General features: G+C 58.8%; 198 protein-coding genes and 8 pseudogenes (2 of these 206 running past the window's edge). 108 read left to right on the top strand and 98 right to left on the bottom strand.

Annotated features, from left to right (window positions below):
* On the bottom strand, positions 1 to 334 hold the start of the coding sequence (locus tag ABUK12_RS07190; protein WP_410015637.1) for an ABC transporter permease subunit. Its footprint begins 536 nt before the window's first position; the window shows 334 of its 870 coding nt (coding positions 1-334); it begins with the start codon at positions 332 to 334; its stop codon lies beyond the left edge, outside the window.
* A gap of 78 nt (positions 335 to 412) precedes the next feature.
* Positions 413 to 1,657: an urea ABC transporter substrate-binding protein gene (locus ABUK12_RS07185; protein ID WP_410015636.1), complete on the bottom strand. Its 1,245-nt coding sequence runs from the start codon at positions 1,655 to 1,657 to the stop codon at positions 413 to 415.
* A 533-nt stretch (positions 1,658 to 2,190) separates the two neighbouring features.
* On the opposite strand from ABUK12_RS07185, the gene pqqU reads away from it, so the two are divergent.
* The 5 genes from pqqU to amyA all read left to right on the top strand — a co-directional run bounded on the left by pqqU (position 2,191) and on the right by amyA (position 11,868).
* Complete coding sequence (gene pqqU, locus ABUK12_RS07180; RefSeq protein ID WP_410015635.1) at positions 2,191 to 4,377, top strand: TonB-dependent receptor PqqU; 2,187 nt, start codon at positions 2,191 to 2,193, stop codon at positions 4,375 to 4,377.
* 80 nt (positions 4,378 to 4,457) lie between these two features.
* A complete protein-coding gene (locus ABUK12_RS07175) occupies positions 4,458 to 6,848 on the top strand; it encodes a glucose/quinate/shikimate family membrane-bound PQQ-dependent dehydrogenase (protein ID WP_410015634.1) in 2,391 nt (796 codons plus the stop codon).
* A 314-nt stretch (positions 6,849 to 7,162) separates the two neighbouring features.
* Entirely contained in the window at positions 7,163 to 8,755 is a 1,593-nt protein-coding gene (locus ABUK12_RS07170; protein WP_410015633.1) for a methyl-accepting chemotaxis protein, read from the top strand.
* 288 nt (positions 8,756 to 9,043) lie between these two features.
* Positions 9,044 to 10,306 (top strand): MFS transporter, encoded by a 1,263-nt coding sequence (locus ABUK12_RS07165; protein WP_410015632.1) that lies wholly within the window; start codon positions 9,044 to 9,046, stop codon positions 10,304 to 10,306.
* Between the two features lie 80 nt (positions 10,307 to 10,386).
* Entirely contained in the window at positions 10,387 to 11,868 is a 1,482-nt protein-coding gene (gene amyA, locus ABUK12_RS07160) for an alpha-amylase (RefSeq protein ID WP_410015631.1), read from the top strand.
* Between the two features lie 86 nt (positions 11,869 to 11,954).
* On the opposite strand, the gene ABUK12_RS07155 is transcribed toward amyA, so the two are convergent.
* The 10 genes from ABUK12_RS07155 to ABUK12_RS07110 form a co-directional block, all read right to left on the bottom strand.
* On the bottom strand, positions 11,955 to 13,310 hold the full coding sequence (locus tag ABUK12_RS07155; protein WP_410015630.1) for an MmgE/PrpD family protein: 1,356 nt from the start codon (positions 13,308 to 13,310) through the stop codon (positions 11,955 to 11,957).
* Positions 13,307 to 14,257 (bottom strand): serine hydrolase domain-containing protein, encoded by a 951-nt coding sequence (locus tag ABUK12_RS07150; RefSeq protein WP_410015629.1) that lies wholly within the window; start codon positions 14,255 to 14,257, stop codon positions 13,307 to 13,309. Before ABUK12_RS07150 ends, ABUK12_RS07155 begins: the two co-directional genes overlap by 4 nt.
* 19 nt (positions 14,258 to 14,276) lie before the next feature.
* Complete coding sequence (locus tag ABUK12_RS07145) at positions 14,277 to 15,014, bottom strand: ABC transporter ATP-binding protein (protein WP_410016573.1); 738 nt, start codon at positions 15,012 to 15,014, stop codon at positions 14,277 to 14,279.
* An 80-nt stretch (positions 15,015 to 15,094) separates the two neighbouring features.
* Positions 15,095 to 15,961, bottom strand: a complete 867-nt coding sequence (locus ABUK12_RS07140; RefSeq protein ID WP_410015628.1) for an ABC transporter ATP-binding protein — start codon at positions 15,959 to 15,961, stop codon at positions 15,095 to 15,097.
* Complete coding sequence (locus ABUK12_RS07135; RefSeq protein WP_410015627.1) at positions 15,954 to 16,889, bottom strand: ABC transporter permease; 936 nt, start codon at positions 16,887 to 16,889, stop codon at positions 15,954 to 15,956. The genes ABUK12_RS07140 and ABUK12_RS07135 overlap by 8 nt, the downstream gene beginning before the upstream one ends.
* Positions 16,886 to 17,971, bottom strand: a complete 1,086-nt coding sequence (locus ABUK12_RS07130; protein WP_410015626.1) for an ABC transporter permease — start codon at positions 17,969 to 17,971, stop codon at positions 16,886 to 16,888. The genes ABUK12_RS07135 and ABUK12_RS07130 overlap by 4 nt, the downstream gene beginning before the upstream one ends.
* A 38-nt stretch (positions 17,972 to 18,009) precedes the next feature.
* A complete protein-coding gene (locus ABUK12_RS07125) occupies positions 18,010 to 19,620 on the bottom strand; it encodes an ABC transporter substrate-binding protein (RefSeq protein ID WP_410015625.1) in 1,611 nt (536 codons plus the stop codon).
* 80 nt (positions 19,621 to 19,700) lie between these two features.
* Positions 19,701 to 21,143, bottom strand: a complete 1,443-nt coding sequence (locus ABUK12_RS07120; protein ID WP_410015624.1) for an amidohydrolase — start codon at positions 21,141 to 21,143, stop codon at positions 19,701 to 19,703.
* 290 nt (positions 21,144 to 21,433) lie between these two features.
* Positions 21,434 to 22,369, bottom strand: a complete 936-nt coding sequence (locus tag ABUK12_RS07115) for a LysR family transcriptional regulator (protein WP_410015623.1) — start codon at positions 22,367 to 22,369, stop codon at positions 21,434 to 21,436.
* Positions 22,370 to 22,615: 246 nt separating this feature from the next.
* On the bottom strand, positions 22,616 to 23,509 hold the full coding sequence (locus tag ABUK12_RS07110) for a LysR substrate-binding domain-containing protein (RefSeq protein WP_410015622.1): 894 nt from the start codon (positions 23,507 to 23,509) through the stop codon (positions 22,616 to 22,618).
* Between the two features lie 366 nt (positions 23,510 to 23,875).
* On the opposite strand from ABUK12_RS07110, the gene ABUK12_RS07105 reads away from it, so the two are divergent.
* On the top strand, positions 23,876 to 24,865 hold the full coding sequence (locus ABUK12_RS07105) for an aldo/keto reductase (protein ID WP_410015621.1): 990 nt from the start codon (positions 23,876 to 23,878) through the stop codon (positions 24,863 to 24,865).
* A 65-nt stretch (positions 24,866 to 24,930) separates the two neighbouring features.
* Here the strand turns inward: ABUK12_RS07105 and ABUK12_RS07100 are convergent, their stop codons facing one another.
* The 8 genes from ABUK12_RS07100 to ABUK12_RS07065 all read right to left on the bottom strand — a co-directional run bounded on the left by ABUK12_RS07100 (position 24,931) and on the right by ABUK12_RS07065 (position 34,153).
* On the bottom strand, positions 24,931 to 26,532 hold the full coding sequence (locus ABUK12_RS07100; protein ID WP_410015620.1) for a gamma-glutamyltransferase family protein: 1,602 nt from the start codon (positions 26,530 to 26,532) through the stop codon (positions 24,931 to 24,933).
* A gap of 18 nt (positions 26,533 to 26,550) precedes the next feature.
* Positions 26,551 to 27,426, bottom strand: coding sequence for an ABC transporter permease (locus ABUK12_RS07095; RefSeq protein WP_410015619.1), 876 nt, complete (start codon positions 27,424 to 27,426; stop codon positions 26,551 to 26,553).
* Position 27,427: 1 nt separating this feature from the next.
* Positions 27,428 to 28,372, bottom strand: a complete 945-nt coding sequence (locus ABUK12_RS07090) for an ABC transporter permease (RefSeq protein ID WP_410016572.1) — start codon at positions 28,370 to 28,372, stop codon at positions 27,428 to 27,430.
* A gap of 24 nt (positions 28,373 to 28,396) precedes the next feature.
* A complete protein-coding gene (locus ABUK12_RS07085) occupies positions 28,397 to 29,914 on the bottom strand; it encodes an ABC transporter substrate-binding protein (RefSeq protein ID WP_410015618.1) in 1,518 nt (505 codons plus the stop codon).
* A 22-nt stretch (positions 29,915 to 29,936) separates the two neighbouring features.
* Positions 29,937 to 31,001, bottom strand: a complete 1,065-nt coding sequence (locus ABUK12_RS07080) for an ABC transporter ATP-binding protein (protein WP_410015617.1) — start codon at positions 30,999 to 31,001, stop codon at positions 29,937 to 29,939.
* Positions 30,998 to 32,011: an ABC transporter ATP-binding protein gene (locus ABUK12_RS07075; protein ID WP_410016571.1), complete on the bottom strand. Its 1,014-nt coding sequence runs from the start codon at positions 32,009 to 32,011 to the stop codon at positions 30,998 to 31,000. Before ABUK12_RS07075 ends, ABUK12_RS07080 begins: the two co-directional genes overlap by 4 nt.
* Complete coding sequence (locus ABUK12_RS07070) at positions 32,008 to 32,712, bottom strand: FadR/GntR family transcriptional regulator (protein WP_410015616.1); 705 nt, start codon at positions 32,710 to 32,712, stop codon at positions 32,008 to 32,010. Before ABUK12_RS07070 ends, ABUK12_RS07075 begins: the two co-directional genes overlap by 4 nt.
* Positions 32,713 to 33,064: 352 nt before the next feature.
* Positions 33,065 to 34,153, bottom strand: a complete 1,089-nt coding sequence (locus tag ABUK12_RS07065; RefSeq protein WP_410015615.1) for an NADH:flavin oxidoreductase/NADH oxidase — start codon at positions 34,151 to 34,153, stop codon at positions 33,065 to 33,067.
* A 109-nt stretch (positions 34,154 to 34,262) separates the two neighbouring features.
* Here ABUK12_RS07065 and ABUK12_RS07060 point away from each other — a divergent pair, with 109 nt between their 5' ends.
* The 8 genes from ABUK12_RS07060 (at position 34,263) to ABUK12_RS07025 (ending at position 39,875) form a co-directional block, all read left to right on the top strand.
* Positions 34,263 to 34,562 carry an ArsR/SmtB family transcription factor gene (locus ABUK12_RS07060; protein WP_410015614.1) on the top strand — a complete coding sequence of 100 codons (300 nt, stop codon included), beginning with the start codon at positions 34,263 to 34,265 and terminating at the stop codon, positions 34,560 to 34,562.
* Between the two features lie 188 nt (positions 34,563 to 34,750).
* The gene (locus ABUK12_RS07055; protein ID WP_410015613.1) at positions 34,751 to 35,500 is read left to right on the top strand and encodes a FadR/GntR family transcriptional regulator; all 750 of its coding nucleotides are present in this window, start codon (positions 34,751 to 34,753) and stop codon (positions 35,498 to 35,500) included.
* Between the two features lie 25 nt (positions 35,501 to 35,525).
* A complete protein-coding gene (locus ABUK12_RS07050) occupies positions 35,526 to 35,972 on the top strand; it encodes an RpiB/LacA/LacB family sugar-phosphate isomerase (protein ID WP_410015612.1) in 447 nt (148 codons plus the stop codon).
* Between the two features lie 19 nt (positions 35,973 to 35,991).
* Positions 35,992 to 36,906 (top strand): NAD(P)-dependent oxidoreductase, encoded by a 915-nt coding sequence (locus ABUK12_RS07045; protein ID WP_410015611.1) that lies wholly within the window; start codon positions 35,992 to 35,994, stop codon positions 36,904 to 36,906.
* Positions 36,907 to 36,916: 10 nt separating this feature from the next.
* Positions 36,917 to 37,594 carry an amino acid ABC transporter permease gene (locus ABUK12_RS07040; RefSeq protein WP_410015610.1) on the top strand — a complete coding sequence of 226 codons (678 nt, stop codon included), beginning with the start codon at positions 36,917 to 36,919 and terminating at the stop codon, positions 37,592 to 37,594.
* Positions 37,595 to 37,604: 10 nt separating this feature from the next.
* The gene (locus tag ABUK12_RS07035; RefSeq protein ID WP_410015609.1) at positions 37,605 to 38,291 is read left to right on the top strand and encodes an amino acid ABC transporter permease; all 687 of its coding nucleotides are present in this window, start codon (positions 37,605 to 37,607) and stop codon (positions 38,289 to 38,291) included.
* An 18-nt stretch (positions 38,292 to 38,309) separates the two neighbouring features.
* Positions 38,310 to 39,035: an amino acid ABC transporter ATP-binding protein gene (locus ABUK12_RS07030; protein WP_410015608.1), complete on the top strand. Its 726-nt coding sequence runs from the start codon at positions 38,310 to 38,312 to the stop codon at positions 39,033 to 39,035.
* Positions 39,036 to 39,074: 39 nt separating this feature from the next.
* Positions 39,075 to 39,875, top strand: a complete 801-nt coding sequence (locus tag ABUK12_RS07025) for a transporter substrate-binding domain-containing protein (protein WP_410015607.1) — start codon at positions 39,075 to 39,077, stop codon at positions 39,873 to 39,875.
* Here the strand turns inward: ABUK12_RS07025 and lldD are convergent.
* From lldD to ABUK12_RS07005, 4 genes are all read right to left on the bottom strand, one after another.
* The gene (gene lldD, locus ABUK12_RS07020; protein WP_410015606.1) at positions 39,865 to 41,010 is read right to left on the bottom strand and encodes an FMN-dependent L-lactate dehydrogenase LldD; all 1,146 of its coding nucleotides are present in this window, start codon (positions 41,008 to 41,010) and stop codon (positions 39,865 to 39,867) included. The two genes, ABUK12_RS07025 and lldD, sit on opposite strands and share 11 nt — an antisense overlap.
* Entirely contained in the window at positions 41,007 to 41,804 is a 798-nt protein-coding gene (lldR, locus tag ABUK12_RS07015) for a transcriptional regulator LldR (protein ID WP_410015605.1), read from the bottom strand. Before lldR ends, lldD begins: the two co-directional genes overlap by 4 nt.
* Positions 41,801 to 43,450 carry an L-lactate permease gene (gene lldP / locus ABUK12_RS07010; RefSeq protein ID WP_410015604.1) on the bottom strand — a complete coding sequence of 550 codons (1,650 nt, stop codon included), beginning with the start codon at positions 43,448 to 43,450 and terminating at the stop codon, positions 41,801 to 41,803. The genes lldR and lldP overlap by 4 nt, the downstream gene beginning before the upstream one ends.
* A gap of 494 nt (positions 43,451 to 43,944) precedes the next feature.
* Positions 43,945 to 45,672, bottom strand: a complete 1,728-nt coding sequence (locus tag ABUK12_RS07005) for a non-ribosomal peptide synthetase (RefSeq protein ID WP_410015603.1) — start codon at positions 45,670 to 45,672, stop codon at positions 43,945 to 43,947.
* A 162-nt stretch (positions 45,673 to 45,834) separates the two neighbouring features.
* On the opposite strand from ABUK12_RS07005, the gene ABUK12_RS07000 reads away from it, so the two are divergent.
* A complete protein-coding gene (locus ABUK12_RS07000; RefSeq protein ID WP_410015602.1) occupies positions 45,835 to 45,981 on the top strand; it encodes a hypothetical protein in 147 nt (48 codons plus the stop codon).
* Between the two features lie 274 nt (positions 45,982 to 46,255).
* Here the strand turns inward: ABUK12_RS07000 and ABUK12_RS06995 are convergent, their stop codons facing one another.
* The 8 genes from ABUK12_RS06995 to ABUK12_RS06960 form a co-directional block, all read right to left on the bottom strand.
* On the bottom strand, positions 46,256 to 47,209 hold the full coding sequence (locus ABUK12_RS06995) for an ABC transporter substrate-binding protein (protein ID WP_410015601.1): 954 nt from the start codon (positions 47,207 to 47,209) through the stop codon (positions 46,256 to 46,258).
* Positions 47,210 to 47,389: 180 nt separating this feature from the next.
* A complete protein-coding gene (locus tag ABUK12_RS06990; protein ID WP_410015600.1) occupies positions 47,390 to 48,442 on the bottom strand; it encodes an ABC transporter permease in 1,053 nt (350 codons plus the stop codon).
* On the bottom strand, positions 48,439 to 49,209 hold the full coding sequence (locus ABUK12_RS06985; protein WP_410015599.1) for an ATP-binding cassette domain-containing protein: 771 nt from the start codon (positions 49,207 to 49,209) through the stop codon (positions 48,439 to 48,441). Before ABUK12_RS06985 ends, ABUK12_RS06990 begins: the two co-directional genes overlap by 4 nt.
* Positions 49,190 to 49,513 carry a hypothetical protein gene (locus ABUK12_RS06980; RefSeq protein WP_410015598.1) on the bottom strand — a complete coding sequence of 108 codons (324 nt, stop codon included), beginning with the start codon at positions 49,511 to 49,513 and terminating at the stop codon, positions 49,190 to 49,192. Before ABUK12_RS06980 ends, ABUK12_RS06985 begins: the two co-directional genes overlap by 20 nt.
* 10 nt (positions 49,514 to 49,523) lie before the next feature.
* Positions 49,524 to 50,261, bottom strand: a complete 738-nt coding sequence (locus tag ABUK12_RS06975; protein WP_410015597.1) for a hypothetical protein — start codon at positions 50,259 to 50,261, stop codon at positions 49,524 to 49,526.
* Complete coding sequence (locus ABUK12_RS06970) at positions 50,258 to 51,109, bottom strand: BtpA/SgcQ family protein (RefSeq protein ID WP_410015596.1); 852 nt, start codon at positions 51,107 to 51,109, stop codon at positions 50,258 to 50,260. The genes ABUK12_RS06975 and ABUK12_RS06970 overlap by 4 nt, the downstream gene beginning before the upstream one ends.
* A 1-nt stretch (position 51,110) precedes the next feature.
* Positions 51,111 to 52,043 (bottom strand): carbohydrate kinase family protein, encoded by a 933-nt coding sequence (locus ABUK12_RS06965; RefSeq protein WP_410015595.1) that lies wholly within the window; start codon positions 52,041 to 52,043, stop codon positions 51,111 to 51,113.
* Complete coding sequence (locus tag ABUK12_RS06960) at positions 52,040 to 52,795, bottom strand: GntR family transcriptional regulator (RefSeq protein WP_410015594.1); 756 nt, start codon at positions 52,793 to 52,795, stop codon at positions 52,040 to 52,042. Before ABUK12_RS06960 ends, ABUK12_RS06965 begins: the two co-directional genes overlap by 4 nt.
* Positions 52,796 to 53,185: 390 nt before the next feature.
* Here ABUK12_RS06960 and ABUK12_RS06955 point away from each other — a divergent pair, with 390 nt between their 5' ends.
* Entirely contained in the window at positions 53,186 to 54,349 is a 1,164-nt protein-coding gene (locus ABUK12_RS06955; protein WP_410015593.1) for a mandelate racemase/muconate lactonizing enzyme family protein, read from the top strand.
* A gap of 60 nt (positions 54,350 to 54,409) precedes the next feature.
* On the opposite strand, the gene ABUK12_RS06950 is transcribed toward ABUK12_RS06955, so the two are convergent.
* Positions 54,410 to 55,342: a LysR family transcriptional regulator gene (locus ABUK12_RS06950; protein WP_410015592.1), complete on the bottom strand. Its 933-nt coding sequence runs from the start codon at positions 55,340 to 55,342 to the stop codon at positions 54,410 to 54,412.
* A 138-nt stretch (positions 55,343 to 55,480) separates the two neighbouring features.
* Between ABUK12_RS06950 and ABUK12_RS06945 the strand changes: the two genes are divergently transcribed.
* The 7 genes from ABUK12_RS06945 (at position 55,481) to ABUK12_RS06915 (ending at position 60,735) form a co-directional block, all read left to right on the top strand.
* Positions 55,481 to 56,332 (top strand): MurR/RpiR family transcriptional regulator, encoded by an 852-nt coding sequence (locus ABUK12_RS06945; protein WP_410015591.1) that lies wholly within the window; start codon positions 55,481 to 55,483, stop codon positions 56,330 to 56,332.
* Between the two features lie 260 nt (positions 56,333 to 56,592).
* Positions 56,593 to 57,432: a transporter substrate-binding domain-containing protein gene (locus ABUK12_RS06940; RefSeq protein ID WP_410015590.1), complete on the top strand. Its 840-nt coding sequence runs from the start codon at positions 56,593 to 56,595 to the stop codon at positions 57,430 to 57,432.
* A gap of 3 nt (positions 57,433 to 57,435) precedes the next feature.
* On the top strand, positions 57,436 to 58,050 hold the full coding sequence (locus ABUK12_RS06935; RefSeq protein ID WP_410015589.1) for a DUF1989 domain-containing protein: 615 nt from the start codon (positions 57,436 to 57,438) through the stop codon (positions 58,048 to 58,050).
* 1 nt (position 58,051) lies between these two features.
* Positions 58,052 to 58,705, top strand: coding sequence for an urea carboxylase-associated family protein (locus ABUK12_RS06930; protein WP_410015588.1), 654 nt, complete (start codon positions 58,052 to 58,054; stop codon positions 58,703 to 58,705).
* 7 nt (positions 58,706 to 58,712) lie between these two features.
* A complete protein-coding gene (locus tag ABUK12_RS06925; protein WP_410015587.1) occupies positions 58,713 to 59,363 on the top strand; it encodes an amino acid ABC transporter permease in 651 nt (216 codons plus the stop codon).
* Positions 59,363 to 60,028, top strand: coding sequence for an amino acid ABC transporter permease (locus ABUK12_RS06920; RefSeq protein ID WP_410015586.1), 666 nt, complete (start codon positions 59,363 to 59,365; stop codon positions 60,026 to 60,028). Before ABUK12_RS06925 ends, ABUK12_RS06920 begins: the two co-directional genes overlap by 1 nt.
* Positions 60,029 to 60,042: 14 nt before the next feature.
* On the top strand, positions 60,043 to 60,735 hold the full coding sequence (locus ABUK12_RS06915; protein ID WP_410015585.1) for a DUF1989 domain-containing protein: 693 nt from the start codon (positions 60,043 to 60,045) through the stop codon (positions 60,733 to 60,735).
* 60 nt (positions 60,736 to 60,795) lie between these two features.
* Here ABUK12_RS06915 and ABUK12_RS06910 read toward each other — a convergent pair whose 3' ends face one another.
* Positions 60,796 to 61,758: a LysR family transcriptional regulator gene (locus ABUK12_RS06910; RefSeq protein WP_410015584.1), complete on the bottom strand. Its 963-nt coding sequence runs from the start codon at positions 61,756 to 61,758 to the stop codon at positions 60,796 to 60,798.
* Positions 61,759 to 62,128: 370 nt separating this feature from the next.
* On the opposite strand from ABUK12_RS06910, the gene ABUK12_RS06905 reads away from it, so the two are divergent.
* The 7 genes from ABUK12_RS06905 to ABUK12_RS06875 all read left to right on the top strand — a co-directional run bounded on the left by ABUK12_RS06905 (position 62,129) and on the right by ABUK12_RS06875 (position 68,531).
* Complete coding sequence (locus ABUK12_RS06905; RefSeq protein ID WP_410015583.1) at positions 62,129 to 63,094, top strand: agmatinase; 966 nt, start codon at positions 62,129 to 62,131, stop codon at positions 63,092 to 63,094.
* 33 nt (positions 63,095 to 63,127) lie between these two features.
* A complete protein-coding gene (locus ABUK12_RS06900) occupies positions 63,128 to 63,982 on the top strand; it encodes a transporter substrate-binding domain-containing protein (protein ID WP_410015582.1) in 855 nt (284 codons plus the stop codon).
* A gap of 31 nt (positions 63,983 to 64,013) precedes the next feature.
* Positions 64,014 to 64,673, top strand: a complete 660-nt coding sequence (locus ABUK12_RS06895; protein ID WP_410015581.1) for an amino acid ABC transporter permease — start codon at positions 64,014 to 64,016, stop codon at positions 64,671 to 64,673.
* A gap of 3 nt (positions 64,674 to 64,676) precedes the next feature.
* Positions 64,677 to 65,399, top strand: coding sequence for an amino acid ABC transporter permease (locus ABUK12_RS06890; protein ID WP_410015580.1), 723 nt, complete (start codon positions 64,677 to 64,679; stop codon positions 65,397 to 65,399).
* The gene (locus ABUK12_RS06885; protein WP_410015579.1) at positions 65,396 to 66,196 is read left to right on the top strand and encodes an amino acid ABC transporter ATP-binding protein; all 801 of its coding nucleotides are present in this window, start codon (positions 65,396 to 65,398) and stop codon (positions 66,194 to 66,196) included. Before ABUK12_RS06890 ends, ABUK12_RS06885 begins: the two co-directional genes overlap by 4 nt.
* Before the next feature lie 4 nt (positions 66,197 to 66,200).
* Positions 66,201 to 67,175: an arginase family protein gene (locus ABUK12_RS06880; protein WP_410015578.1), complete on the top strand. Its 975-nt coding sequence runs from the start codon at positions 66,201 to 66,203 to the stop codon at positions 67,173 to 67,175.
* A gap of 114 nt (positions 67,176 to 67,289) precedes the next feature.
* Entirely contained in the window at positions 67,290 to 68,531 is a 1,242-nt protein-coding gene (locus ABUK12_RS06875; RefSeq protein WP_410015577.1) for a pyridoxal phosphate-dependent aminotransferase, read from the top strand.
* A 179-nt stretch (positions 68,532 to 68,710) separates the two neighbouring features.
* Here the strand turns inward: ABUK12_RS06875 and cadR are convergent, their stop codons facing one another.
* Positions 68,711 to 69,142 (bottom strand): Cd(II)/Pb(II)-responsive transcriptional regulator, encoded by a 432-nt coding sequence (gene cadR, locus ABUK12_RS06870; protein WP_410015576.1) that lies wholly within the window; start codon positions 69,140 to 69,142, stop codon positions 68,711 to 68,713.
* An 85-nt stretch (positions 69,143 to 69,227) separates the two neighbouring features.
* Here cadR and ABUK12_RS06865 point away from each other — a divergent pair, with 85 nt between their 5' ends.
* On the top strand, positions 69,228 to 71,483 hold the full coding sequence (locus tag ABUK12_RS06865) for a heavy metal translocating P-type ATPase (protein ID WP_410015575.1): 2,256 nt from the start codon (positions 69,228 to 69,230) through the stop codon (positions 71,481 to 71,483).
* A 38-nt stretch (positions 71,484 to 71,521) separates the two neighbouring features.
* On the opposite strand, the gene ABUK12_RS06860 is transcribed toward ABUK12_RS06865, so the two are convergent.
* The gene (locus tag ABUK12_RS06860; RefSeq protein WP_410015574.1) at positions 71,522 to 72,754 is read right to left on the bottom strand and encodes an ROK family protein; all 1,233 of its coding nucleotides are present in this window, start codon (positions 72,752 to 72,754) and stop codon (positions 71,522 to 71,524) included.
* A gap of 112 nt (positions 72,755 to 72,866) precedes the next feature.
* Between ABUK12_RS06860 and ABUK12_RS06855 the strand changes: the two genes are divergently transcribed.
* From ABUK12_RS06855 to ABUK12_RS06840, 4 genes are all read left to right on the top strand, one after another.
* Positions 72,867 to 76,184: a DUF5107 domain-containing protein gene (locus tag ABUK12_RS06855; protein WP_410015573.1), complete on the top strand. Its 3,318-nt coding sequence runs from the start codon at positions 72,867 to 72,869 to the stop codon at positions 76,182 to 76,184.
* A gap of 10 nt (positions 76,185 to 76,194) precedes the next feature.
* Complete coding sequence (locus ABUK12_RS06850; protein ID WP_410015572.1) at positions 76,195 to 77,625, top strand: sugar porter family MFS transporter; 1,431 nt, start codon at positions 76,195 to 76,197, stop codon at positions 77,623 to 77,625.
* The gene (locus ABUK12_RS06845; protein ID WP_410015571.1) at positions 77,603 to 78,484 is read left to right on the top strand and encodes an aldose 1-epimerase; all 882 of its coding nucleotides are present in this window, start codon (positions 77,603 to 77,605) and stop codon (positions 78,482 to 78,484) included. The genes ABUK12_RS06850 and ABUK12_RS06845 overlap by 23 nt, the downstream gene beginning before the upstream one ends.
* 147 nt (positions 78,485 to 78,631) lie before the next feature.
* Positions 78,632 to 80,014: an MFS transporter gene (locus ABUK12_RS06840; protein WP_410016570.1), complete on the top strand. Its 1,383-nt coding sequence runs from the start codon at positions 78,632 to 78,634 to the stop codon at positions 80,012 to 80,014.
* 146 nt (positions 80,015 to 80,160) lie between these two features.
* Here the strand turns inward: ABUK12_RS06840 and araC are convergent, their stop codons facing one another.
* The 3 genes from araC to ABUK12_RS06825 form a co-directional block, all read right to left on the bottom strand.
* On the bottom strand, positions 80,161 to 81,030 hold the full coding sequence (gene araC, locus ABUK12_RS06835; RefSeq protein ID WP_410016569.1) for an arabinose operon transcriptional regulator AraC: 870 nt from the start codon (positions 81,028 to 81,030) through the stop codon (positions 80,161 to 80,163).
* 83 nt (positions 81,031 to 81,113) lie between these two features.
* Positions 81,114 to 82,487, bottom strand: a complete 1,374-nt coding sequence (locus ABUK12_RS06830; RefSeq protein ID WP_410015570.1) for an MFS transporter — start codon at positions 82,485 to 82,487, stop codon at positions 81,114 to 81,116.
* Positions 82,487 to 84,523 (bottom strand): beta-galactosidase, encoded by a 2,037-nt coding sequence (locus tag ABUK12_RS06825; protein WP_410015569.1) that lies wholly within the window; start codon positions 84,521 to 84,523, stop codon positions 82,487 to 82,489. The genes ABUK12_RS06830 and ABUK12_RS06825 overlap by 1 nt, the downstream gene beginning before the upstream one ends.
* A gap of 467 nt (positions 84,524 to 84,990) precedes the next feature.
* Between ABUK12_RS06825 and ABUK12_RS06820 the strand changes: the two genes are divergently transcribed.
* Positions 84,991 to 89,751, top strand: coding sequence for an ATP-dependent helicase (locus tag ABUK12_RS06820; RefSeq protein ID WP_410015568.1), 4,761 nt, complete (start codon positions 84,991 to 84,993; stop codon positions 89,749 to 89,751).
* A gap of 123 nt (positions 89,752 to 89,874) precedes the next feature.
* Here the strand turns inward: ABUK12_RS06820 and ABUK12_RS06815 are convergent, their stop codons facing one another.
* The 3 genes from ABUK12_RS06815 to ABUK12_RS06805 form a co-directional block, all read right to left on the bottom strand.
* Positions 89,875 to 90,525, bottom strand: a complete 651-nt coding sequence (locus tag ABUK12_RS06815) for an HAD-IA family hydrolase (RefSeq protein ID WP_410015567.1) — start codon at positions 90,523 to 90,525, stop codon at positions 89,875 to 89,877.
* Between the two features lie 464 nt (positions 90,526 to 90,989).
* Positions 90,990 to 91,727 (bottom strand): SDR family oxidoreductase, encoded by a 738-nt coding sequence (locus tag ABUK12_RS06810; RefSeq protein ID WP_410015566.1) that lies wholly within the window; start codon positions 91,725 to 91,727, stop codon positions 90,990 to 90,992.
* Between the two features lie 16 nt (positions 91,728 to 91,743).
* Entirely contained in the window at positions 91,744 to 91,989 is a 246-nt protein-coding gene (locus ABUK12_RS06805) for an Atu4866 domain-containing protein (RefSeq protein WP_410015565.1), read from the bottom strand.
* Positions 91,990 to 92,179: 190 nt separating this feature from the next.
* Between ABUK12_RS06805 and ABUK12_RS06800 the strand changes: the two genes are divergently transcribed.
* The 11 genes from ABUK12_RS06800 (at position 92,180) to ABUK12_RS06750 (ending at position 103,402) form a co-directional block, all read left to right on the top strand.
* Positions 92,180 to 93,124, top strand: coding sequence for an AraC family transcriptional regulator N-terminal domain-containing protein (locus ABUK12_RS06800; protein ID WP_410015564.1), 945 nt, complete (start codon positions 92,180 to 92,182; stop codon positions 93,122 to 93,124).
* Between the two features lie 166 nt (positions 93,125 to 93,290).
* Positions 93,291 to 94,139, top strand: a complete 849-nt coding sequence (locus ABUK12_RS06795; protein WP_410015563.1) for a VOC family protein — start codon at positions 93,291 to 93,293, stop codon at positions 94,137 to 94,139.
* A 27-nt stretch (positions 94,140 to 94,166) separates the two neighbouring features.
* Positions 94,167 to 95,180, top strand: a complete 1,014-nt coding sequence (locus tag ABUK12_RS06790; protein ID WP_410015562.1) for a zinc-binding dehydrogenase — start codon at positions 94,167 to 94,169, stop codon at positions 95,178 to 95,180.
* Positions 95,177 to 95,614 (top strand): PaaI family thioesterase, encoded by a 438-nt coding sequence (locus ABUK12_RS06785; RefSeq protein ID WP_410015561.1) that lies wholly within the window; start codon positions 95,177 to 95,179, stop codon positions 95,612 to 95,614. The genes ABUK12_RS06790 and ABUK12_RS06785 overlap by 4 nt, the downstream gene beginning before the upstream one ends.
* Positions 95,611 to 97,254: an ABC transporter substrate-binding protein gene (locus ABUK12_RS06780; RefSeq protein ID WP_410015560.1), complete on the top strand. Its 1,644-nt coding sequence runs from the start codon at positions 95,611 to 95,613 to the stop codon at positions 97,252 to 97,254. Before ABUK12_RS06785 ends, ABUK12_RS06780 begins: the two co-directional genes overlap by 4 nt.
* Before the next feature lie 4 nt (positions 97,255 to 97,258).
* On the top strand, positions 97,259 to 98,224 hold the full coding sequence (locus tag ABUK12_RS06775) for an ABC transporter permease (protein WP_410015559.1): 966 nt from the start codon (positions 97,259 to 97,261) through the stop codon (positions 98,222 to 98,224).
* 3 nt (positions 98,225 to 98,227) lie between these two features.
* Entirely contained in the window at positions 98,228 to 99,103 is an 876-nt protein-coding gene (locus ABUK12_RS06770) for an ABC transporter permease (protein WP_410015558.1), read from the top strand.
* On the top strand, positions 99,100 to 100,113 hold the full coding sequence (locus tag ABUK12_RS06765; protein ID WP_410015557.1) for an ABC transporter ATP-binding protein: 1,014 nt from the start codon (positions 99,100 to 99,102) through the stop codon (positions 100,111 to 100,113). Before ABUK12_RS06770 ends, ABUK12_RS06765 begins: the two co-directional genes overlap by 4 nt.
* On the top strand, positions 100,113 to 101,093 hold the full coding sequence (locus ABUK12_RS06760) for an ABC transporter ATP-binding protein (RefSeq protein WP_410015556.1): 981 nt from the start codon (positions 100,113 to 100,115) through the stop codon (positions 101,091 to 101,093). Before ABUK12_RS06765 ends, ABUK12_RS06760 begins: the two co-directional genes overlap by 1 nt.
* Positions 101,094 to 101,103: 10 nt before the next feature.
* The gene (locus tag ABUK12_RS06755; protein WP_410015555.1) at positions 101,104 to 102,660 is read left to right on the top strand and encodes a class I adenylate-forming enzyme family protein; all 1,557 of its coding nucleotides are present in this window, start codon (positions 101,104 to 101,106) and stop codon (positions 102,658 to 102,660) included.
* Positions 102,653 to 103,402 carry an SDR family oxidoreductase gene (locus tag ABUK12_RS06750; protein WP_410015554.1) on the top strand — a complete coding sequence of 250 codons (750 nt, stop codon included), beginning with the start codon at positions 102,653 to 102,655 and terminating at the stop codon, positions 103,400 to 103,402. The genes ABUK12_RS06755 and ABUK12_RS06750 overlap by 8 nt, the downstream gene beginning before the upstream one ends.
* A gap of 52 nt (positions 103,403 to 103,454) precedes the next feature.
* On the opposite strand, the gene ABUK12_RS06745 is transcribed toward ABUK12_RS06750, so the two are convergent.
* Positions 103,455 to 104,606, bottom strand: a complete 1,152-nt coding sequence (locus tag ABUK12_RS06745) for an amidohydrolase (protein WP_410015553.1) — start codon at positions 104,604 to 104,606, stop codon at positions 103,455 to 103,457.
* Positions 104,607 to 104,981: 375 nt separating this feature from the next.
* Between ABUK12_RS06745 and ABUK12_RS06740 the strand changes: the two genes are divergently transcribed.
* From ABUK12_RS06740 to ABUK12_RS06680, 13 genes are all read left to right on the top strand, one after another.
* Positions 104,982 to 105,878 (top strand): LysR family transcriptional regulator, encoded by an 897-nt coding sequence (locus ABUK12_RS06740; protein ID WP_410015552.1) that lies wholly within the window; start codon positions 104,982 to 104,984, stop codon positions 105,876 to 105,878.
* A 449-nt stretch (positions 105,879 to 106,327) separates the two neighbouring features.
* Positions 106,328 to 107,323: an enoyl-CoA hydratase/isomerase family protein gene (locus tag ABUK12_RS06735; RefSeq protein WP_410015551.1), complete on the top strand. Its 996-nt coding sequence runs from the start codon at positions 106,328 to 106,330 to the stop codon at positions 107,321 to 107,323.
* A gap of 198 nt (positions 107,324 to 107,521) precedes the next feature.
* Positions 107,522 to 108,424 carry a 3-keto-5-aminohexanoate cleavage protein gene (locus ABUK12_RS06730; RefSeq protein WP_410015550.1) on the top strand — a complete coding sequence of 301 codons (903 nt, stop codon included), beginning with the start codon at positions 107,522 to 107,524 and terminating at the stop codon, positions 108,422 to 108,424.
* Complete coding sequence (locus ABUK12_RS06725; RefSeq protein WP_410015549.1) at positions 108,421 to 109,590, top strand: thiolase family protein; 1,170 nt, start codon at positions 108,421 to 108,423, stop codon at positions 109,588 to 109,590. The genes ABUK12_RS06730 and ABUK12_RS06725 overlap by 4 nt, the downstream gene beginning before the upstream one ends.
* A 2-nt stretch (positions 109,591 to 109,592) precedes the next feature.
* Positions 109,593 to 110,258: a 3-oxoacid CoA-transferase subunit A gene (locus tag ABUK12_RS06720; RefSeq protein WP_410015548.1), complete on the top strand. Its 666-nt coding sequence runs from the start codon at positions 109,593 to 109,595 to the stop codon at positions 110,256 to 110,258.
* Positions 110,255 to 110,899 (top strand): 3-oxoacid CoA-transferase subunit B, encoded by a 645-nt coding sequence (locus ABUK12_RS06715; RefSeq protein WP_410015547.1) that lies wholly within the window; start codon positions 110,255 to 110,257, stop codon positions 110,897 to 110,899. Before ABUK12_RS06720 ends, ABUK12_RS06715 begins: the two co-directional genes overlap by 4 nt.
* A 170-nt stretch (positions 110,900 to 111,069) precedes the next feature.
* Positions 111,070 to 112,428: an MFS transporter gene (locus tag ABUK12_RS06710; RefSeq protein WP_410015546.1), complete on the top strand. Its 1,359-nt coding sequence runs from the start codon at positions 111,070 to 111,072 to the stop codon at positions 112,426 to 112,428.
* A 201-nt stretch (positions 112,429 to 112,629) separates the two neighbouring features.
* Complete coding sequence (locus ABUK12_RS06705; RefSeq protein ID WP_410015545.1) at positions 112,630 to 113,808, top strand: acetyl-CoA C-acetyltransferase; 1,179 nt, start codon at positions 112,630 to 112,632, stop codon at positions 113,806 to 113,808.
* A 342-nt stretch (positions 113,809 to 114,150) separates the two neighbouring features.
* Complete coding sequence (locus ABUK12_RS06700; RefSeq protein WP_410015544.1) at positions 114,151 to 116,061, top strand: FAD-dependent oxidoreductase; 1,911 nt, start codon at positions 114,151 to 114,153, stop codon at positions 116,059 to 116,061.
* 152 nt (positions 116,062 to 116,213) lie between these two features.
* Positions 116,214 to 116,900, top strand: coding sequence for a 4Fe-4S dicluster domain-containing protein (locus tag ABUK12_RS06695; RefSeq protein WP_410015543.1), 687 nt, complete (start codon positions 116,214 to 116,216; stop codon positions 116,898 to 116,900).
* On the top strand, positions 116,897 to 117,835 hold the full coding sequence (gene nrfD, locus ABUK12_RS06690) for a cytochrome c nitrite reductase subunit NrfD (RefSeq protein WP_410015542.1): 939 nt from the start codon (positions 116,897 to 116,899) through the stop codon (positions 117,833 to 117,835). The genes ABUK12_RS06695 and nrfD overlap by 4 nt, the downstream gene beginning before the upstream one ends.
* Positions 117,836 to 119,221, top strand: a complete 1,386-nt coding sequence (locus tag ABUK12_RS06685) for an MFS transporter (protein WP_410015541.1) — start codon at positions 117,836 to 117,838, stop codon at positions 119,219 to 119,221. It abuts the gene before it with no gap.
* A gap of 250 nt (positions 119,222 to 119,471) precedes the next feature.
* Positions 119,472 to 120,818, top strand: coding sequence for a carbohydrate porin (locus ABUK12_RS06680; protein ID WP_410015540.1), 1,347 nt, complete (start codon positions 119,472 to 119,474; stop codon positions 120,816 to 120,818).
* A 61-nt stretch (positions 120,819 to 120,879) separates the two neighbouring features.
* Here the strand turns inward: ABUK12_RS06680 and ABUK12_RS06675 are convergent, their stop codons facing one another.
* Positions 120,880 to 122,373, bottom strand: coding sequence for a sigma-54 interaction domain-containing protein (locus ABUK12_RS06675; RefSeq protein WP_410015539.1), 1,494 nt, complete (start codon positions 122,371 to 122,373; stop codon positions 120,880 to 120,882).
* Positions 122,374 to 122,683: 310 nt separating this feature from the next.
* On the bottom strand, positions 122,684 to 123,850 hold the full coding sequence (locus tag ABUK12_RS06670; protein ID WP_410015538.1) for a metallophosphoesterase: 1,167 nt from the start codon (positions 123,848 to 123,850) through the stop codon (positions 122,684 to 122,686).
* Positions 123,851 to 124,201: 351 nt separating this feature from the next.
* On the opposite strand from ABUK12_RS06670, the gene ABUK12_RS06665 reads away from it, so the two are divergent.
* The 10 genes from ABUK12_RS06665 to ABUK12_RS06620 all read left to right on the top strand — a co-directional run bounded on the left by ABUK12_RS06665 (position 124,202) and on the right by ABUK12_RS06620 (position 134,309).
* Positions 124,202 to 126,808, top strand: a complete 2,607-nt coding sequence (locus ABUK12_RS06665; protein ID WP_410015537.1) for a sigma 54-interacting transcriptional regulator — start codon at positions 124,202 to 124,204, stop codon at positions 126,806 to 126,808.
* 191 nt (positions 126,809 to 126,999) lie between these two features.
* A complete protein-coding gene (locus ABUK12_RS06660; protein WP_410015536.1) occupies positions 127,000 to 127,479 on the top strand; it encodes a PTS sugar transporter subunit IIA in 480 nt (159 codons plus the stop codon).
* Entirely contained in the window at positions 127,476 to 128,651 is a 1,176-nt protein-coding gene (locus ABUK12_RS06655) for a glycoside hydrolase family 88 protein (RefSeq protein WP_410015535.1), read from the top strand. Before ABUK12_RS06660 ends, ABUK12_RS06655 begins: the two co-directional genes overlap by 4 nt.
* A 24-nt stretch (positions 128,652 to 128,675) precedes the next feature.
* Entirely contained in the window at positions 128,676 to 129,167 is a 492-nt protein-coding gene (locus ABUK12_RS06650) for a PTS system mannose/fructose/N-acetylgalactosamine-transporter subunit IIB (protein ID WP_410015534.1), read from the top strand.
* 14 nt (positions 129,168 to 129,181) lie between these two features.
* Positions 129,182 to 129,985, top strand: coding sequence for a PTS mannose/fructose/sorbose/N-acetylgalactosamine transporter subunit IIC (locus ABUK12_RS06645; protein WP_410015533.1), 804 nt, complete (start codon positions 129,182 to 129,184; stop codon positions 129,983 to 129,985).
* Positions 129,978 to 130,817: a PTS system mannose/fructose/sorbose family transporter subunit IID gene (locus ABUK12_RS06640; protein WP_410015532.1), complete on the top strand. Its 840-nt coding sequence runs from the start codon at positions 129,978 to 129,980 to the stop codon at positions 130,815 to 130,817. Before ABUK12_RS06645 ends, ABUK12_RS06640 begins: the two co-directional genes overlap by 8 nt.
* 49 nt (positions 130,818 to 130,866) lie before the next feature.
* Positions 130,867 to 131,826 carry a hydroxyacid dehydrogenase gene (locus tag ABUK12_RS06635; protein ID WP_410015531.1) on the top strand — a complete coding sequence of 320 codons (960 nt, stop codon included), beginning with the start codon at positions 130,867 to 130,869 and terminating at the stop codon, positions 131,824 to 131,826.
* A complete protein-coding gene (locus tag ABUK12_RS06630) occupies positions 131,805 to 132,671 on the top strand; it encodes a Cof-type HAD-IIB family hydrolase (RefSeq protein WP_410015530.1) in 867 nt (288 codons plus the stop codon). Before ABUK12_RS06635 ends, ABUK12_RS06630 begins: the two co-directional genes overlap by 22 nt.
* Positions 132,672 to 133,000: 329 nt before the next feature.
* A complete protein-coding gene (locus tag ABUK12_RS06625) occupies positions 133,001 to 133,699 on the top strand; it encodes an oligogalacturonate-specific porin KdgM family protein (protein WP_410015529.1) in 699 nt (232 codons plus the stop codon).
* A gap of 34 nt (positions 133,700 to 133,733) precedes the next feature.
* On the top strand, positions 133,734 to 134,309 hold the full coding sequence (locus ABUK12_RS06620; protein WP_410015528.1) for a DJ-1/PfpI family protein: 576 nt from the start codon (positions 133,734 to 133,736) through the stop codon (positions 134,307 to 134,309).
* Between the two features lie 31 nt (positions 134,310 to 134,340).
* On the opposite strand, the gene ABUK12_RS06615 is transcribed toward ABUK12_RS06620, so the two are convergent.
* The 7 genes from ABUK12_RS06615 to ABUK12_RS06585 form a co-directional block, all read right to left on the bottom strand.
* Entirely contained in the window at positions 134,341 to 135,861 is a 1,521-nt protein-coding gene (locus ABUK12_RS06615) for a glycoside hydrolase 43 family protein (RefSeq protein ID WP_410015527.1), read from the bottom strand.
* A gap of 148 nt (positions 135,862 to 136,009) precedes the next feature.
* Positions 136,010 to 136,852, bottom strand: coding sequence for a VOC family protein (locus ABUK12_RS06610; protein ID WP_410015526.1), 843 nt, complete (start codon positions 136,850 to 136,852; stop codon positions 136,010 to 136,012).
* A gap of 65 nt (positions 136,853 to 136,917) precedes the next feature.
* Positions 136,918 to 137,637 carry an ABC transporter ATP-binding protein gene (locus tag ABUK12_RS06605; RefSeq protein WP_410015525.1) on the bottom strand — a complete coding sequence of 240 codons (720 nt, stop codon included), beginning with the start codon at positions 137,635 to 137,637 and terminating at the stop codon, positions 136,918 to 136,920.
* Positions 137,634 to 138,413 (bottom strand): ABC transporter ATP-binding protein, encoded by a 780-nt coding sequence (locus ABUK12_RS06600; RefSeq protein WP_410015524.1) that lies wholly within the window; start codon positions 138,411 to 138,413, stop codon positions 137,634 to 137,636. Before ABUK12_RS06600 ends, ABUK12_RS06605 begins: the two co-directional genes overlap by 4 nt.
* A complete protein-coding gene (locus ABUK12_RS06595) occupies positions 138,410 to 139,297 on the bottom strand; it encodes a branched-chain amino acid ABC transporter permease (RefSeq protein ID WP_410015523.1) in 888 nt (295 codons plus the stop codon). Before ABUK12_RS06595 ends, ABUK12_RS06600 begins: the two co-directional genes overlap by 4 nt.
* On the bottom strand, positions 139,290 to 140,183 hold the full coding sequence (locus ABUK12_RS06590) for a branched-chain amino acid ABC transporter permease (protein WP_410015522.1): 894 nt from the start codon (positions 140,181 to 140,183) through the stop codon (positions 139,290 to 139,292). The genes ABUK12_RS06595 and ABUK12_RS06590 overlap by 8 nt, the downstream gene beginning before the upstream one ends.
* A gap of 50 nt (positions 140,184 to 140,233) precedes the next feature.
* Positions 140,234 to 141,352: an ABC transporter substrate-binding protein gene (locus tag ABUK12_RS06585; protein ID WP_410015521.1), complete on the bottom strand. Its 1,119-nt coding sequence runs from the start codon at positions 141,350 to 141,352 to the stop codon at positions 140,234 to 140,236.
* Positions 141,353 to 141,869: 517 nt separating this feature from the next.
* Between ABUK12_RS06585 and ABUK12_RS06580 the strand changes: the two genes are divergently transcribed.
* The 3 genes from ABUK12_RS06580 to ABUK12_RS06570 are packed head-to-tail and all read left to right on the top strand — an operon-like array spanning position 141,870 to position 144,635.
* Positions 141,870 to 142,583 carry a GntR family transcriptional regulator gene (locus tag ABUK12_RS06580; protein WP_410015520.1) on the top strand — a complete coding sequence of 238 codons (714 nt, stop codon included), beginning with the start codon at positions 141,870 to 141,872 and terminating at the stop codon, positions 142,581 to 142,583.
* Positions 142,584 to 142,642: 59 nt separating this feature from the next.
* Entirely contained in the window at positions 142,643 to 143,800 is a 1,158-nt protein-coding gene (locus ABUK12_RS06575; protein WP_410015519.1) for a M20 aminoacylase family protein, read from the top strand.
* Positions 143,801 to 143,834: 34 nt separating this feature from the next.
* Positions 143,835 to 144,635, top strand: coding sequence for a pyrroline-5-carboxylate reductase family protein (locus tag ABUK12_RS06570; protein WP_410015518.1), 801 nt, complete (start codon positions 143,835 to 143,837; stop codon positions 144,633 to 144,635).
* Between the two features lie 56 nt (positions 144,636 to 144,691).
* Here the strand turns inward: ABUK12_RS06570 and fhuE are convergent, their stop codons facing one another.
* Complete coding sequence (fhuE, locus tag ABUK12_RS06565) at positions 144,692 to 146,908, bottom strand: ferric-rhodotorulic acid/ferric-coprogen receptor FhuE (protein ID WP_410015517.1); 2,217 nt, start codon at positions 146,906 to 146,908, stop codon at positions 144,692 to 144,694.
* Between the two features lie 325 nt (positions 146,909 to 147,233).
* Here fhuE and ABUK12_RS06560 point away from each other — a divergent pair, with 325 nt between their 5' ends.
* Positions 147,234 to 148,328 carry a hypothetical protein gene (locus tag ABUK12_RS06560; protein ID WP_410015516.1) on the top strand — a complete coding sequence of 365 codons (1,095 nt, stop codon included), beginning with the start codon at positions 147,234 to 147,236 and terminating at the stop codon, positions 148,326 to 148,328.
* An 87-nt stretch (positions 148,329 to 148,415) separates the two neighbouring features.
* On the opposite strand, the gene ABUK12_RS06555 is transcribed toward ABUK12_RS06560, so the two are convergent.
* The 13 genes from ABUK12_RS06555 to ABUK12_RS06495 all read right to left on the bottom strand — a co-directional run bounded on the left by ABUK12_RS06555 (position 148,416) and on the right by ABUK12_RS06495 (position 162,860).
* On the bottom strand, positions 148,416 to 149,999 hold the full coding sequence (locus ABUK12_RS06555; RefSeq protein WP_410015515.1) for a rhodanese-like domain-containing protein: 1,584 nt from the start codon (positions 149,997 to 149,999) through the stop codon (positions 148,416 to 148,418).
* 46 nt (positions 150,000 to 150,045) lie between these two features.
* Positions 150,046 to 151,248 carry an acyl-CoA dehydrogenase family protein gene (locus ABUK12_RS06550; RefSeq protein ID WP_410015514.1) on the bottom strand — a complete coding sequence of 401 codons (1,203 nt, stop codon included), beginning with the start codon at positions 151,246 to 151,248 and terminating at the stop codon, positions 150,046 to 150,048.
* Between the two features lies 1 nt (position 151,249).
* Positions 151,250 to 152,899, bottom strand: a complete 1,650-nt coding sequence (locus ABUK12_RS06545; RefSeq protein WP_410015513.1) for an ABC transporter substrate-binding protein — start codon at positions 152,897 to 152,899, stop codon at positions 151,250 to 151,252.
* 19 nt (positions 152,900 to 152,918) lie between these two features.
* Positions 152,919 to 154,187, bottom strand: coding sequence for an acyl-CoA dehydrogenase family protein (locus ABUK12_RS06540; RefSeq protein ID WP_410015512.1), 1,269 nt, complete (start codon positions 154,185 to 154,187; stop codon positions 152,919 to 152,921).
* Entirely contained in the window at positions 154,184 to 155,191 is a 1,008-nt protein-coding gene (locus ABUK12_RS06535) for an oligopeptide/dipeptide ABC transporter ATP-binding protein (protein ID WP_410015511.1), read from the bottom strand. The genes ABUK12_RS06540 and ABUK12_RS06535 overlap by 4 nt, the downstream gene beginning before the upstream one ends.
* The gene (locus ABUK12_RS06530) at positions 155,188 to 156,000 is read right to left on the bottom strand and encodes an ATP-binding cassette domain-containing protein (protein WP_410015510.1); all 813 of its coding nucleotides are present in this window, start codon (positions 155,998 to 156,000) and stop codon (positions 155,188 to 155,190) included. The genes ABUK12_RS06535 and ABUK12_RS06530 overlap by 4 nt, the downstream gene beginning before the upstream one ends.
* Positions 156,000 to 156,848 (bottom strand): ABC transporter permease, encoded by an 849-nt coding sequence (locus tag ABUK12_RS06525; RefSeq protein WP_410015509.1) that lies wholly within the window; start codon positions 156,846 to 156,848, stop codon positions 156,000 to 156,002. The genes ABUK12_RS06530 and ABUK12_RS06525 overlap by 1 nt, the downstream gene beginning before the upstream one ends.
* Entirely contained in the window at positions 156,845 to 157,831 is a 987-nt protein-coding gene (locus ABUK12_RS06520) for an ABC transporter permease (protein WP_410015508.1), read from the bottom strand. The genes ABUK12_RS06525 and ABUK12_RS06520 overlap by 4 nt, the downstream gene beginning before the upstream one ends.
* A 15-nt stretch (positions 157,832 to 157,846) precedes the next feature.
* Positions 157,847 to 159,022 (bottom strand): LLM class flavin-dependent oxidoreductase, encoded by a 1,176-nt coding sequence (locus tag ABUK12_RS06515; protein ID WP_410015507.1) that lies wholly within the window; start codon positions 159,020 to 159,022, stop codon positions 157,847 to 157,849.
* A gap of 243 nt (positions 159,023 to 159,265) precedes the next feature.
* On the bottom strand, positions 159,266 to 160,150 hold the full coding sequence (locus tag ABUK12_RS06510; RefSeq protein WP_410015506.1) for a LysR substrate-binding domain-containing protein: 885 nt from the start codon (positions 160,148 to 160,150) through the stop codon (positions 159,266 to 159,268).
* Between the two features lie 87 nt (positions 160,151 to 160,237).
* Positions 160,238 to 160,666: an SDR family NAD(P)-dependent oxidoreductase gene (locus tag ABUK12_RS06505; protein ID WP_410015505.1), complete on the bottom strand. Its 429-nt coding sequence runs from the start codon at positions 160,664 to 160,666 to the stop codon at positions 160,238 to 160,240.
* A 147-nt stretch (positions 160,667 to 160,813) separates the two neighbouring features.
* On the bottom strand, positions 160,814 to 161,299 hold the full coding sequence (locus tag ABUK12_RS06500; protein ID WP_410015504.1) for an NAD(P)-binding domain-containing protein: 486 nt from the start codon (positions 161,297 to 161,299) through the stop codon (positions 160,814 to 160,816).
* A 103-nt stretch (positions 161,300 to 161,402) separates the two neighbouring features.
* On the bottom strand, positions 161,403 to 162,860 hold the full coding sequence (locus ABUK12_RS06495) for an efflux transporter outer membrane subunit (RefSeq protein WP_410015503.1): 1,458 nt from the start codon (positions 162,858 to 162,860) through the stop codon (positions 161,403 to 161,405).
* An 89-nt stretch (positions 162,861 to 162,949) separates the two neighbouring features.
* Between ABUK12_RS06495 and ABUK12_RS06490 the strand changes: the two genes are divergently transcribed.
* The 3 genes from ABUK12_RS06490 (at position 162,950) to ABUK12_RS06480 (ending at position 167,835) form a co-directional block, all read left to right on the top strand.
* Complete coding sequence (locus tag ABUK12_RS06490) at positions 162,950 to 163,564, top strand: TetR/AcrR family transcriptional regulator (protein ID WP_410015502.1); 615 nt, start codon at positions 162,950 to 162,952, stop codon at positions 163,562 to 163,564.
* A 75-nt stretch (positions 163,565 to 163,639) separates the two neighbouring features.
* Complete coding sequence (locus ABUK12_RS06485; RefSeq protein WP_410015501.1) at positions 163,640 to 164,749, top strand: efflux RND transporter periplasmic adaptor subunit; 1,110 nt, start codon at positions 163,640 to 163,642, stop codon at positions 164,747 to 164,749.
* Positions 164,746 to 167,835: an efflux RND transporter permease subunit gene (locus tag ABUK12_RS06480; protein ID WP_410015500.1), complete on the top strand. Its 3,090-nt coding sequence runs from the start codon at positions 164,746 to 164,748 to the stop codon at positions 167,833 to 167,835. The genes ABUK12_RS06485 and ABUK12_RS06480 overlap by 4 nt, the downstream gene beginning before the upstream one ends.
* 245 nt (positions 167,836 to 168,080) lie before the next feature.
* Here ABUK12_RS06480 and ABUK12_RS06475 read toward each other — a convergent pair whose 3' ends face one another.
* Genes ABUK12_RS06475 through ABUK12_RS06465 form a run of 3 tightly spaced genes read right to left on the bottom strand, consistent with a single transcriptional unit; the run spans position 168,081 to position 171,772 of the window.
* Positions 168,081 to 169,286 carry an aminotransferase class I/II-fold pyridoxal phosphate-dependent enzyme gene (locus ABUK12_RS06475; protein WP_410015499.1) on the bottom strand — a complete coding sequence of 402 codons (1,206 nt, stop codon included), beginning with the start codon at positions 169,284 to 169,286 and terminating at the stop codon, positions 168,081 to 168,083.
* 50 nt (positions 169,287 to 169,336) lie between these two features.
* Positions 169,337 to 170,644: an LLM class flavin-dependent oxidoreductase gene (locus ABUK12_RS06470; RefSeq protein ID WP_410015498.1), complete on the bottom strand. Its 1,308-nt coding sequence runs from the start codon at positions 170,642 to 170,644 to the stop codon at positions 169,337 to 169,339.
* Between the two features lie 51 nt (positions 170,645 to 170,695).
* Entirely contained in the window at positions 170,696 to 171,772 is a 1,077-nt protein-coding gene (locus ABUK12_RS06465; protein WP_410015497.1) for an iron-containing alcohol dehydrogenase family protein, read from the bottom strand.
* Positions 171,773 to 171,939: 167 nt separating this feature from the next.
* Between ABUK12_RS06465 and ABUK12_RS06460 the strand changes: the two genes are divergently transcribed.
* The 8 genes from ABUK12_RS06460 to ABUK12_RS06425 all read left to right on the top strand — a co-directional run bounded on the left by ABUK12_RS06460 (position 171,940) and on the right by ABUK12_RS06425 (position 179,734).
* Complete coding sequence (locus tag ABUK12_RS06460; protein WP_410015496.1) at positions 171,940 to 172,734, top strand: amino acid ABC transporter substrate-binding protein; 795 nt, start codon at positions 171,940 to 171,942, stop codon at positions 172,732 to 172,734.
* 162 nt (positions 172,735 to 172,896) lie between these two features.
* Entirely contained in the window at positions 172,897 to 174,279 is a 1,383-nt protein-coding gene (gene purB / locus ABUK12_RS06455; protein WP_410015495.1) for an adenylosuccinate lyase, read from the top strand.
* Positions 174,276 to 174,818, top strand: a complete 543-nt coding sequence (locus ABUK12_RS06450) for a GNAT family N-acetyltransferase (protein ID WP_410015494.1) — start codon at positions 174,276 to 174,278, stop codon at positions 174,816 to 174,818. Before purB ends, ABUK12_RS06450 begins: the two co-directional genes overlap by 4 nt.
* Complete coding sequence (locus ABUK12_RS06445; RefSeq protein ID WP_410015493.1) at positions 174,815 to 175,615, top strand: amino acid ABC transporter substrate-binding protein; 801 nt, start codon at positions 174,815 to 174,817, stop codon at positions 175,613 to 175,615. Before ABUK12_RS06450 ends, ABUK12_RS06445 begins: the two co-directional genes overlap by 4 nt.
* A 63-nt stretch (positions 175,616 to 175,678) precedes the next feature.
* Positions 175,679 to 176,350 (top strand): amino acid ABC transporter permease, encoded by a 672-nt coding sequence (locus ABUK12_RS06440; protein ID WP_162364154.1) that lies wholly within the window; start codon positions 175,679 to 175,681, stop codon positions 176,348 to 176,350.
* 9 nt (positions 176,351 to 176,359) lie between these two features.
* A complete protein-coding gene (locus ABUK12_RS06435; protein WP_410015492.1) occupies positions 176,360 to 177,121 on the top strand; it encodes an amino acid ABC transporter ATP-binding protein in 762 nt (253 codons plus the stop codon).
* Positions 177,122 to 177,234: 113 nt separating this feature from the next.
* Positions 177,235 to 178,386 carry an amidohydrolase gene (locus ABUK12_RS06430; protein ID WP_410015491.1) on the top strand — a complete coding sequence of 384 codons (1,152 nt, stop codon included), beginning with the start codon at positions 177,235 to 177,237 and terminating at the stop codon, positions 178,384 to 178,386.
* Between the two features lies 1 nt (position 178,387).
* Positions 178,388 to 179,734, top strand: a complete 1,347-nt coding sequence (locus ABUK12_RS06425; protein ID WP_410015490.1) for an MmgE/PrpD family protein — start codon at positions 178,388 to 178,390, stop codon at positions 179,732 to 179,734.
* Between the two features lie 115 nt (positions 179,735 to 179,849).
* On the opposite strand, the gene ABUK12_RS06420 is transcribed toward ABUK12_RS06425, so the two are convergent.
* From ABUK12_RS06420 to ABUK12_RS06405, 4 genes are read right to left on the bottom strand one after another with little or no spacing between them, the layout of a single operon-like run.
* Entirely contained in the window at positions 179,850 to 182,174 is a 2,325-nt protein-coding gene (locus ABUK12_RS06420; RefSeq protein ID WP_410015489.1) for a molybdopterin-dependent oxidoreductase, read from the bottom strand.
* A 31-nt stretch (positions 182,175 to 182,205) separates the two neighbouring features.
* On the bottom strand, positions 182,206 to 182,967 hold the full coding sequence (locus tag ABUK12_RS06415; protein ID WP_410015488.1) for an amino acid ABC transporter ATP-binding protein: 762 nt from the start codon (positions 182,965 to 182,967) through the stop codon (positions 182,206 to 182,208).
* A complete protein-coding gene (locus ABUK12_RS06410) occupies positions 182,960 to 183,886 on the bottom strand; it encodes an amino acid ABC transporter permease (protein ID WP_410015487.1) in 927 nt (308 codons plus the stop codon). The genes ABUK12_RS06415 and ABUK12_RS06410 overlap by 8 nt, the downstream gene beginning before the upstream one ends.
* Complete coding sequence (locus tag ABUK12_RS06405) at positions 183,883 to 184,779, bottom strand: ABC transporter substrate-binding protein (RefSeq protein WP_410015486.1); 897 nt, start codon at positions 184,777 to 184,779, stop codon at positions 183,883 to 183,885. The genes ABUK12_RS06410 and ABUK12_RS06405 overlap by 4 nt, the downstream gene beginning before the upstream one ends.
* A gap of 318 nt (positions 184,780 to 185,097) precedes the next feature.
* Between ABUK12_RS06405 and ABUK12_RS06400 the strand changes: the two are divergent.
* The 3 pseudogenes from ABUK12_RS06400 to ABUK12_RS06390 all read left to right on the top strand — a co-directional run.
* A pseudogene (locus ABUK12_RS06400) lies at positions 185,098 to 185,251 on the top strand (ribokinase); the annotation flags it as partial.
* 22 nt (positions 185,252 to 185,273) lie between these two features.
* Positions 185,274 to 185,468: pseudogene (locus ABUK12_RS06395) on the top strand (dihydrodipicolinate synthase family protein); the annotation flags it as partial.
* A pseudogene (locus ABUK12_RS06390) lies at positions 185,462 to 185,832 on the top strand (proton-translocating transhydrogenase family protein); the annotation flags it as partial. The pseudogenes ABUK12_RS06395 and ABUK12_RS06390, both read left to right, overlap by 7 nt.
* 28 nt (positions 185,833 to 185,860) lie before the next feature.
* On the opposite strand, the gene ABUK12_RS06385 reads toward ABUK12_RS06390, so the two are convergent.
* Positions 185,861 to 186,286, bottom strand: a complete 426-nt coding sequence (locus ABUK12_RS06385) for a MarR family winged helix-turn-helix transcriptional regulator (RefSeq protein ID WP_410015485.1) — start codon at positions 186,284 to 186,286, stop codon at positions 185,861 to 185,863.
* Positions 186,287 to 186,630: 344 nt separating this feature from the next.
* On the opposite strand from ABUK12_RS06385, the gene ABUK12_RS06380 reads away from it, so the two are divergent.
* Both ABUK12_RS06380 and ABUK12_RS06375 read left to right on the top strand, forming a co-directional pair.
* A complete protein-coding gene (locus ABUK12_RS06380; protein ID WP_410015484.1) occupies positions 186,631 to 188,058 on the top strand; it encodes a non-oxidative hydroxyarylic acid decarboxylases subunit C in 1,428 nt (475 codons plus the stop codon).
* Positions 188,059 to 188,083: 25 nt separating this feature from the next.
* Positions 188,084 to 188,323 (top strand): non-oxidative hydroxyarylic acid decarboxylases subunit D, encoded by a 240-nt coding sequence (locus tag ABUK12_RS06375; protein ID WP_410015483.1) that lies wholly within the window; start codon positions 188,084 to 188,086, stop codon positions 188,321 to 188,323.
* Positions 188,324 to 188,360: 37 nt separating this feature from the next.
* Here ABUK12_RS06375 and ABUK12_RS06370 read toward each other — a convergent pair.
* A pseudogene (locus ABUK12_RS06370) lies at positions 188,361 to 188,568 on the bottom strand (AAA family ATPase); the annotation flags it as partial.
* Between ABUK12_RS06370 and ABUK12_RS06365 the strand changes: the two are divergent.
* Positions 188,482 to 188,757, top strand: coding sequence for a hypothetical protein (locus tag ABUK12_RS06365; RefSeq protein WP_410016826.1), 276 nt, complete (start codon positions 188,482 to 188,484; stop codon positions 188,755 to 188,757). The pseudogene ABUK12_RS06370 and the gene ABUK12_RS06365 sit on opposite strands and share 87 nt — an antisense overlap.
* A 259-nt stretch (positions 188,758 to 189,016) precedes the next feature.
* Here the strand turns inward: ABUK12_RS06365 and idnD are convergent, their stop codons facing one another.
* The 3 genes from idnD to ABUK12_RS06350 form a co-directional block, all read right to left on the bottom strand.
* On the bottom strand, positions 189,017 to 190,063 hold the full coding sequence (gene idnD, locus ABUK12_RS06360; protein ID WP_410015482.1) for an L-idonate 5-dehydrogenase: 1,047 nt from the start codon (positions 190,061 to 190,063) through the stop codon (positions 189,017 to 189,019).
* Complete coding sequence (locus ABUK12_RS06355) at positions 190,063 to 191,427, bottom strand: MFS transporter (RefSeq protein WP_410015481.1); 1,365 nt, start codon at positions 191,425 to 191,427, stop codon at positions 190,063 to 190,065. Before ABUK12_RS06355 ends, idnD begins: the two co-directional genes overlap by 1 nt.
* A 111-nt stretch (positions 191,428 to 191,538) precedes the next feature.
* On the bottom strand, positions 191,539 to 192,306 hold the full coding sequence (locus ABUK12_RS06350; protein WP_410015480.1) for an SDR family oxidoreductase: 768 nt from the start codon (positions 192,304 to 192,306) through the stop codon (positions 191,539 to 191,541).
* A gap of 412 nt (positions 192,307 to 192,718) precedes the next feature.
* Between ABUK12_RS06350 and ABUK12_RS06345 the strand changes: the two genes are divergently transcribed.
* Positions 192,719 to 193,972, top strand: coding sequence for an enolase C-terminal domain-like protein (locus tag ABUK12_RS06345; protein ID WP_410015479.1), 1,254 nt, complete (start codon positions 192,719 to 192,721; stop codon positions 193,970 to 193,972).
* Positions 193,973 to 194,020: 48 nt separating this feature from the next.
* Here the strand turns inward: ABUK12_RS06345 and ABUK12_RS06340 are convergent, their stop codons facing one another.
* Positions 194,021 to 194,734, bottom strand: coding sequence for a FadR/GntR family transcriptional regulator (locus ABUK12_RS06340; RefSeq protein WP_410015478.1), 714 nt, complete (start codon positions 194,732 to 194,734; stop codon positions 194,021 to 194,023).
* 302 nt (positions 194,735 to 195,036) lie between these two features.
* Between ABUK12_RS06340 and ABUK12_RS06335 the strand changes: the two genes are divergently transcribed.
* Positions 195,037 to 196,332, top strand: a complete 1,296-nt coding sequence (locus ABUK12_RS06335; protein ID WP_410015477.1) for an MFS transporter — start codon at positions 195,037 to 195,039, stop codon at positions 196,330 to 196,332.
* Between the two features lie 179 nt (positions 196,333 to 196,511).
* On the opposite strand, the pseudogene ABUK12_RS06330 reads toward ABUK12_RS06335, so the two are convergent.
* Positions 196,512 to 197,399, bottom strand: a pseudogene (locus tag ABUK12_RS06330) (12-oxophytodienoate reductase); the annotation flags it as partial.
* Between the two features lie 233 nt (positions 197,400 to 197,632).
* Positions 197,633 to 198,241, bottom strand: a complete 609-nt coding sequence (locus ABUK12_RS06325; protein WP_410015476.1) for a TetR/AcrR family transcriptional regulator — start codon at positions 198,239 to 198,241, stop codon at positions 197,633 to 197,635.
* Between the two features lie 78 nt (positions 198,242 to 198,319).
* Between ABUK12_RS06325 and ABUK12_RS06320 the strand changes: the two genes are divergently transcribed.
* Positions 198,320 to 199,204: an NmrA family NAD(P)-binding protein gene (locus tag ABUK12_RS06320; protein ID WP_410015475.1), complete on the top strand. Its 885-nt coding sequence runs from the start codon at positions 198,320 to 198,322 to the stop codon at positions 199,202 to 199,204.
* 153 nt (positions 199,205 to 199,357) lie between these two features.
* Here the strand turns inward: ABUK12_RS06320 and ABUK12_RS06315 are convergent, their stop codons facing one another.
* Both ABUK12_RS06315 and ABUK12_RS06310 read right to left on the bottom strand, forming a co-directional pair.
* On the bottom strand, positions 199,358 to 200,236 hold the full coding sequence (locus ABUK12_RS06315) for a helix-turn-helix transcriptional regulator (RefSeq protein WP_410015474.1): 879 nt from the start codon (positions 200,234 to 200,236) through the stop codon (positions 199,358 to 199,360).
* Positions 200,237 to 200,264: 28 nt separating this feature from the next.
* Positions 200,265 to 200,897, bottom strand: a complete 633-nt coding sequence (locus tag ABUK12_RS06310) for a YbhB/YbcL family Raf kinase inhibitor-like protein (protein WP_410015473.1) — start codon at positions 200,895 to 200,897, stop codon at positions 200,265 to 200,267.
* 290 nt (positions 200,898 to 201,187) lie between these two features.
* On the opposite strand from ABUK12_RS06310, the gene ABUK12_RS06305 reads away from it, so the two are divergent.
* Positions 201,188 to 203,209, top strand: coding sequence for a TonB-dependent receptor domain-containing protein (locus ABUK12_RS06305; protein ID WP_410015472.1), 2,022 nt, complete (start codon positions 201,188 to 201,190; stop codon positions 203,207 to 203,209).
* Positions 203,210 to 203,242: 33 nt separating this feature from the next.
* Here the strand turns inward: ABUK12_RS06305 and ABUK12_RS06300 are convergent, their stop codons facing one another.
* The 7 genes from ABUK12_RS06300 to ABUK12_RS06270 form a co-directional block, all read right to left on the bottom strand.
* On the bottom strand, positions 203,243 to 204,088 hold the full coding sequence (locus ABUK12_RS06300) for an AraC family transcriptional regulator (protein WP_410015471.1): 846 nt from the start codon (positions 204,086 to 204,088) through the stop codon (positions 203,243 to 203,245).
* A 643-nt stretch (positions 204,089 to 204,731) separates the two neighbouring features.
* Complete coding sequence (locus tag ABUK12_RS06295) at positions 204,732 to 205,037, bottom strand: transcriptional repressor (RefSeq protein WP_410015470.1); 306 nt, start codon at positions 205,035 to 205,037, stop codon at positions 204,732 to 204,734.
* 48 nt (positions 205,038 to 205,085) lie between these two features.
* Entirely contained in the window at positions 205,086 to 205,511 is a 426-nt protein-coding gene (locus tag ABUK12_RS06290) for a hypothetical protein (protein WP_410015469.1), read from the bottom strand.
* A gap of 552 nt (positions 205,512 to 206,063) precedes the next feature.
* Positions 206,064 to 206,822: an ABC transporter ATP-binding protein gene (locus ABUK12_RS06285; protein ID WP_410015468.1), complete on the bottom strand. Its 759-nt coding sequence runs from the start codon at positions 206,820 to 206,822 to the stop codon at positions 206,064 to 206,066.
* Positions 206,819 to 207,781 carry an iron chelate uptake ABC transporter family permease subunit gene (locus ABUK12_RS06280; RefSeq protein ID WP_410015467.1) on the bottom strand — a complete coding sequence of 321 codons (963 nt, stop codon included), beginning with the start codon at positions 207,779 to 207,781 and terminating at the stop codon, positions 206,819 to 206,821. The genes ABUK12_RS06285 and ABUK12_RS06280 overlap by 4 nt, the downstream gene beginning before the upstream one ends.
* Complete coding sequence (locus ABUK12_RS06275) at positions 207,774 to 208,760, bottom strand: ABC transporter permease (RefSeq protein ID WP_410015466.1); 987 nt, start codon at positions 208,758 to 208,760, stop codon at positions 207,774 to 207,776. The genes ABUK12_RS06280 and ABUK12_RS06275 overlap by 8 nt, the downstream gene beginning before the upstream one ends.
* Complete coding sequence (locus ABUK12_RS06270; RefSeq protein WP_410015465.1) at positions 208,757 to 209,743, bottom strand: siderophore ABC transporter substrate-binding protein; 987 nt, start codon at positions 209,741 to 209,743, stop codon at positions 208,757 to 208,759. Before ABUK12_RS06270 ends, ABUK12_RS06275 begins: the two co-directional genes overlap by 4 nt.
* Before the next feature lie 257 nt (positions 209,744 to 210,000).
* Here ABUK12_RS06270 and tnpC point away from each other — a divergent pair.
* Positions 210,001 to 210,723, top strand: a pseudogene (tnpC, locus tag ABUK12_RS06265) (IS66 family transposase); the annotation flags it as partial.
* Positions 210,724 to 210,869: 146 nt separating this feature from the next.
* On the opposite strand, the gene ABUK12_RS06260 reads toward tnpC, so the two are convergent.
* Complete coding sequence (locus ABUK12_RS06260; protein ID WP_410015464.1) at positions 210,870 to 211,772, bottom strand: LysR family transcriptional regulator; 903 nt, start codon at positions 211,770 to 211,772, stop codon at positions 210,870 to 210,872.
* A gap of 136 nt (positions 211,773 to 211,908) precedes the next feature.
* Here ABUK12_RS06260 and ABUK12_RS06255 point away from each other — a divergent pair, with 136 nt between their 5' ends.
* Positions 211,909 to 212,655 (top strand): SDR family oxidoreductase, encoded by a 747-nt coding sequence (locus tag ABUK12_RS06255; protein ID WP_410015463.1) that lies wholly within the window; start codon positions 211,909 to 211,911, stop codon positions 212,653 to 212,655.
* Here ABUK12_RS06255 and ABUK12_RS06250 read toward each other — a convergent pair.
* Complete coding sequence (locus ABUK12_RS06250) at positions 212,647 to 212,826, bottom strand: transposase (protein ID WP_410015462.1); 180 nt, start codon at positions 212,824 to 212,826, stop codon at positions 212,647 to 212,649. The two genes, ABUK12_RS06255 and ABUK12_RS06250, sit on opposite strands and share 9 nt — an antisense overlap.
* Positions 212,827 to 213,036: 210 nt before the next feature.
* Positions 213,037 to 213,645, bottom strand: a complete 609-nt coding sequence (locus ABUK12_RS06245; RefSeq protein WP_410015461.1) for a TetR/AcrR family transcriptional regulator — start codon at positions 213,643 to 213,645, stop codon at positions 213,037 to 213,039.
* Positions 213,646 to 213,738: 93 nt separating this feature from the next.
* Between ABUK12_RS06245 and ABUK12_RS06240 the strand changes: the two genes are divergently transcribed.
* The 11 genes and pseudogenes from ABUK12_RS06240 to ABUK12_RS06190 all read left to right on the top strand — a co-directional run bounded on the left by ABUK12_RS06240 (position 213,739) and on the right by ABUK12_RS06190 (position 226,128).
* Positions 213,739 to 214,620 carry an SDR family oxidoreductase gene (locus ABUK12_RS06240; RefSeq protein WP_410015460.1) on the top strand — a complete coding sequence of 294 codons (882 nt, stop codon included), beginning with the start codon at positions 213,739 to 213,741 and terminating at the stop codon, positions 214,618 to 214,620.
* A gap of 133 nt (positions 214,621 to 214,753) precedes the next feature.
* Positions 214,754 to 215,502 (top strand): annotated as a pseudogene (locus ABUK12_RS06235) (2-hydroxyacid dehydrogenase); the annotation flags it as partial.
* Between the two features lie 873 nt (positions 215,503 to 216,375).
* On the top strand, positions 216,376 to 217,383 hold the full coding sequence (gene dgcN, locus ABUK12_RS06230; RefSeq protein ID WP_410015459.1) for an N-acetyltransferase DgcN: 1,008 nt from the start codon (positions 216,376 to 216,378) through the stop codon (positions 217,381 to 217,383).
* A gap of 47 nt (positions 217,384 to 217,430) precedes the next feature.
* Positions 217,431 to 217,673, top strand: a pseudogene (locus ABUK12_RS06225) (dipeptide epimerase); the annotation flags it as partial.
* 20 nt (positions 217,674 to 217,693) lie between these two features.
* Positions 217,694 to 219,562, top strand: coding sequence for a dipeptide ABC transporter ATP-binding protein (locus tag ABUK12_RS06220; RefSeq protein ID WP_410015458.1), 1,869 nt, complete (start codon positions 217,694 to 217,696; stop codon positions 219,560 to 219,562).
* A gap of 77 nt (positions 219,563 to 219,639) precedes the next feature.
* A complete protein-coding gene (locus ABUK12_RS06215; RefSeq protein WP_410015457.1) occupies positions 219,640 to 221,181 on the top strand; it encodes a glutathione ABC transporter substrate-binding protein in 1,542 nt (513 codons plus the stop codon).
* A gap of 15 nt (positions 221,182 to 221,196) precedes the next feature.
* Positions 221,197 to 222,117, top strand: coding sequence for an ABC transporter permease (locus tag ABUK12_RS06210; protein WP_410015456.1), 921 nt, complete (start codon positions 221,197 to 221,199; stop codon positions 222,115 to 222,117).
* Between the two features lie 8 nt (positions 222,118 to 222,125).
* Positions 222,126 to 223,022, top strand: a complete 897-nt coding sequence (locus ABUK12_RS06205) for an ABC transporter permease subunit (RefSeq protein WP_331120476.1) — start codon at positions 222,126 to 222,128, stop codon at positions 223,020 to 223,022.
* 9 nt (positions 223,023 to 223,031) lie between these two features.
* Positions 223,032 to 224,090, top strand: coding sequence for a P1 family peptidase (locus tag ABUK12_RS06200; RefSeq protein WP_410015455.1), 1,059 nt, complete (start codon positions 223,032 to 223,034; stop codon positions 224,088 to 224,090).
* A gap of 10 nt (positions 224,091 to 224,100) precedes the next feature.
* Positions 224,101 to 224,922 (top strand): M55 family metallopeptidase, encoded by an 822-nt coding sequence (locus ABUK12_RS06195; protein WP_410015454.1) that lies wholly within the window; start codon positions 224,101 to 224,103, stop codon positions 224,920 to 224,922.
* A 249-nt stretch (positions 224,923 to 225,171) separates the two neighbouring features.
* Complete coding sequence (locus ABUK12_RS06190) at positions 225,172 to 226,128, top strand: LysR family transcriptional regulator (protein WP_410015453.1); 957 nt, start codon at positions 225,172 to 225,174, stop codon at positions 226,126 to 226,128.
* 46 nt (positions 226,129 to 226,174) lie between these two features.
* Here the strand turns inward: ABUK12_RS06190 and ABUK12_RS06185 are convergent, their stop codons facing one another.
* The 5 genes in view from ABUK12_RS06185 to ABUK12_RS06165 are tightly spaced (each overlapping or abutting the next) and all read right to left on the bottom strand, a layout consistent with a single transcriptional unit that may run on beyond the window.
* Positions 226,175 to 227,701 (bottom strand): serine hydrolase domain-containing protein, encoded by a 1,527-nt coding sequence (locus ABUK12_RS06185; RefSeq protein WP_410015452.1) that lies wholly within the window; start codon positions 227,699 to 227,701, stop codon positions 226,175 to 226,177.
* A complete protein-coding gene (locus ABUK12_RS06180) occupies positions 227,698 to 228,438 on the bottom strand; it encodes an ABC transporter ATP-binding protein (RefSeq protein WP_410015451.1) in 741 nt (246 codons plus the stop codon). Before ABUK12_RS06180 ends, ABUK12_RS06185 begins: the two co-directional genes overlap by 4 nt.
* Positions 228,438 to 229,265: an ABC transporter ATP-binding protein gene (locus ABUK12_RS06175; RefSeq protein WP_410015450.1), complete on the bottom strand. Its 828-nt coding sequence runs from the start codon at positions 229,263 to 229,265 to the stop codon at positions 228,438 to 228,440. Before ABUK12_RS06175 ends, ABUK12_RS06180 begins: the two co-directional genes overlap by 1 nt.
* Positions 229,266 to 230,168, bottom strand: coding sequence for an ABC transporter permease (locus ABUK12_RS06170; protein ID WP_410015449.1), 903 nt, complete (start codon positions 230,166 to 230,168; stop codon positions 229,266 to 229,268).
* Positions 230,165 to 230,686, bottom strand: the 3' portion of a protein-coding gene (locus ABUK12_RS06165) for an ABC transporter permease (RefSeq protein ID WP_410015448.1). The gene runs 489 nt beyond the window's last position; the window shows 522 of its 1,011 coding nt (coding positions 490-1,011); its start codon lies off the right edge, out of view; its stop codon occupies positions 230,165 to 230,167. Before ABUK12_RS06165 ends, ABUK12_RS06170 begins: the two co-directional genes overlap by 4 nt.

Below are 230,686 nucleotides of genomic sequence, written 5' to 3'. Positions count from 1 at the left end.
GCATGGCCTGCTGCACGATCAGGCTGATGGCCCAGGTCGCCACCACCGAATCATGCAGCCGGCCGTAAAGATGGCGCACCACCAGGCGCTCTATTACGCCGCCGGCAAACGCGGCCGCCAGCGTGCCGAGCAGCATCGATACCGGCAGGGGCAGACCGGCCTTGGTCATCAAGATGGTGACATAGGCCCCGCACATGATGAACTCGCCATGCGCGAGGTTAATCACCCCCATCATGCCGAAAATCACCGCCAGCCCCAGCGCCGCCAGCACCAGATAAGCAAAGTTATCGCCGAACTGATAAATCATTGAATAGATAAACGAGAGCGTGAACATCCGCTGGCCATCCTCATCAATAGGAATAACGTCGGGGAAGGCCGCGTCCCGCGGCGATTTCCCCGTTACAGTCCCGCGTTACGCCTTGGGCGGATTGGACGGGGTGTACTGGCTGGCGTCGGGTTTCACCGGCAGGTTGCAGCCCGCGTCCCCCAGCCAGTAAGGCTTGATATCGTTCCATACCTTCGGGATTTCGATGGAGTGATCGGCCTTCACATGCGCCAGGTAGATGGTATGGCTCAGATGGTGGCTCTTTGGATCGATGCAGACTTTGCCGGAAGGACCGTCGGTACAAATATCGCCGCTTTCCAGCGCCTTGCGCACCGCCGTCATATCGGTGCCGCCGGCTTTTTCCACCGCGGCCTTGTAGAGGTAAACGGCATCGTAGGCGTTGGCGGCCTCCTGATTGATATAAGGCTCGTTCGGGTATTTGGCGTGGAAGCGTTTTTTGAAATCGTTACTGGCGGGGCTGTCGACTTCCTCGATATAGTTGGCGGTGACATACATATCCTTCAGCGCCGGCGCTTTAAACCTCTTGTGTTCGTAAGCCTGGCCGACGTTCACCGAGCTGCCCATCGGCAGGTTGAGTTTGGCCGCCGCCGCCTGCTCGTAATAGGAGGATTGGTTGGCGCCGACCAGCAGCGTCATCACAAAGTCCGGCTTGGCTTTCTGGATGTTCTGGATGGTCTGGCCGAACTGCGATACGCTCAGCGGAATAAACTCTTCGCCCACCATGGTGCCGCCGTTTTCCTTAACGATCTTGCGCACCCATTCGGCGGAGATCTGCCCGAAATTATAGTCCGCCGCGATGGTGTACACTTTTTTGCCGTACTTCTCCATCATCCAGGGGATCAGGGTCGAGAACTGCTGTTCAGGCACCGCGCCGGTGACGAAGACGTTGCTGTCGCATACGCCGCCCTCGTACTGGTTGTTGTACCAGTAGAGCTGCTTTTCGCGGTCCATGATCGGCCTGATGGCTTCACGCGAGGCGCTGGAGAACGCGCCGAAAATCACATCCACCTTGTCATTTTTAATCAGGCGGCGCGCCATTTGCTGAAAGCGCGTATTGTCCGATTGGGTGTCATATTTCACCAGTTCAACCGGGCGTCCCATGATACCGCCCTTGGCGTTGATTTCTTCCACCGCCAGCTCCGTAGCGTGGATCTTAGGAATAACGGGCAGGGCGAAGTTGCCCGACGCGTCTTCCAGCAAGCCGATTTTAATCGCTTTTTCCGCGGCGCCCGCCACACCCGGGCAGGTTATGGCCAATGCGGCCGCCAAGGCGAGTGAAAGCGTAGCGTAGTGACATTTCATTCTGGACATAGTTACCCCGGGCGTTGAAGGTCTGAAAAAAAAGCAAAAAAAAACCCAGCAACGTCACATGACATTGCAGGGCTCTATTGCCATAACCACAAGCCGACATCGTTGGCGTTCTTGCGGATAAGTCAGGCTCACTATAAGAAGGAAAATATGGCGTTGTCAACGCCGTTTTTTCAATAAAAAACAAGGGGTAAAATTATTTCTCACTGCACCGCGACAGGGATGGCGCTGCACGAAAACCGCGCATTTTTCTCCCTATGTCCCGGCGCGCCTAACCTACTGGCGCCACAGGTAAAACCCGCCGCCGCCGCCAGGACGGCGCGCCGCGATCGCCGCGGGCGCGGGCGGGGATGTTAATACCTTGCACCGTTATGGCGATTTTTGCTCCCGGACGCCGGCCCGCCGCCGGCTTAAGCCGGCCACAGGCGGCAAGCATTAACATTTCCTCAACATCTTTACATGGCTTGACAGTAAGGCAAAATGGTAAAGTCGCTCTATACTTTTGACCTATAAACTTTTCTTACCGAATCACGCCATTGAACACGAAAACATCCGCGCTGCTCCTGACACCATTGTTTCTGTTACCGCCGGCGGCGGTATGTTTTGCGCAAGCCGCCGGCACCGGGACACCGGCTGGCGCCCCGAACGGCGGCGCGACCGCCGATTCGCCGTCCTCGACGCTGATGGTGGTGAAACCGCACAGCGGCCTGTCCGAGCTGTATACCCCGGCGGCGGTCAGCGTCGTCGACGGCCAGGATTTGCGCAACGGCAGCCCGCAGGTGAACCTGTCGGAAGGACTGGGCAGCGTGCCCGGCCTGCAAATCCAGAACCGGCAAAACTATGCGCAGGATCTGCAGCTGTCGGTGCGCGGCTTCGGCAGCCGTTCGATGTACGGCGTGCGCGGGGTGCGGATTTATGTGGACGGCATTCCGGCCACCATGCCGGACGGGCAGGGACAGACCTCGAATATCGATCTTAACTCGGTGGATAAGGTGGAGGTGCTGCGCGGCCCGTATTCGGCGCTGTATGGCAACGCATCCGGCGGCGTGGTGAATATCGATACCCAGACCGGCGCCCAGCCGGCGACGCTTGAGGCCGGCACCTACTACGGCAGCTACGGCACCTGGCGCAACAGCGTCAAGGCCACCGGCGCCACCGGCGACGGCACCCAGGCCGGGGACGTGAACTACGCGGTATCCGCCTCGCGCTTTACCACCCACGGCTTTCGCGATCACAGCGCCACGCAGAAAAACCTGGGCAACGCCAAGGTGGGCGTGCGCCTGGATGACGTCAGCACGCTGACGCTGATGTTTAACAGCGTGTCCGTGGACGCCGGCGATCCGGGCGGCCTGACGGCGGACGAATGGCATGACAACCCGCGCCAGTCGCCGCGCGCGGACCAGTACAACACCCGCAAGACCCTGGACCAGACCCAGGCGGGGCTGCGCTATCAGCGCGAGATGGGCGCCAATGACGAATTGACCCTGCTGGCGTACCATGGCGAGCGCCATACCACCCAGTACCAGTCCATTCCCCTGTCGGCGCAGCTCAACCCCAACCATGCCGGCGGCGTTATCGTGCTGGAGCGTAAATACCAGGGCATAGATACGCGCTGGCGCCACCAGGATAACCTGGGGCCGGTACCGGTCACGCTTACCGGCGGGCTGGATTATGAAACCATGACCGAGCGGCGCCAGGGGTTCGAAAACTATCTTGCCCGGGACGACGGCATCACCTACGGGGAAAAGGGCGCCCTGCGGCGCAACGAGAAAAACCGTATGTGGAATCTCGATCCCTACCTGCAAACCACCTGGAACCTGACCCCGCGCTGGACGCTGGATGCCGGGCTGCGCTACAGCACGGTCAGCTTTGATTCCCGCGATTACTACATCACCGGCGCCAACGGCGACGACAGCGGCAGCGCCCGCTATCATCGCCTGCTGCCGATGGGCTCGCTGAATTATGCCGTCAACCCCGCCTGGAACCTGTATTTCTCTGCCGGGCGCGGTTTTGAAACGCCCACCATTAATGAACTCTCCTACCGCCCCGACGGCCAGCCGGGCCTGAACACCGCGCTAAAGCCCGCCACCAGCGATACGTTTGAACTGGGCAGTAAGACGCGTATCGGCTACGGCTTGCTGACCGCCGCCGTGTTCCAGACCAATACCGACCACGAACTGGTGGTCGCCGAGAGCACCGGCGGGCGCACCAGCTACGCCAATGCCGGCAAAACCCGCCGCCGCGGCCTGGAGCTGGCGCTGGATCAGCAGTTTGCGCTGGACTGGCGGCTGAAAATGGCATGGACGCTGCTGGACGCCACCTACCGCAACGCCACCTGCGCGTCCGACGGCTGCACGCCGGATGAACGGGTGCCGGCGGGCAATCGCCTGCCGGGCATCGCCCGCAATATGAGTTATGCCGCGCTGGAATGGCGGCCCGAGGCGGGGTGGCATGCGGGGGCCGAGGTGCGTTATATGAGCGCTATCCAGGCCGATGACCAGAACAGCGCCCAGGCGCCGTCCTATACGGTCGCCAGCCTGAATACCGGCTACCGGGTGAACTGGCGTAAATGGTCGCTGGATGTGTTTGGCCGGGTGGATAACCTGTTCGATCGCCGCTACGTCGGCTCGGTGATCGTCAATGAAGGCAACGGGCGCTATTTCGAGCCGGCCGAGGGCCGCAACTGGGGCGGCGGCGCGACCCTAAGCTACGTTTTTGAATAATCATGGCATAACAAGAGCTATTTGACCTATCTAGCTTAATCTTTACATCATCGACATGACATTTTGGTAAGGTGCATCCTATGCAAAAACAGACAGTGTTATCACGGACACTCGTCATACTGACGGCATTATTCGCCGCGCTGAGCGGCCTCTACCTGCTGATCGGCGGCGTTTGGCTGGCCACGCTTCACGGCTCGCCGTATTACATCATCGCCGGCCTGGCGATGCTGCTTACCGCCTGGCTGCTGTACCGGCGCCGCCCCGCGGCGCTGTTGCTGTACGCCATTTTCCTGCTCGGCACCACGGTTTGGGCGCTCTGGGAGGTCGGCACCGATTTCTGGGCGCTGACGCCGCGCCTGGACGTGACGTTCTTTTTCGGCCTGTGGATCGCGCTGCCCTTTATCTACCGCCGCCTGGCGGCCAGGGACGCGCTGGCGCGCGGCTCCCTGCTGGCCTCGCTGCTGATTACCGTGCTGGTGCTGGTCTACGCGGTCTTTAACGACCCGCAGGAAATCAACGGTACCCTGAGCGCCGACCAGACGGCGTCCTCCGCCCAAAGCGCCAACGGTATCGCCAACGGCGACTGGCCCGCCTATGGCCGCACCCAGGAAGGGACGCGCTATTCGCCGCTCAACCAGATCAATGATAAAAACGTCGGCCAGCTGAAGGAGGCCTGGACGTTTCGCACCGGGGATATGAAAACCGCCGCCGATCCGGCGGAGCTGACCGATGAAGTGACGCCGATTAAAATCGGCGATCTGCTTTACCTGTGTACGCCGCACCAGAAGCTGTTTGCCCTGGACGCCGCCACCGGCAAAGAGAGATGGCGCTTCGACCCGCAACTGAAAACCGATCCGTCGTTCCAGCATGTCACCTGCCGCGGCGTGTCCTACCATGAAACGCCGGATGCGGCGCAGGCCAACGCCGCGGGCCAGCAGCCGGCGCTTTGCGCCCGCCGCATCTTGCTGCCGGTCAACGACGGCCATCTGTATGCGCTGGATGCCCAGAGCGGCAAACTCTGTCCGGATTTCGCCGACAACGGCAAGCTGAACCTGCAAAACAATATGCCGTTTCCCAAAGCCGGCGGCTACGAGCCTACCTCGCCGCCGATCGTCACCGGTAATGTGATCGTGATTGCCGGCGCGGTGACCGATAACTATTCCACCCGCGAGCCGTCAGGGGTGATCCGCGGTTTTGACGTTAACAGCGGCAAGCTGCTGTGGGCGTTCGATCCCGGCAGCAAGGACCCCAACATCATTCCGGAAGGCGCGCAGCTCTATACCCCGAACTCGCCCAATTCCTGGGCCCCGGCCGCCTATGACGCCAAGCTGGATTTAGTCTATCTGCCGATTGGCGTCGCCACGCCCGATATCTGGGGCGGCAACCGTACGCCGGAAATGGAGCGGTTTGCCAGCGGCCTGCTGGCGCTGAACGCCACCACCGGCAAACTGGCCTGGTTCTACCAGACCGTGCATCACGATCTGTGGGATATGGACGTGCCGGCGCAGCCGACCCTGGCGGATATCACCGATGAAGGCGGCAATAAGATACCGGTAATTTATGTGCCGGCGAAAACCGGCAATATTTTTGTGCTGGATCGCCGTACCGGCAAAACGGTGGTGCCGGCGCCGGAAACCCCGGTGCCGCAGGGCCCGGCCAAAGGCGATCGCCTGTCGCCCACCCAGCCGTTCTCGGAATTGACCTACCGTCCCAAGCAAAACCTGAGCGGCAAGGATATGTGGGGCGCCACTATCTACGATCAGCTGATCTGCCGCGTGATGTTTCACCAGCTGCGCTATGAGGGGCCGTTTACGCCGCCTTCCGAGCAAGGCACCCTGGTGTTCCCCGGCAACCTCGGCATGTTTGAATGGGGCGGTATTTCGGTTGATACCGACCGTCAGATTGCCGTCGCCAACCCGATGGCGCTGCCCTTCGTCTCGAAGCTTATCCCGCGCGGTCCGGGCAATCCGATGGAGCCGGATGAGGCCAAGGGGGGGACGGGTTCCGAGGTCGGCATCCAGCCGCAATACGGCGTTCCTTACGGCGTGACGCTGAACCCCTTCCTCTCGCCGCTGGGTTTCCCCTGCAAACAGCCGGCGTGGGGATATATCTCCGCCCTGGACCTGAAGACCAATGAGGTTGTCTGGAAAAAACGCATCGGCACCGTACGCGACAGCTCGCCGCTGCCGCTGCCGTTCAAAATGGGCATGCCGATGCTGGGCGGCCCTATTTCCACCGCCGGCAATGTCGCCTTTATCGCCGCCACGGCGGATAACTACCTGCGCGCGTTTAACGTGGCCAATGGCCAGGCGCTATGGGAAGCGCGCCTGCCGGCGGGCGGCCAGGCCACGCCGATGACCTATGAGGTCAACGGCAGGCAGTACGTGGTGATAGCCGCCGGCGGCCACGGTTCATTCGGCACCAAGCTTGGCGATTATCTTATCGCCTATGCCTTGCCGGACGCGAAATAATATCCTTCGGGGCCGGCTATTATATTAATAGCCGGCCCCCGCGCCGCAATGGCCCGTCATCGCTAAATAATGGTGGACCCCTGAGTATATTCTTAATAAACCCCGCCGCCGCTTTCATTATTTCCCGCCAGCGCAAGGCTATTATTTATTGCCGCAATGTTATTGATTTGTAATAATAAATATTAAAACCATTATTTAATGCCGCGTTAAGGATAAATAAGCCCATCGGCTGAAATAATAATAAAGTTTTTGCACCTCGGGCCGATTGAGCTGAAGCCCCCGCGTCTATTTATCCGCCTATTAATGAGGTGCAGATGAGAATTAACAATCCCGTTACTCTCAGTGAGTATAAGATTGACAGTGAAACAACATTACAATCCGCAACCGATCTCCAGGGTACTATTTTTTATGCCAATGCGGCGTTTGTCAGCGCGTCTGGATACCATTATCAGGATTTAGTTAATCAGCCTCATAATATTGTCCGCCACCCCGATATGCCGCCTGCGGCGTTTGCCGATATGTGGCATACGCTGCGGGCGGGGCATTCCTGGTCGGCGCTGGTCAAAAACCGCCGTAAGAACGGCGACTTTTATTGGGTACGCGCCAATGCGACGCCGACGGGCCATAACGGCCAGACCACGGGGTATCTCTCGGTGCGCATCGCCCCGACCGCCGAGGAGGTCAGACAGGCGTCGGCCTTATATCAGGATATGAATTCCGGCAGGGCCGGTCGCCGCCGCCTGGCGCTGTACCGGGGACTGCTGGTGCGCACCGGTTGGCTCGCGCCGCTGTCGCTGCTGCAAAAAATGCCCTTGCGCTGGCGTTTGCGCCTTGCGCTGTTGATGGCCGCCGCGCTGCCCGCGGTGGGCGCCGGCGTGTTCGCGCTCGGACCGGCGGCGCTTGGCGCCGTCACCCTGGGCGGATTGGCGGTGACCTCCGGCTGGCTGCACCGGCAGGTGGGAAAACCCATTGCCGTCATCCTGGCGCAGGCGCAAAGACTGTCGTCCTGCCAGAGAGGGGAATATGTCTATTTCAACCGGGTCGATGAAATCGGCTACCTGCTGCGCAGCGTTAACCAGATGGGCCTGAACCTGCGCTCCCTGACGGACGATGTCAGCGGCCAGATCAAGGATATCAGCAACGCCAGCGGTGAAATCGCCGCGGGGAACCGGCAGCTGAAAGTGCGTACGGAGCAGGCGGGCGATAACCTGCAGCAGATTATCAGCGCCACCGAGCAGCTGATGGCGAGCGTCGGCAACAGCGCCGACAGCGTTAATGAAACCCGGTCGCTGGCGGCAATGAGCAGCAGCGCCGCCGAAGAGGGCCGGGAAAGGATGACCGAGGTCATCAGTACCATGGGCGCCATCAGCGATTCCAGCCGCCGCATCGTGGATATTATCGCCGTTATCGAAGGGATTGCGTTCCAGACCAATATCCTGGCGCTTAACGCCGCGGTGGAAGCGGCCCGCGCCGGCGAGCAGGGCCGCGGGTTTGCGGTGGTGGCCGGCGAGGTCCGCCTGCTGGCGCAGCGATCGTCCATGGCGGCCAGGGAAATCAAGGATCTGATTGAAACCAGCGTGGAGCGGATAACGGACGGGAGCAAACTGGTGCAAAACGCCGGCGACACCATGGATAATATCGTCCAGCAGGCGGGCCAGGTGGCGAGCCTTATCGGCGAGATCAGCACCTCCTCGCAAGAACAGACCATGGCCCTGACCCTGATAAGCCAGTCCATCGGCCAATTGGACCAGACCACGCAGCAAAACGCGGCCATGGTGGAGCAATATGCCCAATCCGCTGAAGAATTGTCCCATAGCACGGTACGCCTGGCGGCGGCGGTAAACGTCTATCGTCCCCATCAGGAACCGCGCGCGGCGTCGCCTTCCCTTGCGCGCGGCGGGTCCTGACGCCGCCGTTTTCCGCGCCGGCGCGGCGGCGGCCGGGCCACCGGCGCTGTTGCTAACCGCTTGATTAATTCGCCGCCGCCAGCGATATTGTTAGCGGTGGCGGCGGGTCTTCCCGCCGCCGCCACGTTTGGCGTTGCCGCTTTCGGTAGCGTCGCTATTGCGCCGGGCAAATTTATAACGCTGTTTTAGCAAACAATCGCTTATTAAACTCCCCGCATTAACCGGCCCGGCCGGGGGCATGTCCTTCGGCCGGATCAGTCTGTTCATTACCGGATAACAGGATTGGCCATGCATTCTTCCGCTTCCGCCAGCTCGGACTCGCTGCTGCGGCATCCGTCTTTTGTCGCATTCTGGCTGGCCCGCACCGGCTCCGCCTTCGGTTTCCAGATGCTGTCCATCGTGGTGAGCTGGCAAATCTATACCATGACCGGACGCGCGTTTGACCTCGGCCTGATTGGCCTGGCGCAGTTCCTGCCGTCGGTGCTGCTGGCGCTGCCCGCCGGCCATGCTGCCGACCAGTTCGATCGCCGGCGCATCGTATTATTCGGCCAGATAACCGAATGGCTGGCCATTGCCGCGCTGGCGGCGCTGACCCTGATGCATTATGCCAATGAGCTGGCTATCCTGGGCCTGGTGTTTTTTATCGCCGTGGCCAAAACCATGGAGGCGCCGGCGTTGCAGTCGATGCTGCCGGCGCTGGTGCCGCCGTCGATGCTGGCGCGCGCCATGGCCGCCAATGCCGCCTCCGGCGAAGCCGCGATGATGGTGGGTCCGGCGCTGGGCGGTTTCCTTTATGTCGCCGGGGCCGGCACGGTGTATATCGCCATCGGCGCGCTGTACCTGGTGTCGATCTGGATGGTCGCCCGCCTGCGCTACGAGCAGGCGCCGCCCAAACGCGTACCGGCCAGTTTCGCCACCCTTTTCGCCGGGGTGCGCTTTATCCGCGCCCGCCCCGATGTGCTGGGGGTGATCTCGCTGGACCTGTTCGCCGTGCTGCTGGGCGGCGCCACCGCGCTGCTGCCGATTTTCGCCAAGGATATCCTGCATACCGGCCCCTGGGGCCTGGGGCTGCTGCGCGGCGCGCCGGCGCTGGGCGCGCTGCTGGTCGGTTTCTGGCTGAGCCGCCGGGCGCTTGAGCGGAACGTGGGCATGATCATGTTCCTGTCGGTGGCTGGGTTCGGTATCGCGACCCTGGTGTTTGCGCTGTCCACCGCGCTCTGGCTGTCGCTGCTGGCCTTGTTCGCCCTCGGCGGCTTCGATATGGTGAGCATGGTGATTCGCGGCGCGCTGGTCCAGCTGGATACCCCCGACGCCATGCGCGGCCGGGTCAGCGCGGTCAATTCGATATTTATCAATACCTCCAACCAACTGGGCGAATTCGAGTCCGGCCTGTTGGCGGCATGGCTGGGCGCGGTGCCGGCCGCGGCCCTGGGCGGTATCGGCACCCTGGTGGTGGTGGGACTGTGGATGGCCTGGTTCCCCAATCTGCGCCGGCGCCAGCGGCTGCATAACGAGGAAAGGATGCAGGAAGGGGCCGCCGATACCCTGTAGCGGGCGGGCGGAAAAATAAGTGCGGTGGTCGCCCGGGTTTCTTCCATACTGTCTTTATCCTGTTAATGATGGAGTCCCGGATGCACAACCCGACGCTGATGCAGTTTTTTCATTGGTATTATCCCGCCGGCGGTACCCTGTGGCATGAAGCCGCCGAACGGGCGGGCTGGCTGGCGGACATCGGCATCAGCCTGGTATGGCTGCCCCCGGCCTATAAAGCGGATACCGGCGCGCAGTCCGTCGGTTACGATACCTATGATTTGTTTGATCTGGGCGAATTCGATCAAAAGGGCGGGCGGGCCACCAAATATGGCGACAAAGCGGCGCTGCTGGCGGCCATCGCGGCGCTGAAATCCCATCATATCGGCGTACTGCTTGACGTGGTGCTGAACCATAAAATGGGCGCCGACGAGCAGGAACGCATTCAGGTCAATCGCGTTGAAATCGAGGACCGGGAAGAAATAGAAGACCAGGCGATAGATGCCACCGCCTGGACCCGTTTCACCTTTCCCGCCCGGCAGGGCCAATATTCTCAGTTCGTTTGGGATCATAAGTGCTTTAGCGGCATCGACCTGATAGAGGATCCCGCGGAAAAAGGCATTTTCAAAATCGTCAATGACTATACCCGCGACGGCTGGAACGAAGAGGTGGACGACGAACTGGGTAATTACGATTATCTGATGGGCGCCAATATCGAATTCCGCAATCCGGCCGTCACGGCCGAACTGGCCCACTGGGGCCGGTGGGTGATGAATGAAACCCATTGCGACGGTTTTCGCCTGGATGCGGTCAAACATATCCCCGCCTGGTTTTACCGCGACTGGATCGACCAAATCCAGGCCGATGCCGCGCAGCCAATGCTGGTTATCGCCGAGTACTGGTCGCATAAAACGGCGATCTTGCTGCAGTATCTGGAGCAGGTGGCGGGGAAAACCATGCTGTTCGACGCGCCGCTGCAAATGAACTTCCATCATGCCTCGACGCAGGGCGCGGAATTTGATTTGCGGCAGGTGTTCAGCGATACCCTGGTGGCCGCCGACCCGGCCCATGCCGTCACCCTGGTGGACAATCACGATACCCAGCCGCTGCAAGCGCTGGAGGCGCCGGTGGCGCCCTGGTTCAAACCGCTGGCCTATGCGCTGATACTGCTGCGCGAGCAGGGCGTGCCGACGGTGTTTTATCCCGATCTGTTCGGCGCGTCCTATGAGGATAAAGACCAGGAGGGCAATGTCCGCGCCATCGAGCTGCCGGCGATCCCGGGGCTGGAGGCGTTAATCCGCGCGCGGCAGTTGTACGCGCACGGCCGGCAGACCGACTATTTCGACGATGCGCACTGCGTGGCCTTTCACCGCCACGGCACCGGCGAGCGGCCGGGCTGCGTGGTGATCATGTCCAACAGCGGCGAGGGCGAAAAACGCCTGCGGCTTGGCGCTGATTTTGCCCATGGGCGCCTGCGGGATTACCTCGGGCAGCATGAGGCGACGGTGACGCTGGATGAGACCGGCGCCGGTATCTTCAGATGCCGCGCCGCCGGCGTCAGCGTTTGGGTTGATGCGGGCTAAGCGGCTATCGGGTCCGCGGAACGCCGCGGGGTTAAAACGCGCAGCAGATAACGCGCGGCGTTCATCGGGCACATGACGCCGCAGCGTTATCCCATCATCAGCGCCTCCAGCGCGCCGAGATCCCTGGCGTTCCCCAGGTTTTTCAGCCCGTCGAACAGGGCGGCCGCGTGATCCAGGTCCGTGCAGCAGTCGATAAATTTTTGCCTGCGCTCGCCTTCGCTAAAAGGTTCCGCGTTGCTGCCTTTCGCCAGGCGGCGCTCGGCTTCCAGGCGGCGTCCGTCGCGCAGGGTGAGGGTAACGCGGTGCGGCAGCTTGTCGCCGGCCGGGACAGCGGCCTCTTGCTGCGCGCTGTAGGCGCGCATGCTGACGCGGGCCAGGCGCGCCGGATCGCTTTGCCGCGCTACCCGTGCGGGGGTAAAATCCTGTACGCTCAGCGCGCCGTGGCGCAGCCAGGTATCGACGCAATAGTGCATTGAGAAACGCGCCTGCATCTCATTTTCCGGTACGGTATAGGCCAGGTTGCGCCGGTTGGCGATGCCGACCAGCGTTTCTACCGAGACCACGTCGGCGTCGGTAAAATCATGGGCCTCCCGCAGGTCGGACAGCGTATCGACAATCATATGCGTCGAGCCGCAGCAGGGATGGCGCTTGGGCATTACCCCCACGCCGTCAATACTGTGCAGCCGGGTGCCGAGGATGGCCGGGATGTCCCAGCCGGCGGGCGCGGCGCCGCCGAACATTTCACCAAATCCCTGCGGCGCCTCGAGGATATCGATTCTGCCGCGCATGCCCTGTTGCGCCAATACGGCCGCGTCCACCGCGTTGCGGGCCGCCCAGCCCGCATGCAGCGGTTTGATGGGCGTGCCGAACTGGCCTTTGATGCCCGACGCAAAACTGACGGCGTTGCTTAAGGCGCGGGCAATGCCGTCCTGGTCCAGGCCCATCAGCCAGGCGACGCCCGCCGCCGTGCCGATGCAGCCGACCGTCGACGTGCCGTGCCAGCCGGCGGTGTAGTGCGCAGGCCCCACTCCCGCGCCGATAAACGCCTGCGCCTGCAGGCCGATCAGATAGGCGTCGATCAGTTGCCCGCCGCCGGCGTCGAGTTCATCCGCCACCGCCAGCAGCGCCGGCACCAGTACCGCCGAGGCGTGACTCATGCCCGGCCCGAAGTTGTCGTCATAGTCGATGGCGTGTGCCGACGTGCCGTTGATAAACGCGGCAATCGCCGCCGGGGCGCGGCCGCCGCCGATCACGCGCGCCCGGCCGCCGTGGCGCAGGTACATCTCGCCCGCCGCCCGCACGGCGAGCGCGGAAAAATCGCGCCGCCCGGCATAAAGACAGGCCAGCGTGTCGACAATCGCCAGGCGCGCCCGCTCCCGCGCCGTGTCGCTGAACCCGGTCTGGGCGCGGCTCCAGGCGGCAATGGCTTCAATCACGTTCATGTTTGTTCTCCCGAAAGTGCGGCCAGGAACGCCAGCACCGCATTGATTAACTGGCCGAATTGGAAACGGTTGACCTCGCGCCCCGCGATGTCGGTATTCACACGGTGGACCACCACGGCGTCCAGGGCGGGCAGTATCAGGCAGTAATGTCCCCCCGCGCCGTAGGCGAAATAGCTGCCGCTTGGGAGTAGGCATCCGGGCAATGCCACGCCGTCACGGGCCAGCCACCACATATAGCCGTAGGCACCGCGATCGCCGGCGTGGGAATAGGGCAGCAGGCTCTGGCGCACCCATTGCGCCGGGATAATCTGTTTGCCCCGCCAGTGGCCCTGTTGCAGAAACAATTGGCCGAAACGGGCCAGATCGCGGGTCGACAGGCGAAACGGATAGGCCGCGTGTCGCGAATGCGCTCCCGGTTCCATCCAGCCGTCCTGCGGCCTGAAGTCGGCCATACCGATCGGTTGGGCTATCTGCTCGAAAAACGCCCGGTGGATATCCATGCCGGCCAGCTGTCGGTAAGCGCTGCCCAGGGCGTTGAAATCCCAATTGTTATAACTCCACCGGCAGCCCGGCGGCTGGCTGTGGCGCGGGGGTTTGATCCGCGTCATCCACTGTGTTTCATAGTTGGCCGGGTGGTAGATACCCGATCGCGCCGTCAGCAGGTCATAAAGCGTGGCGCTGCGCTCAACGTCGCTCAGGGCATTGATATCGTCGATATCGAGGGCGGCCAGCGTCAGCGATACGTCGAAGCCGCCGCGCGCTACCTGGATGCCGATAAGCGCGCTGAGAAAGCTTTTGCGCATGGAATGGCAAAGAAAGCGCCGCCGCATGTCGCCATATTCCAGCAGGCTAACGCCGCCGCGCAGGATCAGCAGCGCGTCGCTGTCCAGGCTGTCGCAGCGCAGCAGCAGGGCGTCCCTGGCCTGATTTGCGTGAGTCGTCGTCATAATAACCGGCTCCTGGGCGCTAAAGGCTGCTGGCGGCGAGAAACTGCCGGGTGTAGGGCTCGGTCGCCTTGGCGCCCCGGATATCGTCGGCGGTCATCTCCTCGATCAGTTTGCCCTGGTGCATGATGGCCACCCGATCGCATAAATGGGCCACCACCGCCAGATTATGCGTGACCATCAAATAGGTCAGGTTGCGCTCGCGGCGCAGGGTTTTCAGCAGGTTGAGGATTTCCGCCTGCACCGACACATCCAGCGCCGATGTCGGCTCGTCCAGCAATAACACCTGCGGCTCGATAATCAGCGCCCGGGCCAGCGCTACGCGCTGCCGCTGGCCGCCTGAGAGCTGGTGCGGATAGCGATAGCGAAAGGCGTCGCCGAGGCCCAGGGCATGGAGCACGTCGGAGATACGCGCCTCGCGCCGATCCATGCCGTGAATCACCAGCGGCTCCAGCAGGGTGTGATACACCATCTTGCGTGGGTGCAAAGACGCGTAGGGATCCTGGAATACCATCTGGATCCGGCGGTAAAACGCCTTGTCGCGCACCGGATGCTGCTCGCGGTTCTGGTAGAGGATGGCGCCGGTATAATGGGCGTTCTGGCCGGTCAGTGCGCGCAACAGGGTGGATTTGCCGCAGCCGGATTCACCGATCAGGCCGTAGCTTTCGCCGCGCGCGATGCTGAAGGAAACGCCGTCCACCACCTGCTTGCGCAGGCGCCCCTTGCCGAAGGCGATGCCTAAATCGACGGTTTCGATCATCCGCCCGGCGGCAGGCGGCGGGGTATAGTCCTGCGCCTGGGCCGGCGCCGGGCGGGAAGGGTCGTTTATCGCGCAGGTCATCAGCATTGTTCTCCATAGCGATACACCGGGCCGGTCAGCCATGCCGGATCGCGCGCCGGGATCGCCAGCATATCCACCGGATGGCGCAGATCGGGCTGGCTGGCAAGCAGCGCCCGGGTATAGGGGTGCCGGGCGTTATGCAATTGATCGGCGGCGATTTCCTCCAGAATGCGCCCGCCGTACATGACCAGCGCCCGGTCACAGAACTTTTCCACCAGGCCCAGGTCGTGGGTAATAAACAACAGGCCGGTTTTACGCCGCTCCAGCAGGGCGTCAAGCACCCCCAGCACCTGCTGGCGCACGGTGACGTCCAGCGCCGATGTCGGCTCGTCGGCGATGATCAGATCCGGTTCGGGTATCAGCATCATGGCAATCATGATGCGCTGGCCCATGCCGCCGGAAATCTCATGCGGATAAAGCCTGAAAACCCGCTGCGGATCGCGGATGTTCACCGCGTCCAGCATCAGCAGCGTCTTGGCCCGCGCCTCGTGTTCGCCGACGTTAAAGTGGGTACGGTAGGCCTCGTTGATCTGCTGCCCGACGCGCATCAGCGGATTAAGTGAAAATTTAGGATCCTGCATTATCATCGAAATGCGTTTACCGCGGATTTTGCGCATCCCACGCTCGCCGGTAAGCAGGAGGTCGGTATCGCCCAGCCGCATTTTTTCGGCGCTGACGCGGGCGCCCCGCGGCGTGAGTTTCAGCAGTGCGCGCCCGGTCAGCGATTTACCGGAGCCGGATTCACCGACCAGGGCCACTTTTTCGCGGCCGATGGCGAACGAAATATCGCGTACGGCGTGGTGTTCCCGATGAGGGTCTTTAAACACCACGTTGAGGTGGCGCACTTCCAGCAGGGTATCAGTCATGGCGCAGATCCAGAACGTCGCGCAGGCCGTCGCCGAAGAGGTTAAAGGCCAGGCTGGTGAGAAGAATCGACAGGCCGGGAATGGCGGCAATCGTCCAGTTGGTCATCATGAACTGTCGCCCCGAAGACAGCATCGCCCCCCACTCGGGACTGGGCGCCTGCGCGCCTAGCCCCAGAAAACCAAGGCTGGCGGCAGTGAGGATAATCCCCGCCATGTTCAGCGTCAGGCGTACCACTACCGACGGCAGGCACATGGGGATGATATGGCGCAGGATAATGCGCATCTGCGATGCGCCCTGCAGGCGCACGGCGGCGACGTAATCCATTTTGCGGATCGACAGCGCTTCCGCGCGCGCCAGCCGGGCGATGGGCGGCCAGGCGGAGAGCGAAATGGCGATGATGGCGTTTTCGATGCCGGGTCCGAGCGCGGCGACAAACCCCAGCGCCAGGATAAGGCTCGGGAAGGCCAGGAAGATATCCACGATGCGCATCAAGAGGGTATCGGCCCAGCCGCCGAGGGTGCCGGCGATGGTGCCGACCAGCAGGCCTATCGGTCCGACGATCAGCGCCGACAGGAAGGTGATGTACAGCGTAATGCGCGCGCCGTAGATCAGGCGGCTGTAGATATCGCGCCCGAGTTCGTCAGTGCCGAGCCAGTAGCCGGCGCCGGGCGCGGCAAGGCGCAGCTGCAGGTTTTGCGCGTAGATATTATGGGTCGCCAGCCAGGGGGCGAACAGCGCGGCGACGGTAATGATCATCATCACCGCCAGGCCGAACAGCGCCGGGGTATTGCGGCAAAAACGGCGCCATTGATTGAGGCTCTGCTGCATACGCGCCTGCCAGGGCGTCGCGGGGACGGGGGCGTCCAGCCAGGCGCGCAGCGCGCGGCGCGACTGCCGGGTCAGCCGGGGTTTAGCCGAATCGGTCATGATTGCTCCTGACGGGTGCGCGGGTCGAAAATGCGGTAAAGCAGATCGCAAAGCAGGTTAATCCCCACGAAGATACTGCCGATCAACAGTGAACAGCCGACCACCGCGTTCATATCGCCGGCCAGCATGGCGTTGGTCAGATACCGGCCGAAACCGGGCCAGGCGAAGACGGTTTCGGTCAGCACCGCGCCTTCGAGCAAAAAGGCGTAGGAGAGCGCCACCACCGTCACCACCTGCACCGCCACGTTGCGAAACGCATGGACCCATACGCTGCGCGCCCATGACAGCCCCTTGACGCGGGCGGTGATGACATATTCCTGCGACAGTTGTTCAATCATAAAGCTGCGGGTCATGCGGCTGATGTAGGACAGGCCGCTGAGGCCGAGGATCGACGCCGGCAGGATCAGATGACTGAATACGTTGCCCAGCGCCGCCCAGTTGCCGGCAAGCAGGGTGTCCACCAGATAGAACCCGGTCACGCTCTTCACGTCGAATTCATAGATAAAGTCGATGCGCCCCGGCCCGCCGATCCAGCCGAGCGTGGCGTAGAACAGCACCAGTCCCATCAGCCCCAGCCAGAAATTCGGCGCGGAATGGCCGAGCAGGCCGATAAAACGGATGCAGTGATCAAACCAGGTATTGCGGTACATGGCGCTGAACACGCCGGCCGGAATACCCAGGCAGGTGCCGATGATCGCCCCCAGGCTCGCTAGCTCCAGGGTGGCGGGAAATACCCGGCCGATATCCTCGATGACCGGGCGTCCGGTGGTCAGGGCGTTGCCGAAATCCAGCCTGGCGACGTGTTGCAGATACAGTAAAAATTGCTGCCACAGCGGTTTATCCAGCCCCAGCAGGCGATACATTTTTTGGTAGGCTTCCTGACTGGCGTTATCGCCCAGCACCGCCACCACCGGATCAATGGGCAGCAGACGGCCGATAAAGAAAGTCAGCGCCGCCAGTCCCAACAGCGTGCAAAGCACGGAAACCAGCAGCTTGCCCAGCCGCGCGCCGTGCCCGCCCAGCCTGAGCCAGAGCGGGTCGGCCGGGTGTTCGGCCGTGGCGGCCGGATCGATTAGCGACATCGGTGACTCCTTGCGTGAAAACGACCCTATCGTCGTAGTTATTTAGCCGCCATGGCGTAATACACGCGAAAACCGTTCCAGGTCCAGTCCTTCACCTGTTTGGTCAGCCCGGCGGTGTTGTACATCTGGAACATGATCGCCATCGGGCCCTGCTGCATCTGCTCTTCCTGCAACTGGTGATAGCGCGCGATACGTTTTTGATCGTCCGGCTCCAGCAGGGCGTCGGTGACCTGCTGGTTCATCGCCGGGTCAAAATAGGCCGCGCGCCAGCTGGGATATTGCGTATTTTTGGCCTCCTTGCCGTTGTCCGGATTGAAAACCAGGCGCGAGGCGTTGCCATAGGCGTCCGGTACCGAGGTCTGCCACGCCATCATGGCGCTCTGGAACTCACGTCCGCGCACGCGGCTGAACAATTGGGCGTTGGCCATGCTTTCAATCGTGAGTTTCACGCCGATTTTCGAGGCGTTTTCCTGGGTGCTTTGCGCGATGGGGGCGGAGTGCGGCAGGGTGCCGATAATCAGTTTGGCGGTAAAGCCGTTGGGATAACCGGCTGCGGTTAACAGCTGCCTGGCTTTATCGAGATCGAGCCTGAACGGCTGTCCGGCGTCTTTATCCAGCGCGCCGTAGGCGCCGAGCTGGGCGAAGCTGGCGCGGGGCACGCCGAGGTACGGCATCACGGTGGACGCCAGCCCCTGGTAATCAATCAGGTAACGCATCGCCAGGCGCACCTGGGGATTTTTGAAAATGGGATCCTCATTGTTAAAGGTCCAGAAAAACAGCTGCGGCTTGAGCACCTTATCGATGTTCACCTGGCCGCCCTGGTCCAAATCACGCAGATCGTCCGGCGCAAGATCGCGCGCGATATCCACGTCGCCCTGGGTCAGCAGCAAACGCTGGGTGCCGGTTTCCGCCACATGACGGATCAGGATGCGCTGCAGTTTGGGGGCGGCGCCCCAATAGGGCTTATTCGCCTGCAGCATGACGCCTTCACCGGCGTTCCAGCGCATCAACTGGTAGGGACCGACGCAGGCGGTATGGGTGGTCAGGTATTTATTGCCCATATCGCCGTTAACGGCGTTTTGCTCGACCAGCGCGCGATCAAGGGTGGTGGAGACGTTATTGGCCGCAATCGCCTGCAGCACCAGGTTGGCCGGATACGACCGGTCGAAGGTCATCACCAGCGTATTGTCGTCCGGTGCCGTGATACGCTGGGTAACGTTGTCTTTGTTAAAGCCGAATTCGGTCAGGGTGGCTGAATTGCCGAAGCCCAGCAGCACCACCCGCTGCAGCGACCAGGCGACATCCCGCGCCGTCGCTTTATTGCCTGACGGAAACGCCAGCCCGCTGTTGAGATGGAAGGTGATTTGCCTGTGGTCCGCCGCAATGTCCCAGCTTTTCGCCAGGCGGGGTATCACGTTGGCTTCATCTTTGGGGTCGAAATCGACCAGCGTATCGCAGGTGTTCTTAATGATTTCATTGGTGACCACCTCCCCGATCTGCGCCGGGTCAAAGGTACTGATGGCATCGATATTCCATGCCATCACCAGTGAATCCGGCGGCGTTTGCGCGTGCGCCGCCGGGGGCGGCAGGGCGTATCCCAGCGTCAGCGCGATCAGGGTGTTCAGGGTACGTCTGCGGGTAGTGCGCATAAATTCCGCTCCTGTGAAGAGAAATGGCGAATTGCCGAAAATGCGCCGCGGCATGACGGCGACGGGACAGACAAAAACCGTCATTCGGCCGGGCGCGGTTGCAGCGGCGGTTGCACGTCGGCGGGAATAGGGCAGACATAAGGCGTTTGCGCGGTGAGTTCGTAGTGCGCGGTTTTCGCCTGCGCCAGCAGGATCTTATCGGTCAGGGTATCGATGGCGGTGGCGGCCATCACCTTGGCGGCGTAGGCCAGCCCCTTATGCGCGGCGGGCATCATGCCCTGCGCGGTCAGTTGCCAAGAATGGCCCGGCGTGCCGATGGCATAGGTGGGGACGTGGGCCTGTACGGTCGGCAGCACCCAACTGATGTCGCCAACGTCGGTGGAGCCGAGCATCAGTTCGCCGGCCGCGTCCAGGGGCACGATGAATTCGCACAGCGCGGCGGCCTGGGGCGGTGTTTTCATGCCGATGCGGCGATAGGCGCTCTGTATATCCTCCGGGGACAGGGTGGCCTGGATGTCGGCGGCAAAGGCTTTGTCGGCATCGTCGAAGGCGGGCGGACCCAGCAGGTCGAAATTGTGCTGCATGGCTTCTTCCAGCGGTTCGTTGCCCAGCAGGTTGGCGACGGCGCTCATGATGCTGATATCCACCGTGGTCTCGGTCATCATCGCCGCGCCCGCCGCCACTTTTTTCACCCGTTCATTAAGGGCGAACATGGCATGGACGTCACGGGAGCGGATAGCGTAACGTACCGCCGCGCGCGCCTGCACCACGTTCGGCGCGATGCCGCCGGCGTCGAGCATGGCGTAGTGAATGCGCGAATCAGAGGGCACATGTTCACGCAGGTAGTTGACGCCGACGTTCATCAGTTCGACGGCGTCCAGCGCGCTGCGGCCCAGATGCGGCGACGCGGCGGCATGGGAGGCGCGGCCGTGGAAAACAAAGTCCATACGGGTATTGGCCAGGGATTCGGCGCGCGCCACTTCGCTGAAGGCTGACGGATGCCAGGTAATGGCGATATCCACGTCGTCAAACGCGCCGGCGCGGGCCATAAAGGATTTTGCCGCGCCGCCTTCCTCCGCCGGGCAGCCATAGTAACGTACACGGCCCGGCGCGCCGGTTTGCGCCAGCCAGTCCTTAATCGCCGTAGCGGCGAGCATGGCGGCGGAGCCGAGCAGGTTGTGACCGCAGCCATGGCCGTGGCCGTTGCCGGGAATCGGTTCCGGACGCGCGATGCCGGCGACCTGGCTCAGTCCCGGCAGCGCGTCGTATTCACCCAGTATGGCGATGATCGGACCGTCCTGGCCGGCTTCCCCCATGACGGCGGTGGGAATGCCGGCGACATTTTCCGTGACGCGAAAACCCTGGGTCTTGAGCATGTCGGTATGTTCGGCCACCGAACGGTATTCGGTATAGGCGATTTCAGGCATGCCCCAGATACGATCGCTCAGGGCGGTGAACAGGTTTTTCTTTACATCGACCAGGTTCCAGACCAATGCTTTCTGCTGCGCTGTTGCGTTATTCACCTGAATATCCTCGTGCCGGTGGATGGGGTTGTTGTTGATGTGTCGGGCCGGAAAAATAATGGGAACCCGTTCAGGATGTGGATATCGGCGGCAAAGATCCAATGAGACTTTCAACTGGCCTATTCCAAAATTGCATAGCGTGCCGCGGCATGGTTTTGTGGCGTCAGGGGAAATTATTTATTTGATATATAGTGTTTTTATCACGGAAATAATTGCCCGCCCCGGCCGTTGAAAGGCAGGGAAACAGTGGATCGCCAGGCTGATTAAACCGCCCGGCGCGTGGGCGCGGCTCAGGCTGCCGCGTGGGTCCGGTGCAGCAGGGCGGCCCGGTTCCACAGGCGCTCGGCCTGGATGTTGCGGAATTTTTCCAGCCGGTAAAGGCGAATGCCGGCCTGGATATCCCAACTGCGGTCGCCCGCGCGGATCAGGGTACCGGCGGCGAGTTCTTCATCGATCAAACTTGACGGCAACCAGGCGGTGCCGCAGCCGGAAATCGTCATGGCCTTCAGGCCGCTGGAGATTGAATTTTCATAAATGGTCTTCAGCGGCAGCGGGCGCGTGGCGAACAGCGCGCTCAGCGCATGGGCGAAAAATGAGCGTTTGCCATAGCTAAGATAGGGGATAGGCGCCGGGACGCCGTCGGCGGCCCGGCTCTCATCAATGGGATAAAGCGGCTTGCCGCCGCTGTCCGGCGCGCAGACGGCGATGGCCCGTTCCTCGCCCAGTTCGAGATAAGGAAAACGTTGCAACTGTTTCATCAACGGCACGGAGTCGTGCGCGTAGGTCAGCAAAAAATCGGTTTCACCGTCGAGCAGGAGGGAGATATTGCCGCTGAAGGAAGGTTGCTGATCGCATAAACGGATATAGCCGTATTGGTGGGAGGGTTCGACGGCGTTAATCCAGGACGGAAAAAACGTCAGCGACAACGTATTCAGCGTGGCGAAATGCACGATGGCGTGCTTATGCATATGACGCTCGCGGATATCGTTGCGTAGCCGGGTCATGGAAAACACCATTTCCGCCGCGGTTTGCAGAAAATCCTGCCCCTCGGCCGTCAGGCGGATCGGGTAGGCCTTGCGATCAAACAGCGGCACGCCGAGCCACTCTTCGAGCTGCTTGATCCGGCGGCTTAGCGCGGACTGGGTAATGTTTCTCTCATTAGCCGCCCGCGTAAAGCTATAGCACTGAGAAACGCTGAGAAAATCTTCCAACCATTTCAGTTCCATCGGATAACCCCTGGCTAGTTATGATCACCCTATCTATGGGAGAAAGCGCATTGCGCCCGGGTCGTTGCTTGAGAAGCCATATGGCGACTTAACCTGCAGCAAGATCCACGCCAACGGCAAAAAAGAATGAGTGTCTTTGTTTTTCAGGGGATTACGCGAACAGGCCGGCGTAATGCTTGTCATGGCCCGGCTTGGCGGCGGACGGGTTGTCGCGCGCTGCACCGTCAAGGGGCAGCGCGCGCGCGGTTATTGCTGAAAGCGTATCGCGTCGATAAACAGGGCAAAGGAGGTGGTATGCTGTTTACGGCTGGGATAATACAGGTAATATCCCGGGAACGCGGGGCACCAGTCTTCCAGCACCCGGATCAGCTGTCCGCTCGCCAGCGGTTCCCGCACCGTATCATCCGGTACGAATGCCAGACCGAATCCCGCGATGGCGGCATCAATCCGCTGGCGCAGGCAGTTAAAGGTTAACTGGCCGTCGACCCGGACCTTTAGCTCATGGCCCGCTTTTTCAAATTCCCAGGCATATTTGCCCCCGAGTGTGGGCAGGCGCATATTAATGCAGCGGTGATGCTGTAATTCCTGCGGCGTCGCCGGTATGCCATACCGGTCCAAATACGCGCCCGCGCCGACCACCGCCATTCGCATCATCGGCCCGATACGCACGGCGACCATATCCTTGGCGACCTGTTCACCCAAGCGTATGCCGGCGTCATAACGCCCGCTGACGATATCCGTCAGGCTGTTATCCACGGTAATTTCCACATTGATATCCGGATACCCCGCCAGGAAGCGTTTCAGGACCGGCCACAGGACATAATCCATCGCATGTTCCCCGGCGCTTATCCTGATATTGCCCGCCGGCTGGTCACGCATTTCACCCAGGGCATCCAGCTCGCTCTCGATGTCGGCGAAGCGCGGACCCAGCGAATGGAGCAAGCGTTCGCCCGCTTCGGTCGGCGCCACGCTGCGCGTGGTGCGCGTTAACAGCCTGAGCCCCAGGCGCTCTTCCAGGCTGCGCATGGCGTGGCTTAGCGCCGACTGGGAAACCCCCAGTTTCGCCGCCGCTTTTGTGAAGCTGCGTTCCTTTGCCACCACCAGGAAAGAAATGAGGTCATTGAAGTTTTCTCGTAACATTACGCCGCCTGCGTTGTGCGCATCATTTGCATTGCCCTTATTCTATACATATATGCCTGGCTGCGTTCAGACCTCAGTCCGGGAGATTGCAACAACATTTATGAATCCATTTCATAAGCTCATTTCCTTCGCGCCGCTAACCCCGCCACCGTCCTTCTGCTAACGTTAACGGGCGATTGAAGATCACCCGGCGCAAAGCCGCCCCGCCTTAAGGTATTGAAAATAACCTATACCAGGGCTTTTCATGAACAGCACGCCATCCCCACGGTCTCGTTCGCCAGCGTCGTGGCGTTTGCCATCCGCCAGACGGGGATCTTAACGAAATCCTGTTCCGTCCGACCAGCCAGGAACTTTAAGGAGTAAAAAATGCAAAAGAGAAAACTCGGCAACAGCAATCTGGAAGTCTCGGCGCTGGGCCTGGGCTGCATGGGCCTGAGCCATGGCTATGGCCCGGCGAAAGACCGGCCTGAGGCCATCGCGCTTATCCGCGCCGCGGTTGAGCGCGGCGTGACCTTTTTCGATACCGCGGAAGTGTACGGTCCCTTTACCAATGAAGACGTGGTGGGGGAAGCGCTGGCGCCGTTTCGCCATCGGGTGGTGATTGCCACCAAATTCGGTTTCGACCTGCCGAGTCCGGACGGCAAACAGCACCTCAACAGCCGGCCGGAGCATATCCGGCAGGTGGTCGAGGCGTCGCTAAAGCGCCTGCGGACCGAGGTGATTGACCTGCTTTACCAACATCGCGTCGATCCGGACGTCCCCATCGAGGATGTCGCCGGCACGGTGAAACAGTTGATCCAGGAAGGCAAGGTGAAGCATTTCGGCCTGTCCGAGGCGGGCGCGCAGACCATCCGCCGGGCGCACGCGGTCCAGCCGGTTACCGCCCTGCAAAGCGAGTACTCCTTATGGTGGCGGGAGCCGGAGCAGGAGATTTTACCGACGCTTGAGGAGCTCGGCATCGGTTTTGTGCCCTTCAGCCCGCTCGGCAAGGGGTTTCTCACCGGCGCCATAAGCAAGGATACCGCCTTCGACGGCAACGACTTCCGTAATATCGTGCCACGCTTTACACCCGAGGCGCGTGCTGCCAACCAGGCGCTGGTGGACGTGCTCGGCGAGCTGGCGGCGGGCAAGCAGGCCACGCGCGCGCAGATAGCCATCGCCTGGCTGCTGGCGCGCAAACCCTGGATTGTGCCCATCCCGGGCACCACAAAACTGCACCGCCTGGAGGAAAACCTGGGCGCCGTGGAGGTGATCCTCACCCCCGAAGATCTGCGCGCCATCGAAAGCGCCGTGGCGAATATCAGCGTACAGGGCGAGCGTTATCCGGCCGACATGCAAAAGAACGTCGGCCGCTGAATGCGCGGCCGGCGCCGCAACGGCTGCGCAATGTCGACATCCCCGCCGGAGGGGCGGGCTGTGGGTTAATATACCAGCGCCTGCCCGTCCTTGCGGCTTTCAGTGGCGGCGATATACACGCCCTGCGCGTCGCGCATAATGGCCTGGGCGCCGCCGAAGCTGTGGATCTGCATCGGGTCCTCGACGCTTATCTGGTGTCCCATGGCGCGCAGGGCGGCGAGAACATTGCGGTCAAGCGCCGGTTCCACCATCACCTCGCGTCCTTGCACCACCCGCCAGCGCGGCGCGTCAATGGCCGCCTGCGGGTTTTGCCGGTGCTGCATGATGCGCAGCGCCATCTGGACATGGCCCTGCGCCTGCATGGATCCCCCCATGACGCCGAACGACATCAGCGGCTGTCCGGCGCCGTCCAGGGCAAACGCCGGGATAATGGTGTGGAAGGTGCGCTTGTTGCCGGCGAGGCAGTTGGGATGTCCCGGCTCCAGCACAAAACTGGCGCCGCGGTTTTGCAGGCTGATGCCGGTGTCCGGCACCACCACGCCGGACCCGAACCCCATATAATTAGACTGGATAAAGGATACCATCATGCCGCCGGCATCGGCGGCGGACAGATAGACCGTGCCGTTTTGCCGCGGCGCGCCGAAGACAAAATCCCCCGCCCGCTCGGGATCGATTAACGCGGCGCGCTGTTGCAGGTATGCATCGCTTAATAAATGCCTGGCCTCGAATTCCATATGATCGCTATCGGCCACATAACGTTCCAGGTCGGCCAGCGCCAGCTTCATCGCCTCGATGGACAGATGCAGCGCCGCCGCCGAGTCGGGATGATAACGGCCGATCCCGCAGTGCTCCAGGATGCCCAGGGCTATCAGGGTGGCGATGCCCTGGCCGTTGGGCGGGAGTTCATGCACCGATCCGCCGGCAAAAGGACGGGACAGCGGTTCGACCCATTCCGGCCGGTGATTGTTCAGGTCCTCAAGCGTTAGGCCGGCGTTATGCTGCCGGGCGAAAGCGGCAATTTTCGCCGCCAATTCGCCGCGATAAAACGCCTCGCCCTCGGTTTGCGCGATCAGTTCCAATGTCCTGGCCTGGGCCGGGTTGCGGAACAGCTCGCCGATGGCCGGCGCGCGTCCGCCGGGCGCAAAGCACGCCATAAATCCCGGCTGATCGCCAAGGCGCTCGACGCCGCGCTGCCATAATGCGCCGATCAGGGGCGATACCGGAAAACCGTCGCGGGCATATTCGACGGCCGGCTGCGCCAGCGTCGTCAGCGGCAGGGAGCCGAAGCGGCGGGCGAGTTCCACCCAGCCGGACACCGCACCGGGTAGGGTGACCGCGTCCCAGCCCAGTTCCGGCACGGCCGGCAGATGGGCGTAATCTTCATATTTCCAGGCGGCGGGAGAGCGGCCGGAGGCGTTTAAGCCATGCAGCCGTTTGCCGTCCCAGACGAGGGCGAACGCATCGCTGCCGATACCGCAGCCGGTGGGTTCCACCACCGTCAGGGCCATGGCGGCGGCGACGGCGGCGTCCACGGCGTTGCCGCCTTGCAGCAGCATGCGCAACCCCGCCTGGGCCGCCAGCGGCTGGGAGGCGCAGACCGCGTTGCGGCCCATCATCGGCGGCCGCAGGGAGGGGTAGGCTACCTGGAAATCCAGTGGTGATGTCATCGTGTAATCCTGTGTTAGTTAATTGTCGCGCGGATCCAGCGCATCGCGCAGCCCGTCACCCAGCAGGTTGAAACCCTGGACGGTAATAAAAATCGCCAGTCCGGGAAAAATCGACATCCATGGCGCTTGTTCAAGGTAATTTTTCGCGGTATTGAGCATGGCGCCCCAGGAGGGAGAGGGCGGCTGTTGCCCCAGTCCCAAAAACGACAGGCTGGCTTCGGTAATGATGGCCGAGGCGATGGCCAGCGTCGCCTGCACCATAATCGGCGACAACACGTTGGGCAGCACATAACGCAGTACGATCCAGCGGTCGGGCAAGCCGATGGCCCGGGCGCCCTCGATATACTCCTCGTTGCGGATGCTCATCACTTGTCCGCGCGTCAGGCGGGCGAAAATCGGCATCACCGACAGGCCGATGGCGATCATCGCATTGATAAGGCTCGGGCCGAGAAACGCCCCCAGCGCGATGGCCAGGATCAAAAACGGACAGGACAGCAACGCCTCGATAACACGGGAGATAACGCCATCCCATATTCCCTGCCAATAGCCGGCGACCAGCCCCAGCGGCACGCCGATAAATATGGCGATAATCACGGAAATACAGCCGGCCATCAGCGAGGTGCGGGCGCCCCAGATAAGGCGGGACAGAATATCGCGGCCCAGTTCGTCGGTGCCGAGCCAGTAGAGCGCCGACGGCGGTTTGCGTACCGTCAGAAAGTTGGCCTTGATGGGATCGAAGGGCGCCAGCCACGGCGCCAGCAGGGCGATGATGACAAAGATCAGCACGATGGCCGCCCCGATCACGGCGCTTTTATTGGCGATGAATTTTTTAATCGCCCGGCTGCCCGCCCTGGGCGTAGCCGGCGCGGCCGCGCCGGTGAGCACCTGCGACATATTATTCTCCTCTCATGCGCGGATTGATCAGCACGTACAGCACGTCGGCCACCAGGTTAAGCAGCAGGAAAGCCATCGCCACCACCAGCACCACCCCCTGCACCACCGCGTAATCGCGGTTGAACACCGAATCGACAATCATCTTGCCGAATCCCGGTATGGTGAAGACCTGCTCGGTAAGCACCGCGCCGCCAAGCAGCTCGCCAAACAGCAGCGTAGTGAGGGTGACGATGGGCACCAGCGCATTGCGCAGCGCGTGTTTGAGTATCACCCGCCCGGGCAGCAGGCCCTTGGCCTTGGCGGTGCGGATATAGTCCGCTTTCAGCACGGCGATCATCGCCGCCCGGGTATGGCGCATCAGCGTCGCCGCCAGCCCGGTGCCGAGCACCAACGCCGGCAGCAGCAGGGTGCGCAGGTTTTGCGCCAGGTCTTCGGTCAGCGGCACGAACCCCGAGGCCGGCAGCCACTGCAGCTTGACGGAAAACAGCAGGATCAGCAGCACCCCCAGCCAGAAGTTGGGGATGGAGATGCCGGACAAGGCGATAAAGTTGGCGCTGTAATCCACCCAGGTTCCCCGGCGCACCGCCGCGATAATACCGGAGGTGATGCCGAGCGCCATGGCGATGATCATCGACAGCAGCGTCAGTTCGACGGTCACGGGCAGCTTGCTGGCGATAAGCGTGGTCACCGGTTCCTGGGTGCGCAGCGAAATGCCCAGGTTGCCCTGCAGCGCGTCGCGCAGCCAGTAAAAATACTGCGCCGGTATGGGGTCGTCCAGGCGGTATTTAGCGCGCAGCATGGCGATTACCGCCGGGTCGCGCTCTTCGCCGGCCATGGCCACCACCGGGTCGCCCGGCAGCAGTTTTTGCAGCGAAAACACCATAATGCTGACTAAAAACAGGGTGGGTATCGCCAGCAATACGCGCTTGCCAATCAGTTCTAACATCATCGCTCCCGGATTCTCGACGCGCTACGGCGCCAGTTGCATACCCGCCAGGCGGATCAACCCGTCGGGATAGGGTTTGAATCCCGTTATTTTTTTCGTCATGCCGAAAATGCGCGGCTCGAAATACAGATAGGCCAGCGGCATATCCTGCTGCAACTGCGCCACCACCTGGCTATAAAGGACTTTGCGTTTGGCCTGGTCGGAGGTGGCGCGGGCTTGTTGCAGCCAATCGTCCACCTGCGGGTTGCTGTAGCGCCCGTCGTTCAGGTTGCCTTTGCTGTGGATAAACGAATAGATGCTGCCGTCCGGATCCGGACGGCCGGACCAGCCCGACATGCTGACCTGGAAATCTCCCCGCTGCTGGCGATCCAGCAGCGTGGCGAATTCAGAGGTTTGCAAATGGACATTAAACCCGGCTTCGCCGGCCATGGCCTGGATGACCTGGCCCACCTGCTGGGCATCCGGTCTGTTGGCCACCAGGAGGGTGGTTTCCACCGGCGTGGCGACCCCGGCGGCGGCCAGCAGGGATTTGGCTTTCTCCACATCCCGCGCCGGCACCGGCAAATCCACATGGTAAGGGCTGACGGTGGAGAACGGCTGGTTAGCCGGGGTGTATTGCCCCTCGAAGGCCACCTGGTTAATGGCGTCGCGATCCAGAGACAGGGAGAACGCTTCGCGTACCCGCGCATCCTTGGCAAACGGATCGCTGGGATTGGCCTTGCCGTTGGCGATATTAAAGGTCAGCCCCATATACCCAAGCCCAGTCACCTTGGCCAGGGCGAGCGTGGGATTGGCCTCGACGGTTTTCACATCGCTGGCGGCAATGCCTTCGGTCAGATCCAGATCGCCGGCGCGCAGGTTGGCCAGGCGCACCGAGGAGTCGGGAATGGGCATAAAAATCACTTTATCGAAGTGGTAGGCCTGTTTATTCCAGTAATTACCATAGCGCGTCAGCACAATGCGGTCCTGCTGCACCCGGCTGTCAAACTGGTAGGGACCGGAGCATACCGGGTGCGCGGCGAAGTTCTCCTTTGCGGCGGCCTGGGGCGCCAGCATGGTGCCCGCCCGGTCGGTGAGCTGGGAGAGCAGCGCGGCGTCGGCGTTCTTCAGGTGAAACGTCACGCTATAGGGGCCGGTGGCCTCGACGGACGCCACCGAGGACAGTTCGCTTTTGCGCAGCGATCCCGGCAGGGTCAGCGCACGATCGATATTAAATTTCACCGCCTGCGCGTTAAAGGCTTCGCCATCCTGAAACGTCACGCCCTGGCGCAGGTTCATGGTCAGGGTTTTGCCGTCATCGCTGTACTGCCAGTCGGTGGCGAGGCCGGGCACCACCTGCAGCTTTTCATCCACATCCACCAGCCGGTCGCACATGGCGGCGAAGACAAATCGGCCATAATAGGTCCGGGCCAGGTGGGGATCGAGCATGTCGGGGTCGCTGCCCAGACCGATACGCAAAATGCTTTCGGCATACGGCTGGCCGCTGACGCCAAGCAACACCAAACCACTCAGCGCGGTATAAAGCTTGTGACGGGAGTTCATGAGCATAGATTCCTTGTGGCAGTTAGGGTTTACGGGCCGCGGCGTCGACAAACAGCGCGCGCCGCCGCAGGAAAGCCGCCGACGGCGGCGCCATGACGATAACGCTGCGATCGCTGTTCAGTTCCCGCCAGCGGTGACACGCCACCTGGCGCCGATCGCCGGCGGGTTCCAGCGGCGGTTCATGCTGCCGGCAGACGTCCCTGACATGGGGACAACGGGTATGGAAACGGCATCCCGACGGCGGCTGCGACGGGTTGGGCAAATCCCCCGTCAGCAGCGGTCCGGATTGCCGGCCGCCTGGGGTTAACTGGGGCGCTGAAGCAATCAGCGCCCGGGTATAGGGGTGCAGCGGCTGATCGAAAATATCATCGGCGGCGGCGATTTCGACGATTTGCCCCAGGTACATCACCGCGACGCGATCGCTCATATGGCGGATCACCGCCAGTCCGTGCGCCACCACGATCAGGGTCAGGCCGAACTGTTCTTTCAGGCTCTCAAGCAGGTTGACCACCTGCGCCTGTACCGACACGTCCAGCGCGGAAACCGGCTCATCCCCCAGCAGCAGCGTGGGTTTGGACGCTAGGGCGCGGGCGATGCCGATGCGCTGGCGCTGCCCGCCGGAAAATTCATGGGGAAAGCGCCGGGCGTACAGGGCCGGCAGCCCGACGGTGCGCAGCAGTTCGGCCACCCGTTCGCGCCGCTGCGCCCGGGAAATCCGCTCATGCAGCCAGATGGGCTCGCCGACAATCTCCTCCACCGTCATGCGCGGATTGAGGGAGGCGAACGGATCCTGGAAAATGATTTGCAGCTCGCGCCGCAGCTGGTTCAACTGCCCGGCGGGCAGCATGCCGATATCATTGCCCTGGTAGAAAACCCGCCCTTCGGTGGCCGTCAGCAGGCGCAGCAGCAGCCGGCCGAGGGTGGATTTGCCGGAGCCGGATTCGCCGACGATGGCCAGGGTTTCGCCCGGCCAGACCTTCAGTGATACCCGATCCACCGCGTGCACCTGGCGCTGGCGGGTAAACAGGCCTTTGGGGCCCTGAAAGATTTTCGTCAATGCCACGCTTTCAAGGATCGGCTGGCTCATGCTCTGGCTCCCGGCGCGAAATGGTGTTCAAGCGGCGCGTAAAAACACGCGGCCTCATGGCCTGCGGCGACCGGACGCAGATCGGGCCGGGAACGGTGGCAGCGTTCGTCGGCGAACGGACAGCGGGTAGCGAAGCGGCAGCCGGCGGGCATGGCGTCCGCGGTGGGCACCGACCCCGGAATGGTGGCCAACTTGCCGATGCGGGCCGACAGGCTGGGCATCGAGGCCATCAGTCCGATGGTGTAGGGATGCTGCGGGTCGCTGAAAATGTCGTCCACGCTGCCGGTTTCGACAATCTGGCCGGCGTACATGACCGCCACCTGCTGCGCCACTTCCGCCACCACGCCGAGATCGTGGGTAATCAGTAAAATGGCGGTGCCGGTGTCCTGCTTGATTTGGTTAAGCAGGCTGAGGATACCGGCCTGGATAGTGACATCCAGGGCGGTGGTGGGTTCGTCGGCAATCAACAATTGCGGCCGGTTGATCAGCGCCATGGCGATCATCACCCGCTGGCGCATGCCGCCTGAAAGCTGGTGCGGATACGACTTCAGGCGCAGCTCCGGCGCCGGAATCTGCACCAAAGCCAGCATCTCCCCGGCGCGCGCCATGGCCTGGCGATAGCTGCCGCCCTGATGCCGCATCACCGCCTCCGCCAATTGGTCGCCCAGGGTAAACGCCGGATTAAGGGACGTCATCGGCTCCTGGAAAATCATGGCCAGCTGATTGCCGCGCAGGTTGGCGTATTGCCGCGGCGACAGAGCGCGCAGGTCGTGTTGGTTAAAATACAGTTCCCCCTGGTCGATACGGGCGCTGTCGGGCAATAAGCCCATTAACGCCAGCGAGGTGACGCTTTTGCCGCAGCCGGATTCGCCCACCAGCGCCAGGGTCTCCCCCGGCTGGATATGTAGCGAGATATCGTCGAGCACGCTGGCCGGCGAGCCGTGGAAGCGCACCCGCAGATGGGCGATATTCAGCACCGGCGGCGCGGGGGATGTGGGGATCGTCATCAGGCTTGAGGCTCCTTGTCGATGGACAGGACAGTGATCAGCGCCTGTTGCAGCGCCAGCAGATGTTCGGTCATGACGGCGGCGGCCTCCTCGGGCCGGCGGGCCTGGAGATAGCGGATCAGGCGCTGGTGCTGCCGGTTATAGTTGTCCAGCCGCGCCGGGTTGCGCGCCTTCTCGCGCTGATGGCGCCAGCTGTCGTCGCGGCGTATGGCGTCCAGCGCGTCAAACAGGCCGAGCAGCAGCCGGTTGCCGGCCGCTTCGGCCAGCGTCCGGTGGAAGGCGCTGTCCCACAGTTCGTGCTGATCGCTGTCATCGGTTGCCAGCACCTGCATCCGCTCCTGGAGGCGCGCCATCAGCGCCAGCTGTTCCGGCGTGGCGCGCAGGGCGGCCAGGCGCGCCAGCCCCGGCTCCAGCTGCAGACGGGCTTCCATCACCTCCAGCAGCGTCGATTGGCGCGGCAAGCCTTGCAGCACCAGCGGTTGCGATGGGGCATCGGGACCCAGGAAGGTGCCCTTGCCCTGTTTGCGCCACACCCTGCCTTCCATCTCCAGTACGTCCAGCGCGCGGCGGATCTCCCGGCGCCCGACCTGATAGCGTTGCGCCAGCTCCCGCTCGGTGGGCAGCGGCAGCTCAGGCGCGGGGTGTTGCAGGATCAGCGCGCGCAGCTGTTCCAGCGCGGAGAAGGACGACGGCTGTTTTGTCATGACTCACACCCTGATTTGCCATAATCGTGTCGATAACGCCCTGATGGCGCGCTGTTCCGCCGGAACGCACGCCATCACTCATTACCTTTCATCACCATCAAGCACAAATCGAACCAATTTTTTATTGGTTCGCTCTTTTTTTAATCGAACGTTGCAGATGACTGGAATTTCAGGGGATTTGTTGCGGGCGTGCGAAGTGCCCGGCCGTCAATGCCGGGGATATCATTAAGGCAACCGCCATGGAGGGAGAGGATGCACCACGGGTGGGCACACCACGCACCGCGCTGCATCAGGAATTGCCGCTCTCAGGCTAACCGCCGCCCTGATGCCGGGACGACGGTTAGCGCCGGCGTCAGTATCTTTCCAGCCAGTGGGCGTAGGGGGCGGGCAGCGTCCAGGAGGGACGTTCAATCTTCAGTTCACGGGCGGCGTAATAACTCCAGTGGGGATTGGCCAGATGGGCCTTGCCCACCATGACCAGATCCAATTGCTGGTCCTGAACGGCTTTTTCGGCCAGGTCCGGCGTACCGAATCCCCAGGCGGAGGCGACCGGGATATCCGCGTCCCCGCGCACCCGCTTGGCGATCGGGCCCATAAAAGCCGGTCCCCAGGGAATAGTGGCGTCGGGGGTGGAGAACCCGATGCTGACGCTGAGCATATCCAGGCCGGCCTGTTTGAAGCGCGTGATCAGGTCAATGGATTCAGTCAGGGTCTGCTCGTCGCGCCCGTCGAACTCCAGCACGCCGAACCGGGCGGTCAGCGGCAAATGTTCCGGCCAGACTTCGCGTACCGCCGCCAGGGTTTCCAGCAGGAAACGGCCGCGGTTAACGGCGCTGCCGCCGTACTGGTCGTCGCGCTGGTTGGAATGGGCCGAGAAGAAGCTCTGGGCCAGGTAGCCGTGGGCGAAATGCAGCTCCAGCCATTCGAATCCGGCGTCGCGCGCCCGGCGGGCGGCGGCCACGAAATCATCACGCACCCGGGCGATATCGTCAAGCGTCATGGCCTTGGGCACTTTCGGCAAATTGGCGCCAAAAGCGATGGCGGACGGCGCAATGGTCTGCCAGCCGCGCGGGTCGCTCTCGGCGATATGGTCATCGCCCTCCCAGGGCCGGTTAGCGCTGGCCTTGCGGCCGGCATGGCCGATCTGGATGCCGGGCACCGCGCCCGCCGCTTTGATGGCCCGCACCACCGGCACAAAGGCCTGGGCCAGGGTATCGTTCCAGATGCCGGCGCAGCCTGGGGTGATACGCCCCTCGGGGGAGACCGCGGTGGCCTCGACGATCACCAGCCCGGCGCCGCCGCGGGCGAGGGCGGCCAGATGGACCTGGTGCCAGTCGTTGATCAGGCCTTCATCGGCGGAATACATGCACATGGGCGGCACCGCGATGCGGTTGCGCAGCGTAACATCCTTGAGTTTAAAGGGTTGAAAGAGTGCTGACATGGTTCGGGTTCCTGTATTTGTTGGCGCGATGATTTACTGTAGCCTTATTCTGTAATTCGATAATATTCGAATTATGGCTTTTTGACAAGCCGTTTGCTATAGTCGCCCCATGCGCCCCTTTAAACATCCGTCGATAAATGAATTCGCTCTCGAACGCGTGCTTTACGCCTTGAGCGACCCGTTGCGCCTGGACATCGTGCGCCGCCTGGCTCAGTTGGGCGAGGCCAGCTGCGGCGAACTGGACGGCGGCCGCCCCAAATCCAGCGTTTCCCATCATTTCCGCGTGCTGCGCGATGCCGGGCTGGTCTATACCCATAATGTCGGCACCACGCACATCAATACGCTGCGCAGCGATGATATGCAGGACCGCTTCCCCGGCCTGCTGACGACGATCCTGGCGCAGCATTAACCGCCCCCGCTTCGCCAATATCGCCTAATACGCCGCACCACGGCCTGAATTTCCCCTTTTCCGTTTTCGCGGCAAATCTGTGATCGCCATCTTATTGACCAAAAAGCAACTGTGAATAACATCACATTAATCTTTCATTAACATATCTACCATTGGTATTACCACTGGTTAAGGCTGATGAATGACAGATGACGATTAAACGCGGGAACGGGAAACAGGACACCGGCAACGGCTACGATCGGGTCGTCGGATTTCTGCGCGAGCAACTGCTGTCGGGGGAGCTCAAGGCGGGGGACTGCCTGCTGCCGGAGCGTGAGCTTTCCGCCCGGCTCGGCGTAAGCCGGCCGGTGCTGCGCGAGGCCTTGCGCGCCCTGGCGATGATTGGCGCGGTGGAGATCCGCCATGGTATCGGCACGGTGGTGAAAAAACCCAGCGTGTCGATTCTGGGTGAATTTTTCACCTTTGTACTGGCCCATCAGGCGGATGTGATTGACGACGTGATGCAGGCGCGTATTGCCATTGAACGGCAGGCGGTGCGCCTGGCATGCCGCCGGGCCACGCAAGGGGATTACGATCGGCTGGCCGAATGCCTGCGCGCCATCATCGACACTATCCATACCCCGGAAGTCGGCGGCCTGGCGGATTTCCACTTTCATGAAGCTATCGTGCTGGCGTCCGGCTCGGCGACGCTTATCAGTATTTACCAGTCCATCAGCGCGCTGATGATGCGTTCGCACCTGGACCGGCGTGAACAGATTATCCAGGTGGACGGCATCGAGGAGTTCCTGATCGATCACCACCGGCTTATTTTTGCCGCCATCGTCGGGCGCGACGAAGCGCGCGCCGACGAACTGCTGGCCCGCCATTTCGAGATCGGCGCGGACTTTCGCCGCCGTGCCACCATCCGCATGGCAGGCGCGGCGCCTTTTACCGACTAAACCACGACCGCAGAAGGAAACCCGAATGAATATCGTTATTGGCAGCGATCACGCCGGCTTCCGGCTGAAGCTGGAACTGGCCGACTGGCTGCGTGCCGCCGGCCATGAGGTGGACGACATCGGCAGCCACACGCCCGACCCGGTCGACTTTCCCGATATCGCCCATGCCTTGTGCGCTAAGGTGCGCCAGGACGCCGGGCGCCGAGGCCTCCTGGTGTGCGGCACCGGCGTGGGCGCGGTGATCGCCGCCAACAAAATCAACGGCATCCGCGCCGCCGTGTGCCACGACATCCATTCAGCGCACCAGGGGGTGGAGCACGATGATGTCAATGTGATGTGCATGGGCGCGCAAATCGTCGGATCGTGGCTGGCGCGCGATTTGGTCGACGCGTTTTTGCAGGCCCGGTTTGTCCGTGATGAGGACTTTGTCCGCCGGGTCGACAAACTTAACCGTCTTGAACAGCAGGACTGATCCTGGGGGAGGCAATCACATGAATGAGTTAACACCAAAAGGCAACGTCGGTTTCCTCGGCTTGGGCGTCATGGGACGCGAGATGGCGCGTAACCTCGCCCAGGCCGGCTTTAGCGTGCGCGCCTATGATGTGCTGCCGGCGGCCGTTGCGGCGCTGGCGGCGTATGGGATACAGCCGGCGCGGGATATGGCGCACGCCACCGCCGACGCCGATATCGTGATCTCCATGCTGCCCGACACGCCGCAGGTGGAAGACGTGGTGCGCGGCGACGGGGGACTGTTGGCGTGCCCTCCGCGCGGCGGCCTCTACGTGGATATGAGTACTATCGCGCCGGAGGCGACGCGCGCCATGAGCCGGGCGCTGGCGGCGCAGGGCGTGATCATGCTGGACGCGCCGGTATCCGGCGGGCCGGCGGGGGCGAAAAACGCCGCCCTGAGCATTATGGTCGGTGGCGACGCCGCGGGATTCGCCCGCGCCGAACCCTTCCTGCGGGCAATGGGCACCACCATTAACCATGTCGGGCAATCCGGCGCCGGTCAAACGGTGAAACTGTGCAACCAGCTGATTTGCGCCATCAATATCCAGGCCATTTGCGAGGCGCTGGCGCTGGGGCGCGCCTATGGCATCGATCTTGGCCAGATGCGCGAGGTGCTGCTGGGGGGATCGGCGGCGTCCTGGATGCTCGACAAACTGGGCACGGCCATGATCGGGGGCGATACCTCCGCCGGCTTTCGCATCGATTTGATGATGAAGGATTTGCGTCTGGTGCTGGACGCGGCGCGAGAGCGTCCGGTGCCGCTGCCGGCCACCGCGCTGGTGGCGACGCAATACCAGGACGCGCAGGCCCACGGCGAGGGATCTAACGGCAACCAGGCGCTGTTCAGGGTTTACGACCGGATCACCGGGCGGGAAACGGCGGCGGCGACAAAATAGGTAGCGGGTTATGAAGCTTGATTTCACGGCGATATTCACGCAATGGCAGATGCTGAGGGACGGCGCGCTGCTCACCGCCGAGCTGGCGGTCATCACCACCGTTTTCGGTTTTCTGATAGGCACCTTATGCGCGGTGGCGCGCCGTTCCGAGTGTGCCTGGTGTTCCCGTATCGCGGGGGTGTACATCGAAGCCATTCGCAATACGCCGTTTCTGGTGCAGATCTTCCTGGTGTATTTCGGGTTGTCCAGCCTGGGTTTTTCGTTTACGGCGTTCACCGTCTCGGTGATCGCGCTGACGATAAACGTCGGCGCCTATACGGCGGAGATCATGCGCGCCGGCTTTGAGTCCATCCATCCGGGGCAATGGGAAGCGGCGGAAACGCTGGGGTTATCGACCTGGCAGCAATATTGGCATGTGGCGCTGCGTCCGGCGATAGAACGCGTTTATCCGTCGCTGACCAGCCAGTTTATTCTGTTGATGCTGGCCTCGTCGGTGACGTCGCAGATTTCGACGGAGGAACTGACCGCCACGGCCAATTTTATCCAGTCGGAGACCTACCGGCCGTTTGAAACCTTTTTTGTCGTCGCCGGTATTTACCTGGCCCTGTCGTTCCTGATGCGATTTGCGTTCTGGCTGGTGGGGCTGGCGGCTTTTCCCCGCCGCCGCCGCCTTGGCACCCCGCTTTGAGGAGCGAGACATGAATTCTTCCCTTAATCCCGCGCATATCCAGTTCCTGCTGGAGGGCGCCTTCTGGACCCTGATCCTGTCGCTGATGGCCTTCGGCGGCGGCGGCCTGGTCGGTTTCCTGGTGGCCCTGGGGCGTATCGCGCCGCTGCGCGGCGTGCGTTTTCTGGTGAGCGCCTATGTCCAGCTTATCCAGGGCACGCCGCTGCTTATCATTATGTTTATGATTTATTTCGGCCTGCCGTCGCTGGGGTTCAGTATTTCCCCGTTGTTTGCCGCCGGGGTGTCGCTGACCCTGTACGCCAGCGCTTACCTGGGGGAAATCTGGCGCGGCTGCCTGCAGGCGGTGCCGCGCGCGCAGTGGGAAGCGGCGGAATGCCTGGCGCTGTCCCGCGCCCAGCGCCTGTTCAAGGTGATACTGCCGCAGGCCGTGCGGCTGGCGACGCCGCCCACCGTGGGATTTTCGGTGCAGATCATCAAAAATACGTCCCTGGCGTCGGTGGTGGGTTTTGTCGAGCTGGCGCGGGCCGGTCAGCTTATCAATAACTCGATCTTCGAGCCGTTTATTACCTATCTGATTGTCTCTTTGCTCTATTTTTGCCTGTGTTTTCCGGTGTCGGTATTAAGCCGCAGGCTTGAACGCCGCGCCATGGTTAAAAAAACGGCGCGGCAAAACGCGGCGCTGACCAGAATGGCCTAAGCGTTAAAGGAAATCATTATGTCGATTATCGTGCTTGATAAGGTGCAAAAAAGCTTTGGCGCGGTGCCGGTGCTTAACGATGTGTCTTTTTCCGTGGATCGGGGGCAGGTGGTGGCGTTGATTGGCGCCAGCGGGTCGGGGAAAAGCACCGCGCTGCGCTGTATCGATCGGCTGGAGAAGATTAACGGCGGCAGCATCGAGGTGTGCGGCCATCGCGTCGAGGATCCCCATCTTGACCTGCGTAAGCTGCGTCAGGATGTCGGCATTGTGTTCCAGAGTTATAACCTGTTTCCCCATCTCACCATTGAGCAAAATATCACGCTGGGGCCGATGTCGGTTAAAAAACAATCGAAAGCCGACGCGCGGCGCCTGGCGCATTCGGTGCTGGAGCAGGTGGGTCTGGCTGATAAGGCGGATAGCTATCCGGAGCAGCTTTCCGGCGGACAGCAGCAGCGCGCGGCCATCGCCCGGTCGCTGGCCATGAAGCCGAAGGTGATGCTGTTCGACGAGGTGACCTCCGCGCTCGATCCCAAGCTGACCGGCGAAGTGCTGCGTGTTATCGAACGGTTGGCGGGCAGCGGGATGACCATGATCATGGTGACGCACGAAATGAATTTTGCCCGGCGCATCGCCGACAAAGTGGTGTTTATGCACCAGGGCGCCGTGCATGAAAGCGGCGGCGCCGCCATTTTAAAACAGCCCGCCACCCCGGCGCTGCAGGATTTTATCGCCAACGAGCTGTAGCCGGCGGCGTTGGCCCGTCAGGTAACCCTGGAGAAAACTATGCGATATATGAAACGATTGGCTTTGTTGGGCACCCTGTTTTTGTGGCTGGCGTTTAATCCCGCCGCGGCGGCGACCAACGCCTGGCAGGAGATCAAGGAGCGGGGCACGCTGCGGGTGGCGACCGATTTGTCCATTCCCCCTTCCGGGATGCTGGACGCCAGCCTGAAGCCGATAGGGTCGGATGTGGAAACCGCGCAGTTGCTGGCGCAGGATTGGGGGTTGAAACTGCAGTTTATCGAGACCACCGGTCCGACGCGGATCCCCAATCTGCAAACGGGTAAGGCGGATATCGTCATATCAACCCTGTCGGTAACGCCGCAGCGGGCGCAGGTAATCGATTTTACACGCGCTTATGCCGGATTGCGGTCGGTTATCGGCGCGCCCGCGGCGACGAAAATCGGCGGCTGGGACGACCTGAAAGGTAAAGCGATTACCGTGACGCGCGGTACCACCCAGGATACGCAGCTGAGTACGGAAGCGGCAAAACGGGGTTTTACCGTGCAGCGTTATGACGACGACGCGACGCTTGTGACTGCCGCGGTGAGCGGGCAGGCTTTTGCGGTGGCGACGTCGGCCACCTTGGTTAACCAGATAAAAAAACAGAACCCGAAGCTGGCGTTTGAGCCGAAAATGACTCTGCAGGTGTTCGATTTGGCGATCGGGGTGCCGAAAGGGCAGCCGGAGCTGAAAGCCAAACTGGACGAGTGGATTGCCGCCAATCTGAAAAACGGCAAACTGAACGCTATTTATCAAAAATACCATGGCGAGCCGATCCCGCCGGAAATCATTAACCGATAGAATGCCGGACCAGCGACTCGCGCGTGATCTCGGCGATGGCGCGGGCGCCGGTGAGGGTCATGGCCACGCGCATTTCCTTGTCGATAAGCGTGAGCAGGTTGGCCACCCCCCGTTCCCCTGCCGTCGCCAGGGCATAGATATACGCGCGCCCCAGCAGCACGGTGTCGGCGCCCAGCGCAATCATGCGCACCACGTCGAGGCCGTTGCGAATACCGCTGTCGGCGAGGATAGCGATATCGCCTTTGACCGCGTCGGCGATGGCGGGCAACGCGCGGGTGGAGGAGAGCACGCCGTCGAGCTGGCGTCCGCCGTGGTTGGACACCACGATGCCGTCCGCGCCGAAGCGTACCGCGTCCCGGGCATCCTCCGGGTCAAGTATGCCTTTGATGATCATGGGGCCCTGCCAGAATTCCCGGATCCATTCCAGGTCGCTCCAGGAGATGGACGGATCGAAGTTTTTCGCCAGCCAGCCGATATAGTCTTCCAGGCCGGTGGGTTTGCCCACATACGCGGAGATATTGCCGAGCACGTGGGGACGTCCGCGCACCCCGACATCCCAGGCCCAGGCGGGATGGGTTATCGCCTGCAGATAGCGGCGCAGCGCCGCGTTCGGCCCGCTCATGCCCGAGTGGGCATCGCGGTAGCGGGCGCCGGGAACCGGCATGTCCACCGTGAACACCAGCGTCGAGCAACCCGCGGCCTTGGCGCGCTCCAGCGCGTTGCGCATAAAGCCGCGGTCCTTGAGCACATAGAGCTGGAACCACATCGGCTGTGTTATGGCGGAGGAGACCTCCTCGATGGTGCCGACCGAGACGGTGGACAGCGTAAAGGGGATGCCCTTGCTTGCGGCGGCCCTGGCGGCCTGGACCTCGCCGCGCCGGGCATACATGCCGCAAAGTCCGACCGGGGCGAGGGCGACCGGCATGGCGAGCCGCTGGCCGAACAGCGTCGTCTCCAGGCTCAGCTGCGACATATTCCTGAGCACCCGTTGCCTGAGCGCCACCTGCGCCAGGTCCTCGACATTGCGCCTTAAGGTGTATTCGGCGTAGGCGCCGCCGTCCAGGTAGTGAAACAAAAAGGGCGGCAGCTTACGTTGGGCCGCCGCGCGATAATCGGTTGCAGCTGAAATGATCATGTATCCTGTTCTCGCATCATGTCGGTGTCGGTATCCTGATAAGCCAGGCGGGTAACGCGCGCCTGCCGGGCTTCGTCTTCGTGCAGGGCTTTCAGCGTGGTATGGACGCACTCCAGATGTGTTATCGCCGCGCTGCGCGCGCGTTCGGGGTCGCCGGCCAGTATGGCCTGCAGCAATTCATGGTGTTGTTCGGTTAATTTGGCGAAAATCACCGGCACCGTATACATGCGCCGCCGGCTTTGCATTACCGAGGATTGCAGCAGCTCGAACAAACCGCGCATGGTTTGCAAAAGCACCAGGTTGTGCGAGGCCTCGGCAATGGCCAGGTGAAAACGCACGTCGGCCTGCGCGGCCAGATCGGGATCGTCGCTCTCGCTGACCCGCAGCGTGGCGTCAAAACACACCCGCAGCCGCTCCCTGTCGGTGTCGGTGGCGCGCCGCGCAGCGTGCCATGCGGTGCTGGCCTCGATAGCCAGCCGCGCTTCCAGTACGTCATAACGATAATCAGGATCCTCGGCCATCAGCATTTTCAGCGGCAGGACGATGCGCTGCCCGGACCATTGATGAAAATCATCCTGAACGTAGGTGCCGCCGCCGCGACGGCTGACCACCCACCCCTGGCTGCTGAGTTGCTGGATGGCCTCGCGTACCGATGAGCGCGATACGCCAAGCTGGGATGCCAGCTGGCGCTCGGCCGGCAGGCGCATGCCCGCGGCCAGCCCGCGCTCCGCTATCAACTGCTTGAGACGCAGGGCGATATGGTCGGCCACGCGGATATCATCAGGTAAGGTCATGGGATCATCCAAGGCAAAATATACGCCTGCAGGGTAGTGATAGCCCCGACGATACTGCAAAAAATCAGGCTGTGCTTCACCGTAAAGCGAAATAAATCCGGCTCATGGCCCACCAGCCCCGCCGCCGCGCAGGCGATGGCGATGGACTGCGGCGAAATCATTTTGCCGGTGACGCCGCCGGTGGTATTGGCCGCCACCAGCAGCACGTCGGATACGCCGATCTGCTGCGCGGTGGTGGCCTGTAGCGCGGCGAACAAGGCGTTCGAGGCGGTGTCGGACCCGGTAAGGAATACGCCCAGCCAGCCGAGGAACGGCGAGAAAAAGGTAAACGCCCGGCCGGTATGCGCCAGGGCCAGGGCCAGCGTCGCGGACAGGCCGGAATAATTGGAAATAAAGGCAAAGGCCAGCACCATGCCGATGGAGTAGATAGGCAGCGCCAGATCCCGCAGGGTCTCTTTAAATGTCGCCAGCGCCGCGCGCGGCTTCATGCGCAGATAGGCGATCGAGATAAAGGCCGCCACCATAATGGCGGTGCCGGTGGCCGAGAGCCAGTCGAACTTATACACCGCCGGGTACGGCAGGAACGTCGCCACCACCGGCGGCGTTTTTGCCACCAGCTTATCCAGGAAGGGCACGGAAATGCTTACCACCCAGCTTTGCAGCGGGCCGCCGGCGGCAAACAGCGCTTTAAACGGCGGCACGCTCCAGAGGGTTACCGTGGCGGTCAGGAAAATAAACGGCATCCAGGCGCGGACGATTTGCCCGGCCGTATAGGTCACGGCCGGCGCCGGCTGGGCCGGCTGGCCGCCGTCGCTGAACCGGAAGATGTGCGCCGGATGCCAGACGCGCAGGAACAGGGTCAGGCATACCAGCGATACCAGCGAGGCGATAATATCCGGCAGCTCGGGCCCGATGAAATTCGAGCTCAGATACTGGGCCAGGGCGAAGGAGATCCCCGCCACCAGGACCGCGGGCCAGGTTTCCCGGATCCCGCGCCAGCCGTCCATGATCGCCATGATCCAAAACAGCACGATAATGGTCAGGAACGGCAACTGTCTGCCGACCATTTGCCCGATAGTAAAGGGGTCGATATTGGCCACTTGCCCGGCGACGATAATCGGCACGCCCATGGCGCCGAAGGCCACCGGCGCGGTATTGGCGATCAGGCATAAGCCGGCGGCGTACAGCGGCTTAAAACCCAGCCCCACCAGCAGCGCGGCGGTAATGGCCACCGGCGCGCCAAATCCGGCGGCCCCCTCCAGGAACGCGCCGAAACAAAAACCGACAATCATCATTTGCAGGCGCTGATCGGGGGTAACCGACAAAATAGAGGAGCGGATGATATCGAACTGGCCGGTCTTGACGGAAATCTTATAGACAAAAACGGCGGCGATGATAATCCATGCAATCGGCCATAAGCCGTAGAAAAAGCCGTAAACCACCGAGGCCAGCGCCCGATCGAGCGGCATGCGGAACAACAGCAGCGCCACCAGCAGGGCCAGGATGGTGGTAATAGTGCCCGCCAGGTAGCCTTTCAGGCGTAATTTAATCAGCGCGAAAAAGAAAAACGCGATGGGAATCACGGCGACCAGGCTCGATAGCCAGATATTGCCGAGCGGGTCGTAATTTTGTGGCCAGATTGGCATGTCATGCTCTCCTGTGACTCGATGTCCGTCGGTGGGTATGCGCCGGGCCGCCCGGGCGCGTCCTGCCCGGCGAATAGGGTTGGCGCAGACAGCAAACTTGGCCTTGGTCATGAAAAAAATGTGAATGAAATGGTCGCCAACGGGCTGGCTGTTACACAAAATTGGTCCTACCAAAACATTTAAGCAATTCTCTTGATACATAAAATTAATGAATCGATAACAAATAGCAACGCTTCATGGGCTTTTTTATTGATTTGCCTGCAATAGTCACAATTTTTTTGTTATTGGTCGGACCAAAAGGCGTGGCGTAGTATTTCGCAGCGGTACATTTGGGCGAGGATAGGCGGGAGACCGTCTTGACGCGGGCCGGTTGCCGCGCGGCGTGCGGGAGAGGCTGCGCGCATGATGCCGGCCGACCTGTTGCGAAGCTGCGCGTAATATCGCCCTATATCCGCGCTTTTCCACGTAGAATATAAGGCGGTGCGCGCTAGAAATTAATGATAAGGCGCCAGTAGTAAATTAATCGTTGGGCGCGCGCACAGGTCGTGCAAATTAATATCGGGATATAATTGTTTCAGCTCAAGATGGAAGGAGACCAATTGGATGGAGGACAGGCCGCGATGGAAAAAATTATCATTCAGCGACATACCGTCAATATTTATATAATGACCCAATATATCTATTAATGGATGATTTAAGGCGTCTTTTCCCGGCGCGTTTTTTTGCCCCATCACAATGTGCTCCATTTCTTTGATCTTGGTTTTGGTCATGGTGATCAAGGCTTTTTTATCCAGCTTGCCGCTGATGGAATAAGGCAAATCGTCTATAGGATAAAAATAGCGCGGAATCATATAATGACCCAGCTCATTTTCAAGTTCCAGGCGGATGGCTCCCGTATCAATCCCTTGCCCTGGTTTGTCCATTTTCAGCCAGCCGACGATCACCGATTCATCATCCCCATCGCCTTCCAGGACAACGACAGCCGCCGCCGCGACGCCGGCACATTTCTCCAGGGCGTCCACCACTTCGGCGCAGTCGATACGGTACCCGCTGACCTTATAAAAATCGCCATCCCGGTACAGGTAATTCAGCACGCCTTCCGCATCGATTAAACCGATATCGCCGGTATCATAAAAACGCCCCTCTGTCTGCTCGCCGGGAAGAGCAATGAATTTTTCGGCGGTCAGGGCAGGGTTGTTAAGGTATTCCAACGCCACCCCGGCTCCGCCGATGAAAATATTACCCGGTTCCCCCGCCTTCATCTCGCGCCGCGCGTCATCCAGAATTTTTATCTGCGTATGGTCGATTGGACGACCGATGCGGTTATCGCCGGCGCGGGTGATGACATGCGCCGTTGACCAGACGGTGGTTTCCGTCGGCCCGTAGAGGTTGCATAACCAGCGCGCGCGCGCCGACAGCCGGGCGGATAACTGCCGTCCCAAGGGTTCTCCTCCCACCAGGAGCCGGTTGAATCGCCAATCATCCTGCAGATAGGGTAAAAGACATTTGAGCATGGACGGCGTCGACTGGAAAATATCGGGCTGACAGCGCATTAACTGCCACGCAATCTCCTGGACTGAATGCGTTTGCGCATCGTCGAGCAGAAACAATGTCCCGCCGTTGGCCAGCGGCACGGCATACTCCAGGTAGAACATATCAAACGACACCGAGGTTGCCGACAGCCAGCGGGTCTCGCCGCCGGCCTCGAGCAACCGGCTGAAACTGTTGATCAGGTTACTGCACCCCCTATGCGCCACGCTGACCCCTTTCGGCTCGCCCGTGGAGCCGGAGGTATAAATACGATAAGCCGCCGGCGCCGGATTTTCCGCGGGAACGGGTTTTATCTGCGCAACGGCGCTAAAGGTCGCCACATCAGCCCCGTCCGCGCCGCCGATATGACCCGCGCGGCTGTCGTAGGTCAACAGGCAGGACGAGGCCGCCAAAATTTTCATCACGCGGCCTGGCGCGGTGCAAATATCCAGCGGGATGTAGGGTACCCCGAGGTAATGGCAGGCCAGCAAGGATGCCATCAGTTCCACACCTCGCGGCAGGCACAGGAGAATGCCGTCCGTTTTGGCGTCCATTTTATGCGCCAGCTGTTGCGCATAATGGCCGGCCATGTGCTGCAACCGGGCGTAGCTGATGGATTGGTCATTCACCACCAGGGCAATAGCCTGCGGAGTGCGCTTCGCCGCGGCCTCGAAGGCATGAATAAAATGCATGTTTCCAGCGCAAGGGGAATTACTCACCATTCTCGAATCTCCATTTCATAATAACGCAGTTAATATCAACGTGATTAACGTTGTCACACCGATAACGCCGGTTACAACGCTAATCAGCGCTATAATCAGCAATTATAATGTGCAGATTAATAATTATGCTTAATGAAAAATATCGCTGCCTCCTTAAATGCCCGCCTGCCGGATAAGGGCTATGACACCCTGGCTGCGGCAGGCGTTAATCAGTTATTCACTGAAAACTTAAATGTAAAATGCTATTTTCACAACCCGGCAGTGGCGGATCGGCCATAATAAATACAAGCTGCTAAAAAAACGTATTCCTGAAAATTTAACGCTAAAAAAATAAGTTAAATGGCGGAATAAACCAGCATATGGCAATATTTGTGCTTTTTAAAAAAACATATTAATTAATTAGTATTGGTTTTTATCCACTGCCGGGCTGGTAGTGGGCAAGGCAGGCTGATGGGCAACCGGCGGGCTTCCCGCCACGGGGCGCCGGATGCGCGGATCGATGATTATTCGTCGCGGCCAGGGCGCCGTTAAGCGGCGCCACCAGCGCCGGCGCTTATTGGCAGTCGGCTTTATATTCGTATTTATCGGCTTTTTGACGATCGTTTTCAGTAATGGTCACCAGATCGGTCAGCGTCTGTTTCGGCACCGGCTTGCCGGCCAGCAGCGCCAGCGCGGTGGTAATGACCGCTTCGCCTTCCTGTTTGGGGTTCTGCGCAATCAACACGTTGATGGTGCCGTTTTTCAGCGCGCTCACTTCGGCGGTGGCGGCGTCATAGGCCACCACCTTGACTTTTTTCGCCGCGCCCGCCTGGCGCAGGCCGGTTACGGCCCCGATGGCGCCCTGATCGTTGGTGGAAAATACGCCCGCCAGCCGAGGATGGGCGGAGAGGGTGGAGGTGATGATTTCCGCCGCCTTCTGCGGGTCGTCGCTTTGATACTGCGGGCCGAGGTAGGTGATACCGGGATAGGTTTTGATCTGTTCGGCAAAACCTTTTTCACGCGCGTCCTGGGCGCTTGAGCCCGGCGGCTGGGTAATAACCAGCACTTCGCCTTTGCCGCCGAGCAGCGTATTCATCGCCTCGGCGGCCATTTTACCGCCGCGCTCGTTGTCGGAGATGATTTCCGTCGCCAGGAAACCATTGTCATTGAGCGTCTGGTCGACGGTCAGCACTTTTGCCCCGCGCGCCGCCAGCTGTTTCATCGGCGCCACCAGGGCCTGCGCATCGGTCGGCACAATCGCGGCCACCGCCGGCGCGGTCGCCGTAACGGCGTTCACCACCGGGATCTGGCTGTCGGCGGCAAACTGATCGGGGGCGGAAACCTGCAGGGTAACGCCCATCTGCCGTGCTTTTTCCTGCGCGCCGCACTGTAATGCCTGATAAAAAGGACTCCCCTTCACCCCCAGGACCAGCGCGACGGTATGATCTTGTCCGGCGGCCAGGGCGGGAGGCGCCAGCGCCAGGGTTAAGGTCGATAAAACAGCGAATGCCATGGTGTTACGCATCATGATTTCCCCTTAGGAAGTGATTGAAACCTGAGTTGACTGATAATAAAACCGTGCCTGCGGGCGGAATGGCGAACCGCGTGGTGGCCATGCGCGCACGGCGCATGGCCATGGCGTGCGAAACCCCGGCCCTTCCTATTCGCGACGCAGGTCAGGCAAACGTGCCTGTAGCGTGACCTGCGGTTAACGTCGATCCCGGGCCCGGCGTTTGAGCTGATCAATCCAGACCGCCAGGATCAGTACCATGCCCATCGCCACGGTTTGCCAAAACGGCGGGATGCCGAGGATGACAAAACCGTTTAGCAGGATAATGGGGATAAACACCCCGATAATGGTTCCGGCGACGCTGCCGATGCCGCCGAACAGGCTGGTTCCGCCCAGCACCACGGCGGAGATGGTCGCCAGGTTATCCATGGCGTGGCCGCCGATGGTGGTGGTGGAAAAACGCGCGTTTGACATGATGGCGGCCACGCCCGCCAGCGCGCCGGAAATCATGTAAATGGCGACCAGGCGCGCTTTAACATTGATGCCCGCGCGCCGCAGCGCTTCCAGGTTGGAGCCGACGGCAAAGACATGCAGGCCGAAGCGGGTGAGGTGCAGTACAAAAGCGGCGACGGCCAGCACCGCCACCGCGATCAACACCAGCACCGGAATACCGGCGACGGCGCCGCCGCCGACCACATCCACCAGCTTTTCCGGCATGGCGCGCACATCGATGCCGCCGGAAAATACCTGCGCCAGCCCAAGCGCCATGCCGAAGGTGCCGAGGGTGACAATCAGCGCCGGGATTCTGGCCACGGCCACCAGGAAACCGTTGAGCGCGCCCCACAGCAGCCCGGCCGCCACCGCCACCAGGCTGCCGGCGGCAATCACGCCCCAGCCGGCGTCGGTGGTGCCGAAGGTATTGCCCGCCTGGCCTGAGAGAGACAGCATCGCCTGGGCGGAAACCACCGAGGAAAACACCAGAACCGCGCCCACGGATAAATCAATGCCGGCGGCGATGATGACGTAGGTTTGCCCCACCGACAGCACCAGCAAAATGGCGGCGTTAATGGCGATTTGCGCCAGGTTGTAGGCCGAGCCGAACTGTTCGGGGCGCAGCAGGCCGAACAGCGCGATAAGCGCTATCAGCAGAATAAATATCCAGCCGCCGCCGATCATCCGCGCCAGCGTATCACGCGCTCCGGCGGGGTGTTCAGCGCCAGGCGCCGGTTTATTTACTAAGGTTTTGTTCATGGCGCCGCCTCCGCGCTGCCGTAGGTGCCGCTGGTCATGGCCGACACCAGATCTTCCACCCGCAGGCCCTTGGTCGGCATCTGCGCCACGCTTTTGCCCAGGCGCAGCACCTCGACCCGGTCGGCGATTTCCAGGACCTGCGGCATATTGTGGCTGATCAAAACCACCGCCAGGCCGGCGTCGCGCACCTGGCGCACCAGTTGCAGTACCCGCTCGGTCTGGACGACGCCGAGCGCGGCGGTCGGTTCGTCCATAAAAATCACCCGTCCGGCCCACATGGCGGCGCGGGCAATGGCCACCGACTGGCGCTGGCCGCCGGACAGCGAGGAAACCGGCACCGACAGCGAGCGCAGATTGACGCCCAGGCGGGCGAACTGTTCCACCGCTTTGCGGCGCATGACGGCGCGGTTGAGCATGCCCAGCCTGCCCAGCGGGCCGCCGCGCAGTTCCTCGCGGCCTAAAAACAGGTTTTCCACCGGCGTCAGCTCCGGGGCCAGGGCCAGATCCTGATAGACCGTGGAGATGCCGCTGTCCTGGGCCGCCCCCGGCGAGGCGAACACCACCTCGCGGCCGTCGATTTTAATCACGCCCTCATCGGGCCGATCGGCGCCGGAGAGAATTTTCGTCAGCGTTGATTTCCCCGCGCCGTTATCGCCGATCAGGGCGCAGATTTCACCGGGATAGACGCGGAAATCCACGTGCTCCAGCGCCCTGACGCCGCCGAAGTGTCGGCTGATGGCCACGGCTTCAAGTACCGGGATGGTCATTTTCGTGTTTCTCCACCGCAAGACCAATGTTATTGGCAAACGCGAACCACTGGTTGTAGGCCGCGCCCGTCAGGCCGGACCAATACTGGAAGGCGGCTTCCGCGTCGGGAAAATTCCACACTTCGACGGTCTCGAAATCATGCTGGCCGCGAATATGGTAGCGGCCCATAAACCGCGCGCCGTCGGTCGCCGCCCGATCGGCAAGCGCTTGCCACCGGTCCCGCTTTTCCTGTTGTTCGGCATCGGTCAGTAAATACCAGCGCGGGCGCGGGCGGGCATAATGGATCCAAATACTCTCTGACATAGGGGGCTCCTTAAGCGCCGGCGGGCAACAGCAGGTCGGCCAGCGGGCGAACCTTGCCGGTGACGTGGCGTGAGGTGGTGAATTTAAAATCCGCGGCGTCCTGATGGCCGGTAATGGCCCGGGAGACAGTGTCCAGGCTGTCGGTTTCCCAGATGCCGAGGTGATGCCAGCTATGCGCCCAGTCCAGGCGATGACGGCCGGCGATATTGATATTCAGCGCCAGATCGCCTTTAAACGCGACGTCGCATTCAGCGTCATATTCCGTGCGTTCGGCGGGCGTCGCCTCGCACCAGGCGTCGTTCCATTCCCACAGCGCCATAAACCCCCAGGGGCGCCGGATATCCGCACCGCCGCCGTTCACGGTGGCGAATTCACGCGGACCTAACAGCCACTGGGTGGCGAACAGCCGCGACCAGCCCGCCTGTTCAAGACGTACGGTTCCCGCCAGCGCGGCGTCAAGGGACGGCGCCTCAAAGGCGCCGGCCATATCCCATTCGTGCAGGGCGCCGCTGTCGAGCGCCGTCGCCGGGAGGGTCTGGTCGGCCGGCGTAAACATGGCGCGGAAAGACAACAGCCAGCCTTCGCCGCGCAGCTGATCCAGCAGCGTCATCAGCGCCTGATAATGTTGCCGCTGATACACCGCGTCGCCCGCGTCCGTCTGGCGTTTGGCCAAAAATGCCACCACGCAGCGCGCCGAGGTCGACGGCTGGGAAGAGAATACGTCGGTTTCACCGGTCAGCAGCGTCATTTGCCCTCCCGCACCAGCATCACCGCCTGCATTAACTGCGCCACGCGGCGGGCATCCACCGGTTTCCACCAGGCGCCGTCGTGTTTTAGCCATTGGCCGATAATGGCGCCGTCGGCCGCGCTGAACAGCGCGGGCACCTGGGCCGGCGACAGGCCGGAACCGACGATAACCGGTAAATTGGTGCCGTTGCGCACGTCGTTCACCTCGGTCGGTTCGGTGGGCGATCCGGTGCGGGTGCCGGTGGCGATCAGCACATCGGCGTCGAACCATTCCGCGTCGGTGGCCTGCTCGGCGATGCTGCGGTCGGCGGTAATGGCATGGGCGCCAAACTTGACGTGCACGTCGGCGAAAATGGCGACATCGCGGGCGTCGATCATCGACCGGTAGCGCATCGCTTCCGGCGCGGGACCGTTGATAAAGCCTTCATTGGCCACATAGGCGTTAACCCATTGATTGACCCGTACCCAGCGCGCGCCGACCGCCTTGGCGATGGCCAGCGCGGGAATGGCGCCGTTGGCCACGCAGGTGATGCCGATGGGCGTCGCCACCGCGGCGCGCACTTCCATGCAGGCGGCGGTCAGCGCGGCCACCGTCTCCGGGCCGATATTTTCCGGCCGGCAAAAGGGCAGATCGCTGGCATTTTCAATAATAATGCCGTCGATGCCGCCCTGCGCCAGGGTTTTGGCGTCGGCGACGGCGGCGGCGAAAATGTCTTTCATTGCCTGCCCGTTATAACGCGGCGCGCCGGGGAGGGCCTGCAAATGTATGACGCCTATTACCGGTTTTTTTACCGGGAACAGCGCGGCAAGCATGTCGGGTTTTTGGGGAAGTACCTGTGGTCCGGCCATCTTATCTCTCGTCTGTCGGGGCGCGGGCATCGCCATCGGGCATGCCGGCGCGTTGATAATGCATAAGCTGTGCGTGGCTGGGGTAGGAGGGCTGCGCGCCCATGCCCCCGCAGCTGTAGGTGGCGGCAAAGACCGCCCGCGTAAGCGACTGGTGTAGGGATTCGCCCGCCAGGCGCCCGGCGATAAACCATCCGGCCAGGCAATCGCCCGCGCCGGTGGTGTCCACGATGACCGGGTCGAAGGGTACGCGGGCGCTCACGTCATGAACCGCGGAGACGTAGCGCGCGCCCTGCGGGCCAAGGGTGCACACCACGGCCGTTACGCCCAGCGCCAGCAGCCGCGCCACGGCGTTATCGCCCAGCTGGCGCAGCGCGCGCTGGTTGCAAAACACCACCTCGGCGCCGGACAGCAGGGGATAGAGGGGTTCCAGACCGCCGGCGAAGGTGGCGGGCTCCAGGTCAATCGACCACTTGCAGCCGGCCCGGCGGCACTGTTCAATCAGGGGCCACGCCCCCTCGCCGTACACGGCGGTATGCACCCAGTCGATACCGCGTAAATCGAGGGCCTGCACCCATGCCAGGCTGGGATACAGCGAGACGCCCGGCTCCAGCAGCAGCCGTTTTTCGCCGTGCGGCTCAAGGAGGATGACGGCGCGGCAGGTCCGTCCGGGCATTTTGCGGCTGATAATCCGCAGGCCGGATTGTTGCAGGCCCCGCAGCAGGGGATCCGCCACCAGGTCGTCGCCGGTTTCAACGGCGAGCGTGACGTCCGCGCCCGCCAGGCGGCAGGCCAGGGCGGCGTTGCTCACCACCCCGCCGGCGGACTCGCTGTTGATGCGCGCCAGGACTTTTTCGTCGGGCTGCGGGATATGATCCATGCCGAAGGTGGTATCCAGGCTGATATCGCCGACAAACAATCCTTTGCCGGCCATCATGATTTACGCACCAAATCGATGGTAAAGCTGTAGCGATCGGCGCGGTAATGCACCGTCACATATTCCACCGGGCGCTGGTCCGCGTCGTAGCTCAGGCGCCGGGCGACCAGGCAGGCGGATCCCCTGGCCACTTGGAGGGCGCGGGACAGTTCGCCGTTGAGCAGGGCGGCGCTGATGGTTTCCTGGCCGCCGACGATGCGGCAGCCGCACCGTTGTTCCAGCCAGACATACAGCGACTGGCGGTCAAGGTCGCCGGCCCCGGGCGTCGGGTGATGGACAAAAAGGGCGGGCGACAGCCAGCTGTGGGAATACGCCATCGGCATGTCATCGGCTTTTAACAGCCGGGTGGACATAAAGGCTTTTTCGTTGGGCTGCAGGCGCAGGGCGGCGGCAATATCGGCGGGAGGAACCGCCATGCGGGCGCCGAGGGTCTGGTAGCCGGCGCTGAAACCGCGCCGCTGCATATCTTCCGCGAAACTCGACATCTGGCTCAGCGGCTGGACCACCTGCGGCGGCAGCACGATGGAGCCTTTACCTGCGCGGCGGCTGATTAAGCCCTCCTGCTCAAGTTTATCCAGCGCGGTGCGCGCGGTGGTGCGGCTGACCCCGAACACCTGGTTAAGCAGGGTTTCCGAAGGCAGGGCCTCGCCGGGCTTAAATCCGCCGAATTCGATTTCACGGCGTAATCTGTCTGCGATTTGCCACCATAATGGCTGCGGGCCGGAAACAAGCCCATGCTGATCCCAATGCATGTTTATTCTTTCTGGTTGCCGATAGGTTGTCATGATAATTGAATGACATGACAATCCCTGTCAACCGGCTAATTCACATAAAAATCATTAAAATCAATAGGGTTGGTGCAACTGAAGGGTAGGTGCATTTGCTTTTTTATCGTCAGGAAACAGTGAATTAATACCAGACATTTGACCGTCGCCGGCGCGGATTTTACGGCGGCAATGCCGTCATAGGAAATTAGTATGATTGTGATCTCCGTGTTAAATCGGGCAATGCGCGCGGTCAACACGCGCCCATCCGCTATGCTTTGCGCGCATAGCGACAATAGCAACCGGCATTAGCCGCCGGCGCACCCCGGGGCTACAATCGCCGCGACATCCGAACCAGTATCCCCGGGGTAGATAATAATGAAAATTCTCGACGTGGTTGAAATCACCAAACCCATTGCCTCGCCTATCCGTAATGCCTATATCGATTTCAGCAAGATGACCACCAGCCTGGTGGCGGTGGTCACCGATGTGATTAAGGACGGCCGGCGCGTGGTGGGCTACGGCTTTAACTCCAATGGGCGCTATGGCCAGGGCGGCCTTATCCGTGAACGTTTCCGCGACCGTATCCTGCGGGCGGATGCCGACGCCGTGCTTAACCCTAACCGCGATAATCTCGATCCCCACCGGATTTGGGACCTGATGATGGCCAATGAAAAGCCGGGCGGCCACGGCGAGCGTTCCGTGGCCGTGGGCACGCTGGATATGGCGCTCTGGGACGCCACGGCGAAAATCGCCGGCCAGCCGCTGTTCCGGCTGCTGGCGGACACCCACGGCGTAGACGCCAATCCCCGCGTATTTGTCTACGCCGCCGGCGGTTATTATTATCCCGGCAAGGATCTTGTCGCGCTGCGCCGGGAGATGCGCGGCTATCTGGACCGCGGTTATACGGTGGTGAAGATGAAAATCGGCGGCGCGCCAATCGACGAGGATCGCCGCCGTATCGCCGCCGTACTGGATGAGATCGGCGACGACGCCCGTTTGGCGGTGGACGCCAACGGGCGCTTTGATCTGGAAACCGGCATCGCTTACGCCAAAATGCTGCGCGAGTATCCGCTGTTCTGGTTCGAGGAGGCCGGCGATCCGCTGGACTATGCCCTGCAGGCCGCCCTGGCCGGCTTTTACCCGGGCGCCATGGCGACGGGTGAAAATCTGTTTTCCCACCAGGATGCGCGTAACCTGCTGCGCTACGGCGCCATGCGCCCGGACCGGGATTATCTCCAGTTCGACTGCGCCTTGTCGTATGGCCTGGTGGAGTATCTGCGCACCCTGGCGGTGCTAAAGGAGTTCGGTTGGTCGGCGTCGCGCTGTATCCCGCACGGCGGTCATCAGATGTCGCTGAATATCGCGGCGGGGCTGGGGCTTGGCGGAAACGAAAGCTATCCGGATTTGTTCCAGCCCTACGGCGGTTTTCCGGATGCGGTGACCGTCGACAACGGCTATATCACGATGCCCGAGCTGCCGGGCATCGGGTTCGAGGGGAAATCCGAGCTGATAAGCGTGATGCGCGCGCTGGCCGAATAATCGCCCGCGCGCCTGGTAACGCATGATACCGCGCCGGCATGGCTGTCCGCGCATCCCGCGTCAGCGCGGGCCCTGGCCGGCGATGGCCTGCCATAACCGCTCCGCCGCCCGGGTCATCGACGATGCCGGGCGGAACACCCTAATCTGCACCGGTACCTCGAGGCGCCGGTCCCGTACCGCCGCCGCGACCAACGCGCCGCTGAGCAGATCCGCCTGCGCCAGCGTCCTGGGCAGCCAGGCCACGCCGTCTCCGGCCCGGGCCATGGCGAGCAGGGTGGCGGCGAGATCGGAGGTAAAAACCCTGTCCATTTTTGCCAGCTGCGCGGTCATGTGCCGTTGGGTGGCGATTATCCGGCCCAGCCCTGAATCAGTGCTGTAGGACAGGTACGGTATCGGCCGGGCCATGTCGTCCAGGGACCATTTCGGCCGTTTGCCGGTGGCGTCGGGCGCGCAAAGCGGCAGCAAGATATCCTCGCCGACCTGGACGCTGGTAAAGTGCGCGTTCTCCAGCCCGCGGCCGGCATCCGGATGGGAATGGCACAGCAAGAATTGCGCATCGCCGCGCAGGAACAGGCGTTCGCAGGCCAGCAAGGTGTCCGACACCAGCTTTACCTGGCCATCCAGAGGGGTGATGCCGCTTTCACGCAGCCAGCGGGGGAAAAACAAAGAGGACAGCGAATGGGTTGCGCAAAAAGTGATCATCTGCGCGCCTTTGCCCGCCGCTTCCAGCGTTTTCGCCCGCAGATCCTGAATCGCGCGCAGAAGGGCCACCGCCTGCGGGTGGAACACCTCACCGGCGGCCGTTAGCCTGACGCCGCCCCGGCTGCGTTCAAACAACGGCGTGCCGGCCCACTCCTCCAGCGCCTGGATGCGTCGGCTGAACGCCGGCTGCGTCACATGCCTCAGCTCCGCGGCCCGTGAAAAATTCAGGCTCTCGGCCAGGGCCGCGCAGTCTTCAAGCCACGCCAGCTCAATGTGGGGATGATTCATCATACCTCGGCTCCATGGCGTCCGACGCCTCTTGTCAGCATGCGCTGCCGCCATTATCGCACAGCCGGCGCGCACTTTCCTGATGACAAGTCGGCGCACTCTGTGCAGGATGAGATTTATTTATCCAGGGCAACAAATCTGATGAGTGTGAAAACCGCCTCCCTTGAGAACCGCATCCGTCAATGCTGGGAGCAGCTTTCCAGCCATGAGCAGCGGCTGGCTGACGTGATTCTGGCCGCGCCGGGCCAGCTGGCGATGAATACCGCCACCGAGCTGGCGCGCAGCGCCGGCGTCTCAAAAGCCACCACCACGCGTTTTTTCCGCCATCTGGGCTATGACAATTACGACGCGGCCCGGCGGCAGGCGCGCGATATGCAAAACAGCGGCTCGCCCCTTTACCTGCAGCAATTTCAATCCGGCTCGCCGCTGGATGCGGTGATCCAAAACCATCTGGAGCGCGAGGTGGCCAACCTGGTCAATACCTACCGCTCGCTGGACGCGCAGCAACTGGGCGACATCACGCAAGCGGTCGCAGGCGCCCGCCGGGTGGTGGTGATGGGCTGGCGATTCAGCCAGACCATTGCCGCCATGCTCTATCGCGATCTGATCCATGTTCACCACGACGTGAGGCTGCTGCCGCGCGCCGGCGATTCGCTGGCGGAGCACCTTGCCGTGCTGGGGCCGCTGGACGTGGCGATTTGCGTCGGCCTGCGCCGCCGGATGCCCGCCCTGGAGGCGGCGATGAACGCCATGGCGGAGCTGCGGGTGCCGATGCTGTACCTCTCCGACGTCCTTTCCGGCAAACCCTCGAAACAGGCGACCTGGATTATTCGCTGCCATACCGAGGGCAGTCTGATCTTTGACAGCACCGCGTCGCTCTCGGGGGTATGCAACCTGCTGTGTTCGCTGGTGGCGCGCGAGCGGGGCAAAGCCCGCAACGATCAGCTGGCGCTGATCGAATCCGTGCACCAGTGGCTTGATGAGCTGGAATAACCGATCGTCATGGTGCATTAGCGCAAGATTTTGCCCGGGGATGGTGCGCCGGCGGCGCGGCAACCGCCGGTCCGGCGCGGCTGTAAACGACCCTTAAGAAACAAAAGAAATAAAATATAATGATAAAGAAACAATAGTTTCACTCTGATTTTATACAGAAAAAAGGGTTTCTCTCCCGGCGCGGATAACGATGGCGGTAAAAAGTGGCATGAAAGCTGCCTAATTGTTAGACACCGCCACCACACCAGGATATGACCCTTATGAATAAAATCGCCTTTTTCGCCGCCGCGCTGCTGGCCTTAGGAGCTTACTGCGCCACGGCCCAGGCGGATACGCTGGCCGATATCAAATCCAGCGGCAAAATGACCGTCGGTATCGATCCCACCTTTCCCCCCTACGAATACACCAACGACCAAGGCGAGGTGGTCGGCTACAGCGCCGCCATTATGCAGTCGGTAGCCAAAGAACTGGGGGTGAAACTGGAGTTTCAGAAAACCGCCTTCAGCGGCATTATTCCCGGGCTGATCTCCGGCGCCTTCAACACCGAAGGTTCCTCCCTTAACGTCACCGTCGAGCGGGCGAAGAAGGTGCTGTTTACCGTGCCCTTCAGTAAAACCGTCAACGGTATCCTGGTACGCCAAGCCGACGCGGGCCATTTCAGCGCTAAGCCATTGAAAGTGGAAGACCTAGCGGGGCTGCGCGGCGCGGCAAAAAGCGCCAGCGTGCCGGAACAACTGCTGAAAACCTTTAATGACCAACTGGCAGGCAAAGGCCTTAAACCTATCATCATCATCAGCGTCGATACGCTGGACCAGACCGTCAGCACCCTGATGACCAAACGCGCCGACTTTGTGATTGACGATATCGCCGTGCTGGCGCCTGTCGCGAAAAAATATCCCGGCAAGGTGGCGCAGGTGGGCGAGATAGGCCCATCGCAGTGGATGGCGTGGGCCACCCGCAAAGAGGACGCCACGCTGAACAAGGTTATCAGCGACCGTATCCTGGCGATGCAGAAAACCGGCGAACTGGCACGGCTGCAAACCCAATACCTGGGCACCACCTTTACGGTGCCGGCCGATAATTTCATTCCGCAGGAGTAAGGCATGTGTCAGCAACAGGTTCATGTCCCCGCCGGGCACGGCCGGGCATTCACCGTCCGTAAAGGGCAATATCTCACCATTATCGACAGCGAGGGGCAGCAGGCGGCGGATTTTGTGGCGGTAAACGCGGCGAATCCCGCCGAGAAGCTGTCGCCGGTGCATACGCGCCAACACCTGCGCTCGCTGTTCTTTAAGCCGGGCGACGCGCTTTGGTCAAGCGATAACCGCGCCATGTTGCGTATTATCGACGACAGCATCGGCATTCACGACGCCAACGTGCCGGCCTGCGACCGTACTCGGTTCAGCGTGGACTTCGGCGTCGAGGGGCATCGCAACTGCGTCGATAACCTGCTGGAAGGCATGCGCGGCTTTGGCGTTACCTACTACAGCCTGCCGGAACCGTTCAACCTGTTCCAGAATGGCCCGGTCACCGCCGACGGCCGAATGGAGGTGACCGATCCGCATAGCCGGGCGGGGGACCGCATTACCTTCCTGGCATTGTGCGATCTGGTCTGCGCCGTGTCGTCCTGTCCGCAAGACATTATTCCCGGCAACGGGCTACAGGTGACCCCCATCGATATCCTTATCTCCGATCAACCCAACGCCGGCGAGGCCTGATATGTTACTGATGAAAGAGGATGTTGCCGCCCCAAAAACCACGCGTTCGCTGGCGGAGCCGGTCATGGTGATGCCGGGCGCGGCGGGTGCTATCCGCGTGGTGCGCGGACAGTTGCTGCGCATCACCGCGCTGGGCGACGGCGCGGTCGCCTCGCTATTTGGTTTCAGCGTCGACGATCCGGGGATCTGGCTGTCGGTGCATCACACGCGCGTCTTTAGCAACAGCTATCTGCTCGGCTCGGGCATGCGTTTGGTCAATAACCGCCGCCGGCCGGTTATGGTGCTCGGCAAGGATAGCGTGCGCCGCCACGATCTGCTGCTGCCGGGCTCCACCACGGCGTGGCTGGCCGGACGCGGTTACGCCGGGCAGCAGGGCTGTATGGACGCGGTGGCCGCCGAACTGGCGCGCCTGAAGATGCCAGTGCCGAAACTGCCCGACCCCGTCAATTTATTTATGCATGTGGACCTGGAACGCAATGGCGCTATCGCGCCGCGGCCTAATGAGACACGGGCCGGCGACAGCATCACCTGCCGGGTGGTGATGGATACGCTGTTTATCGTCAGCGCCTGCTGCACAGGGATCGAGGGTAATGACCGTCCGGCGCCGCTGCGGCTATCGGCGGCGGAAGCGTTGACCGATTTTCCGGCTCAGTGAGGTAGCCATGGGGCTGGATGCTGAGGTCAGCGCCGGATTGCCGGAGCTGGCGCGGGGCCTGTGGGTCACCCTGCAACTGACGATGCTGGCGGCGCTGCTGAGCCTGGCGCTGGGCCAGTTGGGCTGCTACCTGCAGTTGCGGCGGGGCGGGGTACCGCGTTTTGCCGGCCGGCTGTATGTCAGCCTGATGCGCGGCACGCCCGCCATCGTCCAGCTGTTCGTGGTGTTTTTTACCTTGCCCAGGCTCGGGCTGGGCGGGCAACCGCTGCTGGCGGCGACGATCGCCATCGGCATGAACAGCGGCGCCTATGTGGCGGAAATCCTGCGGGTCAACCGGCGCCTGGTCACGCCAGGACAGCTGGAGGCGGCGCGCACGCTCGGGCTTGGACGCTGGCTCACCTGGTGGTATGTGGTCAATCCGCAGGTGATGCGCGCCAGCCTGCCCATGCTGGTCAACGAATTTACCCTTTTGCTGAAAACCACGCCGCTGGCGTCGGTGGTGGCGCTGACCGAGCTGACCTACGCCGGGCAGATCGTCATCGCCCGCAGCTACGAGCCGGCCCAAGTGCTGCTGCTGGTGGCGCTCGGCTATCTGCTGATTGCCCTGCCGCTGCTGCGCGCGGCGCGTTATCTCGAAGGCAAAGGGAGACCGGTATAATGGACTGGCATGCCATTGCCTCGTCGGCTCCCGCGCTGTGGGCGGGGATGCAAATCACGCTGTTGCTGAGTCTTATCGCCGCATGGTGCGCGGGGCTTGCCGGCGCGCTGCTGGCGTGGTGTCTGCTGCGCGCGCCACCTTTCTGGCAGCCGCTGCTGCGCGCCTATCGCGCGCTGACCCTCGGCCTGCCGCTGCTGGTGGTGATTTATCTGCTGTATTTTGTGCTGCCTGAATATGGCATCACGTTCTCGTCGCCCACCGTGGGCGTGCTGGCGCTGACGCTCTATTACGCTCCCTATGTCGCGCAGGTGATCCTGGCCGCGATGGCGGCCCTGCCGCGCGGGCAGTGGGAAGCCACGCGGGTGCTGGGTTTAAGCCGGACCCGCGCCCTGGTGGACGTGGTGCTGCCGCAAACCCTGCCGCAGATGCTGTCGCCGCTGACGGGCCTGCTAATTGGCCTGATCAAGGACTCGGCGCTGCTGTCGATTGTCTCGGTGCGGGAATTTATGTACGCCGCCAAGCAGGCCATCTCGGCCACCTACGCCCCGCTGGAAATCTATCTGGCGGTGGCGCTGTGTTATTGGCTGCTTAACAATGTTATCGACATTCTGGCCCGGCGGGTGGAGCGGCGCATGACGCGCTATAGCCGCCGTACGGCGAATTAACCTGGAGAAGACCAATGGAAGCACAATTTACCTGCCGCGATGAGCGGCTGATCCCCGCCCGCCACGGCAAGGCGATCCGCCTGGCCGCGGGTGAAGCGGTGCAGTTGATTAACCTGCACGGCACCCAGGTGGCGGACTGCTGGGCTTATAACGCCCGCGACGTGGGCGAGTACATGTGCATGGAGGCGACGCGGGTCTGGAACCAGCGCCTGAATCCGGTGGTGGGCGACAGTTTTATCACCAATCAGCGCCATCCGATCCTGACCCTGGTGGCGGATACCTCCCCGGGCGTGCACGACACCTTTATGGCGGCCTGCGACGCCCGCCGCTATGAGCTGCTGGGCTGCACGGAGCCGCATCGCAACTGCCACGATAACCTGCATCAAGGACTGGCGGAACTGGGCGTTGCCCTGCCGCACGGCAATCTCGCCTCGTTTAATGTGTTTATGAACATCCGCGTGCAGCCGGACGGCATCACGCTCAGCACGCTGCCGACGGTGACGCGTCCGGGGGATTACATTATCCTGCGCGCCGAAATGGACTGCTACGTGGCGTTTTCCGCCTGTCCACAGGACATCGTCAGCATCCAGGGGCAGGGCGATAACACGCCGCGCGACATGCTGTTGCGTATTCTCACCGGCGATTTTCCCGGCGGGGAGGTGAAAGGGCCATGGATACCGGAGACGGCGGCGCCGAGCACCCGGTAATACGCGTGGCGTGGCTTGGCCCCGGCCGCGTCGCTGGCGGCACGGCACGCTAGGCGGGCGTTAGCTGGCCGCCTTCAACGGGAACCCGCCGCGGGTATCCTGGTGCATTAAATTGAGCAATAAACGCATAAAACGCTGGCCGCTGGGGGGCAGGGGATGCCCCCGCAGCGACAGCAGCGAAAACGTCACTTCATAGGCGAACGTTTGCGCATCCGCGACTTCAACAAAACAATAGAACTGGGACAGCGTCTGCACGTAATGGGTCGGCAACAGTCCCACATAACCGCCGGCGGCAATCAGGGTGGCGACCGCCTCCAGTCCCGAGGCAACGGCCTTGCGTTTCATATTAAGCCGCTGGCTTAACCGGGAACTGTAGGGATCGCGATCGCGGGTGACCAGGACATAATTCTGGTCAATCAAATCCGCCATCCCGGGCGACGGCTGGCCGAAGGGGATGGCCACGTAGAGGCGGAACGCCTCCTTGAACAACGGCACGCTTTGCAACTGCCGGTTGGTCTCCGGCATGCCGCTGATGCCAATATGCAATTGCCGATCAAGCATGTGCGTGAGCAGCGAATCATGCTGATGGATGGACAGATGCACGGTGACGTCCGGCGCGATGGAGCGGAATGCCGCCAGCGCCTCGGACACCTTGGAGCCGGAATTGGACAGGCAGTTATCGGCGATGCCGATAGTCAAATCGCCCGCCAGGATATTACGCGCGTCGTTCAGATCGTCACGTATTTTTTTCAGCGTATCGTCCGCCAGGCTGGATGCCCTTAAGACACTTTCACCGAATAGCGTCAGTTGAAAACCGGCCGGCCCGCGAAAGCAGAGTTTTTCACCCAGCCTGGCCTCCAGGTTCTGGAGATGGCGACTGATGGTGGACCGCTCGATGTTCAGCGCCTCCTCGGCCGCGGTCAGTCCCCCAGCCTCGGCGACCATGCGGAAGATGCGCAGCAGTTTAAGATCGGCCTCCGTCAGAGGCGGCACGGGTTTAAGATTTTTGGCGGATTGATTCATGTTTCGCTGCCTAACGTCGGGGCTACATCGGAAGGCGCGCTTAACGTGCGCCCTGAGAGCGGTCAGAGTGGGTCTAACAACGGACCCTGCAACAAAAACGTGCGCAAAAAACGACGCGCAAAATACAACATGCAAAAGACAACATGCAAGATAAATGCCATGCCGGGAGACGGCGGTGATGCGTCACCGCCGGCCACGGCTGCTCTTTATCTGAGCAGGCATGCCCCATCCTGGGGCTCGGGAGCGGGCCGATGCATGTTGCCGGCGAAAAGGGTGTACGCCATACACGCATAGGTTCACCGGCGGTTACCAAGCGCGGCCGGCAACCGATCTATACTCCCAAGCGTTACCCATCCTTCAGGAGCAGCACATGTCGCAACCCCTTACCGTTCCGCCCTCCCACGGCCCCCAGGGCTTCCTGCGATCGCCGGTGTCCACCGATCTCGACCATCTGGACGCGCATATCGCCATTATCGGCCTGCCCTACGGCAATGCCTACGCCCCTCATGCCATCAGCAACGATCAGATCCATGCCCCCGACGCAGTGCGCGCCGTAAGCGACACCGTCAGCAAGGGCAAGGATCAGTATGATTTCGACGTCGGCGGCCCGATCCTGGATAACCGGCCGATCAAGCTGGTGGACGTGGGCAATGTGCTGGCGGATCCCGCCGATCTCAGCAGCCATACCCCGCGCGCCGAGCAGGCGATCCGTAAAATCCTCGCGGCCGGCGCCATGCCCATTACTCTGGGCGGCGACCACGGCATCCCCATTCCCATCCTGGCGGCGTTCGAGGGCCGGGGGCCGATTACCCTGATTCAGATCGATGCGCATATCGACTGGCGCAATGAGGTGAACGGCGTACGCAACGGTCTTTCCAGCCCCATCCGCCGCGCGTCAGAAATGGCCCATATCGGCGAAATCTTCCAGATCGGCATTCGCGCCCAGGGCAGCGCCCGCACCGAGGAAGTGGACGCGGCGCTGGCCTATGGCGCGCATATCATTCCCGCCTTCGAGGTCCACGACGCGGGCATCGACGCCGTTATCGACCGCATCCCCGACGGCGGTCAATTCTATATCACCATCGATGCGGACGGCCTGGATCCTACGGTGATGCCCGCGGTGGAAACCCCGGCGCCGGGCGGCCTCACCTTTCATCAGGTGCGCCGCCTGATCCATGCCCTGGTACGCAAGGGCAGAGTGGTGGGCATGGATATCGTCGAAATTACCCCCGCCAAAGATGTGAATCATATCAGCTGTATTACCGCCGCGCGCCTGATGGTGAATGTGATCGGCGCGGCGGTGCGGGCGGATTATTTTGTCACGGCGCAGTCTTGACGCCACCTTACCGGTCCTCAATGGGAGTTAATCATGCGTAAAACCCGTCACCTGTTTATTGTCCGGCTGGTACTGCTGTGCGCCGGCCTTGGGCTGCTTGCCGGCCAGGCCTCGGCTGAAACCGCGCTGGAAAAAATCAAACGCACCGGCACCGTTACCGTCGGCACCGAGGCGGCGTTTCCCCCCTTCGAGTTTGTGCAGGATGGCAAAATCGTCGGCTATGGGTCGGATATCCTGGTGGAAGTGGCCAAGACGCTGGGGGTGAAGGTAAAACAGCTGGATCTGCCCTGGCAGGGCATTTTGCCGGGGCTGCTGGCCGGTAAGTTTGATTTCGTCGCCACCACGGTGGGAATTAACGAAGAGCGCGCCAAGCGTTATGCCTACACCCTGCCCATTGCCAACGGCGCGCCGTATCTGCTCAAGCGCAAGGGTGACGCATTGGCCAAGCTGGCCGATCTTAACGGCAAGGTGGTGGCAACCCAGCTGGCGTCGTCCACCGAACCCGTGGCGCGCGCCCTGGACGCCAAACTGAAGGCCGACGGCGGCGCGGGGTATAAGCAGCTCAAGCTGTTTACCGATTTCCAGGGAGCGTATATGGCGCTGGCCAACGGCGAGGTGGACGCGGTGGTGCAATCGTTGCCGAGCCTGGCGGTATTGGTAAAACAGCGGCCGGATACCTTTGCGCTGATGACGGCGATTCCCAACCAGGGCGGCTATGACTACCTGGCCTGGGTCACCCGTCCGGAAGATAAGGATTTGCGCGATGCTATCTCCGGCGTTATCCGCAGCATGCGTGATGACGGGCGCCTGGCGACACTTCAGCAAAAATGGTTCGGTTTTACCATGGACATCCCGGATAGCGGCTATCTTCCCCCCGGCGCGCAATAATTTTCATTAAACCGAACGCGGAGACCCGGCGATGAAATTCAGTTGGCAAACATTATTTTCCAGTTTCCCGCCTTTACTGGAGGCGGCATGGGTCAACCTTAGCCTGGCCGTGATTATTTTTTTGCTGGTGCTGGCTTTCTCAACCGGGTTTACCCTGTTGCGGGCGAAAAAAATCGTCTGGCTGGGGAGGGCGTCCGCGGTGCTGATAAGCTTTGTGCGCGGCACGCCGCTGCTGATCCAGATTTTTATTTGTTATTACGTATTGCCGGCTCTGGGGTTGGACCTCAGCCCCGAGGCGGCGGGCATAATCGCCATTACCCTCAACAGTACCGTATTCCTGGCCGAAGCCATGCGCGGCGGCCTTGCCACCCTCGATCCGGGGCATATCGAAGCCGCCGCGGCGCTCGGCCTGCCCCCACGCGCCATATGGCAATGCGTGGTCTTACCGCAGCTGTTCCGGCGGATGATTCCGGTCATTGTCAACGAAGCCACGATTATCGTCAAAGGCACCGCCTTGCTATCGGTCATTACCGTGGTGGACGTGCTGCGCACCGCGCAGCAAATTGCCGGCGGTAATTACCGGCCGTTTGAAACGCTGCTTGGCGCGGCGCTGATTTTTCTGGCGATCAATCTGGCGTTCAGCGCCATCGGCAGCTACCTGGAGGCCAGGGCAGCGGACGCCCGGGTATGACGTATGCATATTGATTTCACCGTGCTTTACCCCTACTGGCCGCTATTATTGCAGGGCGCCGGCCTGACACTGAAAATCACGCTGATAGCCTTTGCCATCGGCTACCTGCTGGGCATGGCGGTGGCGCTACTCGGCCTGGTGCCGCTGCGGGTGGTGGCCGCGCCGATCGGTCTCTATATCGCCTGCCTGCGCAGCGCGCCGTTTATTATTTTTCTGTTCGTGGTGTATTACGGGTTGCCCTATACCGGCCTGCGTCTGCCGGCCGAGGTGGTGGGTACCCTGGCGCTGGCGCTCTATGCCAGCGCCTACTACGGCGAGATCCTGCGCGCCGGCATCCAGGCGCTGCCGCGCGGCCAGTTTGAGTCCGCCCGGGCGATAGGCATGTCGCCTGCGCAGGCCATGCGCCATATTATCGCGCCGCAGGTCCTGCGCGCGGTGGTGCCGCCCACCACCAATATGACGCTGACCATGATGAAGGAGTCGGCGGTGCTCAGTTCCATCACCGTGCCGGAACTCACCTATCAAGGCCTGGTGGTGCAGGGCGCCACCTTCGCGCCGTTCGAGGTGTTTATCGCCATTACCGCCCTGTACTGGCTTATCGCCGCGCTTGTCGCCGAGATTGCCCGCCGCGTGGAGCTGGGCGGCGGCCAACCCAGCCGCCATGCTATACAGCGCAGTGCTATTGCCCGGCGTTACCTCTCCCTTGACTGGCGGAACATGCCATGAATAATCCGCCCGCTCTGCGCGTCACCGCTGTCAGCAAACGCTTTCGCCAGGTCTGCGCCGTTAATCAGGTGTATCTGGATATTGCCCCGGGTGAAATTGTGGCGCTGATTGGCCCCAGCGGCTGTGGCAAAAGCACGCTGCTGCGCTGCGTGACCTGGCTGGAAACGCCGGATGAAGGTTTTATCGAGATCAACGGCGCCCCTTTCGGCCGGCGGCGGGAAGGGGAAATCATCCGCCACCAGTCCCGGCGCCAGATCGATATGTTGCGCCCCCGGCTGGGGATGGTATTCCAGCAGTTCAATTTGTGGCCGCACCTCACCGTACGCGAAAACATCGTCACGCCGCAACGGGTGGTATTGGGCCGCGGCGGTGAACAAGCCCACGCGCGCGCGGAACGGCAAATGGCGCAGTTTGCGCTGTCCCAGGTAGCCGACCGCTATCCCTGGCAGCTCTCCGGCGGGCAGAAGCAGCGCGCCGCGATTGCCCGGGCGCTGGTGATGGACCCGGCGGTGATGCTGTTCGACGAGCCCACCTCGGCGCTTGACCCGGAGCTGGTGGGCGAGGTGCAGACGCTGCTGCGCTCGCTGGCGCAGGGCGGCATGGCCATGCTGATTGTCACCCACGATATCCGTTTTGCGGTGAACGTTGCCGGACGCCTCGCGTTTATGTGCGAGGGCGGCATTGTCGAGGAAGGGCCGGTGTCACAGCTGGTCGGTTCCCCGCGCGATCCCCGCCTGCGGCAGTTTCTGACCCTGACCTATGCGTCGGGGCGCGATAATCCCTCTACCCAGGAGTAACATCATGTCCCGAGTCAACCGGCCGTTTGTCGGCATTCCTTCGTTTTTACGCGCCAGGATTGCGCCTGATATCACCCAACTGGACGCGGCCATCGCCATATTGGGCATTCCCTTCGACGAGGGCTCGCCCTTTATGCCCGGCACCCGTATGGCGCCGCGCTCCCTACGCGAGCACTCGCTGCGTTTTTGCAGCGAGCATCGCGGTTATTATTCCCCGGAGGAAAAGCGGGAATTCCTCGGCGAGGAGGTCCGCGGCGGGCTGATCGTGGACGCCGGCGATGTGGATATCCATCCCACCAATGTTGAAAAAACCTTTGAGCTTATCACCGACGCGGTTAAGCACATCCTGGACGGCGGCGCGCTGCCGGTGATCCTGGGCGGTGACCATTCGATTACCTACCCGGTGTTCCGTGCGTTTGACGGCGATATCCACGTACTGCATTTTGATGCCCATACGGATTACGGCACGCTGGAGCAGGATATGCAATACACCAACGGCCACGCTTTCCGCCATGTGGTGGAGCGCGCCAAGGCCAGCAGCCTGACGCAGATTGGCATCCGCAGCCTGCGCCACAGCGCGGAAATCGTTGAGCAGGTGATTGAGGGGGGAAACCGGGTGATTCCGATGGGCGAGTTCCGGCGCATCGGGCCGCAGGGTATCGGCGCGCTGCTGCCGGAAAACGCCAGGGTGTATGTCAGCATCGACGTGGATGTGCTGGATATGTCGCTGGTGCCGGGCTGCGTCTCGGCGGAGCCGGACGGCATGACCTACGCCGAATTGCGCGACAGCCTGAAGACGATAGCCGAACGCTATCAGGTGGTGGGTTTTGATTTTGTCGAGGTCAACCCGCTGCTGGATGTCGGCTCCGGCGTGACGTCTTACCTGGGCGCGCACGTGGTAATCGAGTTCCTTGGCAATATCTGCGACCAGCCGCGCTGGCGCGAGTCACGGCGCGCGCGGGAAGGCGCGGCGGAATAATATATTGCCGGCGGGATATCAGCGCGCCGGCCTCCCTTTTTCAGCCGAACGTTGTTAATCTGGGGCAATCCCGTGACGACGGTCACGGCCGTTCATCTTTTACAAGGCGAAGACATGTCACTGTCAGACGATGGCGCGCTGCCGCCCGGCCCCGATGATGCGCCGCTGATGCGGTCCGGCGTGCGCGATCTGCGTTTTTCCGCCATCCGCGAGGTGGCCAACGCCGCTATTGGCCGCGAGGATATCCTGCCGTTCTGGTTTGGCGAACCGGATCGCAGCACGCCGGAGTTTATCTGCGCCGCCGCGCAGGCGTCGCTGGCGGCGGGGGAGACGTTTTATACCCCCAACCTGGGCGAGCCGGCGCTGCGCGAGGCGCTGGCGCGTTATCTGTCGTCCTGGCACCGGCCGGTGGACGAAAACCGCATTGCCGTGACCAATTCCGGCGTGTCGGCGCTGATGCTGACGGCGCAGGCGCTTTACCATCCCGGCGACCGGGTGGTGGTGGTGACGCCGGTGTGGCCGAACCTGGTGGAAATTCCGAAAATTCTCGGCGCGCGGGTGGCGGAAGTGCCGCTGCGGCTGCTGCGTGAACCGCAAAACGTCTCCCGCTGGCACTTGGATATGGAGACGTTGCTTGCCGCCCTGACGCCGGGCACGCGGGCGCTGGTGATTAACTCGCCGAATAATCCCAGCGGCTGGGTAATGTCGGCGGCGCAGCAGGCGATGGTGCTGGCGCATTGCCGCCGGCATGGTATCTGGATTGTCTCCGACGAGGTCTACGGCCGCATAGTGTTTGACATGCCCGCAAACCGCTGTGCGCCGTCGTTTCTTGATATTGCCGATGCGCGGGATCGACTGATCGTGATTAACAGCTTTTCCAAAAGTTGGATGATGACCGGCTGGCGGTTGGGATGGATGGTGGTGCCCGATACGCTGATAGAGGATATGGGTAAATTAATCGAATATAACAGCAGCTGCGCGCCGGCATTCGTGCAAAAGGCGGGCTTGGCGGCGGTCAGCCAGGGGGAGGCGGCGCTGCGCGACACCCTGTCCCGATTCCAGGCCTCGCGGGATTTTCTCTACCGCGAACTGAGCGCCTTTGCGCAGATAGAAACGCCCTTGCCCCAGGGCGCCATGTATCTTTTTTTCCGTGTGGCGGGGCTGCGGGACAGCCTGGCGCTGTGCAAGGCGCTGGTGGCCGACGCCGGGCTGGGGTTGGCGCCGGGCAGTGCGTTCGGCCCGGCGGGCGAGGGCTGTATCCGCTGGTGTTTCGCCAGTTCGCAGGACAGGCTCGCACAGGGGGTGGCAAGGCTGCGCGCGTTCCTGGCCACGGGCTTGGCAAAGCAACCACGCTGAGTGGCGCGGCATCCTGCCTCCCGGCGGAGCCAGGGTTTGACCCTCATGTCGCCAACCGCGAGGGGTAAAGCGGCCGATGCCGGCCCCGGCAATGTCCTCGTCCTGCCGACGGCGTCAGGCGTCTAAGATAATTAGCGCTGGGCGGCGGGTTACCCCGTTCATCCGCCGAGATCGGACATTCAGCCCAAATGCGTATGCCGCTCCGGCGCCGGCCCGGTGTCCATTGCCGCAATGCCTTGCACAATGCCGCAGCCATCCACCCGCTGTTCCCGCTGGCAGCGCCGGCGCAGGTCGGTAAGCTGCCCCTTAAGCTGGGTAAGCTCTGCGATGCGCGCCTCCACGTGGGCGATATGCTCCTCAAGCAGATGGTTGACCGCGCCGCATCCGGCATCGGGCTTTTCAACCAGATCCAGCAACTGGCGAATTTCCCCGTGGGTCATATCCAGCACGCGGCAGTGGCGGATAAACCGCAGGCGCTCCACGTGCTGCGGCGTATAGCTGCGGTAATTGGCCGCGGTGCGCAGGGGGGCGGGCAGCAAACCCTGTTTTTCATAAAAACGCACGGTTTCCACCGTGCAATGCGCCGTTAACGCGACTTCACCGATTTTCATCACGGGCTCCTTTATTATATGGCTTGACTCTATAGTAGCTTCAGGGTGTGCAATACGCCATAACGGATGCTAACAGGAGCACAACATGGCTTTTCAGCGCATGACCCCCATCACCACTCCCCGCGACTGCTGTCGCGCCCGTGTTTCAGGGCCATTAGGCCAGGATAACCCGCCTCAGCCCTGCTGCCGGACGGATGCGGCGCACTCCGCCACCGCCAGTGCGGCCAGTCCGGGCGCGGCCGGCTTTCCCGCCGGCAGCCTGATCAGCCGCCTGTATATCGCCCAGATGGATTGCCCGACGGAAGAGGGCATGATCCGCAAGGCGCTGGGCGGTATGCCCGGCGTGCAGGGCATGGAGTTCAACCTGATGCGGCAGGTGCTGACCGTCGCTCATAGCGAAGGCGCCCTGCCCGCCGTCGAGGCGGCGATCCGCGCGCTGGGCATGGACAGCAGCCCGGTGGTGGACGCTCGGCCGCCGGAGACGCCGGCGGCTAAACCCTGGTGGCCGCTGGCGCTGGCGGGCGCGGCGGCGCTGGGCGCGGAAGCGTGCCACTGGGCGGGATGGCCCCAATGGGCGGGGGCGGTATTGGCGCTGGCGGCCATTGCCGTCTGCGGCCTGGAAACTTACCGGAAAGGCTGGATTGCGCTGCGCCACGGCAATCTGAATATCAATACGCTGATGAGCATCGCCGTCACGGGGGCGATGTTGATTGGCCAATGGCCGGAAGCGGCCATGGTGATGGTGCTGTTTACCCTGGCCGAGCTTATCGAGGCCAAATCCCTGGACCGGGCGCGCAACGCCATCCGCGGACTGGTGCAGCTCAGCCCTGAACTGGCGACGGTGCGGCTGCCGGACGGCGGCTGGGCCGACGTGGCCGCCGGGGATATTGCGCCGGGCCGGATCGTGCGGGTAAAACCCGGCGAGCGCATCGCTCTCGACGGCGTGATCACGGACGGCGCCTCAAGCGTGGATCAGGCGCCCATCACCGGTGAGAGCCTGCCGGTGGAAAAAACCGCCGGCGATACGGTGTTCGCCGGCACGATTAACGGATCGGGCGCGTTTGAGTTCCGGGTGACGGCCGCCGCCACCCAATCCACCCTGGCGCGCATTATCCATGCGGTCGAGGAAGCGCAGGGCGCGCGCGCGCCCACTGCGCGCTTTATCGACCGGTTCGCGCGGATCTATACGCCGGCGGTGTTTGTCCTCGCCCTGGCCATCGCCCTGGGGGCGCCGCTGTTGTTCGGCGGCGGGTGGTACGAATGGGCCTACCGGGCGCTGGTGATGCTGGTTATCGCCTGCCCGTGCGCCCTGGTGATCTCGACGCCGGTGACCATCGTCAGCGGCCTGGGCGCGGCCGCCCGCCACGGTATTCTGATCAAGGGCGGCGTCTATCTTGAGGAAGGCCACAAGCTCGCCTGGCTGGCGCTGGACAAGACGGGCACCATTACCCATGGCAAACCGGCGCTGACCGATACCGTGCCGCTGGCGCAAGGGGAGGGGCGGGACCCGGTGCTTGTCGCCGTCGCCATCGCCTCCCGCTCCGATCACCCGGTCTCCCGCGCCGTGGCGACGGCGGACCGGGGCAATGACGCGCCGCCGCCGGACGTCGCCGATTTCGGCGCGCTGCCGGGACGCGGCGTGCGCGGCACGGTGGACGGCGTACAGTACCAGCTTGGCAACCATCGGTTGATTCATGAACTGGGGGTGTGTACGCCCGAGCTGGAGGCGCGGCTTGGCGCGCTTGAGGCGCAGGGCAAGACCGTTATCATGCTCAGCGACGGCGAACGGGTACTGGTGTTGTTCGCGGTGGCGGATACCGTAAAGGAAAGCAGCCGCGCCGCCATCAAGGCGCTGCAGGCTCTGGGCATCAAAACCGTGATGCTGACCGGCGATAACGCCCATACCGCCCGCGCCATCGCCAGCCAGGTCGGCATCGACGAGGCTCTGGGCGATCAACTGCCGGAGGACAAGCTGCGCGCGGTGGAGGAGTACGCGCGCCAGGGCAAGGTCGGCATGGTGGGCGACGGCATCAACGATGCCCCCGCCCTGGCCAGGGCCGATATCGGTTTTGCCATGGGGGCGGCGGGCACGGATACCGCCATTGAAACCGCCGATGTGGCGCTGATGGATGACGACCTGAATAAAATAGTGCGCTTCGTGCGCCTGTCGCGCACCACGAGCCGGGTGCTGGTGCAGAATATTACGCTGGCCCTGGGCATCAAGGCCGCCTTCCTGATCCTGGCCATGCTGGGCATGGCCACCATGTGGATGGCGGTGTTCGCCGATATGGGGGCCAGCCTGCTGGTGGTGGCGAACGGACTGCGCCTGACGCGCCAGTAGCGCCGGCGGCCGTTTTCCGCCGTTCGGGCGCAGCGCGGTCACTCCTGCCGCGCCTGGACCTCCGGCGCGGCGCGATCGAACAGTCCGTTTTTCAGGATGTCCTCGGCATAGAGAAAACCGATGCCCATCACCTGCTGTTGCCGGCTCAATCCGCCCACCAGAATCTGTGTCGCGTTGTCTATGGCGGTCTCGGCGTGATCGAAGGGATTATAGCGGGTTTGCTCATGGATGATCGCCAGCCAGTCGGCGCCGAATTGACAACTGCGGCCGTAGAGATAAATACGGTTGATATTCAGGATATTGAGGAAATTATACAGGCTCAGCCCGATCGCCCGCGCCGCGTTCTGCACCAGCAAGCGCACCGACGGGTTGCCGGCGTGGAATTCACTCAGCAGCCAGGCGGTGGTGATCTGCTGGTTTTCCAGGTCGTTGTCCGGGGTCATTTTTAACTGCATCCTGACCTTTTTCTTCAGGGAAGAGAGCGAGGCGATGGTCTCCAGGCAACCGTAGCGCCCGCACGAGCAGGCCGCCCCGTCGGGATCGATAATGGTATGGCCGATCTGGCCGCTGCCGAACAGCGTACCGCGATAGATGTCACGATCGATAACGAAGGATGAGCCGATGCCGTAATCGACGTTGATAACGCAAAAATCACCGGCGTTAGCCCGGTTCTGCCATTTCTCCGCCAGCGCCAGCATCACGCAATCATTGTCCATCAACAACCGGGTAGCCAGTTTCTCTTCCAGCAGATAACGCAGTTCAACGGGCTCGTGCCACAACGCCTGGGGCATTCTTTCCGACACGCCGGTGCGCGGATTGACCTGGCCGTGGATGGACAGCGCAATGCGCAGCGGCGTCTGTGGATCATGCTGGCGATATCCATGGTACTGCCGCTCGATTTCCTGCGCCAATTGCCCGGGCGTGGCAATCCGCGCCGGCTGCTGCCGCAGGGGCTGCAGCGGCCGGACCAGACCATCCACCAGGACGCTTTCAATCAAAAAAGGCGAGATATTCAGGCACAGGATATTGCCCCGGGTGGCGATCTGGAAGCTGCCGCTGTTGTTGCCGCGCTTGTGCAAATTGCGTGCTGAACGGCACAAATAACCCTCCGCAAGCAATTCATCCAGAATATTGCTCACCGCCTGGATGCTCAATTGACTTAATCGTGCCAGCGTAGACTTGCTGGCGATTTTTTCGCGGTATAAGTGGCTGATTATTACTGCTTTATTATGACCGCGCATCATATGGCTGTTCATGCCGCAGAGGTTCATTCACTCAACTCACTTAACTGTATTGCGTGACCGCTTGACGAATATTGACCACAAACTGTCCTTTATACTGCCTCCTCTGATTTGTTTAATCAAAACTTTAATTGAGGCGGCTATGACAGGTACAGTGAAGATGTGGCGGGAAAGCGTGTCGATTCCCACTTACCTGACCGGTGGGCAGGATACGCATCCGATGTTTCTGGAACATCGGGTGTACCAGGGATCGTCCGGCGCGGTCTATCCCTACGGCGTAACGGATACCCTGACCGGGGAAAAAGCGCCGCGGGAATATCAGGCGCTGTGGCTGGAAAACGATTATCTGCGGGTCATGCTGTTGCCGGAACTGGGGGGGCGTATCCAGCGCGCCTACGACAAGATCAAACAGCGCGATTTTGTTTATCACAACGAGGTGATTAAGCCCGCCCTGGTGGGCCTGCTCGGGCCGTGGATATCCGGCGGCATCGAATTCAACTGGCCGCAGCATCACCGGCCGACCACCTATATGCCGGTGGATTACCGGCTGCAACAGCACGAGGACGGCGCATGCACGGTCTGGCTGGGCGAGCTGGAGCCTATGCGCGGCCTGCAGGTCATGACCGGGTTTACCCTGTATCCGGATCGGGCGTTAATCGAAATTTCGGCCAGGATCTTCAACGGCAACGATACGCCCCGTCATTTTTTATGGTGGGCGAATCCGGCGGTAAAAGGCGGCGACGATCACCAAAGCATCTTTCCGCCCGATGTCACCGCGGTATTTGATCACGGCAAACGCGATGTATCCACGTTTCCCATCGCCACCGGCACCTACTATAAAGTCGATTATTCCGCCGGGGTGGATATTTCCCGTTATAAGAATATCCCGGTGCCCACCTCGTATATGGCCTATAAGTCGGACTACGATTTTGTCGGCGCTTACAGCCATGATGAGCAGGGCGGCTTACTGCATATTGCCGATCATCATGTGTCGCCCGGGAAAAAACAGTGGACCTGGGGCAACGGCGAGTTCGGCCGCGCCTGGGACGCTAACTTGACCGACGCCAATGGCCCCTATATTGAATTGATGACCGGGGTATTTACCGATAACCAGCCGGATTTCAGCTGGCTGGATGCCGGGGAAGAAAAGCGCTTTGTGCAGAATTTCCTCCCTTACAATACCCTGGGCACGCTGCAAAACGCCAATACCACCGCCGCCCTGAAACTCGAAAGAACCGCGGCGGGATTGATATGGGGGCTCTACGCGGTGGCGATACTGCATGGGTATCGTTTGGTTATCCGCGACCAGCGCCTGCCTGCGCCGCTACTGGATATCACGGTGGACCTGACCCCCACCCAGGCGTTACAGGAAGAATTAGCGGGCGATTTTTCCGGCCGGTTGTCCATCGAACTCAGGGATACGCAGAATAACGTGGTCCTCAGCTACCTTGAGCACCAGCCCACGGACGCGCCTTTGCCGGCCCCGGCCCAGCCTCCGCGCCCGCCCGCCGATATCGACAGCGCCGACGAAGCCTGGTTTATCGGCCAGCACCTGGAACAATATAACCATGCCGGACAGGGCGCGGACGAGTATTACCGGCGAGGGCTGGCCCTGGACGCCGGCGACTACCGTTGCAACCTGGCGCTGGCGATAAAAGAGTATAACCGTGCCGGCTATGAGCAGGCGATCGCCTATGCCGATGCCGCTTTAGCCCGTAGCCATCGCCTGAATAAAAATCCGCAGGACGGCGGCGCCAGCCTGATACGCGCCTGTGCCTGGGAACGCCTGCGGCAATGGGATCGCGCCTATGAAGATTTTTATCGCGCGACCTGGAGCGGCAACGGCAAGGAAGGGGGCTTTTTCGGTTTGGCGCGCATCGCCGCCCGCCGCCGGCAGTGGCGGGACGCGTTAGCCTTTGCCGACCAGAGCCTGCTGAACAACGGCGCCAATTATCCGCTGCTGGCGCTGAGGGCCGTCCTGCTGCAACGCACCGGCCGGCCGGCTGAAAGCCTGGCGTATATTGAACGGCAACTGCAGGTCTATCCCCTGCATTATGTGCTGTTTGCCCTGCGTTATCTGTTTGATAACCAGGAAGCATCGCTTGCCGAGCTGCGCCGGGTCACCGGCGATCGGGGCGTTAACGCCCTGGGCATCGCCACTACCCTGCTATCGTTCGGCCTGCGTGACGAGGCCCTCGCCATCCTGACGCTGCTCGACAGCCGGGAAACCCTGCCGCTGTATTTACGCGCCGTCCTGGCAAAAGGGACGCTTTCGCCAGGGCAATACCTGGCGTTACTGCAGCAGGCGCGGGATAACTTCGGCCGCTTGGTGCGGTTCCCCAACCAACTGGCGGAAGTGGCGATGCTGGAACAACTGCCTGAGTGCTATTTCGCCCAGTATCTGCTGGGGTGCTTCCATTACAGCAAACGCAACTACCCGCGGGCGGTGGACTGCTGGCGGCGCAGTCTTGCGCTGCAGCCCGCTTTTGCCGGCGTCTGGCGCGACCTGGGGGTTTTCTATTTCAATAAGCAACAGGATCGCCGGCTGGCCGCCCGCCATCTGGAACAGGCGTTCACCCTGGCCCCCACCGACGCGCGCCTGCTGTTTGAAGGGGATTGCCTGCGCAGGTTATGCGGGGTCAAACCGGCGGAACGCCTGGCCAAACTGACGGCGCATATGCCTGTGGTCCTCCGGCGCGACGACCTGATTGCCGAGCTGCTGAGTTTATATAATCAGCTCGGGCAACCGGAAAAAGCGCTGTCGGTGCTGTTGTCCCATGTCTTCCACCCCTGGGAAGGCGGCGAGGGCAAAGTGACCGCCCAATACCTGATCGCGCAGCTTCGCCAGGCCCATGGCGCGCTTGCGGCGGGTAAGCCGCATACCGCGTCGTTAAGCCTGCAGGCGGCGCTGCGCTATCCGCCGAACCTGGGGGAAGGGCGGCTGGTGGGGCAAACCGACAACGATATTTACTTCTGGCTGGGCATTTGCGCGCAGCGCCTGGGGGACGACGTACAGGCGCGGGCGCATTTTCAACGGGCGGCACGGGGCAACGGCGAGGTCAATGAAAGCCGTTATTACAACGATCAGCCGGTGGATTATGTGTTCTACCAGGGCGCGGCGCTGGCGCGCCTGGGCCGCGTCCGGGAGGCGCACGACCTCTTTACCGCCCTGCGGCACTGGTCCGACGCCGCCCTCGACCGGCCGGTGGCGACGGACTTCTTTGCGGTATCCCTGCCCGATTTAGTGGTGCTGGACAATGACCCGGCACAAAACCACCGTCAGCACTGCCTGTTTGTCGGCGCCCTGGCAGCCCTCGGGCTCGGCGATACCCTGCGCTGGCAACAGCAGCTCGACGCCTTGCTCGCCTGTAATCCCAACCATGATAAGGCGCAGTTATTCGCGGTGTTGGCCCCTACGCTGACCGGCGAATTGCAGGACTGCTCACAACAAAACCAATAGGGGTGGTCTCATGAAAAGCACAAGTCCGTTGAATTTACCCTACGTCTGGGCTATCTGCCTGGTGGCCGCCTGCGGCGGTCTGCTGTTCGGTTATGATTGGGTGGTGATAGGCGGCGCCAAGCCGTTCTATGAAGCCTATTTTGGTATTACCAATCCGGCCCAGTCCGGCTGGGCGATGAGTTCCGCCCTGGCGGGCTGCGTGGCGGGCGCCATCGCCTCCGGCACCTTGTCCGAGCGCTTTGGCCGCAAGCTGCCCCTGCTGCTGGCGGCAGTGATGTTTACCCTGTCGGCCTGGGGCGCGGCGATGGCGCATAATTTCTCTTTATTCGTGGCGTTTCGCATTATCGGCGGGCTCGGCATCGGCCTGGCGTCGGCATTATCGCCGATGTATATCGCCGAAGTCAGCCCGGCGGAAAAACGCGGTATTTTTGTCGCGGTGAATCAGTTGACCATCGTTATCGGGGTGCTGGCCGCCCAATTGGTGAATCTGATGATCGCCGAGCCGGTGGCGGCGCATGCCGGCATGGCCGACATCGCCCAGTCCTGGAACGGCCAGATGGGCTGGCGCTGGATGTTCGGCTCCGGCGCGGTGCCGGCGGTGGCGTTTTTGCTGCTGCTGTTTATGGTGCCGGAGTCGCCGCGCTGGCTGGTGAAAGTGGGCCGTTTCGACCAGGCGGAAAAAGTGCTGGCCAAAATCGGCAACGCCCAATACGCCCGCACCATGCTGGCGGAGATCCGCCAGTCCATGGCCGGGGACGATACCCGCCGGGTACGGTTGCCGCAGTTGTTCTCCCGCCGGGTAAGGCCGGTGATGATCATCGGCATCGTGTTGGCGGTATTCCAGCAATGGTGCGGCATTAATGTGATCTTCAATTATGCGCAGGAAATTTTCGCCTCCGCCGGATTCGATATCAACGATACGCTCAAATCCATTGTCGCCACCGGCCTTATCAACCTGATTTTCACCCTTATCGCCCTGCCGCTGGTGGATAAGCTGGGCCGCCGCAAGCTGATGCTGTTGGGGTCGCTGGGGCTGACCATTATCTACGGTTTAATCGCCGCCGCCTACGCCATGGGCATCCTGGGCCTGCCGGTACTGTTGCTGGTATTGGTGGCCATCGCCATTTACGCGTTGACCCTGGCGCCGGTCACCTGGGTGCTGCTGTCGGAAATCTTCCCCAACCGGGTACGGGGCATGGCGATGGCGGTCGGCACCTTTTCCCTGTGGGTGGCCTGTTTCCTGTTGACCTACACCTTCCCGCTGTTAAACGCCGCGCTGGGCGCGTCGGGCAGTTTCCTGCTCTACGGCGTTATCTGCCTGGCGGGTTTTACCTTTATCTGGCGCAAGGTGCCGGAAACCAAAGGCGTCACGCTGGAGGCGCTGGAACAACGCTTCGGCGACCAGGCGGAGCTGGATTATGAACAGCATCACGCTAAGTAACGAGGCGCTCGTCTTGCGGTGCCGGGCGCAGGGCGGCGCGGTATTAAGCCTGGCCACCCGCAGCGGGATCGCGATCCTGCGCCCGGCACGGGATCCCCTGGCGCCGCCGGGGGAGTGCGCCTTATTCCCGATGCTGCCGCTGGCGAACCGGGTGGAGGGCAATGCGTTCAACTGGCGGGGGCGGACGATCACCTTTCCCCGCTCGCCCTGGGACGAACGGTTTTTTTTACATGGCGACGGCTGGCTGTCGGCCTGGACGGTGGCGGACTCTGCGCCCGACGCGGTGGCGTTTTCCCTCTCCCGCACGCTGACGGACATCTGCCGTTACCGTGCGCAGCTGAGCTATCAACTGCGGGACCATGCCCTGCTGGCCACCCTGAGCATCACCAATACCGATGCCCAGCCGTTTCCTTTCGGGCTGGGGTTTCATCCGTTTTTTTGCAAAACCCCGGCCATGACGCTGTGGTTTCAGGCGCGGGGCTACTGGCCGGAGCGCGCCCATCACCTGCCGGCGGACTGGCGGGAAGAGGTGCCCAGCGGCTGGGATTTCGCCACGCCCCGCTTGCCGGGGGCGGGCTGGATGAATAATGCCTTTTCCGGCTGGACCGGCAGGGCGGTATTGCATGATGCCGGCAGCGGCGCCACCGTTACCCTGGACAGCGCGACGGATATCCTGATGGTCTATCAGCCGCAAAACAGCGATTTTATCTGCCTGGAACCTCAAACCCATCCGGTGAACGCCCATAACCAGCCCGGCATGCCGGGACTGGCGGTGCTGGCGCCGGGCGGGACCCTGCGGCTTGCCATGCGCATCGGCTGGGCCGGGACGACGGCGCGGCGGCGGTCCTCCCCGGGCTAACCGGCGTCACGAAGGCAATCCGGGCAGCGGCGATACACTATCTTGCTAAAGGGAGTTGTTTCCCGCAGTAAAAAGCCATTAACATGCAAGCTTATGTTTGTTATGGCAGGGTTAACAATGAGTGACGCGTACGTTTCAAATGCCGAGATGGCGGCCCCATTAACCATTTATGAAGAAGATTTATCGGTTCGCATCGACGCCTTGCCGGCAACCGCCGGCCTGTGGCGGTTTATCATACTGCTGGCCCTGGGCGGTTTTTTTGAGCTGTATGATTTGTTCCAGACCGGCTATATCAGCGGCGGACTGGTGGCGGAAGGCATTTTCCATACCGGCGCGCAGGGGGTGTTCGGCGTCTCCGATCAGGCGGCGTTCGCCTCGGCCACCTTCCTCGGCTTGTTTATCGGCGCCAGCCTGCTCAGTCCGTATGCCGACAGGTATGGCCGCCGGCTGACCTTTATGTTCGCCCTGGCCTGGTACGGCCTGTTTTCGTTATGCCTGGCTTTTCAGCATCAGGCGGAGTGGATTATTTTCCTGCGTTTTATGGTGGGCGTGGGGTTGGGCATCGAACTGGTGACCATCGACACCTACCTGGCGGAATGGACCCCGGCGGGTCTGCGCACCAAGGCGTTCGCCTTCTCGTTTTTCATCCAGTTCCTGTCGGTGCCCGCGGTGGCGCTGATGTCCTGGTGGCTGGTGCCGCAGACTATTTTCGGCTTGACCGGCTGGCGTTATGTGGTCATCGCCGGGGCCGTGGCGTCGCTGGTCATCTGGCTGGTGCGCAAGAAATTGCCGGAATCGCCGCGCTGGCTGGTGCAGCAGCGGCGCTACCGCGAGGCGCGCGAGGTGATGCTGGAGATGGAAAGACGCTGCGGCATTACCGCCGCCGTTGATTTTCCCCGGCGCGACCAGGCGCCGGCGACGGCGAAAGCCGGCACCTTCCGGGACATCTGGTCCGCGCCCTATCGCGGCCGGACCCTGATGCTGTCGGTGATGAATTTTTTCCAGGCCATCGGCTTTTTCGGTTTCGGCAATTGGCTGCCGGCGCTGCTGGCGGGCCGGGGCGCCACCATTACCCACAGTCTGCTGTACGCCTTTTTTATCACCCTGGCGTATCCGCTGGGTTCCCTGTTATGCAGCCTTTACGCTGATAAAATGGAAAATAAATGGCAAATCGTTTTATCCTGCCTGGTGACCGTTATTTTCGGCGCGCTGTTCGCGGTGCAGAATAATCCGCTGCTGCTTATCCTGTGCGGTTTTTTTGTCACCTGGTCCAACGCCTGGCTGACCTACAGCTACCATTCCTATCAGTCGGAGGTGTTTCCCACCTTTATCCGCGCCCGCGCCGTGGGGTTTTGTTATTCCTTCAGCCGGCTGTCGACGGTGTTCAGCAGCATCATTATCGGCCTGTTGCTGCAGCATACGGGCGTGCAGGGCGTCATCGCGTTTATCGTGGTCAGCATGCTGATTGTGATGGGCGTGATTGCGGTGTTCGGCCCGAAAACGCGTGGTCTTGATCTGGAAGATATCTGATCTGATGCCGCCTCGTCACGGGCTATACGATCAATCCGCGGGTGTCGCTGCGGATCTTCGCCCAGCGGACGCTTTTTCAGAAATGATATGTGCCTTGGGCGCCGGCGTGGCCGCGTCCCAGATAGCCGATAATCTGGTGGGCGATGTCATATACTGGGCATCTTCTCGAACTTTTTGCGATAATCGCGTGGACTGACGGCCAGATGATGGCGAAATATGCGGGAAAAATAGAGCGGGTCGTCATAACCCACCGCCAGCGAAATCTGCGCAATGGACAGATGGGACTTCTGCAATAAATCGCAGGCGCGGGAAACGCGCTGCTTTTCCCGCCAGGCAAAGATGGTTTGTCCCATTTCGCGCTTGAACAGATGCGCCAGGCGCGACGGCGATAAAAATGTCATGCGCGCCAGATGATCGATGCGGATTTCTTCGTCAATATGTTCATTGACGTACTGGCAGAGCGACTTCACCCGGGGGTCGAGATTATGACGATTGCTTATGGGCTGCCGCTCGAAGCACATCAGGATAATGCGTTCCAGGGCATTCATCGCCAACGCGTCCGCCAGCGATTCGTTGGCCGCGTTGTGGTGGATGACCTCCTTAAACAGCAAGGTCATGTCCTCGACATTGTCATCCAGCCGCAATCTGCCGATGCCGTCCCCGGTTGCATCCCAATGCAGCCAGTCGATCCAGTAGGGGCGGGGGATAAAGTAAATCCACAGATGGTCCCAGGCGTTGCTGCCCTCGGCCCGGCCGTAGTGATGAGGAATGCCGGGGGGGAACAACAGCATATCATCCTGGCGACAGATAAAAGGCTCGGAAGGGGTATGGATCAATCCTTCGCCCTTCTGCGTCAGATGAAGCATATATCCTTTCATGCCGTTGGGCCGGTTTATGAAAAAGTCCAGCTTGCTGCCGGGTGAAATTGGCGTAAACCCCGATACCATATAGGCATTGAAGGTAAAACTTTTCATCAGCGGCGAAAAATTTACCATATCGGCATCATTCATCTTCACCATGGGTAATCCCCGATATCCTGTCTGTCCATTGCATTATGATAATAGCTACAATATCTGTTTATCTGTTTTTGCGCCCGGTATCAATCAGGGCGATAGCGCCCTGCCGATAAATCCACCGCCAGATGGTCATAGATAGCATCCAATTTATAAAAATACAAAATCAGTAAATTAATTGCCGCCAGGATAAGCGGGAAGAAAATAAACATAAACTCGATGGTATACACCACGCTTTGCGGTTGGACGGCGGCGCCCCCGCTGACGAAACCGACGGCGCCGAGTACCCAGCCGACGCTGGCGGTGCCAAGCCCCATGCCGAGGGTCTGGCCTAGGGTGCCGGCGCTGAACAGGATCCCTTCCAGGCGCAGTTTGGTGGTCCATTCACCATAATCAATCGTATCCGCCAGAAAGGCGAACATGGTGGCGCCGATACCGCAAAAGCCCACGCTGCGCACCGCGGTGGAGATGATAATAAACAGCGAATCCTGCTTATTTAATAACGGGATCAGATAGGCGACGCAGCATATCACCAGTCCCAGCATGGCCAGTTTGCGCTTGCCCAGGTGCTTCATCAGCATGGGGATTACCAGCAAGGTAAGCAATCCTGGGATGTATTGCGCCATGCTGATATAGGATATAAGCGTAACATCCTGCAGAATATATTTGGAATAATAAACGCTCACGGTCGTCAGCGCCGTCAGGCTGGTAAAGGTAACCAGCAGGTAACAGAAAATCATGATCCAGTAACGGTTGGCGCGCATCGAGCGCACTACCTGTCCCGCGGTAATATGGCGGGTATTGTCCTGGCGCACCGGCCGTATCCTTTCCCGGGTGCCCATACCGGTTATCAGCAAAAACAGCGCGGTAAAAAAACCGTAAATGCCGAATACGATGATCCATGACGTGGCCGAATTGCCAAAGAAAGCCACTAACGGCAGGGTACAGACGCCGACGGTCAGTGAACCGCAGGTGGAAAGCCCTTTGCGGAATACGCTGAGGATGCCGCGTTCATAAGCGTCGCGGGTGATCAGCGCCAGCATGGATCCATAGGCGATGTTATTGGCGGTAAAAAAGATGTTGGCCAATAGGTAGGTAACGCAAACGTAAGCCACCTTGGCGCCGTAGCTAATATCCGGCACGGTCGACATCAGGAACGCCGACAGGCCGAAGGGCACCGCGGTCCATAACAACCAGGGGCGGGCTTTGCCGTAGCGGGTGTTGGTTTTATCAATACGAATACCGATAAATATACATATTACGCCGTCAAGAGCACGGGCGAAAAACATCAGCGAACCCACCACTACCGCGGAAACGCCGACAACATCAGTATAAAAATACGCCAGAAAGGTCACCATCATGGTATACGTCAGATTGGTGCCATAATCGCCGATTCCGAAAGCCAGCCGTTCGGAAAACCTGATTTTCCCAAGGTCCTCGTTTTGAATTCTTTCGCGCATTACTCCTCCTCCACCAAAATAATGGCAACGTCCCAGTCATTGAGATTTATAATGTCGCCTTTTTTTACCGCATTATTATTCAACAACGTTGTTCCCCGGCGGCACGGCACGGAAAATTGCTGCGGTTGATGTGAATAGTTCAGATAGAACAGCACCGTTTCACCCCGGCGCGTCTCGGCGCGTTTGCGGATCACCGGGAAGCGATGTCCGGACAGTTCCGCCGCCAGCGGAAGATCGCCCAGCACATAAGCGTACAGTTGTTCCAACGCGGCCGGCGAAAGCGGACAGCCGATATACACGGCGGAACCTTTGCCGTATCGGTTGCGGGTAATTGCCGCATATTTACCCCAGTACTGATGCTGGTAGCGTGCGATCACTTCAACGCTTGGGGTGTCGGCTTCCAACAGCTCCATCCAGTCCTCTATCCTGGCGTCTGCGGCGTTTAATTGCAGCACATCGGAGCTGAGAGACACGCTTTCCGGCGCGGCAAACAGCTGATAGGTCACGCCGCAGGCCTCAGAAATAATGCCGGGTTGGGGTAGGGTCCTGACCTTCAGATGCTCGTTGGCAAAGCCGGATTTAAAGGAGTAAATCATGTGGCCGCCCGCGGCGACATATTGGTTCAGGCGGGTCAGCACCGCGTCCGATGCCGCGTAGAGTAGCGGGGCCACCAGTAAATCGTAGCGGTCGATGCGCGCATCGTCGGCGCTGAGAATATCCACTTCGATATTAAGACGGTATAAAGCGTCATAATATGCGCGGAACACATCATTATACTGATGCTCCGTGGGTCGGCCAAACTGATGACCCCGGTAAGGATGCCAGTCAATAGCCGTCAGGCTATCATTACTGACCAGCAACGCCACGCGATTGGTTTTTTTCAGGCCCACAAGCGCCGGCGACAATTGCGCCAGCTCTCGCCCGATACGTTGCGCTTCATGATAAACCGGGTTGGGCCGCAGATCGTGGCTAAGCAACCCTTTCCAATAGGTTTCATAGGAATTGTGAATGGAGTGCCAGTGCCAGTAGCCCACCAGCCTGGCCCCGGAGGCGATATGGCTAAAGGCTTGCAACCGCAACTGGCCCGGATAAGGCGTCCATTCCTTGAAGGCCTGCGCCTGCGTTTCCAGCACCAGGTAATTATCGTCCTTTGTGGTACGGGCAATATCGCCGGCAAAGGCGATTTCCGCCCCGGTCAGGCGATCCTGGCTGGGATGATAAACATCAATGCCGGTAATAGTCAGCGTAGCGGCCGCCGCAAAATGGTCCACTTCACTTCGGATGCCAAAAGAATATGTGCGCCAGTCAAAATCGAAATTATGGGTAATAAACTGCGCGTCTGATTTATATTCTCCGACAATACCTGCCTGCCAGTGAAGAAAATCCGTAACCAGCCCGCGCTGGAACTTTTGAAATTCCGCTCCCAGGCTGGCATTGATGGTGCCCTCCACGGAAGGAAAATCCTCCCAGGCATCGACGCGGTTGCTCCAGTAATCAAGACCGAACGCTTTGTTTAACCGATCAAGATCGTTATTAAAAATTGATTTTAGATATTTAACGAAATCTTGCTGCACATGGCTGCCGGATGTTTCGTAATATTTTGTTTCATTATCAATTTGAAAGCCAATCACGGCGGGATGATGTGCTGTCGCCGCCATCAGCTTGCGAATAATTCTTTCCGCATATCGCAAATAAATAGGGCTGGTAATATCCATTTTTTGTCGAGGCCCGTATTTATTGATGCCATGAGGCGTCGTGGCCATTACGGAAGGATGTTTTTTTACCAGCCATGCCGGGATGGCGTAAGTGGGTGTTCCTATTATAACGGCAATGCCGTTTTTATGCATTTTATCCATTACTGTCAGTACAGATGAAAAATCAAATATGCCATCCTGTTTTTCGTAAGTACTCCAGGTGCTTTCCGCTATACGTACATAATTTATTCCAGCGTCTTTCATCATCTTGATATCATCATCAAGTCTTTCTTCTGGCATATATTCACGATAATAAGCGACGCCATATAAAAATTTATCCATTAATATCCCTTAGGGGCGGTGATTGCTAGGGCTAACATATCCCAATTGCTGCTGATAAAAATTAAATTAGCTGCCGCAGACATAGAGAAAACTGCTGCCGGGAATTTGTTATGATCCGCGTCACAAAACGCCAATGCCGGCCACGCGGCCGCCGCGCGCGCCTGGTCATGCCCAGTCCGTGCCGGGTCGGCTGGCTTTTCACTCTTGACTACAAAAATAGCGGGGGGTTTGGCTTAAGATTTTTGTAGAAGGTTATCAACGATATCACTGTAAAAAGACATGGCGCCGGCGGCAAGGTGCTAAGCTTTTATTTGTTGCCTGCCAAGTCCCGCCTCTACTTGCCCGCCCCGGGGGCGGGAAGGCGGTGGTGGTTGGCTTTACGGAGCTTAAAAGGAACGTCTTGCCATGTCTTTAACTCTTTATCCCCGCCATGGTTTCATTACTGCGCCGTCAGGCGCTGGCACGCGATGCTGACGTCAGGAGAGACAGCGCCCGATCCCCTAAGCCGGTTCCAGCCCGCCACCCGGGACTGGTTCGCGGCCACCTTCGACGCGGCCACGCCCGCGCAGCAGGCGGCCTGGACGGCGATTGGCGCCGGCGACAGCACGCTGGTCATCGCGCCCACCGGTTCGGGCAAGACGCTGGCGGCCTTTCTGCACGCCATCGATGGATTGTTCCGGGAGCGCGAACGCGACCCCGCGCGCGCGCGCCAGACCGCCACCCGGGTGGTTTACATTTCGCCCATTAAGGCGCTGGGCGCCGATGTGCGGCGCAACCTGAGCGTGCCTTTGGATGGCGTCAGCGCCAGGCGCCGGCGGCGCGGCGATCCCGAGGTGACGCTGACGGTGGGTATGCGCACCGGCGACACGCCCGCCGCTGAACGCGCCGGCCTGCAAAGACGGCCGCCGGATATCCTGATCACCACGCCCGAGTCGCTGTATCTGATGCTTACCTCCAGGGCGCGCGAGACCTTGCGCGGCGTGACCACGGTGATTATCGACGAGATCCACGCGGTGGCCGGCGGCAAACGCGGTTCGCATCTGGCGCTGAGCCTGGAGCGCCTGGATGCTTTGCTGCCCGCGCCGGCGCAGCGTATCGGCCTGTCGGCGACGGTGCGCCCGGTGGAACGCGTGGCCCGTTTCCTGGGCGGCGCGCTGCCGGTGACGGTGGTTAACCCGCAGTCCAGGCGGCCCCTTGCGATGCGCATCGTGGTGCCGGTGGAGGATATGACCGCGATACCGGCGCGCGACGACGCCGCGCCGGAGATGCGGGCTACCGGGCGCGCGGGGTCGATCTGGCCGCATGTGGAAGCCAGCATCCTCGAGCAAATCCTCGCCTGCCGTTCCACCATTGTCTTTACCAATTCCCGCGGCCTGGCCGAGAAACTGACGGCCAGGCTCAATGAACGCTATGCCGAGCGCGCCGCCGTCTCGCCATTGCAGCAGGAGACGGCCGCGCATTACCTCTCAAATTCGGGCGGCACCGGCAAGCGCGCCGCCGGCGAACCGCCGACCGTCGCCCGGTCCCATCATGGCTCGGTGTCGAAAGAGCAGCGGGCGGAAATTGAAATGGCGCTTAAATCCGGCGAGCTGCGCTGCGTGGTCGCCACCTCCAGCCTGGAACTCGGTATCGACATGGGACTGGTGGATCAGGTTATCCAGGTCGGCGTGCCGCCAACGGTCGCCAGCGCGCTGCAGCGGGTGGGGCGCGCCGGCCATCAGGTGGGCGGCATTTCTTCCGGGGTGGTTTATCCGCGTACCCGCCGTGATGTGATCGATGCCGCCGTGACGGTGGAGCGCATGCTGGCCGGACGGCTGGAATCCGTGGCCCCGCCGCGTAACCCGCTCGATGTGCTGGCGCAGCAGACCGTGGCCGCGGTGGCCATGGAACCGCTGAATATCGAGGAGTGGTTCCTGCGGGTGCGGCGCGCGGATCCGTTTCGCGCCCTGCCGCGCAGCGCCTTCGACGCTACTCTGGATATGCTGGCCGGCCGCTATCCGTCGGAGGCGTTCGGCGAGTTTCGCCCGCGGCTGGTCTGGGATCGGGCGAGCGGTTTGCTTACCGCCCGCCCGGGGGCGCAGCAATTGGCGGTGATCAGCGGCGGCACCATTCCCGATCGCGGCATGTTCAGCGTCGTCTTGCCGCAAGGCGAGGAAAAAAGCGGCGCGCGTCGGGTCGGCGAGCTTGACGAGGAGATGGTCTACGAGTCGCGGGTCAACGATGTGATAACCCTGGGCGCCACCTCCTGGCGCATCCAGCAGATTACCCACGATCAGGTGGTGGTGGTCCCGGCGCCGGGCCGCTCCGCCCGCCTGCCGTTTTGGCACGGCGACAATGCCGGCCGGCCGGCCGAACTGGGGGAGGCCATCGGCGTCTTCCTGCGCGAGGCGGAGGCGGCGACGGCGGGCATCCGCGGCCCGTTGGCGCAGGACCACCCGCTGGCGGCGCGGCTTAAGGCCGCGGGTCTGGATGATAACGCCATCACTAATCTGGTCGAACTGGTGGCGGAGCAACGCGACGCCACCGAGGTGCTGCCCACCGATCAAACGCTGGTGATTGAGCGCTGCCGCGACGAGAGCGGCGACTGGCGGGTCATGCTGCACTCGCCTTATGGCCAGCGCGTGCACGGCCCCTGGGCGCTGGCCATCGCCGCGCGCGTCCATCAGCGCTTAAAAGTCGACCCCGCCGTCGTCGCCAGCGACGACGGTATTATTGTCCGCATACCGGACAGCGTCGGCCGACTTCCCGGCGCGGAACTGTTCGTGTTCGATCCCCATACGCTGCCGCAAATCGTCACCGATGCGGTGGGGCAGTCGGCGCTGTTTATCGCCCGCTTTCGCGAATGCGCGGCGCGCGCCTTGCTGCTGCCGCGTCGGCGCCCCGGCAAACGCTCGCCGTTGTGGCAGCAGCGCTTGCGCGCCGGTCAGCTGCTGGAAATTGCCCGGGAGCATGACGATTTTCCGCTGATCATCGAGACCGCCAGGGAATGTTTGCAGGACGTATATGATCTGGGGGCATTGCAGGCGCTGATGCAGCGCATCAATGACGGCGCGGTGCGCATGCGGGAGGTTACCACCGAGATCCCCTCGCCGTTTGCGGCTAATCTGCTGTTCGGGTATGTGATTGAGTTTATGTACCAGGGCGATGCGCCGCTGGCGGAACGACGGGCGTCCGTACTGTCGCTGGACAGCGGCCTGCTCGGCGAACTGCTGGGTCAGGTGGAGCTTGGCGAGCTGCTCGACCCCCGGGTGGTGGAACGGGTCGGGGAGGAATTGCAGCGCACCGCCGCCGCTCGGCGCGCAAAGGGCGCTGAAGGGGTGGCCGACCTGTTGCGCGAGCTCGGTCCCCTGTCGCGCGCGGAAATCGCCGCGCGCCTGGCCGATGGGGGCGGTGCCGGCGATTATCTGGCGCAGCTGGCGGCGGCGGCGCGGATTATTCCCGTGCGCATCGCGGGCGAGGCGCGCTGGGCCGGCATAGAAGATGCCGCCCGCCTGCGCGATGCGTTGGGGGTAACTTTACCGCCGGGCATTCCGGCCGCGTTTTTGCAGGCGGCCGGCGATCCCCTGCGCGAGCTGCTCAGCCGCTATGCGCGCACGCACGCGCCTTTTACCCCGGCGCAGGCGGCGGCGCACTTTGGGCTAGGCGTGGCCATTGTGAATGAGCAACTGGAGCGCCTGCGCGATCAGGGCAGGGTGTTACCCTGCAACGTCGCGGGCGGGCCCGGACCGGACACCGACTCCGGCGCGCCCGCCGACGGCGGCCAGCAGCGTCGGTGGGTGTGGGATGAGGTATTCCGCCGTTTGCGGGCGCGCTCTTTGCAGGCGGCGCGCGAGGCGACCCGGCCGGTGCCGCGCGAGGCCGTGGTGCGGCTGGTGCTGGAGCGCCAGGGCGTACTGACCGACGCCGCCGCGCCGGCGTCGGATCCCGACCCGTCCGCCGCGCTCGGCGCATTTGAAGGCGTCGAGGGCGTCGCCCGGGTCATCGAGCAACTGGCGGGGGTCGCGTTGCCGGCTTCGCTGTGGGAACGCCAGATTTTGCCCGCCAGGGTCCATGACTATCATCCGTCGATGCTGGATGAGCTGATTGCCGCCGGCGAGGTGGTTTGGGCCGGCCATGGCGCGCTTGGCGACGACGATGGACTGGTCTCCCTGCATCTGCGCGAAAACGCCGGCGCAACGCTGCCGCGGGTGAATGATGAGGCCGGCGCGTCAACCGCCTCCGCGCTGCAACAGTCCATTCTCGCCGTGCTGGCCGATGGCGGCGCCTATTTTGTCCGTCAACTGGCGCCGCTCGTCCAGGCGCGCCTGGCGGCTGGGCCCGGCCAGGAGGCCGGGGCGGAAATAGCGCCCGCTGAAATGGCGGAAACCGTTTGGGATCTCGTCTGGCAAGGCCGTCTCACCAGCGACACCTGGTCGCCGCTGCGCGCGCTGACGGGGATACGCCCGCCCACCCGTTCACGCCCGGCCCGCGCCCCACGGCACCGGCGCCAGGTGGCGGGCTGGGTACCGGTGTGGGCGCCGGCCAAACCGGTATCGGCGCGGAACGCCCGGTTCGGCGATGCGGTCCTGGCCGGCCGCTGGTCATTGCTGGCCGGCGAGGCGGCCAGCCCGACCCTCAGGATGCTGACCCAGGTCGAGAATCTGTTCGACCGCTATGGCGTGGTAAGCCGCGGGGTGGCGATGGCCGAGCAGGTGCCGGGAGGCTTTCCCGCGCTGATGCCGGTGCTGCGGCGGATGGAAGAGGCGGGCCGCGTGCTGCGTGGGCGTTTTATCACCGGCCTGGGCGCCGCGCAGTTTGCCGATAAGGACTGTATTGAACGCCTGCGTGAATTGGCGCAAACCGATGCGGCGTCCGGCGAACCGGTGGCGGTGGCGCTGTCGGCCAGCGATCCGGCCAATCCCTTCGGCTGGCTGTTGCCCTGGCCGTCCAACCCGGCAGACCTGCGTCCGGCCCGGCGCGTCGGCGCCATGGTGGTGATCTGCAACGGCAGGCTGGCATACTATCTGGCGCAAAGCGGCCGCCAGCTGTTAACCTTTATCGATAACGACGACATCGGATGGCGGGCCGGCGGTTTGCGCGCGCTGGCCGCCGCGCTGCAGCGCGAGAAACGCCGCGTGTTTACGCTTGAGGATGTCGACGGCCGGCCGGCGCATGGCAGCCCGGTCGCGGACGCTTTGTCCGCGGCCGGATTCTCGCGCGTGCCCAAGGGATATGCCTGGTATGGGTGAACCGGGCACCCGGGGAGGGCCACGGCGCGGTATAGCGCCTGTGGCACCCCAGCCCAGGTTCCGCAGGAAGGGTTGGCAAGGCTTACCGCACCCGACCTGGCCTTGCCATGCCGCCGCCCTGATTTACCGCCGCGCCAGTATCAGCCCGCCGGTATCCGCCGCTGCCCGGTATTCGCCATAATCCGCCAGGGCAAGGTGGCGAACCCGCATCGGATGGCGGTGCGTCGCCGTGATGACCACCACCCTGGCCCCCGCCGCTTCAGCCGCGGCAATCCCGGCCGGCGCGTCTTCGAACACCAGGCACCGGCCGGCGTCGACCCCCAGCCGATCGGCGGCCATCAGGTAGCAGTCAGGCGCGGGTTTGCCGCGGACCACGTCTTCGGCGCTTATCAGCAGCGCAGGCACCCTCAGTCCGGCGGCCCGCAGGCGGCGCAAGGCCAGTTCCCGCGGGGCGGATGTAACGATAGCCCAGCGGTCCGGTGGCAGCGCGGCCAGGAAATCCGGGGCATGGGCAATCGGGACGATGCCGTCGGTATCCTCGATCTCCGCCTGGGTGATTGCCCGGGCCTCGGCCTCGGGGTCGACGCCCGGCAGGTTCAGGCGGCGAATGGTTTCGACACTGCGCACCCCGTGGATGGTGGGCAGAAACGTCGCCACGTCCAGCCCGTGCCGCGCGGCCCAGCGCGACCAGACGCGTTCGGCCGAGGCAATGGAGTTGAGCAGGGTGCCGTCCATATCGAACAGGAAAGCGGCAAAGCGCTGGTCTGTGTACATAGTCTCTCCGGGATAGGTTTGCGGCGCCCCGCCTATGGCGCCGTTGCGGGCGGGACAATCCGGGCGTATGCCAGTATCAACGACAGTCTCGGCAAGATCAACGGCCGCAATAGCCGACATGCCAGCGCCGCAATATCAGTCGGCCGTCTTTTACCTCATTCCCCCCCGGCCCGTTAAATGGCGCGCGCAGGCGGTCAATCGGTGAAGTCGGTCGCTTGCGCCGTTCCCTGCCAGGCATGGATGTCTGCACGCACATCCTGCATCTTCTGCAATGCCAGTTCATTGGCGATGCCTTACGACGCACCCGTAATGAACCCTATTTTCTCAGTTGTTTTCATGATATGTCCCTTGATTAAGGTCATGGCCACCGCGCCGACGGGATAGCCTGCTTTGTCCATGCTGGACGTTTTGCGTGATATTCCGGATATCCCGCGCACCCCTTGCAACTGCGAAGGGTTGATAAATCAGTAGGGACTGGCCGTGGGTCGAACGACTATTTCGCTAACGTCGACATCGTCGGGCTGCGCGATCGCATAGGCTATGGCGCGCGCGACGGCATCCGGCGTTAATGCGATGCGGCGGAATTCGCGCATGGCGTTGCGGGCCGTTTCGTCGGAAATCTGGTCGGCCAGTTCCGATTCGACCACGCCCGGGCAGATAACCGTTACGCGGATCGCGTCGGACTCTTGGCGCAGGCCGTCGGAGATGGCGCGTACCGCGTATTTGGTTGCGCAGTACACCGCCGCCGTGGGCGATACCGACAGCCCGCCGATGGAAGACACGTTGATCACCTGGCCATGGCCCTGTTGCGTCATGACGGGCAGCACCGCCGCGATGCCGTGCAGGACGCCGCGGATATTCACGTCGATCATCCGATCCCACTCGTCCACCTTGCGCGCGGCCAGAGGCGAAAGCGGCATGACGCCCGCATTGTTGACGATGACGTCGATGCGGCCAAAGGTCTCTTGGGCAAACCTGGCAAAGTCATCGACGTCCTTTGCCGATGTGACATCGAGCGCCCGAAAGCAGACCGAGCCGCCGCCGGCCTGGATCTCCCCGGCCAGTGCGGCCAGCCGCTCCGTGCGGCGGGCGCCGATGACGAGCTGGTGTTTCTGGCTGGCGAGAAGCCGCGCGGTGGCCTCGCCGATGCCGCTGCTGGCGCCGGTAATAAGGATGACTTTGGATTCTGTAGCTACGGTCATAATGGTTAACTCCTTTTCAGTGGGTTATCTCGCGGCGCAGCACCATGCCGGCGTGGTATAAAACGCCGTCACGGAAGTCGCCGTCGGCGGAAAAGCCGGTATCGTCGCAATACAGGATATGATCGCCTTCAATGCGGTAGCTGCCCCGATAGGCGCTTTTGCGCGTGCCCCGGGCCTCGTCGTAGCGGCCGTTGGCAAGCAGCTCATGGCGAATGTAGCCATCGGCTGTCACCCAAACGCCGACGTACCTGTTGTGATTCATGACGGGTGCCTCCTGTGTCCTGGCAACAATAACGGGCCGAAGGCCTATAGTAGGAGCGGGGCGCCGTTGCGGGAATAGCCATGGCTATTGCATCATTGCCTATTCCTATTGCGCTGGTGATTTATTTCCCTTAAGGTTGGCGAAACGATGGCTGATTCCTCTGAACGGCCGCAACGGGAGACGATGGCATATGGCGGCAATCGAGGACACCACCACCCAGCGGATGTCGGCGCTGCTGATGCAATTGGCGCCCAATGAGGGCTACACGCTGTCCGCGCTGGATGCCGTTCGCTTTATGCGCTCGGACCGGCCTTTGGGACGAACGCCCGTTTTATACGAACCGAGCATCGTGATTGTTTGTCAGGGACGTAAGCGCGGCTTTCTGGGCAGCGATGTCTATGTTTATGACGCCCAGCATTACCTGGTATTGTCGGTGCCCTTGCCCTTTTCCACCCAAACCGAGGCGAGCGCATCCGAGCCGATGCTGGCCGTCGCCATAAGCTTAGATCTGACGCAAGTGGCCGATTTGATGTTGCAAATAAATCATTCTGGCCCGCAGGCCGTGCCCGGCATGCCCTTGGGTATCGCCTCGACCCCGCTGAGCGGCGCATTGGCCGATGCCACGCTGCGATTGCTTGAAATCATGACCTGTCCGCGCGACGCGCACATATTGGGCCCCGCGGTGGTGAGGGAGATTTATTACCGCGTACTGGTCGGGGAACAAGGGGGCGCCATGCGGGCGGCTTTGGCGCATCAGGGCCAGTTCGGCCGCGTTGCCAAGGCATTGCGCCGGATCCATGCCGATTATGCGCAGTCATTGGATGTCGCGCATTTAGCCGGCGAAGCCGGCATGAGCGTGCCTGCCTTTCATGCCCATTTCAAGACGGTGACCCAAACATCGCCCATCCAGTACATCAAGTCGACGCGATTGCACCAGGCCCGGCTACTGATGATCCGTGATGGCCTGACCGCGGCATCCGCTTCGTCCCGGGTCGGCTATGACAGCCCCTCGCAGTTCAGTCGCGAATTCAAGCGATTCTTTGGCCGCAGCCCCATGGAAGAGGTTCGCGATATGAAGGCGTCGTTTTCGTTGTCCCCCGCAAAGCCCCTTTCCGAGTTTACCCTGGCGCACTGAGCGCCGTCCCTGACGTCCAGCAATACCCTGACGCATCCACACGACTGGCGGCGATTCGGTTAGCCGGTTTCCGGTTAACCTTTACCGGATTTGTACTTTTGCATCCGTCCATGCCTTGGTTAGAGTTATACCTCTGTTTAGTTATTGGATAGTCAGGTAAAAGTTAATGGATGCCTTAATTCCGGTAGTGGATCACGCGGTGATTAACGTCGCGGGCAAGCTTGATGAAACGCAGCGATTATTTACGCTTTTAGGGTTCCAGTTGACGCCGCGCGGTCACCATTCCCTGGGCTCCAGCAACCATCTGGCCATTTTTGGCGAAAACTATTTTGAGCTGCTGGGGTTTGAGGCGGGCAACGCCGATAAACGCCAGGACCTGTGGAACGCGCCCCTCGGGCTCACCGGCCTGGTGTGGAAAACCACTGACGCCGATGCGGTCTACCGCCATCTGCAATCCGTCGGTCTGGCCGGCGATCCCCCCGCCTCATTTTTCCGTCCCGTGACGCTGCCCGACGGCAGCCGGCCTGAAGCCCGTTTTCGTACCGTCAGGCTGGCCGCCGGGCGGATAAAAAACGGCCGCAGTTTTTTTTGCCAGCATGAAACGCCGGAACTGGTCTGGCGCGCCCCATGGCGCCGGCATCCCAACGGCGTCGTCGATATCAGCGCCTTTGTGATTGCCGCGGCCGACCCCGCGGCGGTGGCCGGCCTTTACGGCACGCTGTTTGGTCATAAGGCTATTCATGACGACGGCCAGGGCGGCTATTGGCTGCAGGCGGGCAAAACCCGGGTGCGATTTATCACCCCGCAGCGGGCCGCCGGGCTGTATGGGCCGGTCCCGGCAGGCGAAAACGGCGCCGAGCGCATGGTGGCGCTGGAATTTGCGGTCTCGTCGCTGAGCGCCACCACCGACTATTTTCAGCGCAGCGGCATCCAGGCCTTATCCCCGGCGCCGGATACCTTGCTGGTTAGCGCCGACCACGCTTTCAATGTCGCCCTGCTGTTCGCAGCCTCTTGATTTTCTTTATTTTAAGGTTCGTTAAGCATGAAAGCCATCGTATTACGTGAACATGGCGGTAATGAGAAGCTGCGGCTGGAAAACGCTTTTCCCGATCCCATCGCCGGCAGGGGGGATGTGGTGCTGCGCGTGCGCGCCTCCTCACTCAATTACCATGATGTGTTTACCCGGCGCGGCATGCCGGGCATTACGCTGCCCCTGCCGCTGATTATCGGCCTGGATGTGGCCGGCGAGATCGTCGCCCTGGGCGAAGGGGTGACCGGTTGGCATATCGGCGACCGCGTGGTGGTGGACCCGATAAACCGGGTTGACGGCGGACTGGTGGGCGAGACCACCCACGGCGGCCTGGCCGAACTATGCCGGGTGCCGGCCCATCAGCTGATCGCTTTGCCCGATGAAATCAGCTTCGCGGAAGCGGCGGCGCTGCCGGTGGCCTACGGCACCGCCCGGCGCATGATGGTGACTATCGGCCAGATACAGGCCGGGGAAAAGGTCTTGATCCTCGGCGCCAGCGGCGGCGTCGGGGTCTGTTGCGTGCAACTGGCGAAGCTGGCCGGCGCGCAGGTGATTGCCTGCGCCGGCAGCGAGGAGAAAGCCGAACGCCTGCGCGCCGTCGGCGCCGACCATATCATCCGCTACACCGAACAGGACTTTGCCAAAGAAGTGTTCCAGCGCTTCGGCAAGCCCGCGCGGTCGCGCCACGCCGCCGTGCCGGGCGGCGTGGATGTGGTGGTCAATTTTACCGGCGGCGATACCTGGGTTAAATCCCTGCGCTGCCTGCGCGTGGGGGGGCGGCTGCTGACCTGCGGCGCCACCGCCGGTTTTAATCCCGTCGAGGATTTGCGCTACATCTGGACCTATGAATTGCAGATCCGCGGCGCCAATGGCTGGGAGCGCGATGACCTGCATCAGTTGCTGGATCAGGTGCGCGACAAACGGCTTAACGTCCTGATCGATCGCCAATGGCCGCTGGAGCAGGGCGCGCAGGCGCTGGCCTCGCTGGAGCAACGCCAGGTGATCGGCAAGGTGGTGGTGGTATGAGCGCGCGGCTGAGCAAAACGCAAATCGAGGAAAAGTTCCGATTATCGCCGTTTATCGCCTGGCTGCAGCTGCGCGTGGAGGCGGTGGATTACGATCAGCAGACCCTGACGGTAACGGTGCCGATGCGGGCGGAGTTCGAGCGCAGCGCCGGCAGCGGCCAGTGGCATGGCGGACCGCTGGCCTCGATTATCGATACCGTCGGCGACTTCGCGCTGGCGATGATGGTCGGAACCGGTTTGCCCACCATCAATTTTCGTGTCGATTACCTGCGCCCGGCGGTGAATACCTCCCTGCGGGTGGTGGCCCGCGTCAGGCGCTCAGGCCGTACCGTCGGCGTCGCCGACGTGGACGTATTTAACGGACAACAACAATTACTGGCTATCGGCCGCGCAAGCTACGCCACCGGCGTTGCACAACCGGGAGTTTCATCATGAACGGACATTTTTCACGGCGTAAATTCCTCGGCATCCTGGGGGTGGGGGGATCGCTTGCGGCGTTGTCCAGCGGCATCCCCGGCCTGGGGCTGGCGACCAACGCCAGCGCCGCCGAGGTGGCGGGCGGCGCGGCGCGCCGCGGCGGTACCCTGGTCATCTCCTGGGGGGGACTTGAGCCTCAGGCGCTGTTTGTGCCGGGCGGCGGCGGTTCGTCGCCTTTCCAGACGTCAACCAAAATACTGGAGCGTTTGCTGAAGCTCGACAATACGCTGCATTTTCAGCCGGCGCTGGCCGAATCGGTGGTGCCTGCCGCCGACTATAAAAGTTATGACATCACCCTGCGCCAGGGAGTGAAATGGCATGACGGCGCCGATTTTACCGCGGACGACGTCGTCTACAACGTTGTCGAGCATTGGAAGGCCATTTCAGCCGGTATCGCCCTGAAAGCCCTGAACGCCGCCACCGCCCTGGATGCCCATCACGTACGGCTGAGTTTTGATCATCCGGTACCTGAATTTTTCCTCAAATCCATACTGGCGGGCCAATACCAACTGCTGCTGCCGAAACATTTATACGCGGGCAGGGACATTCTGACCCATCCGCTGAATAACCAGCCGGTCGGCACCGGCCCATGGATTTTCGATAAATGGACGCGCGGCAGCTATGTGCAATACCGCCGCAACGATAGCTATTGGTCGCCCGGCCAGCCCTATCTCGACAAACTGCTGGTCAGGTGGTGGAGCGACGCGGCGTCGCGTACCGCCGCCCTGGAAACCGGGGAACTGGGACTCGGCTATTCGAACCCCGTGCCCGCCAGGGAAATCGACCGCTTGCTGAAAACCGGCCAGGTGGTGCTTGATACCAGCGGGTATGAAAACAGCGCCTGGACGGTAACGGTGGAGTTTAACCAGCGGCGCGAGGTGGTTAAGCGCCGTGAAGTGCGCCAGGCGATCCTGCATGGCATCGACCGTGATTTCATCGTCAACACGATCTATTTTGGTCGGGGGAAACCGGCGGTGGCGCCGATTTTCAGCAGCAACAGCCTGTTTTTCACCGACGACGTGCCCCGCTATGAATTTGACGTTAAAAAAGCGGCCGCCCTGCTGGATGCCGCCGGCCTGCCGGTGAAAAACGGCAGCCGGTTTACCGTCAACCTGCTGGCGGCGGCCTGGTTCGAGGAGAACGCCAAGCTGGGCCAATACCTGAAACAGGCCCTGGAAGATCTCAATATCACCGTGCGGCTCGATTCGGTGGATCGCGCCACGGCGCTGAAACGCATTTACAGCGATTACGATTATGATATCGCTATTTCCAACTTTACCGCCCCGCTGGAGCCGGTACCGACGGTAACCCAGTTTTTTACCAGCGACGGCATCGTTAAAGGCGCCGCTTTCCGCAACGCCACCGGCTATAGCAATCCGGCGATGGACGACTTGGTAAGCGCTATCACAGTGGAGGTGGACGAGGCCAAACGCCGCGCATTGATCCAGCAATTTTCCCGGCTGGCCAGCACCGACGTGCCCATCGTGCCTCTGGTGGAAATGCAGTCCTACACCCTGGCGCGCGCCAACGTCCGCAACTTCACCACTGATGCCAATGTCCAGGGCACGTCCCTGAACGACGTCTGGCTGGCGGGGTAGCGGCATGATGCGCATTATTCTGCGCCGCCTGTTGCAAGCGGTGCCGCTGCTGCTCGGGGTGGTCATCATCAATTTCGTATTGATGAAATGCGTGCCCGGCAGCCTGCTGGACGTGATGACCGCAGAACAGCAGGTTACCGACCCGGCGATGATCGAGCGGCTGCGCGCGTTATACGGGCTGGATCAGCCGGCCTGGCTGCAGTTGCTGAAGTATATCGGCGCGGTGGCCCGGCTGGATCTGGGTTTTTCCTACCGGCACAACCTGCCGGTGCTGGACGTCATCTTATCGCACCTGCCCGCCACGTTGCTGCTGATGCTGGCAAGCATCGCGGTGGCCCTGCTGGTGGGCGTCGGCGCCGGCGTGCTGGCCGCCATAAAAGTCAACAGCGCCTGGGACACACTGATATCGGCGCTGGCGGTGCTGTGTTTCGCCGCGCCGGGTTTCTGGCTCGGCATCATGATGATTATTCTGTTCTCGGTAAAACTCGGCTGGTTTCCGGTGGGCGGGATGGAAACCATCGGCGCCGATGAGCGGCCCTGGGGACGGGTGGCGGATATCGTCCATCATCTGGTGCTGCCGGCGCTGACCCTGGGCCTGTTTTATGCCGCGACCTACGCGCGGGTGATGCGCGCCTCGATGCTGGAAATCGCCCAGCTGGATTTTGTGCGCGCCGCCAGGGCCAGGGGCCTGAGCCGGCTGCGGGTAATAACCGGGCATATGATGCGCAATGCCCTGTTGCCGGTGGTAACCCTGTTCGGCCTGCAACTGGGCACCGTGCTGGGCGGCAGCGTCGTGGTGGAATCCGTGTTCAGCTGGCCCGGCATCGGCCAGGTCCTGTTCGACAGCGTGATGAGCCGCAATTTTCCCGTGGTGATGGGGGTGCTGGTGCTTAGCTCGCTGGTGGTGATCGTGGTGAATATCCTGGTGGACGTGGCGTATTCCCGCCTGGACCCGCGGATTGGGAGCTGAAATATGTCTGTAGTCGTCCCCCTGTTGCCCGCCGCCGCGCCGCGCCTGGCGCTGCTGCGCCGGTTTTGCCGCCATCGCGGCGCGGTATGCGGCGCGCTGATTGTGTTGGTCATCGCCGCCGCCGCGCTGCTGGCGGGCTGGCTTTATCCCGTCGACCCGCTGCGCATTGTGGCCATGCCGGAGATTTGGCCCTTTACCGATTGGCGCTATCCGCTGGGCACCGACTCCCTGGGTCGCGACATCACGGCGCTTATCGTCCACGGCGCGCGCGCCACCCTGCTTATCGGGCTGGTGGCCAGCCTGGTGGCCACCACGCTCGGCGTGGCCGTGGGAGCCGCCGCCGCCTGGTTTGGCGGCTGGATCGACGAAGTGCTGATGCGCATCGCCGAGCTGTTCCAGATCATTCCCAACGTGGTGTTTGTGCTGACCGTGGTGGCGGTGCTGGGCCCGCGGATAGAAAACATTATTATCGCCGTCGGCCTGGTTTCCTGGCAGCCCATCGCCCGGCTGACCCGGGCCGAATTCCTGTCTTTCAAGGATCGCGAGTTCGTGCTTGCGTGCCGGGCCTGCGGCATGGGCAATCTGCGCATCGCCCTGGGCGAAATCCTGCCCAATGTCATGCCGCCGGTGATCGTGCTGTCGTCGCTGGTGGTTGCCGGGGCGATCTTGTACGAATCCGTTATCTCCTTCCTCGGCCTTGGCGATCCCAATCTGGCCAGTTGGGGCCGGCTGGTGGGGGAAGGGCGCACGCTTATCCGCTCCTCTTGGTATATCTGCGCGGTGCCGGGCGTGGCGATTATGCTGGCGGTGCTGGCGCTGAACCTGATTGGCGACGGGCTGAACGATGCCCTGAACCCGAAGCTCAGGGATCGCCTATGAGCAGCGTGCTGGAGGTCAGCGACCTGCGCGTCGAACTGCGCGGGCGCCAGGGCAGCGTGACCGCGCTGGACGGTATCTCCCTGGCCCTCGCGGCTGGCGAAACCCTGGCGGTGGTGGGCGAGTCGGGCTGCGGAAAATCCCTTACCGCGCTGGCGCTGATGGGGCTGCTGCCCACCCCCCCGGCGCATTTGAGCGGCGGAGAAATACGGTTTGAAGGACAAAATCTGGTGGCGCTGGGCGAAAGGCGGATGCGGCAACTGCGCGGCAATCGGCTGGCGATGATTTTTCAGGACCCGATGAGCTCGCTTAATCCGGTGAAAACCGTCGGCGATCAGCTGGGCGAGGTCTTGCGGGTGCATTTAGGCCTGTCGCGGCGCGAAGCCTGGCGCCGCGGCGTCGCCCTGTTGGAGCAGGTACATATTCCCGACCCGGCCAGGCGCATGGATGAATATCCGCATCGATTATCGGGCGGCATGGCGCAGCGGGTCATGATCGCCATGGCCATCGCCTGCAAGCCGGCGGTATTGATCGCCGACGAACCCACAACCGCCCTGGATGTGACCATACAGGCGCAAATACTGGCGCTGCTGCGGGAGCTGCAGGCGGATACCGGCATGGCGCTAATGCTTATCACCCACGATTTGGGCGTGGTCGCGGCCATGGCCCAGCGTGTGGCGGTGATGTATGCCGGCAAAATCGTCGAGGAAGCGCCGGTGCTGGAACTGTTCGACTATCCGCTGCATCCCTATACGCAGGGACTCTTGCGCGCCACGCCGACCCCGGGACGGCCGGATGAGCGGCTGGTGGATATCCCGGGACGGGTGCCGGCCCTGGCGGAATTACCCGCGGGCTGCGCTTTTGCGGCGCGCTGCCGGCAGGCAACGCCCGCGTGCGCCCTGCAGCGGCCGGAGCTGACGCCTCTGCGTCCGGCGCACCGGGCCGCCTGCCTGGTGGCGCAGGCGCAGGCGCAGCCCGCGCCGCTACGCTGGGTCAACGGAGGCCGGCACTGATGAAACCATTGCTTAGCGTAAACAATCTGCAGGTTGGTTATCCCACCCGCGACGGGCGGGTATTCGCCCTGTCTGGGGTGGATCTGACCCTCAGCCGCGGTGAAACCGTCGGGCTGGTGGGGGAGTCGGGCTGCGGCAAATCCACCCTGGGCAAGGCGGTGATGCGGTTAATTCCCAGTACCGGCGGCAGCATACATATCGGCGATGCCGACATTACCCATTTAGGCCGCAAAGCCTTGCTACCCTATCGGGCGGATATGCAGATGATGTTCCAGGACCCGCAGGGGTCGCTTAATCCGCGCCAAAGCGTGGGAAAAAGCATCGGCCGGCCGCTTGAGGCGGCGGGCTGGCAGGGGGCGGCAATCCGGCGGCGGGTCGGCGAGCTGCTGGAACTGGTGGGATTGCCCGCGGCGGCGTCCTCACGGTTTCCCCATGAGTTTTCCGGCGGCCAGCGTCAGCGCATCGGCATTGCCCGGGCGTTAATCCTGGAGCCTAAGGTTATCATCTGCGATGAGCCGGTCTCCGCCCTGGACGTATCGGTGCGGGCGCAGGTGATTAACCTGATGCGCGATATCCAGCAGCGCACCGGCGTGGCCTACCTGTTTATTTCCCACGATCTTTCCGTAGTGGAATATATCGCCGACCGGCTGCTGGTCATGTACCTGGGACGCATCGTTGAGAGCGGTCCCACGCGCCAGGTGTGGGCCAAACCCGCCCATCCTTATACTTCCGCGCTGCTGGCGGCGGCGCCGGTGGCGGATCCCCGCGCAGCGCGCGGCCGCAACCTGCTGACGGGCGAATTGCCCAGCCCAATTTCCCCGCCGCCCGGCTGCCCGTTTCACACCCGCTGCCCGCGCGCCAAAGAACGTTGCCGGGTGGAGCGTCCGCCGCTGCGCGCCGGCGGCGACCAACGACAGGTCGCCTGCCATTTTCCCTTATTTGACGTTGACGCCGCGCAATTACCGCCACCGGCGTTATAAAGGAGTCGCTATGCCGTTTCATCACCACAACCTGGGCGATCTGATCGTCCGCCGCGGGGATTTACAGCGTGATGCGCTGATTGACCTGGGCGATCCCGCCCGCCCGCGCCATTGGAGCCATCGGCAGATTGATGAGCTGGCCGGCGGCGTCGCCCGCTACCTGAGCGATCTTGGCCTGCCCCGGGGCAGTACCGTCGCCATCGCCTCGCTTAACAGCGCGCAATACATTGCCGCGTATTTCGGCATTATGCGGGCGGGGCTGGTCGCGGTGCCGCTCAATATCAAAGTACCGATCGAGACGCTGGAATACCTGGTGGCCGACGCGCAAATTCGCCTGGCGTTTGTGGACGAGGCGCGTTACGCGCTTTTAAAAGGCAAACTGCCGCTGGTGAACTTTGACGGCGACGGCGAGGACGCTTTCCGGCGGCGTATCAAGCCGCAGGCTTTCGACACCGTGCAACCCCTGCCGGGGGAGGTGGCGATGATTCTTTACACCTCCGGCTCCACCGGGCGGCCGAAAGGCGTGCCGCTGACCCACCAGGGGCAGCTGTGGGCGCTGGAGGCCACCCGCAGCGGCGGCGTGGAGCCGGACGCGCCGCAGGCGCGTTACCTGTTGGCGCAGCCCTTGTTTCATATGAACGGCTTATTTCTCACCAAACGGGTCTTTGCGGTTAACGGCTTGCTGGTGGTGCTGCCGGCATTCGACGCCCAGCGCTATGCCGCCGCCCTTGCCGATTACCGTATCAATATCGTCACCGCCGTGCCGACCATGTTCGCCCGGCTGTTGCGCGATCCGCGCCTGCTGGCCGGGCGGGATTACTCCGCCCTCAACCGCCTGATGCTCGGGTCCGCCCCCATGTCGCTCTCGTTGCTCAACCGTATCCAGCAGGCGTTTCCCACGGCGACCATCACCCACGGTTATGGCACCACCGAGGCGGGGCCGGCGGTGTTCGGTCCTCATCCCGACGGGTTGCCCACTCCGCCGCTGGCGCTGGGATACCCGCTTGCGGCGGGAGAAGTGAAGCTGGTGGACGGGGAAACGGAAAACGACGGCGTGCTCTGCATGCGCAACCCGGCGGTGACCCCGGGTTATCTCGGCCTGCCGGAAAAAAGCAGCCAGGTGTTTCGCGGGGGCTGGTATTACAGCGGTGATGTCATGCGACGCGATGAACAGGGATTTTATTATTTTACCGGCCGCGCGGATGATATGTTTGTCTGCTCCGGCGAGAATATTTTTCCGGTGGAGGTGGAGAAAACGCTTGAGTCCCATCCCCATGTGCGTCAGGTCTGCGTGGTACCGCTGCCCGATGAGGAGCGCAGTCAGGTGCCGGTGGCGTTTGTGGTGCTACAGCCCGACAGCGCCCTGAGCCCGGATGCCTTAAAGCAGTATGCCCTCGCGCACGGCCCGGCCTACCAGCATCCGCGGCGTATCGCCTTCCTGGCCGAATTGCCCTGGGCGGGCACCAATAAAGTGGACCGCCATGCGCTGACGCAACTGGCGCGCCTGCTGGAGGCGCGCCAGGGGTGGGATAACCCCCTGGCAGCGACGGAGCCGGACCATGCCTAAAATAGCCCTGGTCACCGGCGCCAGCCGCGGTATCGGCCGGTCCATTGCGCTGGCGCTGGCCCGACAGGGCGTGGCGGTGGCCGTGCATTATCGCCGTGCGCGGGAGGACGCGGCGCGCGTGGCCGATGACATTGAACGGGCGGGCGGCCGCGCCTTTATCCTGCAGGCGTCGCTGGAAGAGAGCACGGGCGCGCAGCTGCTGATGGACCGCCTGCAGGCTGAGTTGACCCGGCTTTTCGGCGCGCCGCGGTTTGATATCCTGGTCAATAACGCCGGGCAGGGCGGACGGGCGGCTATCGCGGAAGTCACGCCGCAGCGGCTGGCTGATACGCTGCAGGTCAATTTTATTTCGCCGTTTTTCATTATCCAGCGCGCCATCCCGCTGCTGCGGGACGGCGGGCGAATAATCAATATTTCCTCCATGAGTACCCGGGCCGCTTTCCCGGAAATGGCGGCCTATGCGCCCGCAAAGGCGGCGCTGGAAAGCCTCGGCGTGTTGCTGGCGGCTGAGCTGGGAAGCCGGGCCATCACGGTGAATGCCGTATTGCCGGGCGCGACCGCCACGGCGATGAACCCGCGCGCCGCCGATCCGCGGTCCGCGGTGGTGATCGGCCAAAGCGTGGCGCTGGGCCGGGTGGGCCAGCCGGAAGATATCGCGGAGGTGGTGGCGTTTCTGGCCGGCGAGGGCGGCCGCTGGATAACCGGGCAGCGCATCGACGCCAGCGGAGGCCAGCGATTGTAGCCGGCCCCCGGCGCCGCGCCTGAGCGCCGGCCGCGCGCCATCGGCTCCCCGCTCAGCGCCGCAGCTTATGCAGCGTCTCATGCGCCAGGCGCGTGAAATAGCGCGCCGCCGGGGCGATGAGCGCTTCCGCGGGATCGAAACGCGGATGATGCAGGCCGAAGGCGCTGGCCGAACCGATATTGACGAACGCGCCGGGCAAGCGGTGCAGATAAAAGGCAAAGTCTTCGCCGCCCATCAGCGGTGGCAGATCGTGGACCCGATAACCCTCCCGGGCCGCCACGTCCTTGGTGAAATCCGCCCATTCAGCGCTGTTTACCAGTACCGGCGGCCCGGCGTGCCAGCGCAGTTCGGCATGGGCGCCGAAGCCGGCGGCGATATGTTCAATCAGGCGGGTGATTTTTTCCGGCATCCTGGCCCGGACCGCCGTATTATGGGTGCGCACCGTGCCCTCAAGTTCCACCTGCTGCGGCAGCACATTCCAGGTATTGCCGCCGTTGATGCGCGTGACGCTTAACACCACCGATTCCAGGGCGCTAAAGGCGCGGCTGGGCAAGGTTTGCAACGCGGTGATGATATGCGCCGCCAGCACGATGCTGTCGACGCCTTCCTCGGGACGGGCGGCATGGGCGCCTTTACCGTTAACCAGGATTTCAAAGCGGTCGACGTTGGCATGCAGCGGTCCGGAACGGGTGCCGAATTCGCCCACCGGTAAATCGGGGGCGTTATGGCCGCCGAAGATCACGCTCACGCCCTCCAGCGCGCCGGCGTCGATAAGCTGCCGGGCGCCGTCGAAGGTTTCCTCGGCCGGCTGGAACAGGATCCGGACTTTACCGGCCAGATCGGCCTCCCGCTCTTTCAGCAGCAGCGCGGCGCCCAGCATAATCGAGGTGTGGATATCATGGCCGCAGGCATGCATGACGCCGGGGTTACGTGAACTGAACGGCCGGTCCGATTGCTCATCAATGGGCAGGGCGTCGATATCGGCGCGCAAGGCGACGATCGGCCCGTCGCGACGGCCGATTTCCGCGACCACGCCGGTGTTCAGCGCGAGCGGCAGGAGAGGGATGTCCGCTTCGCTTAACCATTGCCTGATTTTTTGCGTCGTCTGGAATTCGTGATTGGATAATTCCGGATATTGATGCAGCTCCCTGCGCCAACCCACCAGCTTCTCCCCTAAAATATCCGTTAAAACCTCAGATGTCATGGTCTGTCATCCCGCAAAGGCTGTTTCTTTTGTCAGACAAAAAAGCTAACAACCCCGCCAGCGCGGGTCAAAGATTAAATATGGCTGAGCTTAGGCATGAAATGGAAAAGCAAGGACGGGCGTCACCCGGTAACAGGGCGAATATTTGGCCGCGCATCCTACCCTGGCCCTATCACGCAACCTGCGCCCGGCAGTACACATTTAACTCACATTTTAATTACATCTGTCTGACTTATGCCGTCGTTTAATGGCGATTATGCGAAAACTTCATAACGAAAGCCTTGGCGGAGTAAAGCCTTTGATGAGTCTCACGGTTTAGCCGGTGGCTCTCCAGTAGGATAAGGATATGTATTATTCAGTGGCTAGAGAACTATCATGGAAACACAACTTTTACATGAATTCGTTTTATTATCGAAAACACTGAATTTTAGTAAAGCCGCGCAGAAAATGAATATCACCCAGCCGGTATTAAGCCGGCATATGAAATACTTGGAAGAATATTTTGGCGTCAGTTTTTTTAAACGCGATACCCACAAGGTCGAGCTGACTACCGCGGGAAAATTATTCACCGAAGAAGCGGGGAAAATATTATTCCAGTATGAAACTTCCATAACGGCGATTCATTCATTTACCGGGAAAAGCCGGCGCCGGCTTGCCGTGACCTTCCTGGGGGAAGCTATCCAGAAATTCTTGATTACTTTCCTGACGCAGTTCCGCGCCACCCATAACGATATCCTTATAGAATGCCGCGACAGCGAGCTGGATGAGGCCCTCGCGTTACTGGATAATCACGCCAGCGACATGGGATTTCTTATCAGGCCTAATTTTATGGCCAATGAATCGAGATTTTGCACGCTGCCTTTTCAAACCGATCCGCTGTGCGCGGTGGTCAATAAATGCCATCCCCTGGCCGGACGCGGCAGCGTTTCCCTGCGTGAGGTCAGCGAATGGCCGATAATGCGCATTGATCCCCGGGAATTTTCCTTGTCCGATGAATACAGCACCCGTTTCTTGACCATTCGTAACATTGATTTCACCCTGGATAAAGAATACCCCAATCTTAAGACCTGCTGCTTTAACCTGGAATTTAGCGACCGCGCGGTGCTCCTGATGCCCAGGCACCGCGGATACCTGACCGGCCAGAACTGCGTTATGCTGGACATTGCCGAACAGGACTGCTGGTTTAACCTGGAACTGGTGTGGGACAGCAAAAATACCAATCCCTCGGTGGCCATATTTTTGAAAGAGTTTAAATCTTTCTTGAAACAGTAAATTAAGATGCCATCCCGCTTACCCTCCCCCATGCGCTATATCAAACCTTCATTGCATTTTATCATATAGCTATATATCTCTTTATGGTCCTCTTGCGCGTAATATTTAGCCTCCTCTTTCCGCCTGTGAAAGAATTTAATTTCCTATTGATAAATATGCTGAATATAGTCCAGTTCCCTTAATGGCAATCGGCATGCGCAATACGCTATTTTCTTGTTTTTTATGATGCGGGTCACCTATGTTCTTCAGGCAAAATCTGCGCCTGCGGTAACATCGCCACAATGGTTATGTCGAAAATGCATAGCCGGAAAAATAAAAAGAATTTCCACCATTTGTACAGCGATGGTACGTTTTTATTGCCCGAAAGCACCGGACCTAAAATGTATATCACATCATTTAAACCTGTGTTGCTTCCAAGAGATTCTAATAAAGCTATAAAGGAGTAAACCATGGCGATTAAAGCCAATTACGAGTCTGATCACGGAAAACGAAAAGAAATGTCCCATAAGGAATTGGGAACGATTTCCCATATGCGTTTCGAAGAGTATGCGGAGAAACTGAAACACTGCTTCACCATGAAACGGGAAAACGGCATTCTCGAAGCCCGGCTGCATACCAACGGCGACAGCCTGCAATGGGGGGCGCCCGCGCACCAGGCTCTTCACTACTTTTTCGACTGGGCCGGCAGGGATCCCGATAACGAGGTCATCATCCTGGGCGGGACGGGAAAGGACTTTATGAAGGGCATCGGCCGGCTTGACGATAAGGGCAACTGGGGCCCGGCAACCGAGTTCAACTCCGCGCCGGAAGAAGCCTGGAAGATGTACGAGTATCAATACTATGACGGTACCAACGATATCGAAGGCCAGGTATTCGATGTGGAAGTGCCCACCATCGGCGTATGGAACGGCGCCGCTTTCCATACCGATCTGGTGCTTTTCAGCGATCTTACCCTTTGCACCGAAGATGCGTGGACCACGGATATGCACTTTCGCGTCAACATGGTGCCCGGTGACGGCATCGGCATCGCCTGGCGGGAACTGATGGGCCGCAAGAGATATGCCTATGCGGAACTGACCGGCGAGATCATCACGGCCCGCAAGGCCCTGGCCCTGGGGATGGTTAACGAGATCTGTCCGGATACGGAATCCTGCTACGCGCGGGCGCAGGAAATCGCCGAACTTATTATGCGTACCGGCAGCCGCGTCACCCGCCGCATTACCACTCAGCAGCTCAGAAAAGCATGGAAAGAAGATATCGCCAATGAGCTGCGCAACGCCTTCTCCACCGAAATGTTCGTCACCGCCACCGAACACAGCCCCCACGAAGTCAATTACTGGCACTGGGCGCACGAAGAGGCTGAGCTGGTCAAGGCGGCCGAGAAGAAAGGCAAGGTCATACGTCCGCGCGTCAACGGCGGCCAGGAAGAAGACGAAATCAAGTAACGGGGCATCCGGTGAGGGATGAACCGCCATTGCCAGTCGCCGGGTCGCCATACCGGAAAACGACACGGCGCATTTGATTATTGTCGCCGCGGCACCGTTGCCGGCGGCGCGCGTACCGGCACGTCACGTTGCCTGCCGGTGCGTCCGGGCATCCTTTTGCCGGCAAAAATTCCTACCAATCGCAAGCGGGGCAGGTCCATGAATACAGGGAACGACGTCATCATATCCGCCGCATTGACCGGCGCGGTGACACCAAAAGACATCAATGAAAATATTCCGCTGACGCCCGAAGAAATTGCCGCGGACGCGTACCGCTGCTGGCAGCGGGGCGCCGCCATCGTTCATCTCCATATGCGCGACGATCGGGGGCTGGGTACGATGGACAGCGGAAAATTTGCCGAAACCATCCGTCTGCTGCGCGCCCGCCATGACTGCGATGTGATTATCAACTGCACCACCTCCGGCGACCATCGGGCCAGCGATAAGCAGCGGCAGGAGCATGTGGCCAACCTGAACGGGATAGAAATGGCGTCCTGGGACGCGGGTTCCTTTAACTGGATGCCCGGCGGCGTGTTTATCAATTCCCCGCAGTTTTTAGGCGCTCTCGGCGAGGTGCTGACCGCCCGGGGCATCAAACCCGAAGTGGAGATTTTCGATGCCGGCATGCTGGGCATCGCCGGGTATTTTGTCGAACAGGGCAAGCTGGCCGGGCCGCTGCATTATCAATTCTGCCTCGGCGTGCCGGGGGGAATGCCCGCCACGGTAGAGAACCTGCTTTATCTCCGTGAGCACATCCCTCCCGAGGCCACCTGGTCGGCATTTGGCGTCGGCAAGGCGCATATGTCCATGCTGTACGCCGCCATAGCGTTGGGCGGGCATGTCCGCGTGGGGCTGGAAGACAACGTCTATTTCCGCAAGGGCGTAAAAGCGTCCAATGCGCAGTTGGTGGAGCGCGCCGCACAGGCAATCCGCTTGTTCGGCAAAGAGGTGGCGCACACCCGAACAGGCAAGAAAACTGCTGGGGCTCCGGCCGTTATAAACCAGGCCTTACCCGGGCCCGCCCAGCGGGTCCTGCAGGCATGCAAAAGAAGGTTGTTATGAGAGACGCAGTCATAGTATCGGCGGTTCGTACCCCGGTGGGTAAATGCCGCGGCGTGTTGGCGGCGGTACCGGCGCATATCCTGGGCGCACTTACCGTCAGGGAAGCGGTGGCCCGCGCGAACATCGAGCCGGAAAGCATTGATGATGTGATATTCGCCAACCTGATGAATAACGAAATCAATAACATGGGCCGCATGGTGGCGTTGGAGGCCGGGCTGCCGGTTTCCGTACCGGGGATAACCCTGGACCGTCAGTGCGCCGCGTCGCTAAACGCGCTGGCCTACGGCGCTATCCAGATCGCGGCCGGTTTCGCCGACGTTATTGTCGCCGGCGGGGTGGAAAGCGATTCCCGTCGCACCTGGCAGCTGGAAAAAACCGACAGCGCCTATGCGGTACAGCCGCCGCGCTTTGTCGATATCCATACGTCGCCGGATAGTCTGGGCAACCCGCCCATGGGCATCACCGCCGAAAATGTGGCCGCCAGGTACGGTTTGTCCCGCCGCCAGCTTGACGAGTTCGCGTTGCGCAGCCACCGGCTGGCCGGCGCCGCCTGGCAGGCGGGCCGGTTTGAGGAGCAGATTGTGCCGGTGCCCGTAACCGACAAAAAAGGCCGGCAAACCCAGGTGTCGCGCGATGAGCCGCTGCGCACCGATTGTTCCCTGGACGCCCTGGCTTCCCTGCGGCCCAGTTTCAAACAAGACGGCGTGGTGACCGCCGGCAACAGCTCGCCCATGAGCGACGGCGCCGGTGCCATGGTGCTGATGGAACGTTCGCTGGCGGAAAAAAACGGCCACGCGATCCTGGGCGTCTTTCGCGGCTACGCGGCGGCGGGAGTGGATCCCAACCTGATGGGACTGGGACCGGTTCCCGCCACCGCCAAACTGCTAAAGCAGGCGGGACTGGCGGTAGGCGATATCGATTTATGGGAGCTGAACGAGGCGTTCGCCGCTCAATCGCTGGCCTGCATCCGGGAAATCGGTATGGATCCCGCACGGGTCAATCCCAATGGCGGCGCCATCGCCCTGGGACATCCCCTGGCGGGCACCGGGGCAATCCTCACCGCGAAAACCCTGTATGAAATGAAGCGCCGCAACCTGGACAAGGCCGTTATCGCCTTCTGTGTCGGTGGCGGCCAGGGCGTGGCGGTTTTGCTGACGAGGAATTAATCATGCCGGGAAAATATGCCTTAGCCGATGACATCACCCGTCTTTTTCAAGACGGCCAGACGCTGATTTGCGGCGGGTTCGCCAATTGCGGCGTACCCAATCACCTGATCCAATGCGTGATAGACAGCGGCGCCAGGCACTTCACGCTGATTGCCAACGATTCGGGCGACGCCGACCTCACCATCGGCCGCCTGATTCATCACGGTCTGGTGGATAAGCTTATCGCCTCCCATATCGGCCGCAATACCGAAACCGTGGCGCTGGTGGCGGCGGGAAAACTCCAACTGGAACTGGTGCCCCAGGGCAGCCTGGCGGAGCGGATCCGCTGCGGCGGTTCGGGATTGGGGGGCGTTCTGACCAAAACCGGCCTGGGTACCGTAGTCGAGGAAGGGAAACACCGGGTGGTGGTAAACGGAGAACTGTATTTGCTGGAAACCGCGTTGCGGGCGGATATCGCCCTGGTGCGCGCCCGTACCGCCGACCCGCTGGGCAACCTGACCTATCGCGGCACCATGCGCAACTTCAATCCACTGGTGGCCAAGGCGGCGAGGGTAACCCTGGTGGACGCGGACATGCTGGTGGACCTGGAGGAATACGGCATGGATCGCATCGTGACCCCGGGCGTCTATGTGGACAAGATCCTGACAACGCGAGGAGAAAGACAATGAATGCCCGTGAAAGGATAGCAAAGCGTGCCGCAGGGTATTTTTCCGCCGGCGATGTGGTCAACCTGGGCATCGGCATTCCCAGCCTGTGCGGCGACTACGCGCAGCCCGGCGTAATGTTCCATACCGAAAACGGCCTGGTGGGCATGGGCCCGCTCACTTCGGGCATGCTGGCGACGGAAGGATTCTGCAATGCCACCGGCATGCGTTTTGCGCCGGTGCCCGGCGCCAGTTCATTCGACAGCGCGGAATCCTTCGGCCTGGTCCGTTCCGGCAAACTGGCGGCGTCGGTGCTGGGCGCCCTGCAAGTGGCGCAAAACGGCGATCTGGCCAATTGGGCCCAGCCCGGCCGGGTGTTCGGCATGGGCGGGGCGATGGACCTGGTGAACGGCGCCCGCAAGGTCATTATCACCATGGAGCTTTGCGCTAAAGATGGCGCACGCAAAATCGTCAACGCCTGTAGTTATCCCCTGACGGGCAAACGCTGTGTCAATCATATCGTTACCGAACAGTGCGTGATTGACGTTACCCCGGACGGGCTGGTGCTGGTGGAACTCCTGGCGGGATTGACCCAACAGGACATCCAGCGTCAGGTCGAGCCGCGGCTGATTGTGGCCGATGTCTTGAAAACCATGGAAATATAGCGTCCGGAGGACACCGTGATAAAAAGCGCTCCAGGTAGATTTGCGCCAGATCACGACACGGGCGATGACGTCGAAACCGGGGCGGAAAACCGGCAACCGTGCGCAACATCCCGATAAACCCACTACGCATCCCCGGGCGCGGCCCGACTGCGTACAACGAGCTGACCATTATGACTGGGCAAGAAAAACACCTGGCGCTGCCACAGAAGACTGTCGATCTTACTACCCGGGGGGACGATCATCTTTCCGCCACCAAAAGCAGTTTCGGCCCCCATGGATGGACCATTATCTGTTTCCAGGCCCTGATGTTCTGGCTGGCCGCGGGCGCCGTAACGCATGGCTTGAATGTGATCCTGCCCGCCTTATCCAACACCTTTAACCTGGAGTACAACGCGCTGCTGGCGCTGGCGACCCCGGCCTCCTGGGCTTCAATCCTGGCGGGGCCCCTGTGCGCCAAGCTGTGTGAAAAGAAGGGACCGAAATTTAATATCGTTTTCTGCCTTATCGCCTGCGGCTTGTGTTTCGGCCTGCTGGGCTACTGGGGGACGCTAACCGGTTTTACCGTACTGTTTGCCGGGGTCTGTTTTTTCGGCACCGGTTTCGCCTATCTGGGCGGAACCGCTCTTATCGCCAACTGGTTTATCCGTAAACAGGGTCTGGCGCTGGGCTGGTGCACCATGGGGCAAACCTTTTCCAGCGCCTTTTTCGTGCCGGTGTTGGCCGGGTGTTTCTCATGGTTTGGCGTGCATAACGGCTTTTGGGGCGTCTCGCTGCTGATGTTCGCCACCGCGCTGCTGGTGGCGCTATTTGCCGCCAACAAACCGGAAGACATCGGCCGCGCGCCGGACAATGCGCCCATTACCGCCGAGGAACTGGCCGAACGGATTCGCGCGCATTCAGACTACATTTGCCCGGTCACCACCGGTCAATTGCTTCGCATGAAGGACGTCTGGTTCATGGGCATCGCCACCGGCGGTATCTATATCATGCTGGTGGGGGTGGTGAGCCAGATTGTGCCCCGCCTGATGGGAATGGGATTTGAACTGGGCACCGCCATCTTCTATATGACCCTGGCGGCGCTGTTCGGCACCTTCGGCGCCTATGGCTGGGGTTGGCTAAACCAAAAGGTGGGCATTAAAGCGGCCATCTCCATTTACACCTTGTGGTGGATGGTATCGGTGGTTATCAACATCGTCCAATTTAATGCGCTGACCCTGTGGATTTCTCTGTTGATGATCGGTTTTAGCCTGGCGGGCGCCACCAATTTAAGTACCGCGCTGATTGCCACTAAATTTCCGCGCAAAGCCTATATCCGGGCCATCGGCATTATCGCGCCCATCCAGTCCATTGTACGCTGCTTCGCATTTTCCATTCTGGCGCTGGGATTGACCTATCTGGGCGGATATACCGGCGCTTATCTCCTCTTGGTAGGGGTCGGCGCCGTGACATTGATTTTGATTTGGCAAACCGATGTGACGCCGATAGGAACATTGACGCCAACATCCGGCGAACACCCCGGCCTTCGTTAATGGCGAAAAGAGAATCAAATAGGTTTTTACCCGAACCTGAATAGGATGAATTTATCAAAAACAACCGCCGGCAATGTGCCGGAAATAATAATTGCCGCGATTATTCATCGGGATAAAGCGGACGCTGATTAAATCGTAACAGGCATTCTAATAAGACAGGGTTTCCTGGAGAAATATAATGAGATTCAGCAGGAGGTCAATATGACGGGAATTGTTATTGCCAGTGCCGTGCGTACCGCAATCGGCAGCTTTGGCGGCAGTCTGGCGTCGCTGGCCGCCCCCCGGTTGGGCGCGCTGGTGGCGCTGGAAAGCCTCAGGCGCGCCGGTATCCCGCCCGATATTATCGACGAGGTTTTCTTGGGTAATGTCCTGCAGGCGGGATTGGGCCAAAACCCGGCCCGTCAGGCGATGCTGCATGCCGGCATTAATGAAAAGACCCCGGCGACCACCGTCAATGTCGTCTGCGGGTCCGGCTTGAAAAGCGTCATCCTGGCGTCCCAGGCTATCGCCGCGGGCGATGCGCAGATTGTCCTGGCCGGCGGGATGGAAAATATGTCGGCGGCGCCTTATCTGCTGGATAAAGCCCGCTGGGGCTACCGGATGGGGGAAGGCGCCATTATCGACAGCATGGTGCATGACGGACTGTTTTGCAGTGTTAATCAATACCATATGGGCATCACCGCGGAAAATGTCGCCGTCCGGTATAACATCAGCCGGCTGGAGCAGGATCAGATTGCCCTGCGCTCGCAGCAGCGGGCGGTGGCGGCCATTGGCAACGGCGCGTTCCGTAATGAGATTCTGCCCGTGATCTTGCCCGGCAAAAAAGGCGACATTATTTTCGATACGGATGAACATCCGCGCGGGGATGTCAGCGCCGAGGGCCTGGCCAGGCTGCGTCCGGCCTTTGCGCCTGAGGGCAGCGTCACGGCGGGGAATGCCTCCGGCATCAATGACGGCGCGGCCGCGCTGGTGGTAATGAACGAAGCCCGGGCCCGCGCACTCGATATCAGGCCGTTGGCGCGGATCCGCGGTTATGCCACCTGCGGCGTCGACCCGGCGTTTATGGGCATCGGGCCGGTGCCGGCGGTGCGCGCGGCACTGAAGAGGGCCGGTCTGGGTATCGGTGATATTGACCTGTTCGAGGCCAATGAAGCCTTTGCCGCGCAGTTCGCCGCGGTGGGCCATGAGCTGGGGCTGGATGAAGACAAAACCAACGTCAATGGCGGCGCCATCGCCCTGGGCCATCCCATCGGCGCCTCCGGCGCCAGGATATTGGTAACGCTGCTCTATGCCCTGGCGGCCCGGGACAAAACCTTCGGCGTGGCAACCCTGTGTGTCGGCGGGGGATTAGGGGTGGCGGTCGTGGTGGAACGCCTGTGACATATGTCTTACCGTCAGGGGGAAAATAGGGGCTTAAAAAATAAAAACGGGAATAATTTAAGGCCGAGTACAGGTCTTAATTCATAAATGCATTAAAAATACAAAAATGGATGATTACTGTTTTTACGGGCTGGTTTTATATCCCGGCTTTGACGATATTTTTTATAGCCAGGATTGAAAACCGACATAATAAGTGCGGCGAAGTTGGCAATGACGCGTAATAAAGCCAATTGCAATCATTTTAGGTCATGTGCCCGATAAATTCGGACGTGGATTAATATTGGCACTAACTTTGCTCAATATCGCGGGTAGATAAAACTTATATAAGCGGAACGATATTCTATGAAAAACGATTACGTGAAAAAAAGCTTATCAGCACTGGTTGCGCTCATTCTGGGCTGCTCTGCGGGTCTGTCGGCCAACGCGGCCGTTACCGCCGGCGATTATACGGCTGCGGCCAAAGGCAAGGAGAGTGATGTCAGGGTCACGGTTTCCATTGATCAAGCGGGAACGATTAAAAATATCGTCGCCGACGCATCCGGAGAAACCCCTGAACTGGGCGGCGTGGCGGGACCTCTGGTCGCCAAGTCCATCCTTGATAGGCAAAGCCTGGACGTGGACGGCATGACCGGCGCCACCGAAACCAGCGATGCCGTTAAGCAAGCCGCCAAGGCGGCCTTGCTGAAGGCCGGCGCGGATATCGGCAAATACACCAGCGTATCGGCTAAAACCGCAGACCCAGTCGCCGATGAGGAGAAAACGGTGGATGTGGTGGTCATGGGGGGCGGCACTTCCGGCACCGCCGCCGCGCTGGCCGCGGCGGAAAAAGGCGCTAAGGTGCTGGTGATTGAGAAATCCGCGGTGGTGGGCGGCAGCGGCAATATGGCCAGCGGCTTTTTTGCCGTGGGATCGGCGCTGCAAAAATCCTTAGGGATGAAATATACCCCGCAGGACCTGACGCACCGGCTGCTGGATTACAACCACTTTTTATCCAATGGCCCGCTGACTAAAGCCATTGTGTATAAGTCCGGTTCAACGGCTGACTGGATGGAAAAACATGGCGTGAAGCTGGAGATTAAGACCGCCGCCAAAGACACCAACCAATTACAGCAGGCGCACATGGATGATCCTATCAAGTCTGATATTTACCACCATTATCTCAACACCAATGCCGCCTATAAAAGTCTCTATGCCGACTTCCAGCAATATGGCGGAGAATTGCTCAAAAGTACCGCTGTGACATCATTGATTCAGGAACAAGACGGCAAAGTCACCGGCGTCATTGCGCAAAAGGCGGACGGTGGCAAATTACTCGTCCACGCCAAGGCGGTTATCATCGCCAGCGGCGGGTTCGGCGGTAATGAAAAATTAATACGGGACGTGATGGATACACCGAATATTCATATCCTGGCCTGGCCGAATCAGGGCGAAGGCCTCAAAATGGCCTGGGCCGCCGGCGGGGCGGAGTGGAACTTTCATTCCGCATTGATTCACGCCTGTAAACTGGTGGGAATTACTTCGTCAGCTTCCGCCGATAAAGGCAATGCCGAAAATGATAGTCCCCTTATTTGGTTATTGAAATCACCATTATTATGGGTGGACGCCAACGGTGAGCGATTTGGCGATGAAGGCCTGGTGTATGATTCGGCGTACTGGGCAAATGTGTCTTATTCGGTGGGCGGTAAATATTACATTATTCTCGATAATCAGACGCTGAATGCTTTTACCAAAAAATCATTCCCCTTTCCTTTATCCGGCGCCGGTCCGGCCAATCCTCCCAAGGGCGGCGATTTCACGGCGCTGGCGGATACCGCTGTCGATGGGGGTAAAAGTAAAAATATTTTCAAAGGACAGACACTGGAAGAACTGGCAAAAAATATGGGTGTGGAAGCCGGCCAATTGGAGAAAACCGTTTCCCGTTATAACGATCTGATCAAAGCCAAAGTTGACGCGGACTTTGGCAAAAAACCGGATTATCTGATTTATCCGGTGAAAACCGGACCCTTCTATGCGTTTGAAACCCAGGTGGTGAGTTTAAGCAGCATCGGTGGGGTAAGGGTTAACGCCAAATTACAGGTCACCGATATTAACGCCAAACCTGTCCCGGGATTATATGCGGTGGGCAATGTCGCCGGAGGTTTTTACAGTGGACCCTCTTATCCGCCTTATGAAGGCTTAGCTAATGGCTTTGCGCTGAATTCAGGCCGCATTGCCGGGGAAAACGCGGCGGAAACCATCGCGGCCGCTCATTAATATCAGCAGGGCGAGAGGGCTAAACAGTGTCTTCAAACTGTACCCTATACAGTCAAATGGGCTGGTGAAATACAGGAGCATAATACCTTGCTTCAGGATACCGGCAAGGGATGAAGCATTGCTCGCGCATTATATTTAAATAAGGGGTCGTTATGGGCGTGTCGCGTCGCGGGTTTATTATGGGAATAGGCGGAGCCGTGCTGGCGGCCAATTCAATTAACCGTATTCTGGCGGAGGTCATTAATCCGCAAACTCTCATTGTGGGTAATATCCGCTACGGCATGATCCATGACGAAACCCGCTGCATTGGCTGTCGTGCCTGTGTCCGGGCCTGTCACAAAGTCAATAATGTTCCGGAGGAAGTCACACGGCTGGATATTCTGGATAACGGCACGTACCGGGAGATGGATAAAACCTCGCGACAGTTCAAGCGTAAATCCTGCCAGCATTGCGATAACCCGCCGTGCGTTGCGGTTTGCCCTACCGGCGCTTCTTATAAAGACGCTACAACGGGCATTGTTGATGTCCACCACGATCGGTGCGTTGGCTGCCGGTACTGTATCGCCGCCTGTCCCTATCACGTGCGCTTTATCCATCCGCTGACGAAGACGGCGGATAAGTGCAATTTTTGCCGTGATACCAATCTGGCCGCCGGCAAGCCCCCCGCCTGCGTGGCGATCTGCCCGGTGAAGGCGCTGACCTTCGGTAATCTGGACGATCCCGACAGCGATATCGCCAAACTCATCGCCAGCAAAACGGTATACCGTGAAAAAGTATATTTAGGCACTCACCCCAAGCTCTATCATATCGCCGGCAAATTTGGAGAGATACGAGGATGAACACTGCGTTTCATTTCGCTACCCTGGTCTGGGATTGGCCCATTGCCATTTACTTATTATTAATAGGTATTTCATCAGGCATGGTTATCATAGCCGTTTTGCTTAAAAGGCAACTCCTCGTGGCAAATGCCGGCAGCGACGGCATTATCAAGGCGACGGTAGTTATTGCGCCTTTAACGGTTGTTCTTGGGCTGGTGATCCTTATTTTTCATTTGGCGCGTTCGTGGACTTTTTGGTATTTGATGGTGTTTTATAATCCCCATTCGGTTATGTCGCTGGGGGTAATGTTATTCCAGGTTTATATGGCGGTGCTCATACTCTGGATTATCGCCATCTATCAGCAATACCTCCTTGATATGATTAAATCAAGATGGCTGAAACGGATTATTTTTTTCATCGCGGGATGGGAACGCCGGCTTGATATGGCGGTATTTTTGTTGGCCATTCTGCTCGGGGTCTATACCGGCTTCCTCTTGCTGGCCCTGAAATCCTATCCGTTATTGAATAACCCGGTATTGCCTCTGCTGTTCCTGGTCTCCGGCCTGACATCCGGGGTGGCCATGGCGATATTTTGCGGACTGACGTTCTGTAAACAATCGGTTTATTCGCCGTCCCTGGCTTTTATTCACCGACTGGAACCGCCGCTTATCTTGACCGAGCTTGGCCTGCTGGCGGTTTTCTTTATCGGCCTGATTTTTGGCGGCGGACAAAAGGAGGCCGCGGCATTAAATGCCCTGAGCGGTTTTTGGGGGGCCGTGTTTTGGCTTGGCGTGGTGGGACTGGGTATGGTATTGCCTATGGCTTTAAGGTTGCTGTGCGCAGGCCGTATCACCTCCCATAAAGTTTATTGGCTATCGATGTCGGGCGTCGCATTGTGCAGCGTGTTTATGCTGCGCATGTTTATATTGTATGCGGGACAGATGGTAATGGCATAAATGAACAACTTAACCTGGCTTGTGAGCGTTGCATCATTAACTTTTTTTATGCAATCTTTGGATACCACCATGTTATATCTGGCTATCCCCTCCATGGCGCAGGCATTACATCAGTCCTCCCTTAGCATGGGGATGGTGGTGGTGTCTTATATGCTGACAGTGATGGTTTTTACGCCGGTATGCGGCTGGCTGGCGGATACATACGGCTATCGGCGAATCTATCTCTTAGCGTTGGGCTTATTTAGCCTTGGCTCGTTTTTGTGCGCCGCTGCGGATACGTTAACCGCCATTATCCTGGCGCGTTTTTTACAGGGCATTGGGGGAGCGCTAATGCTGCCGGTGACGCGCGTGGTCATTTTAAAAACGACCCTCCCGGCGGAAAAATTATCCGCCTTAAATAAGATCACGTTATTGGGGTTGGGCGGAACGCTGCTGGGACCGCCGCTAAGCGGACTGCTGATAACCACATGCTCCTGGCGCATGATTTTTCTGGTAAATATTCCTCTATGCCTGATCTGTGTCGTCCTGGCAAAAAAATATATGCCCGAACAGCTAACATCAAGAATGCGGGGAAAATTCGATACCATAGGATTTATGCTGGTGGTACCGGCGTTGTTATTAATCTTGCTTGGCTTGTTGGGCATCGGCAAACACTATTTTACCGGAATGTGGGTAATTATATTCTTCCTAATAGCAATGCTGTTGTTATATCGCTATAAAAATCACCAAGATAATACCAATGATCCGCTATTCACTCTTTCGCTGTTTCGTCACAGAACCTTTGCCGTAGGCATAGCCAGTAATATTTGCGTGCGGATTTTTATAGCGTCGGTACCTTTAGTCCTGTCGCTGATGCTGCAACGGGAATTTAACTATTCACCGAGGGGTGTCAGTATCATTATGCTGTCGCTGGCGTCGGGTTCGATAAGCGCCCGGTTCCTGCTGCGCCCGGCATTGATATGGTGCGGCTACCGGTGTTTGTTGCTTATCGCGACGACGGTAAGTGCTGCGTTAATCTATTCTTTGACTCTTCCTGGGTTGAACGGCTCGCTGGATAGCGTCGTTATATTGATATTTATTCTGGGGGTGTTTACTTCTGTCCTGTATGCCACCATGAATACTCTGACGTTCAGCGAGTTAACCAATGAGACCTATCACGCCGGCAACAGCTTGCTGATACTGAGCCAGCTGCTTTCAATCATAATAAGCGTTACGTTAACATTTACGGTGCTTCATTATGTTAACTACGCCGCTAACGCCAGGGGGCTGGAAAATTACCATGTGTCATTTTTATTGATGAGTTTTGGTTTGTTTTTATGTTGCTTTATTTTTTTACGCCTGGATAAAAACGATGGCGATGTTTTTGTGCAGGAAACGCAGAAGTAATAACGCGGTTATTTAAAGAATAATCCTGACTGCCAGTAATATTAGGTAGTTATGACATCTGATGTTTTAACAAAATGTAATTATCGATGATAACCAGAGCCGGAAAAACAACGCGCTGATAGCGCGCCCGGAATAGGGCATGCTATCGCGGTTGGGCCGTCATTGAATATATTCGTGGCCGGCCGTTTCCGTCCTATTACCTCAATGGGATAGAACAATGAAAATAACGCCTCATAATATATGGAATAGAATGCTATGTTCCGGCGCGATCGCCTGCGGCATAGCGCTGACGAGCAGCGCGGCGTTTGCCGCCAGCGACGCGGAATCTTCAGGACGGCCGCTGTCCGATGCCGGGGGATGGCTGTCGGAGCACGGCGTTACCCCACATATCATGGCCTCTCAGCTTTGGCTGGGCAACCCCAGCGCGGGGACTTCCACCGACGAGCAGCAGGCCTACACGATGTTTTTTGCCGGCGCGGATTTCGATCTCGATCGTATGGGATTCATACCCGGCGGCACGGTCCACTTTATGCAACTATGGGTGCCCTTCGCCCATAATACTCTCTATGGCAATAACGCCGGCGGCATGTTGGCCGGCGATCCGCCGCCCTATATCCCCAAGGTCTCGCATTTGCTGCGTTTCGGTTATGAACAGCAACTGTTTAACGATCGGCTCTCCATTGAACTGGGCAAGAGCAATCCCGGCCAGTTTGTCGGTTTCAGCAACTGTAACGTGCCGTCGTCCTGTATAAATACCGTACTGAATAAAACCGCGGGGTTCGCCCCCGCGCCTTACGCCGGCTGGGGCGCACGCGCCAGCTATCACTTTACGCCGGCGCTGGAGTCCAATATCGGTGTCTGGCGTACCTACCAGGCGTTTCCGTTCACCAACGGCTGGGAACGGTGGGACGACGACTTAGATACCGGCAGTACCCTGCTGGTCGCTAATTTAGCGCGGCGCGCCAGCTGGCGGCAGGAGCCCTATCCCTTCAACTGGGAGGTCCTGGCGTTCCACAATAATTTGCAATACAACGATGCCTACGCCACGGTGAACGGCACCTCGAAGGTATACGACGGCAGCTCGGCGGTGATTACCCATAAAGGGGTTTCCGGCTTTTATCTTACGGCAAAAAAAGCCTTATGGCGGCGTGATGGCGGGGCCGATCCCCACAATCCCGCGCCCAGCGCCGTAAGTCTGCACGGCAGCTGGTCGCAAACCCTGCAATCGGATGCCTACACGGGAATAGCCACGTTGGCTGATGTCGGGCTTATCTGGTCGGGCCCCTGGCAGAGCCGTCCCGATGACAGCTACGGCCTGACTTTCCGCTGGGGCAGGCTGACGGATGGCGAACACCGTTATTTGCAGGATATGTACGATTCCCTGGGCGGAACGGGGTGGCAGGTGCCGCGTAACGAACAGCAGTTAAGTATCGACGCTTCCTTTATGCTCACGCCGGAGGTCAATTTAACGATGACCGGGTCTCGGGTCTGGAACAACACCAATTACCAGTATGCCTATACCAACGTCAAACCAGAGGATGGCTACACATTCTGGATCCAGGTCAACGTCATGCTGGAAAAACTGCTTGGTCTGTGAGGGCTGCGAACAGGGAAAACTGCCGGCCCGTCCTGGCGCCGGCAAAATGTGTTTACGGTTATCATTGCTGATGGCAAATCATATTCGTATCCGTACCGAACCTCCTGCGTCCCAGCCCCAGGGATTGCATTTTCCTGACGATGGTGGGCTGGGATACGCCCAGGGCGGCGGCAATATGATAGGTGGTTTTATATTTATCCTGGGCCAGCGCCAATACAGTCCTTTCAATTCGCGACAGAATATCCGGCAGGGTATGGTTAAGGCGCAGTTGCCTGGCGCAAAAATTCAATGCTTCGTCATCCAGATGGTCAGGTTGCGGATGCTGTTCATTCTTGCATAGCAGCGGAGAGATGATTTCTTCGGTAATGAAATTTTCCTCGGAACAAATATACAAATATTCAATGATGTTTTCCAGTTCGCGGATATTGCCCGGCCAGGCGTAATTGACTAACAGTGTCAACGTCGGGGCGGGGAATCTGATTATTCTGTTATAAAGAGCATCAAATTTATGCAGGAAATATTCAGTCAGTAACGGAATGTCGCTTTTTCTTTCCCGTAAAGGGACGAGATGAATCGGAATAAGGTTAATGCGGTAAAAAAGATCTTCACGGAATTTTCTCTCGGCGACTTTTTTATCCAGATCGGCATTGGTGGCGGCAATGACGCGGACATTCAGTTTGACAGGCTTAGTGCTGCCTAAGCGGACGATTTCTTTTTGCTGCAAGACGCGTAACAATTTCGCCTGGGCCTCGAAGGGTAAATCGCCGATTTCATCCAGGAATATTGTTCCGCCGTTGGCCTGCTCAAAAAAACCGGCTCGTCCTGAACCGGCGCCGGTGAATGCGCCTTTTTCATAACCGAAAAGCTCACTTTCTATAAGGCTGACCGGTATTGCCGCACAATTAAGCTTGATAAAAGGCCGGTCTGCCCGCGCGCTTAGTTTTTGGATATTCTCAGCCACCACTTCTTTACCTGTGCCGGATTCTCCGCGTATTAAAACGGATGCATCCGTTTTTGCGACCCGCAGCATGATCCGCTTCAGTTCTTCCATCGGTCTGCTGACACCGATAAAATTAGCGAAAGGTGGGGAAGCCGGCCCTGTTATTTTTTCCAATGGTTCATGATAGGATTCGAATGAATAAATCGGATAGTTGAATTTGGCATGCAGTTTCTGGAAAAAAGATTGCGCATACAAGATAGACACCACATGTTCAATCTCGTTTTCTTCATCAAGCACCGGCATACCTGACACAAAAGCCATTTTTTCCGGTAACAGATGATGAACAAAAAACGCCATGGCCTCTTTCTTTTGTTTGAGAACTTCGGTGGTAATCGCACTTTTGAAATATTTTCCTTCTTTAATAATATCGTCAATGCTCCGGCCAAGGATGGCATCAGCCTCTATGATGGGGTTTTCACGCAGGTAAGCCAGGTTGATATATTCCGTTACGCCGCTGGAGTTGGTTATGTAGATAGGGCATTCCAGGGTATCGACGATTTTCTTGAAATCTATCCCAGCCTCGTTAGCCGTTTGGAGAAAATTTGCGCTGGACATGATGGGCCTCTTGAAAACCGGTGATGGTAAAACAGACTATACCGGCTCAAGGAACCAGCGAATGTTAGATCAAGTTATAAATAAATTTGATGGCTGGATATGTGAAAGAAATCACATATCGTTCCGGTATTAAACAGCATTTTTATTTATGTTAAGAAGTCATAAATCAGAGGTAAAGATATTGAAATAAGATCCAGCATATTAGGCAAAAGCATCTCTTTGTCTCTTATATTGGCGATCGATCGGGCTTCCCATCGCCTCCATGGGCGATAGGTGCGCACATCGCCGCGCCTCATCAGGGCGCCCGCCATCAACCGGCAGGCGGATGCGCCACCAGACGCAGGAGCGTGACTTCAGACGGTGCGGCCAGTCGTATCGGCGGTCCCCAATAGCCCGTGCCGCGGCTGGTGTATACCCAAAGATCGTTGAGCTTGTCCAGCCCGTGTACGAACGGCTGCTGCAAACGGACAAAGAACTGCCACGGCAGGAACTGGCCTCCGTGCGTGTGGCCGGACAATTGCAGCGTGAAGCCCGCTTCCGAGGCGGCCGTCGCAGAGCGTGGCTGGTGGGCAAGCAAAAGCCGGAACAGGATATCGCCAGGGGCGCCGCGCATGGCTTTCTGCGGATCGCTTGCGTGCGCCGGGTCGAAGTTGCCGCCGCTGTAATCCGTCACGCCCGCCACGATGGCGCGCGCGCCGCCGTGGTTAACCACCACATGTTCGTTCATCAACACCTGGAAGCCAAGCCGGCGAAACTCAGCGATCCAGGTATCCGCGCCGGCATAATATTCATGATTGCCGGTGACGAAGAAGGTCCCGTGCCGCGCCGATAACGCGCCAAGGGGGCGGGTATCCGCCTCGAGCTGCGGCACGGATCCATCGACGACATCGCCCGTCACCGCAATCAGGTCCGCTTCAAGCGCATTCACGGTTGCGACGATTTTCTCGACATAACCGCGTTTAATGGTCGGGCCGATGTGGATGTCGCTGATCTGCACGATGCGAAAGCCGTCCAGCCCCGCCGCCAGTCCCGCGATAGGGATGTCGATATTTTTCACCGGTGCGTTCCGGCGCGCGTTGTAAACGCCCAACAGCGTGAGGAGTATGGCAACGAGCGGTACGCACAGCGCGCTGACGGCGGTGAACTCCGCCGTCGCCGCGGTGACGCCCGGCAAACTGTCCACGGCATGCAGCAAAAGCAATACTATATCGCGCAGCGCTGTCAGCACCAGCAGCGACGAGAAGAAACCCATCGTGAGTAATCCCGCCCACGCCAGCCGGTCCGACAGCGGCTGTTTTTTTATATTGCGCGCGGCCATGCCGACCGGGATCAGCACAGCAGACATCGCCAGCAGCAGCGCCGCGAGCCATTTGAATGGCGTGCCGACAGGCAAGGCGGCAATGAGCCGCACGCCGATATACACATGCAACAGCGTGACTATGCTGATGAGGCGAATGAAAAATGCGGAACGGAGCATAGATAATCTTTCCTTGTTACATGATATCACCTCTCTCAGGATAGCCGAATTCACTCTCCCGCGTCAGCGTCTGACGTTATCCCCCAGCGGGCGGCGGGGCACTGCTGACGCCGTTTAAGGACGTGCAGATGCCTGACGGTATAGCCGGTTATGACGGCACAGAGACGGCCGGCGGGCATAGGCCGGGCCGCCGCAGGAGGGCAATGGTATTGTGAAGGAGATCAAATAATAGTTAAAACACGGTTTCATTTTTTTATAGTTCGGTGGAGAGTGCTCAGTGTTTAACGGGAAAAATAGTGTCTAGTGTCTAACTATTCCTTCCGGGCATCGTTTCTCTTACGGATTGTCACCATGACCATGTCAGCAAAAGATAAACTGTACCAGTCCATATTGACCCATTATTCGGGCAATCACAGCGGTTTTACCGCGCTGGATTGCGCGAATTTAGTGCCGATCGGCCGCAGTGTAATCAGTCATTATCTCAATCGGTTATGCGATGATGGGAAATTAATCAAAGAAAACACCCGGCCCGTACGTTTTTTTGTCAATACGGCACAAACACGATCCGTGCTGGCGCGGGTGGAAAAAAAAGCACTGGATGCCTTCAGCCGTCTGATTGGCGTTGAGGGAAGTCTGGCGCAAGCGGTATTAATGTGCCGCTCGGCGGTAGATTATCCCACCGGCGGCCTGCCGGTGCTGCTGGCCGGTGAAAGCGGGGTGGGTAAAAGCCATCTCGCCAGCGTGATATATGACTACGCGCTGGAACGGGGCGTTATCGCGGCTGATAAACCGCTTATCGAGCTGAATTGCGCCGATTATGCCAATAATCCTGAGCTATTGTCCGGCACATTATTTGGTTATATCAAGGGGGCGTTCACCGGCGCCGACCGGGAGAAGCGCGGCGCCTTCGATGAGGCGGACGGCGGTTTTTTATTTCTTGATGAAGTTCACCGGCTCTCCGCCGAAAACCAGGAAAAGCTGTTCCTGTTTATGGATAAAGGCTATTTCTACCGCCTCGGTGATAATCGTACCCGTCGTCCGGCCAGCATTCGGTTTATTTTCGCCACCACAGAAAATATTGATACCGTGTTGCTCAATACTTTCCGCCGCCGCATCCCGGTGCGCGTCACGCTGCCGAATTTCATCTCACGTCCGCTCACTGAACGGGTGGCGCAGGTCGAGTATTTTCTGCATTGCGAGGCACGCAGCCTGGCAAGGGATATTCATCTGGATGCCGCCCTTATGCATCAACTGGTCATGTCGCCGATCAGGGGCAATATCGGCGAATTGAAAAACCAAATTAAGGTGATGTGCGCCAGCGCATGGAGCGACGGGGATAACGCGAAATTTATCACCCTGAGTTCGCCGCACCTCCATTCCGGCGGCGGTGAAATGCTGCTGATTTCCCATCGTGACCGGGCCGGTGACGTTGATGTGTCGATGTTGCTGCCTAAAGCGATGCGCGATGACGTCATTTTTAAAGAGTTCTGCCACAGCGGCAATACGCTGTTGCTCAATCGCAAGCTGGAACAATTGCTGACGACGATCGGCGGCGTTCTGAATCCGGCCTCGCCTTACAGCGGTTATGTCTGGCAAAACACCATGCATGCCATCAATGAGCTGGAGAACTTAACCGGCCTGACGTTCAGTCAGGATCACCGCAAAGCTGTCTGGCTGTGCCTGAATTACGCGTTACATCATGCCGGCGGCGCAGCACAGGCCGATGAGCTGCGGGCGATAACCGATTATGTTTCCAGCAAGGCGCGGTTGCTGGCCGGTGAGTGCGTAGACCTGTTGCGACAGCACGTCGTTAACGAGGCTTTTTTACTGTTGCCGCCGCTGCTCGGCAGCGCATTTAACACCCTTGCCGGTGACGATGACCTCATCCAGGGGGTGATTGTTTCCCACGGACGCTCCACGGCGTCCAGTCTGGCGGGTATTGCCAATCAGCTGACCGGCGGTTATATATTTAAAGCTTTCGATATGCCCAACGCGACCTCGACACGCGAGATCATTGATATGCTGATCAAGCACCTGGACGCCATCAAGCAGAGCGCCGGATTGATAATCCTGGTGGATATGGGGTCGCTGAAGGCGATTTATGAGGAAATAAAACTCCATTTGCATGGCGAACTGCTGGTGATCAATAACGTCAGCACCGCCATGGCGCTGGATATTGCCTCAAAGATCCAGTCACGCCTGGCGATGAAGGACATTATCGACAGCGTCAAAGGCGCCTATGAAGTGGAAACCCGCTACTACGCCGGCGTGCTGCCGGGAAATAAAATTATCATTACCTGTATTTCCGGCGAAGGCATCTCGCACAAACTCAAAGATATCGTGCAGCGTTATCTGGCCTGCGATCAGATTGATATCGTCACTATGGAATATGACGATGTGAAATGGAAAATCGCCCGCTCTGACCCGGCGCTGAACGGCACGCGGCTTATTATCACTACCACCGATCTGGATGCGGGCTATATTCCGCTGTTAAGCGTGGAACAACTGATTAAAGAGAAAACCGCCGTATTGCGCCGCGACTATTTTACCGATCTGCTGACCTCGGACGGACTGGAAACAATGATTGACGAGGTGGTTAAATTATTTACTGTGGAAGGCGTTGCCGGCAGGCTTAACTTTCTCAATCCGGTGGTGATCATTGATGAGGTGGACGCGGTCATTAAGCAGTACGAATCCTTTTATAAAATACATTTCGAAAGTTATCTGCGCATTAATTTATTTATGCATCTTGCCCTAATGATTGAACGCGTCATGGTCAATGCCGGGATGCATAACCGTGATGACGCGCAGCTAACCGCTGACCAACACGCCTTTGTCGCAGGGCATGACACCTTTTTCCTGGCGCTGAACCGCAAATATCACATCGCGCTGCCCGTCACCGAGGTTCTGATGATTTATGAAATCATGGAGCCCTGGATCGCCCCACAGCCGGCGTGACCCTGTCCTTTGGCCTTGCGGCATACTTTACCGTCGGGCACATGTTTCCACACTCGGTTTTCCAGTGCTTTAAACAGAAATATTAGTGTGGAAAACAATAATTAATCCTTTGTTTTTAAACAAAATTTATTTAATGGCATAGCTCTTGCATTGCCAGGGCGGGTTATCAGTAATCATTTAAGGAAAGCGGAATGCGAGAGGTCTTTATCGCCAGTCATGGCCAGTATGCTAAAGGCATTATTTCCGGGCTTGATTTACTTATCGGCAACGATCATGGCGTCACTCCCATATGCGCTTACTGTGGCGACATTGGCTCCACGGCTGATTTGACACGGCGCTTCAACGCTATCGCGTTGGAAGCGGCGCGGCGCGGCAATGAGCTGGTGCTGTTTACCGATATGAAAGGCGGTAGCGTTAATAATACGGCGATTCAAGTGATGATGAATTTTCCCCATATGCATGTGATTAGCGGCGCTAACCTGATCATGCTGATGGAGTTCTGCATGTCGGAACTCGCGGAAACGGCGGCGCGCATCGCGGAAGCTATCCATATGGCCACCCAGGCCATGCAGTATATGAATACGCTGCCGGAAATTGTCAGCGCGCGCCAGAATCTGGGCGGCGCTAACCGCGATGACGATGATTTCTTCGCCGCGGAGGAAAAGCAATGAGCGTCGTGCTTGAATCCCTGGACCCGCGTTACGCTGCGGGGCAATCCTATTTGACGCCGGCATGGCTGCAGGCCGCGATTGGCGACGTGCTGAAAAGCATCGATGCCATGTTGCCGCGTTTTACCGCCACGTTCCCAGCGGCCAGCGCGCGGGACGGGCGTTACCCGGCGGTAGAGAAAGTGGACTGGACCGAGGGCTTTTGGACCGGCCTTCTATGGCTGGCCTGGGAGGTCACCGGTGACGACAAATACCGCCGCTGCGCGCAAGGGCTGCTGGTAAGCTTCGAGGAGCGTCTCGACCGGCTGATCAAAGTGGATACTCACGACCTGGGTTTTCTGTATCTGCTTTCCTGCGTCAATGCCTGGACGCTGACCGGCAATGAACGTGCACGCGACCTGGCGTTACGCGCCGCGGAATTGCTGTACCGCCGCTTTAACCCCACCGCAGGCGTTATCCAGGCGTGGGGGGATTTAAGCGATCCGGCGCGCCAGGGGCGCATGATTATCGACTGTAATCTGAATGTGCCGTTGCTGTTCTGGGCGGCGAACGAAACCGGCATCCGGCAGTGGCGGGAGGCGGCCCGATGCCATTTGGCGCAGGCTTCACGTTATCTGGTGCGCGACGACGCCTCCACCTTTCATACCTTCTACCTGGATATCCACAACGGGCAACCGTTGCGCGGCGATACCCATCAGGGGGTCAGCAATGATTCCTGCTGGTCGCGCGGGCAGGCTTGGGGGATGTACGGCTTTGCGCTCGGCTTTAATCACACCGGCGATGCCGCCTATACCGAGCTGTCGCGCAAGCTGAGCCACTACTTTCTTAACCGTTTGCCTGATGACTATGTCTGTTATTGGGATTTGATATTCAAGCCGCAGGACCACGCATTCCGTGATACCTCCGCCGCCGCGATCGCGGTGTGCGGGCTGGCCGAATTACTGAAACAACTGCCGCTCAGCGATCCGCTGCGCCCCGCTTATATCAACGCTATCGGCCTGATGATGCGCAATCTGCACCAGCATTATTTCGCGCATCATGAAGACGGCCTGCTGCGCGAGGGGGTATACAACCATGGCCGCAATATGGGCATTAATGTGCCTAATCTCTGGGGCGATTATTTTTATTTCGAAGCGCTGGTGCGCCTATCCCGTATCTGGACACCCTACTGGTAAAGACGAATAACAGGAGAAAAAAACATGATTTCATTGGTTCGTATTGACGATCGATTAATCCACGGCCAGGTGGCGGTGGTATGGACTAAGCACCTGGGCGTGAACCGCATTCTCGTGGCGAACGACCAGATCGTGGCCAACGACGTGCAGAAAATGTCGCTGCGCATGGCGGCGCCGGATACGGCGAAATGCGCCATCATGTCGGTTAAGGACGCCGGGGATACCCTTAACGATCCGCGCTCCGCGGACATGAAAATCCTGGTGATCGTCAACAATGTGGCCGATGCCCGCCGCCTGATTGAGCAAGTACCCGCCATCAAGCACCTGAACGTCGCCAATTACGGACGTATCACCGATAACCTGGCGGCTAAAACCAAAATCAGCGACACCGTTTATGTGACGCCGCAAGACGTGGCGGATTTCCTCGCCATTGCCGGGTGCGGCGTAAAAGTGGACTACCAGGTGTTGCCTTCCCACCCGGTGAAAAATCTCATTGAGATGCTTAATAACGCCTGAAAAGCGAGGACAGTATGTTAACTCCGGCATTACTTGTTGCTCTGGTGATGTATATCGCCAAATTCTTCGACCACACCCTCGGCCAGCCGTTAATCGAACGTCCGCTGGTCTGCGGCGCCATGGTGGGATTGGTGTTGGGCGATTTTCAGCAGGGCATCATTATCGGCGCCAGCCTGGAACTGATTTTCCTCGGCACCATCACTATCGGCGGCTCGGTGCCCGCCGATCTGGCGGTGGGTTCGGTGCTGGCCACCGCCTTTACCATCCTGACCCATGCCGAACCGGCGGTGGCCGTGGCGCTGGCATTGCCGATAAGCCTGCTGGCGGTGTTTGTCTACCAGGTGCTGAAGCTGGTGTACACCGCGCTGGTGGAAAAATATGACGCCCTGCTTGAACAGGGCCATGATCGCGCGGCGCTGGGCCTGACCTTTGGCATGACGATGTTTTATGGCGTGCCGTTTGCGATCATCGCCTTTTTCGGCGTGCTGTTCGGCACCGACGTTATCCGCAGCCTGGTGGAGAACATCCCCGATACCGTGATGCGCGGCATGACCGCGGTGGGCGGCATCCTGCCGGCGCTGGGGTTCGCCATCCTGCTTAGAGCGCTTTGGCATCGCAATATCGCCGCCTTCTTTTTTATTGGTTTTGCGCTGGCGGCGTATTTGAAACTGCCGATCATGGGTATCGCCATTATCGCCGCCTCCATAGCGGTTTACCTGTGCTTTAACGAATTCAATCAACTCAAATTAAACAAACAAAACGCCGGCAATGCGCATGCGGTTTCCGTCGACGATAAGGATGGGTTCTTTAATGACTGATATCCAGATAAGAGACACTGTCGCCTATAGCAGCGATAAAGACGAAAAGAAAATGTTCCGCCAGTTATTTATCCGCCAATTCCAATTGCTGGGGGCGATGAATTTTACCCGCATGGAGGGCTTGAACTATGGCTGGGCGCTGGCGCCGATGCTGCGCAAAATCTATCCAGAGCCTCATCGCTATCTGGATGCGCTTAAGCGCAATAGCCAATTTTTCAATACTAACCAGCATCTGGCGCCGTTTATTATGGGTTTGACGTTATCGATGGAAAAGGAGAATGCCGGTAATCCGGTATTTGATACCTCGAGTATTAACGGCATTAAAGTGGCGCTGATGGGTCCATTTGCCGGTGTAGGCGACTCATTTTTTTACGGCGTGCTGCGTATTATCGCCACCGGCATAGCCATTGGCTTGTCTTCGCAGGGTAACCCTCTCGGGCCGCTGTTGTTCCTGCTGATATACAACATTCCCAGCTATTTGATTCGATATTACGGCGGGGTCATGGGCTACCGGCTCGGGTCGAAATATATCGCCGAGGCCACCCAATCTGGGCTGCTGGGGTGTATCACTAAGGCGTCCTCCATCATGGGGTTGATGATGGTAGGGGCGATGAGCGCCTCGATGGTAAAGTTCACCACCACGTATAAAACCACCATTGCCGGGCAGCCATTCGTGTTGCAGGAGATCCTCGATAAAATTTGCGTTGGGTTGATTCCGCTCCTGCTGGTGCTGGTTTGCCTGCGTCTGCTGAATAAAAAGGTCAGCCCGAACAAAGTGCTTATTGTGCTGATTGTGCTTGGCTTCGCCGCCGCCGGCATCGGCATTGTCTAACCCCCATCCCCTTTTCATGCGAAGAGGGGATGACTTATGGACTCAGGATATGCTTTGTCACGCCGCCTGTTTTTCCAACCAGCCTGAAAAATTTTTGCAAGTTTTCTCCCGTGGCCGTTGGCAACGGCTTTCCGCGCTATGCCGGCTTTACCCGCGTATCGTGACGCAGGATATGCTGGCGCAGGAATTACCAAAGCTGGCGCAGGTTGAGGTGATCTTCTCAAGTTGGGGAATGTTTCCACTGAGCGAACGGCAGCTCGATCAATTACCAAAACTGAAAGCGGTGTTTTACGCCGCCGGGACGACGCAAACGTTCTCAGCGCCATTGCTGTCGCGGGGGATAACCGTGGTCAGCGCCTGGCGGGCCAACGCCGTGTCGGTGGCGGAATTTTGTCTGGCGCAGATCCTGCTGGCTTGCAAAGGCTATTTCCGTAATCATCGCGACTATGGCGCTCCCGCGGTATTTGATGACCTGAGTAACCGGCATCCTGCGCCCGGCGCTTATGGGGAACAGGTGGCATTGCTCGGCGCCGGAGCGATAGCACAAACGTTAACCGGCTTACTGGCGCCATTCGAGCTTGACGTCGTCAGCGTGCCGTCGCGCGCTGCGCGCCGGACGGTATCGCTGGAGCAGGTGTTTGAAACGGCGTTCGTTATCAGCAACCATCTGCCGAATCGTCCCGATAATGTCGGCGTGCTGGATGGGAGTTTGTTTCGCCGCATGCGCCCTGGGGCGGTGTTTATCAATACCGGGCGCGGCTTACAGGTGAATGAGCCGGAGCTGATTGAGGTATTCAGCCGGCGCCCGGACCTTACCGCGTTGCTGGATGTCACCAAACCGGAACCACCCGTGGCCGATTCGCCACTCTACCAACTGCCGAATATCCAATTAAGCAGCCACATCGCCGGCGCGTTGAATCATGAAACCCAGCGCCTGGCTGACTGTGTACTGGCGGAATTCAGTCGTTGGCTACAAGGAGAAGCCCTTTGCCATCAGATAATGACATGACCGCTGCTGCGAGAGGTAGCTGCTATCGCCTGGTCGTTTTTGATCTGGATGGTACGGCGTTGACCCCGCAAAAAAAACTCACCCCGCGGTTCAAAGACGCGGTACAGCGCGCAGCCAAGCTTGGCGTCACGATCGCCCTGGCCTCGGGACGTTCATTGGACAGCGTGCGCAATGTGCTGCGGCAATTACCGTTGGGCGATATGCCTGGTTACGTCATCGCCTGTAACGGCGCTATTATCTGGAGCCAGCAACAAAGACAGTGTATTGCCGAGGAATGTCTCGACCACCGCGATGTCCTGATATTGAGTCAGCTCGGCCGGCGGTTGGGGTATGCCTGCTATATGCTCGAAAATAATCAGCTACTGACTGATTTTCCGCTCACCTCAGACGCGGGCGGGCATCTGTTTAGTCAACTGCCGGTGATGACATTGCCAGATGGTTGGCAGAATACGCCGCGCCGCCCGCCAAAAATGATGTTTATCGAGCAAAAGGAAAAAATCGACGCGTTACCGATATTGATCCCTGCGGATATCGCCGGATGCTATCATTTTGTTCGCAGTGAGCCTAACTATTATGAAGTGATGAAAAAGGGCGTACATAAAGGTTCCGCCTGCCGAACTTTGGCCGCACGTCTGGATATTCCAGCGAGGCATATTATCGCAGTGGGCGATGAACAAAATGATAAAGAAATGCTTTTCTTTGCCGGCGTAGGGGTGGCAATGGGCAATGCTGCGCCAGAAATAAAATCACTGGCCGATTGGGTGACGGATAATAACGAACATGATGGGGCGGCAAAGGTTCTTGAGCATTTTGTTATTAACAGTAAATTATTTGAGTGTGATTAGGTTCAAATTTAGTGTTGATGATTGCCCTGAGTTTTTTAAACACAATGTTATAGCGGGCGTATTATTTTTGGAGTGTAGAAAAAATAACGATATATGCAAACAACCCATTGTAAATAAAGCAATTAATAATCTGGCATAACAATTGCTTTATTGTCATGTCGGCGAAAAGTTTTAACTTTAGTTCTTTTAGCCGATAAGGATAAGGTAATGAATTTTTTGATGAGATAAACAATATCGTTGTCATTTAATAAGCTGATACACGGAATGGCTGTTTCCGTGGGTCCGTTTTTATCACAAATGATCAAACAAAAATAAGAGCAGGATAGAATATGAAAAAAATGACTTTTCTGGCCATAGGTCTGCCTGTGGCCTGCTGTACCCTGAACGCCATGGCATCCGCTACCTGGATCGATAACCGCTATGCACATACCACCGCATCAGAGAAAAACCAGTATAAAATTGGCGCCGGTCATATTTTTGATAATGGGGCTGGTGTGCTGGTCTCGTCAATGTATGATTTGGGCCAGGATTTCGGTCAGTTGAGAAGTTCTTTTCAGGAATATGAGGGATGGTATCCGGTACCTTTAGCCGATAAATGGAGTATTACCCCAGGCGGCTTAACGGATATTGATAGTGGCGGCACCAAACTGGCGCCCTATGTCAGCCTGGATTATAAATTCAGTAAAGTTTTTAATGTATCAACGCGTTATCGTTATAATCACATGACCCACCAGGAAAGGGACTATAATAATGAAATGGATTATAATGATAGTCATCAAATTGATCTGTTCCTGAACTATCAGGCCACGGATAAATTATGGCTACAGCTTAATCCTGAGTTTTTCATTAATACAGGCGATTATTATGCTTCCAATGGTAAAAAAACCCATTGGGAACCGAGCATTGTCGCCCGTTACCGTGTTAATCAGCATTGGATGCCCTATGCGGAAGTGGCATGGCTGGACCAGGATCAAAATAATGATAATCAGGTGCGGTTCCGTTTAGGAATTCGCTATTATTTATTCTGATAAAGGGGGTGGGTGAGCGGCCCACCCAAACGCTATGAGAGTAAAACAGGTGGCGCTATTATTGGCGCCGGGATTTGAAGAGGCCGAGGCGATTATTATCCTTGATGTGCTAAAGCGGCTTGATATAGCGGTAACCATGCTGGCCTGCTGCGCCACTCGCACGCTGGTCAGCTACCACGGCCTGCATGTAACGGCTGATGCGTTAATCAGCGAAAGTCCAACGGCGCTGTACGACGCGGTCGTGATCCCGGGCGGCCCCCTCGGGGCGCAAAACCTCGCTGAGAACCAGGCCGCGATCGATTTTATTCGTCGCCATGATAATGCGGGAAAATGGCTTTGCCCGCTATGCTCAGCGGCCGCACGCGTCCTTGCCCCGCATAAGCTGTTAAAAGGACGCCGTTATGTCTGTTCCGGCACTTTGTCGGCTACCGTTACTGACGGCGTGTATGTCGACGCCCCGGTAGTGGAAGACGGTAATTTATTAAGTGGACGGGGGCTGGGGACGGCGTTCGATTTTGCCTTTTCCATTGCAATGCGTCTAACCGGCGATGAGGCGCGGATACGCCGGCAGGCCGAACATATTTACCATCGCTTATCCCTTGGGCTGTAGCGTCTGTGGGGCGGATTTACCGCCCCCGGCGTTATTTTTTCTTAACTGTAAAATAGTCAAAGTGGATATTTCCGTTGGAATGGTGATTCGTTGAAGCCGCATAGATACCCATTTTAGCGCCGACCCATTTTCCCGCGCCGGCGGAAAACCGTGGCGATACCGTTGCCCAGGCCTGCCCAGCGGCGTGATAGCGGAAATGGCAAATCCCGTCATCGCCGACATCGCAGGCCAGCGCCAAAAGCCGATAATCGGTGACATCAGCGACCGGCGCCCTGTGCTCCGTCAAGATACCGCGCTCGCTTATCCAGCCATGGCGCAAGCCAAGCCATAGGCGCTTTTGTTCTAGATACAGCGTCAGCGCGGCGTAGCGTTCTCCATAAACCATCAGCCCGCCTTCATCCCCGGGTTGCAGAAAGTGCGGGGTAACGCCGCAGCACACGGAAAAACGGACGGCTGGAAATTTCTGCAGCAGGAGCTGTGGCGTCGTATATAACGCCGGTACGCCATTCCAGGCAGCTAAGGGCGCGCAGCGCAGCCGTAGCCCCGGCCGGCCGGGGCTTATCCAGTCGTCAGCGGGATTGGCCTGCCATTGCCACTGCTTACCGGGGCGGCCGTCGGCAAAATCATCGCTGGACTGGATTTCGCCGGGGCAGTAAGGCAAATCGGGTATCGGATGTATGAGCACCGGTTGCCCTTTGCCGGGTTCGTCGCTGGTCTCGCCGATCAGCGGCCAGCCGTCGTCGAGCCAACGCAGCGGCTGCAAATGAACTATCCGGCCATACAGGCCTTTATCCTGAAAATGGAGAAACCAATCCTCGCCATTCTCCAGCGCCACCCAGCCCCCCTGATGTGGACCGTTAACGGAGGTGTCGCCCTGGTGCAGTACATCGCGACTTTCCCACGGCCCCTGAAGGCGGGCGGCGCGCAGCACGGTTTGCCAGCCGCGTTTTACTCCGCCGGCCGGAGCGAATATCCAGTATTCGCCTGCGCGTTTGTACAGCTTTGGCCCCTCAAGCGTCGGATGGGAGGGCGTGCCGTCAAAAATAATCTGCCCGTCATCCAGCAAACGCGAGGCATCTGGCGTCATCTCGATTAACTGAAGCTTATTTTTGATGCCGCTGCGGCTATAGGCGAAGGCATGGACCAGCCATGCGCGGCCGTCGTCATCCCAGAACGGGCAGGGATCGATCCAGCCGGACACTTTTTGCAGGCAATGCGGCGCGCTCCATTCCCCCAGCGGATCGGTGCTGTGACAGACAAAAATACCCTCGTCCGGGGTACTGAAAAAAACCCAATAGCGCCCGGCATGATAACGAATACTGGGGGCCCAGATGCCCTTGCCGGGTTGCACTGCGTTATAGCTGGCAAACGGCAGCCGCGGCACCACATGGTTGACCAGCGTCCAGTGGATCAAGTCGCGCGAGTGCAGCAGGGGCAGGCCGGGAACGTGATTAAAACTGGACGACACCAGCCAAAAATCGCCGCCGGTCCTGATGATATCCGGGTCGGCATAGTCGGCGTGGATAATGGGATTTTTATAAAATAAAGACATTGGCCTGTTCGCTGTTGTGTAGAACCTGACAGGATGAGAAGCAATTTTTACGCCAAGAATTAAAATTCATATATATCAATATATTGAGATTTATCGTGACCAGTAATCGCCCTGGGCGGCCTTGTGTTGAATGCCTGCGCCTTACAACTTACTCGCGAAAACTCAGCGTGACCTTAAATGCCGCGGCCGGGGAAACAACAACCCTGTTATGGGTTGCGCTGAACCGGATATCTCCTTTCTCAAGGACGGCTCTTACCTGTGCCAGGGACGATACCCGAAACTCCAGTGCGCTCATTCTCGTTTCCCCGGCGTAATCCTCCGGCAGGGCGATAAACGCCTGTCTGGCTTGCTCGGGAGTGATAAACCGCAGCCGGGTTTTCCCAGCCTGCAGGAAATATTCCCCGCCCATTTTGCTGAACTCATGTTCCGGCCCGAACAGCTGCGCATAGATCTGCATGGCGTTTTCCGTATCGTCCGCCACCATCACAAACCCGCAGAGATCCTGCACGCCATTCGGATGTTGCTGCCACGCTGGCTGCCATACCGCGTCGGGCGTCAGATGCTGGCAGAAAAAACTGAAACCGTTGGGGATCCGGCGGGCATCGATACGGGTGATGCAAAACCGGGCTTCAACAATGCGGCTATCGGGCAGGGTAACCCGGCGGGAAAAAGCGGTCGGCGGCTCGGCTGCCAACCGGCAGGCTTGTAACTGCCGAAAGGCCGCACCGGCATCGCCCGTTTTCCAGACCAGACCGGCTAAGCCCAACGGCGGTTGCCACAAACCTTTAGCGGCGCCGGTGTTATCTTGTTCATAGCCCAGCAATTCCAGGTAGTTTTCGCCAAAAATCGCCAGATGATTACTCGAACCCATCGAGTGATGCCCGCGTGCGGTCAACTGAAATCCCAGGCGGAGAAATAACGCCCGCGCGTCGTCAAGATGATCGTCAACATTGATCACCGCGTGATCGATCACCGGGGTTAACTGAGACATAGCCTATTCTCCCAATCTGTTTGTATTGGCGTCGTTGAACATGGGGTGGAGGATAAAAGCATGGTTTACGCGGTGCGCCCTCCGAAGTAGAGTTCGCTCATGCGCGCATCGCTAAGTAAATCACGGGCATTGCCGGTCAGCGCGACGTTGCCGAGCGCAAGAATATAGGCGCGGTCGGAGATATGCAGGGCTTCCATCGCATTTTGCTCGACCATCAGAATAGTGACTTTTTCCAGCTGGCGGATGGCCTGAATCGCGCTGAATACTTCGTCGAGCATTTTCGGTGACAGCCCGGCTGAAGGCTCATCCAGCAGCAAAATGGCCGGTTCGGGCATCAGCGCGCGGGTGAGGGCCAGAATCTGCCGTTCGCCGCCGGACAGCGCCGAGGCCGGCGCCTGCCATTTTTTCCGCAACAAAGGATACATTTCGCAGAGTTGTTCCATGCGCCGTTTACGTTTGGCCGGCGGCAAAAACTGGCCGCCGGTTTGCAGATTTTCCGCCACGCTCAGGCTGTTGAACACATTATCGAGCTGCGGAACAAAACCCAGCGAGCATTCGCGGACTTTGCGGTGGATCGGGATGCTGCCGGTTTCCTCGCCGTTAAGACGAACCTCGCCATGGCGCGGCGTCAGAAACCCGGCGATGCATTTGAGCAGGGTGGATTTCCCACAGCCGTTTGGCCCGAGCAGGGTGACGATTTCCGCCTGGGAAACGTCCAGCGAAATGCCCTGCAGAATATCCACGCCCGGGGTGTAACCGGCGACGACATCATGAATTCTGATCATACGGCCTCCTTCAGGGCTCGGCTTGCGCCGCCGAGATAGGCATCCAGCACTTCCTGGTTTTTAGATAAATCATCGGGATGGCAACTGGCGACGATATGCCCGCGATCCAGCACAATGCAACGCTCGCAAAGCGATGTTATAAAGTGCATATCATGCTCGATGATAACCAGGGAAATACCGTTGCCGCTAAGGGTTTGCAGCGTCGCCACCAACTCCTGACGCAGTGTCGGGTGTACGCCGGCCATCGGTTCGTCAAGCATCAGGATGTCCGGATCGCCCATCAGCGCACAGGCAATGCCCAGCAGTTTTTTCTGGCCGCCGGAAAGCGCCGCAGCGGGCATATCCCGTACTTTGGTCAATAGCAGTGTGTCGAGCAATCCGGTGGCTTTCATATGATCTTTCCTCTCAGCCCGCCGCCCGGAAGGCAGTGAAAACAGCCCGTTCCAGATACCGTGATGACGGGTGCCGGCGGCCATCACCACCTCCATGACCGTCATTTTCGCCGGCATGGCCGGGAGCTGGAAGGTGCGCGCAATGCCTGCCCTGATGATGCGGTGTGGGGGCATTTTGTCGATGCGCTCTGCGCCGGCGGTAATCGTGCCGCTGTCGATGGCGGTAAACCCGGAGATCGCGTTGAGCAGGGTGCTTTTTCCGGAACCGTTCGGCCCCAGCAGCCCCAGGATCTCGCCTTTTTGCAGGCTAAACGTGACCGATTTCAGCACCTGATTGCCCCCGAAGGCTTTGCTGATGTTGTCCACGAACAGAGATATCGTCATGGCATGATCCTCAGCTTTTCCGGCAGAATACCGCCCGGACGCAGTAACAATCCGATCAGCATCACCAGCCCCACCAGCCCGAGGCGCAGCGCGCCGGTCAGATCAGAACTCATCTGCAGCCAGTCTTTGGCGAAGGGAATAAAGTTGTATAACCCTTCGACCACCACCACCCCAGCCAACACCCCGCGCACATTGCCGATGCCGCCGATCATCACCATGCTCCAGATAAGGAAGGTTTCGGAAGAAAGCAGGTAATCCGGGCTGACGTAGTTGGTGTACCAGGCAAGCAACATCCCTGCGATAGCGCACATTACCGCGCTGCACATCAGTGCCCGGCATTTGAGCCACAGCAGTGAATATCCCAGGCACATCGCCAGTTGCGGCTGTTCGCGCATCAGCCGTAAAGCACGCCCGAACCGGCTGTTGCCCACGCGTACAGAGATAACAGTACAAAGCGCGATACACAGCAGGACCAGCACGGTGAAGATCAGTACATCCTGTTGTTGCAGACCCGTAGACCACGGCGCAGAAATGTTGCCGATCCCCTGGCCGCCGCCGGTCAGTCCTTCTTCGTTGATCACCGCAATACGGATGATTTCCGCCAGCGCCAGCGTGGCGATCCCCCAGTAATCGGCGGAAAGCTGACGCCCGAGCAGCGCCATGACGGCGCAGACCATCATGGCCAGCACGATCCCGGCCGGGATCACCAGCCATAAAGGCAAGGAAAACTGGCTGCCGATCCCGATGGCGTAAGCCCCGATACCGACAAACGCGATATGACCGAAGTTGAGCAAACCGGCATAACCGGCCTGCAGGTTAAGCGCCAGCGCAATCATCGCGTAAATGCCGGCGATGCAGAAAATATGCAACAGAAATTCAGACACGGCGCACCTCCCGGTTGAATAAGCCATAAGGGCGTAGCAGCAGGGCCAGCAGCAGCATCACGAACGACGCCGCGTTAATCCAGGTGGTTGGCATAAACACCATTTCCTCGCCATACAGCCATCCCCAGTTAATGTTGGTGACCAGTGTTTCCGTCACGGCAATCAGCAGCGCGCCGAAAATGGCGCCCATCGGGTTGCCCAGCCCGCCGAGAATGGCGGCGGCCAGTACCGGTAGCATCAGGTCATTTCCCTGGTTGATATACGCGCTGCCGTTCATGGCGATCAACGCGCCGCCGACGGCGGCGATCATGCCGGCGATCATATTGACGGTGTGGATGATGGCTTTGGCATTCAGACCGGATGCCGCCGCCAGCTCGCGGTTACTGGCCAGCGCGCGAATGGAACGCCCCTGCGGGGTGAAAAACAGTAAAAAGTTGAAGATAAGAATGATGGCGACCGTGGCGACGAGGCTCCAGCATTCGTCAGCGGAAATGCGGATTTCGCCCCACTGCCAGGTATTGCCGATCGGCAGGTGATAGCTGACGGGCGCCGATCCCTCGACGCCTAATATCAGTGCAATCATGACCATCGAGACGGCGAGGGAGCCTATCATGGCATTCGCCGCCCCGGCGTTAAGCAGGCGCTGAAACACCCAGTGATGCAGCAGCACGGCTAAAATGCCGCACGACAGCGCTGAAAACAACACCGCCAGCGAAAAAGGCATGCCCATTTTCATGCCGCCGGCGGTCAGGAAGGCCCCGACCATGGCGTACTGTACATGGGCGATATTGGCAAACCGTACCAAACCGTAGACCAGGCTCAGCCCGAGCGCGACCAGGGACAAATCGGCGGTGCGGATTAGCGTATCAACAATAAACTGCAACATGATGCTTTCCTGAACAAAATGACACAAGGAAACGATCGCGGCCGGTGACCTTAGCGCGCTACGGGTTCGCCGTTAAAGGCTTTCACCTTCAGGTAAGGTTGGGTCTGGCGCTGATTATCAGCGTCCAGATTCAGCGTGCCGGTTATGCCGGTAAATGTCGGCGCGACCGTTTTCATGGCGGCGATCAGCGCCGCCGGGCTGGCGTCGTGGGCTTTATCGATGGCCGCCGCAGCCAGCATGATGCTGTCATAGGCGTAGCTGCCGTAGACGGAACGGGGTTTTTCGTGGAAACGCTGCTGATAGTTGTCGCCGTAACTCTGGCCGTCGGTTTTTTGCGCCATGCCGGACACTTCCATGCCGATCTGCCCGTTGGTGTATTGCGCCGGTGAATCGGCAATCGCCATGGTCAGATACATGCCATACCACGGCGTTTTGCCCATGCCCAGTTCCCAGGCTTCACGGTTCAGGACGATGGCGTCCTGGCCGTAGCTGGTGTAGACATAGGCGTCAGGTTTGGCGCGGGATAGTTGCTCCAGTTCGCGGCGGTAGGAAGGCTGGCCGCTGGCGTACAGCACTTTCGCCGTCACTTTACCGCCCAGCTTTTCAAACGCCTGCCTGAACTGCTGCGCCATGCCCTGGCCGTAAGCGCCATCCGGCGCGATAAAAGCGACATTGTGATAACCCTGTTTCCACACGTCATCGGCGGAAAAACGGGCGGAAAGATCATCCAGGCCGATCACGCTGTAAGAGGATTGGCCAATTTTTCGTACATCCGCGCTGGTGCCGGAAATGTTGATGTGGACCAGATTGTTCTTCACCAGATACTGGCCGATGGGAATGGTGACGCTTGAGGAAAAATCGCCCACGACCAAGGGCACTTTATCCACCTGGGTGAGTTTCCTGACCGCATTCAGCCCTGTTACCGGGCTTCCCGCCGAGTCTTCCACCACCACATCCAGCTTTTGTCCCGCGACGCCGCCTTTGGCATTGAGCTTCTCAACGGCCAGTTCAATACCACGACGCTGATCTTCACCAATGCTGGCGCTGGTACCGGTTAAGGGCAGGATGGCGCCCAGTTTGATATCGGCTAAAGCGGGAGGAACGGCGCTCAGCAACGGCAGGCTGGTCAACGCAGACAGAATAACGATACGGCGAAAGCGGGTTTTCATTAGTGTTCTCCGGAGCTTTTAGTACTACGATAAAGTGAATAAACAAGTGAATACACTTATGTTCAAAGGCAAGTTTTATGCCATGTGTACACTTATTAAAAAAACAACGCGTGAAGGGTGGGGCAAAAAGATCAAATAATGAAGGAAAACAACGGAAAAAGGTGTAATAAAAAAGGTTAAACCGGGCAGGGCGCTATGATTCATTTATCCAGATTTAAAATATCTCTTTCCGCGACAGGACTATTTTTTCACTTTTTTAGAGCAACAGTCGCACTGCAATAGTGCAACTTGATAATTAATGGATAAATAATAGGCTTAAATAACATATTGTTATTAATTACCTGATATATAAGTATTAATTAAAGTGAACGCAAAAGTGTATGCAATCATGTGTTGAGTGAAGTTTATTCCTGTGATATCACTTTAAACATTACCTATTATTGAATATCTGCTGCAATGTTAAATATTGAGTATTAGCACGGTGTCAGCAAAAAAATTAAGCGCAACAGGAGACTCAGTGATTGTTCCAAAGAAAAAGCCCCGCAGTGCCGACAGCGTTGAGAAGGTTTACGAGAAGGTCAAACTACTGGCTATCGACTACCACTTCCGACCGGGCGAACGTGTTAATGAGGTCGAGCTGTCCGGCCAGCTCGGTGTGTCAAGAACACCCGTACGGGAAGCGCTGAACCGCCTGTCGAAAGAGGGTTTTATGCGTTTTGTCCCCAATCGCGGATTTTATGCCCGTGACATTACGCCGGAAGGCGTGCGCGAATTATATGAAGTACGCATGGTGATTGAGCAGGCGACATTCCGCTTTGCCTGCCAGCGCGCGACGGATGAAGAAATCGCCGTGACCGCCGCTATCTGGGAAGCGATCAGCGACAAACAGCCGGACGCCGGTGAGATCACTGACTGGACGGAAATAGCCAAAGCCGATGAGAAGTTCCATATGGAAATTGCCCGCATCTCGCATAACTCGCGTCTGTACGAGATGCTAGACAGCCTCAACTCACTCATCCGTTTCTTCCGCCGTATCGATCTGGAAACGCCAAGTCGCCGGATTAACGCCTACGATGAACATGTCGACATTATCTCCGCGCTGCGTCACCGCGATGCTGTCAAAGGCGCGCAGTTAATTGAACGGCACGTCTCGCTCAGCGCGGAACATGCGGTTGAAGTGACGAAAGAAGGGCTGGCACGTATTTACTTCGGTAAAAAACAGACGCTGTGACGTTGTCGCCGGATTTGTGAAAAAACCGATATATCAATGCAGATCACCACAGAGGATCTATGGTCGTCATTTCCCAACACATTATCGACCAGGCAAAACAGTTGCGCCGTGAATTCCACGCCCGGCCTGAGCTGGGTCTGAAAGAACACGGTACCGCCAGGAAAATCAGCGAGCGTCTGTTGTCCTTCGGCCTGGAAGTACACAGCGGCATTGCCGAAACCGGTATTGTGGCGACGCTGCGCAACGGCGCAGGGCCATCGATTGGCTTACGCGCGGATATCGATGCGCTGCCGATTCAGGAACTGAATGATTTTGCTCATATCTCGCAAAACCCTGCCCTGATGCACGCCTGCGGTCACGACGGACATACCGCCATTTTGCTTGGCGCGGCGCGTCATCTGAGTGAAAACCGTCATTTCCGCGGCACGGTGCATTTCATTTTCCAGCCTGCTGAAGAAAATGCCGGCGGCGGGAAGATGATGGTGGATGAAGGGCTGTTTGAACGCTTTCCGATGAGCAGTGTTTACGCGCTGCACAACTGGCCGGGTTTGCCGGTCGGCGACGTCGCCGTTAGCCAGGGGCCGATGATGGCCTCCCAGGATAATTTCTATATCACGCTGACCGGAAAAGGCTGCCATGCCGCCATGCCGGAGCTCGGCGCCGATCCGGTGGTTGCCGGCGCGCAACTTATTTTGTCGCTGCAAAGCCTGATTTCACGCCGCTTATCGCCGCTGGAACAAACGGTGATCAGCCTGACGCAGCTTCAGGCGGGGGAGGCTATCAACGTGATTCCCGAAACGCTGCATATGTCCGGCACATTGCGCTGCCTGAGCAACGAAACGCGCGTCACCTGCTGGCGGCTGATTGAAGAGTACGTCAACGCCGTGCCGTTGCCCTATGGCGTGCGAGGCGAGGTCCGCTGGGAATGGGGTTATCCGGTGACAAAAAATCATCCGGAGCAGGCGGAAGCGGTGCGCGCGGCGGCGCTGCATTCCCCCGGCGTGACGCGGGTGCATTTCAATAATGCACCGTCGATGGCGGCAGAGGATTTCGGCTATCTGCTTGAGCGATGTCCCGGCGCGTATTTCTGGCTGGGCGCCGATGGCGCAACCCCTTCTGCTTCCCTGCATAACGCGCGTTATGACTTTAACGACGATCTTATCCCGCTGGGCATCGGTATATGGGCAACGCTGGTGAACAGATTGCTGAAAGACTAATTCTCACACTGTTTTCATTTTTACGGAGTCAATTATGAGTCAGATTCATTTTGTCGGCGCCGGTCAGATGGCGGAAGCGATTATTCGCGCAGCCCTGAGCCGCCAGGCCGTTTCGGCCAGCCAGATTACGCTTATGGATATTGATGCCGGGCGCATTGCCGCGCTGCGCGAGCGTTATCAGCTTGCTTCGCCGCTGAATGACGGCGAAGCGCTGGCGGCGGCGGAATACATCGTGCTTGGCGTCCGTCCGCAGGACGATATTGCCGGCGTGGCGAAGCATATCTGCCAGCTCGCCTCGCCGCAGGCGACCATCATTTCGATCATTGCGGGCGTTACCCTTGAACGCCTGGGCACATTGTTCGGGGCTACCCGCCCGATTGTGCGCACCATTCCCAACACCCTGACTGACACGGGTTTTGGCTACAGTGGCGTGGTGTTCAACCCGCACGTGCAACCCGAGCCGCTGATGCCGTTTCTGGAAAGTTTCGGCAAAGTGATGCTGCTCGAGGAACGGCTCATTGACGCCTTTACCGGTTTTGCCGTCGCCGGGGTGAATTATGTGTATTACTTTATTGAATCGCTGACGGATGCCGGTGTGTTGAGCGGATTGTCGCGGCCGCAGGCCAGTAAAGTGGTTTGGGAGAATCTGATCGGCGGCGTGGAAATGCTGAAAGCCAGCGGGAGGCATCCGCGTCAACTGATGGACATCAACAATTCGCCTGCCGGTGTGGGAATCAACGGATTGTACGAACTCAACAACAGCGATTTTGCCGCGGGGTTGCAGCGCAGCGTGATGACCGCAGTCAGAAGAACGACGGAGCTTTCTAAAGGTTAGACCGACTATAAATAAAGCTACCGGGCCCTGTTAAGCCAGGGCCCGGTGGTTCTGCATCAGAATTGATAAGACGCGCTGACCGAGAAATTACGCGGCTCGCCGTAAACGTAGTTGTTCATATAGGTGTAGTAGGTACGGTCAAACAGATTATTAACGTTTGCCTGTATAGCTACCTGTTTGGTGACCTGGTAGCGTGCAAACAGGTTCGCCAACGGGTAGCTGCTCTGATAAACGCGCCGGGTGCTGCCATCCGGCCCGGTCACATCTTCAAACACGCGGTTCTGCCAGTTGATGCCGCCGCCAATGGCCAGGTCCGGCAACCTGGGCATTTGATAACGCGTAAACAATTTGAAATCGGTTTGCGGCTGGTCCGGATTATAACGGCCCTCTTTATCGCGCGCGACATAACGCGTCGCGCCAAACGTCAACTGCAGATTATCGGTGAGCGCGCCGTTCAGCTCAAATTCCGCCCCTTTGCTCCGTGCTCCCTTGGTTGCCTTGTAGGCCTGCTCACTGCTGTTATTGACATAAACACCATTCTGTTCAGTACCGACGCTGTTCTGCTCGATACGGAACACCGCGACCGAGGCGGTCAGGCGCCCATCCAACCAGGCGGATTTCAGGCCGGTTTCATAGCTTTTACCGGTAACCGGCGACAGATAGCGGCCGGCGCTGTCGCGATAGGTTTGCGGCTGGAAGATCGAGGTATAGCTGGCGTAGGCCGACCAGGTATCGTTAATGTCATACACCAGGCCCGCGTACGGCGTGATGTTGTTTTTTTCCATATCGCCGCTGCTGCCATTGGTGCTCCATTGGGTATAACGCGCACCCACAATCAGCGCCAGCGGGTCCGCCAGAGAGAAGCGCGCGGCGGTATACGCTGATTTCTGGCGGATCACATCATCCGCGTTCAGATACCAGCCCTGCCATTCCGGCTCGGCGATATTGCCATTCCAGCCATTGTTAAACGCGCCCATATCGCTGGCGGCGATGTTGTAATTGTCGGGATCGGTAATGCCGTCCTGGCTGTAGGTGGCGTTATGCTGGCGGCTGTAGCTGATTCCGGCCATCAACTGATGCCGGCGACCAAACGCCTTGAACGGACCGCTGGCGTAGCCATCCACGGAGGTCAGTTCACGCTTGCCTCGGTCCATGCTGCCGTAACCGGTCACACCTTCGCCGGTGCTCTGGTCCGGATAATCCATGACATAGAGCAGAGTATCGTTAAAGGTGTTCTGGGCGTGGGTGCCATTAACGTGGACGTTCCAGCCGTTATCAAAGTTATGTACCAGGTCGGCATACGCTTTGCGCGCGTTGGTGTGATAAGACGTCCAGTCGGCGGAGGAGTTCAGGCTGCGGTTGTAGTGCGTCAGTGAACCATTGCTGTAAAACATCGGCAGGCCGCCCCAGGTGGGGTTTGCGGTGTCGGCGTCCTCATAGTCGTAGCCAAGCGATAGGGTGGTGTGATCAGTGATATCCGCATCCACCACGCCATAGAGAAATTTTTTGTTTTTCTGATATCGGTCCAGCCAGCTGTCCTGATCCTGGTAGCCTGTCACCACACGACCTCGCACCGATCCATCATCATTCAGCGGGCCGGCAACATCGGCAACATAGCGTTGTTTGTTCCAACTGCCATAGCTGGCGCTTACCGTGCCGGTGGGCTCTTTACTGTCCGCATGCTTACGTACCATGTTAACGGACGCCGATGGGCTGCCTGCGCCGGTTATCAGGCCGGTGGCGCCGCGTACCACTTCAATACGGTCATAAATCGCCGTATCTGAAGCGGCGTCGCCGTAGTTCCACGCATCGCCAACCGAAGTGGGAATGCCGTCAAAGGTGAAGTTGGTGATTTTGAAGCCGCGGGAAAAATACTCGGAGCGTTCGCTGTCAACCAGGTTGCTGGTGATACCTGTGGTGTTATTCAGCACATCGGTAACGGTTTGCAACTGCTGATCCTGCATACGCTGCTGAGTTATCACGCTGACGGACTGCGGCACATCGCGTGGCGTCAGCAGCAGTTTGGTCCCAGCGCGCGTGGTGGGTACCTGGTAGTCCTGTTTCTCTTCTGCAACCTTGTTGTCGGGGCTTGCGTACACCACCAGCTTCTGCTGGTCATCGCCGGTGGTTGTCGTGTTGTCTGTTTCGGTTGCCTGCGCCGGCATTGGGTTGAGCAGGGCATGTACCACCATTGCCAGCAACGACATCGTGAATGTTTTACGGATGTCGGACGCGCGTGATTCGGCGCGAGTTTCCTTGCGATTCAAAGACATAACCTTACCCGTCAGAAATAAGCGTGACCCGCTGTCATAATGCTTTTGTTGTTTTAGGTGGTGACCCCGAAATAGCGGGAGAGGATTGCCATTGCGAAGCCCGGAAAGTAAAAACACGCACCAGTTGAGAATACCAATGATAATCATTTGCTTTAATAATTATTAATAAGTTTCATTTCTAAATGTAAATGGACGCGGCGTTGCGCGTCATCGCTCGAATGGATTTGCTTAGTTTTCGCGAATGTGTATTATTCTCATTCATTCTTTGACCTGTCCGTGCGGCGATAGCCCGCCGGAAACCGTTGATCCATTGATGGAGTACAGAATGAAATCGTTTTTCAGTCCGGGCAAAGCCGCGGTTGCTGCTGCGGTCGTTGCCTCTTTAAGTCTGACTGCTTGCCAGATGCCGGCCAAAAAAGCGGAAAGTCCGGTGGCTGCTGCTGCGGCAAAACCGGTTGATCAGGCAGTTAAACAGCGTGTATTGGGTGATGGGCTGTATGAACTGGCGTATTCCGCAGCCGCCAACGCATTGTATGTTGCCAGTGCGCAGAGTTTTAAGGACGTGAACGGCGGCATACTGTATCGCCTCGACCCGGCTACCCTGGCGACCAAAGGCGAGACCCATACCGATCTGAAAAACTTCGGCATGGCCATCGATGACGAAGGTAGCCTGTTCTATACCACCAATTCACTGGATGGTAGCCTGTCCAAAGTGGATGCGCAGAGCGGCAAAGTGCTGCAACGCTTGATGCTGGGTGGCGGTAAAGATAAAGACGGCGATGCGGTCGGCGCACGTGAGATATTCCTGCACGGCGACGAGTTGTATGTCGGTCGTGTGGCTGATCCGGGTTTCATTACCGTGATCGACACCCACGCTTTCAAAGTAAAAACCACCATCAAAAACGCGGGGAAATGGGTGACCGGCATTATCTATTCGCCGCTCACCGATCGCATTTATGCCGCCAATGGCGCGGGTGAGATTGTGGTTATCAATCCGCGCAGCCACAAAATTGAGCAGCGCTGGAGGCCGGATGATGGCCAAGAGTATCTGTTTCTCAATATGGCGGAAGACCCGGCCACCGGTCGCCTGTTCGTCACCGATGACTCGAAAGCCAAAACCACGCTGGTGCTTGATGAGCGCACCGGCAAAGTGATCAAACGTATTGAAGGTGATGCGTTGGGGATTAAATTCAACGCCAAACGCAATGAGATCTACATCAGTCAGCGTGGGTCGAAGAAAGTGTTGCAACTGGATGCCACCAGTTATGCGCTGAAAAAGAGCTGGTCGTTCGACACCCATCCGAACAGCCTGTTGGTATCAGCAGACGGTGAAACACTGTATGTTTCTTTAAAACAGGCGTTTAACAAAGATAATTCTACCCAAGGGCCGGATAGTGTCGCGCGTATTGCGCTGAATTAAATCCGCCAGAGGAGGCCTGAGGGCCTCCTTGGTGTTGCGCATCGACCTCTACAGTGGCGCGGTGAATAAATCTAACCCGGCCGGGCATTATTCCCCGGGCAGGGGTTTAAATACCGCCCGTTCCCGGGCGTGTAATCTATCCCATAAGCCCTGCTCCCAGGCCAGGTATTGCCTGGCGGCGTCTTTATTGCCCGCGTGGCGGTCATGGGTGAAAAACAGATAATCAATGCGTTCGGCGTCAGCGGGCGCGTCGGGGGTGACGGCCACCGGCAGGCCGCCGTCCCGCCAGGCCGCAAATCCCCCGGCCAGCAAATACACCCGGGCCTGCAATGGCGCGGGGATATCGGCGGCGGCCCAGGCGGCCAGGGCCGCATCCTCCGCCAGCAGGACGATTTTTGCCGGCCCGGCGGCGGGCAAGCGATCCAGCAGCGGGCGGATCGACCAGCGGCTGCCGGGGATATGGCCATCGCGGTAGTGCTGGCTGGCGCGCAGATCCAGTATTTCCACCGGCTGCCCCCGGTCCAGCTCGCCGGCGAGTTCGCGCGCGCTCACCGTTGGCCAGGCGGGGACCCCGGCGGGTTGCGGCCGGGGCAGGGACACCCCGTCGGCCAGCCCTTGCGCCAGCCCGCCTTTCAGCACAAAGGCCTGATGCCCCAATTGGCGCAGCCAGCTCGCGGTGACCGGCGCCCGGACGCCGTCATTATCGAATAACACCACTTTGGCGTTTCGGACCCCCAGGTATTGATCGGTGGCCTGTTGCAACTGTCCGCCCGGCGCATGGCGGGCGCCGGGCAAACTTCCGCTGGCAAATTCCTCGGCGGTGCGCACATCCAGCAAAAAGACGGTATGGTTTTTTTGCCGCCATTGCCGGATGTCGCGCGCGCCGATCCACGCCGCGCCGGCCCGGGCCGCCAGGCGTTCCGCGGCCCTGACCCGGGCGTTATCCGCGTGCAGCGCGTCGGGATAACGCCGCTGCTGCCCATGTTCCAGCGGCCGGTCCGCCAGCATCCAGCCTTGGGTGCCGTTTTCCAGCGCCAACACCCGATTGGCGATCCCCAGATCGATCAGGGTCTGCGCCCCGATGATGCTGCGGGTGCGCCCGGCGCAATTAATCACAATGGTGGTGGCCCGATCCGCCACCAGGGCGTCGACCCTGACGCCCAGTTCGCCGTTCGGACAGCAAATGCTGCCCGGAATGCTCATTTGCCGGTATTCTTCAAACGGGCGGCCGTCGAGCACGATCAACGGGTCGCCGGCGGCCTGCCGGCGCGCCAATTCGTCGGCGCTCAGGTGGGGGGTGGCGCGCCGTGTTTCCACCCATTCGCCAAAGGTTTTGGACGGCAGGTTAACCCCCTGGAACAATGTGTAGCCCGCCGCGGCCCAGGCCTGGGCGCCGCCGGCCAGCACATGCACCGCGCTGTAGCCCAGTTGCCGCAAACGGCGGGCGGCCCGCTGCGCCACGCCTTCGCCCGCATCGTACACCACCACTCTTACCGACGGGTTGGGCGCCAGCTTCGCCGCCTCGGGTTCCAGCCGGCTGTAAGGCAATGATGCGGCGAAAAACAGATGCCCTTCGCCGAATTGTCCATGTTCGCGCACATCAAACAGCGCCAGTTCGCCGCTGTCGTCCAGCCATTGTTCAAGGGTGCTGGCAGTTATAGTGGTAATCATAGGGTCTCTGAATTGTCTGGAAACGGGTTATCCCACCATAACGGCATCAATAGCCATAACCGATGGGGGGCGCCCGGTGGTTCAGCCGATAATCGCCGATCGCCCGGTATTTATAGGCCACGGGATCGTGGGTGGTATGGGTGCGGGCATTGCGCCAGTGCCGGTCGAAATCATGCTTACGCAGCGTGGTGGACGCGCCGCCCACGTCGAATAAGGTCTGGCCGGCGAACAGGGCGGCCTCGGTGGCGATAACTTTCGCCTCGGCGGTGGCGATGGAGGCTTCCACGGCCAGCCGCTCTATCTCTTGCGCGCCGGCGCCGGCGAAACGCGCCCGGGCGGCCAGCTCGATTTGCGCCGCCGCCGCCAGCACCAATGCGTGCGCTCCGTGGGTTTGAGCGGCGATTTGCCCGACATAATGCAGCAGATAAGGATCGTCCCGGCCGCGGCTGACGCCGCTTTCCTTCACCGGCCGCACGCCGCCGCGCGCCCAGGCGGCCGCATCATCCAGCGCCGCCATGGCGATGCCCACTTCGATGGCGCAATGGAGGATTTGCGAAGCGGCGCCGGTGTGATGCCGTTCGGTTTGCCAACGCTGCGCCCGCATGACTTCCGCTTCATCCACCAGCACGTCATTTAGTTCGGTGCGGCCGCTCAGGGTGCCGCGCTGGCCCATGCCCTGCCAGTCATCGTGGCGGATAATGCCGGGGCGATCCGCCGGCACCACTGCCAGCACCGTCTCGCCCTGTTCATCCACCGCCAGCACTTTCAGCAGGTCGCCCATCAGCGCGCCGGTGCTGTAATGTTTCAGGCCATTGAGGCGATACGCATCACCGTGCCGGCTTAGCAGCGTGCGCACCTCGCCGCGGAACGCGCCGCCCAATTCCGCCGATGCGCCGCCCACCAGTTTCCCCTGCGCCACCTGGTCAAGATAAGCAGTGATTTGCGCCGGCGTAGCCATCAACAGCGTGCGCTCGACAAACACAAAATGCGGCAGCAGGGATTGCGCCACCGACGGGTCGCCTTTGGCCAGCGCAATCATCAGCGCCACCACATCGCCGATCTCGCCGTTGGCCCCGCCATAGCGGCGGGGAACGCGCATCGCGCCAAGGCGCAGCCGGCGGATATGCTCGAACGCGGGCATATTGGCCTTGGCCAGGCGGTCATGCTCCGCCGCCTGGCAGGCCAGCTCGTGGCCCAGTTCGCGGGCCCGGGCCATTAATAATGGGGGTGTCAGGGACGTCGTCGGCATGTTATTTCTCCAGCCAGGCGTCGGCCAGGCTTGAATAGAACAGCATGGGCCCTTTGCGCAGGCCCTGGAGTTTTTTGGAATAAAACCCGAAGAACTTCAGCTCCAGCAAATTGATCGACGCGGCATCGGTTTGCACCAATTCCTGCATCTGATCGATATACTGTTTGCGTTTGGTCACATCCCCTTCCTCCTGGATGCCTTCAATGATGCGATCCATTTCCGGATTGGAGTAACCGGAGCTGTTGCTCGACGGGGTGCCGGGTTTGATATTCTTGGTCCAGAAACGGCGGGTGACCCCGATTTGCGGGTCTGGATAGGCGGAATACCATTGGGAAAACGTATCGAAATCATATTCCCCGAAGACCCGGCGGATCATGGCCGCCAGCTCCAGATTGACCAACTCCATTTCGACGCCGATATGTTTGAGCTGCTGCTGCATATATTCCGCGGCGCGCAGGTAGACCTGCCCGTAAGAGACTTCGGTAATATGGTTAATCCGCAGCCGCACCCCGTCGGCGCCGCGTTTCAGCCCGGCCGCATCCAGCAATTGCTCGGCTTTTTTCGGATCGAATTCATACTGCGGCAAGCCGGGCTTGAAGAATTGTTTCTGGAAGCTCGGCACGCAGCTTTCCGCGACGTTGGCCAGGCCATACCAGACAATCTCCGCCAGCCCCTGCCTGTTGATGGCGTGGGCGAAGGCCTGCCGGACGCGGATATCCTGGAAGGTTTTGCGCCTGAAATTAAAATCGAAAAAGAAAATCGGCGCGGGGACTTCCCAGCCGCGGGTATCCAATTGCAGCGCCGGGTTTTGGCTCAGGCGCGCCACGTCGCTTTCGGCCACTGGATTATTGGGCGCGTATTGGATCTCATTGCTCTCCAAGGCTACGCCCCTGGCGCCGGCGTCCGGCAACATTTTAAAGATAATGCGATCCAGATAGGGTTTGCCGGTATCCCAGTAATCCGGGTTGCGCTCCAAAACGATATGACTGCCGCGCACCCATTCCTTGAATTTGAAGGCGCCGGTACCGATGGGCTTGGCGTTCCAGGGGTTGGTCAGCGGATTGGTGCCTTCATATAAATGTTTGGGCACAATCTGGGTTTCTGTGCCGAACAGCACCGACCAGAGCACCGGCGCGGGGCCGCTGAGCCGGAAAATTACCGTATAATCGTCGGGCGTTTCCACGGCGGTGACTTTGGCGAAGTTGGAGGCGCCGCGGGGATGGGTTTTCTTCACCACGTTCAGAATGGAATAGTGCACATCGGCGGACGTAAAGGGATGGCCGTCGTGCCATTTGACGCCCTGGCGCAGCTTGAAGGTGATGGTTTTGCCATCGGCCGATTGTTCCCAGGATTCGGCCAACTGCGGCTGGGGCCGGTAGTTATTGTCATAGCTTACCAGCCCGTCGAAAATGCTGGACGAGACCACGACCGCCGGGCTGGAAATATTAATGCCCGCCACCAGGCCGGCGGGCTCGGGGTTTACGTTGGCAAACAGCGTTCCCCCTTTGATGATGCCCTCCCCGGAGGCGGCGGCGGACACCTGGGCCGCCAGCGCCGACGGCAGGAATCCCGAGGCCGCCATGGTGCCTGCGCCAATCGCCATCAGCTCCAAAACCTGACGGCGGCTAAACTTGCGTGGATCGGTTGTCATAGGTTTTCATCCCGGATGATTAATAAGAAAAAGTCAGCGGCGGCAAGGTGCCGTTAACGTAGAAATCTCCCAGCGCGCGGTATTTGTAGGCAATGGGATCGTGCGTGGTATGGGTGCGGGCGTTACGCCAATGGCGATCGAAATTGTGCGTGCGCAAGGTCGTGGAGGCGCCGCCGATGTCAAACAGCATTTGCGCCACTTCCAGCGACACGGTGGTCGACCATATCTTGGCCTCGGCCACCGCCAGCGAGGCTTGGCCGGCGGCCGCTTCGCAGGCGGCCAAAGAGGATTCGCCCGCGGCGCCGAAGCGGAGCGCGGCGGCGGTTTCCAGCAGATCGGCGGCGCTGAGCACTATCGCTTCGGCGGCGCGGGCGCGGGCCGACATGCGTCCCAGCGCATGCAGGATATACGGGTCGTCGGCGGCCTGCTGCACGCCGCTCTCTTTCACCGGCCTGACCCCCCGGCGCGCCCAGGCAACCGCATCGTCCAGCGCCGCCAGCGCGATGCCGGCGTCGATGGCGCAATGAATGATCTGGGCGCTGGCCCCGCCGTGATGGCGCTGGGTTTTCCAGGCCTCCATCGGTAGGATTTCCCCGGCGAAGACCGCCACATCCCGCAGCTCGGTCGTGCCGCTGGCGGTGCAGCGCTGCCCCATGCCGTCCCAGTCGTCCAAACGCACGATGCCCGGGCGATCCGCCGGCACCAGCGCCGAGATCATGGCGCCGTCCCCGTCAATACAGCGGATTTTCAGCAGGTCGGCATACCATGCGCCGGTACAATACTGCTTGGTGCCGTTGAGCCGGTACTGCTCGCCGTCCCGGGTCAGGCGCGTGGCCAATTCGCCGCGGTACTGCCCGCCGCGTTCCGCTGTCGCCGCGCCGAACAGTAAGCCCGCCGCGGCCCGCGGCAGATATGCCTGCCGCTGCGCTTCGCTGCCCATCAGTCGTATGCGTTCCACCGCCACGAAATGGGAAAGAAAGGCCTGGGCGATATTGGCGTCGCCGGCGGCCAGACGGAGAAACAGGCGCGCCACGTCATGCCAGGTGCCGCCGGCGCCGCCGTAGGCGACGGGAACGCGCAATGCCCCCAGGCGCAGCCGGCGGATTTGCGCGAAAACCGCCACCGGCAGTTCGCGGTTGGCGTCGCGTCCGGCTGATGTTTCGGCCAGTTGCGCGGCCAGGCGATCCGCTGCGGCCAGCAGGGCGTCGACGGTGGGCGGACCATCCTGGCCGGCGGGGGTCGCAGGCGATCCCGGCACGCTGTCCGGGGCATGATGAAGGGGGTTCACGATAGGCTACTCCTGATAATGATATGGGCGGGCTCCGGGGGGATAATCGCCGGATTGTGCAAATGGCAGGCCACCGACTGCGTCTTATCAAGGGGAAGCAGCTGCGGGGCGAGCGCACGGCAAACCGGCTGCACCAGCGGGCAACGTTGCTGGAAACGGCAGCCCGGCGGCAGGGCGTACGGGCTGGGCGGCTCCCGATCTTCCGGCGGGATGGCCTGCAGCCGTCGCGTATCCGGGCTGGCGCCGGGGATGGAATTGAGCAGCAGGCGGGTGTACGGATGCGCCGCCCGGGTCCACAGGCGATCTTTGGGCAGGATCTCGACGATCTGGCCAAGATACATCACCGCGATCCGCCCGGCGATATGCGCCACCACCGACAGGTCATGGCTGATAAATAAAAACGACACGCCGGTGCGCTGTTGCAGAGAACCGAGCAGCGCGACGATTTGCGCCTGCAGGCTGACATCCAGTGCCGAAACCGGCTCATCGCAGACAATCAGCTCCGGCGCGGGGGCCAGCGCGCGGGCGATATTTAACCGCTGGCGCTGGCCCCCGGATAACTGATGGGGAAATCGCTGTAATAATGCGGTCTCCAGCCCCACTTGATCGAATAATTCGCGAATGCGGGCCTGCCGGCCGGCGCGGTCGAGCCTGGTGTGCAGCCGCAGGGGCAAATCGACGGCTTTATACGCGCGCTGGCGCGGATCGAGCGCCGACAGCGGATCTTGGAACACCATCTGGATCGCCTGGCGCCAGGGACGTAATTTGCGCCGCGACAGCGGGGCCAGATTAACCTCGTGGAACAGGATTTTCCCGCTGTCGGCCTTCTGCAGGCCCACCAGGGTTTTGCCCAGCGACGTTTTACCGCAGCCGGATTCGCCGATCAGCGCCAGCGTTTCGCCGTAGCCGATATGAAAACTGGCGGCATCGACGGCGATCAGGGTGCCGCTGGCGGTATGATGGCGCACATTGAGATCCCGGACATCGAGCAAAACAGGATTCATGGCCGGCCTCCCACCGGCGGCCGGGCCGCCAGCAATTGCCGGGTATAGGGGTGACGTGGCGCGCGGTACAGCGCGGACGCGCTCTGGAGCTCCAGGCATTCGCCGTAGCGCAGCACCGCCACCCGGTCGGCCATTTCCGCCACCACCCCCAGGTCATGGGTAATGAGCAAAATAGCCATCCCCAGTTCCCGTTGCAGCGTCAGCAGCAAACTGACGATTTGCGCCTGGATGGTGACGTCCAGCGCCGTGGTGGGTTCGTCGGCGATAAGCAACGAGGGATTGCCGGCCAGCGCCATGGCGATCACCACGCGCTGGCGCATGCCGCCGGACAGGCGGTGCGGATAATCGTCCAGCCGGCTTTCCGCCTGGGGAATACGCACTTTTTGCAGCAGCGCCAGCGCCTGCTGGCGGGCGGCGCGCCGGTTGACGCGCTGGTGTATCCGCACCGCTTCGGAAATTTGATCGCCCACGCTCATCAGCGGGTTAAGGGCGGAAAGCGCATCCTGAAAAATCATGCCGATCCGTCCGCCGCGGATCTGCTGCAACCGGCGTTCGTCCGCCCGCAGCAGATCGGTGCCTTCAAAACCCAGGCGCCGGGCTTCGACGGCCGCCGCCGCGGGCAACAGGCCAAGCAGGGCATAGCCGGTGGTGGTTTTGCCGCTGCCGGATTCGCCGACCAGCGCCAGCGTTTCGCCCGCGGCCAGTTCAAAGCTCAGATCCTTGACCGCGGGGGCGGCGGGTTCGCTGCCAGGGGCGCGATAAGTCACCCGCAGGCCTTCCACCTGCAGCAGGGGTGTGGTTAACGTCATTATGGCAATCTCCCGCGCTGCGGATTAATCCAGTCATTAATGGCGCCGCCCAGCAGGCTCAGCGATGCCACGGTAAAGAAAATCGCCACGCCGGGGATGGCGCTCATATACCAGGCGCTTCGCAGGACATCCCGCCCCTGGCCGATCATGCTGCCCCAGGACACGACGTTCGGATCGCCAAGTCCCAGGAACGATAACGCGGCTTCGGTTAGGATTGCGTGGCCCACCAGCATCGCCAGCATGGCCACCACCGGCATCAGGGCGTTGGGCAGGATATGGACAATCAAGATGCGATAATCGCTCATCCCCATCACGTGGGCGGCTTGAATAAAGTCGCTGTTGCGCAGGCGACGGGCTTCCCCCCGGGCCAGGCGCGCCACGTTCGGCCAGGACGTGGCGGCGATGCCCAGCGTCAGGGTATTGACGGTCGGGCCCAGGATAATCACCAGCACCAGAGTAAAAATCAGCGACGGCATAATTTGAAACAGTTCAGTGAGCCGCATAAGCTGATTGTCAACCCAGCCGCCGAAATAGCCGGCGACCGCGCCGATCAACAACCCGACCAGCGCGGTGAGCAAGCCGGTGGTTAAACCGATCCGCAGCGATAGCCGTGCGCCGTAGGCGATGCCGGCCCAGATATCCCGCCCCAGGGTATCGGTGCCCAAAACATGGGCGATATCCTGACCGGGGAACAGATAAGGGCGCGCCACCATGGCCTGCGGATCGTCCCCGGCCAGCAGCGGGGCGAACACCGCGATAGCGACCACCAGCAACAGGCTCAATCCCCCCAGCCAGGCGCGGGGCCGTTTGCGTAATGCGCCGGGCAGGGCGCTCAACAATTCAGTCATCGGCTACCCGCCAATCCGGTGCGGGGGTCCAGCGCGGCGTGCACCACCTCGGTGAGCACATTCACCATCACCACAAACAGGGAGGTGACGAACAAAATGCCCAGCAGCAAATTGACATCCCGAGTCGTGACGGCGGACAGCGCCAGCTGACCAAGGCCAGGCCAGGCAAACACGGTTTCAATGGTCACCGAGCCGCTGAGCATGGCGCCGAATTGCAGGCCGGTCAGCGTGACGATGGGCAGCAGGGCATTGGGCACGATATGCCGCCAAATCAAGCGCCGGCGGCTACAGCCTTTCGCCTTGGCTGTGCGGATGAAATCCTGCAGCGCCACGGTAAGTACGGATTCCTGCATCAGCCGGATATAAAGCGCCAGATAGCTGAAGGTCAGGCAGCCGGCAGGCATCGCCAAATGTTTTACGGTATCGGTAATGCGGGCGAAGCCGCGGTGATCGGCCCCCATTTCGCTCATGCCGCTGGACGGCAGCCAGCCCAGGTGCACGGTGAACAGTACGACAATCATCAGGCCCAGCCAGAATACCGGCATGGAAAACCCTAGGGTCTCCAACAGCGCGATCAGTCGTTCAACATACGGGCGTTTGGTGACCGCCGATATCACCCCCAGTATCATGCCCAGGATCACCGCCAGCACCAGCGATACTCCCATTAGCAGCAGCGTGGCGGGCAGCCGTTCCAGGATCAACTGGCTGACCGACGCGCTATAGCGGAACGACCAGCCTAAATCAAACTGCGCGATGTGTTTTAAATATGAAACGAACTGCACGGCCAGGGGCTGATCGCTGCCGAACTGCGCGCGCAACTGGGCCATAAACTCGGGCGTCGCCGCGCCGGCCTCGCCGGCGATAACATCCGCCAGATCGCCCGGTACGCTTTTTAGCAGGAAAAAATTGAGCACCACCACCATCAGGGCGATGGGAACGGCCTGCAGTATCCGCCGAGCTATGAAATATAATACTGTCATCATGGTTACCCAGCCGGTTCAGCGCCGTAAACCCGCGTCTTTAAGCAGGGGGAGTACCGCCTCGCCGAAATACGCCAGGTCAGGTTCGAAATCATAAAACGTCAGCTGCGCGCCATCGCACCCGGCGGCTTTCAGGCGCTGGAGATAACGGGCGATTTGCGCGGGGTCGCCCACCAGTTGGATATTGCCGCCGACGGCTTTTTGATCGCGCTGGTGGCCGAGGAAGGCCTGGCTGTCGCGCTTTTTCAATGAGGCGAAAAAGTTGTCCACCGCCACGTGGTCCTGTGCGGCGACAATGGCGTCGTGGTACTCCCAGGCTTCCCGCTCCGTCGGCCGGCAAATCACCATAGGGTTGATTAACGTGCGCAGGGTGCGGTTGCGGGCGGCGGCGGCGGCCCGGATTTTGGCGGTATGGGCGGGCAGCGCGGCCAGGGAGGCTTCGATCTCCGCTCCCGCCGGGCTGGTGATAAACACCAGATCGGAATGGCGCGCCGCATATTCTATGCCCGCCGCCGAGCCGGTGGCGTTAACCAGCAGCGGCCGTCCGTATTTGGGCTGCGGTGAAATATACGCCTGTTCGGTGGACCAGAATTCCCCGGTAAGGGTGATATTGTCCTCGCTGCTCCAGTAAGCTTTGAGGAAGCCGATAAATTCTTCCGCCATGCGGTAGCGGGTATCATGTTCAATCTGCGGACTGCCGAACATTCTGGCATAGCTGTCCTGGTTGCCGGTCACCATATTCAGTCCCCAGCGGCCGCCGGTAATACTGTCAAGGGTGGCGCCAAAGCGCGCCAGATGCAGGGGATGCCATGGCCCATAAAGGATATGCAGGGTGGATATCAGCAGGATGCGGCTGGTTACCGCCCCCAGGGCCGCGGTGGTGATAAACGGGTCCAGGCTGTTGGCCCGGTAGCCGATCTCGCCGCCATAGCCGCCTTTTTGATTCCACTCCGCCAGGCCGAACACCAGATCCAGCCCTAGCGCTTCGGCTTTCAGGGTCAGGGCTTTGTTGTATTCAAAGTGCCAGTCGGTGGTGCGGGGCAGCGTCGACGGGCTCCAGCCGCCGCTTTGGATGGGTAGAAATAACCCCAGCAGGAAAGGCTGTTTAAGCACTTCATAAAGCGGACTGCCCGGGATCTCCGCGGGTGTCCTGGCGCGGGTTGCACGTTCTGCGCCGGATAAGTGTCTGTTCATACCGCTCCACACGGCCAACATGGGCCTTTTTTAAGGTGAAGCAATACTAGAGGCGGCCGGGAAAAGCGGAAAATGCGAATAACGGATATATTTATGCGTTTTTACCGCTTAAAGGGCCAGCAATGCAGAGAGGACTTAATAACATTCTGTTTTTAATAAATAAAAATAAAATCGTTTTGAGCGATCATGACGGATATACATCCGGAATGCTAATAGATAAATTTATTTCCCTTAACCATTCCTTTAACGGTTGGCATGCAGCCGTTTTTGCCCCGACAGGCTGTTGGCCAGCACGTCGAATGCTTGCCGCACCAGGGTATTACCGCTGCCCGGCCGGCACCACAGATAAAACTGCGTGTCCGGCAAGCGCGGCAAACCATCCCCTTCGCCGAGTACGCGCATATCGCCGTCCAGCATCTCGATGCTGCGCGCGGTGATGCCCAGCCGCGCTTTGATTGCCGCCTTGATGCCCAGCAAATTGGAGGTGGTGTAAGCCTGGTGCCAGCGCACCTGGGCCGCATCCAGCGCCTCCACCGCCACCCGGCGAAAAATGCTGGGATAATCCGCCAGCACCAGCGGCAGCGGCTCCTGCGGCACATGCACATACTGGGCGGCGCACACCCAGACGGTGGGGGAGGTGCGCAGCAAAATCCCGTCCAGCGCCGGGTCCAGCCGGGTGGAAATGGTCATGTCGATTTCGCCCCGGTGCAGCGCTTCCATTAAAAACGGACTGCGCCCGACGTCCAGTTGCAAACTCAGCTTCGGCGCCCAGCGGGCAATATGGCTTAACAGCGGGGGCAGCAGCGTTTCCGATACATCGTGCGGGGAGCCGATGCGCAGCACGCCGGAAAAACGGCTGTCTTTCAGCGATCGGAAGGCGTCATCGTTGAGGATCAACAGATCCCGGGCGTAGCTTAATAATTGCCGGCCCTGCTGGGTGAGCTGCTTATTGCGCCCTTCTTTTTGAAACAAGGTGGTGCCCACCAGCGTTTCCAGCCGCTGCATTTGCTGGGTGACGGCCCCCTGGGTACGGCCGACCTGGGTACCCGCCCGGGAAAAGGTTTGTAAATCGGCCACCGCGACAAAGGTTCGTAACAATTCAATATCCAGATTTTCAGTATTCGTCATGTTCAGGATCGGCCATTGTTTTTCGCGGGTTGCAATCCGCCCGGGGAGATTGTCGTCGGGTAAGGTAAAAGATGTCAAAGAACATAATTAACTAACTAATGTTGCACTACTGACTCTGTTTTCGTGTTCTGCTATCTGATTACAACGCCGCAGGGCAGTCACACTCACGATATCCAGATTAATCATGTCCAGCGTCTCATTGAGTGGTTGATCCCGAAAGCTGCCCTGTAAACCTTGGCCAGCATTATTAATAAGAGTATCAACCACAATATTTCGTTGCTTTAATCGACTGTGCAGATCGCTGATAGCAAACATATCGGATAGATCTACCTGTTCAACGATCACTTTAATTTTGTCACTTTCGCGTAATTCCTGTGCCATAGATTCAAGCTTAGTCAGTCGCCGTGCCACCAGAATGAGCGATTTTCCCTGAGCGGCAAACTGACGCGCACACTCTTCACCAAATCCGCCAGAGGCTCCGGTAATAAGTACCCATTCCTTATTGATGGTTGTCATATTAATCACTCAAGTTGTGTCGTGTAAGGTGTGCCGGAAGCTGTTGCGTTCACCGCGTACGGTTACGTCATTGGCCGGTGTTATTTTCTTTGATAAAGGCTGTACTTTGTCATTGCCGTGAAACCCTACCTATCCCTCACTGGTCATCTACGGCTGGATACCGGCCAAAAAATCAAATTCCGCATCGTTAGTCATTACGCAGGCCTGGCCCAGCAGGGAACAAAAACGCTGTGTTTTTTCACTGGCGTTTGTCAGGAACACTATCGGTTTATCGATTTCTTCGCCATAAGCCAGCCTTATCCTGACGCAGTCAGAGTGCCGGAACAAAGCGCGCAGGGTCTGACAGGAAACATCCGGTACCAGAGAAATTAATGTCTGTGTACTGCGCATTTTCAGCCGGTTTGCCATATCCGCTAAGGCGTGGGGGGCAACGCTGAGAATGATGATTTCAACTTCATCAGTTACCGCCTGATGATCGTCCAATGTCCAGCATGGGAATGCCCGTGCCAGCCTTTGAGCCCGCTCACCGTTTCCGGGCGAGAGAAATACCTGCAGGTCGGGCACGGCCAGAAATAATGCTGTTATTATTTTTTCGGATAACGCATCTACACCAAGAATCCCTATCCTGCTCATGACGCCCCCGGCTATCAGTATCTTTCCGCTGTGTTATCAGCGGTAAAAGTGGGCCACATCTGCGGCGGTAAATGCACTCGGGTCCCTGAAAATAGGCTGCATCTCATGGCGTCTCAGTTTGGGTTGCTGGCGGCTGCCAGCCTCCTCCGAGCGCCCTGAACGCGGCGACAGCGGCGCGGGCAGACTCAGTCTGAGCCTGCGCACGGGTGTCGGAAGCCTGCAGCAGAGTTTCATCATCATGGAGAACATCAATCAGACTCGCCGTCCCTTGCTGGTAGGCGATAAAAGACGACTGGCGAGCGCTTGCCAGGGCGTTTTCACCGCTCATCAGCAAGGCGGTCTGCGTTTCATGGTTGACCAGAGCGGAGAAGGCATTTTCAACATCTTCAGTGGCGCGTAACACCGAAAGACGGTAGGCGGCGAGCGCCTCCGCTTCCTGGCCTTTCGCCTGGTCTATCTGGGCGTTGATACGGCCAAAGTCGAAGAGCCGCCAGCGTAGTCCCAGTATTCCTGCCGACTGGCTGGCGCCGCTGGAGAACAGATTGTCGCCGGAAACCGCCGTCGCGCTGCCGAGTAATGCGCTGAGAGAAAACGTCGGGTAATACTCGCTGACGGCGGCGCCTATACGTGCATTGGAGGCCGCCAGATGGCGCTCCGCCACGATAATATCGGGTCTGCGGCGCAGCAGGTCGGCAGGTGTGCCCGTTGCGGTGATCTGCGGGGCCTGCGGGATGGCCTCCTGCGTAGCCAACTGGGTGCGATGGGTGCCGGGCGGGGTGCCAAGCATAACGTCTAATGCATTCATCGCGGCATCGATGCCTGTCCGCAGAACCGGCACGGTGGCCTGCACCTGTGCCAGTGCCCCTTCGGTCTGGCGAACCTGATACTCGGGAGCCAGTCCTTTATTGTGGAGCAGTTGTACTTTCTCCAGCAGCGCCTGCTGCGTACTGATCCGCTTATTCGCGATGGCCAGCCGGGCCTGTAACCCGCGCAGGGTGATATAGATATCAGCAGTCTGGGCCGCAACGGCAAGGCGGGCCGCGGTAACGCCCGCCTCGGAGGCCTGATAATCAGCCAGTGCCGCCTGGCGTTCGCGCCGCAGTCCCCCGAAAATGTCAATCTCCCAGCTGGCATTCAAATCGGTTTCATAGCTGTTGCCGTAGCGATTATAATCCGGCGTTGAGCTGAGGACCTGGCCCAGCGGCGTTTCGACCGACTGATACGCCCGCGCGGCCTGTCCGCTGATGTTACCGGACGGCAGGAGGGCAGCGGTTGCCGCGCCAAGCCCGGCGCGGGCCTGTGCCATTCTGGCCGTTGCCTGAGCGAGATCGAGATTCTGGGCGAGCGCGTCAGACACGAACGTACTTAACCGGGGGTCGTTAAAACCTTCCCACCAGACAGCAAAACTGGCGGGGCGGGATACCTCTCTCTGCGTCACGGCGGGCTGAGAAAGATATTGCTTTGAAAGCGGTGCATCGGGACGATGATAATCCGGCCCGACGGCACAACCTGCCAGTAAGCCGGTACTTACCGCCAGGGCAAGAGTACGCAGGAGGAACATTGGTAAGCCTTGAGTCAATTTTGTATTGTGACTACATTACCAAATGGTCACGTGTTGTCAATCGGGGGCTATTGAGCTAAGCTGGAAAAATGACAAAACACACAACGGTACATCCCCCACGGGGACCTTCGGACCACAGCGTTCGGGATCAGGTCGTGGAAGCCGCCACGGAGCACTTCGGGCATTTCGGCTATGAGAAAACCACCGTGTCAGACCTGGCTAAAGCAATTGGTTTTTCAAAGGCTTATATTTATAAGTTTTTTGATTCCAAGCAGGCAATCGGCGAGGTGATCTGCTCTAACCGGCTGGACATGATCATGGCGATTGTCAATTCAGCGATCGCCGGGGCGCCGACGGCATCCGAAAAGTTAAGGCGCCTGTTCAGGGCGCTCACTGAAGCTGGCAGCGATTTATTTTTTCACGATCGCAAGCTTTATGACATCGCGGCTGTGGCAGCGCAGGATAAATGGCCTTCCGCTCAAATACATGAAGAACGTTTGCGGCAACTCATTCAACAGATCATTCAGGAAGGGCGGCTTACGGGCGAATTTGAGCGGAAAACGCCGCTCGATGAGGCTACCCATGCCATATATCTGGTCATGCGACCTTATATCAGTCCGGTACAACTGCAATACAACCTGGAGACGGCCCCGGCGGCCGCTGCACTTTTGTCCTCACTCATACTGAGAAGCCTATCGCCCTAGATTGTGACTATTGACATTATTAGTCACTAGTCTGAGAATGAGGTTACTGTCCAGTTGACTTCATTAAGGGAACCCATGCTCAGGCTTAAACCCGCCACCTTAGCTGTTTGCCTGCTGCCGCTTGCCCTGGCGGCATGCGGCGACACTACCGGCACCGACGATCCACGTACTCAGCCTCCTCTGGTCAGGGCTGCGACCGTGGTGAGCGCTGTCGACGTCTCCCGCGCATTCACCGGCGTTGTTGTCGCCCGTATTCAAAGCGATCTCGGCTTCAGGGTACAGGGAAAAATTCTCGAACGTCTGGTGGATACCGGTCAGGCCGTTAAACGCGGTCAGCCGCTGATGCGTCTGGATCCCGTGGACCTGGGCCTGCAGGCCCAGGCGCAGCAACAGGCTGTCGCGGCGGCGCGCGCGCGCGCCAGACAAACTGCTGATGACGCAGCCCGTTACCGTGGTCTGGTCGCTGCCGGTGCCGTTTCCGCATCGGCCTACGATCAGATAAAGGCCGCGGCAGATACGGCTAAAGCTGAACTCAGCGCTGCTCAGGCTCAGGCTAATGTGGCGCAAAACGCGACGGGCTATGCCGTGCTGCTGGCCGACGCCGATGGAGTGGTCATGGATACGCTGGCTGAACCGGGTCAGGTGGTCAGCGCCGGGCAGCCTGTCATCCGGCTGGCCAGGGCGGGCCAGCGCGAGGCCATCGTACAGTTACCTGAGACGCTAAGACCTGCGCCGGGCAGCGAGGCTCAGGCAACGCTCTACGGCACCGGTAATCAGCAGGTTGCGGCAAAACTTCGCCTTCTTTCCGATGCGGCTGACCCGGTGACGCGCACCTTTGAGGCGAGATATGTGCTGGAGGGCGCGCTGGCTAATGCCCCGCTGGGGTCTACCGTGACGCTTCACATTGCCGAAGACAAAACAACGCTGCAGGTCATGCAGGTGCCCTTAGCGGCACTCTATGATCCTGGTAAAGGGCCGGGCGTCTGGGGCATTTCCGGTCAGCCCGCAAGGGTGTCCTGGCGACCGGTTCAGGTGCTCGGCCTTGGGGATGACGCTGCAAGGGTGACCGGGAGTCTTAAGCCGGGTGAACAGGTGGTCGCTCTGGGGGCGCACTTGCTGCATGACGGTGAAACCGTACGCACGGCGCAGCAAGGCGATGACAGCGTTGCGGGGAGTAAGCCATGAGTAGCGGGCGCTTTAATCTCTCGGCGCTGGCCGTTCGCGAGCGATCCATTACCTTATTCCTGATTATCCTCATTACGATCGCCGGTATTCTGTCGTTCTTTGCACTGGGGCGGGCGGAAGATCCCCCGTTTACCGTAAAACAGATGACGATTATTTCCGCCTGGCCGGGTGCCACAGCGCAGGAAATGCAGGATCAGGTAGCCGAACCGCTTGAAAAACGTATGCAGGAGCTCAAGTGGTATGACCGTAGTGAGACTTACACGCGTCCGGGCCTGGCGTTTACCATGCTGTCGCTGCAGGACAGCACGCCGCCTTCACAGGTTCAGGAAGAATTTTATCAGGCGCGTAAGAAGCTCGGTGATGAAACAAAGAACCTGCCGGCAGGCGTCATCGGGCCGATGGTCAATGATGAATTTTCCGACGTGACCTTCGCACTCTTTGCGCTGAAGGCGAAAGGGGAGCCGCAGCGGCTGCTGGTCCGCGATGCGGAATCGTTGCGCCAGCGGCTTCTGCATGTGCCGGGGGTTAAGAAGGTCAATATTATTGGCGAGCAGGCCGAGCGCATCTTTGTCTCCTTCTCGCATGACCGCCTGGCTACGCTGGGCATTTCTCCTCAGGATATTTTCGCCGCCCTTAACAGCCAGAACGTACTGACGCCAGCCGGTTCCATTGACACCAGCGGACCGCAGGTCTTTATCCGTCTGGATGGCGCCTTTGACAAACTGGAGAAAATCCGCAAAACGCCCATCGTCGTTCAGGGCAGGACGCTGCAGCTTTCGGACGTGGCAACCGTTGAACGGGGCTACGAAGATCCGGCGACCTTTATGGTCAGAAACCAGGGCGAGCCGGCCCTACTGCTGGGTATCGTTATGCGTGAGGGGTGGAACGGGCTGGATCTGGGCAAGGCGCTGGATGCGGAAACGGCTAAAATCAATGAGGGCATGCCGCTGGGCATGACGCTGACGAAAGTTACCGATCAGTCAGTCAACATCAGCTCCGCCGTTGACGAGTTCATGATCAAATTCTTTGTCGCGCTGCTCGTGGTGATGGTGGTCTGTTTCGTCAGCATGGGCTGGCGGGTGGGGGTGGTGGTCGCCGCTGCGGTGCCGCTGACGCTGGCTGCGGTTTTTGTGGTGATGGAGGCTTCCGGCAAAAACTTTGACCGTATTACGCTGGGTTCCCTGATCCTGGCGCTGGGATTACTGGTGGATGATGCCATCATCGCCATCGAAATGATGGTGGTGAAGATGGAGGAGGGCTACGACCGCATCAAAGCTTCGGCCTATGCCTGGAGCCATACGGCCGCCCCCATGCTTGCCGGCACGCTGGTCACGGCCGTCGGGTTTATGCCCAATGGGTTTGCGCAGTCCACCGCGGGGGAATACACCAGCAATATGTTCTGGATAGTGGGTATCGCCCTGATTGCTTCCTGGGTGGTGGCGGTAGTCTTTACGCCTTATCTGGGCGTGAAAATGCTGCCAGAAATCAAAACGGTCGAGGGCGGACACGCGGCCATCTACGACACGCGCCATTACAACCGCTTTCGCCGCGTGCTGACCCGCGTCATCGCGCGAAAATGGCTCGTGGCTGGTACCGTTATCGCCGTCTTTACTGTCGCTATCCTCGGTATGGGGCTGGTAAAAAAACAATTCTTTCCCACCTCTGATCGACCGGAGGTGCTGGTAGAAGTGCAGATGCCTTATGGCACCTCTATTGAGCAGACCAGTGCCGCAACGGCGAAAATCGAAAGCTGGCTGAAAAAACAGAAAGAGGCAAAAATCGTTACGTCCTACATAGGGCAGGGTTCGCCGCGTTTTTATCTGGCCATGGCGCCCGAGCTCCCTGACCCCTCATTTGCGAAAATTGTCGTGCTGACGGACAGTCAGGAAGCACGTGAGACGCTCAAGTTTCGACTCCGTGACGCGGCCGCCGGCGGGTTGGCTCCTGCGGCGCGCGTGCGCGTGACTCAGCTGGTGTTCGGTCCGTATTCACCTTATCCGGTAGCTTACCGTGTCATGGGGCCTGATCCCGCCACACTGCGCGAAATCGCAGACCAGGTGGAAAGGGTGATGCAGGCCAGCCCGATGATGAGGACCGTCAACACCGACTGGGGGCCGCGGGTGCCGACGCTGCATTTTACGCTCAATCAGGACCGTCTTCAGGCGGTAGGGCTGACATCAAATGCCGTTGCTCAGCAGCTTCAGTTCCTGCTCTCCGGCGTACCCATCACGTCGGTGCGTGAAGATATCCGTTCGGTGCAGGTTATGGGACGTGCGGCAGGAGATATAAGGCTCGATCCGGCAAAAATAGCCGGTTTTACCCTGGTGGGGTCATCAGGTCAGCGTATCCCATTGTCTCAGATTGGGCATGTGGACGTGCAAATGGAAGATCCCATTCTGCGTCGTCGTGATCGTACCCCGACCATTACCGTACGGGGGGATATTGCTGAAAACCTGCAGCCGCCGGATGTCTCCACGGTAATCATGAAGGCATTGCAGCCTGTCATCGCTACGCTTCCGGCAGGATACCGGATAGAGCAGGCCGGCCCGATAGAAGAATCAGGCAAAGCCACCAAAGCGATGGCGCCGTTGTTCCCTATCATGATGGCCATGACGCTGTTGATTATTATCCTGCAGGTGCGGTCAATGTCGGCAATGGTGATGGTATTTCTCACCGCGCCCCTGGGGCTGATTGGGGTGGTGCCAACGTTGCTGCTCTTCAACCAGCCTTTTGGCATCAATGCGCTCGTGGGGTTGATCGCGCTGTCGGGCATCCTGATGCGTAACACCCTGATCCTGATAGGGCAGATCCATCACAACGAGCAGGAAGGACTGGCGCCATTCCATGCGGTAGTCGAGGCGACGGTGCAGCGAGCCCGACCGGTATTGCTGACGGCGATGGCGGCCATTCTGGCGTTTATACCCCTGACGCACTCGGTGTTCTGGGGAACGCTGGCGTATACCCTGATTGGCGGGACGCTTGGCGGCACCATTATCACGCTGGTCTTCCTGCCCGCAATGTATACCATCTGGTTCAGAATACGTCCCGATCAACAGGCGTCCGCTGAAAACAAATCTACGACGTAATACCGACTGCATGGGGCCGCTGGCACGACGGGCAATAGATAAAATTATGAGGATCTAAGCGGTTTATTTTCCTCAAAGAACGCAAGAAAACCAGCGGCTTGATGTGCCGCCGCAGGCGGACAGGCCGGCTCGTGCGGCCCCAGGCAGCGCTCTTCGCGCGGCAGGTGGGCCGGACGGGGCGACGGGCCGGAGAGTGGCGTTAAGGCCGCCCTGTAACGACGCGATGGAGGCCTGGGTAGCAGGGCTTAGCTTTTAAGCGCGGCGCAGGCGGCGGCTATACGGCGCCCCGCCTCGGCAACGGTGGCATCATCGGTGGCGATGGAAAGGCGGAAATAAGGTGACAAACCATAAGCGCTGCCGCCAATGCCTGATACGCCGCGCTCCAGCAGGTAATCAAGCACATCCGCCTCGTTTTCCAGCCGGCGGCCGTCCGGTCGCCGTTGTCCCAACAACCCCGCGCAACGGCAAAATACAAAAAAACTGCCTTGGGGCGGCAGCAGTTCCAGTCCATCCACGGCGCTAAGATATTCCACCAGCGTATCCCGGCGCCGCTGATAGCTGGCCACCTGCGGCGGCAGGAAATCCAGGCCGCCTTCAAACGCCGCCAGGGCCGCCGCCTGGCTCACCGAGCTGGCGCCCGAGGAGATCTGCGACTGGGTGACCACCATGGCCTGCGTCAACGTGGCCGGACCGGCGCCGTAGCCGATGCGCCAGCCGGTCATGGCATAGGTTTTCGACACGCCGCCCACCAGCAGCGCGCGGTCGCGCAAATCCGGCGCGACGTTCAGCAGCCCGATATGCCGGCGGCCGTCGAACAGGATATGTTCGTACAGTTCATCCAGCATCACCAGTACCTGGGGATGGCGGCGCAGCACCGCCGCCAGCGCCTCCAGCTCCTGGTGGGTATAGACCGCGCCGCTGGGATTGCCCGGGGTATTCAGCACCAGCCAGCGGGTACGCGGCCCGATGGCCTGTTCCAGCTGCGCCGGCAGCAGCTTGTAGCCCTGCTCCAAAGGGCAGGGCAGGAAACGCGGCTCGCCACCGTTAAAACGCACGCTGTCGGGGAAGGTGGGCCAGTATGGGGTAGGTACCAGCACGTCATCCCCATCATCCAGGGTGGCGGCGAATGCGTTGAAAATGATTTGCTTGGCGCCGTTGGCGATAACCACTTCCGCCAGGGGATAGATCAGCCGGTTTTCCCGCGCCAGCTTGCGCACAACGGCTTCCCGCAGTGCGCGCACCCCGGGGGTGGCGGTGTATTTGGTTTCACCTTTGGCGATGGCCCGGTAAGCCGCCTGCTTGATGGCGTCGGGAGTATCGAAATCCGGTTCGCCGGTTGTCAGGTCAAGGATATCCACCCCGGCGCTTTTTAATTCATTGGTACGTTGCTTGGCGGCGGCGTTGGCGGAGAGGGTCACCCGCTGGACACGGCGCGAAAGTTGGATACTCATTGTGGTTCCTCTGAAAAACGTTCTTTACGGGCGGGGCTCTTGGGCCGCGCTCAGGTCGCCGCCGGTAGCCCCAGGTTCTCGCGCAGAGTGGCGAAAGGGTAGGCGGTACGGAACAATCCGCGGCGCTGAAGTTCCGGGATCACCAGTTCAATAAACAGATCCAGCTGTTCCGGCATGATCGCGGGCATCACGTTAAAGCCGTCCGCCGCGTCCGCCTCCAGCCACTGCTGGAAGTCGTCGGCGATATCCCCGGCGCAGCCCACCACCACCCGGTGTCCACGGGAACCGGCGGCCACCGCCGCCAGCTCGCGCAGGGTCAAGCCATCGCGCGCCGCCAAATCGGTCAACAGCTTGATGCGACTTTGATTTCCCTCGCCGTCCGGCACCGGCGGTACCGGCCCGTCCAGCGGGTAGGCGCGCAGATCCAGACCAAAGCGGGCGGAGAGCTGGTCAAGCCCGTTGTCGATATCCACCAGCGCGTTAAGCTGACGCCAGGTTTCCCGGGCCTCCTCACGGCTGCGGCCGACGATCGGCATCACCCCCGGCAAGATCAGCACTGCTTTGGGATCGCGTCCGGCGGCCGCCACCGCCTGTTTCTGGCTGCGATAAAACGCCCGTCCTTCCTCCAGGGAGGCGCTGGCGGTGAACACCACCTCGGCGGTCTGCGCCGCCAGCGTCTGGCCATCGGCCGAGGACCCGGCTTCAATAATCACCGGCCGCCCCTGGGGGGAGCGGGAAATGTTCAGCGGTCCCTGCACCGAAAAATGTTCGCCGTGATGGTTGATCGGCTGGATCTTGTCGTCGTCGAAATAGCGGCCGCTGGCCCGATCGGCCACCACCGCCCCATCCCGCCAGCCGTTCCACAGCTTAAAGGCTACCTCGAGGAATTCACGCGCACGGGCGTAGCGCGTCGCGTGGTCGGGCATATCTTCCCGGCTGAAGTTGCGCGCCACATCAGTGGAATACGAGGTCACCACGTTCCAGGCGATCCGGCCCCGGCTGATATGATCCAGTGATGAAAATGCGCGGGCCAGCGTAAAGGGATCGCTGAAAGTGGTGGAGGCGGTAGCCGCCAGACCGATATGACGGGTGGAGACCGCCAGGGCGGCCAGCAGCGTCAGCGGCTCCAGCCGCGCCATGGTGGACGGCAGGCGGTGTACGCTGGTGGCCAGCGCGTCACCGACAAAAAACAGGTCAAATTTGGCGTCTTCGGCCTTACGCGCGATGCGCGTCAACCAGGCGATATCCGTGGGCGAACCAAGGTCGCCGGTGGCGCGCCAGCCGCCGACATGATGGCCAAGCGGCTGGACAAACAGTCCCAGCCTCAGTTGACGCGGCGGGGAAAGTTGAGATGACATACACACTCCTGTAAGGTCAGGTTCGGCCGGCGTATCCGCCGGCCGCCCTCGTCAGAACGTCTGGTCGGCGGCGGTGATAACAGCCCGTTCGATGGCCGCGGGCGCAAGCGAAAAGGGCAACAACGCCGCGCTGGCGGACGGAAACTTAAAACTGGCGGCAATATAGCGCGCCGCTTCGGTAAGACGATCGCCCAGGGGGATAAGATGCAGCGGCGCGTCATAGCGGCGCAGTTGTGTCAGCAGTTCGGCATCCGGCCCGTCGTTGCCCCGCGCCAGCAAGGATTGCACCAGCAGGCCGAACCCGACTTTTTCGCCGTGCAACCATCCGTGCAGTTCCGGCAGATGGGTCATCCGGTTGTGAATGGCATGAGCAACTCCCGGCGACGGGCTGTCGTCGCGCATGCTGTTGGCCAGGCCTGCCCCGGCGATATTGGCGTCGATCACTTTTTGCAGCGCGGGCGTTACCTGTTGGCGGGCGTTGGCCGCCAACGCCTGCTCGCCCCAGGTGTTAAAGATATCGCGCGCAAAGGCCGCCGCGTGGATTTTAAAATTGAGCGCCAGGCTGTCACCGTTTTTCGCCTGGTAGGGCTGGAATTCATACCATTTGGCCAACGCGTCGACAATGCCGGCTTTGAGGTAACGCACATCGCTGCGCGCGATGATTTCGCTGTCCACCAGCACCAGCGCCGGCATGCGTTTAAGTGCCAGGGTTCCTTCATGGCCGCCGCGTTCGTTATACATAATACTGATCGGGGACCAGGCCGCGCAGGTCGCGGCGATGGTGGGCATGGTGGCGACATTGCCGCCCTCCAGGCCGTCCGCCACCGCTTTCGCGCAGTCCAGCACGCGTCCGCCGCCGATGCCAATCACAAACGGCGCCGGCTGCCCGGCCAGCCGCGCCTGATGTTCAGCCACAGCAGCCCGGGTACATTCGCCTTGCAGATAACTCACGTCATAACCGATGCCGCTGGCCTCAAGACTGGCGGCGACCTGCGACGCCACCGCCTGCCAGGCGCGCGGGCTGGTAATGATGGCGACCCGGTCGGCAAAGGGCGCGATAAGGCCGCCCACACCGGCGCACAGTCCCGGTCGGGAGTAATAGGTTTGGGGCGATTTAATTGCGAGCACGGTATTACCTTAGTCGATTTCTTAGGAGTGCTTACCATAAGTCAGCAAGAAATAATAAAATCTCCTCACTCATTTGTAACCTTATTAGAAGATATAACTTATAGCGGGTGAATATAAAAGCGCCCGGCGCGACATGGTATATTCCCGGCCATTCTTCATACAGGACAATGAAAATGGCTTTTAATACGCGATGGGCCGCGCTGGCGCTGGTTATGGGCGTGGTTACTATGCTGATAGGCTGCGATAATTCGGGTTCGGCGGGGCAGGATAAGGTGATCCGCATCGGCGCCACGGGACAAAGTTTCCCCAGTTCCTATAAAGAAAACGATAAACTGGTGGGCTACGATGTGGAAGTGGCGGAAACCATCGCGCACGACCTGGGCTATAAAGTCGTCTGGACCACGGCCGATTTCAGCGGCCTGCTGGGACAATTGGAAGCAGGCAAGCTGGATAGCATCGCCAATAATTTCGTGGTAACGGCCAAACGCCAGGAAAAATATAATTTTTCCACTTCCTACCTGACCTACTCGTCGCAGATCGTCACCAGCACGCAGAATAAAGATATCAACTCGCTGGACGACCTGAAGGGCAAGACGGTGGCCGGGGTGCTGGGGTCGAATCATATTACCAACCTGCGCGCGGCGTTCCCGGACAATAGCATTGTAATACGTACTTATGAAACCCGCGACGGCGCCATGAGCGATACGCTGAATAACCGGGTGCAGGGCTATGTTAACTCCAAGCCGGTGCTGCTGGCAGAAATCAACAAGCATCAGCTGCCGCTGAAGCTAGTGGGCCCGGCGCTGACGGACGAAGGCGTCAGCTTCCCGTTTGCCAAAACGCCGCAAGGCGATCGGCTGCTGGGCCTGTATAACCAAGAACTGGATAAAATGCGCCAGGACGGCCGGTTGAAGGCGCTGTCGGAAAAGTATTTCGGCGACGATTTGAGCCAGGTGAAATAACGCCACATTCCTTAGGATTATATCCCAGGCTAATGCGCCACCGGCTCCCCGGCCGGTGTTGCTATATCCCGTTGGGATTAGGATATATATTTCTGTTATAAGGCGCATTATTCTTCCGTGCTATAGTCCCACACTTAAAAAATTATTTAATCCGAGAAGTGTATGGCGTCCCATTTGATTGACTTTGTCCTGATTGGTAATAACTTTGGCACCCCGGAAATGCGCGAGGTGTGGTCGGAAAACAGCCGCCTGGCCCGGCAAATCGAGGTAGAAGTCGCCCTCGCCCTGGCGGAAGGCGAGCTGGGTGTGATCCCCGAGGCCGCGGCCCAAGCCATCGCCCGGCGCGCCGATGCCAGCCAGCTCAATCTTGACGACATTGCCCAATCCGCCGCCGAGATGAAACATTCCCTGATGCCGACCCTCGCCGCCCTGCAAAAACAGTGCGGCGACGCCGGTGAATATATTCATTATGGCGCCACCACCCAGGATATCGTCGATACCGCCACCGTGCTGCAACTGCGCCAGGCGTTTGGCATCATCGAACGCGATGCGACGTTGCTGGCGGTGGAACTCAGGCGCCTGGCAAAAAAATACCAGCACACCCCCATGACCGGCCGTACCCACGGCATGCAGGCGTTGCCAACAACGTTTGGCTTTAAGGTCGCGGTATGGCTGGATGAGTTTGTCCGCCACCTGACGCGCCTGCAGGAAATCAAAGCGCGCGCGCTGACCGGTAATATCAGCGGCGCGATCTGTACCTACGCCTCTTTCGGCCCGCAGGGTCCGGCGATTGAGCGGCTCACGCTCGACAAGCTGGGGCTGAACACCCCCAATATCGGCTGGCAGGCGGCGCGCGACCGTTTTTCCGAGTTTGCCTCGGTGGCGGTGCTGATCAGCGGAACGCTGGGTAAGATAGGCAATGAGTTCTATAACCTGATGCGTTCCGAGATCAATGAAATCGAAGAGGCGTTCTCCGCCGGTAAAATCGGTTCCACCACCATGCCGCATAAACGCAACCCGGCGGCGCTGGAAGGTCTCGCCAGCCTGACGGCGCCGGTGCTGAAAAGCGCCGCCCTGATCTATGAATCGATGCATGTGGAACATGAGCGTGACGCCATGAGCTGGCGCGCGGAATGGATCGCCCTGCCGGAAATCTGCATTTACCTGTCCGCCCAGTTGCAGAACGCGCTGGGCATCCTACGCGGCATTACCGTCAATGAAGCGCAAATGCTGGCTAACCTGCATCTGCAGGGCGGGCTGCTGCTGTCGGAAAAGGTGATGTTTGAACTCGGCAAGACGCTCGGCAAACAAACCGCCCATCACCTGGTTTATGAATGCTCGATGCAGGCCTATGAACAAAAACGCCCGTTTAAAGAGGTGCTGCTGGCGCACCCGACGCTGCGCGCCACGGTGACGGAAAACCAACTGGACCATTGGCTCGACCCGACTAATTATCTCGGCAGCGCGCCGGAGAAGGTCGACGAGGTGATCCTGGCCGCCAACGCGTCCGGCCTGCTGCCGGCTGCGGACCTGGAGGCCAGATGAGCGCGGGGTATCGCCAACTCACGGTGGCGGACGCGGAGCCATTTCTGGCGCTGATGCACGCCGCCTATGCGCCTATCCGCGAGTTGGGCATCCACTTCGACGCCGCCACGGCGGATCTGGCGCGGGTCAGCCGTCATCTGGATGAGCATGGCGTCTACGGCATGTTTCTCGACGGTAAGCTGGTGGCCTCGGCGACGCTGCGCTATCCGTGGGGACCTTTGCCCGGTCCGTTCGGCCTGCCGCATATCGGCTGGTTCGGCGCCGATCCGGATTATCGCGGCCAGCGCCTGGGCAGCCAGATGCTGCAATGGCTGGAGCAGGCTATACTGTTGGGCCAGCTCAGGGCGCCGGCGGTCTCGCTGGGCACGGCCGAGAGTCACCCCTGGCTGGCCGAGATGTATCAGGCGCGCGGTTTCAAACCGATGCACAAGACGGATTTAGGCAAAGGTCATATCACCCTTTATATGAAAAAAATACTTGATGAAACACGCCATGCGATATGGCTGCAACGCACAGCGGCACAAGAGGCGGTAAAATGAAAACAGGTTCTATGGTATTAACCGCGCTGCTGGCCGCCACCCTGCTGTCAGGCTGTGACAAGCCGGGCGATGGCGGGAGTTCCGACGCCAAAGCCATCCGCGTCGGCGCCACCGGGCTGAGTTTCCCCACCGCCTATAAAAAAGACGGTAAGCTGGTGGGCTTTGATGTGGAGTTAACCGAACAAATCGCCAAAGACCTCCATTATCGCGTCGAATGGGTCAACGCTGATTTCAGCGGTCTGATGGGGCAACTGGAAGGCGGCAAGCTTGATACGGTGGCTAACGCCGTCGCCATCACGCCGGCGCGCCGGGAGAAATATGATTTCTCCGGTCCGTACAGTTATTACGGCAGCCAACTGGTCACCAGCAGTACCAACACCAATATCAATACCCTCGACGATCTGAAAGGCAAAACCGTGGCCGGGGTGTTGGGTTCCAACCACGTGGCCAACCTCAAGAAGGCGTTCGGGGACAATACCATCACCATCCGCACGTATGAAAATCGCGACGGGGCCATGACCGACACCATGAATAAGCGCGTCGACGCCTATGTCAATGCGCGGCCGATACTGCTGGCGGAGATCAAGGCAAAGAGCCTGCCGCTGAAACTGGTCGGCGCGCCGCTGGTGGTCGAGCCGGTGGGGTATCCGTTCCATAAGGATGATAGCGGCCGGGCGCTTAAATCGGCGTTTGATCGGCAAATTGACGCCATGCGCGCGGATGGTCGTCTCAAGACGCTGTCAATTAAGTATTTTGGCGAGGATATCACCACTCCTCCAGCCGGCGCGGCTCACTAGGCCGGTTCTCGTTTTCACGCCCGCCAAGGTATCAGACGGCGGGCGTTATCTGAGTGCTTCTGCATGAATATCGATATCAGCTATTTGCTTAAAGTCTTCCCGCTCATCATCAGCTATTTGCCGATGACGATGTTTCTGGCGGTGGTATCCATGATCATCGCCATGGTTGTCGGCCTGATGCTGTCGCTGTTGCGCACCAGTAAAATCTGGCTGCTCAGTAAAGCGGTCGAGCTGTATATTTCCCTGTTTCGCGGCATGCCGGCGCTGGTGCAGCTGTTTATAATCTACTTTGGCTTACCGCAGCTTATTCCCTCGCTGACCGGTCTGACGGCCACTGCGGCGGCCATCATCGGCTTTAGCCTCAAGACGTCGGCGTATATGGCGGAAATCTATCGCGCGGGGCTGGCCTCTGTAGATCCGACCCAAACCGAGGCCGGGCTGTCGATTGGCATGCGCAAGGGGCAAATTTATCGTCGCATCGTGCTGCCGCAGGCGATGCTCAATGCGCTGCCGGCCACCGGCAACACTTTTATCTCGCTGATCAAAGAAACGTCGGTGGCGTTTGCCCTGGGCGTGTCCGAACTGTTTGCGGAAGGCAAAATGATCGCGGCCGAGTCCCTGCGCTATTTTGAAACCTTCCTGGTGGTGGGTCTGGTGTACTGGCTGGTAATCATCTGCTACGCTCGTCTGCAGGCCCTGCTTGAGAAAAAACTTAGCCACTCGCTGCAACGCTAGGATGACATTATGATCACAGCCAAAAATCTCTATAAACGTTTTGGTGACCAGGTAGTGTTGGACAATATCAGCATCGACATCGCCGCCGGCGAAGTGGTTGCCATTATCGGACCTTCGGGCTCGGGGAAATCAACGCTGCTGCGCTGCCTGAACCTGCTGGAAAAACCCGAATCCGGCATCATCCAGATTGACGACGTCACTCTTGATACCGAGCATTATACCACCCGGGAAGAGTACGCCCTGCGCAGCCAGACGGCGATGGTGTTCCAGAACTACAGCCTGTTTAAAAACAAAACCGCGCTGGAAAATATCACCGAAGGCCTGTTGGTGGTGAAAAAGCTGCCCCGCAGGCAGGCGGTGGAAATGGGCATGTCGCTGCTGGAGCAGGTCGGCCTGGCGGATCAGGCGCATCAGTATCCGGTGACCCTGTCCGGCGGCCAGCAACAGCGGGTCAGCATCGCGCGGGCGCTGGCGGTCAACCCGAAAGCGATTTTGTTTGACGAACCCACCTCGGCGCTGGATCCTGAACGGGTGCATGAGGTCTTGCAGGTGATTCAGACGCTCGCCAAGCGCAAGACCACCATGGTGATTGTCACCCATGAAATGCAGTTTGCCAAAGAGGTGGCCGACCGGGTGATCTTTATGGCGGACGGACACATTATTGAACAGGGGCCGGCGGAACAGATCATCAATTTTTCCGACAATCCGCAGACCCGGCGCTTCCTGAGGCAGTTGATCAATATCGAAACCCCCAGCGAGTTTTCTATTTAGGTGATTTACCGGCGCAGCGCCCGCATCCCCCCGGCGGTATGCTGGCAGGCCGTGTCCGGCCAGCGCCCGCCAGGCTGTGGGCCAATACGCTTTTTGACTGATGGAGTAACCCAATGACCATCCCTCCCGAGTATCAGGACCTGGCGCAACAGATCCAGGACTTTCGCCACCACCTGCACCGGCATCCCGAACTGTCCAACCAGGAATTTGAAACCACCGCGAAAATCCGCGCCGCGCTCGAGCGTGAGGGCATCCGCATTCTCGACTTGCCGTTAAAAACCGGCCTGGTGGCGGAAATCGGCGGTCTGCAGCCCGGCCCGCTGGTAGTACTGCGCGCCGATATCGACGCGTTGCCAATCAACGAGGAATCCGGCGTCGAGTACACCTCCGAAAACCCCGGCGTGATGCATGCCTGCGGCCATGATTTTCATAGTTCGGCCGCACTCGGCGCCGCCATCCTGCTCAAGCGCCGGGAGGAGGGATTACAGGGCAGGGTGCGCGTGCTGTTCCAGGCGGCGGAAGAAACCGGCCTGGGTGCGCCGGATCTGATTGCCACCGGCGCGCTGGACGACGCCGCGGTCATTTTCGGCATCCATAACGATCCCACCCTGCCGGTGGGCGTGGTGGGCGGCAAGGACGGCGCGCTGACGGCGGGCGTGGACAGGTTCGAGATCAAGATCGCCGCCAAAGGCTCCCATGCCGCCAAGCCGCACGAGGGCAACGATCCCATTATTATCCTCGGCCAGCTGATTGGCGCGGTGCAAACCCTGATCAGCCGCAACGTGCCGTCCAACAACAATGCCGTGGTATCCATCACCCAGGTCCACAGCGGCAGCACATGGAATGTGATCCCGGATACCGCCTATATCGAGGGCACGGTGCGGACCTTCAGCCAGGACGTGCGCGATCTTATCGAGCAGCGCTTCCGCCAGCTGGTGCAAGGCATCGCCGAGGCCTATGGGGCGCAGCTGGAATTTTTATGGCACGCCGGGCCGCCGTCGGTCGTGAATACGCCGGAATGGGTGGCTTTTGCCCTGGAACAGGCCACCGAGACCGGCTTTGAGGCAAGGCGCGTCGACGCCAGCCCCATCGGCGAGGATTTCGCCTTTTACCAGCAGAAACTGCCCGGCACCTTCATGATGGTCGGATCCGGCGGCCCCCATGCGCTGCACCACCCGAAATTTCGCGTGGACGATCGCGCTTTATTCCCCACCGCCCGTTATCTTGCGCGCCTGGCCGGCGAAGCGCTGAAGTCGCTGGCGTAGCATGAGCGAAACGCTCACCCGGCGGCTGGCGACGCTTATCGTCGACACCCGGCCAGACGAAACGGCGCGGGGAAAATCCCGGGCCGGAGTGCTGGACTATCTGGCGGTGACCCTCCCGGTGCTGCTTGGACGCGTGGCTGACAGCGGCCTGGTTTGCCTGCGCCGGGTCTATGACGGCCGGGATGCGCGCACGCGGGCGCTGCTGCTGGGTTATGCCGGCCATGCGCTGGACTATGATGATTTTCACCCCGACTTTCGTGGCCATCCCAGCACCGTGATCCTGCCGGCGCTGTTCGCCCTGGCCGCAGAGCATCCGACGGTCGGCGCCGCGAGGTTTCTCGACGCCTATGCCGTCGGGGTGGAAGCGGCGGGGCGGCTGGGATTGGCCGCCGGCCGCCGGCATTACGCCATGGGTTTTCACAGCACCGGCACCCTGGGCACGCTGGCGGCAACGGCGGCGGCGGCGCGGCTGGTGAAGGCCGACGCCGGTGCGACGGCGGTGATGCTGGGCATTGCCGCCACTCAAGCCAGCGGGCTGCGCGCGCAGACCGGTTCCGCAGCGAAACCCTTGCATGCCGGACTGGCGGCGCAGGCCGCGGTGGCCGCTTGCCAGCTCGCGTTGGCGGGGTTTTCCGGACAGCCTGACGGGATTATCGAGGATTTTCTGGCGGCCAGCTGTGGCGGCCGACAGGATCCGGACCTGTTGACCGACCGTTGGGGCGAACCTTGGCGCATTGTCACTCCCGGGCTGGAATTCAAGCCGTATGCCGCCTGCAGCGGTACCCACAGCGCCGCCGATGCGGCGCGCCGGTTACGCCGGCAGTGGCTGGACAGCGGCCATACCCTCGACGCGCTGCTGGATAGGCTTGATCATATCGAGGTGGCGTTTCCGCCGGGCGGCGATCTCGCGCCCTCGGTGCGCCGGCCCCGTAACGGTATGGAAGCGCGCTTTAGCCTGGAATACGTTATCGCCGCCGGCCTGTTGCTTGATGATCTTACCCTTGCGGAATTTGCCGAAGGGCCGGTGAATCCGGCGATTTCGGCGCTGGCGCAGCGGGTCAGCCGCTGTCCCGACCCACTGGCGCCTCCCGATGAGCTGGACCCCTCCGCCCGTTTCCATCAGGTGACGCTATTTTTCCATCACGATGCGCCGCTGCGTTGTAAGGTGACGCGCCGGGAGAGCCTGTCCCATCCAGTGGACCTGTCGCATAAGCTGCGGCGCTGCCTGGCGGGTGAAACGGACGCGACGATCGACGCCATCGAAAGCCTGAGCCGCCTGGATTCACCCTCGGCGCTGTCCCGGCTGGGGACGTTACTCCTGTCGGCGCTTCATCAGCCCCGCCGATAGACGCTCTTTACGCTTGACTCATCCCGCCGGCCTCCGCGTTTCACTTGCGCGCCGCAGCCGTTCCCTGCCCGCCGCGCCCCGGCACGCTTAATGATGTCCGTGCCGCAATCGATGCTTACCCACCGCTGCTTTCCGGCCGACGTGACACCGCGACCGGCGGCTCAAAGACCCTGACTTCCGGCGCCTCGCCCGCAAAACGGCCGACGCGCACCACGGTAATCTGACCGGCGCAGCCCTGGCTGAGCGAAGAGGTGCCGATGTCCAGCGTCAGCACATTGGGATTGCCATGGCGGCAGACGGGTCTCTCCGCCAACGGATCCACCGGATCGTACCAGGCGCCGGTCGGCAACTGTACCACCCCCGGCATAATACGCGCGCTCACCTCGGCGCTAGCCAGCACCGTGCCGCGGCCGTTGACCAGCTCAACCACGTCGCCGGTGGTTATGCCGAGGCGCCGCGCGTCGTCGGGATTCAGGCAACATATCTCGCGCCCGCCGCGTTTGCGGCTGACGCTGTACTGTCCGAAATCAAGCTGGCTGTGCAGACGCGATTCGGGCTGGTTGGCAATCAGATAAAAAGGATGCTGTTCGTCGGGCCGTTGTTGCGGCTCAAGCCACACCGGATGTCCCGGACAGTCCGCATAACCAAAGCCGGCGATGGTCTGGGAGAAAATCTCGATTTTGCCGCTCGGGGTCGGCAGCGGATTGCGCTCCGGATCCTGGCGAAATGCCCGCAGCAGCCGGCCTCCATCCCGATCCTGCGGCAGTTCCAGGATGCCCTGCTGCCAGAAGGTGGCAAAATCAGGCACGCAGATGTCACGTTCACGCAGACGTTCACGCATCTGCTGATAGAGATGCGCCAGCCATTCTCGGGCGCTGCGTCCCTCGGTAAACGCCGCTTCCCGGCCGAGCCGCCGAGCCAGTTCGGTAAAAATGGCGTAATCATCCTTCGCTTCGCCGTAAGGCGTGGCCGCCTGCTGCATGGCAACCAGATACCGGTCCGTCGGTGCGCCGCCGATGTCTTCCCGTTCCAGCGTCATGGTGGCGGGCAGCACGATGTCGGCATGACGCGCCGTTGCCGTCCAGGCGGTCTCATGCACGATCAGCGTATCAAGCCGGCAAAACGCCCGGCGCAGGCGCGCCAAGTCCTGATGGTGATGGAACGGATTGCCGCCCGCCCAGTAGGCCAGCCGGATGGACGGATAGGTAAGATGGCGCCCGTTGTAAACGAACTTCTCACCGGGATGCAGCAGCATATCGGCCACGCGCGCCACCGGGATAAACCGGTCGATACCGTTTTTACCCTGCGGCAGCGCCGGGAATGCCACCTGGTTGTGGTGCTTGCCGTAATGGCCCAGCGCGCCCAGCGCATAAGCGTAGCCCCCGCCCGGCAGTCCCGGCTGCCCCAACGCCGCCGCCAGCACGAGCCCGAGCCATACCGGCTGCTCGCCGTGCTCCGCCCGCTGCAGCGAGTGCGCCACGGTCACCATCACCCTGCGTCCATGTAACTGGGCCGCCAGCGCGTCGATACGCGCTGCGGGGATGCCGCAGATGGGCGCCGCCCAGGCGGCATCGCGGACCTGTCCGTCCACGTCGCCGCGGATATAGGCCACCAGCTTTTCCCAACCGACGCAGTAACGTGCCAGGAACGCCGCATCAATCCACTGGCGGTTTGCCAATATGTGCAGCAGCGCGAGGATCAGCGCCGCGTCGGTGCCGGGACGTATCGGCAGCCACTCACCCCGGGCCTCGGCGGGCAGATCGCTTTCCAGCGGGCTGACCGAGATAAAAGTTGCGCCGCGCCGCGCCGCCTGGTCTATAAAACCGCGCTCAGTGTGTTCGCTCATCCCGCCGCTGGCCACCTGGGAGTTTTTTAACGCCAGGCCGCCGAAGGAGATCATGACCTCGGTGTGCTGCGCGATTTCCTGCCAACTGACGCCGCGGCGGGCGATTTCGTTGATATCGCCGATGATATGCGGCAGCAGGACAGACGACGCGCCGGAGCTATAGCTGTTGACCGAGCGGACGTAACCGCCGAGCGTGGTATTAAGGAAACGATGCACCTGGCTTTGGGCGTGATGAAAGCGTCCGGCGCTGGACCAGCCGTAGGAACCGCCAAATATCGCCTCCGGTCCGGATACACCCGCTACCCGTTGCAACTCGGCGGCCACCCGCTCATAGGCCTCCGGCCAGCTCAGGGCGACATACTCGTCCGCGCCCCGGCGGTTATCGGGGCCCGGGCCCTGTTCCAGCCAACCGCGCCGCACCATTGGACCCGCGATACGCGCCTGATGGCTGAGGGCGTTGGCCATGTTCTGCAGCAGCGGGCTGGGATCGGGATCGCCGCTGAACGGGGTAATGACCAGCCGGTCATCCTGCCAGCGGGCGGTGAAAGCCCCCCAATGGGAGCTGTGGGTTTTGTGATGGGTCGAGGTCATCATGGGTATCCAGGTGAAATAGCAAGCCCGTGATTTACAGCACGGTTGCCAGAAAGTGCCGCACGCGATGATTTTGCGGATCGTCCAGCACACGGTTCGCCGGACCGGCGGCGATAATTTTACCTTCTTCCATAAAAACGACGTTATCCGCCACTTCACGCGCGAAACCAATTTCGTGGGTAACAATTACCATGGTGATGCCTGAGTGCGCCAGCGCTTTAATCACCTGCAGCACTTCTCCCACCAGCTCCGGATCCAGCGCCGATGTCGGCTCATCAAACAGCAGAACCGCCGGATCCATTGCCAGCGCACGGGCAATGGCGACGCGTTGCTGCTGCCCACCGGAAAGCTGCTGCGGCCAGTCGTTTTCCCGTTCGGCCAGCCCGACCTGCCGCAATAGCAGCCGCGCCTTGTTGGTAGCCTGCTGGCGGCTCAGTTTTTTCACCAGCATGGGCGCATCGATGATGTTCTGCAGCACCGTGCGGTGCGAAAAGAGGTTAAATTGCTGGAACACCATGCCGATCCGGCTGCGCTGAAGCGCAATCTCGCGGCTGCCTAATTCATGGAGCGCCTGTCCTTTCTGCCGGTAGCCCACCAGTTCTCCGCCGATAAGAATGGTACCGCCATCAAGCTTTTCCAGATGGTTGATGCACCGCAGCAGGGTAGATTTGCCGGATCCGGACGGCCCGAGGATCACCGTCACCGAGCCGGCGGGAATCTCGAGGGTAACATTATCGAGGATCGTGTTGCCGGAAAAGCGTTTGGTGACTTTGCGCAGGGTGATAGTCTCAGCCATTGTTTAGCCTCCCGATCTTCAGGCTATAAAACAACAGATTGCGTTTCGCCCGATCCTGGCTTGGCTGGCGGATAACGCTGCGGCTAAAATAACGCTCAACGTAATATTGGCCCACCGACAGGACCGAGGTCATCAGCAGATACCACAGCGTCGCCACCAGCAACAGCGGGATTACCTGGTAGGTGCGCTGGTAGATAATTTGCGCCGAGAACAGCACATCCTGCAGCGCGATCACCGAGACCACCGCGGTGGTCTTCAACTGGCCGATAATTTCGTTGCCGGCCGGCGGCAAAATGGCTCGCATCGCCTGCGGCAAGATGGTGTGGCGAAAGATCTGCGCCGGGCGATAGCCCAGCGCCCGCGCCGCTTCCAGTTGGCCATGCCCGACGCTTTGGATCCCTGCGCGCACGATTTCCGCGGCATAGGCGGACTGGTGCATCACCAGCGCGATCACCGCCGCGCTGAACGGGCTTATCAGGGTGTTGGCGTCGGCGCTCCACAGCGCGCCGACGCCGGGCAGGGCCAGGGAAATCTTGGGATAGAGCGCGGCGATATTGTACCAGAGGAACAGCTGTACCAGCATCGGCACGCCGCGAAAGAACCAGGTATAAGCCCAGCTTACCGCCACCAGCAGCGGATTGGACGAAAGGCGCATCAGCGCCAGCACGGTGCCGAAGGCAAAACCGAACAAGACTGAAATGACGGTCAGTTGCAGCGTCATCAGCACGCCGCGCAGGATGGATTCCTCGGTAAAGCTCCCGATAATAGTCTGCCACTCGAAGCGGGGATTGGACATCATAGAATGGATGGCGGCGCACAGCAGGAGCAGCACGAAAAACGCGCTGACCCAGCGGCCGTAATAGCGTTTGCCGACGATCCTCAGCTCATCGGCTTCGGTTTCCTGCGGTGTACTGTTCATTGGAATATCTCTTCGTTTCGTTTTGCTTCTTTCACGGCGCCATAGCCGATCCCCCAACGATCGAGGATTTTTTGATAGCTGCCGTCCTGGATAAGGGAATTGAGCGCGGCCTGCACCGGTTCTTCCAACGGCGACTGTTTGGGGAAAGCGATGGAAACCGGCGCGTCATCCACGCTGATCTCGCCGCTCATGGCCAGCGCTTTCACCAGGTTCACCTGCCAGGTGAGTCCTTCGTAAGGGCCGAAAAACAGCGGCACGCGCCCGCTGACCACGGCCTGCACCCCGGCGGGGCGGTCTGGGAACACCGCGATGTTAATCGGCGGTTTGCCCTGCTCCACGCACTGTTTGCTGGCGGCTTCGAGACGGGTCAGCTGGGTAGTGCCGGCCCCGCCGCCGACCTGTTTGCCGCACACCGCCAATAACGAGGTAAAAGGGGCGACATTGGCGTCTTTACGGGAAATAACCCCGAGCCGGGAAGCGTTGTAATAGCCGATAAAATCAATTTGCTGCAAGCGCGTCTTGGTGGCGTTGATATTGGACAGCGCCACGTCATACCGGCCCGACTTCAGCCCGGGAATAATGTTGTCGAACCCGCCGGTATCCTGCCAGTGCACCGTCACGCCCAGCCGTTCGGCAACGGCGTTCATGATATCGATTTCACGTCCCGCCAGCGTGCGGTTGTCTTCCTGGAAAAAAGTAGTGGGCGGCGTATTGGGGTTGGTGCCGGCAATAATATAGCCCCGGGTCACAATATCGGCGGGCAGTTTATTTTTCAGCCTTTCATCGCTCTTGACGTGAAACGAACTGGCCGTGGGAACATTCTGCTCGGCCGCCCAGGCGTTATGCGCGCCCGCCATCATGAAAAGCGATATAAAACCATGGGATAACTTCATTAAAGGCTTCTCTCCAGATGAAATATGACAAAGGGGCCTGCGTGCAGACCTTAGATAGATAAACATTCAAATTAGATAAAGGCGGAAGCGGTCAGGGCGCTTAGGCAAACGTCGGTCTGGCAACGGTTTCGGCATATTGTCCACTCATTAATAGATTGTCATGGAATACCGACGACCTTCACAAGTGACAAAATTCGCTAAGCTTATAAGAAATTTTGGAATGACCCGCGCCGGGAACGGTGATTGCGCCCCTGAGGCCGGGCCGTGTGACCCTACCCCAATAATGAGCGGAGCAAAGTCGGGGGGCAGGTCAATTCTTTCTCGCCACATGCGTTGGAATGCCTGGAATATGTCGATGTGATCACTCCGAATAAAACCGAGGCCTCACAGCTTTCCGGCGCTGAGTGCTGACACCACCGGCGCCGGTGACGCTTTTAACGGCGCGTTTGCGGCAGCACTGGCCCGCAGCGAGTAGGTGGTGCAAGGAGAATGAGATGACTAAAATTGGAGGTATTGTGCCGGTTATGTTGACTCCCTTTACCCCCGATAACCACATTGACTATGACGGCCTGGCGCGCCTGATTGACTGGTATCTGGAGAAAGGCGTCGATGCATTATTCGCGGTGTGTCAGTCGAGCGAAATGCACTTCCTCAGTCTGGATGAGCGGGCGGAACTGGCACGATCCGTGGGGTGACGGTGGTTAAACTCGGCGAGATTACATGGCCGGTGCCGCCCATCGAGGTCTCTGCGCAGCCGGCGAAGCCCCTGCCGGCAGCCATCGTTAAACCCTTGGCTATAAGCCGATTGCGCCCTGGGAAAAATACGTGCTGCTGGTGGTAGGAATAGTGCTGTTTGGTCGGCTGGCCAACGTGGCGCCGCAGGCGTTCCTGTCGCATTTTACCGTATTCGCGCTGGCGTGCGTGGTGGGCGATTATGTTGTTTGGAACGTCAGCCATGCGCTGCATACGCCCTTGATGTCGGTGACCAACGCTATTTCCGGGATCATCGTGGTGGGGGCGTTGCTGCAGATGGGTCACCGCAGCCGCGGTTGGCGCGCCGTTCCCGCAGCGCCGGTCCGTCCTAGGTGTCCTTGGCGTGGATGCCGCGTCTCATCTTGGCCAGAATTTGCACCAGGGCCTCGCGTTCTTCGGGGGACAACGTCTGCAATAAGCTGTCCGAGACCTGTTCAGCCACGGGCCGGGCAAGATTCAGCATAGTGCGGCCCTGCTTGGTGAGCCGGATAAGACGCCGGCGGCTATCGGCGGCATCCGGGTGCCGGACAATCAGCTGCCTGGTTTCCATGCGTCCAAGCATTTCCGCCAGGGTTGCCTTGGTGGTGGCGCTAGCCTGCCCGAGCGCGGCCTGATCGAGTCCTTCGGGCGAGGTGGCGAGCGCTTCCAAAACCGCATATTGCGGTTTGGTTAGTTCGGGCATCAGCAAGGTCCAGCGGGCGGTATGCTCCTGCAGGACAACGCGCATGAGGTGGAATAAGGTCTTGTCAAACATCCGCTCTATATCCTGTCCGGTAGTTCCCCGTTCACGCCCGTTTGGCGGGGCGGGTATTATCTCCGCTACGTTTGGCGTGCACAAGCAAATCCCGCCATTGATGCATGCCGGGCTTGACGTTCGTATACGAACTAAATAGAATTTTCCGTGAAGCCTGGGGCGGAGTTTGTTCGTCCGAACATATAGTTCGTATACGAACTATATGTTGTTACCTTGCTTCGTTTATGCGACTTATCCTCGTTATATCGCGGGCCGCTGACGTTGGGGAAGGGCTGACCGGCGCCGGGTAAAACGGCAGGGTAGATGAGTCGACCCGCCTTTTCACATTGGATACGGGATTTAACATGATATTCGACGATTTGCGCCAGTTTCTGCAGGCGCTGGATGAACATGGCCAGCTGCTGCATGTGAAAGACTCCGTCCAGGCCGAGCCGGACCTGGCGGCGGCGGCCAATGCGGCCGGTCGGATCGGGGATAAAGCGCCGGCGCTTTATTTCGATAATATCGCGGGTTTTACCGACGCCAAGGTTGCGCTTAATACCCTGGGTTCGTGGCCTAACCACGCTATCGCCTTGGGCATGGCTCCCGGTACCTCCACCAAGGATCAGGTTGCGGAATTCATCCGGCGCTGGGACGAGTTCCCCGTATCGGTGGAGCGCCGCGCAAATCCGCCCTGGCGGGAAAACAGCGTCGAAGGCGACGATATCAATCTTTTTGAAATACTGCCACTGTTTCGCCTCAACGATGGCGACGGGGGTTTTTATCTGGACAAAGCCGCGGTGGTCTCGCGCGACCCGCAGGACCCCGATAATTTCGGCAAGCAGAATGTCGGCATTTATCGTATGCAGGTCAAGGGCAAACGCCGTCTCGCCATCCAGCCCGTGCCGGTGCACGATATCGCCATCCACCTCAAGGCGGCGGAGGAGCGGGGCGAGGACCTGCCTATCGCTATCACCCTTGGCAACGATCCGATCATCACGCTTATGGCGTCGACGCCCCTGGGCTATGACCAGTCGGAATACGAAATGGCGGGCGCGCTGCGGCAGGCGCCTTATCCGATCGCCACGGCCCCGCTGACCGGATTTGACGTCCCATGGGGGTCGGAGGTGGTTATCGAAGGCGTGATCGAAAGCCGCAAGCGCGAACTGGAAGGCCCGTTCGGCGAGTTCACGGGCAATTATTCCGGCGGGCACCGGATGCCGGTGATAAGGATCGACCGGGTTTCTTATAGAACGCAGCCGATCTTCGAGTCCCTTTATCTTGGCATGCCCTGGACGGAGGTGGACTATCTCATCGGTCCGGCAACCTGTGTCCCGCTTTACAAGCAGCTCAAGGCCGATTTTCCCGAGGTGCAGGCCGTTAATGCCATGTATACCCATGGCCTGCTGGCGATTATTTCCACCAAGAAACGTTATGGCGGATTCGCGAAAGCGGTAGGACTGCGCGCCATGACTACGCCCCATGGATTGGGTTACGTAAAAATGGCGATTGTCGTGGATGAGGACGTCGATCCCTTCAATTTACCCCAGGTTATGTGGGCTTTGTCCACCAAGGTGAATCCCGCGGGCGATCTGGTACAACTGCCCAATATGTCGGTGGTCGCGCTGGACCCCGGATCGACGCCCGCAGGCGTGACCGACAAGCTGGTCATTGATGCGACGACCCCCGTCGTTCCGGACACGCGCGGCAATTACGGTCTACCGGTGCGCGATCTTCCCGAAACGGGCCGCTGGATCGAGCGGCTGAACACGCTGATCGCCAACAACCGTTGATCCGATAATAAATGAAAAGGAACATATGATGATTTGTCCTCGTTGCCAGCATCCGGAGACGGACGTTTTGTTTGAAAGCCCGGTCTCGGGCGTATTTACCGTATTTCAATGCGGGCAATGCCTTTACACCTGGCGTTCGACCGAGCCGCCGCGCCGTTCCGATCCCCGGTTTTATCCGCAAGCGTTCCGCCTGGACCCCGGGAGTCTGGAACACGCCGAGGAAATACCACCGGTTCCGGTCCTGCAGAAAGTCACCGGAGAGTAATACACCTCGTATCCGGTGCGCCTGGGTAAGGGTTAAATCATTCCCGCCACACCGCGTCGCGGACTTCAATGGCCCGGGGGCAGACCCAGCGCGCAGATGCGGCCGGCAATTGCCTGCTGCTCGCCGCGAATAATGGTCAGGTCCATGCGCTGGGTCTGATGGCTGCGACGCGTCAGCGCATGACTAAGGGCATCCGTCGCCATGCCGAGCTCGCCAGAAAGCAGGGCGGCCGCCCCGGCCCGGTGGTGCTGGCCTTGCCGGAGGACACGCGATGGCAATGTTCAGACGTTGGCATAGTTGCCTCAAGCCCACGCCTGGAATCCCATCCGGGCATGACGCAAATGGCGATGCTGCATCGGCTGCAACAGGCGGAACGGCCGTTTCTCCTGGTGGGGAGCAGCGGCTCCGTTAATGCCCAGCATTGGCTACAGTAATTCGCCCACCGATCGCCGCAATAATGACCATGGCGGTATTTTGGGCTTATCAGTGGGAACCCGTATAAAGATCTGAGTTTCAGTGAAACGCGCTTTCTTCATAATGAGGCTCCCGTTGGTTGCATTTTAATCAGAGAACTTCATCAAGCGGTAAGACTAAATTTCGGGGGGACTACACACAACCTGATTTGTTATATGCGAACCAGCCCCATGTTGAAAACCTGAGGTTGGTTTTTCCCAGAGATAGATTGATGAAATCTTAGAATTTGATTTGTATCTTTGACGATATCGTTTTATCGGCGGCGGCAATCAACGCGCTCTCGATGGCTTCCGGCTGATATTCGCCGCTCAGCAGCGGCAGCGGATTGATGCGACCGTCCTGCAGCCATTTCACCGCGGTGTCGAACTCATCTATAAAACGGAAAGATCCGACCCAGCGTATTTCTTTCACCAGCATCGGCATCACCGGGTATTCTACGCTGCTGGCGCCCATGCCCACCTGCACCACGGTGCCGGCCGGGCGGGTGAGGGCGACGGTGGAGCTGATGGCCGCCGGGCTGCCGGAAGCTTCAAACACCACGTCAAAATAGCCCCGGTCCCGCTGATAGAAAGCGGCGCTGTCTTTATTCATCGGGTTAAATGTCGCGGTGGCGCCCATCTGAGCGGCCAGCGTCAGGCAGCGGTCGCTGACATCGCACGCCACGGCTTCGGCCGCCCCGGCGCTTAACGCCGCGGCCAGGATCAGGCAGCCAATCGGCCCGGCGCCGATCACCAGCACTTTTTTGCCGACCAGCGTGCCCGCCGCGTTAACGGCGTGGATCGCCACCGCCAGCGGTTCGGCAAAGGCGATGACTTTCGGTTCGGCGTGCTCATCATAAGGAATACACTGTTTTACAGCAGCCACCACATATTCGGAGAATCCCCCGTTAACATGCGGATCGAACTGCGCGCTGCCCATAAAACGCATGGCGGAGCACAGGTTTTGCTTGCCCTCCAGGCAGAACACGCAATGGTTGCAAGGTTGCGAAGGATTGACCGCCACGCGCTGGCCGACCCGCAGGTTAGAGTCCACCGGCGCCTTGCTTACAACGCCAACGAACTCATGGCCGACCACCATGGGATGTTTGAGTACCGACATCCCGGCGCGTCCATGTTGGTAATAATGGATGTCGGACCCGCAAATGCCGCCGCGGTCCACCTTCACCAGCACATCCTCATCCTGGTATTCCAGCTCACGTTGTTCTACGCGAATATCTTTCTCACTGTAGGCGAAGCAGGCTTTGCAGCTGATTGTATGGGTGCTCATTATTTGACCTCGATTTTAAGTGCGTCTGGGCCGGGTTGCGGCCGGACAGGTTCAGTTGATTTCGGCGGGACGATCACGTCGATTTTCCCGACCAGGAAGGTGTAGGCCAGCAGGCCGGCCAGTGCGACCGCGGCGATATACCACATCGCGTACTGGAAATTATTGGTGCGCTGCAGGATCACGCCGATGACAATCGGACTGATGATGCCGGACAGGTTGCCGCAGATATTCAGGCAGCCGCCCATGGTGCCGAGAAAGTTGCGCGGGATAACGTCGCTCCATACCACCCAACCCAGATTGGAGAAGGCGTTGGCGAAAAAGGCGATGGACAGGATGGCAATGGCCATGAGGGGCTGGTCTTCAAAATAGTTGACCAGGCAAATCACCATGGTCAGGCACAGCCCGGACATCACGGGCAGTTTGCGGGCCAGCGTACGCGATGCGCCTTTTTTCAGCAGCATGTCGCTCAGGGTGCCGCCGCACAGCACGCCGGCCATGGCCATCAGGTATGGAAAGGAAGCTCCCAGGCCCGCTTTGGCGATCGACAGGTGCAGCCCCTTTTCCAGATAGACGATAAACCAGGTCAGGAAGAAATATAGCGTGGAGGAACAGGCGAACTGGGCAATAAACAGACCCCAGATGGTGCGTTTTTTCAGGAAGAAGCGAATATCGGCCCAGCGTACTTTTTCGCTGACGTTAGCCTGGTTTAGTGAACCGTAGCCGCCGCCGTCGCGGATATAATCCAGTTCTTGCCGGTTGGTCTTGACGCTATGCTGCGGATCGCGGTATTTCATCAGCCAGAAGATGCCGAACAGGACGCCGGCGGCGCCGGAAAGGTAAAATGACATTTGCCAGCCGAATTCCGCCACGATAAACGACAGTGCCGGAGTGAGCAGCGCCAGCCCGATGTATTGCGCGCTGGAATAAATGGCGGTGGCGCGCGCCCGTTCATGATCGGGAAACCAGGTGGCGATTATCTTGGTATTGGACGGGAAAGAGGGCGCTTCGGCTATGCCGATCAAGGCCCGGCAGCCCAGTAACATCAGGAATGACGCGGTAGCGGTGGCAAACAGGTGATGCGAGGCAAACCCCATCAGGAAGGTAAACACGCTCCACAGGATGATGGCGCTGCCGTACAGGACGCGTGAGCCGATGCGGTCCAGCACATAACCTACCGGGATCTGGCTGGCGGCGTAGAACCAGGTGAACATGGAGAACAGCAGCCCAAGCTGGGTGGGACTTAAATCGAAATCGGCCTGGATTTTACTGCCGGCGACGGACAGGTTGGCCCGGTCCATATAATTAATTGCCGTTACGATAAATAACAGCGACAAAATAAAGAATCGCGACTTGGTTGCTTTCATTTTATTTTCCTGGTCAAAAGGTACCATTTTTTTATAAGCAGACGGATACAGGGATATAGCCCACAGCGGCGATGCTGTGGGCATAGGTATATTCAGATCAGGCTGGGCGGGTTACAGCACGGCCAGCCAGCCGCCGTCGACGTAGATAATCTGGCCGTTGATGTAGTCGGACGCGGTGGAGGAAAGGAACACCGCGGTGCCGATCAGTTCTTCCGGCTTGCCCCAGCGCTTTGACGGGTTGCTGGCTTTGACCCAGGCGTCGAACTGTTTATTGTCGATAAGCGCGGTGTTCATATCGGTAAGGATATAACCGGGGCCGATGGCGTTGGTCTGAATGTTGAATTCCGCCCATTCGGCGGCCATTGAGCAGGTCAGCATCTTGATACCGCCTTTGGCCGCGGTATAGGGCGCCACGGTGGGGCGGGCGGCCTGGCTGGTCAGCGATCCGATATTGATGATCTTGCCGCCGTTGCCGCGGGCAATCATCCGTTTCGCGGCCGCGCGCGAAACGATAAAAGCGCTGGTCAGGTTAGTGTCGATGACGCGTTGCCACTGTTCCAGCTCCAGCTCCACCATGGGTTTGCGGTACTGGATGCCGGCATTGTTAATCAGGATATCCACCGGCAGCCCCTGTTGTTCCAGGGCGGCAAACGCGCTTTCCACCGCATCCTCATTGGTGACGTCGAAGGCGACGCCCTGCGCCTGATAACCTTTAGCACGGAGTTTTTGTACCGATTCATCCAGCAGCTCCGCGCGGATATCGTTCAGGACTACGCTGGCGCCAGCGGCGGCCAGCCCTTCGGCGTAACAATATCCCAAACCTCGTGCCGAACCGGTCACCAGTGCCGTTTTCCCGGTTAAATCAAACAGTGCAGACATAGCAATTCCTCATTATGGGGTCATGGCGATAGATATCGCTCGTTAACTTGTATGACATCATTCATATTTAAAGTGAAGTAATGAATTTTTTAAAGCAATGCACATACATATTTTTTGCGGTGAAGATCACAGAATAATTTATTTTTATGTTATTTATTTCGTTAAATACGTTTTAAAACAATTAGATAATATATTATTGTTAATTTTATGACCGGGTGCACATTCTTGGATTCGCAGGCTTTGCATCGTGCATTTTCACTGGTATAACGAAAAATACTTGTAGGACAACATATGAGATGCTAGATCTGATAACACTAGCCGGTTGGGTGTCCGGGCGGTTAAGGCGAGGGAACACGCCGCCGTGAAATGAACACGGATGTTAACGGGCAAACATTACATTTAAGGAGTGACTGTGAGTAATTTGAAAATCACCGCGGTGAAAACCATTCTGACCGCCCCGGGCGGCATCGATCTGGCGGTGGTGAAGGTAGAAACCAATCAGCCGGGATTATATGGCCTGGGCTGCGCCACCTTTACCCAGCGTATCCAGGCGGTGAAAAGCGCCATCGACGGCTACATGGCGCCGTTCCTGATTGGCAAGGACCCGGCGCGCATCGAGGATATCTGGCAATCGGCCTGCGTAAGCGGTTACTGGCGCAGCGGCCCCATCATGAATAACGCGCTGTCCGGCGTGGACATGGCGTTATGGGATATCAAAGGCAAGCTGGCCGGCATGCCGGTGTATGAGCTGCTGGGCGGCAAATGCCGCGATGGCATTCCGCTGTACGTGCATACCGACGGCAGCGACGAATTTGAAGTGGAGGACAATGTCCGCGCACGCATGGAAGAGGGCTATCAGTACGTCCGCTGCCAGATGGGCATGTATGGCGGCGCGGGTACCGACGACCTGAAGCTTATCGCCACCCGGCTGGCCCGGGCAAAGAACATTCAGCCGAAACGCTCGCCGCGCGCCAGCACGCCGGGGATTTATTTCGATCCGGATGCCTACGTGAAAAGCGTGCCGCGCCTGTTCGACCATCTGCGCAATACACTCGGCTTCGGCATCGAATTTATCCATGATGTGCACGAGCGCGTGACGCCGATGGCCGCCATCCAGCTGGCCAAGAATCTGGAACAGTACCAGATGTTTTATCTTGAGGACCCCGTGGCGCCGGAAAATATCGATTGGCTGAAGATGCTGCGCCAACAATCGTCCACGCCGATTTCGATGGGCGAATTGTTTACCAGCGTCAATGACTGGAGACCGCTGATTACTCACAACCTGATCGATTATATCCGTTGCCATGTCAGCACCATCGGTGGCATCACCCCGGCGAAAAAGCTGGCGACGCTGAGCGAAATCCACGGCGTGCGCACCGCCTGGCATGGCCCGGGTGACATTTCGCCAGTGGGCGTTTGCGCCAACCTGCACCTGGATATGAGCGTGACCAACTTCGGCATCCAGGAATACACGCCGGTCAACGACGCGCTGCGAGAGGTGTTCCCCGGCTGCCCGGAAATCGAGCTGGGTTATGCGTACCTGAGCGACCGCCCGGGGCTGGGCATTGATATCAATGAGGAAAAAGCGGCGCAATACCCCTGTATCGGTGGTATCCCGTCCTGGACCCTGGCGCGTACTCCTGATGGGACTGCGTCGCGGCCATAGGGAACGCGCGGCATAGGAGGATGGCATCCTCTTATAGCGGCCGGGCGCTTATGCGTCCGGCGCCGACTGTTTCAGTTTCTCAATCGCCGCCACGTTTTCCGACATCGCTTCATTGAGCACCGCCACCGCGGTGGAGGAGTCTCGGTTCTTGATCGCCATGAACACCTTGATATGGGCCTCGACGCTTTCCAGCGAGATGCCGAGTGCGCGGTTCAGCTCTTCCAGATAGTAGTAGTAGATGTCTTTGATGGAATTCATGACGTTGTAAAACACTTTGTTCTGCGATGCCTTGGCGATCGCCAGATGGAAATCAAAGTCGGCCTGTGAATACTTTTTGTAGTCGTCCTTGTTCACCAGCATGCGGTTCAACGCCTGTTCCAGGGCGGTGATGTCGTCGGGCGTGGCGTTGCATACCGCCAGCTCCATGCATTTGAACTCCACCGTTTGGCGGAACACCATCATATCGTGAAACTCTTCGCGGCTCAGGTGCATGATGGGTTGGTGTTCGTTTAACAGACTTTGCTGGTTAAGGTCCTTGGTGACAAAGCTGCCTTTGCCCTGGTGAGTGATGACAATACCCAGATCGCGCAGGCGCTGTACCGCGCTGCGGATGCTGACGCGGCTGACGTTGAACGAGGCGGTCAGTTCGGCCTCGGAAGGTAGCTTGCTGCCCGGGGGCCAACTTCCGTCCAGCAGCTTTTCCTTGATCTGATCATAAACCGCGTTAACCACGTTGTGTTTCTGTATTGATTGAATGCTCATGGTGTCCGTCGCATACGTTGTCCTACAACATGCCTGTGTATAGCACGCCCAGCGGGGGCTGTGAAGCCAAAAAGCGCATTTTCATGCTGTCAGGCCGAAACCAGCCGCTGAAAATAAAATATGTGATCGTCACTTCATTTTGGCGGATTGGTCATTGATCGGCGATGGAGAATGCCGCATTTTTAAACATGAATGATGTCATACAAGATGTTGTGTGACAGGTAGTGTTTGGCAATGAAGAAAGATAAACACTCCGGCTTCAGGTACTGACCGGTAATAATTAACCCCCTTGGAATATCGACATGAGTCAACTTTTGCCACAGAACCTAGCGCCGATACGCTGGCGTAAACTGATCCCGCTGGCTTTTATAACCTACAGCCTGGCCTATCTCGATCGCGCCAACTACGGTTTTGGCGCCGCCTCAGGACTGGCGCACGATCTGAATATCACTCCAGGCATATCGTCGTTGCTGGGCGCGTTGTTTTTCCTGGGTTATTTTTTCTTCCAGGTGCCGGGCGGCATCTATTCGGAACGGCGCAGCGCCAAAAAACTGATTTTCTGGAGCCTGATATTGTGGGGGATCCTGGCGACTGCAACCGGCATAGTGCATAGCGTGGCGGCGCTGGCCGTGATCCGTTTCCTGCTGGGCGTGGCCGAAAGCGTGGTGATGCCGGCGATGCTGGTGTTCCTCAGCCACTGGTTTACCAAGCGCGAGCGTTCCAAAGCCAATACGTTCCTATTCCTAGGCAACCCGATCACGGTGTTGTGGATGTCGATTGTGTCAGGTTATCTGGTGAATTCCTTCGGCTGGCGCGGCATGTTTATCATCGAAGGCGTGCCGGCGATCGTCTGGGCGGTTATCTGGTGGGTTATCTTTGTTGACCGGCCGAAAGACGCCAAATGGCTGACAGACCAAGAGAAGCAGGATCTTGAGGCTGCGCTGGCGGCCGAGCAGGTGGAAATGAAACCCGTGAAAAATTACGCCGAGGCGTTCCGCTCGAAGAAGGTGCTGGCGTTGTCGTTTATCCATTTCTTCTGGAATATCGGCATGTACGGTTTCATTATGTGGCTGCCTTCGATCCTGAAGACCGCCTCGGGTTTGGGCATCGTGGCCACCGGTTGGCTATCCGCCGCGCCTTACCTGCTGGCGGTGCCGCTGATGCTGACCGCCTCCTATTTCTCCGATAAATTTCAGCAGCGTAAGCTGGTGGTGCTGTTGTTCCTGGGACTGGGGGCGGTATGTTTTTGCGGATCCTTTACCCTGGGCGCCGACCATTTTTGGTTGTCCTACGTGCTGCTGGTGATCGCCGGCGGAGCGATGTACACCCCTTATGGGCCTTTTTTTGCCGCGGTGCCGGAGTTGTTGCCGCGCAATGTCATGGCGGGGGCGATGGCGTTTATCGTCAGCTTCGGCGCGCTGGGCTCGTTTGTCGGGGCGTGGATTGTCGGCTACCTGAATGGCGTTTTCCAGGGGCCGCAGGCGTCTTATGTTTTTATGGGCGGTTCACTGGTGATCGCCGTCATCTTGACCGCTTTGACCGGTTTCAGTAATAAATCCTCTGCGCAGGCGGCGTCGAAGGCGGTGGCGCTACCCTAATCCCTATACAGGCCGGTTACTTTAACGGCCTGTATTTTGCGTCCATTACCTTCGATTATGTGTAAGTGTTCTACAACCGTACCCGCCGGCACGGCCATCTGGGCGGGGTCAGTCCTGCCAGACGGTCCCGATTTACAGGGCCGCCTTATGAATAGACTTGAAACACCTGTCGTGCAGTCTTAAACCCATTCAGCCAGGGATGCCGGAGTAAATCCGCTCAATGCTGTGTAATTGCCATCTTCCACTTTCGTTACCCAATCCGGATCGCTTAGCAGGGCACGGCCCACGGCGATGAGATCACACTCTTCACGCTCCATGCGCTCAATAAGGCGCTCAAGGCTCGCAGGAGCCGATCCCTTTCCGGCGAAAGCATTAGTCACATCGTTATCCAGACCAACCGAACCTACGCTAATCGTCGCGGCGCCGGTCACTTTTTCGCCTAACCCGCACAGTTCAGGCCGTTTCCGCCATCAATTTCAGGGAATTCCGGCTCCCAGAATCGACGTTGCGAACAGTGTAGGATATCGACGCCAGCCTCAACCAGCGGTAATAACCATTCTTCCATCACCGCCGGGGTTTCGGCAATTCGTACCCCGAAGTCCTGCTGCTTCCATTGGCTGACACGCATGATAATCGGAAAATCAGGACCGACTGCGTGACGAACGGCAGAGATAATCTCACTGGCAAAGCGCGAACGTTCTTTGATTGTTGGGCCACCGTAGCGGTCCGTACGCAGATCAGTACCGGCCCAGAAGAACGGGTCGATTAAAAATCCATGAGCGCCATGGATTTCGGCCGTGTCGAAGCCCAGACGTTTGGCATCCGCCGCTGCCTTTACGAACGCCGAAACGGTATCCGCAATATCTTCTTCACTCATTGCAACGCCGCGTGGGTCTCCGGGCGCATCAAAACCTGACGGGCTTTCAACAGGGGCTGCCGGCTCCCAGCCGTTGATATAACGCACTGCACCGGTATGCCAGATCTGCGGCGCCATGCGGCCGCCTGCACTGTGCACAGCATCAATAACGTTTTTCCAGCCAAAGTGCCGCTTCACCATGGAAAAAGGGAAAAAGGGAAAAAGGGATGCCGCTTCGTGGACTACGCCAATGGACGCTTAATAAGGTGCCTGAAGTCGAAGCAGCCAGGCGGCAATTTAATCAGGTTGCTGGAATGAAATGAGAAAAGGTGGACAACCCAATGTGTTGTTTAAGCAAAACGTTGCCTGCTGACGCGCTACCCCTTTCTGATCTTAAACTCCGCTAAGCGCGAGTCCTGATATTATTAATGATACACATTCAGGTTATCCATCAGAATCCGGAGGGTAATCTCGTTTTTTTGGCCAGGCCGACATTGAAATATCAATGAGCTGTGAAAGTGTCTGTCGGCTTGCGCCTGCTGAAGGCAGATTTACCACCGACTGCAGAATGCCAAAGTAATACCAGGCCAGCAGTTCCAGATTGATATCCTGCGCGATTTCTCCCGTTTGTTGCCCCTTCGCCAGAATGTTTAACAATATCTGTCGCTGTTGGCGAATCCCCACGTTCATCGTCATTTTCCCTGCGGCGGTAAGATCGGCTTGCTCACTGAGGCTGCGAGACAGCAGGCAACCTCTGAGGTTATCCAGTCCAGCGTTATCCGGAAGGAATTCACGCAGCAATGCTTCAACCCTTGCTCTTGGGGACGCAAGTTGAATTGAATTCATGCGAGACAGGACGCGGTCCGTATACAGCCTGAGGCACTCATTGAAGAGCCCGTCCTTATCCTTAAATCGCTGATAAAGGCTGGAGCGGGACAGACCTGTTGCTTCAGTAAGGTCGCTGATGGAGGCGTTTGCATAACCATGACTCCAGAAAACGCCGATCGCCGCATTCAGCACGGCACTTTCATCGTATTGCGGTTTACCGCCCATAAATCCTCCGTTGACAATTTGGAATGATCGTACCAAGATTGCTGGACTGATCGTTCCATCATATAATAAGGGTTCACCATGCTTAATCAATCGAATACTCAAGCGCCTGAACTTCGCATCGCTGTCGCGGGTGCCACGGGTCGGGTCGGCTCACACTTAATCAATATGCTCGCATCAGATCCCGTAGCGGTCATTGCACTCACGCGTCAGAAGAGACCTGAAAATATTTCCGACAGGGTATCATCTGTTGTTGTGAATTTTGATAAACCCTCAACGCTCGAAAGGGGGCTAGCAGGTGCCGATAAGCTTTTCATTGCTCATGGGACATCATCTCAACAGGTGGCTAATGAGATAGCACTCATTGATGCTGCTGTAAAAACAGGCGTGCGACATATTGTTAAGCTTTCGGTGATGGGGCCAGCAACGCCCATAAATCCTTTTGCATGGCATGCAGTGATAGAGGCTCATCTGGCCCGACAACCTGTGGCCTCAACCGTATTGAGACCCACTACTTTCATGGATATACTCAAGCGTGCTGGAAGCCAGGTCGCTGCGGGAACCTGGGCGGGCGCTGCAGGTAACGGGCGCGTCAATCTGATTGACACCCGCGATGTAGCCGGGGCGGCACGTGTAGCGCTGCTTGAAAAAGTAGCAGATAACTCCCAACGTGCTTATCACCTAACGGGTCCGCGTAACTGGACAATGCCTGAGATTGCTGAGAAATTATCCGATCTTTTAGGTCGTACGGTCACCTATATTGACCGCTCACCCAATGAACAGCGCGCTGCATTACTTGCTGACGGTCTTTCACCGTTTGTCACTGAACTGCTTATTGGACTTGACCGGATTTTCAACCATTCAGTGCTGATTGAGCGCACTCTGACTGTTGAAGAATTAACTGGATTGCCCCCGCGCTCATTGTCAGATTGGCTGCAGGAAAATATTGCTTTTTTCAATCGGTAGATACGGCGTGTCATCAGACACTACGTTAAAGAGATCTCCTCATCCAATATTGATGAAAATGAACGTTAATCAAATTATTCATAACATTCGCAATGAATAAGATAATTTATCTGATGCTTATTACCTATAAAACGTATGGCCCTAATGAAAGTACTAACGTAACCGCGATGGAGACAGGCCAAAGCGCTGTGTAAATCTTTCAGCGAAGCGTGAAACCGATTTGTAGCCGCAGGCATCTGCCACCTGCGTCATGTTCCAGTTGGTGGTTTGTATCAGCAATAAGCCGTGGTGCATGCGTATATCCACGAGAAGCTTCTCAAAGCGGATACCCTCTTCGCGCAACCGCCTTCGCAGGGTTGATTCGCTCATAGCCAATGCTTCACCGGCGGAGCGGGCAGTCCAGCAGATTTCTGGTGAGGCGCGTAGCAGGCGGCTTAAACGTGGAAAGACGCCCTGTCGTTGTGGAAGGGTAAAATGAATATTTTGCTCGGCAAGGACTAACAGTAAGTCAAAAATTCTTAACCGGATCCTTGCATCGCTAAGACTCGGCTGATCCAGGTTTTTCAGTAACGTTCGCAATGATTCGTGTAGAGCGCTATTAAGATCAACCGTGGTGAACTGAGGTTTCTTTTTAGCACTGGAAATGTCGCCCTGAAAAAACTGATAAAAATATTCCAACACATCTGCACTGAAAGTGAGAAATATTGACCGGAACGGAGAGTCATTACTCGGGGGATATTTGGTATAATCGGCAATCACGCCCTGATCTATAAAACCTACGGCGGCCTTATCAGCTAATGTATGGTTTTCCCCCGAAGCCAGGAACTCAATTCTTCCCGCTAATACGATCAGCACCGTCGGTTCAAAGAAGAAAAAAGAGGGGGTACTCTGCTCCACCCTGAGTTGCGGATAAGCCACCGAAACCAGATTATTACGGCTGGTGTTGCTGCCATAAAAACCAGACCAGGAAAATTGTTCACTGCTCAAGGCGTATTTCTCATCTGATGCGAATAACCTATTTTCTCTGGTCATGGTTTACCTGCTGCTTAGACGCTGAGCGTTACACTTTCACGTCCGGGTTAAGACTGTAGACTCCAGTCAGCGTAGCTTTGGCCAAAACGTCGCTGTTTTCCAGCGTGCGACGGATGTTAGCACCAGTAAGCTCTCCTGCTACGTTCAATGTCGGGGTCGGGAGCGCATATAATGTGAATACATAATGATGGATTATTTCATCATTCCACGGCGGACAAGGACCATCATAGCCATAGTAGGTGCCCGCCATCGACTCATCATTGGCAAACCACCCGGTATAATCATTTATGCCATGGGTCAGTCCATCTGGCGCAGAGGGACCCTGTTTGCCTCCAGCGGAAATGCCATGGGATTGTGACCCCTCAACGATTTCGCTCTGACCCGCCGGGATATTTAACAGTAACCAGTGAAAAAAATCGGCGCGGGGCAACGATGCCGGGACCCTCTTACCTGGCTGATTTACATTTTCAGCACTGGTAGGAACATCGGGATCGTGGCAAAGGAGCACCAGCGACTGCGTACCCGCGGGAACATCTTCCCAGCGGAGGTGTGGGTTAAGGTTATCAGATAAACGGATATTATTTTCAGGATCGTAAACGGCAAAACTATTCTTGCCGGGGATGGCACCGCCATCTTTAAAATTATGGCTATATAATTTCATGCTGTTGCCTTGTCTATGAATGGAAAAATCGATTATACGACTTTCACAAACCTTACCAGTGCCTCATCCAGTCAAATTTCTTCCTGAAGCTATCATTTTGGCTGGACATGCTTAGTTTAAAACAAAAAACGTATCACGTGAATGATGGCTGCTTTTGTTTTGTGAAGCCGAAGAATGGCCGAAAAGAAGAATAAAATGACCGAATTTAGCAATGTGCTTTGTAATTTATTTAATTATATTACCTTCTCTTGAATAATAATGAGTATCATTATCATATAAAGGCGTGTAAAATGTATCTCAATAAAGCGCGAGTAACAGCCCCATTTCGATTGAAATTAAGTGTTTTTTATTTTCTTACTTGTTTTTCCCAGGCACATGCAACACCGATTGATGAAGGTAGTGAAAATAAACTTAATAACAATAATAAAGACGAAACGATGGTTGTAAGCGCAAGCGCCAATGGAATGGATAAATCTACAAGCCAGGCACCTGCGTCTGTCACTTCGATATCAAGTGAAGAAATCCAAAAAAAACCTTATCGTGATATCGCAGATTTGCTCCAAGGGGTTCCGGGTATCACTACCACGATTGGCGGGGATCACAAGGAGATAAATATTCGTGGCATGGGATCTGATTATACCTTATATATGGTCGATGGTATGAGAATTGACTCCAGGGATACGAGCCGTTTATTTGATGGCTATGGTCAGATGAATGCCTGGATGCCTCCTGCTTCTGCAATAGATCATATTGAGGTTATACGAGGGCCGATGTCCGCTTTATATGGATCAGATGCAATGGGTGGTGTAATTAATATAATAACACGTAAAAATTCAAATAAATGGCAAGGAAGTATTGGCGCCGATTTTACAATGCAGGAGCATAGTGATTCGGGTAATATATTTCAGAATAATTTCTTTTTAACCGGTCCATTGATTGACAATATCCTTTCAATGCAGGCTTATGGAAATTATTCTAAGCGTGACGAAGACGATATCTATAATGGTTATCGAGGTAGCAAAAGAGATAACATAACAGGCAAGATAACACTAACCCCTTCGGATAAACAAGAAATTACTTTTACAGCTAATCATACACAACAGGATATAACTCAGACCGTAGGGAAGTCTATTAGCCCAGCATATAATTATGTCACTGGCGTGCCGACAGATTACAGGAAAAAGACTGAGGTTAACCGTTTTTCTGTAAATCATATTGGCTATTTGCCCATTGGAAAAACAGAATCGTATATCCAAAGCGAAGATTATACGATAGGTTCTGAGGATGTTTGGCTAAAGAATTTAAACATGCGATCCTCACTTTCTTCAAATATAGGCAGCCATATCCTGACCTTTGGTGGAGAACTTAGTATTAAAAAGTTACATGATGGAACATCAAATCAGCTATCCAGTGAGACAGATCTAAAACGTACCGAAAAGTCCTTGTTCCTGGAAGACGCATGGCTGGCTACTGAAGATTTCACTTTAACTTCAGGTGTACGTTTTGATGATGATGATCAGTTTGGGAGTCACTGGAGCCCGAGAATTTATGGTGTCTGGAATGTTGCCACAAACTGGACGATTAAAGGGGGCGTCAGTAGTGGTTTCAAAGCACCGGCTATTACAGAAACTTCAACATCGTTTGGTACCGTATCTTATGTTGGCAACGTTTACGGAAATCCTGATCTGAAACCGGAAAAGTCAATAACCCAAGAAATGGGACTCCTTTATGACAACGATGAAGGATTAACAGGAGGTATTACATTATTTAATAACCAGTTCAAGGACAAGATAGATACAGTATCTTGCCCAGAAAACCAATGTCTGTCAGTACCTAATGTTTATGGTGCTTACCCACTTATCTATACAAATATTGGTAAAGCAGTAACTCGGGGTGTTGAAGCCTCACTTGCTTTTCCTGTTACTGAAAAAGTAAGCATTGCGAATAACTATACATATACCTATTCAAAACAGCAGTCTGGTGAAAATAAAGGGAAGCCACTTAATAAACTGCCTAAACATCAATTCAATAGTACTGTTAATTATCAATATAGTGATAGGTTGAAAACCTGGCTGGCAATAAATATTCGCGGAAAGGATAGTGATAATGTAGGTGGCGCACAAGCGACTATATTACCTATCCAGGCACCTTCATTTGCCATATTAGATATCGGAGCGGATTATGCAGTCGCCAAAAATGTAGATATTAAGGCTGGTGTTTCAAATATTCTCGACAAAAAAATTCGTTATGATGATTATGGTTATGTTGAAGATGGCAGACGATACTGGCTTGCTGTGAATTATTCTTTTTAGGTAATAAAAACGGGGGAGGATGGCACCCCCTTTCTATTTTTTAATTTCATGCAAATCGATAAGTTTTGAAGATGAATTTTTTAAATCATTAAAATAACTCAGCGGTGGTTTACCTAATATTTTTTTGAACATGCTAACAAAACTGCTTGCATTTTCATAACCCAGGTCAAGTGCAATAGCGGTAATACTATCCCCCTCGGAAATTCGCTGAAGTGCTATAACTATATGAAGTTGCTGCTTCCATCTGCCAAAGCTCATGCCCAGCTCATGTTGCACTAACCTGGTGAAGCTTCTTTCACTCATATTGACTCTTAGCGCCCATTCATGAAGTTTAAGTGAATTATTCGGACTTTTAATAAGCTCATTGGTTACTGAATATAAGCGCGATTCTGAAGGCATTGGAAGACTAACTTCGAGTTTAGTCGTAGCTTTTAACTGATCGACTAATACATCTATTATTTTTTTTTCGGATTCTGATAATGTAGATTTGCCGTTAAAATTTGAGGCAAAAAAAATCAATTCACGCAAAAGAGGATGTACAGAAAGAGTTGCACATTCTTCAGGAAGCCCCTTTATTTTAGTAGTGTCAATGAATAAGCAGTAACAGCTAGTATTGCCGGCTCCTCTTGTAGAGTGAACTGTATTAGTTGGTATCCATATAGCACATTGCGGTGGTATTAGGTAGATTGATTTTTTTACTTCACATATTATAATTCCTTTTGGCGAAAATATTAGTTGAGCTTCAGGATGCTGATGTGGCTTGAGTTCCCAGTAATCTGTAAAATTATCTGATTTAATGGATAAAACTGGTAAAAAGGGATTTCTCACTTCAGAAATTTCGTAATGGTTTACTGTATCAAATGAGCGATCAGTTGTCATAGAATTCAAACCTCTTGGTCGAATAACTAAGATTATAACATTAACCATATGAAGTGGAAAGTTTTAAGCTAGGCGAGCGTAAAAATCTCCAATTATAATAACTAAATTGTTGTGATTTTTTTGAGGTTTTTGCTAAAATATGCTTTATTTAAATTATTATCATCTTCACCATTGTGCTCTACTAATTAACAGTTTTATTCATTAAAATCTGATGGTTCAAAAGCATCTAATCGAGTTGATAAATCTTAAAAGTGGATTCATTTATGTCTACCATTTAATATTCAACTTCATTTTATTCAGATGGTCAATTAGACAATTAATTGATTTTATCCCCAGGCGGTCATTGAGGCTTACACACGGATGGCGGAATTATCGGTATAGTGGAGAATTAATATATTAATGGGTGTGTTGATACAATAAAAGAATACAATTAAGTACTGCTTTTATAAAGGTGATTATATGAGAGGTGTTCTTGCTTTTTTAGGTATGATTTATTTCGTTTATGTTAATCATGTTTTATTTTTATTAATGTCATTCTTTACGTGTTGTTAAATGTTGTTTTTCGAAAGCACTGCATTGTGCAATTGCCTGAATGATGGGGTCCATCAAAGAGTGTTATTGTGTCGGTTTTAAAAATCAGCGGTTAAGCTGAATCTAATTGACTTGGCGTAGTCAATAGTTGATGATTTGCACTGTTATGTAATTTTTGTGAACTATATGATGATTTATGTCGGTATGAGATTCGTCCACTTCTCTCATTCAGTTGTCTCTCCAATAGACCGGCTTCATACAATTCTCGGGATGCGCGATAAACCACGCTTAGACTAATCTTTTTTTCATCGTACATATTAATATAGATATCCCTTACCTCCTGAAAAGCATCCTGATGCTTTTGCATAACGTCTAATACATATGCTCTGGGGATGGTGTATCGTAATATTTTCTTCATTAAATTATTTCTCATACTGAGCATGCTTTTTCAAATTAACAATGGCTTTTAATTTTTATCTTCAATGCGTTTAAGTAATTCGTGAGCCTTTTCAATTGCTGCGTCTTTATTGCTGGCTATAATTAAAGGAAAGCCCCAAAATTTAGAAAATGTTTTTGAAAAAGCGCTGAGTAATATCGTTTGCTTCTCCTTTGGGATGACCTGGACCTGAGCTATTATATAATTTCTAACATCAGGTTTGTTGTTTTTCATCCATTTAACAATAATCATTTTTTCTTCTTTAGAATGCGCGTGATTTTCCTCATTTCCATAATCATCTCCATTGATCAATATAAAAGGGGTTTTCCTTGCAAAAAGTGCTTTTAGCTGAGAAAAAGTGTTTTCAACATCAAAACTGTTATTGTTTAATTCCTTTTCATCATTGACCTGTTTCAACCACACTAAAGGGAATCTTGAATCATCTATTACAAGCATTGCCATGTCCTTTATGGAATATGAGAATGATAAATATTACCATTGGTGTTTTGATTTTAGTTTGGAAATCCGGCCGTTTTATATTCATTTTCAGCCTATTTGTCGTTTTTCTACCCCGGTCTTCGTTAGTACGCTTCTTGTGTCATTCCTTGTCAGGACATAGCTTGAAATGCGTGATCGCAGATACCGGTCTTGGTGTAGTCGCCCATCATTCGTAGCCATTTGTTGACTACGTTTTCACACATTTATTGTTGCGGACACGAATCCTGAGAAACAATGGACTGCCCTCATCCATAAGACGATCCTGCCCCATAGTTTGGCTATAAGAGGAATGTATTTATCCTTTTCACACCCAGGCCGGGCCTGATGCGGCCCATAGAGCACAAGGAGGAGGGTGTCTGTTTCTTTCAGAAAGCGCGCACAGAAAAGTAAAAGGATTTCATTTCAATAATAAGGAAGCTGTTCAAGCGCATGGGTATAACGTTATGCCTGACCGATCAGCATCGATTCAGACCTCTGAAAATGGCAAAGTTTAAAAAAATATTCTGGGTATTATTCGTAGTAAGTCACTATCCGTTGTCCACACAGTTCATGGACATTAATATTCATATCATAAAGTTGACCGAGACGCTCAGCGGTAATGACATGATTAGGAGAACCTTCATAGTGTACTCTGCCCGCAGACATCGCAATAATGTGATCTGAATAGTACGAAGCAAAGTTGATATCATGAAGCACCAATACGACGGTTTTACCAAGTTCGTCTGCTGCTCTTCGAAGAATCTTCATTGTAGCGGTCGCATGCTTGAGGTCTAGACTATTTAGGGGCTCATCCAGTAGCAGATAGTCGGTGTCCTGACATAGGACCATTGCGATAAAGGCGCGCTGGCGTTGTCCACCGGAAAGCTCGTCAAGGAAACGGTCGCGCAACGATGTGATGCCCAGATACTCCAGTGCACGCTCAATATGCCCTCGATCATCGTGGGTGAAACGTCCTTTCGAGTGCGGGTAGCGGCCAAAAGCGACCAAGTCACTGACGGACAGGCGCACGCTGATATGGTTATCCTGTCGCAGGATCGCCAGACGTTGCGCAAGTAGGGCCGTGGGAGTGTTAACGACATTCATCTCGTCAACCTTCACGGTCCCACTCGTTGCCGGCAGTAGCCTGCTAATAAGCATCATGAGCGTGGATTTACCGGCACCATTGGGGCCGATGATGGATGTCAGTCCGCCTTTGGGGATCCTCACCGAGACGTTGTCCACGACGGTAGTTGTGCCATAGCGTTTAGTGAGTGCGTGTGTTTCGATCATCGCGCCCTCTGCATGATTAATATAATGAAAGCAATACCGCCAAAGAACTCAATGACAATGCTCAGGCTGGTATTAAAACCAAACAGCCTCTCCAGAACAAGCTGCCCGCCAACCAGACATATCATCGCGATCAGCGCGGAGGCAGGGAGCATCAGAGCATGCCGCGCATTCCCGACAAAACGGTAAGCCAGGTTGGCAACCAGTAGGCCGAAGAAAGTGACCGGCCCTACCAACGCTGTAGAGACCGATACGAGAATAGCAATTATCATCAGGATGGTTCTAACAGTCCGGGTGTAATCGATGCCGAGATTGATTGCCGAGTCTCGCCCAAGCACCAGCACATCAAAGCTACGCCGCATTCTCCAGCCTATCACCGAGACGCTGAAGACAAGTATTGCTGCGATGGACAGCAGGCTTGAGTCGATAAGATTGAAGCTTGCAAAGAGGCGATCCTGCAGGACGGCGAATTCACCCGGATCGATGACACGCTGTAGAAAATTCGACAGGCTACGCAGTAGCCCGCCGAACACGAGACCGGCCAGCGCCAGGAACATCAGGTCTCTGCGACCTCCGGCGAAGAGCCAGCGATAGAGCAGGGCCGCTGAACTGACCATGACGAATGTCTCCACGGCAAAGCGCAGATATGGGTTGATGGCGGCGCCGTGGACGTAGCCGATGGTGAATGCCACCAGGGTCTGGATAAGAACGTACAGCGCATCAAAGCCCATGATCGATGGCGTCAGGATATGATTCTGGGTAATGGTCTGGAACAGTACGGTCGACACTGCCATTGCGTAGCCAATCAACAACAGCCCTGCGAGCTTTTGCGCACGAAGCGGTAGCACAAAAGACCAATGTCCTCCGGCACCAACGGTCATGAATGCAACTGATGCGATTATCGTCAGTATAACGAGCAGAATGATGACCATACCGGCCCTCATTTCTTGAAATTCAGCCAAATCGTGCAACTCCTCGTTTGAGGATGAAAAGGAAAATCACGCTGCCAGCAATCCCGATAATGGGGCCCACGGGGATCTCGAAGGGTTGGGTTACGGAGCGGCCTATAATGTCGCAACTCAGTACGAAACCGGCGCCGAGAGTGGCGGTCCACGGTACTGCTCTGCGCAGGTTGTCGCCGATCACCATGCTGATGATATTCGGCACGACCAGACCGACAAAGGGGATCGCGCCTACTGTCGCGACCACAGCAGCTGTTGCGATCGAAACGATAACAAGCCCGGTCATGAGTGTTACCCGATAGTTCAGGCCCAGGTTATTTGTGAAATCCTGCCCAAGTCCTGCCACCGTGAATCTGTCGGCTGCAACATAAGCGACGACAGCGGCGACAAACGAGGTCCAGAGCAGTTCATAGCGGCCGCGCAGCACCGATGAAAAGTCCCCAGTAGACCATGTGACCAGCGACTGAATAAGATCGAACCGGTAGGCAAGAAATGTCGCCGCTGCGTTAATTATGCCGCCGAGCATCAGACCGACGAGCGGGACCATCAATGGCGAGCGCATGGGTGACAGCCGCAGTATGACAAGGAACAGTAGCGTTCCCAGCAGGGCGGTAAAACACGCCACAAGCATGCGCGCGGGCACAGGCAGTCCGGGAGCCAGCAGAGCAGCCAGCAATAACCCAAGTGTGGCGGACTCAATCGTCCCTGCTGTGCCTGGCTCCACGAAGCGATTGCGCGAAAGCATTTGCATGATCAGGCCAGCCACCGCCATGGAACTTCCAGCGAGGAGCAATGCAACGGTCCGCGGAATGCGGCTCGCCAGTAAAATGTTTGTGGTAGACGTGGTATAGCCTGCTAAAAGCGATGCAGGCGAAATTGTCGTCGCACCGATAAATAGGCTAATCAGGGAAAGCAACCCGACCACGATCAGTGCGATTACAAGTCCCTTCATTGACGTTTTGCGTGCTGAAAGCGTCATTTTGTCCTGGTTATTGCCAAGGAAACTTCATCAGCCATCGACTGAAGCGCGGTCAGTCCGTCGCCAACAATATACCACGCGACAGGATCGAGGTAGACGATGTGGCCAGCCTTCCAGGCCTTGGTTTGTCGAACCAGTTCATTATCCAGCAGCTGTCTGGCGGATGCTCCCTTTTCCCCAATGGCTGCATCACGATCGATGACATAAAGCCAGTCAGGATTAGTTTCGAGAATGAACTCGGAGGAGATCACCTGACCGTGCGGACCCTCATCAAGCTTGCGCGTCACGGGTTGCACGCCGAAGTCGTTATACAGTGTCCCAAACCAAGATTTCGGGCCGAGCGCTCCGATGCGACCACCGCTGGTCATCACCAGCAGTCCTGTCCCCATCTTTGCCGTGCGTGCCCGAAGCGCGTCGACCGATGCCCGCAACGTGCTGGCACGACGGGCGACCTCAGCTTGTTTACCGAAAATGTTTCCAAGGGTCTGCGCATGCGCTATCGCGCTGTCAACGCGGTGTTGAAAGTCAGGAGTCAGATCAATGGTAGGGGCAAGCTTCGCCACCTGAGCGTACTTCGGCGATGAACGCCCGCCCACGATGATCAGATCAGGTGAAAGCGCGTTAAGTGCTTCGTAATCGGGCTCGAAAAGAGAGCCAACCTTCCGGTACCGGCTTTCTCCAAATTTAGCGAGATAAGATGGATAGTTGAGCGTGGGAACGCCTGCGACATCGACCCCGATGGAGGCAAGGGTATCTAGCGCGGCGATATCAAGAATAGCCACGACCCTGGGATTGACCGGGACGCGGGTCACCCCTTGAGTATGATGAACGGTGATCTCTTCGGCTTGCAGCATGCGCGAAAAGAGAACGAAGCATGTCAGGGAGATTATAGCCAACGTATACATCATGCACGTTGCGACTTTCGCAGGGCGCGGATAATAGCGGTGTGATACGAATAGAAGGGCGATGTGCCTGTTGAACATGCTGAATTTCCGTATTTGTAGGCGTCAACGCGTTACACATAATGTTTGTCGCATTGATCATCTTATTAGTATTGCCGGTGCCGTCCCCCGTTGGCATTGCGAGGCACGGCAGTTCGCGCATAGGGTCAAAATGGAAATGGCCTGCTAAAATGATATGGATAGAATGCTAATGTGTCATTGCACAATATGGCCTATCTGTTATCCAATTCAGCCAAAATGAATTGGATAATCATTCTCATCGGATAAAGCGCAATCCGCGTGACGACCGCAATGCCGTCTCGGTACTGCCGCCCGCGGTGTGGTTCGCCTACAGCCCGGACCGCAAGGGGGTGCATCCGCAAACCTATCCGGCGCGGTTCAGCGGAATGTTGCTGGCGGATGCGGGCTTCAACCCGCTGTATGAAGAAGGCCCTATCCGCGAGGTCGGCTGCATGGCCCACGCCCGGTGTCAGATCCATGATATCCATGTGCGGCATCCGTCGCCGACCACCGCCGAGGCACTGCACCGGATCGGCGAGCTGTATGCGATCGAAGCCGACATCCGGGGGCGTCCGGCAGAAGAACGACAACAGGTGCGCGAAGCGCGCTCCCGGCCGTTACTGATGGGCCTGGAGAGCGGGATCCGGGAAAAGCTCGCCACATTGCCGCGACAGGCCGATACGGCCAAGGCGTTCAACTACCTGATGAACCACTGGCAGGCGTTGTGTTATTACAGCACCGATGGTTGGGGGGAGATCGACAATAACATCACGGAAAACGCGTTAAGAGCGGTGAGCCTGGGGCGAAAAAAATATCTGTTCTTCGGTTCTGATAACGGCGGCGAACGTGCCGCGCTGATGTATACGCTGATCGGCAGTTGCAAACTGAACGGCGTGGAGCCGGAAGCCTATCTGCGCCATGTACTGGCGACAATCGCGGATCATCCCATCAATAAGATCAAAGATCTCCTGCCGTGGAACCTTATAATACCTGCCGAATAAGCGTCAATACGTCACTGAGTTGACGCTTACCCTAAGCCAAGCCGGGATTCTTTAAGGTTATTTCTCAGGCGACTGTTAGGTTAAGGGACACAGCCTAAGATTGACTAAATTTTACAAATGATTCAGATATGTTCGTTATCTCAGGCTCATTTCATTGAGTTGTACACTTTGAAGGCGGGATTTTTTTCAAAAATTTCAGCAACAAAATCCATGAACACAATCGCCCGTTTTGGTAAAAGTCGATTAGCAACATAAACGGCCTGAATGGGAACGGGGGATGCAGTGTAATCAGTCAGTAATAATTGTAGGTTGCCATTTTCCAGTCCCTCCCCGAACAGCCATTCTGGGCCTTGTGCGATCCCAATCCCTGCATTGACAAATTTCTGTACTGCTTCTGGTGAATTGACCCTGAGCCGACCAGAAATAGGAACATTGATATCCTGAAATCTCCAGGTAGCTCCTGTTGTTAGCAAGGTATAGATCAAACAATCATGTTTTTTTAAATCCTCTGGGGTATTAGGGGTTCCGTGTTTAGCTAAGTACTTGTTACTGGCAACACAGACTCGCTCAAACATGCCAAGTCTGCGGGCACGCATAGCACTGTCCTCCAGGTGTCCAATGCGGATTGCCAGCTCAGCCCCTTCATCAACGAGATTGATATAGCGGTCATTAATCTGTAGATCGAGTGTTAGCTCAGGGTAGCGTTCTAAAAAATCTGGGATGTGCGGGACTAAGAATGTGTGAGCCAATGCTGTGGGGCAGGCGACGCGTAATAGCCCTGTGGGTGTAACATTTTCTCTGAAAGAAGACTCTGACTCTTCGACGGCTTCCAGAATACGCCTTGCTTCCAAATAATAACGTTCTCCTTCAGGAGTTAGGGAAAGCTTGCGGGTTGATCTGTGAAGTAATCTGGTCTGCAAATGCTCTTCGAGGGTTGCAACATGACGACTCACGTTCGGTTGCCCTAAGCCTAAATCCCTACCGGCTGCGGAAAAGCTGCCTGTTTCAGCGGTACGGACAAAGCATGTCATCAAAAGTAATCTATCCATCCTAAAACCCATTTATGCTTTTAATGCATGAAACATATTTAAAAACACAATCTTATCACAATATGAGCATGAGCATATAGTGGCTATCAAATCGGTCATTCGCCGATCAGTTGTAAAACTAACAGGAGATATTTACATGTCTAGATTACAAGGTAAGCGCGCACTGATTACGGGTGGAACAAGTGGTATTGGTCTTGAAACAGCGAAGCTGTTTGTTGCAGAAGGTGCACGCGTAATTGTTACTGGTGTTAACCCTGATTCTATCGCAAAGGCGAAAGTAGAACTTGGTAATGATGTGTTAGTCGTGAGCGCTGATTCCGCTGATGTGAACGCACAGAAAGCTCTGGCTCAAACGGTTAAGGAACACTTTGGACAACTGGATATCGGTTTCCTGAATGCGGGTATATCAATGTATATGCCAATTGAGGTATGGACAGAAGAGATGTTCGACCGCATTTATGATATCAACGTTAAAGGTCCTTACTTCCTAATGCAGGCGCTGCTGCCAGTGTTCGCAAGCTCTGCATCAGTGGTCTTTAATACATCTGTAAATGCTCACACGGGACCAGTGAACTCTTCAGTTTATGGCTCAACCAAAGCAGCATTACTGAACATGTCGAAAACACTTTCTAACGAGTTACTTTCTCGTGGGATCCGTATCAACGCAGTGAGCCCAGGCCCTGTTGATACACCGCTTTACGATAAGGCGGGGATCCCAGTGGAATATCATGATCAAGTGATGAAAGATATCGTTGCAACCATCCCTGCAGGTCGTTTTGGTAAGCCTCAGGAAGTAGCGCAAGCGGTACTTTACTTCGCATCTGATGAGTCAGCCTGGACCGTGGGTTCAGAAATCATCATCGACGGCGGCGTTTCAATCTAAGCCACCAAAATCACGCTGGAACAGGCGTATCCACCTGAACAAAACATTGTCATTCACGTTGTGACGGCAAGCGACCTCGGCAACGGATGTACCTGGTTGTAGAGCAAGCTGGACCGGCTTTAACTTCAGTTCTGGAGAGTGGAACTGGCGAGGCGCTGAACGCCAGTCCATCTTGGCCTGAGGCGTTTCCTGGACTGCCCCCCAAAACCGTGGCCAGTTTTGCTTGACCACTACAAAGTTAACGCCCCTCTCACGAAATTAGGAGGGGGCGAAGCTACTAAAATTTCCCTGTGCACTAGATTGTTAAGTAAGCACTCTTTTAATGTAACCCAGATATAAAAATGCGTTCTTTTTACAGATATTCTGAACTGGCTGAAATAGTCATCCCAGCATAGAAAAAGCGACTAATAATATCTTCTTCACAGTTTGCGGATCTTCTCCATGAGCTAGCAGTGACGAAGCATTAATCAACTGTGCGTCGATATAAGTAGCTGCAAACTCTGGAGACATATTGGCAGAAAACTCTCCTTTGGCTTTTGAGCGCTTCACCCATTCTTTGAAAGTGGATAAGCCTTGCTCCTCAAGGAAATCGACTTGTGCGCGAGTTGCTTCGCCTAATTGCATCCGTGCCTCACGCATTTTTACAAAAAGGCACCCCATTGGAGACTCATGGTTACAACTCACTGACGTGGCAAATGACACGAGATTGTCAAGTACCTCTCGAAACGGAGAGTCACTATTTAACATCTCTTGCACAGGACTTAGCACTTGTTCCTGGTACCTGATAAGAACAGCTTTCATCAAGCCATCTTCATTCGAAAATTCACGATAAAGGCCAGGCTTCGATACACCAGATCTCCTGCAAATTTCATTGAGGGATAAACTGCCTATATCCTCTTTCCAATAAGAATCCATTGCTACATCTAAAACATGGTCACGATCAAGGGTCTTAGGTCGCCCTCTTGAAGGTTTGATTGGATTTAAATTCATTTTATACTGCCCGGTATTTTAATTTGACAGATCGTATACTAACTTTTATTATACCAGCCGGTATTTAATTTTCAATCCAGTAGGAAAGTAAAGATGAGTGAAGCAAAGAAAAACATCGTGGTCACAGGAAGCAGCAGTGGATTTGGTCAAAAGTCAGTAAAAGATTTTGCAGATAAAGGCTACCAAGTGTTTGCCACGATGCGTGGCCCAGAAGGCAAGAACGCTGCAGTTAAGGCTGAATTGGAAGCGTATAGCGATTCCATCCAAGTAGTCGATATGGATGTTACCAATGACGAATCGGTCAAAACAGCCATTGCAAGCGTACTAGATAAAGCGGGCAAAATTGATGTTTTGCTAAACAATGCTGGTGTAATGTACCTTGGCATTACAGAAGCATTTAGCATTGCCCAAGCTCGCGAGCAGATGGAAACCAACTACTATGGCGCTATGCGTACTATTCAGGCAGTTTTGCCTGCGATGCGTGAAGCCAAGTCAGGCCTGATCATCAACACCTCATCCATGGTTGGCCAAATTTCAGCGCCATATTTTTCTACCTACGCCGCAACTAAACACGCTTTGGAAGGCTACCTCCAAGGGTTACGCTACGAAGTGGCACCATTCGGCATCGATATCGCCATCGTACAACCTGGCCCATTCCCTACAGGTCTAAGTGCAGCAGGACAACAACCGTCACGCACAGACATACTGGACAGCTACGGTGAATTAGCAGATATTCCTGCTGCTATGTTCGAAGAATTCGGTAAATTTATGCAGAGCGATCAAGCACCTGATCCACAAATGGTCGTAGATGCCTATTTAGCGCTAGCCGATATGCCTAAAGGCAAACGCCCAACACGCACAGCGGTTGGCTTAGTTTGGGGGGTTGATGAAATTAACGCGGCTAAACAACCCATTCAAGACCGTGTGTTGAAAGAAATGCAACTAGACAACGTTTTAGGTGGTGCTGACGCGTAATTTTCGGTCACAGGGGCAGACTATCTTTTGCCCCTGTGACCTGCTCCCCGTTGATTAACATCACGCGGTGTTAGTAATATCTTACGAACTTCCGTTTGTGGTGGTGCACGCATCGGGATTGCGCGCATTATGATTACCTTACCTTGAACTCATCAGCGATTTTGGTGTTGGCTATGACGGTATTGATGTTGCCGCGGCAAGAGAGCGTCAGATCGCTGTGACCCATACCCCGGCGTATTGACGGATGACGTTGCAGATCTGTCCATGGGGTTGATACTGGCAACGTCACGCCAGTTCCCCGGAGCACAACGTTTTATCGAACAGGGTGCATGGCAGAAGGGCGGTTATACGTGGACCCGCAAAGTCTCAGGGGCGCGGTTAGGCATTATTGGCATGGGGCGTATTGGGCGTGCTATCGCCAAACGCGCGGTTGCATTTAACATGTCGATCGCTATACGGATCGCGCCGCACTTGCCGACATGGACTACACCTTCCATGCAACATTGCTATCGCTGGCCGGGGCGCGTGATTTTCTGGTGGGCTGTACCAACGGTGGTGCAGAAACCCGCAGCCTCGTTAACCGAGATGTATTTAATGCCTTGGGCGCAGAAGGCATTTTGATCAATATTTCCCGTGGATCGATAGTAGATGAGCGCGGGCGCTAGTTGAAGTCATCGGAGAGGGGGCTCTCGGGGAGCCGGTCTGGATGTTTTCACCGACGAACCGTAAGTCCCGCAAGCATTGTTACAGTGGGCAAATGTGGTTGTCACGCCGCATATGGCCAGCGCTATCTGGGCGACGCGCAAAGAGATGTTGCGTCTGGTGCTGGAAAATGTCAGCACCTATTTTGCTGGCGAGCCGTTGTTGACACCTATTCCGTAGTAACCGAGTGAAAACGGATTCTGCATTTAAATCAGAGCGTGGCGTTAAGTCGCGCTTATTTATTGTCAGCGTTAAGCCACCTCCCCGGGAGGTGGTGATTGTCCCGGTGAGGTCATTTACAGGGTTTTCCGGATGGTTTTAAGTTGCGGATTTTTGCGTCGTTAAGAGATATTTGGGGGGAACTCTGTCATCGAACCCACCTGACCCCAAATCAGACCACCAATTTTGCCCGATGCGGAGGGGAAATGAAAATGCATCGGGAAGACTTTTCACACTAACTTGTTGAATATAAATCGTATAAAGATTCGTGAAGATGCATGAAAACATAAATTTGGCTCCTCTGACTGAACCTGAATCCATGCACTAACCAATTGTTGAATAAATAATTTTATATATTAGCCAAATGAGACAGGACTCAATTCTGGACTTATTCAAATAGAGCGGCAAGAGATTTTCATTTTCATGATTATCCCTCACTTTCAGCCATCGACATTGGTCGCGGTGCGCAGGTTCCGGTCAGTGTCCCGGACGCGATGTATAAATTAAAGAAATCTAGCTGCGGATAGCCGAAAGAGGGGGGACTCTTGGTAACCCTGTAAATAATATCGTCTGTTTATTTAAGGATTATGTGTATGTCTATTTTTTTTCATCTCGTTTTATAATTCTGCTCCACTCAGAACTGAAATGCCGGTATTTGACTCTATCCCAAAGTCCTGTTTCATTCAAAAATAGAATTTTGGCACCTAACTCAATGGTAGGCTATAACCTCAGGTTATAGCCTACCGCCAAACAAGCATTACCCCCGCTGCCCATTTAATGAAATATTTCTCTTAATTCTTCATTTGCAACCTGCACGCTAACACGAGAACTATCATGGCGATCCCACAACCTTATCTGTTATTTCTTGGCGATGTAACCGATCCGCTGGCGGCGAAAACGGCACGCGGCATTCACGTTTGGCGTCCCGAACAGTGCGTCGGCCAAAACCGCCTGCCCAGCTGTACTGTTTCCCTCGGGCTGGAAGACCTGGATATTGACACCGCTGTGACCCGTGGTGCAAAAACTCTGGTACTGGGCACAGCTAACGCGGGCGGATTTCTGCCGGGGCATTGGCTGGATCGGGTGCGCAGCGCGATCAAGGCCGGAATGAATGTGGCTAGTGGCCTGCACCAGCGTCTGACGGACATTCCTGAACTGGCTGCCCTGGCCGCTGAGTTCCAGGTTGAACTGTTTGATATTCGGCATATGCGTCCGGCGCTGCCGGTGGGTAACGGCAAGTGGCGCAGTGGCAAGCGGGTTCTGACGGTGGGAACCGATTGCTCCGTGGGGAAAATGTATACTTCCCTGGCGCTCGAGGCCGCCATGCGTAAACTGGGCATGAAGACGGATTTCCGAGCCACCGGCCAGACCGGGATTCTGGTCGCCGGCGAGGGTATCGCGATAGATGCCGTGATCGCCGATTTTATCGCGGGCGCGGCTGAAGCGCTTTCACCTGCCAACGAGCATGACCATTGGGATATTATCGAAGGACAGGGATCGCTCTATCATCCATCCTATGCTGGCGTTAGCCTGGGATTGTTGCATGGCGCGCAGCCACACTGGCTGGTGATGTGCCATGAACTGGGCCGCCAACATACCCGCCATTTACCGCACCATCCGCTGGTAAGTCTGGAAGATTGTGTCCAGGCCAATCTACAGGCTTCCCGTGTTACAAGTGCGGATGTGCAACTGGCTGGCTTTGCCATTAACACCAGTAACGTCAGCGAAGAGGAGGCACGGGAATACTGCCGGCAGGTTGCCAAACAATTCGGCGTGCCGGCAACCGATCCAGTGCGCTTCGGTATTGACGCCATAGCGATCTTGCTAAACGAGCGCGGCTAATGCGCCCCCCCGAGTCAATGGTGAGGGCCGAAACCCTCAGTCTTGAAGATCTGATCAACATCAAACTGGATAAATGCGGCGGCCTGACGGCGGCGCTATCCATGGTGACAGAAGCTAAACGTCAGGGCATGCGTCTGATGGTGGGCTGCATGCCGGGCTCATCACTGGCAATGGAAGCCGCAATGCCGGTGGCGCTATCCGCCGAACATGTGGTTCTGGATGGCCCAATCTGGCTGGTGACCGACAGCTCCCCTTATCTGGACTATAACCGTGGCCGCATCTGGCTGTAATCGGGCAACGCGGAGTGACGATGACGGAAAACACACTCACTGACTCGCTGGTGGTGACTAAAATTGAAACGCGTCCGGTATTGACCGTGAAGGATCTAAGCGTGAGTTTTAGCGGGCGCTCGGGCCGCCAGTCGGCGCTCAACGGCGTGTCCTTTACGGTGAACAAAGGCGAGGTGGTGGCGGTCGTCGGTGAGAGCGGCTCGGGTAAATCGGTCACCTCGCTGGCGGTGATGGGATTGTTGTCTGCGTCGGCGCGCATTGAACGCGGCGATATTGTGTTTACCGATCGCGCCGGGCGGCAACATGCCCTGGCAGGCATGAAGGCCGAGGCCAGACGTAAGCTGCGTGGCCGCGAAATGGCGATGATTTTCCAGGAGCCGATGTCGTCGCTCAATCCGGTGCTGAAAGTGGCGGATCAACTGACCGAGGCGCTGCTGGACCACGGACTGTGCGATGCTGCGGCGGCCAGGCTGAAGGCGCGGGAACTGCTGCAAAAGGTGCGTATTGCCGATGTGGAGCGGGTGATGGAAAGCTACCCGAGCTCGCTGTCCGGCGGCATGCGCCAGCGGGTGATGATTGCCCAGGCGCTGGCCTGCGATCCGCAGTTGCTGATTGCCGATGAGCCGACCACGGCGCTGGACGTCACTGTGCAGGCGCGGATTTTACAGATCCTGCGCGATTTGCAGCGGCAAAGCGATATGGCGGTGCTGTTTATCACCCACGATATGGGTGTGGTGGCGGAAATCGCCGACCGGGTCGTGGTGATGTACCGGGGCGAAGTGGTGGAGCAAGGCCCGGTAGGCGATATTTTTTCGGCGCCGCAACATCCTTATACCCGCGCCCTGCTGGCGGCGGTGCCGAAACTGGGGGACATGCGCGAGCACGCTTGGCCCAGGCCCTTTCCCCTGGTCAATCAGCCGGTCGACGGAGGTGACCATAAAACCGCGCGCTATGGCGGCCCGCCGCTACTGGATGTGCGCGGCTTGCGCGTCTACTTCCCGGTGCGCAGCGGCATTTTTTCCACGCTCACCCACCAGGTCCATGCGCTGGAACAGATCGATTTCAGCCTGTGGCCGGGCGAAACCCTGGCCATTGTGGGGGAGAGCGGTTGCGGCAAATCCACCACCGGCCGTGCCCTGCTGCGCCTGACCGACAGCGAGTCGGAGAGCATCCATTTCCAGGGCGAGGAAATCACCCTGTTATCGAGGAGTGCCTTCCAACAGTTGCGCCGCGAGATGCAGATGGTTTTCCAGGATCCCTACGCCTCGTTAAATCCCCGACTTACGGTGGGGTTCACCATCGCCGAGCCGATGCTGCTGCACGGACTGGCCGGGTCGCTGCGGGAGGCTACGCCACGGGTGCGGGAACTGTTGTTAAGCGTGGGGCTGCTGCCCGAACACGCCGCGCGTTACCCCCATGAGTTTTCCGGCGGTCAACGACAACGTATCGCCATTGCCCGCGCCATGGCGCTGAAGCCCAGAGTGATTATCGCCGACGAGGCGGTGTCCGCGCTGGATGTTTCGATCCAGGCGCAGGTGATCAACCTGATGATGGAGTTGCAGCGCAAAACCGGCGTGGCGTGGATTTTTATCTCGCATGATATGGCGGTGGTAGAGCGTATAGCCAATCGGGTCGCCGTGATGTACCTCGGGCGGATCGTTGAGATTGGGCCACGCCAGGCGATATTTAATTCACCCCAGCACCCTTATACCCGCCGTTTGTTGTCTTCGGTGCCGATAGCCGATCCCGCCCTGCGCGGTGAGCGTCGGCTGGATGACAGTGAAATGCCGTCGTCATTGAAAAAAAACGGCGTGAAGGTGCCGAAAACGCGCTATCGCCAGGCCGGCCCGCATCATTGGGTGGCCGAGGATGTGGATCAGCCGCGATAAGCCCGGCGGTATAAATAACGATGCAACGGTTTTTCGTGCCTGTTTTTTTATTAATCAACCTTTTCTGGAGAGATGTCATGAAGCCTTTATTTTGTCGATCGATCCTCGCCCTCGGGCTGTCAATGGGTTTGGCCCTGGGCGCGGGGGCGCAGGAACTGCATATTTCCATGTACGCCGATATTACCGGACTGGATCCGCACGATACTACCGATACGCTGAGCTATTCGATCCAGAGCGGTATTTTTGAGCGCCTGTTCCAGTTCGACAGTCAGATGAAAATCGTGCCGCAACTGGCGATCTCCTATACCAGCAACGCGACCGCCACCGAGTTCGAGGTGACGTTGCGCCAGGGCGTGGCCTTCCAGGATGGCACGCCGTTTGACGCGCAGGCGGTAAAGGCCAACCTCGAGCGGCTGGCGGACCAAACCCAGGGGTTAAAGCGCAACAGCCTGTTCAAAGTGATCAAAACCGTTACTGTGCTGGCACCCGATCGGGTTAAGTTTGAGCTTAACGAGCCGTTCGGCGCCTTTATCAATACGCTGGCCCATCCTTCGGCGGTGATGCACAGCCCGCAATCCCTTAAGGCGTATCCGCAAGAGGCCCAGTTGCGGCTGCATCCGGTGGGCACCGGGCCGTTCATCTTCGCCGAATGGCAGCAGGGCAAAGATGTCAAGCTAGTGAAATATGACCATTATTGGCGACCAGGTTGGCCAAAAGTAGACGGCATTACTTTCTATCCCACGCCGGAAGACTCCACCCAGGTGGCTAAGCTGAAGGCCGGAGAGGTGGACGCGGTCTACCCGCTGCCGTCCGATCTGGTGGAAACGGTAAAGAACGATGCCAAGCTGGATATCCAGCGCGACGCCGGTATTTATCTTTATTACCTGGCGCTCAATACCCAGCACAAGTCGTTGCAGGATATCCGCGTGCGCCAGGCGATCAATTACGCCATCAACCGCGATATCTGGCTGAAAGTGGGTTTTGCCGGCATGGGCACCCCGGCAGACTCCGCTATGTCGCCGAATGTGCAGTTCCACCAGAAGCAGACCGTGCCGGATTATGCCTATAATCCCGAAAAAGCCCGGGCATTGCTGAAAGAGGCCGGTTATGACCAGAGCCAGACGCTGCAGCTGTGGGTCTCCAATAAGACCAGTGCGGTGCGTAGCGCGCAGTTCCTGAAACAACAGCTCGGCGCGGTGGGGATCCTGGTGAAGGTGGTGCCGATGGACTCGGGCACTCGTAATGATAAGTTATGGGGCGTCACCGATCCGAAAAAAGCCGAATTTGATCTCTATTACGGCGGCTGGTCGCCTTCCACCGGCGATGCTGACTGGGCGTTGCGTCCGCTGTTTGCCACCGAGTCCTGGGTGCCGACCGCCTATAACGTTTCTTATTACAGCAACCCCGCCGTGGATGCCGCCATCATGGCCGGCCTGAAAACCGCCGATCCGGCCCAGCGCGCCACCGCTTACGCCGACGCGCAGAAGCTGATCTGGCAGGATGCGCCGATCGCGTTTCTCGGTTCGCCGGACAATCTTGTGGGCAAAAAGAAAAACCTGTCCGGTGTCTATATGCTGGCCGATGGTTCGCTGGTCTTTGACCAGGCGGAATTCAAGTAAGCCGGTGGAGGCGCCATGCTGACCTATTTTGCCCGACGTATGCTGGAAATGATTCCGGTGCTATTGGCGATCTCCTTGTTGGTTTTTGGTTTTATCAAGCTGCTGCCGGGCGATCCGGCGCGCATCTATGCCGGCGATGACGCGTCCCAGGAGGCGGTGGCGGCGGCCCGAGTTCATCTGGGCCTCAACGATCCGCTGCCCCAGCAATACCTGCATTGGCTGGCGGGCGCGTTCAAGGGGGATCTGGGCACGACGTATCGCACCCAGCAGCCGGTAAGCCGGGTGATTTCCGCCGCTTTTATGCCCACGCTATGGCTGGCGCTGGCCGGTTTTGTCTGGTCGGTGGCGCTGGGATTGCTGATAGGCGTGGTTTCAGCGCTTAAGCGGGGGAAATGGCAAGATTGGGCGCTGATGAGCATGGCGGTCGGGGGTATTTCCATGCCCACGTTCTGGCTGGGTTTGCTGCTGATCCAGTTTGTCGCCATGCCGTTCGGGATTTTTTCCGTCAGCGGGTTTAACAAACCCGCCGACATCATCCTGCCGGCGCTGACCCTGGGCGCCTCGGTGGCGGCGGTGATGGCGCGCTTTACCCGCTCCGCGTTCCTGGAGGTCGCCCAGGAGGATTATGTGCGCACCGCCCGGTCAAAGGGACTGCGCAACCGGCTGGTAACCTGGAAACACGTGATGCGCAACGCCCTGATCCCGGTGATTACCATGCTTGGGCTACAGTTTGGCTTTTTGCTCGGCGGGTCGATTATCGTCGAAAGCGTTTTCAGCTGGCCGGGGCTCGGCTGGCTGCTGATTGAGTCGATCAAGACCCAGGACCAGCCGGTGATCCAGGCGCTGGTTATGCTGTTTGTAGTTGAATTTATCCTGATTAACCTGCTGGTGGACCTGCTGTACGCCGTGGTCAATCCGGCGATTCGCTTACGCTAGGAGCTAGCATGAACCTCTCTTCCGACCCGGCAGCCGCCTCAAGCGCGGCCAACGGCGCCATCCGATCGCCCTGGCATGATTTTATCCAGACGTTCCTGGCCAATCCGGTCGCGCTGGTGTCCGGCGGCATTATCCTGCTGCTGGTCATGGTGGCGGTTTTTGCGCCCTGGCTGGCGCCCTGGGATCCGATGACGCCGGACTGGATGGCGCTGTCCGCGCCGCCTTCCGCCGCCCACTGGATGGGTACCGACGATCTTGGCCGCGATGTCATGAGCCGGATTATCTACGGCGCGCGCATCTCGTTGTATATCGGCGTATTGTCGGTAACCCTGGGCATGATGGCGGGTGTGGCGCTGGGGCTGCTGGCGGGCTATTACGGCCGCTGGGTGGATATGCTCATCATGCGGGGATCCGACGTATTGTTCGCCTTTCCCGGCATGCTGCTGGCCATTGCGGTGGTGGCAATCCTGGGCCCGGGGCTGAATAACGTCATTATCGCCGTTGCGGTGTTCAGTGTGCCGGTGTTCGCCCGCATCGTCCGTGCCTCCACGCTGGCGTTAAAACAGACCGCCTATGTGGAGGCGGTGCGCTGTGCCGGCGCGCCGGACCGCATTGTGCTGCTGCGCCATATCCTGCCGGGAACGCTGTCGAACGTGATTGTCTATTTCACCATGCGTATAGGCACCAGTATATTGACCGCCGCCGGCCTGAGCTTTATCGGCCTGGGGCCAGAGCCGGACGTGCCCGAGTGGGGGAATATCCTGGCGATGAGCCGTAATATGATGATGGCCGGCTTATGGCACGTCAGCGTATTCCCGGGACTGGCGATTTTTGTCACGGTGCTGGCGTTTAACCTGCTGGGCGACGCGCTGCGCGATACCCTGGACCCGAAACTGAAAACCTGAGGAACGACCATGGACTCCTGGCAACTGGCCCAGATGCATCTGCTGCTGCGCCGCTGGCGGACCGAACGGCGGCTGGCGACGCCGCGCTTCGCCTGCGGCCCGGGCAATAGCCTCAGCGATGTGCCCGGGGTGAGCGTGGGCCACAGCACGTTGGCACGGGGCGCCATCCAAACCGGCGTGACGGCGATTATCCCTCCGGGCGACAATTTATTTGCCCGGCCGCTGCCCTGCGGCGCGGCGGTGCTCAACGGTTTCGCCAAGCCGGCCGGATTGGTGCAGATAGCAGAACTGGGCGAGCTGCAAACTCCCATTCTGCTCGGCAATACGCTGGCGGTCGGGACGCTGTTTACCGCGCTGGCGCGCGACGCCATCGGCCGTAATCCGGAGCTGGGCCGCGCCTTGCCCACCGTCAATCCACTGGTGCTGGAGTGTAACGACGGCTGGCTGAATGATATTCAGGCGCTGGCGGTGACAGAGGAGATGGCGCGCGAGGCGCTGGCGGGCGCCGGTCCGGCGTTTGCCCGCGGCAGCGTCGGCGCGGGGCGCGGGATGAGCTGTTTTGGCCTGAAAGGGGGCATCGGCACCGCATCACGCCCCATTCCGGCGCTGAACGCCACTCTGGGGGTGCTGGTGCTGGCGAATTTTGGCGCGCTTGCCGCCCTGACGCTGGACGGGGTGCGCGTCGGCGAGGCCGTTGAACCCCTGCTGCCGGACCTGGCGCCGCAGGACGACGCAGGCTCCATCATTATTATCATGGCCACCGATGCGGCGCTGGATGCCCGGCAACTGGGGCGCATCGCCAAACGGGCCGGGGCCGGCCTGGGGCGCCTGGGCAGCTATTGGGGGCATGGCTCAGGGGATATCGCCGTGGCCTTTTCCACCCAGCGCCGGCCTGAACCTCCGCCGGACGCGGCGCTCGAGCCGCTGCTGGCCGCGGCGGCGGACGCGACCGAGCACGCGGTGCTGGATGCGTTGCTAAGCGCCGACGCGGTAAGCGGTTTTCGCGGGCATTTTCGCCCGTCACTTTGCCAGGTGCTGGATCGGCTGGCACAGGCTTTACCCGATTGAGGACGTGATAATGAAGGTATTTATTTCAGCGGATATCGAAGGCATCGCCGGGGTCATGCGTCCGGAACAGTGTAGCCCGGGCACGGCGGAATATCAGCTGGCGCGGGGCCTGATGGAGCAGGAAGTAAACGCGGCCATCGACGGGGCGTTCGCCGGCGGAGCCACCGAGGTGGTCGTGGCGGACAGCCACGCGGCGATGACCAACCTGCGGGCCGGCAATATCGACGGCCGGGCGCGGCTGGTGCAGGGAAAACCGCGCGGGCTGTCGATGGTCGAAGGGCTGGAGCGGCAGAGCTTCGACGGCATGATGTTTATCGGTTATCACAGCGCCGCCGGCGAGTTCGGCGTGCTGGCACACACCATCAACGGCCGGGCCTTTTATCGGGTAAAAATCAATGGCGAAGTCATGGGCGAGTGCGATATCTACGCCGCCGCCGGCGCCGAATACCACGCTCCGCTGTGGCTGGTCAGCGGCGACGATAGGTTGCAGGGCTGGGTAGAGCGTTATTATCCCGACGCGGACTATGTGTGCGTGAAACGGGCTATTTCCCAAAATGCGGCGGAATCCTTAAGTCCCGCGGCCGCTTGCAGCGCCATCCGTGAACAGGCGGCGCAGACGGTCGGTCGCGCGGGAAACCACTGCACGTCGCGTATCCAACCGCCATATCGGCTGGAACTGATGACGGCGCGGCCGGTGCTGGCCGATCTGTTCTGCCTGATCCCGGGCGTTGAGCGCCAGGATGCGGTGACAGTCGGTTACTCTAGCCAGACCGTGGCCGATATCATCAGTTTACTGAGCGCGTTTTCCTATCTGGCGACCACGCAGAGCTGAGGATAGACGGCCCGGGCGGGGCTGTGTGCCGGCGTCTCGTCGTGTTATTAGCCCGTTGCGTTGATTATCCGGAACCTGGTGTGGCGCGCGACTACCACGCCCGCGCATCGTTTGGTCGCCGCCGTCGATTGACCATGGAAAGTGTTGGCGCGCCAGTACGGTACTGGCATTTTATTCCGCCATCCGCAACAAGCTGGCTTGAAAATTGCACATGTTAACGGAGATTCCGCCACATGGAGCATAAGCCTGATGCGTTTACGTCATATCGAAGTTTTTCAGGCGATTGTGCAGGCCGGCACAATCAGCGGCGCCGCCCGGCTGCTTAATGTGTCGCAGCCCAATATCAGCCGGGTGCTCGGCCATGCCGAACAGCAACTGGGTTTTTCCCTGTTCGAGCGGCGCGCCCAGGGCATGGTGACCACTGCCGAGGGATGTCGCTTGCTGCCCGAGGTGCAGGCGCTGTACAGTCAACTGCAATCAATTAGCGCCCTGACCGAGCAGATGCGCAAAGGGGAAGGGCAGTTGGTGCGCCTTGGCGCGGCGCATGCGTTTGGCCAGATGGTGGTGGCGCCGGCCATGGTAGTGTTTCACCAACAGTCGGCGCAGGTCAACGTCGAGCTGGTCACGGAGCATTTCAGCACGCTATGCCGGGATATCCTGGAAAACAGGCTGGATTTTGCCCTGGTCTTCGCCCAGCAGGTGCCCGGTGAACTGCTGGCCGAGCCGCTGTTCCAATCATCCATGGTGGCGCTGCTGCCCAGGGACAGCCGGGTAGAAGGCCCGGTCTCCCTCACCTGGCTGTATGAAAACAACCTGCTGATGATGCAAAGCCAGGATCCCCTGGGGCAGGTACTGCACCGGGCCCTGCGACAGCAGGCTCTCAAGCCCGTGGGATCGCTGTATATTAAGACCTATTCGGTGATTGCGGATATGGTGCTGGCGGGCGGCGGCGTGGGGGTGGTCGATTTGTTTACCGCCCGCCGCTACGCCGATCAACTGAAGATTTTGCCCATCGCCGAACCACTGCCTTTTGAAGTCATGCTGATAAGTCGCCGCGACCATGCCCAGTCAAGGGCGGGGGCGCGGCTCAAGCAGGTGATCAGGAATAAGCTGGGGCAGATCGCCCGCGAGAGTGAAGCGCGGTTTATGATCCCGGCGATGGCGGATGCAGGCTGTGTAGCTGATTACTCTGCCGGCGACGCTTGAGCGCCAGCTCCACCAGGGGGGTAAAGAGCTGCTCGTAACTCAGGCCCTATTGTCGTTGAAACGTTAATATCCTGCTGCGATTATCCTGTACTTGCAGGAAATTATCGTTAAACACTAGAACAAATTTCCTGCACCCTGCGCCGTCCCCGGCGCTGGCCAGCAGTCGTCCGCCGCCCAGCGGTGTCAACGCGGCCTGGAGTGCCGCCGGACCGATGCCCATCTCCAGCCTATCGCCCATAATCACCAGCTCGCTGCGATAGTGTTTATGACGCCAGGCCCCCTGCGCCTGTTGCAGGCAGTCGTCCGGCGCAACCGGGTACAATACACGCGGGACGAGCCCAATCTCGCCGCGGATCGCCGCGCCGTCCTGGAACAGGCGCATCGGCAGGTGGGCAGTCAGCGAACGGGCCACGCCCGGTTCCCCGCTGGGGTACAGCGTTTGGTCCGCGTTCATCCATATGACACTGTCATTTTTTACTTCCAGCCAATCGCCGCCGGTCAAAGCCGCGTACAGGCCGGGGCGCAGATCGTGGCCCGGCGCGGGCAGGGGCTGGCCATAGAGCGCCGACATCACCGCCAGCGCGGTGGGGTAACTGGCCGCGTCGTCGCGGTTGGCCAGCATCGCCATGCCGGTTTTGTCCGCGCGATCGAGCAAAAAATAGCTTTTGTAGCCGAGATGGGAGCCGCCGTGGCCCACCCAATCACGGTCGCCGACCCGGCTGTGGGCGATGCCGAGGCCATAGTCGGTCTGCCTGCCGTCCGCCAGGAAACGCGGGGCGCAGAGCCGGTCCAGCACGCCACGGCCCGGGCCGCTATCGGCCAGCAGCGACTGTAGCCAGACGGTGAGGTGGCGTGCGCTGCCCATGACGCTGCCGGCGGCGGAGAGATGTAATCCGGCGCCGGCCAGTTGCCAGCCCTGTGCGCCGCGCCAATAGCCGGGCGCCAGCCCGGGCACGATATCAAACCAGGTTTCCGGCGCCCGCAGGGCAATATCCAGCGGTTGGCTAATATGGCGTTGCAATAGATCGTTAAAGCCGATGCCCTGGGTTCTCAGCGCTTCCTCCACCAGGCGGTAGCCGGTATTGGTGTAGGATATTTCGCTGCCGGCCGGGTAGTTGAGTGTGGCGAGCCCGGCGAGAAAATCCAGCGCCTGCGCCGCGCTGAACGGCTGGAAGGCCGAGATGCCCAGCAGCGACAGCGTCTCGCGCACATCGGGCAAACCGGAGGTCATGTCCAGCGCCTGGCCGACCGTCACCCGTCGCTGCGCACCAGTCAGTTGAGGCAGATGGCGCGCCAGCGCATCGTCCAGGGACGGCAGCGTTCCCGAATTGCCGGTGACCAGCGCGGCGAACAAATGTTTGCTCACCGAGGCGAAGTGCGTCACGCTGTCGAGGCTGAACGGCTCCCCGCGCGCCAGATCCGCCAGGCCGCCGCAGGCCACCGATTGGATGCGTTCGCTGTCGAACAGTACGATGGTGCCGCCCGGTTCGCCCGGCCGCGCCCATTGCGCCGCGATGGCCGCCGCCGCCTCGCCGGCGCGTTGCCAATCCGGCCGCGCTGTTTGCCCGCTCATAGCGGCTCCTCCAGGTTCATGCTTAACGTAAAGAGTTCGGCGGTATGCGGATGACGGATACGACCGGCGCGCAAATCATCGGCGCTGAGCTGTTCCACCATCTCGCCGTTTTGCATTACGCCGATCTGCTGGCACAGGTGGGTGACCACCGCCAGGTTATGGCTGACCATGATAAAGGTCAGATGGCGGCGCGCGCGCAGATCGGTCAGCAGGTTAAGGATTTCCGCCTGTACCGACACATCCAGCGCAGAGGTCGGTTCATCAAGCAACAGCACGTCCGGCTCGGCAATTAGCGCGCGGGCGATTGCCACCCGCTGGCGTTGGCCGCCGGACAGCTGATGGGGAAAACGAAAGCGTACCGCCGGCGGCAGGCCGACCTCCGCCAGCGCCTGGGCGATGCGTTGTTCGGCCCGGTCGAAGGCATGCACCAGCAGTGGTTCGTGCAGGATGCGATCGACGGTCTGGCGCGGATGCAGCGACCCGTACGGATCCTGGAACACCATCTGCACCTGGCGGAAGAATCGGCGATCCCGCCTGGGCGTCAGCGCCTCGCCGCCGAAAGACATGCCGCCGGACCAGTGCGGGTTCAGCCCGGCCAGCGCGCGCAGTATGGTGGATTTGCCCGATCCGCTTTCACCGACAATGCCAAAGCTGGCGCCGTCGGCCACGGTAAAGGAGACCCCCTTCACCACGTCGGTATCCCCGAAGGCAATGCGTAACTTATCCAAAACAATCATTATTGGTTCCAGGCGGCGTCGCGCGTCATCACCGGCAGGCGCGCGCGGGGATGGCGCAGGGACGGCAGGCATTCCAGCAGGCCGCGCGTATAGGGATGGACCGCCCGCGTCAAATCGCCGGCCGCCAGGGTTTCGACGATACGTCCGGCGTACATGACCGCCACCCGATGGCAAAAATGCGACACCAGCGGCAAATCATGGCTGATCAGGATCAGCCCCATGCCGCGATCCGAGACCAGCATATCAATCAGCCGCAGAATTTCGGCCTGCACCGTGGCGTCCAGCGCGCTGGTCGGCTCGTCGGCAATCAGCAGCTCCGGGTCGGGCGCCAGCATCATGGCAATCATCGCCCGCTGGCCCATGCCGCCCGATACCTCGTGCGGATAACGTTTCGCCACCCGCTCCGGGTCGCGGATCTGCACTTGCTCAAGCAGCCGGATGGCCGCCGTCATGGCCTGCCGCCTGCCGCCACCCTTATGGGCGCGCCAGGATTCGGCCACCTGCTGGCCGATGGTCATCACCGGATTGAGTGAATATTTGGGATCCTGCAGAATAAAGCCGACCCGCTTGCCGCGCACTTTGCGCATGGTTTTTTCGTCGGCGCCGCGCAGGTCGATGCCGTCGAACATCAGCTTATCGGCCTGGCAGCGCGCGTTGCCGGGCAATAGCTGCATCAGGCTGCGCGCGGTGAGCGATTTGCCGGACCCGCTTTCACCGACGATGGCGAACTTTTCCTTGTCCATGGCAAAGGAGACGCCGCGCACCGCCTCGACCGCGCCGCCACGCTGCGCAAAAGCGATGCGCAAATTTTCTATTTCAACCAGCATTCAGCGCTCCTTGGGGTCGAGGACGTCACGCAGACCGTCGCCGAGAAAATTAAACGCCAGCGAGGTGATAAAAATGGCCACGCATGGCATCAGCGGTACCCACCATTCACTGAACAGAAAACGCCGAGCGGTGGCGATCATGGTGCCCCATTCCGGCGACGGCGGCTGCGCGCCCATGCCCAAAAATCCCAGGCTGGCGGCGGTAATGATAATCGCGCTCATATCCAGCGTGATGCGCACGATAAGACTGGGAATACACAACGGCATTACATGGTGCAGAATAATGCGCAGCGGCGTCGCGCCGGTCAAGCGACAGGCGGCGATAAAATCGCTGTGACGGAACTGCATCGTTTCCGCCCGCGCCAGCCGCGCATAGGGCGGCCAGGCGGTCAGCGCGATCGCCAGCACCGCGCTTTCGATGCCGGGTTTCAGCGCGGCGACAAACGCCAGCGCCAGGATCAGGCGCGGGAACGCCAGGAAAATATCGGTCACCCGCATCAGTACCTTATCCAGCCAGCCGCCGACGTAGCCGGCAATACAGCCGATAAACAGGCCGAGCGGGGCGATCAACGCCACCACCGCGCAGACCATGCCGAGCGTGGTGCGCCCGCCGAACAGGATACGGGTATAGATATCACGTCCCAGCTCGTCGGTGCCCAGCCAGTGGTCGGCCGAGGGGCGCGCCAGGCGGTTGGCCAAATCCTGGAAACCGGCGTTATAGGGCGTTAGCCACGGGGCGGCCAGGGAGAGCGTCATGACCGCCATAATGATCAGCAGCCCGGTCAGCGCCATCGGATTGGCGCGCAGTCCCAGCCACATGCGGTAACGACGGCTCCAAACCGCCTGGCGGCGGGTGGCGGGGGTTTCGTCGAGCAGCCAGGCTCGTGCGGCGGACAGTGTCATTTTACGCGGGGATCCCAAAGTCGGTAAAGAATATCAGCCAGCAGGTTGAGCACCACATAGACGCAACCGACGATAAGCGTGGCGCCGATCACCGGGTTCATATCAGCGTTCATCAACGAGGTGGTGAGATACTGCCCCAGGCCGGGCCAGGCGAAGACGTTTTCGGTAATCACCGCGCCTTCCAGCAGACCGGCATAGGTTAGCGCCAGCACGGTAATCAACTGCACCACCACGGTGGGAAAGGCGTGGCGCCAGATAACCCTGGCCGACGACAAGCCCTTGGCGCGCGCGGTAATCACAAATTCACCGCCGAGTGCGTTAAGCATAAAGGTACGGGTCATACGGGTAATGTAGGCCATGCTGAAGTAGGCCATAATCAACACCGGCTGCACCATATGCGCCAGCGCGTCGCGGAAGGCGTCGTAATCGCCAGCCAGCAGCGAATCGACGGTCAGCAGCCCGGTCACCTGCGGCACCATATCCTGGAAAATAATATCCTGCCGCCCCGGACCGGGCGC

This window comes from Sodalis sp. C49 (assembly GCF_046352915.1).
In the GTDB taxonomy this organism is placed as follows: Bacteria; Pseudomonadota; Gammaproteobacteria; order Enterobacterales; family Enterobacteriaceae; genus Acerihabitans.
This window is presented reverse-complemented; position numbering and strand designations above follow the sequence as displayed.

What these genes read in the sequence shown, in the direction of transcription:
- ABUK12_RS07185 (WP_410015636.1), bottom strand. Translation starts at nt 1,657, where the DNA reads ATGTCCAGAATGAAATGTCACTACGCTACGCTTTCACTCGCCTTGGCG.
- ABUK12_RS07175 (WP_410015634.1), top strand. Translation starts at nt 4,458, where the DNA reads ATGCAAAAACAGACAGTGTTATCACGGACACTCGTCATACTGACGGCA.
- ABUK12_RS07170 (WP_410015633.1), top strand. Translation starts at nt 7,163, where the DNA reads ATGAGAATTAACAATCCCGTTACTCTCAGTGAGTATAAGATTGACAGT.
- ABUK12_RS07165 (WP_410015632.1), top strand. Translation starts at nt 9,044, where the DNA reads ATGCATTCTTCCGCTTCCGCCAGCTCGGACTCGCTGCTGCGGCATCCG.
- amyA (WP_410015631.1), top strand. Translation starts at nt 10,387, where the DNA reads ATGCACAACCCGACGCTGATGCAGTTTTTTCATTGGTATTATCCCGCC.
- ABUK12_RS07155 (WP_410015630.1), bottom strand. Translation starts at nt 13,310, where the DNA reads ATGAACGTGATTGAAGCCATTGCCGCCTGGAGCCGCGCCCAGACCGGG.
- ABUK12_RS07150 (WP_410015629.1), bottom strand. Translation starts at nt 14,257, where the DNA reads ATGACGACGACTCACGCAAATCAGGCCAGGGACGCCCTGCTGCTGCGC.
- ABUK12_RS07145 (WP_410016573.1), bottom strand. Translation starts at nt 15,014, where the DNA reads ATGATCGAAACCGTCGATTTAGGCATCGCCTTCGGCAAGGGGCGCCTG.
- ABUK12_RS07140 (WP_410015628.1), bottom strand. Translation starts at nt 15,961, where the DNA reads ATGACTGATACCCTGCTGGAAGTGCGCCACCTCAACGTGGTGTTTAAA.
- ABUK12_RS07135 (WP_410015627.1), bottom strand. Translation starts at nt 16,889, where the DNA reads ATGACCGATTCGGCTAAACCCCGGCTGACCCGGCAGTCGCGCCGCGCG.
- ABUK12_RS07130 (WP_410015626.1), bottom strand. Translation starts at nt 17,971, where the DNA reads ATGTCGCTAATCGATCCGGCCGCCACGGCCGAACACCCGGCCGACCCG.
- ABUK12_RS07125 (WP_410015625.1), bottom strand. Translation starts at nt 19,620, where the DNA reads ATGCGCACTACCCGCAGACGTACCCTGAACACCCTGATCGCGCTGACG.
- ABUK12_RS07115 (WP_410015623.1), bottom strand. Translation starts at nt 22,369, where the DNA reads ATGGAACTGAAATGGTTGGAAGATTTTCTCAGCGTTTCTCAGTGCTAT.
- ABUK12_RS07110 (WP_410015622.1), bottom strand. Translation starts at nt 23,509, where the DNA reads ATGTTACGAGAAAACTTCAATGACCTCATTTCTTTCCTGGTGGTGGCA.
- ABUK12_RS07105 (WP_410015621.1), top strand. Translation starts at nt 23,876, where the DNA reads ATGCAAAAGAGAAAACTCGGCAACAGCAATCTGGAAGTCTCGGCGCTG.
- ABUK12_RS07100 (WP_410015620.1), bottom strand. Translation starts at nt 26,532, where the DNA reads ATGACATCACCACTGGATTTCCAGGTAGCCTACCCCTCCCTGCGGCCG.
- ABUK12_RS07095 (WP_410015619.1), bottom strand. Translation starts at nt 27,426, where the DNA reads ATGTCGCAGGTGCTCACCGGCGCGGCCGCGCCGGCTACGCCCAGGGCG.
- ABUK12_RS07090 (WP_410016572.1), bottom strand. Translation starts at nt 28,372, where the DNA reads ATGTTAGAACTGATTGGCAAGCGCGTATTGCTGGCGATACCCACCCTG.
- ABUK12_RS07085 (WP_410015618.1), bottom strand. Translation starts at nt 29,914, where the DNA reads ATGAACTCCCGTCACAAGCTTTATACCGCGCTGAGTGGTTTGGTGTTG.
- ABUK12_RS07080 (WP_410015617.1), bottom strand. Translation starts at nt 31,001, where the DNA reads ATGAGCCAGCCGATCCTTGAAAGCGTGGCATTGACGAAAATCTTTCAG.
- ABUK12_RS07070 (WP_410015616.1), bottom strand. Translation starts at nt 32,712, where the DNA reads ATGACAAAACAGCCGTCGTCCTTCTCCGCGCTGGAACAGCTGCGCGCG.
- ABUK12_RS07065 (WP_410015615.1), bottom strand. Translation starts at nt 34,153, where the DNA reads ATGTCAGCACTCTTTCAACCCTTTAAACTCAAGGATGTTACGCTGCGC.
- ABUK12_RS07060 (WP_410015614.1), top strand. Translation starts at nt 34,263, where the DNA reads ATGCGCCCCTTTAAACATCCGTCGATAAATGAATTCGCTCTCGAACGC.
- ABUK12_RS07055 (WP_410015613.1), top strand. Translation starts at nt 34,751, where the DNA reads ATGACGATTAAACGCGGGAACGGGAAACAGGACACCGGCAACGGCTAC.
- ABUK12_RS07050 (WP_410015612.1), top strand. Translation starts at nt 35,526, where the DNA reads ATGAATATCGTTATTGGCAGCGATCACGCCGGCTTCCGGCTGAAGCTG.
- ABUK12_RS07045 (WP_410015611.1), top strand. Translation starts at nt 35,992, where the DNA reads ATGAATGAGTTAACACCAAAAGGCAACGTCGGTTTCCTCGGCTTGGGC.
- ABUK12_RS07040 (WP_410015610.1), top strand. Translation starts at nt 36,917, where the DNA reads ATGAAGCTTGATTTCACGGCGATATTCACGCAATGGCAGATGCTGAGG.
- ABUK12_RS07035 (WP_410015609.1), top strand. Translation starts at nt 37,605, where the DNA reads ATGAATTCTTCCCTTAATCCCGCGCATATCCAGTTCCTGCTGGAGGGC.
- ABUK12_RS07030 (WP_410015608.1), top strand. Translation starts at nt 38,310, where the DNA reads ATGTCGATTATCGTGCTTGATAAGGTGCAAAAAAGCTTTGGCGCGGTG.
- ABUK12_RS07025 (WP_410015607.1), top strand. Translation starts at nt 39,075, where the DNA reads ATGCGATATATGAAACGATTGGCTTTGTTGGGCACCCTGTTTTTGTGG.
- lldD (WP_410015606.1), bottom strand. Translation starts at nt 41,010, where the DNA reads ATGATCATTTCAGCTGCAACCGATTATCGCGCGGCGGCCCAACGTAAG.
- lldR (WP_410015605.1), bottom strand. Translation starts at nt 41,804, where the DNA reads ATGACCTTACCTGATGATATCCGCGTGGCCGACCATATCGCCCTGCGT.
- lldP (WP_410015604.1), bottom strand. Translation starts at nt 43,450, where the DNA reads ATGCCAATCTGGCCACAAAATTACGACCCGCTCGGCAATATCTGGCTA.
- ABUK12_RS07005 (WP_410015603.1), bottom strand. Translation starts at nt 45,672, where the DNA reads ATGCATTTTATTCATGCCTTCGAGGCCGCGGCGAAGCGCACTCCGCAG.
- ABUK12_RS07000 (WP_410015602.1), top strand. Translation starts at nt 45,835, where the DNA reads ATGAAAAATATCGCTGCCTCCTTAAATGCCCGCCTGCCGGATAAGGGC.
- ABUK12_RS06995 (WP_410015601.1), bottom strand. Translation starts at nt 47,209, where the DNA reads ATGATGCGTAACACCATGGCATTCGCTGTTTTATCGACCTTAACCCTG.
- ABUK12_RS06990 (WP_410015600.1), bottom strand. Translation starts at nt 48,442, where the DNA reads ATGAACAAAACCTTAGTAAATAAACCGGCGCCTGGCGCTGAACACCCC.
- ABUK12_RS06985 (WP_410015599.1), bottom strand. Translation starts at nt 49,209, where the DNA reads ATGACCATCCCGGTACTTGAAGCCGTGGCCATCAGCCGACACTTCGGC.
- ABUK12_RS06980 (WP_410015598.1), bottom strand. Translation starts at nt 49,513, where the DNA reads ATGTCAGAGAGTATTTGGATCCATTATGCCCGCCCGCGCCCGCGCTGG.
- ABUK12_RS06975 (WP_410015597.1), bottom strand. Translation starts at nt 50,261, where the DNA reads ATGACGCTGCTGACCGGTGAAACCGACGTATTCTCTTCCCAGCCGTCG.
- ABUK12_RS06970 (WP_410015596.1), bottom strand. Translation starts at nt 51,109, where the DNA reads ATGGCCGGACCACAGGTACTTCCCCAAAAACCCGACATGCTTGCCGCG.
- ABUK12_RS06965 (WP_410015595.1), bottom strand. Translation starts at nt 52,043, where the DNA reads ATGATGGCCGGCAAAGGATTGTTTGTCGGCGATATCAGCCTGGATACC.
- ABUK12_RS06960 (WP_410015594.1), bottom strand. Translation starts at nt 52,795, where the DNA reads ATGCATTGGGATCAGCATGGGCTTGTTTCCGGCCCGCAGCCATTATGG.
- ABUK12_RS06955 (WP_410015593.1), top strand. Translation starts at nt 53,186, where the DNA reads ATGAAAATTCTCGACGTGGTTGAAATCACCAAACCCATTGCCTCGCCT.
- ABUK12_RS06950 (WP_410015592.1), bottom strand. Translation starts at nt 55,342, where the DNA reads ATGATGAATCATCCCCACATTGAGCTGGCGTGGCTTGAAGACTGCGCG.
- ABUK12_RS06945 (WP_410015591.1), top strand. Translation starts at nt 55,481, where the DNA reads ATGAGTGTGAAAACCGCCTCCCTTGAGAACCGCATCCGTCAATGCTGG.
- ABUK12_RS06940 (WP_410015590.1), top strand. Translation starts at nt 56,593, where the DNA reads ATGAATAAAATCGCCTTTTTCGCCGCCGCGCTGCTGGCCTTAGGAGCT.
- ABUK12_RS06935 (WP_410015589.1), top strand. Translation starts at nt 57,436, where the DNA reads ATGTGTCAGCAACAGGTTCATGTCCCCGCCGGGCACGGCCGGGCATTC.
- ABUK12_RS06930 (WP_410015588.1), top strand. Translation starts at nt 58,052, where the DNA reads ATGTTACTGATGAAAGAGGATGTTGCCGCCCCAAAAACCACGCGTTCG.
- ABUK12_RS06925 (WP_410015587.1), top strand. Translation starts at nt 58,713, where the DNA reads ATGGGGCTGGATGCTGAGGTCAGCGCCGGATTGCCGGAGCTGGCGCGG.
- ABUK12_RS06920 (WP_410015586.1), top strand. Translation starts at nt 59,363, where the DNA reads ATGGACTGGCATGCCATTGCCTCGTCGGCTCCCGCGCTGTGGGCGGGG.
- ABUK12_RS06915 (WP_410015585.1), top strand. Translation starts at nt 60,043, where the DNA reads ATGGAAGCACAATTTACCTGCCGCGATGAGCGGCTGATCCCCGCCCGC.
- ABUK12_RS06910 (WP_410015584.1), bottom strand. Translation starts at nt 61,758, where the DNA reads ATGAATCAATCCGCCAAAAATCTTAAACCCGTGCCGCCTCTGACGGAG.
- ABUK12_RS06905 (WP_410015583.1), top strand. Translation starts at nt 62,129, where the DNA reads ATGTCGCAACCCCTTACCGTTCCGCCCTCCCACGGCCCCCAGGGCTTC.
- ABUK12_RS06900 (WP_410015582.1), top strand. Translation starts at nt 63,128, where the DNA reads ATGCGTAAAACCCGTCACCTGTTTATTGTCCGGCTGGTACTGCTGTGC.
- ABUK12_RS06895 (WP_410015581.1), top strand. Translation starts at nt 64,014, where the DNA reads ATGAAATTCAGTTGGCAAACATTATTTTCCAGTTTCCCGCCTTTACTG.
- ABUK12_RS06890 (WP_410015580.1), top strand. Translation starts at nt 64,677, where the DNA reads ATGCATATTGATTTCACCGTGCTTTACCCCTACTGGCCGCTATTATTG.
- ABUK12_RS06885 (WP_410015579.1), top strand. Translation starts at nt 65,396, where the DNA reads ATGAATAATCCGCCCGCTCTGCGCGTCACCGCTGTCAGCAAACGCTTT.
- ABUK12_RS06880 (WP_410015578.1), top strand. Translation starts at nt 66,201, where the DNA reads ATGTCCCGAGTCAACCGGCCGTTTGTCGGCATTCCTTCGTTTTTACGC.
- ABUK12_RS06875 (WP_410015577.1), top strand. Translation starts at nt 67,290, where the DNA reads ATGTCACTGTCAGACGATGGCGCGCTGCCGCCCGGCCCCGATGATGCG.
- cadR (WP_410015576.1), bottom strand. Translation starts at nt 69,142, where the DNA reads ATGAAAATCGGTGAAGTCGCGTTAACGGCGCATTGCACGGTGGAAACC.
- ABUK12_RS06865 (WP_410015575.1), top strand. Translation starts at nt 69,228, where the DNA reads ATGGCTTTTCAGCGCATGACCCCCATCACCACTCCCCGCGACTGCTGT.
- ABUK12_RS06860 (WP_410015574.1), bottom strand. Translation starts at nt 72,754, where the DNA reads ATGAACCTCTGCGGCATGAACAGCCATATGATGCGCGGTCATAATAAA.
- ABUK12_RS06855 (WP_410015573.1), top strand. Translation starts at nt 72,867, where the DNA reads ATGACAGGTACAGTGAAGATGTGGCGGGAAAGCGTGTCGATTCCCACT.
- ABUK12_RS06850 (WP_410015572.1), top strand. Translation starts at nt 76,195, where the DNA reads ATGAAAAGCACAAGTCCGTTGAATTTACCCTACGTCTGGGCTATCTGC.
- ABUK12_RS06845 (WP_410015571.1), top strand. Translation starts at nt 77,603, where the DNA reads ATGAACAGCATCACGCTAAGTAACGAGGCGCTCGTCTTGCGGTGCCGG.
- ABUK12_RS06840 (WP_410016570.1), top strand. Translation starts at nt 78,632, where the DNA reads ATGGCGGCCCCATTAACCATTTATGAAGAAGATTTATCGGTTCGCATC.
- ABUK12_RS06830 (WP_410015570.1), bottom strand. Translation starts at nt 82,487, where the DNA reads ATGCGCGAAAGAATTCAAAACGAGGACCTTGGGAAAATCAGGTTTTCC.
- ABUK12_RS06825 (WP_410015569.1), bottom strand. Translation starts at nt 84,523, where the DNA reads ATGGATAAATTTTTATATGGCGTCGCTTATTATCGTGAATATATGCCA.
- ABUK12_RS06820 (WP_410015568.1), top strand. Translation starts at nt 84,991, where the DNA reads ATGCTGACGTCAGGAGAGACAGCGCCCGATCCCCTAAGCCGGTTCCAG.
- ABUK12_RS06815 (WP_410015567.1), bottom strand. Translation starts at nt 90,525, where the DNA reads ATGTACACAGACCAGCGCTTTGCCGCTTTCCTGTTCGATATGGACGGC.
- ABUK12_RS06810 (WP_410015566.1), bottom strand. Translation starts at nt 91,727, where the DNA reads ATGACCGTAGCTACAGAATCCAAAGTCATCCTTATTACCGGCGCCAGC.
- ABUK12_RS06805 (WP_410015565.1), bottom strand. Translation starts at nt 91,989, where the DNA reads ATGAATCACAACAGGTACGTCGGCGTTTGGGTGACAGCCGATGGCTAC.
- ABUK12_RS06800 (WP_410015564.1), top strand. Translation starts at nt 92,180, where the DNA reads ATGGCGGCAATCGAGGACACCACCACCCAGCGGATGTCGGCGCTGCTG.
- ABUK12_RS06795 (WP_410015563.1), top strand. Translation starts at nt 93,291, where the DNA reads ATGGATGCCTTAATTCCGGTAGTGGATCACGCGGTGATTAACGTCGCG.
- ABUK12_RS06790 (WP_410015562.1), top strand. Translation starts at nt 94,167, where the DNA reads ATGAAAGCCATCGTATTACGTGAACATGGCGGTAATGAGAAGCTGCGG.
- ABUK12_RS06785 (WP_410015561.1), top strand. Translation starts at nt 95,177, where the DNA reads ATGAGCGCGCGGCTGAGCAAAACGCAAATCGAGGAAAAGTTCCGATTA.
- ABUK12_RS06780 (WP_410015560.1), top strand. Translation starts at nt 95,611, where the DNA reads ATGAACGGACATTTTTCACGGCGTAAATTCCTCGGCATCCTGGGGGTG.
- ABUK12_RS06775 (WP_410015559.1), top strand. Translation starts at nt 97,259, where the DNA reads ATGATGCGCATTATTCTGCGCCGCCTGTTGCAAGCGGTGCCGCTGCTG.
- ABUK12_RS06770 (WP_410015558.1), top strand. Translation starts at nt 98,228, where the DNA reads ATGTCTGTAGTCGTCCCCCTGTTGCCCGCCGCCGCGCCGCGCCTGGCG.
- ABUK12_RS06765 (WP_410015557.1), top strand. Translation starts at nt 99,100, where the DNA reads ATGAGCAGCGTGCTGGAGGTCAGCGACCTGCGCGTCGAACTGCGCGGG.
- ABUK12_RS06760 (WP_410015556.1), top strand. Translation starts at nt 100,113, where the DNA reads ATGAAACCATTGCTTAGCGTAAACAATCTGCAGGTTGGTTATCCCACC.
- ABUK12_RS06755 (WP_410015555.1), top strand. Translation starts at nt 101,104, where the DNA reads ATGCCGTTTCATCACCACAACCTGGGCGATCTGATCGTCCGCCGCGGG.
- ABUK12_RS06750 (WP_410015554.1), top strand. Translation starts at nt 102,653, where the DNA reads ATGCCTAAAATAGCCCTGGTCACCGGCGCCAGCCGCGGTATCGGCCGG.
- ABUK12_RS06745 (WP_410015553.1), bottom strand. Translation starts at nt 104,606, where the DNA reads ATGACATCTGAGGTTTTAACGGATATTTTAGGGGAGAAGCTGGTGGGT.
- ABUK12_RS06740 (WP_410015552.1), top strand. Translation starts at nt 104,982, where the DNA reads ATGGAAACACAACTTTTACATGAATTCGTTTTATTATCGAAAACACTG.
- ABUK12_RS06735 (WP_410015551.1), top strand. Translation starts at nt 106,328, where the DNA reads ATGGCGATTAAAGCCAATTACGAGTCTGATCACGGAAAACGAAAAGAA.
- ABUK12_RS06730 (WP_410015550.1), top strand. Translation starts at nt 107,522, where the DNA reads ATGAATACAGGGAACGACGTCATCATATCCGCCGCATTGACCGGCGCG.
- ABUK12_RS06725 (WP_410015549.1), top strand. Translation starts at nt 108,421, where the DNA reads ATGAGAGACGCAGTCATAGTATCGGCGGTTCGTACCCCGGTGGGTAAA.
- ABUK12_RS06720 (WP_410015548.1), top strand. Translation starts at nt 109,593, where the DNA reads ATGCCGGGAAAATATGCCTTAGCCGATGACATCACCCGTCTTTTTCAA.
- ABUK12_RS06715 (WP_410015547.1), top strand. Translation starts at nt 110,255, where the DNA reads ATGAATGCCCGTGAAAGGATAGCAAAGCGTGCCGCAGGGTATTTTTCC.
- ABUK12_RS06710 (WP_410015546.1), top strand. Translation starts at nt 111,070, where the DNA reads ATGACTGGGCAAGAAAAACACCTGGCGCTGCCACAGAAGACTGTCGAT.
- ABUK12_RS06705 (WP_410015545.1), top strand. Translation starts at nt 112,630, where the DNA reads ATGACGGGAATTGTTATTGCCAGTGCCGTGCGTACCGCAATCGGCAGC.
- ABUK12_RS06700 (WP_410015544.1), top strand. Translation starts at nt 114,151, where the DNA reads ATGAAAAACGATTACGTGAAAAAAAGCTTATCAGCACTGGTTGCGCTC.
- ABUK12_RS06695 (WP_410015543.1), top strand. Translation starts at nt 116,214, where the DNA reads ATGGGCGTGTCGCGTCGCGGGTTTATTATGGGAATAGGCGGAGCCGTG.
- nrfD (WP_410015542.1), top strand. Translation starts at nt 116,897, where the DNA reads ATGAACACTGCGTTTCATTTCGCTACCCTGGTCTGGGATTGGCCCATT.
- ABUK12_RS06685 (WP_410015541.1), top strand. Translation starts at nt 117,836, where the DNA reads ATGAACAACTTAACCTGGCTTGTGAGCGTTGCATCATTAACTTTTTTT.
- ABUK12_RS06680 (WP_410015540.1), top strand. Translation starts at nt 119,472, where the DNA reads ATGCTATGTTCCGGCGCGATCGCCTGCGGCATAGCGCTGACGAGCAGC.
- ABUK12_RS06675 (WP_410015539.1), bottom strand. Translation starts at nt 122,373, where the DNA reads ATGTCCAGCGCAAATTTTCTCCAAACGGCTAACGAGGCTGGGATAGAT.
- ABUK12_RS06670 (WP_410015538.1), bottom strand. Translation starts at nt 123,850, where the DNA reads ATGCTCCGTTCCGCATTTTTCATTCGCCTCATCAGCATAGTCACGCTG.
- ABUK12_RS06665 (WP_410015537.1), top strand. Translation starts at nt 124,202, where the DNA reads ATGACCATGTCAGCAAAAGATAAACTGTACCAGTCCATATTGACCCAT.
- ABUK12_RS06660 (WP_410015536.1), top strand. Translation starts at nt 127,000, where the DNA reads ATGCGAGAGGTCTTTATCGCCAGTCATGGCCAGTATGCTAAAGGCATT.
- ABUK12_RS06655 (WP_410015535.1), top strand. Translation starts at nt 127,476, where the DNA reads ATGAGCGTCGTGCTTGAATCCCTGGACCCGCGTTACGCTGCGGGGCAA.
- ABUK12_RS06650 (WP_410015534.1), top strand. Translation starts at nt 128,676, where the DNA reads ATGATTTCATTGGTTCGTATTGACGATCGATTAATCCACGGCCAGGTG.
- ABUK12_RS06645 (WP_410015533.1), top strand. Translation starts at nt 129,182, where the DNA reads ATGTTAACTCCGGCATTACTTGTTGCTCTGGTGATGTATATCGCCAAA.
- ABUK12_RS06640 (WP_410015532.1), top strand. Translation starts at nt 129,978, where the DNA reads ATGACTGATATCCAGATAAGAGACACTGTCGCCTATAGCAGCGATAAA.
- ABUK12_RS06635 (WP_410015531.1), top strand. Translation starts at nt 130,867, where the DNA reads ATGCTTTGTCACGCCGCCTGTTTTTCCAACCAGCCTGAAAAATTTTTG.
- ABUK12_RS06625 (WP_410015529.1), top strand. Translation starts at nt 133,001, where the DNA reads ATGAAAAAAATGACTTTTCTGGCCATAGGTCTGCCTGTGGCCTGCTGT.
- ABUK12_RS06620 (WP_410015528.1), top strand. Translation starts at nt 133,734, where the DNA reads ATGAGAGTAAAACAGGTGGCGCTATTATTGGCGCCGGGATTTGAAGAG.
- ABUK12_RS06615 (WP_410015527.1), bottom strand. Translation starts at nt 135,861, where the DNA reads ATGTCTTTATTTTATAAAAATCCCATTATCCACGCCGACTATGCCGAC.
- ABUK12_RS06610 (WP_410015526.1), bottom strand. Translation starts at nt 136,852, where the DNA reads ATGTCTCAGTTAACCCCGGTGATCGATCACGCGGTGATCAATGTTGAC.
- ABUK12_RS06605 (WP_410015525.1), bottom strand. Translation starts at nt 137,637, where the DNA reads ATGATCAGAATTCATGATGTCGTCGCCGGTTACACCCCGGGCGTGGAT.
- ABUK12_RS06600 (WP_410015524.1), bottom strand. Translation starts at nt 138,413, where the DNA reads ATGACGATATCTCTGTTCGTGGACAACATCAGCAAAGCCTTCGGGGGC.
- ABUK12_RS06590 (WP_410015522.1), bottom strand. Translation starts at nt 140,183, where the DNA reads ATGTTGCAGTTTATTGTTGATACGCTAATCCGCACCGCCGATTTGTCC.
- ABUK12_RS06585 (WP_410015521.1), bottom strand. Translation starts at nt 141,352, where the DNA reads ATGAAAACCCGCTTTCGCCGTATCGTTATTCTGTCTGCGTTGACCAGC.
- ABUK12_RS06575 (WP_410015519.1), top strand. Translation starts at nt 142,643, where the DNA reads ATGGTCGTCATTTCCCAACACATTATCGACCAGGCAAAACAGTTGCGC.
- ABUK12_RS06570 (WP_410015518.1), top strand. Translation starts at nt 143,835, where the DNA reads ATGAGTCAGATTCATTTTGTCGGCGCCGGTCAGATGGCGGAAGCGATT.
- fhuE (WP_410015517.1), bottom strand. Translation starts at nt 146,908, where the DNA reads ATGTCTTTGAATCGCAAGGAAACTCGCGCCGAATCACGCGCGTCCGAC.
- ABUK12_RS06560 (WP_410015516.1), top strand. Translation starts at nt 147,234, where the DNA reads ATGAAATCGTTTTTCAGTCCGGGCAAAGCCGCGGTTGCTGCTGCGGTC.
- ABUK12_RS06555 (WP_410015515.1), bottom strand. Translation starts at nt 149,999, where the DNA reads ATGATTACCACTATAACTGCCAGCACCCTTGAACAATGGCTGGACGAC.
- ABUK12_RS06550 (WP_410015514.1), bottom strand. Translation starts at nt 151,248, where the DNA reads ATGCCGACGACGTCCCTGACACCCCCATTATTAATGGCCCGGGCCCGC.
- ABUK12_RS06545 (WP_410015513.1), bottom strand. Translation starts at nt 152,899, where the DNA reads ATGACAACCGATCCACGCAAGTTTAGCCGCCGTCAGGTTTTGGAGCTG.
- ABUK12_RS06535 (WP_410015511.1), bottom strand. Translation starts at nt 155,191, where the DNA reads ATGAATCCTGTTTTGCTCGATGTCCGGGATCTCAATGTGCGCCATCAT.
- ABUK12_RS06530 (WP_410015510.1), bottom strand. Translation starts at nt 156,000, where the DNA reads ATGACGTTAACCACACCCCTGCTGCAGGTGGAAGGCCTGCGGGTGACT.
- ABUK12_RS06525 (WP_410015509.1), bottom strand. Translation starts at nt 156,848, where the DNA reads ATGACTGAATTGTTGAGCGCCCTGCCCGGCGCATTACGCAAACGGCCC.
- ABUK12_RS06520 (WP_410015508.1), bottom strand. Translation starts at nt 157,831, where the DNA reads ATGATGACAGTATTATATTTCATAGCTCGGCGGATACTGCAGGCCGTT.
- ABUK12_RS06515 (WP_410015507.1), bottom strand. Translation starts at nt 159,022, where the DNA reads ATGAACAGACACTTATCCGGCGCAGAACGTGCAACCCGCGCCAGGACA.
- ABUK12_RS06510 (WP_410015506.1), bottom strand. Translation starts at nt 160,150, where the DNA reads ATGACGAATACTGAAAATCTGGATATTGAATTGTTACGAACCTTTGTC.
- ABUK12_RS06505 (WP_410015505.1), bottom strand. Translation starts at nt 160,666, where the DNA reads ATGACAACCATCAATAAGGAATGGGTACTTATTACCGGAGCCTCTGGC.
- ABUK12_RS06500 (WP_410015504.1), bottom strand. Translation starts at nt 161,299, where the DNA reads ATGAGCAGGATAGGGATTCTTGGTGTAGATGCGTTATCCGAAAAAATA.
- ABUK12_RS06495 (WP_410015503.1), bottom strand. Translation starts at nt 162,860, where the DNA reads ATGTTCCTCCTGCGTACTCTTGCCCTGGCGGTAAGTACCGGCTTACTG.
- ABUK12_RS06490 (WP_410015502.1), top strand. Translation starts at nt 162,950, where the DNA reads ATGACAAAACACACAACGGTACATCCCCCACGGGGACCTTCGGACCAC.
- ABUK12_RS06485 (WP_410015501.1), top strand. Translation starts at nt 163,640, where the DNA reads ATGCTCAGGCTTAAACCCGCCACCTTAGCTGTTTGCCTGCTGCCGCTT.
- ABUK12_RS06480 (WP_410015500.1), top strand. Translation starts at nt 164,746, where the DNA reads ATGAGTAGCGGGCGCTTTAATCTCTCGGCGCTGGCCGTTCGCGAGCGA.
- ABUK12_RS06475 (WP_410015499.1), bottom strand. Translation starts at nt 169,286, where the DNA reads ATGAGTATCCAACTTTCGCGCCGTGTCCAGCGGGTGACCCTCTCCGCC.
- ABUK12_RS06470 (WP_410015498.1), bottom strand. Translation starts at nt 170,644, where the DNA reads ATGTCATCTCAACTTTCCCCGCCGCGTCAACTGAGGCTGGGACTGTTT.
- ABUK12_RS06460 (WP_410015496.1), top strand. Translation starts at nt 171,940, where the DNA reads ATGAAAATGGCTTTTAATACGCGATGGGCCGCGCTGGCGCTGGTTATG.
- purB (WP_410015495.1), top strand. Translation starts at nt 172,897, where the DNA reads ATGGCGTCCCATTTGATTGACTTTGTCCTGATTGGTAATAACTTTGGC.
- ABUK12_RS06450 (WP_410015494.1), top strand. Translation starts at nt 174,276, where the DNA reads ATGAGCGCGGGGTATCGCCAACTCACGGTGGCGGACGCGGAGCCATTT.
- ABUK12_RS06445 (WP_410015493.1), top strand. Translation starts at nt 174,815, where the DNA reads ATGAAAACAGGTTCTATGGTATTAACCGCGCTGCTGGCCGCCACCCTG.
- ABUK12_RS06440 (WP_162364154.1), top strand. Translation starts at nt 175,679, where the DNA reads ATGAATATCGATATCAGCTATTTGCTTAAAGTCTTCCCGCTCATCATC.
- ABUK12_RS06435 (WP_410015492.1), top strand. Translation starts at nt 176,360, where the DNA reads ATGATCACAGCCAAAAATCTCTATAAACGTTTTGGTGACCAGGTAGTG.
- ABUK12_RS06430 (WP_410015491.1), top strand. Translation starts at nt 177,235, where the DNA reads ATGACCATCCCTCCCGAGTATCAGGACCTGGCGCAACAGATCCAGGAC.
- ABUK12_RS06425 (WP_410015490.1), top strand. Translation starts at nt 178,388, where the DNA reads ATGAGCGAAACGCTCACCCGGCGGCTGGCGACGCTTATCGTCGACACC.
- ABUK12_RS06420 (WP_410015489.1), bottom strand. Translation starts at nt 182,174, where the DNA reads ATGATGACCTCGACCCATCACAAAACCCACAGCTCCCATTGGGGGGCT.
- ABUK12_RS06415 (WP_410015488.1), bottom strand. Translation starts at nt 182,967, where the DNA reads ATGGCTGAGACTATCACCCTGCGCAAAGTCACCAAACGCTTTTCCGGC.
- ABUK12_RS06410 (WP_410015487.1), bottom strand. Translation starts at nt 183,886, where the DNA reads ATGAACAGTACACCGCAGGAAACCGAAGCCGATGAGCTGAGGATCGTC.
- ABUK12_RS06405 (WP_410015486.1), bottom strand. Translation starts at nt 184,779, where the DNA reads ATGAAGTTATCCCATGGTTTTATATCGCTTTTCATGATGGCGGGCGCG.
- ABUK12_RS06385 (WP_410015485.1), bottom strand. Translation starts at nt 186,286, where the DNA reads ATGTTTGACAAGACCTTATTCCACCTCATGCGCGTTGTCCTGCAGGAG.
- ABUK12_RS06380 (WP_410015484.1), top strand. Translation starts at nt 186,631, where the DNA reads ATGATATTCGACGATTTGCGCCAGTTTCTGCAGGCGCTGGATGAACAT.
- ABUK12_RS06375 (WP_410015483.1), top strand. Translation starts at nt 188,084, where the DNA reads ATGATGATTTGTCCTCGTTGCCAGCATCCGGAGACGGACGTTTTGTTT.
- ABUK12_RS06365 (WP_410016826.1), top strand. Translation starts at nt 188,482, where the DNA reads ATGGCTGCGACGCGTCAGCGCATGACTAAGGGCATCCGTCGCCATGCC.
- idnD (WP_410015482.1), bottom strand. Translation starts at nt 190,063, where the DNA reads ATGAGCACCCATACAATCAGCTGCAAAGCCTGCTTCGCCTACAGTGAG.
- ABUK12_RS06355 (WP_410015481.1), bottom strand. Translation starts at nt 191,427, where the DNA reads ATGAAAGCAACCAAGTCGCGATTCTTTATTTTGTCGCTGTTATTTATC.
- ABUK12_RS06350 (WP_410015480.1), bottom strand. Translation starts at nt 192,306, where the DNA reads ATGTCTGCACTGTTTGATTTAACCGGGAAAACGGCACTGGTGACCGGT.
- ABUK12_RS06340 (WP_410015478.1), bottom strand. Translation starts at nt 194,734, where the DNA reads ATGAGCATTCAATCAATACAGAAACACAACGTGGTTAACGCGGTTTAT.
- ABUK12_RS06335 (WP_410015477.1), top strand. Translation starts at nt 195,037, where the DNA reads ATGAGTCAACTTTTGCCACAGAACCTAGCGCCGATACGCTGGCGTAAA.
- ABUK12_RS06325 (WP_410015476.1), bottom strand. Translation starts at nt 198,241, where the DNA reads ATGGGCGGTAAACCGCAATACGATGAAAGTGCCGTGCTGAATGCGGCG.
- ABUK12_RS06320 (WP_410015475.1), top strand. Translation starts at nt 198,320, where the DNA reads ATGCTTAATCAATCGAATACTCAAGCGCCTGAACTTCGCATCGCTGTC.
- ABUK12_RS06315 (WP_410015474.1), bottom strand. Translation starts at nt 200,236, where the DNA reads ATGACCAGAGAAAATAGGTTATTCGCATCAGATGAGAAATACGCCTTG.
- ABUK12_RS06310 (WP_410015473.1), bottom strand. Translation starts at nt 200,897, where the DNA reads ATGAAATTATATAGCCATAATTTTAAAGATGGCGGTGCCATCCCCGGC.
- ABUK12_RS06305 (WP_410015472.1), top strand. Translation starts at nt 201,188, where the DNA reads ATGTATCTCAATAAAGCGCGAGTAACAGCCCCATTTCGATTGAAATTA.
- ABUK12_RS06300 (WP_410015471.1), bottom strand. Translation starts at nt 204,088, where the DNA reads ATGACAACTGATCGCTCATTTGATACAGTAAACCATTACGAAATTTCT.
- ABUK12_RS06295 (WP_410015470.1), bottom strand. Translation starts at nt 205,037, where the DNA reads ATGAAGAAAATATTACGATACACCATCCCCAGAGCATATGTATTAGAC.
- ABUK12_RS06290 (WP_410015469.1), bottom strand. Translation starts at nt 205,511, where the DNA reads ATGCTTGTAATAGATGATTCAAGATTCCCTTTAGTGTGGTTGAAACAG.
- ABUK12_RS06285 (WP_410015468.1), bottom strand. Translation starts at nt 206,822, where the DNA reads ATGATCGAAACACACGCACTCACTAAACGCTATGGCACAACTACCGTC.
- ABUK12_RS06275 (WP_410015466.1), bottom strand. Translation starts at nt 208,760, where the DNA reads ATGACGCTTTCAGCACGCAAAACGTCAATGAAGGGACTTGTAATCGCA.
- ABUK12_RS06270 (WP_410015465.1), bottom strand. Translation starts at nt 209,743, where the DNA reads ATGTTCAACAGGCACATCGCCCTTCTATTCGTATCACACCGCTATTAT.
- ABUK12_RS06260 (WP_410015464.1), bottom strand. Translation starts at nt 211,772, where the DNA reads ATGGATAGATTACTTTTGATGACATGCTTTGTCCGTACCGCTGAAACA.
- ABUK12_RS06255 (WP_410015463.1), top strand. Translation starts at nt 211,909, where the DNA reads ATGTCTAGATTACAAGGTAAGCGCGCACTGATTACGGGTGGAACAAGT.
- ABUK12_RS06250 (WP_410015462.1), bottom strand. Translation starts at nt 212,826, where the DNA reads ATGGACTGGCGTTCAGCGCCTCGCCAGTTCCACTCTCCAGAACTGAAG.
- ABUK12_RS06245 (WP_410015461.1), bottom strand. Translation starts at nt 213,645, where the DNA reads ATGAATTTAAATCCAATCAAACCTTCAAGAGGGCGACCTAAGACCCTT.
- ABUK12_RS06240 (WP_410015460.1), top strand. Translation starts at nt 213,739, where the DNA reads ATGAGTGAAGCAAAGAAAAACATCGTGGTCACAGGAAGCAGCAGTGGA.
- dgcN (WP_410015459.1), top strand. Translation starts at nt 216,376, where the DNA reads ATGGCGATCCCACAACCTTATCTGTTATTTCTTGGCGATGTAACCGAT.
- ABUK12_RS06220 (WP_410015458.1), top strand. Translation starts at nt 217,694, where the DNA reads ATGACGGAAAACACACTCACTGACTCGCTGGTGGTGACTAAAATTGAA.
- ABUK12_RS06215 (WP_410015457.1), top strand. Translation starts at nt 219,640, where the DNA reads ATGAAGCCTTTATTTTGTCGATCGATCCTCGCCCTCGGGCTGTCAATG.
- ABUK12_RS06210 (WP_410015456.1), top strand. Translation starts at nt 221,197, where the DNA reads ATGCTGACCTATTTTGCCCGACGTATGCTGGAAATGATTCCGGTGCTA.
- ABUK12_RS06205 (WP_331120476.1), top strand. Translation starts at nt 222,126, where the DNA reads ATGAACCTCTCTTCCGACCCGGCAGCCGCCTCAAGCGCGGCCAACGGC.
- ABUK12_RS06200 (WP_410015455.1), top strand. Translation starts at nt 223,032, where the DNA reads ATGGACTCCTGGCAACTGGCCCAGATGCATCTGCTGCTGCGCCGCTGG.
- ABUK12_RS06195 (WP_410015454.1), top strand. Translation starts at nt 224,101, where the DNA reads ATGAAGGTATTTATTTCAGCGGATATCGAAGGCATCGCCGGGGTCATG.
- ABUK12_RS06190 (WP_410015453.1), top strand. Translation starts at nt 225,172, where the DNA reads ATGCGTTTACGTCATATCGAAGTTTTTCAGGCGATTGTGCAGGCCGGC.
- ABUK12_RS06185 (WP_410015452.1), bottom strand. Translation starts at nt 227,701, where the DNA reads ATGAGCGGGCAAACAGCGCGGCCGGATTGGCAACGCGCCGGCGAGGCG.
- ABUK12_RS06180 (WP_410015451.1), bottom strand. Translation starts at nt 228,438, where the DNA reads ATGATTGTTTTGGATAAGTTACGCATTGCCTTCGGGGATACCGACGTG.
- ABUK12_RS06175 (WP_410015450.1), bottom strand. Translation starts at nt 229,265, where the DNA reads ATGCTGGTTGAAATAGAAAATTTGCGCATCGCTTTTGCGCAGCGTGGC.
- ABUK12_RS06170 (WP_410015449.1), bottom strand. Translation starts at nt 230,168, where the DNA reads ATGACACTGTCCGCCGCACGAGCCTGGCTGCTCGACGAAACCCCCGCC.